The sequence below is a fragment of the Pseudomonas pergaminensis genome, from assembly GCF_024112395.2.
GTDB lineage: Bacteria > Pseudomonadota > Gammaproteobacteria > Pseudomonadales > Pseudomonadaceae > Aquipseudomonas > Aquipseudomonas pergaminensis.
This window is the reverse complement of sequence record NZ_CP078013.2, coordinates 4,861,115-5,088,487: the sequence shown is the minus strand read 5'-3', so window position 1 is coordinate 5,088,487 and position 227,373 is coordinate 4,861,115. Positions and strand designations below refer to the sequence as shown.

The 227,373-nt window shown below is 60.8% G+C and carries 212 protein-coding genes, 1 tRNA gene, 1 other RNA gene and 3 pseudogenes (2 of these 217 only partly in view); 129 read left to right on the top strand and 88 right to left on the bottom strand.

All coding sequences use genetic code 11. The annotated features are described in order from the left end of the window. The 3 genes from KUA23_RS23045 to KUA23_RS23035 all read left to right on the top strand — a co-directional run. Positions 1–1,154, top strand: the 3' portion of a protein-coding gene (locus tag KUA23_RS23045) for a dicarboxylate/amino acid:cation symporter (RefSeq protein ID WP_028617588.1). It extends 178 nt beyond the left edge of the window; the window shows 1,154 of its 1,332 coding nt (coding positions 179–1,332); the start codon falls outside the window, past its left edge; it ends in the stop codon at positions 1,152–1,154. 261 nt (positions 1,155–1,415) lie between these two features. Further along, on the top strand, positions 1,416–2,402 hold the full coding sequence (locus tag KUA23_RS23040; protein ID WP_252992900.1) for an XdhC family protein: 987 nt from the start codon (positions 1,416–1,418) through the stop codon (positions 2,400–2,402). 2 nt (positions 2,403–2,404) lie between these two features. Next, positions 2,405–2,995 (top strand): nucleotidyltransferase family protein, encoded by a 591-nt coding sequence (locus tag KUA23_RS23035; RefSeq protein ID WP_252994308.1) that lies wholly within the window; start codon positions 2,405–2,407, stop codon positions 2,993–2,995. 103 nt (positions 2,996–3,098) lie between these two features. On the opposite strand, the gene rne is transcribed toward KUA23_RS23035, so the two are convergent. Then, positions 3,099–6,275, bottom strand: coding sequence for a ribonuclease E (rne, locus tag KUA23_RS23030; RefSeq protein ID WP_428847324.1), 3,177 nt, complete (start codon positions 6,273–6,275; stop codon positions 3,099–3,101). A 759-nt stretch (positions 6,276–7,034) separates the two neighbouring features. Here rne and rluC point away from each other — a divergent pair. Genes rluC through KUA23_RS23015 form a run of 3 tightly spaced genes read left to right on the top strand, consistent with a single transcriptional unit; the run spans position 7,035 to position 9,648 of the window. Then, the gene (gene rluC / locus KUA23_RS23025; protein WP_028617584.1) at positions 7,035–7,994 is read left to right on the top strand and encodes a 23S rRNA pseudouridine(955/2504/2580) synthase RluC; all 960 of its coding nucleotides are present in this window, start codon (positions 7,035–7,037) and stop codon (positions 7,992–7,994) included. Next, positions 7,981–8,643 carry an HAD-IA family hydrolase gene (locus KUA23_RS23020; RefSeq protein ID WP_099493656.1) on the top strand — a complete coding sequence of 221 codons (663 nt, stop codon included), beginning with the start codon at positions 7,981–7,983 and terminating at the stop codon, positions 8,641–8,643. The genes rluC and KUA23_RS23020 overlap by 14 nt, the downstream gene beginning before the upstream one ends. A 21-nt stretch (positions 8,644–8,664) precedes the next feature. Continuing rightward, positions 8,665–9,648 carry a S49 family peptidase gene (locus KUA23_RS23015; protein ID WP_252992898.1) on the top strand — a complete coding sequence of 328 codons (984 nt, stop codon included), beginning with the start codon at positions 8,665–8,667 and terminating at the stop codon, positions 9,646–9,648. Positions 9,649–9,778: 130 nt separating this feature from the next. Here KUA23_RS23015 and KUA23_RS23010 read toward each other — a convergent pair whose 3' ends face one another. Continuing rightward, on the bottom strand, positions 9,779–10,357 hold the full coding sequence (locus KUA23_RS23010) for a Maf family protein (RefSeq protein WP_078049854.1): 579 nt from the start codon (positions 10,355–10,357) through the stop codon (positions 9,779–9,781). A gap of 105 nt (positions 10,358–10,462) precedes the next feature. On the opposite strand from KUA23_RS23010, the gene KUA23_RS23005 reads away from it, so the two are divergent. From KUA23_RS23005 to KUA23_RS22910, 20 genes are all read left to right on the top strand, one after another. After that, a complete protein-coding gene (locus KUA23_RS23005) occupies positions 10,463–10,993 on the top strand; it encodes a YceD family protein (RefSeq protein WP_010566563.1) in 531 nt (176 codons plus the stop codon). A 13-nt stretch (positions 10,994–11,006) separates the two neighbouring features. Further along, positions 11,007–11,189, top strand: coding sequence for a 50S ribosomal protein L32 (gene rpmF, locus KUA23_RS23000; protein ID WP_003179396.1), 183 nt, complete (start codon positions 11,007–11,009; stop codon positions 11,187–11,189). A gap of 4 nt (positions 11,190–11,193) precedes the next feature. Then, the gene (gene plsX, locus KUA23_RS22995; RefSeq protein ID WP_099493653.1) at positions 11,194–12,204 is read left to right on the top strand and encodes a phosphate acyltransferase PlsX; all 1,011 of its coding nucleotides are present in this window, start codon (positions 11,194–11,196) and stop codon (positions 12,202–12,204) included. Positions 12,205–12,330: 126 nt separating this feature from the next. Beyond that, complete coding sequence (gene fabD, locus KUA23_RS22990) at positions 12,331–13,269, top strand: ACP S-malonyltransferase (protein ID WP_021491483.1); 939 nt, start codon at positions 12,331–12,333, stop codon at positions 13,267–13,269. A gap of 24 nt (positions 13,270–13,293) precedes the next feature. After that, positions 13,294–14,037: a 3-oxoacyl-ACP reductase FabG gene (gene fabG / locus KUA23_RS22985; RefSeq protein ID WP_005790544.1), complete on the top strand. Its 744-nt coding sequence runs from the start codon at positions 13,294–13,296 to the stop codon at positions 14,035–14,037. Between the two features lie 191 nt (positions 14,038–14,228). Further along, positions 14,229–14,465: an acyl carrier protein gene (gene acpP / locus KUA23_RS22980; protein ID WP_003175607.1), complete on the top strand. Its 237-nt coding sequence runs from the start codon at positions 14,229–14,231 to the stop codon at positions 14,463–14,465. 128 nt (positions 14,466–14,593) lie between these two features. Continuing rightward, positions 14,594–15,838 (top strand): beta-ketoacyl-ACP synthase II, encoded by a 1,245-nt coding sequence (fabF, locus tag KUA23_RS22975; protein WP_068935423.1) that lies wholly within the window; start codon positions 14,594–14,596, stop codon positions 15,836–15,838. Next, positions 15,838–16,653: an aminodeoxychorismate lyase gene (gene pabC / locus KUA23_RS22970; protein ID WP_252992897.1), complete on the top strand. Its 816-nt coding sequence runs from the start codon at positions 15,838–15,840 to the stop codon at positions 16,651–16,653. The genes fabF and pabC overlap by 1 nt, the downstream gene beginning before the upstream one ends. Position 16,654: 1 nt before the next feature. After that, entirely contained in the window at positions 16,655–17,800 is a 1,146-nt protein-coding gene (gene mltG / locus KUA23_RS22965) for an endolytic transglycosylase MltG (protein ID WP_099493651.1), read from the top strand. Positions 17,801–17,819: 19 nt separating this feature from the next. Further along, complete coding sequence (gene tmk, locus KUA23_RS22960) at positions 17,820–18,452, top strand: dTMP kinase (RefSeq protein ID WP_078049849.1); 633 nt, start codon at positions 17,820–17,822, stop codon at positions 18,450–18,452. Further along, positions 18,445–19,434 (top strand): DNA polymerase III subunit delta', encoded by a 990-nt coding sequence (locus KUA23_RS22955; RefSeq protein ID WP_252992896.1) that lies wholly within the window; start codon positions 18,445–18,447, stop codon positions 19,432–19,434. The genes tmk and KUA23_RS22955 overlap by 8 nt, the downstream gene beginning before the upstream one ends. 63 nt (positions 19,435–19,497) lie before the next feature. Next, on the top strand, positions 19,498–20,283 hold the full coding sequence (locus KUA23_RS22950; protein WP_100492305.1) for a TatD family hydrolase: 786 nt from the start codon (positions 19,498–19,500) through the stop codon (positions 20,281–20,283). 445 nt (positions 20,284–20,728) lie between these two features. Continuing rightward, positions 20,729–21,382, top strand: a complete 654-nt coding sequence (locus tag KUA23_RS22945) for a TetR/AcrR family transcriptional regulator (protein WP_028617572.1) — start codon at positions 20,729–20,731, stop codon at positions 21,380–21,382. Between the two features lie 115 nt (positions 21,383–21,497). Further along, complete coding sequence (locus tag KUA23_RS22940; protein WP_078049846.1) at positions 21,498–22,466, top strand: GTP 3',8-cyclase MoaA; 969 nt, start codon at positions 21,498–21,500, stop codon at positions 22,464–22,466. A 201-nt stretch (positions 22,467–22,667) separates the two neighbouring features. Continuing rightward, positions 22,668–23,273, top strand: a complete 606-nt coding sequence (locus tag KUA23_RS22935) for a DUF4823 domain-containing protein (RefSeq protein ID WP_078049845.1) — start codon at positions 22,668–22,670, stop codon at positions 23,271–23,273. A gap of 16 nt (positions 23,274–23,289) precedes the next feature. Further along, positions 23,290–23,850, top strand: coding sequence for a DUF1285 domain-containing protein (locus KUA23_RS22930; RefSeq protein ID WP_078049844.1), 561 nt, complete (start codon positions 23,290–23,292; stop codon positions 23,848–23,850). Positions 23,851–23,920: 70 nt separating this feature from the next. Further along, positions 23,921–24,634, top strand: coding sequence for a GntR family transcriptional regulator (locus KUA23_RS22925; protein WP_078049843.1), 714 nt, complete (start codon positions 23,921–23,923; stop codon positions 24,632–24,634). Further along, on the top strand, positions 24,631–25,632 hold the full coding sequence (locus tag KUA23_RS22920) for an ADP-ribosylglycohydrolase family protein (protein ID WP_252992895.1): 1,002 nt from the start codon (positions 24,631–24,633) through the stop codon (positions 25,630–25,632). Before KUA23_RS22925 ends, KUA23_RS22920 begins: the two co-directional genes overlap by 4 nt. A 178-nt stretch (positions 25,633–25,810) precedes the next feature. Then, complete coding sequence (locus KUA23_RS22915) at positions 25,811–27,277, top strand: purine-cytosine permease family protein (RefSeq protein ID WP_025854160.1); 1,467 nt, start codon at positions 25,811–25,813, stop codon at positions 27,275–27,277. Next, positions 27,270–28,187, top strand: coding sequence for a PfkB family carbohydrate kinase (locus tag KUA23_RS22910; RefSeq protein ID WP_100492308.1), 918 nt, complete (start codon positions 27,270–27,272; stop codon positions 28,185–28,187). The genes KUA23_RS22915 and KUA23_RS22910 overlap by 8 nt, the downstream gene beginning before the upstream one ends. 125 nt (positions 28,188–28,312) lie before the next feature. Here KUA23_RS22910 and KUA23_RS22905 read toward each other — a convergent pair whose 3' ends face one another. The 3 genes from KUA23_RS22905 to KUA23_RS22895 are packed head-to-tail and all read right to left on the bottom strand — an operon-like array spanning position 28,313 to position 30,245. Next, positions 28,313–28,579, bottom strand: a complete 267-nt coding sequence (locus KUA23_RS22905; RefSeq protein ID WP_252992894.1) for a hypothetical protein — start codon at positions 28,577–28,579, stop codon at positions 28,313–28,315. 51 nt (positions 28,580–28,630) lie between these two features. Beyond that, entirely contained in the window at positions 28,631–28,963 is a 333-nt protein-coding gene (locus KUA23_RS22900; protein ID WP_252992893.1) for a hypothetical protein, read from the bottom strand. A 34-nt stretch (positions 28,964–28,997) separates the two neighbouring features. Continuing rightward, on the bottom strand, positions 28,998–30,245 hold the full coding sequence (locus tag KUA23_RS22895) for an MFS transporter (RefSeq protein ID WP_252992892.1): 1,248 nt from the start codon (positions 30,243–30,245) through the stop codon (positions 28,998–29,000). A gap of 195 nt (positions 30,246–30,440) precedes the next feature. Between KUA23_RS22895 and KUA23_RS22890 the strand changes: the two genes are divergently transcribed. From KUA23_RS22890 to KUA23_RS22865, 6 genes are all read left to right on the top strand, one after another. Next, the gene (locus KUA23_RS22890; protein WP_034099874.1) at positions 30,441–30,920 is read left to right on the top strand and encodes a GNAT family N-acetyltransferase; all 480 of its coding nucleotides are present in this window, start codon (positions 30,441–30,443) and stop codon (positions 30,918–30,920) included. 256 nt (positions 30,921–31,176) lie between these two features. Beyond that, positions 31,177–31,998, top strand: coding sequence for an SDR family oxidoreductase (locus KUA23_RS22885; RefSeq protein ID WP_099493642.1), 822 nt, complete (start codon positions 31,177–31,179; stop codon positions 31,996–31,998). Between the two features lie 32 nt (positions 31,999–32,030). Then, a complete protein-coding gene (locus KUA23_RS22880; RefSeq protein WP_078049836.1) occupies positions 32,031–33,011 on the top strand; it encodes a substrate-binding domain-containing protein in 981 nt (326 codons plus the stop codon). Further along, entirely contained in the window at positions 33,008–34,507 is a 1,500-nt protein-coding gene (gene araG, locus KUA23_RS22875; protein WP_252992891.1) for an L-arabinose ABC transporter ATP-binding protein AraG, read from the top strand. Before KUA23_RS22880 ends, araG begins: the two co-directional genes overlap by 4 nt. Positions 34,508–34,524: 17 nt before the next feature. Then, on the top strand, positions 34,525–35,490 hold the full coding sequence (araH, locus tag KUA23_RS22870; protein WP_028617559.1) for an L-arabinose ABC transporter permease AraH: 966 nt from the start codon (positions 34,525–34,527) through the stop codon (positions 35,488–35,490). 183 nt (positions 35,491–35,673) lie between these two features. Beyond that, positions 35,674–36,477, top strand: a complete 804-nt coding sequence (locus KUA23_RS22865; protein ID WP_252992890.1) for an IclR family transcriptional regulator — start codon at positions 35,674–35,676, stop codon at positions 36,475–36,477. Here KUA23_RS22865 and KUA23_RS22860 read toward each other — a convergent pair whose 3' ends face one another. Next, positions 36,478–37,530, bottom strand: coding sequence for an NAD(P)-dependent alcohol dehydrogenase (locus KUA23_RS22860; RefSeq protein WP_252992889.1), 1,053 nt, complete (start codon positions 37,528–37,530; stop codon positions 36,478–36,480). It abuts the gene before it with no gap. Between the two features lie 181 nt (positions 37,531–37,711). Here KUA23_RS22860 and KUA23_RS22855 point away from each other — a divergent pair, with 181 nt between their 5' ends. Then, complete coding sequence (locus KUA23_RS22855) at positions 37,712–38,605, top strand: AraC family transcriptional regulator (RefSeq protein WP_078049832.1); 894 nt, start codon at positions 37,712–37,714, stop codon at positions 38,603–38,605. A 191-nt stretch (positions 38,606–38,796) separates the two neighbouring features. Here the strand turns inward: KUA23_RS22855 and KUA23_RS22850 are convergent, their stop codons facing one another. Beyond that, entirely contained in the window at positions 38,797–40,461 is a 1,665-nt protein-coding gene (locus KUA23_RS22850) for an electron transfer flavoprotein-ubiquinone oxidoreductase (RefSeq protein WP_252992888.1), read from the bottom strand. A gap of 522 nt (positions 40,462–40,983) precedes the next feature. Here KUA23_RS22850 and KUA23_RS22845 point away from each other — a divergent pair. The 14 genes from KUA23_RS22845 to KUA23_RS22780 all read left to right on the top strand — a co-directional run bounded on the left by KUA23_RS22845 (position 40,984) and on the right by KUA23_RS22780 (position 52,544). After that, entirely contained in the window at positions 40,984–41,733 is a 750-nt protein-coding gene (locus KUA23_RS22845; RefSeq protein ID WP_028617555.1) for an electron transfer flavoprotein subunit beta/FixA family protein, read from the top strand. A gap of 2 nt (positions 41,734–41,735) precedes the next feature. Beyond that, the gene (locus tag KUA23_RS22840; protein ID WP_028617554.1) at positions 41,736–42,665 is read left to right on the top strand and encodes an electron transfer flavoprotein subunit alpha/FixB family protein; all 930 of its coding nucleotides are present in this window, start codon (positions 41,736–41,738) and stop codon (positions 42,663–42,665) included. A 70-nt stretch (positions 42,666–42,735) separates the two neighbouring features. Continuing rightward, a complete protein-coding gene (locus tag KUA23_RS22835; RefSeq protein ID WP_252992887.1) occupies positions 42,736–43,551 on the top strand; it encodes a substrate-binding periplasmic protein in 816 nt (271 codons plus the stop codon). 9 nt (positions 43,552–43,560) lie between these two features. Beyond that, on the top strand, positions 43,561–43,923 hold the full coding sequence (locus KUA23_RS22830; protein WP_016980006.1) for a DUF4398 domain-containing protein: 363 nt from the start codon (positions 43,561–43,563) through the stop codon (positions 43,921–43,923). Next, positions 43,920–44,735, top strand: a complete 816-nt coding sequence (locus tag KUA23_RS22825) for an OmpA family protein (protein WP_028617552.1) — start codon at positions 43,920–43,922, stop codon at positions 44,733–44,735. Before KUA23_RS22830 ends, KUA23_RS22825 begins: the two co-directional genes overlap by 4 nt. A 251-nt stretch (positions 44,736–44,986) precedes the next feature. Next, a complete protein-coding gene (locus tag KUA23_RS22820) occupies positions 44,987–46,426 on the top strand; it encodes an aminotransferase-like domain-containing protein (protein ID WP_078049829.1) in 1,440 nt (479 codons plus the stop codon). A 104-nt stretch (positions 46,427–46,530) separates the two neighbouring features. Beyond that, the gene (locus tag KUA23_RS22815) at positions 46,531–47,016 is read left to right on the top strand and encodes a translation initiation factor 2 (protein WP_078049828.1); all 486 of its coding nucleotides are present in this window, start codon (positions 46,531–46,533) and stop codon (positions 47,014–47,016) included. Between the two features lie 162 nt (positions 47,017–47,178). Further along, positions 47,179–47,433, top strand: coding sequence for a YkgJ family cysteine cluster protein (locus KUA23_RS22810; RefSeq protein ID WP_025854178.1), 255 nt, complete (start codon positions 47,179–47,181; stop codon positions 47,431–47,433). A 41-nt stretch (positions 47,434–47,474) separates the two neighbouring features. Beyond that, on the top strand, positions 47,475–48,080 hold the full coding sequence (locus tag KUA23_RS22805; RefSeq protein WP_252992886.1) for an START domain-containing protein: 606 nt from the start codon (positions 47,475–47,477) through the stop codon (positions 48,078–48,080). Between the two features lie 103 nt (positions 48,081–48,183). Next, positions 48,184–48,420 carry a hypothetical protein gene (locus tag KUA23_RS22800; RefSeq protein WP_100492315.1) on the top strand — a complete coding sequence of 79 codons (237 nt, stop codon included), beginning with the start codon at positions 48,184–48,186 and terminating at the stop codon, positions 48,418–48,420. A 213-nt stretch (positions 48,421–48,633) separates the two neighbouring features. Then, positions 48,634–48,975 carry a ribonuclease E inhibitor RraB gene (locus KUA23_RS22795; RefSeq protein WP_065873940.1) on the top strand — a complete coding sequence of 114 codons (342 nt, stop codon included), beginning with the start codon at positions 48,634–48,636 and terminating at the stop codon, positions 48,973–48,975. Positions 48,976–49,379: 404 nt separating this feature from the next. Beyond that, on the top strand, positions 49,380–50,789 hold the full coding sequence (locus KUA23_RS22790; protein WP_078049825.1) for a circularly permuted type 2 ATP-grasp protein: 1,410 nt from the start codon (positions 49,380–49,382) through the stop codon (positions 50,787–50,789). A gap of 4 nt (positions 50,790–50,793) precedes the next feature. Beyond that, positions 50,794–51,744: an alpha-E domain-containing protein gene (locus KUA23_RS22785; RefSeq protein ID WP_071493927.1), complete on the top strand. Its 951-nt coding sequence runs from the start codon at positions 50,794–50,796 to the stop codon at positions 51,742–51,744. Then, the gene (locus KUA23_RS22780; protein ID WP_252992885.1) at positions 51,741–52,544 is read left to right on the top strand and encodes a transglutaminase family protein; all 804 of its coding nucleotides are present in this window, start codon (positions 51,741–51,743) and stop codon (positions 52,542–52,544) included. The genes KUA23_RS22785 and KUA23_RS22780 overlap by 4 nt, the downstream gene beginning before the upstream one ends. Before the next feature lie 64 nt (positions 52,545–52,608). Here KUA23_RS22780 and KUA23_RS22775 read toward each other — a convergent pair whose 3' ends face one another. After that, positions 52,609–53,415 (bottom strand): c-type cytochrome, encoded by an 807-nt coding sequence (locus tag KUA23_RS22775; protein ID WP_252992884.1) that lies wholly within the window; start codon positions 53,413–53,415, stop codon positions 52,609–52,611. A gap of 648 nt (positions 53,416–54,063) precedes the next feature. Here KUA23_RS22775 and KUA23_RS22770 point away from each other — a divergent pair. The 3 genes from KUA23_RS22770 (at position 54,064) to KUA23_RS22760 (ending at position 58,243) form a co-directional block, all read left to right on the top strand. After that, positions 54,064–55,269, top strand: coding sequence for an acetyl-CoA C-acetyltransferase (locus tag KUA23_RS22770; RefSeq protein ID WP_078049822.1), 1,206 nt, complete (start codon positions 54,064–54,066; stop codon positions 55,267–55,269). Between the two features lie 16 nt (positions 55,270–55,285). After that, positions 55,286–57,433, top strand: a complete 2,148-nt coding sequence (locus KUA23_RS22765) for a 3-hydroxyacyl-CoA dehydrogenase NAD-binding domain-containing protein (protein ID WP_252992883.1) — start codon at positions 55,286–55,288, stop codon at positions 57,431–57,433. Positions 57,434–57,517: 84 nt separating this feature from the next. Beyond that, positions 57,518–58,243 (top strand): amidotransferase, encoded by a 726-nt coding sequence (locus KUA23_RS22760; RefSeq protein WP_078049820.1) that lies wholly within the window; start codon positions 57,518–57,520, stop codon positions 58,241–58,243. Here the strand turns inward: KUA23_RS22760 and KUA23_RS22755 are convergent. From KUA23_RS22755 to KUA23_RS22745, 3 genes are all read right to left on the bottom strand, one after another. After that, the gene (locus KUA23_RS22755; RefSeq protein ID WP_028617543.1) at positions 58,240–59,211 is read right to left on the bottom strand and encodes a magnesium and cobalt transport protein CorA; all 972 of its coding nucleotides are present in this window, start codon (positions 59,209–59,211) and stop codon (positions 58,240–58,242) included. The genes KUA23_RS22760 and KUA23_RS22755 overlap by 4 nt on opposite strands. A gap of 131 nt (positions 59,212–59,342) precedes the next feature. Beyond that, positions 59,343–60,065 carry a 1-acylglycerol-3-phosphate O-acyltransferase gene (locus tag KUA23_RS22750; protein ID WP_252992882.1) on the bottom strand — a complete coding sequence of 241 codons (723 nt, stop codon included), beginning with the start codon at positions 60,063–60,065 and terminating at the stop codon, positions 59,343–59,345. Between the two features lie 212 nt (positions 60,066–60,277). After that, positions 60,278–60,970, bottom strand: coding sequence for a crotonase/enoyl-CoA hydratase family protein (locus KUA23_RS22745; RefSeq protein WP_010208444.1), 693 nt, complete (start codon positions 60,968–60,970; stop codon positions 60,278–60,280). 320 nt (positions 60,971–61,290) lie between these two features. On the opposite strand from KUA23_RS22745, the gene KUA23_RS22740 reads away from it, so the two are divergent. Continuing rightward, positions 61,291–61,380: transfer RNA gene (locus tag KUA23_RS22740), tRNA-Ser, on the top strand. Between the two features lie 85 nt (positions 61,381–61,465). Here the strand turns inward: KUA23_RS22740 and KUA23_RS22735 are convergent. Then, positions 61,466–61,606: pseudogene (locus tag KUA23_RS22735) on the bottom strand (short-chain dehydrogenase); the annotation flags it as partial. A 297-nt stretch (positions 61,607–61,903) separates the two neighbouring features. On the opposite strand from KUA23_RS22735, the gene KUA23_RS22730 reads away from it, so the two are divergent. Further along, the gene (locus KUA23_RS22730; RefSeq protein WP_028617538.1) at positions 61,904–62,272 is read left to right on the top strand and encodes a hypothetical protein; all 369 of its coding nucleotides are present in this window, start codon (positions 61,904–61,906) and stop codon (positions 62,270–62,272) included. Between the two features lie 153 nt (positions 62,273–62,425). Here the strand turns inward: KUA23_RS22730 and KUA23_RS22725 are convergent. Together KUA23_RS22725 and KUA23_RS22720 are read right to left on the bottom strand one after the other, a co-directional pair. After that, positions 62,426–63,004: pseudogene (locus tag KUA23_RS22725) on the bottom strand (DUF4337 domain-containing protein). Positions 63,005–63,058: 54 nt separating this feature from the next. Then, a complete protein-coding gene (locus KUA23_RS22720; RefSeq protein ID WP_252992881.1) occupies positions 63,059–63,424 on the bottom strand; it encodes a DUF2784 domain-containing protein in 366 nt (121 codons plus the stop codon). A gap of 109 nt (positions 63,425–63,533) precedes the next feature. Between KUA23_RS22720 and KUA23_RS22715 the strand changes: the two genes are divergently transcribed. Further along, a complete protein-coding gene (locus KUA23_RS22715; RefSeq protein WP_099493623.1) occupies positions 63,534–64,220 on the top strand; it encodes an HAD-IA family hydrolase in 687 nt (228 codons plus the stop codon). Positions 64,221–64,350: 130 nt separating this feature from the next. Here the strand turns inward: KUA23_RS22715 and KUA23_RS22710 are convergent, their stop codons facing one another. Then, positions 64,351–65,097, bottom strand: coding sequence for a 3-oxoacyl-ACP reductase family protein (locus tag KUA23_RS22710; protein ID WP_252992880.1), 747 nt, complete (start codon positions 65,095–65,097; stop codon positions 64,351–64,353). A 126-nt stretch (positions 65,098–65,223) separates the two neighbouring features. Here KUA23_RS22710 and KUA23_RS22705 point away from each other — a divergent pair, with 126 nt between their 5' ends. Beyond that, positions 65,224–66,147 carry a LysR family transcriptional regulator gene (locus KUA23_RS22705; protein WP_252992879.1) on the top strand — a complete coding sequence of 308 codons (924 nt, stop codon included), beginning with the start codon at positions 65,224–65,226 and terminating at the stop codon, positions 66,145–66,147. Between the two features lie 105 nt (positions 66,148–66,252). Here the strand turns inward: KUA23_RS22705 and KUA23_RS22700 are convergent, their stop codons facing one another. The 3 genes from KUA23_RS22700 to KUA23_RS22690 all read right to left on the bottom strand — a co-directional run bounded on the left by KUA23_RS22700 (position 66,253) and on the right by KUA23_RS22690 (position 69,731). After that, positions 66,253–66,981 carry an aspartate/glutamate racemase family protein gene (locus tag KUA23_RS22700; RefSeq protein WP_078049768.1) on the bottom strand — a complete coding sequence of 243 codons (729 nt, stop codon included), beginning with the start codon at positions 66,979–66,981 and terminating at the stop codon, positions 66,253–66,255. 13 nt (positions 66,982–66,994) lie between these two features. Then, positions 66,995–68,524, bottom strand: a complete 1,530-nt coding sequence (locus tag KUA23_RS22695; protein WP_252992878.1) for an NCS1 family nucleobase:cation symporter-1 — start codon at positions 68,522–68,524, stop codon at positions 66,995–66,997. A gap of 472 nt (positions 68,525–68,996) precedes the next feature. After that, positions 68,997–69,731, bottom strand: coding sequence for a phosphoadenylyl-sulfate reductase (locus KUA23_RS22690; RefSeq protein WP_025854206.1), 735 nt, complete (start codon positions 69,729–69,731; stop codon positions 68,997–68,999). A 152-nt stretch (positions 69,732–69,883) separates the two neighbouring features. Between KUA23_RS22690 and thrH the strand changes: the two genes are divergently transcribed. Continuing rightward, on the top strand, positions 69,884–70,501 hold the full coding sequence (gene thrH, locus KUA23_RS22685; protein WP_099493619.1) for a bifunctional phosphoserine phosphatase/homoserine phosphotransferase ThrH: 618 nt from the start codon (positions 69,884–69,886) through the stop codon (positions 70,499–70,501). A gap of 138 nt (positions 70,502–70,639) precedes the next feature. On the opposite strand, the gene KUA23_RS22680 is transcribed toward thrH, so the two are convergent. From KUA23_RS22680 to rloA, 5 genes are all read right to left on the bottom strand, one after another. Then, the gene (locus tag KUA23_RS22680; RefSeq protein ID WP_252992877.1) at positions 70,640–70,996 is read right to left on the bottom strand and encodes a helix-turn-helix domain-containing protein; all 357 of its coding nucleotides are present in this window, start codon (positions 70,994–70,996) and stop codon (positions 70,640–70,642) included. A gap of 406 nt (positions 70,997–71,402) precedes the next feature. Then, positions 71,403–72,746, bottom strand: a complete 1,344-nt coding sequence (pabB, locus tag KUA23_RS22675) for an aminodeoxychorismate synthase component I (RefSeq protein ID WP_252992876.1) — start codon at positions 72,744–72,746, stop codon at positions 71,403–71,405. Between the two features lie 85 nt (positions 72,747–72,831). Continuing rightward, positions 72,832–73,818 carry an alpha-L-glutamate ligase-like protein gene (locus tag KUA23_RS22670; RefSeq protein WP_016979244.1) on the bottom strand — a complete coding sequence of 329 codons (987 nt, stop codon included), beginning with the start codon at positions 73,816–73,818 and terminating at the stop codon, positions 72,832–72,834. Next, positions 73,818–75,350 carry an osmotic stress tolerance membrane protein RloB gene (gene rloB, locus KUA23_RS22665; protein WP_078049762.1) on the bottom strand — a complete coding sequence of 511 codons (1,533 nt, stop codon included), beginning with the start codon at positions 75,348–75,350 and terminating at the stop codon, positions 73,818–73,820. Before rloB ends, KUA23_RS22670 begins: the two co-directional genes overlap by 1 nt. 5 nt (positions 75,351–75,355) lie before the next feature. Beyond that, positions 75,356–75,892, bottom strand: a complete 537-nt coding sequence (gene rloA, locus KUA23_RS22660; protein ID WP_058427391.1) for a retropepsin-like aspartic peptidase RloA — start codon at positions 75,890–75,892, stop codon at positions 75,356–75,358. 270 nt (positions 75,893–76,162) lie between these two features. Here rloA and KUA23_RS22655 point away from each other — a divergent pair, with 270 nt between their 5' ends. The 6 genes from KUA23_RS22655 to prpD all read left to right on the top strand — a co-directional run bounded on the left by KUA23_RS22655 (position 76,163) and on the right by prpD (position 84,720). After that, on the top strand, positions 76,163–76,873 hold the full coding sequence (locus KUA23_RS22655) for a GntR family transcriptional regulator (RefSeq protein ID WP_214497309.1): 711 nt from the start codon (positions 76,163–76,165) through the stop codon (positions 76,871–76,873). After that, positions 76,873–77,766: a methylisocitrate lyase gene (gene prpB, locus KUA23_RS22650; protein WP_078049760.1), complete on the top strand. Its 894-nt coding sequence runs from the start codon at positions 76,873–76,875 to the stop codon at positions 77,764–77,766. The genes KUA23_RS22655 and prpB overlap by 1 nt, the downstream gene beginning before the upstream one ends. 150 nt (positions 77,767–77,916) lie before the next feature. Beyond that, a complete protein-coding gene (prpC, locus tag KUA23_RS22645) occupies positions 77,917–79,044 on the top strand; it encodes a bifunctional 2-methylcitrate synthase/citrate synthase (protein ID WP_078049759.1) in 1,128 nt (375 codons plus the stop codon). A 197-nt stretch (positions 79,045–79,241) separates the two neighbouring features. Then, positions 79,242–81,836, top strand: coding sequence for a Fe/S-dependent 2-methylisocitrate dehydratase AcnD (acnD, locus tag KUA23_RS22640; protein WP_346356358.1), 2,595 nt, complete (start codon positions 79,242–79,244; stop codon positions 81,834–81,836). Between the two features lie 9 nt (positions 81,837–81,845). Beyond that, a complete protein-coding gene (gene prpF, locus KUA23_RS22635; RefSeq protein ID WP_252992875.1) occupies positions 81,846–83,036 on the top strand; it encodes a 2-methylaconitate cis-trans isomerase PrpF in 1,191 nt (396 codons plus the stop codon). A gap of 199 nt (positions 83,037–83,235) precedes the next feature. Further along, positions 83,236–84,720, top strand: coding sequence for a 2-methylcitrate dehydratase (gene prpD / locus KUA23_RS22630; protein ID WP_078049756.1), 1,485 nt, complete (start codon positions 83,236–83,238; stop codon positions 84,718–84,720). Positions 84,721–84,834: 114 nt separating this feature from the next. Here the strand turns inward: prpD and KUA23_RS22625 are convergent, their stop codons facing one another. Genes KUA23_RS22625 through KUA23_RS22605 form a run of 5 tightly spaced genes read right to left on the bottom strand, consistent with a single transcriptional unit; the run spans position 84,835 to position 90,308 of the window. Continuing rightward, positions 84,835–85,563, bottom strand: coding sequence for an alanyl-tRNA editing protein (locus KUA23_RS22625; RefSeq protein WP_078049755.1), 729 nt, complete (start codon positions 85,561–85,563; stop codon positions 84,835–84,837). 2 nt (positions 85,564–85,565) lie between these two features. Continuing rightward, positions 85,566–86,558 carry a serine O-acetyltransferase gene (locus tag KUA23_RS22620; RefSeq protein ID WP_078049754.1) on the bottom strand — a complete coding sequence of 331 codons (993 nt, stop codon included), beginning with the start codon at positions 86,556–86,558 and terminating at the stop codon, positions 85,566–85,568. 37 nt (positions 86,559–86,595) lie between these two features. Beyond that, positions 86,596–87,510, bottom strand: a complete 915-nt coding sequence (locus KUA23_RS22615) for a PLP-dependent cysteine synthase family protein (protein ID WP_252992874.1) — start codon at positions 87,508–87,510, stop codon at positions 86,596–86,598. A gap of 15 nt (positions 87,511–87,525) precedes the next feature. Further along, on the bottom strand, positions 87,526–89,388 hold the full coding sequence (moeB, locus tag KUA23_RS22610; protein WP_252992873.1) for a molybdopterin-synthase adenylyltransferase MoeB: 1,863 nt from the start codon (positions 89,386–89,388) through the stop codon (positions 87,526–87,528). A gap of 26 nt (positions 89,389–89,414) precedes the next feature. After that, a complete protein-coding gene (locus KUA23_RS22605) occupies positions 89,415–90,308 on the bottom strand; it encodes a DMT family transporter (protein ID WP_161634125.1) in 894 nt (297 codons plus the stop codon). Between the two features lie 160 nt (positions 90,309–90,468). Here KUA23_RS22605 and KUA23_RS22600 point away from each other — a divergent pair, with 160 nt between their 5' ends. Continuing rightward, on the top strand, positions 90,469–91,893 hold the full coding sequence (locus KUA23_RS22600) for an aminotransferase-like domain-containing protein (protein ID WP_078049751.1): 1,425 nt from the start codon (positions 90,469–90,471) through the stop codon (positions 91,891–91,893). Between the two features lie 75 nt (positions 91,894–91,968). On the opposite strand, the gene ppsR is transcribed toward KUA23_RS22600, so the two are convergent. Next, entirely contained in the window at positions 91,969–92,787 is an 819-nt protein-coding gene (gene ppsR / locus KUA23_RS22595) for a posphoenolpyruvate synthetase regulatory kinase/phosphorylase PpsR (protein WP_003193298.1), read from the bottom strand. Positions 92,788–92,965: 178 nt separating this feature from the next. Here ppsR and ppsA point away from each other — a divergent pair, with 178 nt between their 5' ends. The 8 genes from ppsA (at position 92,966) to KUA23_RS22555 (ending at position 101,062) form a co-directional block, all read left to right on the top strand. Continuing rightward, positions 92,966–95,341 carry a phosphoenolpyruvate synthase gene (gene ppsA / locus KUA23_RS22590; RefSeq protein ID WP_078049750.1) on the top strand — a complete coding sequence of 792 codons (2,376 nt, stop codon included), beginning with the start codon at positions 92,966–92,968 and terminating at the stop codon, positions 95,339–95,341. Positions 95,342–95,447: 106 nt separating this feature from the next. Continuing rightward, a complete protein-coding gene (locus KUA23_RS22585) occupies positions 95,448–96,437 on the top strand; it encodes an alpha/beta fold hydrolase (protein ID WP_252992872.1) in 990 nt (329 codons plus the stop codon). Positions 96,438–96,625: 188 nt separating this feature from the next. Further along, the gene (gene rraA / locus KUA23_RS22580; protein WP_010208490.1) at positions 96,626–97,117 is read left to right on the top strand and encodes a ribonuclease E activity regulator RraA; all 492 of its coding nucleotides are present in this window, start codon (positions 96,626–96,628) and stop codon (positions 97,115–97,117) included. 24 nt (positions 97,118–97,141) lie between these two features. Then, on the top strand, positions 97,142–98,137 hold the full coding sequence (locus KUA23_RS22575) for a zinc transporter ZntB (RefSeq protein WP_078049748.1): 996 nt from the start codon (positions 97,142–97,144) through the stop codon (positions 98,135–98,137). Positions 98,138–98,223: 86 nt separating this feature from the next. Further along, on the top strand, positions 98,224–98,469 hold the full coding sequence (locus KUA23_RS22570) for a hypothetical protein (RefSeq protein ID WP_025854229.1): 246 nt from the start codon (positions 98,224–98,226) through the stop codon (positions 98,467–98,469). Between the two features lie 2 nt (positions 98,470–98,471). Then, complete coding sequence (locus tag KUA23_RS22565) at positions 98,472–99,296, top strand: mechanosensitive ion channel family protein (RefSeq protein WP_003175519.1); 825 nt, start codon at positions 98,472–98,474, stop codon at positions 99,294–99,296. 87 nt (positions 99,297–99,383) lie between these two features. Then, on the top strand, positions 99,384–99,974 hold the full coding sequence (sigX, locus tag KUA23_RS22560) for an RNA polymerase sigma factor SigX (RefSeq protein ID WP_010208495.1): 591 nt from the start codon (positions 99,384–99,386) through the stop codon (positions 99,972–99,974). 107 nt (positions 99,975–100,081) lie between these two features. Further along, complete coding sequence (locus KUA23_RS22555) at positions 100,082–101,062, top strand: OmpA family protein (RefSeq protein ID WP_010208496.1); 981 nt, start codon at positions 100,082–100,084, stop codon at positions 101,060–101,062. Between the two features lie 60 nt (positions 101,063–101,122). Here KUA23_RS22555 and cobA read toward each other — a convergent pair whose 3' ends face one another. From cobA to KUA23_RS22530, 5 genes are all read right to left on the bottom strand, one after another. Further along, on the bottom strand, positions 101,123–101,863 hold the full coding sequence (gene cobA, locus KUA23_RS22550) for a uroporphyrinogen-III C-methyltransferase (RefSeq protein ID WP_078049747.1): 741 nt from the start codon (positions 101,861–101,863) through the stop codon (positions 101,123–101,125). A gap of 26 nt (positions 101,864–101,889) precedes the next feature. Further along, complete coding sequence (locus KUA23_RS22545; RefSeq protein WP_252992871.1) at positions 101,890–103,560, bottom strand: bifunctional protein-serine/threonine kinase/phosphatase; 1,671 nt, start codon at positions 103,558–103,560, stop codon at positions 101,890–101,892. Next, positions 103,560–104,771, bottom strand: a complete 1,212-nt coding sequence (locus KUA23_RS22540; RefSeq protein ID WP_034108223.1) for a nitrate/nitrite transporter — start codon at positions 104,769–104,771, stop codon at positions 103,560–103,562. Before KUA23_RS22540 ends, KUA23_RS22545 begins: the two co-directional genes overlap by 1 nt. Positions 104,772–104,980: 209 nt before the next feature. Continuing rightward, a complete protein-coding gene (locus KUA23_RS22535; protein ID WP_015885342.1) occupies positions 104,981–105,556 on the bottom strand; it encodes an ANTAR domain-containing response regulator in 576 nt (191 codons plus the stop codon). Positions 105,557–105,569: 13 nt separating this feature from the next. After that, positions 105,570–106,796: a CmpA/NrtA family ABC transporter substrate-binding protein gene (locus KUA23_RS22530; RefSeq protein ID WP_252992870.1), complete on the bottom strand. Its 1,227-nt coding sequence runs from the start codon at positions 106,794–106,796 to the stop codon at positions 105,570–105,572. 273 nt (positions 106,797–107,069) lie between these two features. On the opposite strand from KUA23_RS22530, the gene sctC reads away from it, so the two are divergent. From sctC to KUA23_RS22505, 5 genes are all read left to right on the top strand, one after another. Beyond that, complete coding sequence (sctC, locus tag KUA23_RS22525; RefSeq protein WP_252994307.1) at positions 107,070–108,497, top strand: type III secretion system outer membrane ring subunit SctC; 1,428 nt, start codon at positions 107,070–107,072, stop codon at positions 108,495–108,497. A 15-nt stretch (positions 108,498–108,512) separates the two neighbouring features. Continuing rightward, a complete protein-coding gene (locus KUA23_RS22520; RefSeq protein WP_099493606.1) occupies positions 108,513–108,737 on the top strand; it encodes a FliM/FliN family flagellar motor switch protein in 225 nt (74 codons plus the stop codon). Positions 108,738–108,892: 155 nt separating this feature from the next. Next, positions 108,893–109,327, top strand: a complete 435-nt coding sequence (locus KUA23_RS22515; protein WP_252992869.1) for a winged helix-turn-helix domain-containing protein — start codon at positions 108,893–108,895, stop codon at positions 109,325–109,327. Then, complete coding sequence (locus KUA23_RS22510; RefSeq protein WP_100492335.1) at positions 109,320–109,781, top strand: transglycosylase SLT domain-containing protein; 462 nt, start codon at positions 109,320–109,322, stop codon at positions 109,779–109,781. The genes KUA23_RS22515 and KUA23_RS22510 overlap by 8 nt, the downstream gene beginning before the upstream one ends. An 86-nt stretch (positions 109,782–109,867) precedes the next feature. Next, a complete protein-coding gene (locus tag KUA23_RS22505) occupies positions 109,868–110,893 on the top strand; it encodes a quinone-dependent dihydroorotate dehydrogenase (RefSeq protein ID WP_099493604.1) in 1,026 nt (341 codons plus the stop codon). Between the two features lie 180 nt (positions 110,894–111,073). Here KUA23_RS22505 and rmf read toward each other — a convergent pair whose 3' ends face one another. After that, the gene (gene rmf, locus KUA23_RS22500; RefSeq protein ID WP_002553055.1) at positions 111,074–111,289 is read right to left on the bottom strand and encodes a ribosome modulation factor; all 216 of its coding nucleotides are present in this window, start codon (positions 111,287–111,289) and stop codon (positions 111,074–111,076) included. Between the two features lie 532 nt (positions 111,290–111,821). On the opposite strand from rmf, the gene rlmKL reads away from it, so the two are divergent. Continuing rightward, positions 111,822–114,086, top strand: coding sequence for a bifunctional 23S rRNA (guanine(2069)-N(7))-methyltransferase RlmK/23S rRNA (guanine(2445)-N(2))-methyltransferase RlmL (gene rlmKL / locus KUA23_RS22495; RefSeq protein WP_252992868.1), 2,265 nt, complete (start codon positions 111,822–111,824; stop codon positions 114,084–114,086). Between the two features lie 142 nt (positions 114,087–114,228). Continuing rightward, a complete protein-coding gene (locus KUA23_RS22490) occupies positions 114,229–116,628 on the top strand; it encodes a sensor domain-containing diguanylate cyclase (protein ID WP_214497306.1) in 2,400 nt (799 codons plus the stop codon). A 101-nt stretch (positions 116,629–116,729) separates the two neighbouring features. Here the strand turns inward: KUA23_RS22490 and dacB are convergent, their stop codons facing one another. Next, positions 116,730–118,190 (bottom strand): D-alanyl-D-alanine carboxypeptidase/D-alanyl-D-alanine endopeptidase, encoded by a 1,461-nt coding sequence (dacB, locus tag KUA23_RS22485; protein ID WP_099493602.1) that lies wholly within the window; start codon positions 118,188–118,190, stop codon positions 116,730–116,732. 238 nt (positions 118,191–118,428) lie between these two features. Between dacB and KUA23_RS22480 the strand changes: the two genes are divergently transcribed. Next, entirely contained in the window at positions 118,429–118,773 is a 345-nt protein-coding gene (locus KUA23_RS22480; protein WP_010208515.1) for a YggL family protein, read from the top strand. Between the two features lie 37 nt (positions 118,774–118,810). Here KUA23_RS22480 and KUA23_RS22475 read toward each other — a convergent pair whose 3' ends face one another. Then, a complete protein-coding gene (locus tag KUA23_RS22475) occupies positions 118,811–120,001 on the bottom strand; it encodes a benzoate/H(+) symporter BenE family transporter (protein WP_099493601.1) in 1,191 nt (396 codons plus the stop codon). Between the two features lie 225 nt (positions 120,002–120,226). Here KUA23_RS22475 and KUA23_RS22470 point away from each other — a divergent pair, with 225 nt between their 5' ends. Beyond that, complete coding sequence (locus KUA23_RS22470) at positions 120,227–120,991, top strand: GntR family transcriptional regulator (RefSeq protein ID WP_015885332.1); 765 nt, start codon at positions 120,227–120,229, stop codon at positions 120,989–120,991. Between the two features lie 140 nt (positions 120,992–121,131). Here the strand turns inward: KUA23_RS22470 and guaD are convergent, their stop codons facing one another. Genes guaD through xdhA form a run of 4 tightly spaced genes read right to left on the bottom strand, consistent with a single transcriptional unit; the run spans position 121,132 to position 127,153 of the window. Beyond that, positions 121,132–122,436 carry a guanine deaminase gene (guaD, locus tag KUA23_RS22465; RefSeq protein ID WP_099493600.1) on the bottom strand — a complete coding sequence of 435 codons (1,305 nt, stop codon included), beginning with the start codon at positions 122,434–122,436 and terminating at the stop codon, positions 121,132–121,134. Between the two features lie 12 nt (positions 122,437–122,448). After that, positions 122,449–123,288: a xanthine dehydrogenase accessory protein XdhC gene (gene xdhC, locus KUA23_RS22460; RefSeq protein ID WP_101272467.1), complete on the bottom strand. Its 840-nt coding sequence runs from the start codon at positions 123,286–123,288 to the stop codon at positions 122,449–122,451. Between the two features lie 21 nt (positions 123,289–123,309). Continuing rightward, positions 123,310–125,712 carry a xanthine dehydrogenase molybdopterin binding subunit gene (xdhB, locus tag KUA23_RS22455; RefSeq protein WP_252992867.1) on the bottom strand — a complete coding sequence of 801 codons (2,403 nt, stop codon included), beginning with the start codon at positions 125,710–125,712 and terminating at the stop codon, positions 123,310–123,312. After that, a complete protein-coding gene (gene xdhA / locus KUA23_RS22450) occupies positions 125,705–127,153 on the bottom strand; it encodes a xanthine dehydrogenase small subunit (protein WP_099493598.1) in 1,449 nt (482 codons plus the stop codon). Before xdhA ends, xdhB begins: the two co-directional genes overlap by 8 nt. A 280-nt stretch (positions 127,154–127,433) precedes the next feature. Between xdhA and KUA23_RS22445 the strand changes: the two genes are divergently transcribed. The 10 genes from KUA23_RS22445 (at position 127,434) to KUA23_RS22400 (ending at position 141,138) form a co-directional block, all read left to right on the top strand. Further along, positions 127,434–128,093 (top strand): GntR family transcriptional regulator, encoded by a 660-nt coding sequence (locus KUA23_RS22445; protein ID WP_099493597.1) that lies wholly within the window; start codon positions 127,434–127,436, stop codon positions 128,091–128,093. Between the two features lie 2 nt (positions 128,094–128,095). Continuing rightward, positions 128,096–131,584 carry a chromosome segregation protein SMC gene (smc, locus tag KUA23_RS22440; protein ID WP_252992866.1) on the top strand — a complete coding sequence of 1,163 codons (3,489 nt, stop codon included), beginning with the start codon at positions 128,096–128,098 and terminating at the stop codon, positions 131,582–131,584. A 259-nt stretch (positions 131,585–131,843) separates the two neighbouring features. Then, positions 131,844–132,707: a cell division protein ZipA gene (gene zipA / locus KUA23_RS22435; protein WP_078049731.1), complete on the top strand. Its 864-nt coding sequence runs from the start codon at positions 131,844–131,846 to the stop codon at positions 132,705–132,707. 87 nt (positions 132,708–132,794) lie between these two features. After that, a complete protein-coding gene (ligA, locus tag KUA23_RS22430; protein ID WP_252992865.1) occupies positions 132,795–135,152 on the top strand; it encodes an NAD-dependent DNA ligase LigA in 2,358 nt (785 codons plus the stop codon). Positions 135,153–135,392: 240 nt separating this feature from the next. Then, a complete protein-coding gene (locus tag KUA23_RS22425; RefSeq protein ID WP_100492345.1) occupies positions 135,393–136,556 on the top strand; it encodes a zinc-binding metallopeptidase family protein in 1,164 nt (387 codons plus the stop codon). Positions 136,557–136,705: 149 nt separating this feature from the next. Further along, an RNA gene (gene ffs, locus KUA23_RS22420) (signal recognition particle sRNA small type) lies at positions 136,706–136,802 on the top strand. A gap of 126 nt (positions 136,803–136,928) precedes the next feature. Beyond that, complete coding sequence (locus KUA23_RS22415) at positions 136,929–137,360, top strand: hypothetical protein (RefSeq protein WP_346356357.1); 432 nt, start codon at positions 136,929–136,931, stop codon at positions 137,358–137,360. 20 nt (positions 137,361–137,380) lie between these two features. Further along, the gene (locus KUA23_RS22410) at positions 137,381–139,342 is read left to right on the top strand and encodes an AAA family ATPase (RefSeq protein WP_252992863.1); all 1,962 of its coding nucleotides are present in this window, start codon (positions 137,381–137,383) and stop codon (positions 139,340–139,342) included. A gap of 157 nt (positions 139,343–139,499) precedes the next feature. Beyond that, positions 139,500–140,546 (top strand): N-acetylmuramidase family protein, encoded by a 1,047-nt coding sequence (locus tag KUA23_RS22405; protein WP_028617487.1) that lies wholly within the window; start codon positions 139,500–139,502, stop codon positions 140,544–140,546. A gap of 1 nt (position 140,547) precedes the next feature. Further along, complete coding sequence (locus KUA23_RS22400) at positions 140,548–141,138, top strand: hypothetical protein (RefSeq protein WP_252992862.1); 591 nt, start codon at positions 140,548–140,550, stop codon at positions 141,136–141,138. A gap of 127 nt (positions 141,139–141,265) precedes the next feature. On the opposite strand, the gene KUA23_RS22395 is transcribed toward KUA23_RS22400, so the two are convergent. After that, the gene (locus tag KUA23_RS22395; protein WP_078049725.1) at positions 141,266–142,129 is read right to left on the bottom strand and encodes a LysR family transcriptional regulator; all 864 of its coding nucleotides are present in this window, start codon (positions 142,127–142,129) and stop codon (positions 141,266–141,268) included. 102 nt (positions 142,130–142,231) lie between these two features. On the opposite strand from KUA23_RS22395, the gene KUA23_RS22390 reads away from it, so the two are divergent. Continuing rightward, complete coding sequence (locus tag KUA23_RS22390; RefSeq protein ID WP_214497294.1) at positions 142,232–143,191, top strand: DMT family transporter; 960 nt, start codon at positions 142,232–142,234, stop codon at positions 143,189–143,191. Here the strand turns inward: KUA23_RS22390 and KUA23_RS22385 are convergent. Both KUA23_RS22385 and KUA23_RS22380 read right to left on the bottom strand, forming a co-directional pair. Next, positions 143,105–143,476 carry a VOC family protein gene (locus KUA23_RS22385; RefSeq protein ID WP_252992861.1) on the bottom strand — a complete coding sequence of 124 codons (372 nt, stop codon included), beginning with the start codon at positions 143,474–143,476 and terminating at the stop codon, positions 143,105–143,107. The genes KUA23_RS22390 and KUA23_RS22385 overlap by 87 nt on opposite strands. 54 nt (positions 143,477–143,530) lie before the next feature. After that, complete coding sequence (locus KUA23_RS22380) at positions 143,531–144,280, bottom strand: substrate-binding periplasmic protein (protein ID WP_099493590.1); 750 nt, start codon at positions 144,278–144,280, stop codon at positions 143,531–143,533. 133 nt (positions 144,281–144,413) lie between these two features. On the opposite strand from KUA23_RS22380, the gene dnaX reads away from it, so the two are divergent. From dnaX to KUA23_RS22355, 5 genes are all read left to right on the top strand, one after another. Further along, a complete protein-coding gene (dnaX, locus tag KUA23_RS22375; protein ID WP_346356356.1) occupies positions 144,414–146,486 on the top strand; it encodes a DNA polymerase III subunit gamma/tau in 2,073 nt (690 codons plus the stop codon). A gap of 43 nt (positions 146,487–146,529) precedes the next feature. Further along, the gene (locus KUA23_RS22370) at positions 146,530–146,868 is read left to right on the top strand and encodes a YbaB/EbfC family nucleoid-associated protein (protein WP_003175481.1); all 339 of its coding nucleotides are present in this window, start codon (positions 146,530–146,532) and stop codon (positions 146,866–146,868) included. Positions 146,869–147,002: 134 nt separating this feature from the next. After that, positions 147,003–148,037, top strand: a complete 1,035-nt coding sequence (locus tag KUA23_RS22365; protein WP_078049721.1) for an NADP-dependent oxidoreductase — start codon at positions 147,003–147,005, stop codon at positions 148,035–148,037. A gap of 65 nt (positions 148,038–148,102) precedes the next feature. Next, positions 148,103–148,705: a recombination mediator RecR gene (recR, locus tag KUA23_RS22360; protein ID WP_078049720.1), complete on the top strand. Its 603-nt coding sequence runs from the start codon at positions 148,103–148,105 to the stop codon at positions 148,703–148,705. A gap of 199 nt (positions 148,706–148,904) precedes the next feature. Next, complete coding sequence (locus KUA23_RS22355; protein ID WP_252992860.1) at positions 148,905–150,053, top strand: acyl-CoA dehydrogenase family protein; 1,149 nt, start codon at positions 148,905–148,907, stop codon at positions 150,051–150,053. Between the two features lie 135 nt (positions 150,054–150,188). Here the strand turns inward: KUA23_RS22355 and KUA23_RS22350 are convergent, their stop codons facing one another. Then, a complete protein-coding gene (locus KUA23_RS22350; RefSeq protein WP_025854263.1) occupies positions 150,189–150,737 on the bottom strand; it encodes an adenine phosphoribosyltransferase in 549 nt (182 codons plus the stop codon). Between the two features lie 92 nt (positions 150,738–150,829). Beyond that, entirely contained in the window at positions 150,830–151,564 is a 735-nt protein-coding gene (gene fnr, locus KUA23_RS22345) for a fumarate/nitrate reduction transcriptional regulator Fnr (RefSeq protein ID WP_015885309.1), read from the bottom strand. Between the two features lie 153 nt (positions 151,565–151,717). On the opposite strand from fnr, the gene KUA23_RS22340 reads away from it, so the two are divergent. Next, positions 151,718–152,185: a hypothetical protein gene (locus tag KUA23_RS22340; protein ID WP_078049718.1), complete on the top strand. Its 468-nt coding sequence runs from the start codon at positions 151,718–151,720 to the stop codon at positions 152,183–152,185. 10 nt (positions 152,186–152,195) lie between these two features. On the opposite strand, the gene hemN is transcribed toward KUA23_RS22340, so the two are convergent. The 16 genes from hemN to ccoN (KUA23_RS22260) all read right to left on the bottom strand — a co-directional run bounded on the left by hemN (position 152,196) and on the right by ccoN (KUA23_RS22260) (position 167,091). Beyond that, on the bottom strand, positions 152,196–153,578 hold the full coding sequence (hemN, locus tag KUA23_RS22335) for an oxygen-independent coproporphyrinogen III oxidase (protein ID WP_252992859.1): 1,383 nt from the start codon (positions 153,576–153,578) through the stop codon (positions 152,196–152,198). 261 nt (positions 153,579–153,839) lie between these two features. After that, positions 153,840–154,523 (bottom strand): sulfite exporter TauE/SafE family protein, encoded by a 684-nt coding sequence (locus KUA23_RS22330; protein ID WP_252992858.1) that lies wholly within the window; start codon positions 154,521–154,523, stop codon positions 153,840–153,842. Next, on the bottom strand, positions 154,516–154,728 hold the full coding sequence (gene ccoS, locus KUA23_RS22325) for a cbb3-type cytochrome oxidase assembly protein CcoS (RefSeq protein ID WP_100492353.1): 213 nt from the start codon (positions 154,726–154,728) through the stop codon (positions 154,516–154,518). The genes KUA23_RS22330 and ccoS overlap by 8 nt, the downstream gene beginning before the upstream one ends. A 22-nt stretch (positions 154,729–154,750) precedes the next feature. After that, complete coding sequence (locus tag KUA23_RS22320; protein WP_252992857.1) at positions 154,751–157,201, bottom strand: heavy metal translocating P-type ATPase; 2,451 nt, start codon at positions 157,199–157,201, stop codon at positions 154,751–154,753. A 112-nt stretch (positions 157,202–157,313) separates the two neighbouring features. Next, complete coding sequence (locus tag KUA23_RS22315) at positions 157,314–157,853, bottom strand: FixH family protein (RefSeq protein ID WP_078049713.1); 540 nt, start codon at positions 157,851–157,853, stop codon at positions 157,314–157,316. A 16-nt stretch (positions 157,854–157,869) separates the two neighbouring features. Continuing rightward, positions 157,870–159,285 carry a cytochrome c oxidase accessory protein CcoG gene (gene ccoG, locus KUA23_RS22310; RefSeq protein ID WP_078049712.1) on the bottom strand — a complete coding sequence of 472 codons (1,416 nt, stop codon included), beginning with the start codon at positions 159,283–159,285 and terminating at the stop codon, positions 157,870–157,872. A gap of 207 nt (positions 159,286–159,492) precedes the next feature. Then, positions 159,493–159,903: a type II toxin-antitoxin system VapC family toxin gene (locus KUA23_RS22305; protein WP_078049711.1), complete on the bottom strand. Its 411-nt coding sequence runs from the start codon at positions 159,901–159,903 to the stop codon at positions 159,493–159,495. Continuing rightward, positions 159,903–160,157, bottom strand: coding sequence for a type II toxin-antitoxin system Phd/YefM family antitoxin (locus KUA23_RS22300; RefSeq protein WP_099493585.1), 255 nt, complete (start codon positions 160,155–160,157; stop codon positions 159,903–159,905). The genes KUA23_RS22305 and KUA23_RS22300 overlap by 1 nt, the downstream gene beginning before the upstream one ends. A gap of 175 nt (positions 160,158–160,332) precedes the next feature. Then, the gene (gene ccoP / locus KUA23_RS22295) at positions 160,333–161,310 is read right to left on the bottom strand and encodes a cytochrome-c oxidase, cbb3-type subunit III (RefSeq protein WP_078049709.1); all 978 of its coding nucleotides are present in this window, start codon (positions 161,308–161,310) and stop codon (positions 160,333–160,335) included. Beyond that, positions 161,307–161,492 carry a CcoQ/FixQ family Cbb3-type cytochrome c oxidase assembly chaperone gene (locus tag KUA23_RS22290; RefSeq protein WP_016775513.1) on the bottom strand — a complete coding sequence of 62 codons (186 nt, stop codon included), beginning with the start codon at positions 161,490–161,492 and terminating at the stop codon, positions 161,307–161,309. The genes ccoP (KUA23_RS22295) and KUA23_RS22290 overlap by 4 nt, the downstream gene beginning before the upstream one ends. Before the next feature lie 5 nt (positions 161,493–161,497). Then, positions 161,498–162,106, bottom strand: coding sequence for a cytochrome-c oxidase, cbb3-type subunit II (ccoO, locus tag KUA23_RS22285; RefSeq protein WP_025854274.1), 609 nt, complete (start codon positions 162,104–162,106; stop codon positions 161,498–161,500). Next, positions 162,106–163,548: a cytochrome-c oxidase, cbb3-type subunit I gene (gene ccoN, locus KUA23_RS22280; RefSeq protein WP_028617468.1), complete on the bottom strand. Its 1,443-nt coding sequence runs from the start codon at positions 163,546–163,548 to the stop codon at positions 162,106–162,108. Before ccoN (KUA23_RS22280) ends, ccoO (KUA23_RS22285) begins: the two co-directional genes overlap by 1 nt. 351 nt (positions 163,549–163,899) lie before the next feature. Next, entirely contained in the window at positions 163,900–164,847 is a 948-nt protein-coding gene (ccoP, locus tag KUA23_RS22275) for a cytochrome-c oxidase, cbb3-type subunit III (protein ID WP_252992856.1), read from the bottom strand. Beyond that, positions 164,844–165,044 carry a cbb3-type cytochrome oxidase subunit 3 gene (locus tag KUA23_RS22270; RefSeq protein ID WP_010208563.1) on the bottom strand — a complete coding sequence of 67 codons (201 nt, stop codon included), beginning with the start codon at positions 165,042–165,044 and terminating at the stop codon, positions 164,844–164,846. Before KUA23_RS22270 ends, ccoP (KUA23_RS22275) begins: the two co-directional genes overlap by 4 nt. 3 nt (positions 165,045–165,047) lie before the next feature. After that, positions 165,048–165,656: a cytochrome-c oxidase, cbb3-type subunit II gene (ccoO, locus tag KUA23_RS22265; protein WP_003193159.1), complete on the bottom strand. Its 609-nt coding sequence runs from the start codon at positions 165,654–165,656 to the stop codon at positions 165,048–165,050. Positions 165,657–165,666: 10 nt separating this feature from the next. After that, positions 165,667–167,091 carry a cytochrome-c oxidase, cbb3-type subunit I gene (gene ccoN / locus KUA23_RS22260; protein ID WP_252992855.1) on the bottom strand — a complete coding sequence of 475 codons (1,425 nt, stop codon included), beginning with the start codon at positions 167,089–167,091 and terminating at the stop codon, positions 165,667–165,669. Positions 167,092–167,170: 79 nt separating this feature from the next. On the opposite strand from ccoN (KUA23_RS22260), the gene KUA23_RS22255 reads away from it, so the two are divergent. After that, positions 167,171–167,863 (top strand): alpha/beta family hydrolase, encoded by a 693-nt coding sequence (locus tag KUA23_RS22255; RefSeq protein WP_078049706.1) that lies wholly within the window; start codon positions 167,171–167,173, stop codon positions 167,861–167,863. 101 nt (positions 167,864–167,964) lie between these two features. Here the strand turns inward: KUA23_RS22255 and KUA23_RS30440 are convergent. From KUA23_RS30440 to KUA23_RS22245, 3 genes and pseudogenes are all read right to left on the bottom strand, one after another. Next, positions 167,965–168,099: pseudogene (locus KUA23_RS30440) on the bottom strand (methyl-accepting chemotaxis protein); the annotation flags it as partial. A gap of 115 nt (positions 168,100–168,214) precedes the next feature. Next, on the bottom strand, positions 168,215–169,780 hold the full coding sequence (locus KUA23_RS22250; RefSeq protein WP_078049705.1) for a methyl-accepting chemotaxis protein: 1,566 nt from the start codon (positions 169,778–169,780) through the stop codon (positions 168,215–168,217). Between the two features lie 73 nt (positions 169,781–169,853). Next, complete coding sequence (locus KUA23_RS22245) at positions 169,854–170,645, bottom strand: CPBP family intramembrane glutamic endopeptidase (protein ID WP_078049704.1); 792 nt, start codon at positions 170,643–170,645, stop codon at positions 169,854–169,856. 410 nt (positions 170,646–171,055) lie between these two features. Between KUA23_RS22245 and KUA23_RS22240 the strand changes: the two genes are divergently transcribed. Further along, positions 171,056–171,916: a DMT family transporter gene (locus KUA23_RS22240; protein ID WP_214498124.1), complete on the top strand. Its 861-nt coding sequence runs from the start codon at positions 171,056–171,058 to the stop codon at positions 171,914–171,916. A gap of 75 nt (positions 171,917–171,991) precedes the next feature. Here the strand turns inward: KUA23_RS22240 and KUA23_RS22235 are convergent, their stop codons facing one another. Together KUA23_RS22235 and KUA23_RS22230 are read right to left on the bottom strand one after the other, a co-directional pair. After that, a complete protein-coding gene (locus KUA23_RS22235; protein WP_252992854.1) occupies positions 171,992–172,879 on the bottom strand; it encodes a DMT family transporter in 888 nt (295 codons plus the stop codon). A gap of 52 nt (positions 172,880–172,931) precedes the next feature. Continuing rightward, positions 172,932–174,542, bottom strand: coding sequence for a methyl-accepting chemotaxis protein (locus tag KUA23_RS22230; protein ID WP_428847469.1), 1,611 nt, complete (start codon positions 174,540–174,542; stop codon positions 172,932–172,934). A 405-nt stretch (positions 174,543–174,947) separates the two neighbouring features. On the opposite strand from KUA23_RS22230, the gene aceK reads away from it, so the two are divergent. The 5 genes from aceK (at position 174,948) to KUA23_RS22205 (ending at position 183,143) form a co-directional block, all read left to right on the top strand. Continuing rightward, a complete protein-coding gene (gene aceK / locus KUA23_RS22225; protein ID WP_099493578.1) occupies positions 174,948–176,663 on the top strand; it encodes a bifunctional isocitrate dehydrogenase kinase/phosphatase in 1,716 nt (571 codons plus the stop codon). 71 nt (positions 176,664–176,734) lie between these two features. Next, positions 176,735–180,646 carry an ATP-dependent RNA helicase HrpA gene (gene hrpA, locus KUA23_RS22220; RefSeq protein ID WP_252992852.1) on the top strand — a complete coding sequence of 1,304 codons (3,912 nt, stop codon included), beginning with the start codon at positions 176,735–176,737 and terminating at the stop codon, positions 180,644–180,646. 376 nt (positions 180,647–181,022) lie between these two features. Continuing rightward, positions 181,023–182,144 (top strand): beta-ketoacyl-ACP synthase III, encoded by a 1,122-nt coding sequence (locus KUA23_RS22215; RefSeq protein WP_252992851.1) that lies wholly within the window; start codon positions 181,023–181,025, stop codon positions 182,142–182,144. A 145-nt stretch (positions 182,145–182,289) separates the two neighbouring features. Beyond that, positions 182,290–182,904, top strand: coding sequence for an RNA polymerase sigma factor (locus KUA23_RS22210; RefSeq protein WP_252992850.1), 615 nt, complete (start codon positions 182,290–182,292; stop codon positions 182,902–182,904). After that, the gene (locus KUA23_RS22205) at positions 182,898–183,143 is read left to right on the top strand and encodes an anti-sigma factor family protein (RefSeq protein ID WP_078049696.1); all 246 of its coding nucleotides are present in this window, start codon (positions 182,898–182,900) and stop codon (positions 183,141–183,143) included. Before KUA23_RS22210 ends, KUA23_RS22205 begins: the two co-directional genes overlap by 7 nt. A gap of 107 nt (positions 183,144–183,250) precedes the next feature. Here the strand turns inward: KUA23_RS22205 and KUA23_RS22200 are convergent, their stop codons facing one another. Beyond that, on the bottom strand, positions 183,251–184,603 hold the full coding sequence (locus KUA23_RS22200; RefSeq protein WP_078049695.1) for a putative porin: 1,353 nt from the start codon (positions 184,601–184,603) through the stop codon (positions 183,251–183,253). A gap of 283 nt (positions 184,604–184,886) precedes the next feature. Here KUA23_RS22200 and KUA23_RS22195 point away from each other — a divergent pair, with 283 nt between their 5' ends. The 3 genes from KUA23_RS22195 (at position 184,887) to KUA23_RS22185 (ending at position 186,594) form a co-directional block, all read left to right on the top strand. After that, complete coding sequence (locus tag KUA23_RS22195; protein WP_252992849.1) at positions 184,887–186,011, top strand: GNAT family N-acetyltransferase; 1,125 nt, start codon at positions 184,887–184,889, stop codon at positions 186,009–186,011. Between the two features lie 78 nt (positions 186,012–186,089). After that, on the top strand, positions 186,090–186,368 hold the full coding sequence (locus tag KUA23_RS22190) for a BrnT family toxin (protein WP_078049694.1): 279 nt from the start codon (positions 186,090–186,092) through the stop codon (positions 186,366–186,368). Further along, positions 186,346–186,594 (top strand): BrnA antitoxin family protein, encoded by a 249-nt coding sequence (locus tag KUA23_RS22185; protein WP_078049693.1) that lies wholly within the window; start codon positions 186,346–186,348, stop codon positions 186,592–186,594. Before KUA23_RS22190 ends, KUA23_RS22185 begins: the two co-directional genes overlap by 23 nt. Before the next feature lie 56 nt (positions 186,595–186,650). On the opposite strand, the gene aqpZ is transcribed toward KUA23_RS22185, so the two are convergent. The 5 genes from aqpZ to KUA23_RS22160 all read right to left on the bottom strand — a co-directional run bounded on the left by aqpZ (position 186,651) and on the right by KUA23_RS22160 (position 191,768). Next, the gene (aqpZ, locus tag KUA23_RS22180) at positions 186,651–187,352 is read right to left on the bottom strand and encodes an aquaporin Z (RefSeq protein ID WP_078049692.1); all 702 of its coding nucleotides are present in this window, start codon (positions 187,350–187,352) and stop codon (positions 186,651–186,653) included. Between the two features lie 193 nt (positions 187,353–187,545). After that, positions 187,546–189,378, bottom strand: coding sequence for an ABC transporter ATP-binding protein (locus tag KUA23_RS22175; protein WP_099493572.1), 1,833 nt, complete (start codon positions 189,376–189,378; stop codon positions 187,546–187,548). Between the two features lie 81 nt (positions 189,379–189,459). Further along, a complete protein-coding gene (locus KUA23_RS22170; protein ID WP_078049690.1) occupies positions 189,460–190,023 on the bottom strand; it encodes a peptidylprolyl isomerase in 564 nt (187 codons plus the stop codon). A gap of 3 nt (positions 190,024–190,026) precedes the next feature. Next, positions 190,027–190,830 carry an alpha/beta fold hydrolase gene (locus tag KUA23_RS22165; RefSeq protein WP_252992848.1) on the bottom strand — a complete coding sequence of 268 codons (804 nt, stop codon included), beginning with the start codon at positions 190,828–190,830 and terminating at the stop codon, positions 190,027–190,029. 14 nt (positions 190,831–190,844) lie between these two features. After that, positions 190,845–191,768 carry a PA3225 family LysR-type transcriptional regulator gene (locus tag KUA23_RS22160; RefSeq protein WP_078049688.1) on the bottom strand — a complete coding sequence of 308 codons (924 nt, stop codon included), beginning with the start codon at positions 191,766–191,768 and terminating at the stop codon, positions 190,845–190,847. Positions 191,769–191,817: 49 nt separating this feature from the next. Between KUA23_RS22160 and KUA23_RS22155 the strand changes: the two genes are divergently transcribed. From KUA23_RS22155 to KUA23_RS22145, 3 genes are all read left to right on the top strand, one after another. Continuing rightward, on the top strand, positions 191,818–192,132 hold the full coding sequence (locus KUA23_RS22155; protein WP_078049687.1) for a 3-phosphoglycerate kinase: 315 nt from the start codon (positions 191,818–191,820) through the stop codon (positions 192,130–192,132). A gap of 138 nt (positions 192,133–192,270) precedes the next feature. Further along, the gene (locus KUA23_RS22150) at positions 192,271–192,870 is read left to right on the top strand and encodes an FMN-dependent NADH-azoreductase (RefSeq protein WP_078049686.1); all 600 of its coding nucleotides are present in this window, start codon (positions 192,271–192,273) and stop codon (positions 192,868–192,870) included. A gap of 202 nt (positions 192,871–193,072) precedes the next feature. After that, on the top strand, positions 193,073–193,939 hold the full coding sequence (locus tag KUA23_RS22145) for a carboxylate/amino acid/amine transporter (protein ID WP_078049685.1): 867 nt from the start codon (positions 193,073–193,075) through the stop codon (positions 193,937–193,939). A gap of 123 nt (positions 193,940–194,062) precedes the next feature. Here the strand turns inward: KUA23_RS22145 and KUA23_RS22140 are convergent, their stop codons facing one another. Continuing rightward, positions 194,063–195,361 (bottom strand): mechanosensitive ion channel family protein, encoded by a 1,299-nt coding sequence (locus KUA23_RS22140; protein ID WP_100492368.1) that lies wholly within the window; start codon positions 195,359–195,361, stop codon positions 194,063–194,065. A 193-nt stretch (positions 195,362–195,554) separates the two neighbouring features. Between KUA23_RS22140 and KUA23_RS22135 the strand changes: the two genes are divergently transcribed. After that, entirely contained in the window at positions 195,555–196,901 is a 1,347-nt protein-coding gene (locus tag KUA23_RS22135; RefSeq protein WP_016979359.1) for a DEAD/DEAH box helicase, read from the top strand. A gap of 49 nt (positions 196,902–196,950) precedes the next feature. Here KUA23_RS22135 and KUA23_RS22130 read toward each other — a convergent pair whose 3' ends face one another. After that, the gene (locus KUA23_RS22130; RefSeq protein WP_214498114.1) at positions 196,951–197,226 is read right to left on the bottom strand and encodes a hypothetical protein; all 276 of its coding nucleotides are present in this window, start codon (positions 197,224–197,226) and stop codon (positions 196,951–196,953) included. A gap of 152 nt (positions 197,227–197,378) precedes the next feature. On the opposite strand from KUA23_RS22130, the gene KUA23_RS22125 reads away from it, so the two are divergent. Beyond that, positions 197,379–197,768: a hypothetical protein gene (locus tag KUA23_RS22125; protein WP_017134854.1), complete on the top strand. Its 390-nt coding sequence runs from the start codon at positions 197,379–197,381 to the stop codon at positions 197,766–197,768. Positions 197,769–197,777: 9 nt separating this feature from the next. On the opposite strand, the gene KUA23_RS22120 is transcribed toward KUA23_RS22125, so the two are convergent. The 3 genes from KUA23_RS22120 to KUA23_RS22110 form a co-directional block, all read right to left on the bottom strand. After that, positions 197,778–198,644, bottom strand: coding sequence for a DUF6279 family lipoprotein (locus KUA23_RS22120; RefSeq protein ID WP_078049681.1), 867 nt, complete (start codon positions 198,642–198,644; stop codon positions 197,778–197,780). Between the two features lie 65 nt (positions 198,645–198,709). Then, a complete protein-coding gene (locus tag KUA23_RS22115; protein WP_078049680.1) occupies positions 198,710–199,432 on the bottom strand; it encodes a TorF family putative porin in 723 nt (240 codons plus the stop codon). A gap of 207 nt (positions 199,433–199,639) precedes the next feature. Next, the gene (locus KUA23_RS22110; protein ID WP_003193095.1) at positions 199,640–199,819 is read right to left on the bottom strand and encodes a hypothetical protein; all 180 of its coding nucleotides are present in this window, start codon (positions 199,817–199,819) and stop codon (positions 199,640–199,642) included. Between the two features lie 323 nt (positions 199,820–200,142). Here KUA23_RS22110 and KUA23_RS22105 point away from each other — a divergent pair, with 323 nt between their 5' ends. The 3 genes from KUA23_RS22105 (at position 200,143) to KUA23_RS22095 (ending at position 203,081) form a co-directional block, all read left to right on the top strand. Next, entirely contained in the window at positions 200,143–200,979 is an 837-nt protein-coding gene (locus KUA23_RS22105) for a CvfB family protein (RefSeq protein WP_034099624.1), read from the top strand. Between the two features lie 62 nt (positions 200,980–201,041). After that, entirely contained in the window at positions 201,042–201,440 is a 399-nt protein-coding gene (locus KUA23_RS22100; RefSeq protein ID WP_078049679.1) for a DUF2177 family protein, read from the top strand. Between the two features lie 198 nt (positions 201,441–201,638). Then, positions 201,639–203,081 (top strand): NCS1 family nucleobase:cation symporter-1, encoded by a 1,443-nt coding sequence (locus tag KUA23_RS22095; protein WP_100492370.1) that lies wholly within the window; start codon positions 201,639–201,641, stop codon positions 203,079–203,081. Here the strand turns inward: KUA23_RS22095 and KUA23_RS22090 are convergent. After that, a complete protein-coding gene (locus KUA23_RS22090) occupies positions 202,993–204,201 on the bottom strand; it encodes an MFS transporter (RefSeq protein ID WP_252992847.1) in 1,209 nt (402 codons plus the stop codon). The two genes, KUA23_RS22095 and KUA23_RS22090, sit on opposite strands and share 89 nt — an antisense overlap. A 103-nt stretch (positions 204,202–204,304) precedes the next feature. Here KUA23_RS22090 and ptrR point away from each other — a divergent pair, with 103 nt between their 5' ends. The 3 genes from ptrR (at position 204,305) to KUA23_RS22075 (ending at position 206,297) form a co-directional block, all read left to right on the top strand. Continuing rightward, positions 204,305–205,198, top strand: coding sequence for a putrescine utilization regulator PtrR (ptrR, locus tag KUA23_RS22085; protein WP_078049676.1), 894 nt, complete (start codon positions 204,305–204,307; stop codon positions 205,196–205,198). Between the two features lie 142 nt (positions 205,199–205,340). Beyond that, positions 205,341–205,463, top strand: coding sequence for a PA1414 family protein (locus KUA23_RS22080; protein WP_003193089.1), 123 nt, complete (start codon positions 205,341–205,343; stop codon positions 205,461–205,463). Between the two features lie 261 nt (positions 205,464–205,724). Continuing rightward, complete coding sequence (locus KUA23_RS22075) at positions 205,725–206,297, top strand: peptidoglycan recognition protein family protein (protein ID WP_252992846.1); 573 nt, start codon at positions 205,725–205,727, stop codon at positions 206,295–206,297. Between the two features lie 443 nt (positions 206,298–206,740). Here KUA23_RS22075 and KUA23_RS22070 read toward each other — a convergent pair whose 3' ends face one another. Genes KUA23_RS22070 through speB form a run of 4 tightly spaced genes read right to left on the bottom strand, consistent with a single transcriptional unit; the run spans position 206,741 to position 211,063 of the window. Continuing rightward, positions 206,741–208,123, bottom strand: a complete 1,383-nt coding sequence (locus KUA23_RS22070; protein ID WP_252992845.1) for a sodium:solute symporter family protein — start codon at positions 208,121–208,123, stop codon at positions 206,741–206,743. A 34-nt stretch (positions 208,124–208,157) separates the two neighbouring features. Next, on the bottom strand, positions 208,158–209,669 hold the full coding sequence (locus KUA23_RS22065) for a purine-cytosine permease family protein (RefSeq protein WP_099493563.1): 1,512 nt from the start codon (positions 209,667–209,669) through the stop codon (positions 208,158–208,160). A gap of 21 nt (positions 209,670–209,690) precedes the next feature. Then, positions 209,691–210,113, bottom strand: coding sequence for a YybH family protein (locus tag KUA23_RS22060; RefSeq protein WP_252992844.1), 423 nt, complete (start codon positions 210,111–210,113; stop codon positions 209,691–209,693). Next, positions 210,113–211,063 carry an agmatinase gene (gene speB / locus KUA23_RS22055; protein ID WP_021490873.1) on the bottom strand — a complete coding sequence of 317 codons (951 nt, stop codon included), beginning with the start codon at positions 211,061–211,063 and terminating at the stop codon, positions 210,113–210,115. The genes KUA23_RS22060 and speB overlap by 1 nt, the downstream gene beginning before the upstream one ends. Before the next feature lie 259 nt (positions 211,064–211,322). On the opposite strand from speB, the gene KUA23_RS22050 reads away from it, so the two are divergent. The 7 genes from KUA23_RS22050 to KUA23_RS22020 all read left to right on the top strand — a co-directional run bounded on the left by KUA23_RS22050 (position 211,323) and on the right by KUA23_RS22020 (position 219,232). Continuing rightward, positions 211,323–212,216, top strand: coding sequence for a LysR family transcriptional regulator (locus KUA23_RS22050; RefSeq protein ID WP_252992843.1), 894 nt, complete (start codon positions 211,323–211,325; stop codon positions 212,214–212,216). A gap of 7 nt (positions 212,217–212,223) precedes the next feature. After that, positions 212,224–212,829, top strand: a complete 606-nt coding sequence (locus KUA23_RS22045; RefSeq protein ID WP_099493559.1) for a tRNA-uridine aminocarboxypropyltransferase — start codon at positions 212,224–212,226, stop codon at positions 212,827–212,829. 208 nt (positions 212,830–213,037) lie between these two features. Further along, positions 213,038–213,940 (top strand): cysteine synthase CysM, encoded by a 903-nt coding sequence (cysM, locus tag KUA23_RS22040; protein WP_252992842.1) that lies wholly within the window; start codon positions 213,038–213,040, stop codon positions 213,938–213,940. Next, entirely contained in the window at positions 213,940–215,292 is a 1,353-nt protein-coding gene (gene rlmD, locus KUA23_RS22035; protein WP_252992841.1) for a 23S rRNA (uracil(1939)-C(5))-methyltransferase RlmD, read from the top strand. Before cysM ends, rlmD begins: the two co-directional genes overlap by 1 nt. Positions 215,293–215,430: 138 nt before the next feature. Then, positions 215,431–217,674 carry a GTP diphosphokinase gene (gene relA, locus KUA23_RS22030; RefSeq protein WP_078049666.1) on the top strand — a complete coding sequence of 748 codons (2,244 nt, stop codon included), beginning with the start codon at positions 215,431–215,433 and terminating at the stop codon, positions 217,672–217,674. Between the two features lie 153 nt (positions 217,675–217,827). Further along, a complete protein-coding gene (gene mazG / locus KUA23_RS22025) occupies positions 217,828–218,661 on the top strand; it encodes a nucleoside triphosphate pyrophosphohydrolase (RefSeq protein ID WP_099493557.1) in 834 nt (277 codons plus the stop codon). Positions 218,662–218,686: 25 nt separating this feature from the next. Then, positions 218,687–219,232, top strand: a complete 546-nt coding sequence (locus KUA23_RS22020) for a DUF2058 domain-containing protein (protein ID WP_010208656.1) — start codon at positions 218,687–218,689, stop codon at positions 219,230–219,232. Positions 219,233–219,330: 98 nt separating this feature from the next. On the opposite strand, the gene KUA23_RS22015 is transcribed toward KUA23_RS22020, so the two are convergent. From KUA23_RS22015 to purM, 4 genes are all read right to left on the bottom strand, one after another. Next, positions 219,331–219,519 carry a hypothetical protein gene (locus KUA23_RS22015; RefSeq protein WP_010208657.1) on the bottom strand — a complete coding sequence of 63 codons (189 nt, stop codon included), beginning with the start codon at positions 219,517–219,519 and terminating at the stop codon, positions 219,331–219,333. A gap of 367 nt (positions 219,520–219,886) precedes the next feature. Then, positions 219,887–220,600, bottom strand: a complete 714-nt coding sequence (locus tag KUA23_RS22010) for a DUF3108 domain-containing protein (protein WP_078049664.1) — start codon at positions 220,598–220,600, stop codon at positions 219,887–219,889. Between the two features lie 8 nt (positions 220,601–220,608). Further along, entirely contained in the window at positions 220,609–221,259 is a 651-nt protein-coding gene (purN, locus tag KUA23_RS22005) for a phosphoribosylglycinamide formyltransferase (protein WP_078049663.1), read from the bottom strand. Beyond that, positions 221,259–222,317: a phosphoribosylformylglycinamidine cyclo-ligase gene (gene purM, locus KUA23_RS22000; protein ID WP_010208661.1), complete on the bottom strand. Its 1,059-nt coding sequence runs from the start codon at positions 222,315–222,317 to the stop codon at positions 221,259–221,261. Before purM ends, purN begins: the two co-directional genes overlap by 1 nt. Positions 222,318–222,672: 355 nt before the next feature. Between purM and KUA23_RS21995 the strand changes: the two genes are divergently transcribed. The 5 genes from KUA23_RS21995 (at position 222,673) to KUA23_RS21975 (ending at position 227,266) form a co-directional block, all read left to right on the top strand. Next, positions 222,673–223,713 carry a DUF2066 domain-containing protein gene (locus KUA23_RS21995; RefSeq protein WP_078049662.1) on the top strand — a complete coding sequence of 347 codons (1,041 nt, stop codon included), beginning with the start codon at positions 222,673–222,675 and terminating at the stop codon, positions 223,711–223,713. A 44-nt stretch (positions 223,714–223,757) separates the two neighbouring features. Further along, entirely contained in the window at positions 223,758–224,831 is a 1,074-nt protein-coding gene (locus KUA23_RS21990) for an AI-2E family transporter (protein WP_078049661.1), read from the top strand. A 203-nt stretch (positions 224,832–225,034) separates the two neighbouring features. Continuing rightward, positions 225,035–225,739, top strand: a complete 705-nt coding sequence (hda, locus tag KUA23_RS21985) for a DnaA regulatory inactivator Hda (RefSeq protein WP_025855817.1) — start codon at positions 225,035–225,037, stop codon at positions 225,737–225,739. A 213-nt stretch (positions 225,740–225,952) separates the two neighbouring features. After that, entirely contained in the window at positions 225,953–226,582 is a 630-nt protein-coding gene (locus KUA23_RS21980; RefSeq protein WP_078049660.1) for a C40 family peptidase, read from the top strand. 144 nt (positions 226,583–226,726) lie between these two features. Beyond that, the gene (locus tag KUA23_RS21975; protein WP_025855819.1) at positions 226,727–227,266 is read left to right on the top strand and encodes a C40 family peptidase; all 540 of its coding nucleotides are present in this window, start codon (positions 226,727–226,729) and stop codon (positions 227,264–227,266) included. 78 nt (positions 227,267–227,344) lie between these two features. Here KUA23_RS21975 and KUA23_RS21970 read toward each other — a convergent pair whose 3' ends face one another. Beyond that, on the bottom strand, positions 227,345–227,373 hold the 3' end of the coding sequence (locus tag KUA23_RS21970) for a PQQ-dependent sugar dehydrogenase (RefSeq protein WP_252992840.1). The gene runs 1,285 nt beyond the window's last position; the window shows 29 of its 1,314 coding nt (coding positions 1,286–1,314); the start codon falls outside the window, past its right edge; it ends in the stop codon at positions 227,345–227,347.

The window sequence follows — 227,373 nt, the reverse complement described above, 5'->3', positions numbered from 1 at the left end:
TCAGCGGCATCGCTGGCATGCAAAGCATGAAATCGGTCGGCAAGACCGGCGGCTATGCGCTGCTCTACTTCGAGATCGTTTCGACCATCGCGCTGCTGATCGGCCTGATCGTGGTAAACGTCGTGCAACCGGGCGCCGGCATGCACATCGACGTAGCGACCCTGGACGCCTCCAAAGTGGCGGCCTACGTCACTGCCGGTAAAGACCAGAGCATCGTCGGCTTTATCCTCAATGTGATCCCTAACACCATCGTCGGCGCCTTCGCCAACGGCGATATCCTGCAAGTGTTGATGTTCTCGGTGATCTTCGGTTTCGCCCTGCACCGCCTGGGTGCCTACGGCAAGCCGGTGCTGGACTTCATCGATCGCTTCGCCCACGTGATGTTCAACATCATCAACATGATCATGAAGCTCGCGCCAATCGGTGCCCTGGGTGCCATGGCGTTCACCATCGGCGCCTACGGTGTGGGTTCCCTGGTGCAGTTGGGCCAGCTGATGATCTGCTTCTACATCACCTGCATCCTGTTCGTGCTGGTGGTGCTGGGTGGTATCTGCCGCGCCCACGGTTTCAGCGTGATCAAATTGATCCGCTACATCCGTGAAGAGCTGCTGATCGTTCTGGGTACTTCGTCTTCCGAATCCGCACTGCCACGCATGCTGATCAAGATGGAGCGCCTGGGTGCCAAGAAGTCCGTAGTAGGCCTGGTGATCCCGACTGGCTACTCGTTCAACCTTGACGGTACTTCGATCTACCTGACCATGGCTGCTGTGTTCATCGCCCAGGCGACTGACACCCACATGGACATCACCCACCAGATCACCCTGCTGCTGGTGCTGCTGCTGTCCTCCAAAGGCGCTGCTGGCGTGACCGGTTCGGGCTTCATCGTGCTGGCGGCCACCCTGTCGGCCGTGGGCCACCTGCCGGTTGCCGGCCTGGCGCTGATCCTGGGTATCGACCGCTTCATGTCCGAAGCCCGTGCACTGACCAACCTGGTGGGCAACGCCGTTGCCACCATCGTTGTGGCCAAGTGGGTCAAGGAACTGGACACCGACAAGCTGCAAAGCGAGCTGGCGTCCGGCGGTACCGGTATCTCGGAAACCCGCGAGCTGGATGACTTGGGCGTGGCCGAAGGCCCTGCACCTGTCGTCAAGTAAACAGCTGATGGCGTGACCTGACGCCAACTGCTGCCCACAAACGCCCCGACTGGTTCGGGGCGTTTGCGTTTCCGGCCGGTCACTTTTGCCGTGTTTTGATTTAAATTAAGTGAGTACTTCATCAAAAGCCGACGAGGCCTTTTTCACTTCACAGCCTATTTAGGCGAACCGGGTCTTCGCGGATGAAATTTGCGCCGCGCGGCACGATCTACATGCGATCATCAAATGAGCATTTGCGCCGGGGCGCGTGCGGGAGGTTATGTGGACAGTGTTGATTTGAATGTCCTGCGCAGCGTGCTTGAATGGCGTCGCGCCGGGCAGCAAGTGGTGTTGTACAGCGTTGTTCAGACGTGGGGCAGTGCCCCGCGTCCACCGGGTGCCATGCTGGCGCTGAGAGGTGATGGGGTGGTGATCGGCTCGGTGTCGGGCGGTTGCATCGAGGACGACTTGATTGCACGCCTGCAGGATGGCCGGTTGCCTGCAGACGGGCCGCCGGTCCAGTCGGTGACCTACGGCGTGACCCGCGATGAAGCCGCGCGTTTTGGCCTGCCCTGTGGCGGCACCTTGCGCCTGACCGAAGAGCGTGTGCGCGATTGGGCGTGGGTGTCAGAGTTGCTGGCGCGGTGCGAAGACCATCAGATCGTCGCGCGTGAACTGGACCTGGCCAGTGGTGACGTCACCTTGACCAGCGCAAGCAAGACCGATGTGGTCACCTTCGACGGCGAACGCCTGCGCGCCATCTACGGCCCGCGCTGGCGCTTGCTGCTGATCGGCGCCGGGCAACTGTCACGCTATGTGGCAGAGATGGCGCGTTTGCTGGATTTCGAAGTATTGATCTGCGACCCGCGTGATGAGTTCGTCTACGGCTGGGAAGAGCAGCATGGCCGCTTTGTGCCGGGCATGCCCGATGAAGCCGTGCTCAACATCCAGACCGATGAGCGCACGGCCATTGTGTGCCTCACCCATGACCCGCGCCTGGATGATATGGCCTTGCTGACAGCGCTGAATTCATCGGCGTTCTATATCGGCGCACTGGGTTCGCGGGTCAATAGCCAGAAGCGCCGGGAAAACCTCGCCGCGCTGGGGCTGTCCGCCGAGGCGATCGCACGCCTGCATGGGCCGATTGGCTTGCATATCGGCAGCCACACTCCGTCGGAGATCGCGTTGTCGCTGATGGCGGAAATTGTCGCGATCAAAAACGGTGTGGCGCCGATGCAGAAGAAGCCATTGCCGGTGGTGGCTGAGTGACTGTGACTGTCACCGCAATTGTGCTCGCGGCGGGGCAGGGCAGTCGCTTTCGTGCCGTGGCGGGGGTAGACCAGGATAAGTTGTTGGCTGATTGTGTGGGTCTGGATGGCGTGACACGGCCGGTGATCGAGCAGGTGCTGATGAGTCTGCCGGCTGCTGTGGTTGAGCGCTGGGTGGTGACTTCACCGGACCGGCTTGAAGTGATTCGCTTGGCAGAGGCCTACGGTTGCAAGGTCTTGCTGCGGCGCTCAGCAGGCATGGGCGACAGTATTGCGGCGGCGGTTGCAGCCAGTGCGGCGGCGGACGGCTGGCTGGTGGTGCTGGGAGATATGCCGTTTATCTGTTCGTCCAGCGTTGAGCGGGTGATCGATGGGCTGGAGGCAGGTGGCATCTGTGTGCCGGTGCAGAATGGGCAGTATGGGCACCCTGTGGCGTTTAGCCGGGCATCTGGGCCAGGGCTGATGGCGTTGAAAGGTGATCGTGGTGCCAGGCCGTTGTTTGCGCAGGCGAAGGTATGTGAAGTGTCTGTTGATGATCCGGGCGTGCTCTGGGATGTCGACCTGCCACAGTCTTTACATTACTCCCCACCCTAATTGTAGGCGCCGACAAGCCGGCTCCTACGGTTGAATGTGTATCCGTAGTCAATAAAAAGCCCCGCCTGATCACTCAGGCGGGGCTTTTTAGTCGCTGCGCGAATCAGGCGAGAGGTTTGCTCTCGTGCTCTGCTTCCTGTGCTGCGGCAGCAGCTGCGGCGGCTTCGGCTTCCTTGCGACGACGACGCACTTCACGTGGGTCGTTCGGGGCACGGCCGTTTTCGGTCAGCGCGCTGACCGGTGCTGCTTCAACCACGGGGGCGGCAACTTCGGCAACCACCGGCGCTTCAACCACTGGCGCAGGTTCAACGACCGGAGCAGGCTCAACCACTGGGGCTGGCTCGGCAACCACGACTTCGGCAACCGGGGCTGGCGCTTCTTCTACCACAGGGGCAGGTTGTGGCGCTTCAACCGGCGCGGCAGGCTCGGCAGTCCATTGGAAGGCGGTCTGTTCTTCACGAACTTCGCGGACTTCACGTACTTCTGGCGCTGCTTCGACAACCGGTGCTTCAACCACCGCTTCAACCACTGGCTGAGGCTCAACCACTGGGGCGGGCTCAACCGTTGCCACTTCAACTTCTGGCTGGGCTTCTTGAACCGGGGCAACTTCCACTTCCGGAACAACCGGCGCTTCGATTGGGGTGGTGGCTTCGACAACAGGCGCTTCAACAACCGGCGATTCTACGACTGCAGTTTCAGCAACCGGCGCTTCAACAGCAGGTGCTTCAACGACTGGCGTCTCGGCGGCAGGTGTTTCCACGGTGACGGTTTCTTCAACAGCAGCGGTAGCGCGTTCAGCCTGCTCGTGTGCCTGGGCTTCAGCAGGTGCGCTGATGACCGAGCTGGCAACGGCAGCGGTCACGGCCAGGCCGGCAGCCAGTTCGGCGCCAGTCGGTTCGCCGGTAGCGGCTTCTGCGTTTTCGCCGGTCTCTTCCGAGCCTTCGATCACGTTGCCGTTGGCATCACGCTGACGCTCACGACGGTTGCTGCGACGACGCTGGCCACGGGAACGGCGGCGTGGACGATCGCCTTCGGCGCCTTCCTGACCGTCTTCCTGCAGTTGCTCTTCGCCGGTCAGTACTTCTTCTTCGCTGGCAGCAGCGTTCTCGGCACGCGGTTGACGCTCTTCACGCGGGGCGCGAGGTTGGCGTTCTTCACGTGGCGCACGCTCTTCACGCGGCTGGCGGGCCGGACGTTCTTCAGCAACAACGGCAGCGCCGGCAACGGCGGGTGCAGCGTCCAGTGGCTCGCGCAGTTCACGTACACGTTCTTCGCGCTCGCCACGTGGCTTGCGGTCTTCACGTGGAGCGCGCGGCGTACGTGGGGCGCGCTCTTCACGCGGTGCACGTTCTACGGTCGGGGTTTCTTCACGGGCTTCGCGGGGCGCACGCTCTTCACGCGGGGCGCGTTCTTCACGCGGCGCACGTTCTTCGCGCGGCTTGCGCTCTTCGTCGCGACGGCCATTGCGGTTACGGCTCTGCTGGCGACCGTTACGACGCTCTTCGTTGCGTGCTGGGCGCTCGGAGGCTGGTTTTTCAACCACAACCGGTGCGGCAGGCTCTTCCTTGGTGGCGAACAGGCTCACCAGCGATTTCACCAGGCCTTTGAACAGGCTTGGCTCAGGCAGGGCAGCCGGCGCGGCAACAGGGGCTGCAGCTTCGGTCGGAACCGGTGCGTTGGCGCGGGCTGGCGCAGTCTTCACGGCTGCTTCCTGGCGAACCAGGGTGCGGGTCGCGGCGGCTGGCTGGACTTCTTCCACTTCGGCGGCGGCAGCGGCGATTTCGTAGCTGGACTGGCCGCTGTGGGCTTCCGGGCTGTCATCACGCAGGCGCTGCACTTCGAAGTGCGGGGTTTCGAGGTGATCGTTCGGCAGGATGACGATACGGGCACGGGTGCGCAGTTCGATCTTGGTGATCGAGTTGCGTTTTTCGTTGAGCAGGAAAGCGGCAACCGGAATCGGCACTTGCGCGCGGACTTCGGCGGTGCGGTCTTTCAGGGCTTCTTCTTCGATCAGGCGCAGGATCGCCAGGGACAGCGATTCAACGTCACGGATGATGCCGGTGCCGTTGCAACGTGGGCAAACGATGCCGCTGCTCTCGCCCAGGGAAGGACGCAGACGCTGACGGGACATTTCCAGCAAGCCGAAGCGCGAGATACGGCCAACCTGCACGCGGGCACGGTCAGCTTCCAGGCATTCGCGGACTTTCTCTTCCACGGCGCGCTGGTTCTTGGCTGGGGTCATGTCGATGAAGTCGATCACGATCAGGCCGCCGATGTCACGCAGGCGCAATTGGCGGGCGATTTCTTCAGCCGCTTCCAGGTTGGTCTGCAGGGCGGTTTCTTCGATGTCGCTGCCTTTGGTCGCACGCGCCGAGTTGATGTCGATGGACACCAGGGCTTCGGTCGGGTCGATCACAATGGAGCCACCGGAAGGCAGTTCGACCACGCGCTGGAAGGCGGTCTCGATCTGGCTTTCGATCTGGAAGCGGTTGAACAGCGGAACGCTGTCTTCGTACAGCTTGATCTTGCTGGCGTACTGCGGCATCACCTGGCGGATGAAGGTCAGGGCTTCGTCCTGGGCTTCAACGCTGTCGATCAGCACTTCGCCGATGTCCTGGCGCAGGTAATCGCGGATGGCGCGGATGATCACGTTGCTTTCCTGGTAGATCAGGAACGGCGCGGAACGATCCAGGGAGGCTTCTTTGATGGCGGTCCACAGTTGCAGCAGGTAGTCGAGGTCCCACTGCATTTCTTCGCTGCTGCGGCCCAGGCCGGCAGTGCGAACGATCAGGCCCATGTCGGCCGGTGCGATCAGGCCGTTCAGCGCTTCACGCAGTTCGTTGCGCTCTTCGCCTTCGATGCGACGGGAAATACCGCCGGCACGTGGGTTGTTTGGCATCAGGACCAGGTAACGGCCAGCCAGGCTGATGAAAGTGGTCAGGGCGGCGCCCTTGTTGCCACGTTCTTCTTTTTCGACCTGGACGATGACTTCCTGGCCTTCGCTCAGGACGTCCTTGATGTTCACGCGGCCTTCGGGGGCTTTCTTGAAGTACTCGCGGGAGATTTCTTTGAGGGGCAGGAAGCCGTGGCGCTCGGAGCCGAAATCGACAAAGGCAGCCTCAAGGCTTGGTTCGATGCGAGTAATACGGCCTTTATAGATGTTGGCCTTCTTTTGCTCGCGTGCACCGGATTCGATGTCCAGGTCGTAGAGGCGTTGGCCATCTACCAGTGCAACACGCAACTCTTCGGGTTGAGTTGCGTTAATCAGCATTCTTTTCATGTTGTACCGTCGGTTTCCGGGCTGCCGGAAACGGCGTTCGGCACACACGACTTCTCACGGTCGGTGTCAGGTGCGTCAAGAGTGGTTGGCCACTCCAGTGTCCAGCAATAACGAGCCAATTGGGCCGGTATCGCGACGGACGCGTCCTGCTTGTTAGCGGTGGTGACAAAGGCACCACTTCAACAAAAGCTAAGGTCAGGAGGAGGAATCAACCGGCGACTGTGGACGAGATGAAGCGTCTAAATATAAGCCTAGTGCTACACGGTCCGACGGTTGTGCATCTCCACCCTACACGTATCCCTGATAATTCGGGTGCTGCCGCGCGCAGAATCCGCAGCGGGTTGGCATTTACCGTGTTCTCCAATGGGGAGTCCACGCTCATGGCTAAACAAGACTAGGTGTGGGCGATTGCGCTCTCACTCAGCTCTTAACAGGCGTTGTTTCCGAAGCATTCGCCATGGTCTGGCTCAAGACTGACTGCACTTTGTGAACTGGCCGTAAATATCGGCGCAAAACGCGAGTATTCACTCTGCTTTCTGCACTCGCTTCAGGCCTCATGTCACCTGCGCTTGTTACAATCTCGAGCCTTCCAGGGTGGCGAAAGCCCCGTAGGACGGCCTCGCGTCCTGATGAATTGCGATGGTCAGGGCCGGCAGTTTGCCGCATGTCCTCTGTCCAGGCCGCTTTTGGCGGCGTTCGCGACTATAGCAGCAATGATTAAGTGCTTCAATTCCATAAAAAATTGTTATCATCGCCGCCATGACGACTACCGCCCCCCAGACCCCCAGCGTCCAGCTGCTTGAGGTCTCGCCGGAATATGCCGGCCAACGCATCGACAATTTTCTCCTGGCCAGGCTCAAAGGCGTGCCCAAGACCTTGATTTACCGCATCTTGCGTAAAGGTGAAGTGCGGGTGAACAAGGGCCGGATCAAGCCTGAGTACAAGTTGCAGGCGGGCGATATCGTGCGCGTGCCGCCGGTTCGCGTGCCGGAACGTGATGAGCCCGTGCCATTGGCCCAGGGCTTGTTGCAGCGCCTTGAGGCGTCGATTGTCTTCGAAGACAACAAGCTGATCGTGATCAACAAGCCTTGTGGCATTGCGGTCCACGGTGGCAGCGGCTTGAATTTTGGCGTGATCGAAGCCTTTCGTCAGTTGCGTCCGGATGCCAAGGAGCTGGAGCTTGTCCATCGCCTGGACCGCGACACGTCTGGCCTGCTGATGATCGCCAAGAAGCGCAGCATGTTGCGCCACTTGCACACCGCCCTGCGTGGCGATGGCGTGGACAAGCGCTACATGGCGCTGGTGCGCGGCAACTGGGCCAGCTCGATCAAGAGCGTCCGTGCGCCGTTGCAGAAGAGCAACCTGCGTTCCGGCGAGCGCATGGTGGAAGTGGACGAGGAGGGCAAAGAGGCCCTGACCCTGTTCAAGGTGCTGCGCCGTTTCGGTGACTTTGCCACCCTGGTAGAGGCCAAGCCGGTGACCGGCCGTACTCACCAGATCCGCGTGCACACCCTGCATGCGGGCCACTGCATCGCCGGAGACACCAAGTACGGCGACGAGGATTTTTCCAAGGAAATCCGCGACCTGGGCGGCAAACGCCTGTTCCTCCACGCCTACATGCTCACGGTACCGCTGCCCGATGGCGGCGAATTGAAGCTGCAGGCTCCGGTCGATGAGATGTGGGCCAAGACTGTGGAGCGTTTGAGTGTCGCACCTTGATTACAAACTGCTGATTTTCGATTGGGACGGCACCCTGGCCAACTCCATTGGCCGCATTGTCGAATCGATGCACGCAGCGTCGACCCGTTCGGGGTTTGCGCTGTGCACGGATCATGCGGTCAAGGGCATTATCGGCCTGGGCTTGCCTGAGGCCATTCGCACCTTGTACCCCGAGATCAGCGACGCTGAGCTGGTCGCTTTCCGGGATCATTACGCCGATCACTACATTGCGCTGGAGGCTACGCCTTCGCCGCTGTTCGATGGTGTGGTGCAGTCCCTGGATGCCTTTCGCGCCGAGGGTTATCACCTGGCGGTCGCCACCGGCAAGGCCCGTCGCGGCCTGGACCGAGTGCTCAAGGCGCATGGTTGGGAAGATTATTTCGATATCACCCGTGCCGCCGATGAAACTGCCAGCAAGCCTCACCCTCTGATGCTGGAGCAGATCCTGGACCATTGCGGTGTGTCGCCACGCCAGGCCTTGATGGTGGGCGATGCTTCCTTCGACCTGATGATGGCGCGCAATGCGGGCATGGACAGCGTGGCGGTCAGCTATGGCGCCCAGGCGGCCGAAGCCTTGCAGCAATATGAGCCCAGGCTGACGATTGATCATTTTTCCGAATTGCAGGCCTGGCTCAGCCGGGCTCAATAAGTCTTTGCTGGGGTTGATGGCATGAGTGACGAGTGGAAAGCGCCCGAAAAGGCTGAAAGCAGTGATGACAAGAGCTGGAAGCTGCTGGAGAAAACCCTCCTGGTCAGTGTCCAGGAGCAGCGTCGTGCGCGGCGCTGGGGGATTTTCTTCAAGCTGCTGACTTTTATCTGGCTTATCGCCATGCTGGCGCTGTTCAGCCCGTTGATGGACATGGAAAAAAGCGCGACCCGTGGCGCCAACTACACCGCGCTGATCGAAGTGCGCGGGGTAATCGCCGACAAGGAATCCGCCAGTGCCGACAATATCGTCAGCAGCCTGCGTGCCGCGTTTGAGGACCCCAAGGTCAAGGGCGTGATCCTGCGCATCAACAGTCCGGGCGGCAGCCCTGTGCAGTCGGGTTATGTGTATGACGAGATTCGCCGTCTGCGTGGCCTGCACCCGGAGATCAAGCTGTACGCCGTTATCTCCGACCTGGGGGCTTCCGGCGCCTATTACATCGCCAGTGCCGCTGACCAGATCTACGCCGACAAGGCCAGCCTGGTGGGCTCCATCGGGGTGACGGCGGCCGGTTATGGGTTTGTCGGCACCATGGAGAAGCTGGGGGTGGAGCGTCGTACCTACACCTCGGGTGAGCACAAGGCTTTTCTCGACCCGTTCCAGCCGCAAAAGGCCGATGAAACCCAGTTCTGGCAGGGCGTGCTCGACACCACCCATCGCCAGTTCATCGCCAGCGTGAAACAAGGGCGTGGCGATCGCTTGAAGGATAAAGACCACCCGGAGCTGTTCTCCGGGCTGGTGTGGTCGGGCGAGCAGGCGTTGCCGCTGGGCTTGATCGACGGCCTGGGCAGTGCCAGTTCGGTCGCACGGGATGTGATTGGCGAGAAGGAGTTGGTGGATTTCACGGTGGAAGAATCGCCGTTTGATCGTTTCTCCAAGCGGCTCGGTGCCAGTGTGGCCGAGAAGCTGGCCTTTTACATGGGCTTCCAAGGCCCGTCCCTGCGCTGATCCAGCAGGCGCATCGATTCAAATGTGGGAGCGGGCTTGCCCGCGATAGCGGTTGGCCAGTCGACATCGATAGTGGCAGGACCACCGCTATCGTAGGCAAGTCTGCTCCCACAGTGGTTTGGTGGTGGGCTTAAGGGATCTGGACGCCTTCAGCCAGCAGCATGTCCACCAGTCGTATCAGCGGCAAGCCAACCAAGCTGGTCGCGTCCGGCCCTTCGGTGCTCTGGAACAGGCTCACACCCAAACCCTCAGCCTTGAAGCTCCCGGCGCAGTCATATGGCTGCTCGATCCGCAGATAGCGCTCAACACGCTCAACGTCCAGCTCACGCATGTGCACGGTAAAAGGTACGCAATCGACCTGGCAGTGCCCCGTCTCGCTGTTCAGCAGTGCCAGCCCGGTGAGGAAGCTGACGCGCTTACCGCTGGCTGCCAGCAATTGTTCGCGGGCGTTCTCGAAGGTGTGGGGCTTGCCGATGATCCGGCCGTCGAGCGCGGCCACCTGGTCGGAGCCAATGATCAAATGCCCGGGATGACTGGCGGCCAGGGCGCGGGCTTTCTGTTCGGCCAGGCGCTTGACCAGTTCAATGGCTGATTCATTTTCGCGGTGGCTCTCGTCGATATCCGGCGAGCTGCAGATGAACGGCAGGTGCAGGCGGCTCAGCAATTCCCGGCGATAAACCGAGCTGGATGCAAGTAATAAAGGCAGCATGGGCGTCTCCTCAGGGCAGCGGGGGATTCTAGCGGGGCGACCGGCTGACGCACAGGGCTGAATTTCCTTTGACATGGCTGGGTGCATCCCTATAATGCTGCGCCTATGTTGAATGACCCGATTCCACCTCACGTTGACCCGCGCAAATTGGCTGATCGTGGCACCTCCCTTCAAGGTGAGTTGCTGCTGGCCGATTTGGAGAGACTCTGCGACCCGCTTTCCGACACTGTCGGTACGGTGCAGGCCAAATTCGTTTTTGAACGAGATGAACGTAAATCTGTGGTCATTCACAGCTTTATCGACACCGAAGTCAAAATGGTTTGCCAGCGTTGTCTTGAGCTGGTCACCCTGCCGATCCACAGCGAGTGCAGTTATGCTGTGGTGAAGGAGGGTGCGAATACCCAGTCGTTGCCGAAAGGTTATGACGTGCTGGAACTGGGCGAAGATCCTTTGGATCTGCATGCACTGATCGAGGAGGAGCTTTTGCTCGCCTTGCCCATTGTGCCTGCTCATCATCCGGAAGAATGCCAGCAGCCGGCGGGCCTCGATGACGAGCCCGAACCGAGCGAGGACGAGGTAACGCGGTCCAACCCGTTCAGTGTATTGGCGCAGTTAAAGCGTGACCCAAACGTTTAGGAGTTAATCAATTATGGCTGTTCAGCAGAACAAAAAATCCCGCTCCGCCCGTGACATGCGCCGTTCGCACGACGCTCTCGAGGCTAGCACCCTGTCCGTAGAAAAGACCACCGGTGAAGTTCACCTGCGTCACCACGTATCGCCAGAAGGCGTATACCGTGGCCGTAAAGTGATCGACAAGGGCGCTGACGAGTAATCACTTGTCTGCTCTAGTCATCGCGATAGACGCAATGGGCGGGGACTTCGGTCCCCGCAGCATTGTTCAGGCCTGCATTGCCAGCCTGTCTGCAACACCCTCGCTGCACCTGACCCTTGTCGGTCAACCCTCCTTACTTGAAGAACTGATTGCCAGCCATCCGGCGGTGGATCGCGCGCGCCTGACGATTACGCCAGCCAGCGAAACCATCACCATGGATGAAAAGCCAGCGGCAGCCTTGCGTGGCAAGCCTGATTCTTCGATGCGGGTAGCCCTGGAGCTGCTGCGTGATGGCAAGGTGCAAGCCTGCGTCAGTGCCGGCAATACCGGGGCCTTGATGGCGTTGTCGCGGTTTGTGCTCAAGACGCTGCCCGGCATTGACCGGCCCGCGATGGTGGCGGCGATTCCGACGCAGAAGGGCTACTGCCAGTTGCTGGACTTGGGCGCAAACGTCGATTGCAGCGCCGAGCATCTGCTGCAGTTCGCCGTGATGGGCTCGGTGGCCGCCGAGGCGCTTGGCGTGGCGCGTCCGCGCGTTGCCTTGCTGAATATCGGTACCGAAGACATCAAGGGTAACCAGCAGGTCAAGCTCGCCGCCACGTTGCTGCAAGGTGCGCGCGGCTTGAACTACATCGGTTTTGTCGAGGGTGACGGGTTGTATCGCGGTGAGGCGGACGTGGTGGTGTGCGACGGATTTGTCGGCAATATCCTGCTCAAATCCAGCGAAGGCCTGGCGACCATGATCGCCACGCGTATCGAAGCACTGTTCAAGCAGAGCCTGGCCTCGCGCTTGGTTGGCGCGCTGGCGCTGCCGTTGATGCGCCGCCTGCAGGCTGACCTGGCCCCGGCGCGGCATAATGGCGCGAGTTTCCTGGGGTTGCAGGGCATTGTGGTGAAAAGCCATGGCTCGGCCGGCGTGGAAGGCTTTCAAAGCGCGATTGCGCGGGCCCTGATCGAGATCCAGGAAAACCTGCCGCAACGCTTGCATGGCCGTCTAGAGGACCTGTTGCCTTAGGCGAATCGGCCCGGGAGTGCTTAAATGTGACCGGCCAGTTCAATTGACCATCCAATCTGTCAGTTTCGTGCGCTCCCACCGTAGGAGTGCGCATTTTTGACGACCAGATCATTAGGGGCTTGTTACATGTCTACATCCCTCGCATTCGTCTTTCCAGGGCAGGGTTCGCAGTCCCTCGGCATGTTGGCCGAGCTGGGCGCGCAGTACCCGCTGATCCTGGACACCTTTAAAGAGGCTTCCGACGCCCTCGGTTACGACCTGTGGGCACTGACCCAGCAAGGGCCGGAAGAGCAACTCAATCAAACCGATAAAACCCAGCCGGCCATTCTGACCGCTTCGATCGCCTTGTGGCGCTTGTGGCTGGCGGAAGGTGGCGCGCGTCCGGCATTCGTGGCCGGTCACAGCCTGGGCGAATACAGCGCCCTGGTGGCGGCGGGCAGCCTGACCCTCGGTGAAGCGGTCAAGCTGGTCGAGCGTCGTGGCCAACTGATGCAAGAAGCCGTTCCGGCCGGGCAGGGCGGCATGGCCGCGATCCTGGGCCTGGACGATGCCGTCGTGATCGAAGCCTGCGCCGAAGCGGCCCAGGGCGAAGTCGTCAGCGCAGTAAACTTCAACTCCCCTGGCCAGGTGGTGATTGCGGGTGCCAAGGCTGCCGTTGAGCGTGCGATCGAAGGCTGCAAGGCCCGTGGCGCCAAGCGCGCCTTGCCGTTGCCGGTGAGCGTGCCATCGCACTGCGAGCTGATGCGTCCGGCTGCCGAGCGCTTTGCCGAGTCCATCGCCGCCATCAACTGGCAGGCGCCGCAGATCCCGCTGGTGCAGAACGTCAGCGCAGCCGTGGCCGCCGACCTCGACACCCTCAAGCGCGACCTGCTGGAGCAGCTCTACAAGCCCGTACGCTGGGTTGAGTCGGTCCAGACCCTGGCGGCCAATGGCGCCACCGAGCTGGTCGAGTGCGGCCCGGGCAAAGTCCTGGCCGGCCTCAACAAACGTTGCGCCGACGGTGTGTCGACCGCCAACCTCAATACCCCGGATGCCTTCGCTGCCGCTCGCGCGGCACTGGCCTGATTTCCGCACTTAGGAGAAGCCTGCATGAGTCTGCAAGGTAAAGTTGCACTGGTTACCGGCGCTAGCCGTGGCATTGGCCAGGCGATCGCCCTGGAACTGGGCCGTCAGGGCGCTGTTGTGATCGGCACTGCCACTTCCGCTTCGGGCGCCGAGCGTATCGCCGCGACCCTGAAGGAAAACGGCGTGCAAGGCACCGGCCTTGAGCTGAACGTGACCAGCGATGAGTCCGTGGCTGCCGTACTGGCTGAGATCACCGCACAGTTCGGCGCGCCGGCGATTCTGGTGAATAACGCCGGTATCACCCGCGATAACCTGATGATGCGCATGAAAGACGACGAGTGGTACGACGTGGTCGACACCAACTTGAACAGTCTGTTTCGCCTGTCCAAGGGCGTTTTGCGTGGCATGACCAAGGCGCGTTGGGGCCGAATTATCAATATTGGCTCCGTAGTGGGTGCCATGGGCAACGCAGGCCAAGTAAACTACGCCTCCGCCAAGGCCGGTCTGGAAGGTTTCAGCCGTGCATTGGCACGTGAAGTCGGCTCGCGGTCGATTACGGTCAACTCGGTGGCCCCAGGGTTCATCGACACCGATATGACCCGCGAACTGCCGGAAGCACAGCGTGAAGCGTTGCTGACGCAGATTCCGCTGGGCCGTCTGGGTCAGGCTCAAGAGATCGCGAATGTGGTCACTTTCCTGGCATCCGACGGTGCGGCATACGTGACTGGGGCTACAATCCCGGTGAACGGCGGGATGTACATGAGTTAAATTGTGACGGATCGCTTCAAAAAAATGTCATACGAGCTGTCTAAAATCCGTTATAAAGCTGCAACTTAATTTATAGGCAGGTGGCCGACCGGGTACTGGGTGAAGCTTTCAGTTGAAAAGCTGAAAAGGCTTTCTATACACTTACCCACTGGCCAGCTGCCTGAATTTGTCCATTAGGAGTTAAACAAGGTATGAGCACCATCGAAGAGCGCGTCAAGAAAATCGTCGCCGAGCAACTGGGCGTTAAAGAAGAAGAAGTGGTCAACACTGCTTCCTTCGTAGAAGACCTGGGTGCCGATTCCCTTGACACCGTTGAGCTGGTGATGGCTCTGGAAGAGGAATTCGAGACCGAAATCCCGGACGAAGAAGCTGAAAAAATCACTACTGTTCAAGCTGCTATCGACTACGTTACTAGCCACCAGGCGTAATAGTTTGTAGTCGTCGCTTGCTGTCAGGGAAAAACCGCACTGCTGTAACGGCGTGCGGTTTTTTCTTTAGCCCTGATGAAAAGTACGCGCTGAAGCAAAAGTGTCGTCATTAGAAAAAGGAGAGTGCTGTGTCGCGTAGACGCGTCGTAGTCACCGGTATGGGTATGTTGTCGCCACTGGGCACGGATGTGCCAAGCAGTTGGCAGGGCATTCTGGCTGGCCACAGTGGTATTGGTCTGATCGAACACACGGACCTTTCTGCCTATTCCACCCGTTTTGGCGGCTCGGTAAAGGGTTTCAACGTCGAGGAATATCTCTCGGTAAAAGAATCCCGCAAACTCGACCTGTTCATTCAATACGGCCTGGCAGCCGGTTTTCAGGCAGTGCGTAACGCCGGCCTGGAAGTCACCGACGCCAACCGTGATCGCATCGGCGTGGCCATGGGTTCAGGTATTGGCGGTTTGACCAATATCGAAGAAACCAGCCGCACCTTGCACGATTCCGGCCCTCGTCGAATTTCACCGTTCTTCGTACCGGGCTCGATCATCAATATGATTTCCGGTTTCCTGTCCATCCACCTGGGCGCACAGGGGCCTAACTACGCCATCGCCACGGCGTGCACCACCGGCACGCACTGCATCGGCATGGCCGCGCGTAACATTGCCTATGACGAAGCCGACGTGATGATCGCCGGCGGCGCCGAAATGGCCGCCTGTGGCCTGGGCATGGGCGGCTTCGGCGCGTCCCGTGCGCTGTCGACGCGCAATGACGAACCGACCCGTGCCAGCCGTCCGTGGGACAAGGGTCGTGACGGCTTCGTGCTGTCCGACGGTGCCGGTGCCCTGGTGCTGGAAGAGTTGGAGCACGCCAAGGCGCGCGGCGCCACCATCTATGCCGAGCTGATCGGCTTTGGCATGAGTGGCGACGCCTACCACATGACCTCGCCACCGTCCGACGGTGCCGGCGCTGCGCGTTGCATCACCAATGCCCTGCGCGATGCCAAGGTCAATGCGGACCAGGTGCAGTACATCAACGCCCATGGCACGTCGACCCCGACGGGCGACTTGGCGGAAGCCGAAGCCATCAAGTCGGTGTTCGGCGAGCATGCCTACAAGCTGGCGGTCAGCTCCACCAAGTCCATGACCGGCCACTTGTTGGGTGCGGCAGGCGCGGTCGAAGCGATCTTCAGCGTCATGGCCATCAAGGACCAGGTCGCTCCGCCGACCATCAACCTGGATGAGCCGGACGAAGGCTGCGACCTGAACTTCGTGCCTCACGAAGCGCAACCCATGCCGATCGACGTGGTGATCTCCAACTCGTTCGGTTTTGGCGGCACCAACGGTTCCCTGGTGTTCCGCCGGTTCGCCGAGTGATGCACAGCTGGGTCGACGGTCAGCCAGCGGACAGCGTGCCCCTGAAAGATCGCGGCCTGGCGTATGGCGATGGACTGTTCGAGACCATCGCGGTCAAGGCCGGGCAGCCCTTGCTGCTCGACCGTCACCTGCACCGGCTCGATGAGGGGTGCAGGCGCCTCGCCTTGGTTGCGGATCATGCATTGATCCGCAGCGAAGTGCTGGCCTATGCCGCCGCCTTGGGTGACGGTGTTCTCAAATTGATCCTGACCCGTGGCGACAGCCTGCGCGGTTACGGCATCAACCCTGGCGTACCCGTGCGCCGCATCTTGCAGGGCAGTCCGCCCGCGACCTATCCCCACGCCCATGAAATGGACGGCATCCGCCTGTTTCCATGTGCCACGCGCCTGGCCGAGCAGCCATTGCTGGCCGGTCTCAAGCACCTCAATCGCCTGGAGCAGGTGATCGCCCGCGCCGAATGGCAGGATACCGAGCATGCCGAAGGCTTGATGCTGGACATGTCCGGTCGTGTCATCGAAGGGGTATTCAGCAATGTTTTCCTGGTGCGCAACGGCTTGTTACTAACCGCTGATCTGACCCGTTGTGGGGTTGCCGGGGTCATGCGCGCCGAGATTCTGGCCCAGGCACAGACCCTGGGCATCCCGGTGGCCGTGGCCGACATCGATCTTGAGCAACTGCAGCAAGCCGATGAAGTCTTTGTGTGCAACAGCGTTTATGGCATTTGGCCGGTGCGCGGGTACGCTGCGATGAGCTGGTCGGTTGGGCCGCTCACCCGTAAACTGCAGGGCATTGTTCGCGCGCTATTGGAAATTTGAGTTGATACGAAAACTGGTTGTACTGCTGCTGATTGGTCTGTTCTCGGCGGCTTTGCTGTTGGGCTATTCGGCCTGGAAGTTCGACGCTGCCTTGAAGCAGCCCTTGAACCTGACCCAGGAGCAATTGCTCGACGTACCGGCAGGGGCGACCCCCACCGGTACCTTCAATCGCCTGGAAGCCGACGGTGTGCTGGAGGGCGCCTTCTGGTTGCGCCTGTACTGGCGCTTCAACCTCGACGGCCAGCCACTGCACAGCGGTGAGTACCGCATGACGCCCGGCATGACGGCGCAGGGCTTGATCGGCCTGTGGCAGCGTGGCGAAGTGGTGCAGTACAGCCTGACCCTGGTCGAAGGTTGGAACTTCCGCCAGGTGCGCTCGGCCCTGGCCAAGCATGAAAAGATCGTGCAGACCCTCTCGGGGCTCAGTGACAGCGAAGTCATGGACAAGCTCGGCCACCCCGGCGTGTTTCCCGAAGGACGGTTCTTCCCGGATACCTACCGCTTCGTGCGTGGCATGACCGACGTCGAATTCCTGAAAAAAGCCTACAACCGCCTGGATGATGTACTCGCCCAGGAGTGGAGCAAGCGCGCTGCCGATGCGCCGTACACTGACCCTTATCAAGCGCTGATCATGGCCTCCCTGGTGGAGAAAGAGACCGGCGTACCCGAAGAACGTGGGCAGATCGCCGGGGTATTCGTGCGGCGCCTTAAGGTTGGCATGCTATTGCAGACTGACCCGACGGTGATCTACGGCCTGGGTGAACGCTACAACGGCAAGTTGACCCGCGCCCACCTCAAGGAAGCCAACCCCTACAACACCTACATGGTCGCCGGCCTGCCGCCGACGCCGATCGCCATGGTCGGCCGCGAGGCGATCCATGCCGCGCTGAACCCGGTGCCGGGCAGCAGCCTGTATTTTGTCGCACGGGGCGACGGCAGCCATATTTTCTCTGATGACCTGGATGCGCATAATGCCGCCGTGCGTGAGTTCCAGCTCAAGCGCCGTGCCGATTACCGGTCCAGCCCGGCACCGGTGGTGAAGCCTGCGCAAGACGCGGCGCCTTCGTCGGACGCGCCCGAGCAGGCGCCGGTTGAAAAACCGGCCGAACCGATGCCGGGCACCGCCGCGCCGCAAAGCCCGCAATAATTCTGACTAAGGACTGCCTGTGACTGGCTTGTTTATTACCCTGGAAGGCCCCGAAGGCGCCGGCAAAAGTACCAACCGCGATTACCTGGCCGAGCGTTTGCGCAGCGAAGGCATCGAGGTGGTGCTGACCCGCGAGCCCGGCGGCACGCCGCTGGCCGAGCGTATCCGCGAGGTGTTGCTGGCCCCAGGTGAAGAGCAGATGAACCCGGATACCGAGCTGCTGCTGGTGTTCGCGGCGCGTGCCCAGCACCTGGCCGAAGTGATTCGCCCAGCCCTGGCACGCGGTGCGGTGGTGATCTGCGACCGGTTCACCGACTCTACCTATGCCTACCAGGGCGGCGGCCGGGGCCTGTCCCTGGAGCGTATCGCCACCCTGGAAACCTTTGTCCAGGGCGACCTGCGCCCGGACCTGACCCTGGTGTTCGACCTGCCGGTGGAAGTGGGCCTGGCACGCGCCAGTGCCCGTGGCCGCCTGGACCGTTTCGAGCTGGAAGGCCAGGCCTTCTTCGATGCCGTACGTACTGCGTTCCTCACGCGCGCCGCCGCCGAGCCTGCGCGTTATCACCTGCTGGATGCCGCCCAGCCGTTGGTCAAGGTGCAGCAAGCCATCGATGCCCTGCTGCCAACATTGCTGGAGCGCGCCCGTGGCTGAAGCCTACCCGTGGCAGGACAGCCTGTGGCAGCAACTGGCCGGCCGTGCCCAGCACGCTCATGCCTACCTGCTGCATGGGCCGGTGGGTATCGGCAAACGTGACCTGGCCGAGCGACTCATGGCCAGCCTGTTGTGCCAGCGCCCGGTCAACCTGGAAGCCTGCGGCGAGTGCAAGTCGTGCCTGTTGCTCAAGGCCGGCAGTCACCCGGACAACTACCTGCTGGAGCCCGAGGAAGCCGACAAGGCGATCAAGGTCGACCAGGTGCGTGACCTCGTCAGCTTCGTGGTGCAGACCGCGCAGATGGGTGGGCGCAAGGTGGTGCTGATCGAGCCGGTGGAGGCGATGAACATCAACGCCGCCAACGCCTTGCTCAAGAGCCTGGAGGAGCCGTCCGGCGATACCGTGTTGCTGCTGGTGAGCCACCAGTCCAGCCGTCTGTTGCCGACCATCCGCAGCCGCTGTGTGCAGCAGGCATGCCCGCTGCCGAGCGAGGCCATGAGCCTTGAGTGGCTGGCGCAGGCATTGCCGGCATGCACCGAGGACGAGCGCGTCGAGCTGCTGACCCTGGCGGCTGGCTCGCCGTTGGCGGCGGTGAAGCTGCAGGCCCAGGGCGTGCGTGAGCAACGCGCGCTGGTGGTGGATGGCGTAAAGAAACTGATCAAGCAGGAAGTGTCCGCCACTCAGCTGGCGGAAAGCGCCTGGAAGGATATTCCCCTGCTGTTGCTGTTCGACTGGTTCTGCGACTGGTCGAGCTTGATCCTGCGCTACCAGCTGACCCAGGACGAACAAGGCCTGGGCCTGCCGGACATGCGCAAGGTGGTGCAATACCTGGCGCAGAAAAGCGCCCAGGACAAGGTGCTGACGATCCAGGACTGGATCCTCGCCCAACGCCAGAAGGTACTCGGCAAAGCCAACCTCAACCGCGTGCTGCTGCTTGAAGCGCTGCTGGTGCAGTGGGTCGGGTTGCTCGGCCGCCGTTAATTCCCGTGGCCGGCGGGTGTATCGTCGGCCAGACACTTTTCGTGACTGAAGTTGTAGATACCTATGCTCGTAGACTCCCATTGCCACCTTGATCGCCTCGACCTGGCCCAGCACGGCGGTTCCCTGGACGCCGCGCTAGAAGCCGCACGCCAGCGCGGGGTAGGGCACTTCCTGTGCATTGGCGTCAGCGCCGAAAACGCCGCCGACGTCAAAGCCTTGGCCGAGCGTTATGCCGATGTGGATTGTTCGGTGGGTATCCACCCGCTGGACCTCAAGCCCGGAGAAGCCCCTGCCCTTGACTGGTTGTTGGGTGAACTCAATCACCCGCGCGTGGTGGCCATCGGCGAAACCGGCTTGGATTACCACTACGAGCCTGAAGCCGCCGAGTTGCAGCAGGCCTCGTTCCGCCTGCACCTGCAAGCCGCCCAGCAGACCGGCAAACCGGTGATCGTCCACACCCGTGGCGCCCGCGCCGACACCCTGGCCCTGCTGCGCGAAGCCGCGCTGCCGCAGGCCGGTGTGTTGCACTGCTTTACCGAGGACTGGGACATGGCCAAGGCCGCCCTGGACCTTGGGTTCTACATCTCCCTGTCGGGTATCGTGACCTTCCGCAACGCTGATGCCCTGCGTGACGTCGCTCGCCAAGTGCCGGCTGACCGCCTGCTGGTGGAAACAGACTCGCCGTACCTGGCGCCGATTCCTCACCGCGGCAAGCCAAACCTGCCCGAGTACGTGCGTGATGTGGCGGATTACCTGGCGATGCTGCGGGGTGAGTCCTATGAGCGCTTTGCCGAGCAGACCACCGAGAACTTCAAGCGCCTGTTCCCGCTGGCTCACGTCGCTGGCTGACGCGGCCAAATCGCAGGCAAAAAAAACCCGGGTTCTGGGGGGTGAATCCGGGCTAAGACCATTAGGAGTAAAACAAGGGCACGCGGTCCGTTGGTACCCAGGCCGGCGCTTCACTTGGGGGAGATGTCACGCCGACAGTTCAAGTATTGATCAGTATCTGATTCAGTCCAGTCGCGACTGGTCGTTTTTTAAACAGATTTGGAATACGCGCGCTTCGCTTGAGTTCTCATTGGGCAGGTGCACGGCGGCGGTTGTTGCGTATTATTTCTGACTGAGATCCATGAAAACGTTGGCACGCTGAAAGTAAAGTGCGTTTGCGGTTCACATAGGCATTGCCCAGCGACCGTTCAGTCGGGATAATCCCTCGCACCGGGTAAATCGTATCGCCGCGTATCCGTGGCCGTGCGCAACCCTCCCTATTTTGACCTTTGCAGACCTCTTCCTCATGCACAAAGAACCCCGTAAGGTCCGTGAGTTTCGCCGCCGTGAGCAGGAAATTCTCGACACCGCCCTCAAGCTGTTCCTCGAACAGGGTGAAGACAGCGTCACCGTCGAGATGATCGCGGATGCCGTGGGTATCGGCAAAGGCACGATCTACAAGCACTTCAAGTCCAAGGCGGAAATCTACCTGCGCCTGATGCTCGACTACGAGCGCGACTTGAACGAGTTGCTGCATTCGGCCGACGTCGACAAGGACAAGGAGGCCCTGTCCCGCGCCTACTTCGAGTTCCGTATGCGCGACCCGCAGCGCTACCGCCTGTTCGACCGCCTGGAAGAGAAGGTGGTCAAGGGCCATCAGGTGCCGGAGATGGTCGAGGAGCTGCACAAGATCCGTGCTTCCAACTTCGAACGCCTGACCCTGCTGATCAAGGGCCGCATCAGTGAAGGCAAGCTGGAAGATGTGCCGCCGTACTTCCACTACTGCGCCGCCTGGGCCTTGGTGCACGGCGCCGTGGCGCTGTACCACTCGCCGTTCTGGAGCAATGTGCTGGAAGACCAGGAAGGTTTCTTCCAGTTCCTGATGGACATCGGCGTGCGCATGGGCAACAAGCGCAAGCACAGTACCGAGCATCCACCGCTGGAATCGCCTTCCACGTAATGATTTGCTGCCGCGCGCAGTACCCCAGGAATATACTCAGGCATGGACCCTTGCTAAAAGCTGATTTTTCAGTCAGCTTTTAGCGCGCCCGAACCATCCTCTGCCGGAGTGATCCATGATCGTTGATCGTCAAGGTAGGCGTTTTCGCAATTTGCGGATCAGCCTGACCTCAGCCTGCAATTATGCGTGTACCTACTGCGTGCCCAACGGCAAGCGGCTGGTGGCTGCCCAGGACGAGCTCTCGGCCGAGGCCATGGCCCGTGGCGTGGCGTACCTGATTGAGGCCGCGGGTATCGACCGCCTGCGTATCACCGGCGGTGAGCCGCTGGTCAGCCCCAAGTTGGAAGCCTTCATGGGCGCCGTGGGTGGCATGGGCCTCACTGATATCAGCCTGACTACCAACGGCCAGTTACTGGCGCGCAAGCTGCCATTGCTGGTCGAAGCCGGGATAAAACGCATCAACGTCTCCCTCGACACCCTGGATGCGGACGCTTTTCGCAGCATCGCCCGTGGTGGCGACCTGGCCACCGTGCTCGATGGCATGGACCAGGCGCGCGCTGCCGGAATCAAGATCAAGGTCAATATGGTGCCGTTGCGCGGCCAGAACCTTGACCAGGTCATGCCGCTGCTCGACTACTGCCTGGAGCGTGGCTACGAGTTGCGCTTCATCGAGTTGATGCGCATGGGGCACCTGGCCAAGGATTCCAACGCGTTCCTGCAGCAATTTGTCAGCCTGCAGCAACTGCTGGGCCTGATCGGCGAGCAGTATGAATACCTGCAAGCCAATGCCCCCGTGGACGCCACCGCCGTGCGCTACGAAGTACCGGGCAAGGGCTACTTTGGCGTGATCGCCAACGAAAGCGTGCCGTTCTGCCGTACCTGTTCGCGGTTGCGGTTGTCGTCCACGGGCTGGCTGCATGGTTGCCTGTCGTCGAGTAACCGTCACTACATCGGCGACTTGCTCGACAAGCCGCGCCATCAAGCGTTGCCGGCGCTGCAAGGCCTGTTGATGAAGGCCTTGGGCGATAAGCAGGAAGTGGCCTTCTCTGGCGGCGCCACCATCATGAAGATCATCGGCGGCTGACCACACCTCTTATGGATGTTGGCCTTGTAGGCGCTGGCTTGCCATCGATAGCGCCCTGTCAGTCACGTATGCGATGGCTAATGCGCCGCGATCGCCGGCAAGCCGGCTCCTACCGTTGTTCAGCATTGCAGATGAATGGCCTGGATTCTGCATCTCACGCCCATTCGCCGGTTTTCCGTCACCGGCTTCTGGAGGATTAGGATGCGTAGTCTGGTTTTGTTGCTGGCGTCGTTGACGCTGAGTGGTTGCATGACCGTCAGCGATATGGCCGAAGGCACCCGTTATCAGATGAGTGATGCCGGCTTGCTGGACCACAGCGATACTCGCCGTACCGCCTCGATTCGCGTGCAGCCGGACTCCTTTATTTTTATCGCCCAGGGCGCTTTCGTGCCACCGGGTAGCGCTTATCCGCGACCGAACGTGGTGGCTGAAGAAGCGTTCAACGGCTTTGTTGAATATTTCCCCATGGTGCGCCGCGCCCGTCAGCCGGAAGGCCTGGAACAGGCTATGGCCGAAGCCCGTGCGGCGGGCGCTCACTACTTGCTGTACTGCCGCTTCGCCAAGGCGGATGACCGCATTGGCAACGCCGATGAATGGGCCGATCAGGAAGCCCTCGACCGCGTCGGTCTGGACAGCGGCGTCATCCAGATCATGTTGATCGAGACCAGCACCCAGTATTTGATTGATACTGCACGTATTCGCAGTCGTGGCGGTTTACTGACGTTCCACGACAACAAGCCAGAAGATTTGATTACTCGCCCGCTGGCACAATACGCTCGTGGCCTGTTAGGGATGAGTAATCAATAAGAACCAGGAGAGCACCATGACCGATTCTGCCAAGGCCAACGACCTGTTGGCGCAACTGCCCAAAGGCAAGGGACCGGCACCGGTGCACCTGTGGAACCCGGACTTCTGCGGCCACATCGACATGCGCATCGCCCGCGACGGCACTTGGTTTTACCAGGGCACGCCGATCGGGCGTAAGCCGATGGTGAAGCTGTTCTCCAACATCATCCGCCGCGACGGCGATGATTACTTTCTGGTCACCCCCGTGGAAAAGGTTGGCATCACCGTCGATGATGCGCCGTTTGTCGCGGTAACCCTCGAAGTCGAAGGGCAGGGTGAAGACCAGGTGCTGCGTTTTACCACCAATGTTGACGACCAGATCGAAGCCGGCCTGGAACACCCGTTGCGGGTGGTGATCGACCCCGTCACACAGGAACCTGCGCCGTACCTGCGGGTGCGCACCAACCTCGAAGCCCTGGTGCACCGCAACGCGTTCTACCAGTTGGTGGAGCTGGCGGTAAGCCGTCCGATCAACGGTCAGAACTGGCTCGGGGTCTGGAGCGGTGGGGAGTTTTTCCGCATTGGCCTGGAGCCCTGAGGCCGGTTTTTTCATTTCCCTGAAATAATTCGCTTGCTGCAAATGGGCGCTTTCGGTTATCAATTTGTACATGATTAGACATGTTCGATTTGATAAGAAAAAACGCGTCGTCGACGAGCTCATCCGCCGTATCGAGGGTGGGGTCATGGCTGACGGTTTCCTGCTGCCGGGCGAGCACCAATTGGCCGAAGAGTTCGCGGTCAGCCGCGGCACCCTGCGCGAAGCCCTCGCCGAACTCAAGCGACGCAACTACATCGCGACCCAGAGCGGCGTCGGCTCCATCGTCACCTTTGACGGCATGGTGCTCGACCAGCGCAGTGGTTGGGCCCAGGCCCTGGCCGACACTGGCGCGCGGGTGAACACCGACATCCTGCGTCTGGAAGCCGTTACCCGCCCGGACCTGTTCAGCCGATTCGGCAGTGAGCAATTCATCGCCCTCGACCGTCGCCGTCGCACCACCGATGGCACCGCGGTGTCGCTGGAGCGCTCGTTGATGCCCGCCTCCGGAGGCCTGGAGAGCCTGCCAGACGTGGGCCTGATCGATAACTCCCTGACCATCACCCTGGCCGCCTACGGTTATGTCGGCGCCGAAGGGGACCAATGGATCGGGGCCGAACCCCTCAGCGATGAAGATGCCGAATTGCTCGGACGCCCCGCAGGCACGGTGTTCCTCAAGGCGTCGCGTACCACCTATGACCGTCGCGAGCGTTTCATGGAGTACGTCGAAAGCTTGCTCGACCCGCTGCACTTTCGCCTGCACCTCCAGTTTGGAAACTCGAAATGACCCCGCACAACCGCGCCCTCGGCGCCTTCTACGGCCTGGCCTTGGGCGATGCCCTGGGCATGCCGACCCAATCCCTGAGTCGCGAACAAGTCCGCGCGCGTTTCGGTGCCATCACCGGGCTGGAAGATGCCGACGCCGACCAGCCGATCGCGCCGAACATGCCCGCCGGCTCCATCACCGATGACACCGAGCAGGCCATCCTGGTCGGCGAATTGCTGGTGGAAGGCCAAGGCAAAATCGAGCCTACCGTGCTGGCCCAGCGCCTGATCGATTGGGAGGCAGTGATGCGCGCCAAGGGCTCGCAGGATCTGCTGGGGCCGTCTACCAAGCGTGCGATCGACATGATCCTCGCCGGTCACACGCCGGAAGAGTCCGGCCGCTACGGCACCACCAATGGCGCAGCAATGCGCATCACCCCGGTGGGGATTGCCGCCGATGTCAGCGACCCGGCGCAGTTTATCCAGGCGGTGATCCAGGCATGCCAGGTCACCCATAACACCTCCCTGGGAATTTCCAGTGCGGTGGCGGTGGCAGCGGTGGTGTCGGCTGGCATCAACGGCGTGGACCTGGGCGAAGCGCTGAATATCGGCACCCAGGTTGCCCAGAAGGCCGAAGGCCATGGCCACTGGGTTGCCGGCGGGCGCATTTCCACGCGCATCAGCTGGGCGCGGACCTTGAGTGTCGGCAGTGGCGACAAGGCCCTGTTTGCCGACCTGCTGTACGAATTGATCGGTACTTCTGTCGCGTCCCAGGAGTCGGTGGTGGTGTCGTTTGCCCTGGCCCAGCAAGTGGCGGTGGGCGAGATGAACGCCTTCGAAGCGCTATGCCTGGCGGCCAGCCTTGGCGGTGACACCGACACCATCGCCGCGATTCTCGGCGCGATGCTCGGTGCGTGCCTGGGCCTGCAGTGCTGGCCCGAAGTGCTGATTGAACAGGTCAAGCAGGTCAATGGCCTGGATTTGCAGCCGCTGGTCGAAGGGCTGCTGATATTGCGCTGAACCCCGTAGGAGCCGGCTTGCCGGCGATAGCGATCGGCGAGCCGGCGACGCATTGGCTGGGACACCGCCATCGCCGGCAAGCCGGCTCCTAACGAGTTCGCGTCGAGTCAGGATGACCGGTTGACGCTTTGATTCTCTGCCACAACCACAACAATACAGGCACTTGGAGCACCCCCTCATGAGCACGACTTCTTCCGGCCAAAGTGCCGGGCAATTGGAAACACGCGGCATCGAACCGGTTCCGGAAGGCGAGTGCAACGGTCACCCGCTGCAACTTTTCTGGGTGTGGTTCGCGGCGAATATCAGCATTCTTGGCTTGCCGCTGGGTGCGACCCTGGTCGCGTTCCGAGGCTTGGCAATCTGGCAGGCGATCATCGTCGCCATCCTCGGCGCTGCGGGCTCTTTTGCGGTGGTGGGCATCATCTCCATCGCCGGCCGTCGTGGCCGTGCGCCGAGCCTGACGCTGTCCCGCGCCATCTTCGGCGTGCGCGGCAATATCGGGCCGACGTTGGTGTCATTGATGTCACGCCTGGGTTGGGAGACCGTCAACACCACCACGGCCGCCTTCGTGCTGCTGTCGTTGTGCTCGATCCTGTTTGGTTCGCCGGTCGAGGCGAAAAGTGCGCCGGTGCTGACCCTGATCTTCATCGCCATCTTTGTGCTGCTGACCTTGTCGGTGTCAGGCCTGGGCCACGCCACCTTGCTGGTGATCCAGAAGTGGGCCACTTACGTGTTCGGCGCCTTGAACATCCTGGTCGGCGGTTTCCTCTGCGCCACCATCGACTGGAGCGCCGTGTTCAACGCCACGCCGGCACCGCTCAGTGCGATGATCATCGGCATCGGCACCATGGCTGCCGGTACCGGTATCGGTTGGGCCAACGCCGGCGCCGACATGTCGCGCTATCAGCACCGCAGCGTCAAGGCCGTGCGCCTGGTGGCCTCCGCCGCGTTTGGTGCAGGCATTCCGCTGGTGTTGTTGATTACCCTCGGCGGCTTGCTGTCGGTGGGCAACAACGACCTCGCCTCGGCCACTGACCCAATCGTCGCGATCCGCGACATGTTGCCCACCTGGATGGCGGTGCCGTACCTGATTACCGCGTTCGGCGGGCTGCTGCTGTCCAACAACCTGTCGGTGTACTCGGCGGGCCTCACCACCCTGACGCTCGGCTTGAAGGTCAAGCGCGTGCATGCGGTAATCGTCGACATCGTGGCGATCTTCGCCGGCTCGATCTACTTCATGTTGATCGCCGACAGCTTCTATGGCCCGTTCATCACCTTCATTTCGCTGCTGGCGGTGCCGATTACTGCGTGGGTCGGCATCTTTGTGGTCGATTTGATCCACCGTCACTACTACAGCCCCAAGGACCTGCTGGACGTGAGCCCAAGCAGCGCCTACTGGTATCGCGGCGGCGTGGAGTGGCGTGCGTTTGGTGCCTGGGCCGTGGCGATCGTGCTGGGTTTCAGCTTCACCACCATCGGCACCACCGCCGAAAACATCTGGTTCGCCGGGCCTTTGTCCGACTCCTGGCTTGGCCACAACGGCCTGGGCTGGATCGTCACCTTCCTGGTGGCCGGCGGGATTTACGCGGTACTGGGCGGCGCCGCTGATCGTCGTCCGGCTTTAGTCGAGAGCCCTAATGTCTAGATTGCTGCACACCGGCCAAGTCATTGTCGACCTGGTCATGGCCCTCGATACCTTGCCCGCCACCGGCGGCGACGTGCTGGCGCAATCGGCCAGCTTTGAAGCCGGCGGCGGTTTCAATGTGATGGCTGCCGCTCGGCGCAACGGGCTGCCAGTGGTCTACCTGGGGCGTCACGGTAATGGGCGTTTTGGCGACCTGGCGCGCGCGGCGATGCAGGCCGAAGGGGTGGAAATGGCCCAGACGGCCAGCACCGATAAAGACACCGGTTTGTGTGTATCGCTGACCGAGGCTACCACTGAGCGCACATTCATTTCCCATATCGGCGCCGAGGGTGAGCTGAGTGCCGAAGACTTGGCCAGGGTTGTGCCGCAGGCTGACGACTATGTGTACGTCAGCGGCTACAGCTTGTTGCTGGAGGGCAAGGCGCAGCCGCTGATCGACTGGTTGCTGACGTTGCCACGGGAGATCGTGGTGGTGTTTGACCCAGGCCCGCTGGTGAAGGCGCCGGAATCAGCCGCAATGCGCGCGTTATTGCCGCGCATCGACATCTGGACCAGCAATGGCCCCGAAGCGCTCGCATTTACCGGTGCGGCAGATATAGCCGCCGCGTTGCCCGAGTTGAGCCGACACCTGCCGGCCAATACGTTGCTGGTGGTTCGTGATGGGCCGAATGGCTGCTGGGTTGGGCGACCGGGAGCGGTTGCGCATGTGCCTGGCTTCAAGGTGCAGGCCGTGGACAGCAATGGTGCCGGGGATGCGCACGCGGGGGTGTTTATTGCGGGCTTGGCGAAGGGCTTGAAACCTGCCGAAGCGGCACGCCGTGCGAATGCCGCGGCAGCGTTGGCGGTGACGCGCCGGGGCCCGGCTACGTCCCCCGGCACTGCCGAGGTTGATGCGCTGACTGCTGAATAGCCTCAATCAAAATGTGGGAGCGGGCTTGCCCGCGATGGCGTCCAGTCAGTCGAGGAATAAGGTGACTGACACTCCGTTATCGCGGGCAAGCCCGGCTCCCACACTGTGTTGCGGTGTATTCAAGATTACTGAGGAGTCTCGCTGTCCAGCTTGCGCGCCTCATCCACACCGGATGCGGTCAGCTTGATCGGCAGGTTCAACGAATATTCACCGGCGTCGTCGGTGGTCACATGCCCATCCTTGATCAGCCCACGGTCCTGCAGGAACGCCAAGACACTGGCGACCTCTTTTTCGCCGCGGTAGTTATCCAGCACCTCTTTGCCCAAGCCTTGCGGATGAGCGTGCAGCAGGCGGGTGAGGACTTCTTTTTCAAGGTTTCTATCGACGTTCATGCGTACCTCTTCACTGGGAAATGATCGGGTGTTCGTCTTGCGTTCGATGGGTCAAGGCGCAGGTTGTTTCGGCGCACCAGGGACGTTGGAGTCATCGCCCTTGTTGATGTTGGGCTGATTGATCGCCGGGCCCATTTTGCCGTTACCGACGGCAGCAGGCGCTTGACGCTGGTTATCGTTGCCTTGGGTGCGCGGGTCAGCGCCGGGCTCAATGACCGCGCCACCATTGGTGTCCATGCCAGTACCCATGGATTTCTGCGACTCGGTGGTGGCGTCAGGCGTTGGATCGGTAGGTCCGGTGGTCGAGCTGGCGGCAAAGGCGCTCAGCGACGCAGCAGACAACAGGCCGGTGAGGGCGAGGGCGGCAAACTTGGAATTTTTCATGAGGGTGTCTCCATATGATTAATGTCCTTACCCTCTATTGGTCCGCCTGGGTTTGTCGTTCGTGCCTTGATGGCGACGAACGGTCTTGATCGACCTGTAAGATTTTGTGTGTGGACGCGCGTCGCGCGATCAGCCTCGCGACGGTTATCAGCCAGTTGAACAGCGCCACCGCCACCAGGCTCAACAGCAGCGCCGGCAGGCCGTACGCGACGATGATCTGCCCCGCGAGCAGCGGAAAACCGAATACCCCGACAAAGTACGCCAGGCTGAATAACAGCAGCGCCTGGGAGGTCGTACCGCCGGGTGCTTCATTGGCGACCAGCCCGTTGATCACCGAATAGGTCAGGCCATAACCCACGCCCAGAGTAATGGCGGCCAGCAGATAGCTGAGGGTTCCGGACACCGTAAAACTGAACATCAACACCGACAGCAGCATCAGCCCCGACAGCACACACGCCGCGCGGTACGCATCGCGCTTGACGACAAATCCTGCGATCAGCAAACGGCTGGTGATCGCCGCGCTCAGGAAGCCCGCAAAGAACAGCGAATAGTCCAGCGCGTGCGCCGCCGCATAGCTGGTCTGGAACGAGGACAGCCCGCCGAAGACGCAACCGCCCAGGCCAACCATCAGGATCGCGAATGCCGCTTTGGAGGACAGCACCTGGCGGGTGGAGACCCAGGAGATTTTCGCCACTGGCGCGGTGTCCTGTTGCTTGAGTTGTGCACCAAGGCGCCAAAACAGCAGCACGCCGACGAGGCTGGCAATAGCGGCAATGTAAAAGGCGGTGGTCAACGGCAACCCCAGCGCGCTTGCCGCCCGCCCCAGCAGCGGCCCGGAACCGATCCCGCTCATCATGCTGCCCGACAGCAGCGCGAAATATTTGGCGCGATGCTGCGGCTCCACCAGCAGGGCTACGATGATCGGTCCCAAGGTGTAGAACACACCCCACCCAAGCCCAAGGGCCAGGCCAAACAGCATCAGGCCTTCGCCGAAGCCGGGCATCAGTGCAAAGCCCAGGCACGCCACCACCAGCAGCAGGCCCATACCTGCAATCGCCCGTGCCGCGCCCCATGCATCGGACAAATGCCCTGAGACCAGCACGGCCACAAAGGTGCTCAGCATCGCCGTGGAAATCACACTGCCCGCATCCTGTTCATTGCCGCCGCGTGTGTGAATCAGCAACGACAGCAGGAAGGTCGAGCCGTAAGACAGCGACAGCAGAAAACTGGCAAGACAGAACAGGGCGAACAGCGAGGTGCTCACCGGGGGCTTGGGATGCATGGGGCGGCCTTCAGGTCGTTGGCGTTATGCCGGGCTTTTTACCATGCAGGCCATGGCTGATTGTTACGTGGTTGCTGGCGCCAGCGTTACCCGTGGACGGAGTAAGGGCGCCCGACGCAGGTGCAGTGAAAATGCACTGCAATCAGTCATCAAAGCGCCTTAGTATGTGAGCTTTGAAATTGCCAAGGCTCGCCCATGACCATCGAGATTCGCCCCGCCGTGCCCAGCGATGCTGCGCAGATCCTGACTTTCATCACCGAGCTTGCCGAGTACGAGAAGGCCCGGCATGAAGTGATCGCCAGTGTGGTGGACATCGAGCGCAGCCTGTTCAGCGAGGGCGCCACCGCCCACGGCCTGATCTGCTCGCGCGATGGTGTGCCGATTGGTTTTGCGGTGTTCTTTTTCAGTTATTCCACTTGGCTGGGCAGCAACTGCCTGTACCTCGAAGACCTCTATATCAACCCGGAACAACGCGGCGGCGGGGCGGGAAAGAAACTGTTGCGCCACCTGGCGAAGATCGCCTTCGATAACGGCTGCGGGCGTTTCGAGTGGAGCGTGCTGGACTGGAACGAACCGGCGATTGCCTTCTACAAATCCATTGGCGCCCAGCCGCAGGAAGAGTGGGTGCGCTATCGCATGGAAGGCGATGCGCTGCGCGATTTCGCCCTGGGCTGAAGCGCTCCTTTCAAAAACACTGAAGATCAAAATGTGGGAGCGGGCTTGCTCGCGAATGCGGTGGATCAGTCAACTCATATATGGCTGACACACCGTATTCGCAAGCAAGCCCGCTCCCACATTCGATTTTGTTCGCCTTGAAGATCATGTTTTGCTCACTATATGGGATGCAAATTTATATATTGAGATATTTCAAATGATAGGTTTATAGTCGGCTGCATCAGCACTCACTACCAAAAATAAAACAGGTGAAGCGATGCAGGCACAACCGTTGTCACTCCCCGCCGTGCCCGAGCCAACCTATGGCGAACGGCTCAAAGGCAAAGTGGTGATTATCACCGGTGCCGCCCAAGGCATTGGCGAGGCAATCGTCGCGTGTTTTCAGGCCCAGCAGGCGCGCTTGATCATTGCGGATATCCAGGGCGAAAAAGTCGAGAAGGTCGCCGCCCACTGGCGCGAACGCGGCGCCGACATCTATGCACAAGCCGTCGACATCACGTCCAAAGATCAATGGCAGGCGCTGGTCAACCTGGCTATCGAGCGCTTTGGCCGCGTGGATGTGCTGGTCAACTGCGCCGGCGTCAACGTGTTCCGCGACCCGCTGGAGATGACCGACGAAGACTGGCGCCGCTGCTTCGCCATCGACCTCGACGGCGCCTGGTTCGGCTGCCGCACGGTGTTGCCGCACATGATCGAGCAGGGCATTGGCAACATCATCAATATTGCCTCCACCCATTCCAGCCACATCATTCCCGGCTGCTTCCCGTATCCCGTGGCCAAGCATGGCCTGCTCGGCCTTACCCGTGCCCTTGGTATCGAATACGCGCCCAAGGGCATCCGTGTGAATGCCATCGCGCCGGGCTATATCGAAACCCAGCTCAACGTCGACTACTGGAACGGTTTCCCCGACCCCCACGCCGAGCGCCAGCGCGCGTTTGACCTGCACCCGCCCAAGCGCATCGGCCAGCCGATTGAAGTGGCGATGACGGCACTGTTCCTGGCGACCGACGAGGCGCCCTTTATCAATGCCACCTGCCTGATGATCGATGGCGGGCGGTCTGTGATGTACCACGACTAAGACGTTTTCCAATAACAAGAACGAGGTGGTTCATGCTCAAGAAGACACTCGGCACCCTGGCCCTTGCGGTCGCGTTCAGCGGCGTTGTATCCGCCGAAGAAGTGAAAATCGGCTTCCTGGTCAAGCAGGCCGAAGAACCCTGGTTCCAGACCGAATGGGCCTTCGCCGAAAAAGCCGGCAGGGACCAAGGCTTCACCGTGATCAAGATCGCCGTGCCTGATGGTGAGAAAACCTTGTCGGCCATCGACACCCTGGCCGCCAACGGCGCCAAGGGCTTCGTCATTTGCCCGCCGGACGTGTCCCTCGGCCCGGCAATCATGGCCAAGGCCAAGCTCAATAACCTGAAGGTGCTGGCGGTGGACGACCGTTTTGTCGACGCCAAGGGCAAGCCCATGGAAGACGTGCCTTACGTCGGCCTCGATGCCTACAAGATCGGCCAGAAACAAGGCGAGGCCATGGCTGCCGAAGCCAAGCATCGCAACTGGGACTGGAAAGAAACCTACGCCGTCATCAACACCTTCGACGAGCTGGAAACCGGCAAGAAACGCACTGACGGTTCGGTAGAAGGCCTCAAGGCCGCCGGCCTGCCTGCTGACCACATCCTGTTCAGCGCGCAGAAAACCCTCGACGTGCCAGGCAGCATGGACGCCACCAACTCGGCGCTGGTGAAGCTGCCCAGCGGCGCGAAAAACCTGATCATCGGCGGCATGAACGACAGCACCGTGCTGGGCGGCGTGCGCGCCACCGAGAGCGCCGGCTTCAAGGCTGCCAATGTGATTGGCGTCGGCATCAATGGCACTGACGCCATCGAAGAGCTGAAAAAATCCGACACCGGTTTCTACGGCTCCATGCTGTTGAGCCCTGACGCCTCGGGCTACAAAACCGCCAGCGCGATGTTCGAGTGGGTCACCAAAGGCACCGAGCCGGCCAAGTTCACCGCCCTGGACAACGTGACCCTGATCACCCGCGCCAACTTCAAGGAAGAGTTGAGCAAAATCGGGCTGTGGAAATGACCGGCGCGGCCCTGCGATTCAACGGCATCGGCAAGGAATTTCCCGGTGTGAAAGCCCTGGCGCAGATCAGCTTTGAAGCGCGGCCGCGCGAGGTGCATGCGTTGATGGGCGAGAACGGCGCGGGCAAGTCGACGCTGCTGAAAATCCTTGGCGGCGCTTACCTGCCCAGCAGCGGCTCACTGCAGATCGGCGAGCAGACCATGGACTTCAAGTCCGCCGCCGACAGCATTGCCAGTGGGGTCGCGGTGATCCACCAAGAGCTGCACCTGGTGCCGGAAATGACCGTGGCCGAAAACCTGTTCCTTGGGCATTTGCCGACGCGGTTCGGGGTGGTCAACCGTAGTCAATTGCGCAAGCAAGCGTTGGCGTGTCTCAAAGGCCTGGCCGATGAAATCGATCCGGACGAAAAGCTCGGACGCCTGTCCCTCGGCCAGCGCCAACTGGTGGAGATCGCCAAGGCGCTGTCCCGCGGTGCCCACGTGATTGCGTTCGACGAACCCACCAGCAGCCTCTCGGCGCGGGAAATCGACCGCTTGATGGCGATCATCACCCGCCTGCGCGATGAGGGCAAAGTCGTGCTCTATGTGTCGCACCGTATGGAAGAGGTGTTCCGCATCTGCAACGCGGTGACGGTGTTCAAGGACGGCCGTTATGTGCGCACGTTCGACGATATGAACGCGCTGACCCACGACCAGTTGGTGACGTGCATGGTCGGTCGCGATATCCAGGACATCTACGATTACCGGCCACGGGAACAGGGCGATGTGGCGCTTAAGGTCGAGGGTTTGCTCGGACCAGGCCTGCGTGAGCCGGTGAGCCTGCAGGTGCACAAGGGCGAGATTCTTGGCCTGTTCGGATTGGTCGGGGCAGGGCGCACGGAGCTGTTCCGGCTGCTCAGTGGTTTGACCCGTAGCACCGCAGGTAGCCTTCAGCTCTGCGGCCAGACACTGCAACTGCAGTCACCCCGCGACGCCATCGCCGCCGGTGTGCTGCTGTGCCCGGAAGACCGCAAGAAGGAAGGCATCATCCCGCTGTCCAGCGTGGCTGAGAACATCAATATCAGTGCCCGTGGTGCCCATTCCAGGTTTGGCTGGCTGCTGCGAGACGGTTGGGAAAAGCACAACGCCGACCACCAAATCAAAGCCATGAAGGTCAAGACGCCGAACGCCGAACAGAAAATCATGTACCTCTCCGGCGGCAACCAGCAGAAGGCCATTCTCGGCCGCTGGCTGTCGATGCCGATGAAGGTGCTGCTGTTGGACGAGCCGACCCGTGGCATCGATATCGGCGCCAAGTCGGAGATCTACCAGATCATCCATAACCTGGCGGCCAGTGGCATCGCGGTGATCGTGGTGTCCAGCGACCTGATGGAAGTGATGGGCATCTCCGACCGCATCCTGGTGATGAGCGAAGGCGCCCTGACTGGCGAACTCACCCGCGACCAAGCGGACGAGGCACGGCTGTTGCAACTGGCTCTCCCGCGTTCGCGGGCTTGAAGAATTCGAGGTGAATGATGTCTGAGGTAAAAACTGCAAAGGGCTTCTGGCCGGGTTTCAACCAGCGCAAGTTCCTTGACGATTGGGTCATGCTGCTCGCCGCGTTGAGCATCTTTGTGCTTAGCGCATTGTTTATCGACAACTTCCTGTCGCCGCTGAACATGCGTGGGTTGGGCCTGGCGATTTCCACCGTGGGCATCGCCGCGTGCACCATGTTGTTCTGCCTGGCGTCGGGGCACTTCGACTTGTCGGTAGGCTCGGTGATCGCCTGTGCCGGCGTGGTCGCGGGCATTGTGATCCGCGACACCGACAGCGTGGTGCTCGGCGTCTCGGCGGCGTTGGCCATGGGCCTGGTGGTGGGGCTGATCAATGGCATTGTCATCGCCAAGCTGCGCATCAACGCCTTGATTGCAACGTTGGCGACCATGCAGATCGTGCGCGGCCTGGCGTACATTTTCTCCAACGGCAAGGCCGTCGGGGTGATGGACGAAGGTTTCTTCGTATTCGGCAACGGCCAACTGATGGGCGTGCCGGTGCCGATCATCATCACCGTGCTGTGCTTTGTGTTCTTCGGCTGGCTGCTCAACTACACCACCTACGGGCGCAACACCATGGCCATCGGTGGTAACCAGGAAGCGGCGTTGCTGGCGGGGGTGAATGTTGATCGCACCAAGATCATCATCTTTGCCGTGCACGGTCTGATCGGCGCCCTGGCCGGGGTGATCCTCGCGTCGCGCATGACCTCGGGCCAGCCGATGATTGGCCAGGGCTTTGAGCTGACGGTGATCTCGGCGTGCGTGCTGGGCGGGGTGTCGTTGAGCGGCGGCATCGGCATGATCCGCCACGTGATTGCCGGGGTGTTAATCCTGGCGATCATCGAGAATGCGATGAACCTGAAGAACATCGACACCTTCTACCAGTATGTGATCCGGGGTTCGATCCTGCTCCTTGCGGTCATCATCGACCGCATGAAACAACGCTAGGAAGAACATCGCCTAACCCCTGTGGGAGCGGGCTTGCTCGCGAAGGTGGTGGTTCAGTAAGAACATCTTTGACTGACACACCGCAGTCGCGAGCAAGCCCACTCCCACATTTGGATCTCCACTGTATTGAGGTCCGTGATTTGCCATAATGGCGCCGTTTTCGTACTTCCCAATAGGCCCGATATGCAGGAAAACGCCCACACTCCCATCAAAGACGCCGCGCCCACCGGCACCCAGACCCTGCTGCGTGGCCTGGGCGTGGTGCAGGCGGTGGCGGCCGGTGCGCGGGATCTGAAAGAGATCGCCAAGCGCATCGGCACCACCCGCAGCACCACTCACCGCTTGGCCAGTTGCCTGGTGGAAGAGCGTTACCTGCGTGTGGTGCCGCAGGTGGGTTACCTGCTGGGGCCGAAGTTGATTGAGCTGGGTTTCCAGGCGCGCGAAGAACTGCCGCTGGTGACCTTGGCCATCCCGTACCTGGATGAGCTGTCGGCGTTGACCGGTGACACCATCCACTTGGCCATCCGCGAATACGACGACGTGCTTTACCTGCACAAGAACCCTGGCCGCAATGGCCCCGAAATGCGCTCGCGGGTCGGCCACCGCATGCCGCTGGCACGTACGGGTATCGGCAAGGCGTTGCTGTTGGATGACTCGGCAGAAGAGTGGCAGCGCCTGTACGAAGTCAGCCTGCCGGCGGGTGGGAAAAACCTGCAATGGCCGCAGCACCCGGAGCAATCCTGGGCACAGTTCGAGCAGCGCATGCGTGAATACGTGGTGGGCGGTTATGCGTTCGACCTGGAAGACAACGAACCGTCAATCCGCTGCGTGGCGGCACCGGTGCGCGATGCCAGCCGGCGAATCGTCGCCGGCATCAGCATCGCCAGTACCGTGCCCTATATGCCGCTGGAGAAAATGGCCGAGCTGATCCCTGTGGTCAAACAGGTCGCAGCACGGCTGTCAGCGGAGTTGGGCGCGAAGGCCTGATCAGGCCTTCAAGGTCGCCATGTCGATGACAAAGCGGTACTTCACGTCGCCGGCGATCATGCGGCTGTAGGCTTCGTTGATATTACGGATGTCGAGCATTTCGATGTCGCAGGTGATGCCGTGCTCGGCGCAGAAATCCAGGACTTCCTGGGTTTCGGCAATGCCACCGATCAAGGAGCCGGCCAGGACTTTTCGGCCCATGATCAGCTTGGCGGCGTTGACCGGTGGGTCGACCGGCTCGATCAGGCCGACCAGGATGTGCACGCCGTCAAAGCGCAGCACGTCGAGGTAGGGGTTCAGGTCGTGCTGCACCGGGATGGTGTCCAGCAGGAAGTCGAAGTGCCCGGCGGCGGCTTTCATCTGCTCGGCGTCAGTGGATACGATCACGTGATCGGCACCCTGGCGACGGCCTTCTTCGGCCTTGCTTGCCGAGCGGGTGAACAAGGTCACTTCCGCGCCCATGGCCTTGGCAAACTTGATGCCCATATGGCCCAGGCCGCCCATGCCGAGCACGCCGATTTTATCGCCGGCCTTCACACCGTGGTGCTTGAGCGGCGAGTAGGTGGTGATGCCGGCACACAGGATCGGCGCGGCGCTGGCCAGGTCGAGCTTGGCCGGAATCTTCACCACAAAGTGCTCACTGACCACGATGCTGTCGGAGTAGCCGCCCATGGTGTTGCTGCCGTCGACGCGGTCCGGGGTGGCGTAGGTCATGGTCGGACCTTCGAGGCAGTATTGCTCCAGGTCTGCCTTGCACGCGTCGCAGTGACGGCACGAATCGACCATGCAGCCCACGCCGACCAGGTCGCCGACCTTGTGCGCGGTGACGTTGGCGCCGACGGCGGTGACCTTGCCGACGATCTCGTGGCCCGGCATCAGCGGGTACACGGCGATGCCCCATTCGTTGCGGGCTTGGTGGATGTCGGAGTGGCACACGCCGCAGTAAAGGATCTCGATGGCCACGTCATCCACACGCGGGCTGCGGCGCTGGAAGGACATGGGGGCGAGGGGAGTGGTGGCCGACTGGGCGGCGTAACCGATGGCGGTGTACATGGCGAGACCTCGCAAAAGCAATGACAGGTGAGGTGGCGCATTCTCCGCGCCGGGTCCTGATGCGGCCATGGCGATTGCTCCGAGTCTCATGCCTATTCGTCCGGGAGTGCCCCGGGTTTGGATCCATCGGCCGCCAGACCTGCGATGATGTTCTCATCCCTTATTCGCGAAGTTTTTTGCCATGTTGTTGACCCGCCATCTCGATGCCAACGCCACGCTGGTCTCCTTGATCGAAGGGCTTACGCCCTGCGACGGTTTCTCGCCGACGAACCTGCCCGGCGTGCAGGTACTGCGCGCCAGTTGCGACGTGGCGCGTGGGCCGCAGATCTACGAGCCAAGCCTGATGTTCGTGGCCCAGGGCAGCAAAGTCGCCTACCTCGGCCCGCGTACGCTGGAGTATGGCGCCGGGCATTACCTGATCCAGGCGATGCCGGTGCCGTTCGAGTGCGAGACGTTTGCCATGGGCGCCGATGCGCCGCTGTACGGGGTGACGGTGGGCATCGATCGGGTGGTGTTGGGTGAATTGGTGATGGCGATGGGTATGCAGGCCGGGCCACCGCCGACAGCGCAGACGCTGGAGTCAATGAGCTCGGTGGTGCTCGACGATGCGATGCGCGGTTGTGTCGAGCGGCTGTTGCAGTGCCTGCACGATCCGCTGGAAAGCCGGATCATGGGCCCGGCGCGGGTGCGGGAATTGCTCTTCACCGCCTTGCGTGGGCCACAGGCCGATGTGCTGCGCGCATTGGTGGAACAGCAGGGGCAGTTTTCCCGGATTGCCACCTCGTTGAATCACTTGCATGCCCATTACGCCGAGCCGCTGAATATCGAGACGCTGGCGGGGTATGCGCACATGAGTGCGTCGACGTTTCATGAGCATTTCAAGCGCTGCACGCTGTTGTCGCCGGTGCAGTACCTCAAGCGTTTGCGGCTGCTCAAGGCCCAGCAATTGCTGCTGGTGGAAGGCATGGGCGTGGCGCAGGCGGCGCATAACGTGGGGTATCAGAGTACGTCGCAGTTCAGTCGGGAATATAAGCGCTATTTCCTGCGCAATCCTGGTGAAGAACGCGCCGCATAATTCCACCAGGCACAACACCGTAAATGTGTGAGCGGGCTTGCTCGCGAATACGGTGGGTCAGCTAACACCTACCTCAACTGACAGGCCGCCCTCGCGAGCAAGCCCGCTCCCACATTTGCCCGAGGTGACTGGCTTTTTTCGGGCCACAAAAAAGGCTCCCATTTGGGAGCTTTTTTATTCAAGCAGCGGGCTTACATATTCGGGTAGGTCGGCCCACCCGCGCCTTCCGGCGTGACCCACGTGATGTTCTGCGAAGGGTCCTTGATGTCACAGGTCTTGCAGTGCACGCAGTTCTGGGCGTTGATCTGGAAGCGCTTCTCGCCGTCTTCCTGGGTGATCACTTCATACACGCCGGCCGGGCAGTAGCGCTGCGCCGGTTCATCGTAGAGCGGCAGGTTGGTGCCGATCGGGATGCTCGGGTCCTTGAGCTTCAAGTGGCACGGTTGCTCTTCTTCGTGGTTGGTACCGGAGATGAACACCGAGCTCAGCTTGTCGAAGCTCAGCTTGCCGTCGGGTTTCGGGTAGTCGATTTTCTTGCTGTCTTTCGCCAGCTTGAGGCAGGCGTAGTCCGGCTTGGTGTCGTGCAGGGTGAACGGCATCTTGCCGCCCAGGATGTTCTGGTCGAACCAGTTGAAGCCCGCGCCAAGGATCGGACCGAACTTGTGCATCGCCGGGCCGAAGTTACGGCTGGCGAACAGTTCTTCATAGAGCCAGCTCGACTTGAAGCTATCAACGTAAGCGCTCAGTTCATCACCGCCTTCGGACTCGGCAAACAGGCGGTCGGCCACGGCGTCGGCGGCGAGCATGCCGGACTTCATCGCGGTGTGGCTGCCCTTGATCTTGGCGAAGTTCAGGGTGCCGAGGTCGCAGCCGATCAGCGCGCCGCCCTTGAAGACCATCTTCGGCAGCGAGTTCAGGCCGCCTTTGCAGATGGCACGGGCGCCGTAGCTGATGCGCTTGCCGCCTTCCAGGTATTGGGCCAGCACCGGGTGGTGCTTGAGGCGCTGGAACTCATCGAACGGCGACAGGAAGGTGTTGCTGTAGGACAGGTCGACGATCAAGCCGACCACCACCTGGTTGTTTTCCAAGTGATAGAGGAAGGAGCCGCCGGTGTTTTCGGCGCTCATGATGTCCAGCGGCCAACCAGCAGTGTGGACGACCAGGCCTGGTTGGTGCTTGGCCGGGTCGATTTCCCAGATTTCCTTCAGGCCGATGCCGTAGTGCTGGGCGTCGGCGTCGCTGTCCAGATTGAAACGCTGGATCAGCTGCTTGCCGATGTGGCCACGGCAACCTTCGGCGAACAGCGTGTACTTGCCACGCAGTTCCATGCCCGGGGTGTAGACGCCTTCTTTAGGATGGCCTTCGCGGTCGACGCCGAGGTCGCCGGTGATGATCCCGCGCACCACGCCGTTTTCGTCGAACAACGCTTCCTGTGCGGCGAAGCCTGGGTAGACTTCCACGCCGAGGTTCTCGGCCTGCTGGGCCAGCCAGCGGCACAGGTTGCCCAGGGAGATGATGTAGTTGCCTTCGTTGTGCATGGTCTTGGGCACAAAGAAGTCAGGCACCTTGGTGGAGGCTTCGGGGCTGCGCAGTACATAGATGTCATCGCGCACCACCGGAGTGTTGAGCGGGGCGCCGAGTTCTTTCCAGTCCGGGAACAGTTCGTTCAGGGCGCGTGGTTCGAACACGGCACCGGACAGGATATGCGCGCCGACTTCGGAGCCTTTCTCGACCACGCAGACGCTGATTTCCTTACCGGCTTCGGCGGCCTTCTGCTTCAGTCGGCAGGCGGCAGACAGTCCCGCCGGGCCAGCGCCGACGATGACCACGTCGAATTCCATGTATTCGCGTTCCACAGGCTATCTCCTACTCAAGGCTCAACAGGCTTTTTTTTCTAATTGGTGGAGGTTCGGTGTCGTATCCATCATCACTGTGCCAAATGGCAGGGGATGACCCACCTTTCTCTCTAGGTGGCGCATTATATCTACACCACTGCTAGCGTCCAATACAAACGTTTGTTTGAATTGCCCGCAGGCTAGGTAAATCAAAGTGGTGCGGCTTATGACTGGCTATTTTGCCGTATTGACCAGAATAGGTGTTCCGGTCAATATACGGTCGGTTTTGCGCTAACCGTAGGCAGACTGCAGGTTTCAAGAGCACGTCCAAAAGCAAGACAGGTGACGCGTGCCCGGACAATGGCGCGCAGTTTACACGCTGCGATAAAGAATGACCTCTCAGTCACCACTGACGAACGGTCATCATTTCCCGTGAGCAAGGTCGCCGCCTGCGTTTTTGGAGGTGCCCTTGTGTGCCGATGAGCATCAACCGCCAGGTTCGCCTAGGCGACTTTCTTTTCACCGGAGAGTAACGAGGAATCCATGAAGGTTCTTGTAGCTGTCAAACGCGTTGTCGATTACAACGTGAAAGTTCGCGTCAAGGCGGACAATTCCGGCGTCGACCTCGCTAACGTCAAGATGTCGATGAACCCTTTCTGCGAAATCGCCGTGGAAGAAGCCGTACGCCTGAAAGAGAAAGGCGTGGCGACTGAAATCGTCGTGGTTTCCATCGGCCCTACCACTGCTCAAGAGCAGCTGCGTACCGCCCTGGCACTGGGCGCCGACCGCGCTATCCTGGTCGAGTCCGCTGAAGAGCTGACCTCCCTGGCCGTTGCCAAGCTGCTCAAAGCCGTTGTCGACAAGGAACAGCCTCAGCTGGTGATCCTCGGCAAGCAGGCGATCGACAGCGACAACAACCAGACTGGCCAGATGCTGGCTGCACTGACCGGTTATGGCCAGGGCACCTTCGCTTCCAAAGTCGAAGTGAGCGGCGACAGCGTAGCTGTAACCCGTGAAATCGACGGCGGCGCCCAGACCGTTTCCCTGAAGCTGCCGGCCATCGTCACCACCGACCTGCGTTTGAACGAGCCGCGCTACGCGTCCCTGCCAAACATCATGAAAGCCAAGAAGAAGCCGCTTGAGTCGGTTACTCCCGAAGCTTTGGGCGTTTCCACCGCCTCTACCAACAAGACCGTAAAAGTTGAAGCGCCGGCTGCTCGCAGCGCGGGCATCAAGGTCAAGTCGGTGGCTGAACTGGTCGAGAAACTGAAAAACGAAGCGAAGGTGATCTGATCATGACTATCCTCGTAATCGCCGAACACGATAACAAGGTGCTGGCCCCGGCCACCCTGAATACCGTGGCTGCCGCCGCTAAAATCGGTGGCGACATTCACGTACTGGTTGCCGGCCAGGGCGCTGGCGCCGTGGCTGAAGCCGCTGCGAAAATCGCGGGCGTGAGCAAAGTCCTGAACGCTGACAATGCCGCCTACGCGCATCAGTTGCCAGAAAACGTTGCTCCGCTGGTAGCTGAGCTGGGCGCTGGCTACAGCCACATCCTGGCTGCCGCCACCTCCAACGGCAAAAACATCCTGCCACGCGTTGCCGCGCAGCTGGACGTTGACCAGATCTCCGAGATCATCTCGGTAGAAAGCGCCGACACCTTCAAGCGCCCGATCTACGCCGGTAACGCCATCGCGACCGTACAGTCCAACGCTTCGGTCAAAGTCATCACCGTACGTGCCACCGGTTTCGACCCGGTTGCCGCCGAAGGTGGTTCGGCTGCCGTTGAAGCCGTTGCAGCTGCGCACGACGCTGGCACCTCCAGCTTCGTTGGCGAAGAGCTGGCCAAGTCGGATCGTCCTGAGCTGACCGCTGCCAAGATCGTCGTTTCCGGCGGCCGTGGCATGCAGAACGGTGACAACTTCAAGCACCTGTACGCCCTGGCCGACAAGCTGGGCGCTGCGGTCGGCGCTTCCCGCGCGGCCGTCGACGCAGGTTTCGTACCCAACGACATGCAGGTCGGCCAGACCGGCAAAATCGTTGCGCCACAGCTGTACATCGCCGTCGGTATCTCCGGCGCGATCCAGCACTTGGCCGGTATGAAAGACTCCAAAGTGATCGTTGCGATCAACAAGGACGAAGAAGCGCCGATCTTCCAGGTGGCTGATTACGGCCTGGTGGCGGACTTGTTCGAAGCCGTCCCTGAGTTGGAGAAGCTGGTCTAATCCAGTCGCTTCACTTATAAAGAGCCCGGTCCTTGTGACCGGGCTTTTTTTTGACTTGGAGACACACGCCATGGAATTGCGCCCTTGGGCGGTACTGCTGGGCCTCACATTGCTGCCGACGCTGTCGCTGGCCGCCGGCAAATGCGATCGCCTGGTGATCACCGGCAGCCCGGACGCACCGCCGTTGCTCTGGCGCGACCCGCAAGACCCCACGCACCTGATCGGCGCCACCGCCGATTTATTGCAACAAGTGGGCAAGGACCTCGGCTTGAAAGTCGACCTGCTCTACGGTGGCAAACGCTCCCTGGCCCTGGAGGAAGTGCGCAGCGGGCGCATGGATATCCTCGCCGACGCGCCGCTGAACCTGGGTGAGCTGGAAACCCTCGACTACATCCATCCGGCGCTGGTGCAGCTCGACTATCTGGTGTGGACGCGCAAGGATTCGGCGCTGGCCTACACCACGGCTGCCGACCTGCATGGGCACAAGGGTGCCGTGTCGGAGCGTGCACGCTTGAGCGCCGCCTTTGAAACCTTCGCCGGCGAGCAACTGAGCCTGCAACGCCTGCCGTCCCTGACGCCAGCGTTCCAGAAGCTGCTGCTGGGGGAGGTGGACTACGTGCTGGCCGGGCGTTATTCCGGCATGGCCATGGCGCAGACCCTGGGCATGAGCAATGACCTGGTGGCCCGCGACGTGCCTATCGATCAGCCGGGCTTGTACCTGGCGATTTCCCATAACTCGGCCTGCAATGATCCGTGGCTGCGCGGACAGCTGGCCAAAAAGATGACAGAATTGCCCGCGTCCGGTGTGGCGCAAGCTGCGTTGCAGAGCAATCTGGAGCGCTGGAAAGCGCAATTGCAGCAACCCGTCGGCACCCCAACAAAGTAGGGATTTTCAGTGACTCTTCGACCTCTTTTCGCGGCCCTCGCCGTTGTCGCTCTGGCGGGATGTGCAGCCGATCCTGCGCCGAATGAACAAATGCGCCTCACCCAGCAAGCCTTGGAGCAAGCCAGTGCCGTGGGGGCCAACGCGGATGAATCGCCTGAATTGAAACTGGCTGAAGCCAAGTTCGCCCGGGCCAAGTCGAGCATGGCCGACCAATCCTACAAAAACGCACGTATGCGTTTCGAGCAAGCCGAACTGGATGCACGCCTGGCCGAAGCCCAAGTGCTGACCCGCAAGAGCCAGGAACAGTTGAACGTGCTCAACGCCCGCATCACCCGTCTGCGCAAGCAGTTGCAGTTGGGAGAAGCCCAATGAGCCCGATGATCCGCGGTTTGAGCTGTGCGGTACTGTTGGGCACCGCCGTGTTGGGCGGTTGCGCCACCCATCCCGACAGCGAGCAGGCTTTGCAGCAGGCAAGTAACGACTTCCAGCAAGTCAAGGAAGACGCCAACGTGCTGCGTTTTGCGCCCAAGGACGTGATCCGCGCCGGTGAATCCCTGGCGCGCGCCGATCGCTTGTCCAGCTACTGGGGCAGCGGTGCCGATGTAGTGCATTACGCCTACCTGAGCCAACGCTACAGTGCCATCGCCCGCGAACATACCGAACAGGCGCTCAACCAAGAGCGGGGTGTAAAGCTCGAACTGGAGCGCCAGCGCCTGCAATTGGCCCTGCGTGAAAACAAGCTGATCAGCGTGCAGCAGCAGGGCAAATGGCTCGAAGAACAGATCGCCAGCCTGGCTACTACCCAAACCGACCGTGGCCTGGTGATGACCCTGGGCGATGTGCTGTTCGATACCGGTGAAGCAGAGTTGAAAAACTCGGCCAACCGCACGGTGCTCAAAATCGTACAGTTCCTGCAACTCAACCCCAAGCGCGTGGTGCGCATCGAGGGGTATGCCGACAATACCGGCGGCGAGCGCGAAAACCTCAAACTGTCGCGTGACCGCGCACAGTCGGTGGCGGATGTGCTGGTTGACCTGGGCATCGACGAAAAACGCATCCAGGTCGAGGGTTATGGCGACCAGTACCCGGTGGAGGCCAATGCTTCCGAGCGGGGCAGGGCGCAGAACCGTCGTGTGGAAATTGTGTTCTCCGACGAGAAAGGCCAATTGGGCGCAGCCCGATAAAGGCTTGCATCGATTTAACTGTGGGAGGGGGCTTGCCCCCGATGGCGGAGCGTCAGTCACCGAATAGGTTGATTGAACCCTCGCTATCGGGGGCAAGCCCCCTCCCACATTTGTTGGGTGTACACCCTCACAGTTTTTGCTGTCACTACAACGCGCGCTCGACTATTGTGGCAACTGTCCCCGTACACTTCTAAACTGTGCCGGTATGTTTCACACAAAAATAAAATACCCGTGAAATCGAGTGCTGCGTCATGACCAATCTGTTGCTTTACCAACGTATCGCCCAGCAACTGGCTGAGGATATCCGGCGCGGTGTCTACCAACCGGGCGAGCGTGTGCCTTCGGTACGCAAGATGAGCTCGCAGTTGAACGTGAGCCACGCCACGGTGTTGCAGGCCTACGCCAACCTGGAAGACCAGGGGCTGATCCGGGCGCGGCCGCAGTCTGGCTATTACGTGCACCAGACACCCGCGCTCACCGCGCCAACGCCGGATATCGCCCGGGTAGAGCGCCCGGGGTTGGTCACCCGCAGCAGTATCATCCAGCAGGTGTTGGGCGAGTCGCGCCGCGAAGGCGTATTCCCGTTGGGCGCCGCTGTGCCAAGTGTGGATTACTTGCCGGTGCGCGCGTTGCACCAGCAGTTGGCCAAGGTCACGCGCTTCCAGAGCCCACGGGCCTTCAGCTACATGTTCAGCCCCGGATTCGAACCGCTGCGCCGCCAGGTGGCGATCCGCATGCGCGATGCGGGCGTGGTGGTGGACCCTTCCGAAGTGGTCATCACCCACGGTTGCGTCGATGCCTTGCAGATGTCGCTGCGCGTGCTGACGCGGCCCGGCGACCTGATCGCTGCAGAGTCACCGACCTATTACGGTTTGCTGCAATTGGCTGATCTGCTCGGCCTCAAAGTCATCGAGATCCCCAGCGACCCCTCCACCGGCATGAGCCTGGAAGCCCTGCAACTGGCGGCCAACCAGTGGTCGATCAAGGCGCTGGTACTGACCACGCGCCTGAGCAACCCCCTGGGCGGCACCATGCCCGAGGAACGACAGAAACACTTGCTGCGCCTGGCCTCGGATTTCGATATCCAGATTGTCGAGGACGATATCTATGGCGAGCTGATGTTCGAACTGGGCCGCACCAAAGCCCTGAAAGCCTACGACCGCCTTGACCGAGTGATCTACTGCTCAAGCTTTTCCAAGACGCTGTCCCCTGGAGTGCGCATCGGCTGGATGATCGCCGGCAAGTACCAGCAGGAAATCCAGCGCCTGCAGATGTTCAGCACCCACTCCGCGTGCAGCGTCACGCAGATGGGCGTCGCCGCGTACCTGGAGAATGGCGGCTACGATCGGCATTTGCGCTATATCCGCCAGGAGTACCGCAAGAACCTCAGCGCCTTTCAGCTGGCGGTGCAGCAGTATTTCCCGGAAGGCACGCAAATGACCCGCCCGACCGGCGGCTTTATCCTGTGGGTCAGTTTGCCGGGGCGGGTCAATACCCAGGAACTGCACGTGCGTGCCCTGCAACAGGGCATCAGCATTGCGCCAGGGTTGATCTTCAGTAATACCGAGCAGTTCAACCACTGCATTCGCCTCAACTGCGGCACCCCGTGGAACCGCGAGGCAGAGCGGGCGCTGATGACCCTGGGGATGCTGGCCAGCCAGTTATGCCAGGAGACGGCGGCCGGCCTCTGAGGCGCAAAAAAGGGACAACTCCGATAGCTGGCTAATCACCGCGCTTGTCATGCCGTGCACAACAAGCGAGCATATGGCCCTCTGCCGTTAACGCTGTAGGCAATATGACTCGGATTTTTCGCGCTGTTTTGGTGATTGGCCTGTTAGGCCTGTGCAACGTCGGCACAGCGCTGGCGGCGGCCCCTGTGAGCGAAACCAAGCCTGCGGCCGACGCCGAACAGAAGGCGCCCGCGAAAAAACCGGCACCCGTCAAAAAAGCGCCCGCGGTGAAGAAGCCAGCCGCCACCGCCAAAAAACGTGCGGCCAGTAAGTCAAAATCGTCCCGAGAAGTGGCACAGACCCAATTGCCGCCGGCACAGTTGGACTTGTCACTGCCGTCGGACATGGTCAGGCACTTGCAGCCTATTGGCACCATGCCCAAGCCCAAGAGCGTGCCCTTGCTGCCGCCGATGTTCGGCGAGAAGCCTACCGATAACAGTGCTTTCCAGATCAACGGCCGCCTGCTCAGCAATGAGATGAGGCTGCAATTGCGCAACGAAGAACGGCGCGATGTGGAAGGTGCAGCGCTGGATTTCGAATTCAAGCAGTAAACTTTTCCCACAAACGTGACGTGTCCCTTCGACCATCTGTCGCAGACTGGTCAGTCACTTTTGTTTTCTGCGAAAAACCCCTGTTAGACCATTTTAAAACGGCTGTTTTAGGGCGTACTCTAGCCCGGCCATCCACATTGAGTCGTCGAGGACCTGCTGGTCATGAATTGCCGTGAAGGCTGTGGCGCTTGCTGCATCGCCCCCTCCATCAGTTCGCCATTACCGGGTATGCCACAAGGCAAACCGGCGGGCGAACGCTGCCTGCACCTGTCGGTCGAACAGCTATGCCTGCTGTTCGGGCAACCGGAACGACCGGCGGTGTGCAGTGACTTCAAGGCGGACATCGAGGTGTGCGGCACCGACCAGGCCGATGCGATCCGTTTGATCGGCTGGTGGGAGCACATGACGGCGGCTTGATGGGCTTTACTATCGGAACTTCAACAATAAGGAATACAACAATGGGTTCGCTGAAACGAATGGCTGTGTTGTGCGGTTTTACGATGTTGTTTGCTGCCACTGCCCAGGCTGAGGATTGGCAAGTCGCCAAGGACGAAGACGGTATCAAGGTGTCCCTGAGCGAAATTGCCGGCTCCAAGTACAAGGCCTATCGCGGTGTGACCGTGATCAAGGCGCCTGTGGCCAAAATCGTCGCCCTGCAGGAAGACGTGGCCGGTGCCTGTGCCTGGATCCACGAGTGCAAGTCCCAGAAGCTGGTGGACAAGAAAGGCGACGAGAGCTGGACCTACACCCAATTCAAGGCCCCGTTCCCCGTAACGGACCGTGATTCCTACCTGCATATCACCACCACCAAGGCGGCCGACGGCACGCTGACCCGTAAGCTCGAAGGCGTCCCGACCTACAAGCCTGAAGAAAAAGGCTACGTACGGGTTGCCCAGGTCGATGGCTTCTGGAAACTCGTGCCAAAAGGCGAAAACCAGACCGAAGTCACTTACCAGGTGCACACCGAGCCAGGTGGCAGCGTGCCTTCGTGGTTGGCCAACAAGTTTGTGGTGGACGCGCCGTTCAACACCTTGAAAGCCTTGAAAGAACACGCTGAAAAATAAGCGCAGTTGATCCGGTGCCTCCTGACTTGAGTGGAACGTTTGGCGAACCCTCAAGGTCCAGATAGTGGTAAGCCCACACACGGGTTTTATCGAGGAGGCACCGATGCAAAAGTGGCAGATTACCTTCGTTGATGATCACGGCGTTCAGACCGTCGAGCAGTTCACCTGCGATCAGAAGCCCAGCCTCGAAGATGCGGCACACATGATTCGCAACAAACTGGTGCCCATCGCCGCTGAACTGGACCTCAATGACCTGGAGGGCCGCAAGCCCGAGCCTACGGTCAAGATCCTCAAAGACCAGAACAGTATCCAGATCCTCGACATCTCTCCCGCCGCCTGAACATTCCCTGTACGCACTTAAAGCGCCTCTGGTGGAGGTGATAGCTTCGCGCTACTCTGCAAGTGAGATCAGCGAATGAATCGCTAAGGTCTGGTCTTGTCAGCTACATGCTTGTTTTCCAGCGGTGATGTTTTTGCCGTAGCCCCCACGCCAGTACGGCGTGGGCTTCGGGAAGCACGGAAAGTCTATCCATCAATTCGAGGAGCACTTTTCATGAGCACAGCCTATCAAGAAGACATCAGCACCAACGTTCTGCGCCGCATGAAAGAGGGCGGCTTCGACTTCTCGCGTTTTCACCCCATCGAGTTCTACGCCATTTTCCCGGATGAGGAACGGGCGCGCAGGGCTGCGGGTGAGTTTCGTGGGGAATCCCTGAATGCTCAGGTCAGTGCGCGCGACGATGGCGCCTGGTACTTGGAGCTGAGCAAAATCATGTCTGCCACCTACGACGGCATAGGAGACTTCGAGCAAGACTTTGAGGCGGTGGTCGAGCCGCTGGGCGGGATCATCGAGGGATGGGGCGTCAAGCAGGAGGTGCGTGGGTTACCCATGTAGCGGCAATGTATGAGCAACACAGCGTATCGGCTGACCTTTGGGTCGGCCGATTTTGTTTGTGCAGCGTCGACATTTTCACCCACGCATTCACCGCGCAAAAAAAAACCACCCAAGAGGGTGGCTTAAAGGGAAGAGCGGTTCGCTGAAGCTGTAGGACGCATCCTGTTCAGCAGATGGGGCCGATTATCCGCAGACTTGGGCGGGCAGTGAAATCAACTCTGACTATGCTGTTGATAGGCAAAGCCCGCATTACGATGAAGCGTGCTGCCATGCACCGGGCATTCTGCGCACCAGGACGGTGCGAGAGGATTCTGGTTGTAATTCAACCCACTGATTTTTAAGTGTTTATGCCGCTGGCACGGGCCTTGCGATGGTTCTTGCGCCCGGGTGACAAGGAGTTCGGCATGATCCGCACTTATTACGATGAAATGTACGATGGGGCAGGGCAGGTCCGGCCTCATTACCGCGAGTTCGCCCGTTGGTTGGCCGAAACCCCGCCTGAATTGCTGGCTCAACGCCGGCGCGAAGCCGATTTGCTGTTTCACCGCGCCGGGATCACTTTCACCCTGTACGGGGACGAGCAGGGCACCGAGCGCCTGATTCCCTTCGACACCATCCCGCGCAGCATTCCCGCCAGCGAATGGCGGATTGTCGAGCGCGGCTGTATCCAGCGCGTCAAGGCGCTGAACATGTTTCTCGCCGACCTGTATCACGAACAGCGCATCATCAAGGCCGGGATCATTCCCGCCGAACAGGTGCTGGCCAACGAGCAATACCAGTTGGCGATGCAGGGCCTGGACCTGCACCGCGACCTGTATTCCCACATTTCTGGGGTCGACCTCGTACGCGATGGCGACGGCACGTACTACGTGCTGGAAGACAACCTGCGTACCCCCAGCGGCGTGAGCTACATGCTTGAAGACCGCAAGATGATGATGCGCCTGTTCCCCGAGCTGTTCGCCGCCCAACGCATCGCGCCCATCGACCACTACCCCAATCTGTTGCTGGACACCCTGAAAAGCTCCAGCCCCCTGGACAACCCCAGTGTGGTGGTATTGACCCCGGGCCGCTTCAACAGCGCGTTCTTTGAGCATGCCTTTCTTGCTCGTGAAATGGGCGTGGAACTGGTGGAAGGCGCCGACCTGTTCGTGCGCGATGACCGCGTCTTCATGCGCACCACCGATGGCCCCAAGGCCGTGGACGTGATTTACCGTCGCCTGGATGACGCCTTCCTCGATCCCTTGGCTTTCAACCCGGATTCCATGCTTGGCGTGCCCGGCCTGCTCGCGGCCTATCGCTCCGGCAATGTGGTGCTGGCCAATGCCATCGGCACCGGGGTGGCGGATGACAAGTCGGTGTACCCCTTCGTCACCGAGATGATCCGCTTTTACCTGGACGAAGAACCCATCCTGAAGAACGTTCCTACATTCCAGTGCCGCAAGCCCGACGAACTCTCCCACGTATTGGCTAACCTGCCAGACCTGGTGGTCAAGGAAACCCAGGGTTCCGGCGGCTACGGCATGCTGGTCGGCCCCGCGTCCACAGCGGCGGAAATCGAAGCCTTCCGTGCGCGTATCAAGGCCAAGCCCCACGCCTATATCGCCCAGCCAACCCTGTGTTTATCCACTTGCCCGACCTTTGTCGAAAACGGCATTGCGCCACGTCATATCGACCTGCGCCCGTTCGTGTTGTCCGGCAAGGAAACCCGTGTGGTCCCCGGTGGCCTGACCCGCGTGGCATTGCGCGAAGGCTCGCTGGTGGTCAACTCGTCCCAGGGTGGCGGCACCAAAGACACCTGGGTGGTCGAGGACTGATGCCATGTTGAGTAGAACTGCCTCGGATTTGTACTGGATGTCGCGCTACCTGGAACGCGCGGAAAACCTCGCGCGCATGCTCGATGTCAGCTATTCGCTGTCGCTGATGCCCCAGGACGGGCGCGGTGATGGCCTGCATGAACTGGCTATGCCGCTGTTGATCACCGGCACCCTGGAGGATTACCACGAACGCCACGGCGAACTGCACGCCGAGCGCCTGTTGCACTTTTTTGCCCTGGATGCGGCCAACCCGGCCAGCATCTACAGCTGCCTCGGCGCGGCGCGGGCCAGCGCCCATGCGGTGCGTGGGCGGATTACCGCCGACATGTGGGAAAACATCAACGCGACCTGGCTGGATATTCGCGACATCGCCCAGCAGGGCCTGAGCCGCTATGGCATGAGCCGGTTCTGTGAGTGGGTCAAGGAGCGGTCCCATCTGTTCCGCGGTGCCACCTACGGCACCATCATGCGTAACGATGCCTTCCGCTTCATTCGCCTGGGCACCTTTATCGAACGTGCCGACAACACCCTGCGCCTGCTGGACGCCCGCTACGAAATGGCCGGTGACCGTGCTGAAGCAGTCACGGATGGCACGGCCCACGCCTACTATCAATGGAGCGCCTTGCTGCGTGCGTTGTCGTCGTTCGAGGCCTACACCGAGATTTATCGCGACGCCCCCGGCGCGCGGCAAGTCGCCGAGTTGTTGCTGCTGCGCGCCGATGTGCCGCGCTCACTGCGGGCCTGCAGTGAGGAGATCGACCAGATCCTCGCCAGCCTGCCAGGTATCAATGGCCGCCCGGCCCAGCGCCTGGCCGCCGAGATGGATGCGCGCCTGCGCTTCACCGCCATCGATGAAATCCTTGAGGAAGGCCTGCACGCCTGGCTGACCGACTTTATCCCCTTGGTCCGCCAGTTGGGCGACGCCATCTACAGTTCCTACCTGGAGGCGGCATGAGACTCTCCATCAGCCACGAAACCACCTACCACTACGAAGACCAAGTGCGCGCCAGCATCCAGTACCTGCGCCTCACGCCCCACGACAGCGAGCGCCAGCACGTACTGAGTTGGCAGCTTGACCTGCCGCGTCCGGTGCGCGCCCAGGTGGACCCGTTCGGCAACATCCTGCATGTGTTGACCCTGGATGAACCCCATGACGCCATTATCATCGGCGCCCGTGGCCAGGTGGACATCGACGAATTGCGCGAGGCCGAGCATGAGAGCCAATCGGCGTTCCCATTCCTGCGCTGTACCCGCCTCACCGAGCCCGATGAAGCCCTGCGCGGGTTTGCCGACCAGCATTGCCATCAGCGTCGCGACCGTACGGCGCTGATCGACCTGATGCATGCGCTCAGCCAGACGATGGTCTACACGCCTGGCGCGACCGAGGTCGACACCTGCGCCGCGCAAGCCTTCGCTGGCCGTGCAGGCGTGTGCCAGGACCATACCCATGCGTTCCTGGCCTGCGCACGCAGCCTGGGGATTCCGGCGCGGTATGTGTCTGGGTATTTGTACTCGGAGGACAGCACGCACCTGGCCAGCCACGCCTGGGCCGAAGCCTGGCTGGATGACGCCTGGTACAGCTTTGACGTGACCAACCAACTGGCCCGCCCGGAGCGGCATTTGAAGCTGGCGGTGGGGCTGGACTACCTCGACGCCTGCCCGGTACGCGGCATGCGCCGTGGCGGCGGGTATGAACAGATGCATGCCAAGGTGTTCGTGGCGCCGACGCCGGTTATTTCTGTCCAGCAGCAATAACCCAGAACACCGCGGATCAACTGTAGGCGCCGGCTTGCCGGCTCCTACAGGGGCAACGTCAAGATCAGGGTTGTTGCTTGCGCCCGGCCATATGCTTCAAATACCCCACCAATAAATCCAGCTCATTGTCGGGCAACACACTGGCGGCAAACGCCGGCATCTTCGCCTGTGGCCAATGCCGCAGGCTCTGCGGGTCACGGATATAGCGCTTGAGGAAATCACCGCCAAAATACTCGGTGGGGTTGTAGGGGATATTCAGGTCTGGCCCCACCTGCGCATCGCCGGCGCCATTTAGGCGATGGCAAGCCAGGCAGTTTTTCTGGAACAGCACAAAGCCCTGGTTGATCGGGTCATTGGCTGCCAGTTTTGGATCTGGCAACAAAGCCGGAAAGCGCTCCGCGACCGTCTTCAACTGTTTAATCCCAGAGATCTGGAACGGCCACTGCTCCGGGCTGATGTGCCCGGCTTGCGGGTCGGTCCACACCAGGTAGAACGGCCCGGCACTCGGTTTGCCGTCGGCCAGCGCAGGCCATGGCTGGGCGGGATCTTCCACCGCGAGCCAGGCGCGAGCACCGTGGGCCTCCAGCAGCGGCGCAGCCGTGAGTTCGGCGGCGAACCCATCAAGGGCAACGGCTTGCAGGTGGCTCTCAGGTTTCAACCCTGGCAGGAGCACCGCCAGCGGCACGGCGCGATAGGTCATGGTGCGCTTGTAGGACACGTCATCAGCGATCTGCACCGACTGCGCTTGTGGGTGCTTGAGCAAGTCGGCGGTCTGCCAGGTCTTGCGGGTGTGGTCGAGTTCGATGGTCAATTGCGCGGCCGCAGCGGGAAGCGTGATCAGCACGGCGAGGAGGGCGATGATGGGTTTCAAGACGCAGGCTCGAATCAAAGGTGTATTTAGGCTAACGATACCGGAATTCGACACGCAAAAAGGCAGCCCCTGCAGGACCGCTATGCGCAATGTCCCGGCAGGTGCTGCCAAAAGCTGCAAACCCTGTGCTGTGATGGCACGCAATGTGGGCGTGGAGGGGTCACCCCATAACCTTGGTTAAGTTGGGCAAGATCAGAATCAGTGTGGTGGCGAACAGAATGAGTCCCGCCTGACGTACTTTCGAATGTTTGAACATGGCTGACTGCCTTTTGTTGTTATTCCTGAGCGTCAAATGCGTGCCGGTTTTTATTTCAGTATGGCGAGATGACGTGTCGCTTTTCTTACAGTTGCTCCAGCAAAACCCGGCAGCAACTTCTTACTGATTGAACCTTAGAGCCCTCGTTCTTCGTGGCTTAGACCCATTTCATATCAGCTAATCAACTTTTGAGCTTAAAAAGGCATGAGGCATATCGCCATCTTGGCGCCAATGCCTTGGCTAGACAGCTAAAACGATTAATCAGGTAATTGCCCACGTTGGCTACCGTTCGTCCGAGCGAGGGGGTCAAAAGCAATGAGCGCATCCGTCATTGAAACCGTGTCAATCGGGCCTAAGGTAGAGGCACACATGCACAGCGGTTCGAGGACGTCATGACCCAAGCTTTGATCTTTGATGCGATACGCACGCCCCGTGGCAAAGGCAAGCCTGACGGCGCCTTGCACAGCGTCAAGCCGGTGAACCTGGTGGCCGGCTTGCTCACCGCCCTGGCCCGACGCAGCGACCTCGACACCCATCAGGTCGACGACATCGTGCTCGGCTGCGTGACCCCCGTGGGCGACCAAGGCGCCGACATCGCCAAGACCGCCGCGCTGGTGGCGGACTGGGACATCAGCGTCGCCGGCGTGCAGATCAACCGCTTCTGCGCCTCAGGCCTGGAAGCGGTCAACCTGGGCGCGATGAAGGTGCGCTCCGGCTTCGAAGACCTGGTGGTGGTCGGTGGCGTAGAGTCCATGTCCCGTGTGCCCATGGGCAGCGACGGCGGCGCCTGGGTGCTCGACCCCCAGACCAATATGCACAGCCATTTCACCCCCCAGGGCATCGGCGCGGACCTGATCGCTACCCTGGAAGGTTTCACCCGCGAGGACGTCGACGCCTTTGCCCTGCATTCGCAGCAAAAAGCGGCCAGGGCCCGTGCGGACGGTGCCTTCAATAAGTCGCTGATTGCGGTGCAGGACCAGAACGGCATTGTGCTGCTCGACCATGACGAATTCATTCGCGGCGACTCCACCCTCGAAGGCCTTGGCAAGCTCAAGCCCAGTTTTGAAATGATGGGGCAGATGGGCTTCGACGCCACCGCGCTGCGGGTCTACAGCCATGTGGAGCGCATCCACCACGTGCATACGCCCGGCAATAGCTCCGGCATCGTCGATGGCGCTGCACTGATGTTGATGGGCTCCGAGGCCAAGGGCCGCGAGCTGGGCCTGCAGCCACGGGCGCGCATCGTCGCGACGGCGGTCACCAGTACCGACCCGACCATCATGCTCACCGGCCCCGCGCCTGCCACACGCAAGGCCCTGGCCAAGGCTGGGCTGCGTGTTGAGGACATTGACCTGTTCGAGGTCAACGAAGCGTTTGCCTCGGTGGTGCTCAAGTTCATCAAGGACATGGGCATCGACGCGGCGCGGGTCAACGTGAACGGTGGCTCCATCGCCATGGGCCACCCGCTGGGCGCCACCGGCTGCGCGATCCTTGGCACCCTGCTCGACGAGCTGGAAGTGCGCCAGCAGCGCTATGGCCTGGCCACTTTGTGTGTCGGCGGTGGCATGGGCATCGCCACCATTATCGAACGCCTCTGAGCCCAAGGAATCTGTCATGACCCAAGCCATTCGTTACGAAAAAGGCCAGGACGGCATCGTCGTGCTGACCCTCGATATGCCCGGCCAGAGCGCCAACACCATGAACAGCGTGTACCGCGAGGCCATGGCGGCCACGGTGGAGCGCCTGGAGGCGGAAAAAGACAGCCTTGCCGGGGTAGTGATTACCTCGGCCAAGAAGACATTTTTTGCCGGTGGCGACTTGAATGAACTGATCAAGGTCGACAAGGCTCACGCCAAGGAATTCTACGACAGCGTGCTGGTGTTGAAAGGACAGCTGCGGCGCCTGGAAACCCTTGGCAAACCGCTGGTGGCCGCCATCAATGGCGCGGCGCTGGGGGGCGGCTGGGAGATTTGCCTGGCGTGTCATTACCGTGTCGCGCTGGACGACAAGTCGGTGCAGCTAGGCTTGCCGGAAGTCACCCTGGGCCTGCTGCCGGGCGGCGGCGGCGTGGTGCGCATGGTGCGCATGCTGGGGCTGGAAAAGGCCCTGCCGTATTTGCTGGAAGGCAAGAAAGTACGGCCGCAGCAGGCGCTGCAAGCCGGGCTGGTGAATGAGCTGGCGGCGGACCGCGAAGCGTTGCTGGCCCAATCCCGTGCCTGGATCCTGGCCAATCCGGACGCCAGGCAGCCGTGGGACAACAAGGCCTACTCGATCCCCGGCGGTACCCCGTCGAGCCCGAAAGTCGCGCAGATGCTGGCGATTGCACCGTCGATTTTGCGCAGTAAGACCCAGGGCTGTTTCCCCGCACCGGAGAAAATCCTCTGCGCTGCCGTTGAAGGCGCCCAGGTGGACTTTGACACCGCGCACCTGATCGAAACCCGCTACTTCACGGAGTTGGTAACCGGGCAAGTGGCAAAAAACATGATGGGCACCTTTTGGTTCCAGCTCAACGAGATCAACGCCGGCAGTTCACGGCCGCAAGGGTATGCACCCTACGTCACGCGCAAAGTCGGTGTGCTGGGCGCTGGGATGATGGGGGCGGGGATCGCCTATGTCAGTGCCTGCGCAGGCATTGAGGTGGTGCTCAAGGACATCAACCTGGCAGCCGCCGAGAAGGGCAAGGCGCATTCGTCGGCGCTACTGGACAAGAAGGTCAGCCGTGGGCAATTGACCGCCGAACAGCGGGAAACCACCTTGGCGCGTATCCATCCTACGGCCTCCGATGCCGACCTGGCGGGCTGTGATTTGATCATCGAAGCGGTGTTCGAAGACCGCGACCTCAAGGCCAAGGTGTCTGCTGCGGCGCAAAGCGTGGTCGGCGCCGAGGCCGTGATCGCCTCCAATACCTCCACCTTGCCCATCAGCGGCCTGGCCACGGCGGTGCCGGATCAAAGCAAGTTCATTGGCCTGCACTTCTTCAGCCCGGTGGACAAGATGCCCCTGGTGGAAATCATCAAGGGCGCGCGCACCAGCGACGAAACCCTGGCGCGAGGTTTCGACTTCGTCCTGCAAATCAAGAAAACCCCGATCGTGGTCAATGACAGTCGTGGGTTCTTCACCTCAAGGGTGTTTGGCACCTTCACCAACGAAGGTATTGCCATGTTGGGCGAAGGCGTGGCGGCGCCGATGATCGAGACCGAAGCGCGCAAGGCCGGTATGCCGGTGGGGCCGTTGGCGGTGTCGGATGAAGTTTCCCTCAGCCTGATGAGCCATATAAGGCAGCAGACGGCCAAGGATCTGCAAGCCGAAGGCAAGGCCGTGCCGACACACCCGGCAACGGCGGTGATCGATCTGTTGGTCAACGAATACAAACGCGTGGGCAAGGCGGCGGGGGGCGGTTTTTATGAATATCCCAACGGTGGACAGAAATACCTTTGGCCAGAGCTGAAAAGCCGCTTTGAACGGCCCGACCAACGTATCTCGCCACAGGATGTGCGCGACCGCTTGCTGTTTATCCAGGCCATCGAGACCGTGCGTTGCGTGGAGGAGGGGGTGTTGATGTCCACGGCGGACGCCAACGTGGGCTCGATCTTTGGCATTGGTTTCGCGGCCTGGAGCGGCGGTGCGTTGCAGTTCATCAACCAGTACGGTTTGAACGACTTCATCGCCCGCGCTCGTTACCTGGCCGAGCAATATGGCGAACGTTTCACGCCACCGGCATTGTTGCTGGAGAAAGCGGCGCAAGGTGACGTGTTCCGGTGAAGCAGGAGGGGCTTGCCTTGAAGGGGTATTTCAAGGCAGGCTCTGGGGTGTGCATTATTCCCATCACCGTGTCAGGTATTTTTTATGTCGCTACGCGTCTGTATCCTGGAAACCGATATCCTGCGTCCAGGCTTGATCGATCAATACCAAGGCTACGGGCAGATGTTCAAGCGCCTGTTCTCCAAGCAACCGATTCCCGCCGAGTTTGTTGTCTATAACGTGGTGAACGGTGAATACCCGTCCGACGACGAAGTGTTCGACGCTTACTTGGTGACCGGCAGCAAGGCCGACTCCTTCGGCACCGACCCATGGATCCAGACCCTCAAGACCTACCTGCTCGAACGTTACGAGCGCGGCGACAAGCTGCTCGGCATTTGCTTCGGCCACCAGTTGCTGGCACTGCTGCTGGGTGGCAAGACCGAACGCGCCGGCCAGGGCTGGGGTATGGGCATTCACGACTACAAGCTCGATGCCAAGGCGCCGTGGATGAGCCCGGAAGTGGAAGAGCTGACGCTGTTGATCAGCCACCAGGACCAGGTGACCACGTTGCCGGAGAACGCCACGGTGATTGCATCCAGCGCGTTCTGCCCGTTTGCGGCGTACCACATCGGCGACCAGGTGCTGTGCTTCCAGGGCCACCCGGAATTTATCCACGACTATTCCCGCGAGTTGCTGGAGATCCTTCAGACAACCTTGGGCGAAAAGGTCTACACCAACGGCGTCGCCAGCCTGGAGCGTGACCACCACGGTGCAACCGTGGCGGAATGGATGATGCGTTTTGTGGCACACAAGCCCGAGGCCCGGGTTTAAAGCCAACCCGAACGCTTGAAACTCGCCCACAAACCCGTGCAGCCCGCCGCAATAAACCCGAGCACCGCAAAATAGCCGTAGTGCCATTGCAGCTCGGGCATGTTCTGGAAGTTCATCCCGTAGATCCCCGCCACCGCGGTGGGGAAGGCGAGTATCGCTGCCCACGCGGCGAACTTGCGCTGCACCACGCTCTGGCGCGAAGCCTCCAGTAACACACCGATCTCGATGGTCTGGCTGGCGATATCGCGCAGGGTAGTGAGGTCTTCCATCTGGCGCGTCACGTGAATCTGCACGTCGCGGAAATACGGACGCATGTTCTTGTCGATAAACGGAAAGCTGAGCTTCTGCAGCTCCTGGCTGATCTCCACCATCGGCGCCACATAACGCTTGAGCCGCAGCACGTCGCGGCGCAGGCCGTGGATCTTCTGGATATCGCGCTCGCTCAACGAACTGCACAGAACATTGCGCTCCAGCTCATCGATCTCGGCATGGATCGCTTCGCTCACCGGCTGGTAGTTCTCGGTGACGAAATCCAGCAGCGCATAAAGTACAAAATCTTCCCCATGCTCCAGCAACAGCGGCCGCGCCTCACAGCGCTGGCGCACAAAGCCGTAGGACGCCGAGTGACCGTTACGTGCGGTGATGATGTAGCCGTTGCCGGCAAAGATATGGGTTTCGATGAACTCCAGCTTGCCGTTCTCGCGCACCGGTGAGTAGGTAACGATAAACAGCGCATCGCCGAAGGTTTCCAGTTTGGGGCGGCTGTGTTTTTCCAGGGCGTCTTCAATGGCCAATTCATGCAGGTTGAACTGGCGTTGCAGGTTGGCCAGCTCCTGGGCATCGGGTTCTTCCAGGCCGATCCACACAAAGTGGTCGGGTTTGGCGGCCCAGGCCGCGCCTTCATCAAGGGTGATATCAGTGACTTTCTTACCGGCGCTGTAGACGGCGGCCGCAACAACTCTACCCATGGTGCTGATCGCTTCTTATTGGGAGGACAGATGTTGGGCAGCTTAGCCTGAATGGCGTTCCGTCGTAGCGCCAAGCTTTTTTGTGGTGAGCGAGCTTGCTCGCGCCGGGGTGCGAAGCGCCCCCAGAATGTTCAGACAGCTCGCAACTCGCGGTCCATCTGCGCGATGCATTCATCCATCTGCACATGACACGCCTGCATCAACGCCGGGATGTCATCCGAAGTCAGGCCTGTCGTAGGAATCGGCGGCAACGACCGTATGAGCACATCCCCACTGTTCCAGCGATTGAGCTGCATGTGTGTCACGTAGTTACTGACACACACCTGCACGATCGGCACACCGGCCGCAATCGCCATATGGAACGCGCCTTTCTTGAACGGCAGCAACCCTTTACCCAGGTTGCGCGTGCCCTCCGGGAACACCCAGATCGACGTGTCCTCATGCTGCAACGTGCGGGTGGTGGTGAGCATCGCGCGGCGTGCCTGGTGCGCATTGCCCCGGTCGATCAGCACATTGCCCGCCAGCCAGAACAACTGGCCGAACAGCGGCACCCATTTCAGGCTTTTCTTGGCGATGCACACCGTGCGATGCGGCACCACGTTACCGAACACAAACAGGTCATAGTTGGACTGGTGGTTGGCAATGATCACGCAAGTGCCGGATTTGTGGCGCAGCGAGTCCACATCGGCCTTTACGTTCAGCCGCAGGATCCACATGGCCGGCAACGCGTAGAGGCGTGCGCACAGACGGCTGTTGTCCGGATTGAACGGCCGGCACAGACCGACCAGCACGCCCAGTACACCGGCGAGCATAAAGTGCAGGCCCATCAACAACATACGTAACAGAAAAAGCATCGACACGGCCCATCGGGAAAAAAGGTGGCGCAGTGTACGGTTGTGCACTGTATTCGGCAATTACCCCGGTACAGCTCGGAGATAGGCGATGTTTAAGAGCATGTTTCAACATCTACCGACATGGGCACGCTAGAGCGGCTGTAGAAGAATCAGAATTCTTTGTAAGAAAAAGCCCGACTCAAGGTCGGGCTCTGGCGTATCAGGTGTAGGGCTTAGCTCAGGATATGCCCTTGGTCTTGGATGATGGCGTCGTCCAAGGCTTCCAGCAGCGCCTTACGCACCTTCAATTTAGTGTGCTTGTGAGCGTTCATATTGAGCTTCTTCAACTGACGCGCCGCTTCCAGCGCTGCGGCGTGCAACTCTTCCGGTGCCACCACCTTGTCGAGGAAACCGGCTTGCAACGCGCCCTGTGGGTCAAACATCTCGGCATTGATCACCGAGCGATGGAACGCCGACTTGCGCAGACGATCCCGCGCCAACTCGATACCGGCGTGGTGCATGGTCATGCCAATCGCCACCTCGTTCAGGCCAATACTGAACGGACCTTCCACGCCAATCCGGTAATCCGCCGACAACAGCAGGAACGCACCCTTGGCCACCGCATGCCCAGGGCACGCCACAATCACCGGGAACGGGTGCGACAACAGGCGACGCGCCAACGTCGAGCCGGAAGTCACCAGGCCGATCGCCTCTTTAGGGCCGGCGGTCATCACCTTCAAATCATAACCACCCGACAGAATCCCCGGCGTACCGGTGATCACCACCACCGCCCGGTCCTTCTCCGCCTGATCCAGCGCTTCATTAAACGCACTGACCACCGCCGGAGAAATGGCATTGACCTTGCCGTTGCTCAAGGTCAGGGTCGCGATACCGTCTTCGAGGTGGTAGGCAATCAACTCACTCATGACGCGGTTCCTTGTAGGACTTGTTATAGAAGTATGCAGCAGACGTTACCCACCACGCCCGCCCCGGTAAAGCGCTGTGACTGACTGGCCAGTCAGGGTTTTCCCCTGCACCGGGCGTGGGAATGCCAGACGCAGGGCGCAATCACCGTCCCAGACGCACACCGCCGATGCCTGAGAATGGCACAATCACCACCCCTTGCCGGGCGTTGAACGGCATAACGGGCTAACCGCATGAATATTCTGAAAAAAACCTTTGCCATCAGAAAGGCTTTCGACTACATTAGCGCGCCTCGACAGACTGAACTGGTTTGACGAGATACGGTGAAGTGTCCGAGTGGCTTAAGGAGCACGCCTGGAAAGTGTGTATACAAGAAATTGTATCGAGAGTTCGAATCTCTCCTTCACCGCCAAATTCGATGTAAACAAAACCCCTGGTTTCGAGAGAAACCAGGGGTTTTGTAGTTTCTGCGGTTCGAAAATCTTACCTTTATCGAATCACGCGCTTGGCATATCCATGCGTCGCCCAATGACATCCAGCAAATCGCACCCACCGCGCAGCGGGATCGAGCACAGCAAGGCAAAGTCTCTGAGTACAACCGCATCGCTACTTATTTCACTGCGAAGCGCAAGGTTCTCAGCCCAGCGCTAAAAACAGAATCCGCATCAGTACTTCCCTGTAGTCGACTTTTTCGAGGTGGCAAGATTACCACCCCGCGCTTCCGGCCTGCGCGTACACCCAAGCCGTCAACCCCGAAGCCACGGTTTCTTTGGGTTATGCGGACACCGGTTTTCCCTCGGCTTGAAGTGAGTTGTTCGCCATTCCTTTTACTCTGCAGCGCTGTAATGGCAAAGGGCTTACATCAACGCTGGAGAAGATTTCCAAGCTTTGTTAAGGTCGCCGCCTTTCCAATAAAGCCATTCAGAGGGATCTAAATGCACCCGGTACTTCGCAAGACATTTGGCGGGCTTTCTGCTCAGTACTACATCCGCAACTTCCTGTTCGGGCTGATTTTTCCCGTGCTGATCTATACCGCGCTGACCCATTCGAAAACCGGTGTGTTCACACTGGGCGCGCTGTTCTATTGCGTGGTCAACAGCCTGCTTTATCCCTACGCGCGTTTCGTTTACGAAAGCATCATGGATTACATTTTTGGCAACAACGTGTTCTTTGTGAATGCCATTCTGATGCTGACCGTCAAGGTGTTCACCATGGCGATCTGCTGGACCATGGCGATTTTCATTGCGCCTATCGGGCTGGCGTATCTGTACTTCCACCATAGCCGTGCGGCGAACCGAGCCTGATTCGATGCTGCGTAGTGCATAGACTGTGGCGCTGGAGCTTGTCGAACCGTCGCAGCGTCCCGTTGGGCCGCGAAGCGGCCATGAAGATGGGACTGCTGCGCAGTCCAGCGGGAGCAAGCTCCCTCGCCACAGGTACTGTGTGTTTGGAAGTGGTCAGATATGCAGCCAGGCGAGGCTCCCTAGTATCACTGCTGCGCCGCCTGCGGTGTACGACATCCGCTTCAACCACTCCCGCCGCGTCAGCAAGGTAATCGCCGCCAACGAAATCGCGATCTGAATCGCGGTCATCGCCTGGGCCCAGCGATGATGCTGGTGCAGCGCCTGTTCCGATTTTTCATCCCATTCCTTCGACGTGGCTTCAAGCTTCTCGGCCTGTTTGCGCACGTCTTCCTTCTGGTTCTTGTAGCGCTCGATTTCTTCCTTGTAATGCACCGCGTCCACACCGGGAATGTGAGTGGCCAGTTCCGCGAGGTTTTGCCGGCTGGACTTGGCCTGCTAGTAGTTCCATTGGTTGGCCGCTTCGGTCTTGAAGATGGCGGCGTTGTTCTTGTCCATCGCCGCTTCGCTTTCGGTCGAGCCGGCCTGGTAGCTGAGCATCGCGCCGAGGGTGGCCATGAGGGCGGTCATCACGGCGATACGGCTGGCGAAATTATCGCCGCGGCCGTGGGCATGCTCGGTGGTGTGTTCGATGTGTTTTTCGTGAGGGCTGGGGACTTCGAAGGCTTCGGACATGGGGGCGTCTGTGAAGGGAATGAGGGAGTCTGATTGTTGACCAGTGAAGCTGTCTCAAACCTGTACATAACGCCGGATCAACCATCCGTATACGGCGATGTTGATCACCAGCACCAACGCGCCCAGGCCCAACTGGATCTGCGGAGTCAGGCCGGCGGGGTAGATCAGCGTGAGAATGTAATGCTCGATAAATCCACCGCCATAGCCGTCCTGCCCGGCGAGGTGACGAAACAGGTTCTCCCAGCGGGTCAGTGGGCAGGGCAGGTGGAACACTTCGACCGCCACGCCCCATGCCGCGGCGGGCAGGTGCAGCCAGATCACCGGGCGCCATTTCAGCGCAAGCAACCCGCCGAACAGGACGAAGAGGATGAAGCTCAAGTGAAATAGCACGAGGCTGTCGGCAGCTAGGCGGTAAAGCATTGCGGGTACTTTGAAAGGTGAGGTTCACAGTCTAAAGGGTTGCTTGCTGACAAGTGTGACCGTTATTGTGCTGAATCCTTTTAGTCCTTCCCCCCAAGGATCTGTTTTGATGAACGCACCGCGTAGAGTCGGCCCAATCAAGGCTGTGATATTCGATATGGACGGGCTGTTGCTGGACACTGAAGGCATCTACACCGAAGTCACACAGATCATCGCCGAACGCTACGGCCGCACCTACGATTGGAGCATCAAGCAGCACATCATCGGGCGCGGAGCCCAGGATTTGGCTGACTACGTGGTGAGGGCGCTGGATCTTCCAATCACGCCCGCCGAATTCCTGACGATCCGTGAACCGCTGATGAGCGAGCGCTTCCCAAAAGCCTTGGGCATGCCCGGCGCGGAAGCTTTGGTGCGGCACTTGAAGGCACATCACATCCCGATTGCCGTGGGCACCAGTTCGTCGCGCCATTCGTTTGGCCACAAGACCACCTTGCACCGCGAATGGTTTGGCCTGTTCGACACCATCGTCACCGCTGACGACCCGGAAGTCGGCGCCGCCAAGCCCGCGCCGGACATCTTCCTCACCGCCGCCCGCCGCCTGGGCGTTGCACCGGAGGATTGCCTGGTATTCGAAGACTCACCCTTCGGCGTCACTGCTGCCAAAGCTGCCCATATGACTGCCATCGCCGTACCGGATGAAGCCATGGCCGACAGCAAATACCACCATGCCGACCAGATCATCCGCAAGCTCGCGGACTTTGACCTGGCGGCCTACGGCCTGCCACCTCGACCTTGACTGATCGCGGTTAAAAACGTGGGAGGGGGCTTGCCCCCGATTGCGGTGGGGCAGCCACGAATGAGCTGACTGTTACACCGCCATCGGGGCAAGCCCCCTCCCACAGTTGATTTGCGGTGTCCAGGAAGCCCTAGGCGCTGAAGCCACCATCGATGGTCAGGCTTGCACCGGTGATGTAACCGGCTTCTGGCCCAGCCAGGTAGGCTACGAAGCTGGCAATTTCCTCGACATGCCCATACCGACCCACCGCCATCAACCCGATCAGGCTTTCGGCAAAATCGCTGTTGGCCGGGTTCATGTCGGTATCCACCGGCCCAGGCTGCACGTTGTTGATGGTGATACCACGCGGCCCCAGGTCTCGCGCCAAGCCTTTGGTCAACCCCACCAGCGCCGCCTTGCTCATTGCATACGGGCCACCGCCACCAAACGGCATGCGCTCGGCATTGGTACTGCCGATATTGATCACACGACCGCCGTCACCCATGTGCTTGGCCGCTTCCTGGGTCGCGATAAACACGCTGCGTACGTTGATCGCCAGGGTCTGGTCAAAGTCTTCCAGCTTGAAGTCTTCCAGCGGCGCGATGGCCAGCACACCGGCGTTGTTCACTAGGATGTCCAGGCGCCCAAAGGTCTCGACGGTGGCGTTGACCGCATTGCGGATTGCCGCTGCGTCGGCGCTGTCGGCGTGAATTGCCAGGGCTTTACCGCCTTCGCTGATCACGCTGTTCTGCAGTGCTTCGGCCTTGGCGGCGGAGCTGACGTAGGTAAAGGCGACGGCGGCGCCCTGTGCTGCGAGGCGCTTGACGATGGCGGCACCGATGCCGCGAGAACCGCCTTGAATCAAGGCGACTTTGCCGCTGAGGTGCTGTGTGGTCATGTCGATCTCCTAGCTGTTCAAGGCGGGATGCCTTGTTGTTGGAACCGAGTATCGACCTCGCCAGCCCCTCCCGGTAGACCGTGATTGCTATAGTCTGTGTAAACCAAAAGTTTAGAGTGGGGCGATATGGAAAGCTTTGGCAGTATCGAATGCTTTGTGCGCAGCGCCGAAGGTGGCAGCTTTGCCGAGGCGGCCCGGCACCTGAGCCTGACCCCGGCAGCCGTCGGCAAAAGTGTCGCCAAGCTGGAGGCGCGCCTGGGTGTGCGCTTGTTCCAGCGCAGCACTCGGCGCCTGACGCTGACCGAGGCTGGCAAACTGTTTCTCGACGAAGTCAGTGGCAGCCTCACCACCATCCAGAATGCCGTGGCCAACCTGGCCAGTGCCGAAGGACGGCCAGTGGGCACGCTCAAGGTCAGCATGGGTACGGTGTTTGGTAATCGCTATGTGGTGCCGCTGCTGGGGACGTTCATGCAGCGGTTTCCGGATATCAGCCCGGACTGGCATTTCGATAACCGCCAGGTCGACCTGATCGGGCAGGGCTTCGATGCCGCCATTGGTGGTGGTTTCGAGCTGCCCCAGGGCGTGGTGGCGCGTAAGTTGACGCCGGCTCATCGCGTGCTGGTGGCGTCACCGGACTACCTGGCGCAACGCGCGCCGGTGTTAACCCCAGAAGACTTGGCGCACTGCACAGGCATTCTTATTCGTTCACCGCAGACCGGTCGCATCCGTTCCTGGCAGTTGACCAGTATCGAGCGTGAACACAGCCCGCTGGTACTCAAGCCGAGCATGACCATGAGCGACTCCGAAGCCGCCTGCTGCGCCAGTGCCCAAGGCTTGGGCATTGCGCTGGTGAGTATGCCGATGGCCGTGCCATTTCTCGACAGTGGTGCAGTCGTGCGTGTGCTGCCCGACTGGTGTGTCGACGACGGCAGCATCTCCATTTACTACGCCGAACACAAACTGCTGCCCGGCAAGACCCGGGCGTTTGTAGATTTCATCATTGAGCAGTTTGCCGAGCAGCAGTTGGGGCAGCGATTCAGTGCCATTTGATTGCACGCTCACACCGCATCGCGGCCATCTCAGGCAAGCCCGCTCCCACCTTGGAATGCCTTCCCCTGTGGGAGCCGGGCTTGCCCGCGATGGCCACACCTCGGTCTACCGTCCGAACTGGCCCGGCCAACCGATGACTTTTTTCGGCCTCGGCGTTGCATAGGTCCTGATCTTCGACGTCGACAGCCCCAACCGCACCAGCGACTCGGCAATGGTCACCGCTGCGGTCACGCCATCCACCACCGGCACGCCGGTACGGTAGCGGATCTGCTCATCCAGCCCAGCCATGCCGCCACAGCCCAGGCAGATTACCTCGGCCTTGTCTTCGCTGATGGCCAGTTCAGCCTGGCGCACGATGGCTTCCATGGCCGCCAGCGGGTCTTCTTCCAGTTCCAGCACCGCCATCCCGCTGGCGCGCACCGAGGCGCAGCGCTGGTACAGGCCGGCCAGTTTCAGGCGGTCCTCGATCAGCGGCACAGTGCGGTCCAGGGTGGTCACCACCGAATAGGCGTGGCCCAGGAACATGGCCGTGCTGGCGGCGGCTTCGGTGATGTCCACCACCGGCACGTTGAGCAGTTCCTGCAAGCCTTCGCGGCCATGCTCGCCGTAGCCGGCCTGGATCACCGCGTCGAACGGCTGGTCATAGGCCATCACCCGGTCCATCACCGCGATGGCGGCCAGGTAGCTTTCGAAGTTGCCCTCCACTGACTCCGCGCCGAAGTAAGGGGTGAGCCCGACAATTTCGGTGCCTGGCGCAGCCACGGCCCGCGCCTGCTGGGCGATGGTTTCAGTGATGGATTCGGTGGTGTTGACGTTGACCACGAGGATACGCATGGAAGGTCCTTGATTAATGACTGACGTTATCGACTGCAATGCTTTCGCCGCTGACATCGGCATAGAACGGCTGGCGCTTGGCAATCAGCCCGTACAGCAACCCTGCAATACCGGCGCCAAACATCCAGGAAAACGGTGAAACGCTGGCGAAACCGGGCAGCAGGGCCAGGAGAATGGCGATCACGGCCGCCGGAATGAACGCCGCCACCGCCCGCAGATTGACGCCACGGCTGTAGTAATAAACGCCGTTCGGGTCTTCGCTATACAGCTGCGGTACGTCGACCTGGCTTTTACGAATCAGCCAGTAATCGACCATGATCACCCCGTACAACGGACCCAGCAGCGCACCCAGGCCAGAGAGGAAATACACGATCACCAGCGGGCTGTTGTAGAGGTTCCACGGCAGGATCAGTACGGCCACCGTGGCGCTAATCAAACCGGCGCGACGAAAGTTCAGGTACTTGGGCGCCAGGTTGCTCAGCACAAAGGCCGGCGCAACGAAATTGGCCATGATGTTCACCGCCACGGTGACGATCAGGAAGGCCAGGCAGCCCAGCACCAGGAAGAAGGTGTTCGGGATTGCGGCGATGATCTCGGTAGGGCTTTCGATCACCCGGCCATTGAGCTGGAACTGCCCGCCGCACAGCAACACGGTGATCGCGGCAAACACCAGGATATTCACCGGCAGGCCCCAGAAGTTGCCGACCTGGATGGTCTTGCGGCAGGGCGAGGAGCGCGCGAAGTCGCAGAAATTGAGGATCAGCGTGCCGTAGATCGCCAGCCACAGCGCGCCACCGGCAAAGATATTGCGCCACATCTCGCCGCCGCTCAGGGGGTCGCGGATCGACCAGGCGATGTTGCCGCCCGTCTGGAAATACATCCAGCCGGCCAACGACGCCACGGTCAGCAGAATCACCGGCCCGGCGAAGCCCTCATAGCGGCGCACCATTTCCATGCCGTAGGCCAGGATCACCAACTGCACCAGCCAGATCGCCACAAAACATGCCCAGCCGAGGGACGAAAGGCCAAGGATTGCGTTGTGGTCGTATTCGGCAAAGCCTGGATGAATCGCCGTCAGCAGCACCCGGAAAACCACTGACGCCAGGTAGGTCTGGATACCGAACCAGGCAATCGCAATCACTGCGCGGATCAACGCCGGAATCTGCGCGCCATGGATGCCGAAGCTGATGCGGCTGATTACCGGAAAGGGCACGCCGGTCTTCTGGCCCATATAGCCCGACAGGTTCATGAAGAAGTACACCAGCGCCGCACCAATACCCAAGGACAACAGAATCTGCCAGCCGCCCAGGCCCAATGCATACAAGCCAATGGCGAACGAGTAGTTGGCAATGTTGTGCACGTCATTGGTCCACAGCGCGAAGATGCTATAGCGCCCCCAGCGCCGGCCTTCGACTTTGGTGGGTGCTAGGTCCTTGTTATGCAGGCGCGGGCTGAGCACCAATGGACCGGGACGGGTGGCTTCGGGGTTCAGGGAAGAGGAGGGCAGATCCAGTGCGATGTTGTTCGAGAGGCTTGTACGCATTCCGGCAGGCTCCAGCACATCGGCAGCCATGCCGCTGATGGCAAAGTGTATGTAGGTTTTGTATTTATTGTATACAAAGCGTTTTTCACCTTAAGCCACATGCGTGCCAGTTTTCGATCTATGAAAGTGCTGGGTAATTTCGTTTTTATAGGGGATGAATATAAATAGCTGAATTAAAAGCGATATAAATTGACCATTTGAACAGCTATTTATTTTTTTGGAGGAGCGGTATGAACCGCGATGGGAAATAGCGGGCGAGTAGAGGTGTTACGTTATGGTGCGGCTTTAGAAGAATTGCACACATAAATGGCACCGATCGTTACATCTGTGTGTACATGTTCATCGTGCACGTAAAACAACTGTGGGAGCGGGCTTGCCCGCGATGACGGAGAATCAGCCACGAAAATTCCGACTGGTCCACCGCCATCGCGGGCAAGCCCGTTCCCACATTGATGACCCGATTGCGAAAAAATCAGGCCTTGCTGATGATATTCCCCGCATGCAGCCCGCATTCCTTCTGCGTGGCTTCCTCCCACCACCAGCGGCCTTCGCGCTCGTGCTGGTTCGGCAGCACCGGGCGGGTGCAGGGCTCGCAGCCGATGCTGATGAAGCCGCGCTCATGCAGGCTGTTGTACGGCAGCTCCAGCATGCGGATGTAACCCCAGACTTCCTCACTGGTCATCTGTGCCAGCGGGTTGAATTTGTACAGGGTGCGTTCCGGTGTGGAGAAGGCCGTGTCGATTTCCAGCGCCGCCACTTGGCTGCGGGTGCCGGGGCTCTGGTCGCGGCGCTGGCCGGTGGCCCAGGCCTTCACGCCTGCAAGTTTACGGCGCAGCGGCTCGATCTTGCGTACACCGCAGCATTCGCCGTGGCCGTCCTTATAGAAGCTGAACAGCCCCTTCTCTTTGACGAAGGGTTCCAGCTTGCTCTGGTCCGGCGAGATCAGCTCGATGTCGATCTTGTAGAAGTCGCGCACCTGCTCGATAAACCGGTAGGTCTCCGGGTGCAGGCGGCCAGTGTCGAGGCTGAACACCTTGACGTTCTTGTTCAGCTTCCAGGCCATGTCCACCAGCACCACGTCCTCGGCGCCGCTAAAGGAAATCCACAGGTCATCACCGAACTGGCTGAACGCCAGCTTGAGAATATCCTGGGCGGATTTGTTGGCATAAGTCGCGGCGAGTTCAGCGACGTCGAAGGCTTGGTTCATCAGGACGGTTCCTACAGGTCAGTGGCGCTGAGCGCTCTATAGGGAAGCGATGGTATCAAAATCCGCTCTGCGTTGCGGCGGCGAGCTTGAATCGCTAGAGTTCGGCAGTCCTTTTGCTCGCTCAACCAACAACATACAAATGGGAGTGTCTTGTGGAAATTGCCTGTCTCGACCTGGAAGGGGTGTTGGTTCCGGAAATCTGGATCGCCTTCGCCGAAAAAACCGGTATTGAATCCCTGCGGGCGACCACCCGGGACATTCCCGACTACGACGTACTGATGAAGCAACGCCTGCGTATCCTCGATGAGCACGGGCTCAAGCTGGCCGACATCCAGGAAGTGATCGCCACCCTCAAGCCCCTGGACGGCGCCATCGAGTTCGTCAACTGGCTGCGCGAGCGCTTCCAGGTGGTGATCCTGTCGGACACCTTCTATGAGTTCTCCCAGCCGCTGATGCGTCAACTGGGTTTCCCGACCCTGCTGTGCCATCGCCTCATCACCGACGAAACCGACCGCGTGGTGAGTTATCAACTGCGCCAGAAAGACCCCAAGCGCCAATCGGTATTGGCCTTCAAGAGCCTGTACTACCGCGTGATTGCCGCGGGTGATTCCTACAACGACACCACCATGCTGGGCGAAGCCGACCGTGGGATTCTGTTCCATGCGCCGGAAAATGTGATCCGTGAATTCCCGCAGTTTCCAGCGGTGCATACGTTCGAGGATTTGAAGAAAGAATTTATCAAGGCGTCGAATCGGTCGTTGAGCCTGTAAGTTTTTCAGTGCGGCGGATGGCCTCTTCGCAGGCAAGCCCGCTCCCACATTCGACTGCGTTTATCGTGTAGAAACGCGGTGGAATGTGGGAGCGGGCTTGCTCGCGAAGGGCCAGTACAGCCACCGTATATTTTCCAGTCAAACCCCTGCAAGCAACCGCTCATAAGGAATACTCAGGCCTTCGTGCAAGCGCTTGATCATCGACAAGCTCAACTTGCGCTTGTGATTGAGCACTTCGGACACCCGCCCACTGGTGCCGATAAATGGCTCCAGGTCCCGGGCGGTCATGCCCAGTTGCTCCATGCGAAATTTGATCGCTTCCACAGGATCCGAGGGCGGCATCGGAAAATGCTCTGCCTCGTACTTCTCAATGAGGACAGCAAGAATTTCCAGCTCGTCACCCTCAAGTGAGCCGATTTCCGCTCCCCATAGTTGCTCCACGCGCGCAAGTGCCGCGGTAAAGTCTTCCTGGGAATGTATAGGTTTGATGTTCATCACACGGTCTCCGCGTTGATCTGGTCGTACTGCGCGTGAGTTCCTACGCGCTTGCGGCGTTGGGTAAGTCGCGCTTTCCAGATGGCGGTACAGCTCGACCAGGGGTGTCTTGGCGTCGGAATAGGCTGGATGGCTTTCCCAGAATATTCGTAGGGTTGAGAGAGCGATTATGCGCATCGCGCGGACCTCCCAATTTGGGAGAATACAGGCGCGGCTGGATGGAGATGCAATCCCGGAAACAATTTCTGACGAGTAAGCAGTCGGTTCATGTGATCCCTCACAGACGGCTAATGGACGGTCAGAGCCGGACGCTATCGTCCGGCCCGAATACAGTCCATAAACGTTCTGATTGAGGTTTTTTCCTGCCGGTCGGCGCTGTCGACGAGAGCCAGGAGAGGCTTGGCTGCTACAGGTTTTCCAGCGTGTGTAACAACACGCGCACCTTGGTCAGCGACTCCTGATACTCCGCTTCCCATTGCGAATCCGCCACGATCCCACCACCGCCCCAGCAGCATATTTGGCCATCCTTCACCAGCAGGCTGCGGATGGCGATCGAGCTGTCCATCTCGCCGCGCACGTCCAGGTACACCAGCGAGCCGCAGTACAGCCCGCGTCGGGTCGGTTCCAGTTCGTCGATGATCTGCATGGCGCGGATCTTCGGCGCGCCAGTGATGGAGCCACCGGGGAAGCTGCCGGCGATCAAGTCGAGGGCGTCTTTGTCGTCGGCCAACTCACCCCTCACGCTGCTCACCAAGTGATGCACGTTGGGGTAGCTTTCCAGGCTGAACAGCTCCGGCACGCTGACCGAGCCGATGCGGCAGGAGCGGCCAAGGTCGTTGCGCAGCAGGTCGACGATCATCAGGTTTTCGGCGCGGTCCTTGGGGCTGGCCAGCAGTTCGGCGGCGTTGGCAGCGTCTTCTTCGGGTGTCAGCCCACGTGGGCGGGTGCCTTTGATGGGGCGGGTTTCGACGCGACCCTCGCTGATATGCACGAAACGCTCAGGCGACAGGCTCAGCACCGCACCGTCGTCCGGCAGGCTCTGGAACCCGGAGAAGGGCGTGGGGCAGGCTTCGCGCAGGGCGCAATAAGCCACCCACGGATCGCCGCTGCACGGCGCTCGAAAACGCTGGGCGAAGTTGACTTGGTAGCAATCGCCGGCCTGGATGTAGTCCTGGATACGCACGATGGCCTGGCGGTAAGCCTCGGCGGTGAGGTCAGGCGCCATCGGGCCCTGAAGTGTGAAGGTGGCCAAGGTGTCGACACGTACCTGGCTGAACAAGGCGATCAGCCGTTGCCGCTCGCTATCGGCCAATGCCGGGTGAAACACCAATTGACTGGTTTGCGCCTGGTGATCACTGATCAATGCCCAGGCATACAACCCGAAGCGCGCATCCGGCAGGTGCAGGTCGTCTGCGGCCAAGTGCGGCATGTGCTCCAGGTGCCGGCCGAAGTCATAGCTCAGGTAGCCGATCAGGCCGCCGGCAAACGGCAACTCATAGCCGGCGGGTAGATCCGCTTTACCCAGCTGGGTCAGGTTTTCGCGCAAGCGTTGCAGGAAATCACTGCCGCTCTCGTCAGGTGAAACCGTCAGAGTTGCGTGCGGCCAGGCGCTCAGCAGGTCATAACGCCCGCGCTCGGCCGCCGGTCGGCCACTGTCCAGCAGCACGGCACCAGGCGCATGGCGAATCGCCGCAAAATATGCAGCGGGGTTGGCCTGGTAAGGCAGTGGGTATACAGAGCAGGTCGACATGCGAGGCGAATCAGCTATGGGCATAGAAGGGGCGGCAATTGTACCGCATTCCACTGTAGGAGCCGGCTTGCCGGCGATGCGATCTTCAGCCTTCCACAGGTGGAATATGCCCAAACATTTCCTGCACGAACTTCACGCGTTCTTCCGGGGTTTCCGTCACGCCGGCGGCTTTCAGCTCTTCCAGCCGGGCTTCCACTGCATGGGTGCGCAGGGTCAGGCCACAGTCGTTGGCGATCTGGATATTCAGCCCAGGCCGCGCATTCAGCTCCAGGATCAGCGGGCCTTTTTCCTGGTCGAGCACCATGTCCACGCCGATATAGCCCAAGCCGCACAGCTCATAGCAGCCCGCCGCAAGCTTCATGAAACCGTCCCAGTTGGGCAGTTGCACGCCATCCACCGCGTTGGTGGTGTCGGGGTGTTTGGTGATGATGTTGTTCAGCCATGTGCCCCGCAGGGTCAGGCCGGTCGCGAGGTCGACACCCACGCCAATCGCCCCTTGGTGCAGGTTGGCCTTGCCGCCCGACTGGCGTGTCGGCAAACGCAGCATGGCCATCACCGGGTAGCCCATCAGCACGATGATGCGGATGTCCGGCACGCCCTCATAACTGATGCTCTTGAAGATCTGGTCGGGCACCACGCGGTACTCGATCAGCGCGCGATCACGGTGGCCGCCCAGCGAGTACAGGCCGGTGAGGATGCTGGAGATCTGGTGCTCGATCTCTTCATGGCTGATGATCTTGCCGGACACCGTGCGATAGCGCCCTTCGAAGCGGTCCGCTACCACCAGGATGCCGTCACCGCCGGCGCCCTGGGCCGGCTTGATCACGAAGTCGCTGCGCCCGCCGATGATGTCGTCGAGCTTGTCGATTTCCTTCTCGGTGGAGATCACTCCGTACATTTCCGGCACATGGATGCCAGCGGCCAGCGCACGTTCCTTGGTGATGATCTTGTCATCCACGATCGGGTACAGGCTGCGCTTGTTGTACTTGAGCACGTAGTCGGCGTTACGCCGGTTGATGCCCATGATCCCCCGCGCTTCCAGGGCCTTCCAGGTCTTCCAGAAGCCGAACATTACGAATCAGCCTTGAGGAAGGCCTTGAAACGCACCAGCTCGGTCAGGCGGTAGCCGCGATAACGACCCATGGCCAGCATGAAACCCACCAGGATCAGCAGGACCGCCGGGAAGGTAAACACGAAGTAGACCAGTTCCGGCACGCTCATGATCAGGTGCGCCAGGGATGCGGCGAACAGCGTACCAATCGCCACTTTCAGCGCATGGTTGGCGCCGCGTTCTTCCCAGGTGATCGACAGGCGTTCGATGGTCATGGTCAGGATCACCATCGGGAACAAGGCCACCGACAACCCACGCTCCAGGCCCAATTTATGGCTGAACAGGCTGATGGCCGCGATCAGCACCACCACGAAGGTGAGCACCACCGACAGCCGCGGCAGCATCTGCAGCTTCAAGTGTTCCAGGTACGACCTGAGGGACAGCCCCAGCGCCGTGATAATCGTGAACAGCACAATCCCGAAGCCCAACTGCGTCTCGCGGAACGCCAGGGCGATCAACACCGGGGTAAATGTGCCCAGGGTCTGCAGGCCGATCAGGTTGCGCAGGATCAGGATCACCAGCACGCCAATCGGGATCATCACCATGATCATGAAGGTCTGCTGGGTCTGCAGCGGCAGGCCGTACAGCGAGTATTCGAGGAAGTTGGCGTCGGTGTTCTCGTCGGTCAGCTTGGCCAGGCGAATCGCATTCATCTCGCTGTTGTTCAGGCTGAAGGTGACCACGGCTTTCTTACCGCCATCGACGGTGATCAGGTTCTCATCACCGGTCCACCACAGCAGGCGGTCGGCCGGCAGGCCCTGTTCGCCGGTTTCCGGGTTGAAGTACAACCAGTCGCTGCCATTAAAGCTGCGCAGCCACAATTCCGGGGCTTGCGGTTGGTCGGCTACCAGGCGGATGGTATGGACCTTTTCGACCGGCACGTGGGCGATAGACAGCACCAACTCGACGATCTTGGCGCGCTTGGCAACCGAGGTGTCGGCGCCCAGCAGCAGTTTGACGCTGTCGTCATTGAGGTTGTTGGTGCGCTTGATGGCTTCGCTGACGAAGGTTTCGACGTCGGCCGAGTGCTGGCGAATCGGTGCCAGCAGAGCCTCGGCGGCGATTTTCTCCGGGCCTTCTACCGCAATGCTGTCGCGAAAGGTCGGCCCCTTCAGCTTGACCTTGTCGGCTCGGTCTCGCTTGATCAACACCACGCGGTAATACAGCGTCTGGTTGCCCTTGGCCCGGCGCGCAGACCAGGTGACTTTGCGGTTGCCGTCGGTCCGGTTGACGCTGACCCCGTAGTTATTGGAGATAAAACTTTCGTTCAGGCTCACGTAGTCGCGGTTCAGGGGCGGCACGAACATCTGGATCTTCACCGGGTCCTTGGCGCTGGCAACGAACTCGACCTTGGCGTCGACGTTCCACAAGTCATCGGTGGCATTCTCGGTCACGGGGATCCCCTGCACGAAAATCTGGTAGGCGGTGACCGAAATACCCAGGACCACCAGGATGGTGATCAGGATTCTCAGGTGCAGGGTCAGAGAGCGCATTCGGTTTACTCGGCGGTATGAGCGTCGGCGGCGCAGGCAGGTTTGCCTGCTGCGTATTTAAGACTGGGGTCGACCAGCGCATCAAAGCGCTTCAGCGCTTCGGAGCCAATCAGCAGCGGATATTGGAATGCGCTGCGGTCAGTCAAGTTCACTTCGATGCTGCGTAAAGCGGTGCCCATGCAGATATCCAGGGCAATCACAGGACGGGCGGTGTAGTTCTTGTCCTCATCAGGGTCGTAGTCACCGGCGCGGCGCTTGATCTTGCTCACGCGGGCCAGGGGGCGTTCGATGGGGTGGGAATGGGCGGTGTCGATGGCCAGATAGAAGCGCACCCAGGATTCGCCGTTGCGCTTGAAGCGCTTGATATCACGGGCACTGAGGGACGCGGTCTTGGCACCGGTGTCCAGTTTGGCGGCGACTTCCAGGTCGATTCCGGCCAGTTGGGCGTATTCGTTGAGGCCATACACGGTCTTCTCGGCGGCAGCGCCGAGGCTGGGTGCGGTCAACAGGCACATCAATAGAAGGAAGGGTTTGAGTCTCATAGATCCCGAGGCGGCAGTGCGATGTTCAATTCAAGGCGACTGGCATTGCTGCGCAAACTCCCTCGTACGCCGTTTCATCCAATGATGTCAGGCAAAAGTGGCGGGCATTCTAACATGATGCTTTTTTGGCGCCAGCGCTGGCAGCCGGCCATGCCCCGATAGGGTGCAACAGCGGTTATTAGACGATTGTCGACAATGTGGATTTATTCTTTGACTATCCTGGGCTGATTGGCTAGTTTTTGCGGCATTGCTTTTAAAGGTGTCGACAATATGCTGGATCAGCTGGAAACCCCAGTGATGGCGCAAGACGATTCGCAGACCATGTCCGAGAACGTCTTCCGGCGTATCCAGGCCGCCATCGTCAAGGGTGAGATCGCCCCCGGCAGCAAGATCTCCGAGCCGGAACTGGCGCGCACCTACGGCATCAGCCGCGGCCCATTGCGCGAGGCGATCCACCGCCTGGAAGGCCAGCGCCTGCTGGTGCGCGTGCCGCATGTCGGTGCGCGCGTGGTGTCCTTGACCCACGCCGAGCTGATCGAACTCTATGAAATCCGCGAATCCCTCGAAGGCATGGCGTGCCGCCTGGCAGCCGAGCGCATGACGGACGCGGAGATCGAAGAGCTGCGCCAGGTGCTGCACACCCACGAACGCGACGAAGCCTTCCAGGCCGGCGTCGGCTATTACCAGCAGGAAGGCGACTTCGATTTTCATTACCGGATAATTCAAGGCGCCGGTAATCGCACCCTCACTCAAATGCTCTGCGGCGAGCTGTACCAATTGGTGCGCATGTACCGCATCCAGTTTTCCGCCACCCCCAATCGTCCACGCCAGGCCTTTGCCGAGCACCACCGCATTCTTGACGCGATTGCCGATCGCGACGGTGAACTGGCCGAACTGTTGATGCGCCGGCATATCGGCGCGTCCAAACGCAACATTGCCCGTCACTTCCCGGACGGTGCTGCCCAATCACGAGGTGAATGATGACTTCCAATAACAAGAGCACCCCAGGCCAGCGTTTCCGTGACGCCGTCGCCAGTGAACACCCCTTGCAGGTGGTGGGCGCGATCAACGCCAACCATGCGCTGCTGGCCAAGCGCGCTGGGTTCAAGGCGATCTACCTGTCAGGCGGCGGTGTAGCGGCCGGCTCCCTCGGCGTGCCGGACCTGGGCATCACCGGCCTGGATGACGTGCTGACCGACGTGCGCCGCATCACCGACGTCTGCGACCTGCCGCTGCTGGTGGACGTCGACACCGGCTTCGGTTCCTCGGCGTTCAACGTGGCGCGCACCGTCAAGTCGATGATCAAGTTCGGCGCGGCCGCGATCCATATCGAAGACCAGGTCGGCGCCAAGCGCTGCGGTCACCGCCCGAACAAGGAAATCGTGTCCCAACAGGAAATGGTCGACCGCATCAAGGCTGCCGTGGACGCGCGCACCGATGACAGCTTCGTGATCATGGCGCGTACCGATGCCCTGGCCGTCGAAGGCCTGGAATCTGCCCTTGAACGTGCAGCTGCCTGCATCGAGGCCGGCGCCGACATGGTGTTCCCGGAAGCCATCACCGAGTTGGACATGTACAAGCTGTTCGCCTCCCGTGTGAAAGCGCCGATCCTGGCCAACATCACCGAGTTCGGCGCCACGCCGCTGTACACCACCGAACAGTTGAAATCTGCTGATGTTTCCATCGTGCTGTACCCGCTCTCGGCCTTCCGCGCCATGAACAAGGCGGCCGAAAATGTCTACACCGCGATCCGTCGCGACGGTACCCAACAGAACGTGATCGACACCATGCAGACCCGCATGGAGCTTTACGATCGCATCGACTACCACACCTTCGAGCAGAAGCTCGACGCGCTGTTTGCCGCCAAGAAATAAATGCCTGACGAACAACTGTAGGAGCCGGCTTGCCGGCGATTGCGCCTTCGAACCTGGCGCCAGCCTCAAGGGCCGATCGCCGGCAAGCCGGCTCCTACAGGGCCGCGATTAACCAAGGCCTCCTTATAAATACAAGATTGGAGAAGAGAAATGGCTGAAGCAAAAGTATTGAGTGGCGCCGGCCTGCGTGGCCAGGTGGCCGGGCAGACTGCACTGTCCACCGTGGGCCAGGCCGGTGCTGGCCTGACCTATCGTGGCTACGACGTGCGCGAACTCGCCGCCGATGCGCAATTTGAAGAAGTCGCGTACTTGCTGCTGTACGGCGAACTGCCGAGCAAAGCCGAGCTGGCGGCCTACAGCGCCAAGCTGAGCAAGTTGCGCGACCTGCCGCAAGCGCTGAAAGAAGTGCTGGAACGCATTCCCGCCGACGCCCACCCGATGGACGTGATGCGCACCGGTTGCTCGTTCCTGGGCAATATCGAGCCAGAAAAAGACTTCAGCGTGCAGCGCGACATCACCGACCGCCTGCTCGCCGCCTTCCCGGCGATCATGTGCTACTGGTACCGCTTCAGCCACGACGGCAAACGCATCGACTGCGTGACCGATGAGCCGACCATCGGCGGCCACTTCCTGCACCTGCTGCATGGCAAGCAACCGAGCGAGCTGCACGTCAAGGTGATGAACGTGTCGTTGATCCTTTACGCCGAGCACGAATTCAACGCCTCGACCTTCACTGCACGGGTGTGTGCCTCGACCCTGTCCGACCTGTATTCCTGCGTCACCGCCGCCATCGGCTCCCTGCGTGGCCCGCTGCACGGTGGTGCCAACGAAGCGGCGATGGAGATGATCGAGCGCTTCTCGTCCGCTGAAGAAGCGGTGGAAGGCACCCTCGGTATGCTGGCGCGCAAGGACAAGATCATGGGCTTTGGCCACGCGATCTACAAAGACAACGACCCGCGTAATGAAGTGATCAAGGGCTGGTCGAAAAAACTCGCTGACGAAGTAGGTGACAAGGTGCTGTTCCCGGTCTCCGAAGCCATCGACAAAACCATGTGGGAGCAGAAGAAGCTGTTCCCTAACGCCGACTTCTACCATGCCTCGGCGTACCACTTCATGGGCATCCCGACCAAGCTGTTCACGCCGATTTTCGTGTGCTCGCGCCTGACGGGCTGGGCTGCCCACGTGTTCGAGCAGCGCGCCAACAACCGCATCATCCGTCCAAGCGCCGAATACACCGGCGTAGAGCAGCGCAAGTTCGTGCCAATCGAACGTCGCTGAATGGAGAAACCGCTGAACCCGGGGTGAAACCGGATCAAAAATGTGGGAGCGGGCTTGCTCGCGAAAGCGGTGTGTCATTCAACACACATGGCGACTGTTAAACCGCCTTCGCGAGCAAGCCCGCTCCCACCTTTTGATCGCATTCTCTCCCAGGATCCGTGGGCTCCTTTTGCAACCACCGTGACCGAGTCCTGACGATGAACACTGAATTCCGCAAACCGCTCCCCGGCAGCCGCCTGGACTACTTCGACGCCCGTGCGGCCGTTGAAGCAATCACCCCCGGCGCCTACGCCACCTTGCCCTACACCTCCCGCGTGCTTGCGGAAAACCTGGTGCGTCGCTGTGACCCGGCCACCCTCAACGCGTCCCTGAGCCAGTTGATCGAGCGCAAGCGCGACCTCGACTTCCCCTGGTTCCCGGCGCGTGTGGTGTGCCATGACATTCTCGGCCAGACCGCGCTGGTCGACCTCGCCGGCCTGCGCGATGCCATCGCCCAGCAAGGCGGCGACCCGGCCCAGGTCAACCCGGTGGTGCCGACCCAACTGATCGTCGACCACTCCCTGGCCGTCGAAGCCGGTGGTTTTGACCCGGACGCGTTCGAGAAGAACCGCGCCATTGAAGACCGTCGCAACGAAGACCGTTTTCACTTTATCGAGTGGACCAAAAAAGCCTTCAAGAACGTCGATGTGATTCCGCCTGGCAACGGCATCATGCACCAGATCAACCTGGAGAAAATGTCCCCGGTGATCCAGGTGCGCGACGGCGTGGCCTTCCCGGACACCTGCGTCGGCACCGACAGTCACACCCCCCATGTAGATGCCTTGGGCGTGATCGCCATCGGCGTCGGCGGCCTCGAAGCCGAGAGCGTGATGCTCGGCCGCGCGTCGTGGATGCGCCTGCCGGAAAGCGTCGGCGTGGAACTCACCGGCAAGCTGCTACCGGGCATCACCGCCACCGACATGGTGCTGGCGCTGACCGAGTTCCTGCGTAAACAGAAAGTGGTGGGCGCCTGGCTGGAATTCTTCGGCGAAGGCGCTTCGGCACTGACCCTGGGCGACCGCGCGACCATCTCCAACATGGCCCCGGAATACGGCGCCACCGCGGCGATGTTCTACATCGACCAGCAGACCATCGCCTACCTGAAACTCACAGGTCGTGAAGACGAACAGGTCACCCTGGTGGAGCAATACGCTCGCCACACCGGCTTGTGGGCCGATGACCTCAAGGGCGCGCAATACGAGCGTGGTCTCACCTTCGACCTGTCCAGCGTCGTGCGCAACATGGCCGGCCCGAGCAACCCGCACGCCCGCGTGGCCACCAGTGACCTGGCCTCCAAAGGCATCTCCGGCCAGTGGGATGACGTGCCGGGGCAAATGCCCGACGGCGCGGTGATCATCGCGGCCATCACCAGTTGCACCAACACCAGCAACCCGCGCAACGTGATTGCCGCAGGCCTGCTGGCGCGCAATGCCAACAAGCTGGGGCTGACCCGCAAGCCATGGGTCAAATCGTCCCTCGCCCCCGGTTCGAAAACCGTGGCCATGTACCTCGAAGACGCGGGCCTGGGCCACGAGTTGGAGAAGCTCGGTTTTGGCGTGGTGGCCTTCGCCTGCACCACCTGCAATGGCATGTCCGGAGCGCTGGACCCGGTAATCCAGCAGGAAATCATCGACCGCGACCTGTACGCCACCGCTGTGCTCTCGGGCAACCGCAACTTCGACGGGCGCATTCACCCGTACGCCAAGCAAGCCTTCCTCGCGTCGCCGCCGCTGGTGGTGGCGTATGCGATTGCCGGTACCATCCGTTTCGACATCGAGAAAGACGTGCTCGGCCTGGACGCCAACGGCAAGGAAATCCGCCTGCAGGACATCTGGCCGAGCGACGAAGAGATCGACGCAGTGGTCAAGGCTTCGGTGAAACCTGAGCAGTTCCGCGCGGTGTATATCCCGATGTTCGCCATCCACGAAGACACCGGCCCGAAAGTCGCGCCGCTGTACGACTGGCGTCCGCAAAGTACCTATATCCGCCGTCCACCCTACTGGGAAGGCGCGCTGGCCGGCGCACGTCCGCTCAAGGGCATGCGCCCGCTGGCGGTGCTGCCGGACAACATCACCACCGATCACCTGTCGCCGTCCAACGCGATCATGCTCGACAGCGCCGCCGGCGAATACCTGGCGAAAATGGGCCTGCCGGAAGTGGACTTCAACTCGTACGCAACGCATCGCGGCGACCATCTGACTGCGCAGCGCGCGACCTTCGCCAACCCGAAACTGTTCAACGAAATGGTGGTTGAAAACGGCAAGGTCAAGCAGGGTTCCCTGGCGCGTATCGAGCCCGAAGGCCAGGTCACGCGGATGTGGGAAGCCATCGAGACCTACATGGAACGCAAGCAGCCGCTGATCATCATCGCCGGCGCCGACTACGGCCAGGGTTCGTCCCGCGACTGGGCGGCCAAGGGCGTGCGCCTGGCCGGTGTGGAAGCGATTGCCGCTGAAGGTTTCGAGCGCATCCACCGCACCAACCTGGTGGGCATGGGCGTGTTGCCGCTGGAGTTCCTGCCGGGCACTGACCGCAACACCCTGAAGATCGATGGCAGCGAGACTTACGACGTGGTCGGTGCACGCACCCCGCGTGCGCAGTTGACGCTGGTGATCAATCGCAAGAATGGCGAACGTGTCGAAGTGCCGGTGACCTGCCGCCTGGACACCGCCGAAGAAGTGTCGATCTACGAGGCGGGCGGCGTGTTGCAACGTTTTGCCCAGGACTTCCTGGAATCGGCGGCGACGGCCTGAGAGGTAACCATGGCACACGCAGCGCAAATCAAGATCCCCGCCACCTACATGCGTGGCGGCACCAGCAAGGGCGTATTTTTCAGCCTCAAGGACCTGCCCGCATCGGCGCAGGTGCCGGGTGCCGCGCGCGATGCCTTGCTGTTGCGGGTGATCGGCAGTCCCGATCCCTACGACAAGCAAATCGACGGCATGGGTGGCGCTACATCGAGCACCAGCAAAACCGTGATCCTGGCTAAAAGTACCCGCGCCGATCACGACGTGGACTACCTGTTTGGCCAGGTCTCCATCGACAAACCGTTTGTGGACTGGAGCGGCAACTGCGGCAACCTGTCGGCCGCGGTTGGCTCCTTCGCCATCAGCGCAGGCCTGGTCGACCCGGCCCGTGTGCCCCACAACGGCGTGGCCGTGGTGCGGGTGTGGCAGGCCAATATCGGCAAGACCATCATCGCCCACGTGCCAATCACTGACGGTGCGGTGCAGGAAACCGGCGACTTCGAACTCGACGGCGTAACCTTCCCGGCCGCCGAAGTGCAGTTGGAATTCATGGACCCGGCGGCAGAAGAAGAGGGCGGTGGCGGCTCGATGTTCCCCACCGGCAACCTGGTCGACGACCTGGAAGTGCCCGGTGTCGGCACCTTCAAGGCCACGCTGATCAATGCCGGCATCCCGACGATTTTCATCAACGCCGAAGACCTCGGCTACACCGGCACCGAGCTGCAAGGCGCGATCAACAGCGACCTCAAGGCCCTGGCGATGTTCGAAACCGTGCGGGCCCACGGCGCCTTGCGCATGGGCCTGATCAAGCACCTGGACGAAGCCGCCCAGCGCCAGCACACGCCGAAAGTGGCATTCGTGGCCAAGCCTGCGGATTACGTGGCGTCCAGTGGCAAGGCGATCAAGGCGGGTAATGTGGACCTGCTGGTGCGGGCGCTGTCCATGGGCAAGCTGCACCACGCGATGATGGGCACGGCGGCGGTGGCGATTGGCACGGCGGCGGCAATTTCCGGGACGTTGGTCAACCTCGCAGCCGGTGGCGTCGAGCGTAACGCAGTGCGCTTCGGGCATCCGTCCGGCACGTTGCGCGTGGGCGCTGAAGCCACTCTAGTGAACGGCGAATGGGTGGTGAAGAAAGCCATCATGAGCCGCAGCGCGCGCGTGCTGATGGAAGGCTTCGTGCGCGTCCCCGGCGACGCCTTCTAAGGTTCAATACTGGGCCCATGTGGGAGCGGGCTTGCTCGCGAATGCGGTGGAACTGTGACATTTCAGTGCCTGACACACCGCCTTCGCGAGCAAGCCCGCTCCCACAGGAGATATCTATTCCAAGGCAGGCATCCAAGATCTGCTTTTTGACAACCGTGAGCCCGAGGACTGATCCCAACCCTCTTCTTGGAGTACTGCCATGAGCGCCAACGTCGACCAGAACAACCGTCCCGACTATGACCAAGTCCTGCAGGACATCGCCGACTATGTCCTCACTTACCGGATCGATTCCCAGGACGCACTGGACACCGCCCGCAACTGCCTGATGGACACCTTGGGCTGCGGCCTGCTGGCCCTGCGTTTCCCCGAATGCACCAAGCACCTGGGGCCGATCGTCGAGGGCACGGTGGTGCCGTTTGGCGCGCGGGTGCCGGGCACGTCGTTCCGGTTGGATCCGGTCAAGGCCGCGTGGGACATCGGCTGCATCGTGCGGTGGCTCGATTACAACGACACCTGGCTCGCCGCCGAATGGGGCCATCCCTCGGATAACCTCGGCGGCATCCTCGCCGTGGCCGATCACCTCTCGCAAAAGCGCGTGGCCAATGGCGACGCACCGTTGACCATGCGCGCAGTGCTGGAAGCGATGATCATGGCCCACGAAATCCAAGGCGTGATTGCCCTGGAAAACTCCTTCAACCGCGTCGGCCTTGACCATGTGCTGTTGGTGAAAGTCGCCTCCACGGCGGTCACCGCCAAGCTGATGGGCGCCAACCGTGAGCAACTGTTGGCAGCCTTGTCCCATGCATTTGTGGACGGGCAGGCGCTGCGCACTTATCGCCATGCGCCGAATGCCGGCTCGCGCAAATCCTGGGCCGCGGGCGATGCCTCCAGTCGGGGCGTACGCCTGGCGGATATCGCGCTGCGCGGCGAGATGGGCATTCCTGGCGTATTGAGCGCGCCGCAATGGGGGTTCTACGATGTGTTGTTCAGCCACACCAACAAGGACCTGGCGCTCAAGCCGCAGGACAAGCGCGCGTTCAGCCTGTCCCAGGCCTACGGCACCTATGTGATGGAAAACGTGCTGTTCAAGATCAGCTTCCCCGCCGAGTTTCACGCACAAACTGCTTGCGAAGCGGCGGTGACGTTGCACCCGTTGGTGAAAGATCGCCTGCATGCAATCGAGCGCATCGTGATCACCACCCATGAATCGGCGATTCGCATCATCTCCAAGGTCGGCCAACTGGCCAACGCCGCCGACCGCGACCATTGCCTGCAATACATGACGGCGGTGCCGCTGGCGTTTGGCAACCTGGTGGCCGAGCAGTACGAGGATGAATTCCACGCCGCGCATCCGATCATCGATGAACTGCGGGACAAGATGGTCATCGTCGAAGACCCGCGCTACAGCCGTGAATACCTGGAGGCCGACAAGCGCTCCATTGCCAACGCGGTTCAGGTGTTCTTCAAGGATGGCACGCATACCGAACAGGTGGCGGTGGAATACCCGATCGGCCATCGCCGTCGCCGGGTGGACGGCATTCCATTGCTCGAAGACAAGTTCAAGGCCAACCTGGCGACGCGGTTCACCGGGCAGCGCAGTGCCGAGATTTTTGCGCTGTGCAAGGACCAGGCACGGCTTGAGGCCACCCCAGTCAATCGGTTTGTGGACCTGTTCGTGATCTAAGCCGTTACAGGGTCAATGTGGGAGCTGGCTTGCCTGCGATAGCATCACCTCGGTGTGCCTGAGGCACCGAGTTGCCTGCATCGCAGGCAAGCCAGCTCCCACATTGAATTGTGTTCACTCAAACCGCAGGATCACCCTGCGGTTGTGCTTGCTCTTCTTCTCGATCTTCTCGCAGAACACCCGTCCGATTTCTTCGGTGTTGATCACATGGGTGCCCCCGCATGGCTGGATATCAATGCCGGCAATTTCAATCACCCGTACCGAGCCCTGGATCACCGGCGGCGCCACCGCCTGGGTGCGGGTTATCTGCAGCAGGGTGGAATACTCGGTGGCCGGCATCGACAGGGTTTTCACTGGGTGGGCCTGCTCGATCAGCGCATTGAGGTCGCGAGTGATGCTGTCTTTGTCGAGGGTCATTTCCGGCAAGTCGAAATCCAGGCGGCCCTTGTCTGCACTGATGCTGCATCCCGTCACCGGTGCGTCGATGATCGAGCACAGCAGGTGCAGGCAGGTGTGCATCTTCATGTGCTGGTAGCGCCGGTCCCAATCGAGACCGGCGTCCACCTGCACGCCGGCAGTCAACTGCGGTGGGCAGTGGTCCACCTGGTGCCAGATGATGGAACGCAACACCGGGTCGCGCACCGTACCCGTCACTTCGATGCGCGTACCGTCGGCCAGGGTGAGGTGACCGGTGTCTCCCGGCTGTCCGCCGCCAGTGGGGTAGAACAGCGTGTGTTCCAGGGCAATACCCTGTTCGCTGACCGCAATCACGCGCGCGCTGAAGGCGTTCTGGTAGGGCGCGCTGTCGAACAGCGCCAGGGTTTCCATGGTATGCACGGACATGTTCAACCTCCGACAATCAGTGGGCTGGCTTGCAACAGGGAACGCACCATCGCACTCAAGCCAGGGGGGGAAAGCAATGTGATTTCAAACTCCGGGCCGCACACCTTCAGGTTCAGTGGCAGGCGCGGCAGGTGGTCGCCCGACTCGACACGGTGCAGGCGAAATTGCAGGTGGTGACGTTCCTTCACGGTGGGCTCCAGCATCAGCCCGGGCAGGGGGTAGAAGTCGGCATCCAGTACCGTGACCTTGTGGCTGGTATTGACCTCGCCGACCACGTGCAGACGCTCATCCAATGCGAAGGCGCCGAGGTAGTTACTGTGGTCCGACTCGTCATTTTTTTGCAGCTGGATCTGGTTCACCACCTTCACTTTGGTGCCGGCAGGTACATCCTGGGTGATCACGCAGGATGGGCTGATGAACACGTTGTCGCCGATCAACACATAGCCAAGCACGCGGGCACCGGAACCGACCTCGACGTTATTGCCCAGGCGCGGGTGACGCTTGCCGTCAGGGTTGTTGGCGATGCCACGGGCGCCCAGGGTTACGCCGCAGAGGATGTAGCAGTCGTTGCCGATCTCGCAGGTTTCGCCGATCACCGTACCGTAGCCGTGGTCCAGCACGAAGCGCCGACCGATACGCGCCGCCGGGTGGATCTCGGCCCCTGAAAGCACCTTGCCCTGGTTGCTCAGCTTGAGGGCGATGCGCGAGAACGTCCCGTTGGTCTGGTCGGGGAAGTTCCACACCAGATGCGCCAGCCGGTAATACAGCACCGCCTTGAATGAGGCGTAGGAGTCCAGGATCAGCTCGCCGCGCCCGCGTGATGCCGGGTCGCGATAGGCGTAGGCGATCAGGTCCTCGGCCACCGCTTGTGCGGCATTCTGGATCAGCGGCGCCAGGTGCGGCTCCAACTGCTTCATCTGCACAGGTGTGAGGGTCTTGATGAGGTGAGTGAGCAACTCATCGTGCAATTGTTGCATGTCGATAAAGCCACCCATGAAGGCACCCCCGTAATGTGGTTGGTTGGAAAACCGCTTATTCGAAACTGGGCAGGTAGCTGTCGGCATTGTCGTAGACCATGGTCAACACCACCGTTTCGGGCGGTAGTTCCGGGGCGAGTTGGGCGATGGCCACCATGTTGGCGGCGGACGACAAGCCCAGGCTGATGGCGTCGGTGCGCATGATGCGTTTCATCATGTCGATGCAGTCCTGGCGCGAGACCTTGAGCATGCCGTCGATCACATCCAGGTTGAGGATGCTCGGGATCAAACCGATCGACAGGCCCTGGATATGATGGGGCGCGTGCTGGTCTTTCAGCAGGTCGCATTCTTCCGGTTCCACGCCCATGACGCGCAGGCCAGGCCAGGCCGCTTTCAGGGTCTCGCCGATGCCGGTGATATGCCCGCCGGTACCGATGCCGCTGACGAAGTAATCCACTCGGCGATCAGCGAAGGCACGCAGGATTTCGGGGGCTGTGGTATCGCGGTGGGTCTGCGGATTGGCGCCATTGCGCTGCTGGTTGAGCATCACGTAGCTGGGGTTTTCCAGCTGCAGTTCCATGCACTTTTCACCGTGGGAGTTGTTGCCCAGTCGGCTGTCCGACAGCACCACCCTGGCACCGTACAGGCGCAGCAGTTTCTGTTTTTCGGGGCTGTAGTTGTCGGGGATCACCAGCACCACCTTGTAGCCCAACACATTGCCCGCCATCACCAAGCCGATGCCGGTGTTGCCGCCGCTGGGCTCGATGATGGTTTGCCCGGAATCACGGATCAGCACGCCCCGGCGCTCGGCGTCGAGGATCATGCCCAAGGCGATGCGCGCCTTATGGCTGCCGCCCGGGTTGAGGGATTCGAGCTTGGCGTAGACCTCGATGCCGAGGTCTTCGGAGAACTGCGCCAGGCGCACGATCGGCGTTTGGCCGATCACCTCGAGAATGGAGTTATGCAACATCATTCAATCCTCGGCTCAATACAAAGGCATGTCGGGTTCGACGTCGCGTACCCAATGCTTCATGCCGCCTTGCAGGACTTTGGTGTTGGCGAACCCGGCCGCCAGCAAGGTACTGGCGGCTTGCTCGGCGCGGGTGCCGGCGTAGCAGATCAGGTAGTGGGTGTTGTCCCGGCTGAGGCTGTCGAGGTGGCCGTCCAGTTCGGCCAGGGGGATATGCACCACGCCCGGCAATTTGCACACTTCCAGTTCGCTGGCATCGCGCACATCCAGCAGCACATCGGCGCTGCTGTGGTGTTCCAGAACCTGCTTGAGCACCCGGGGCTTGATGTAGCGCTCTTCGGCCAGGGACGGTTGGGTGGACACGGCATCTGCGCACACGGCGGGCGCCAGGGTCTCGTTGTGGCGCGCTTCGGAGCAGCAGGGGCAATCGGCGCGGCGCTTGAAGCGGATCTCGCTGAACTTCATCGCCAGTGCATCGAAGCGCATCAAGCGGCCTGACAGCGGTTCGCCGATGCCAATCAGCAACTTGATTGCCTCGGTGGCCTGGATCATCCCGACCACACCGGGCAGCACGCCGATCACGCCACCGGCGCTGCAATTGGGCGCCAGCTCGGCGGGCGGCGCGCTCGGAAACAGGCAGCGGTAGCACGGCCCGCCTTGATAGTTGAGCACGCTGATCTGCCCGTCGAAGCGGTAGATGGCGCCGTACACCAAGGGCTTGCCGAGTTGCACGCAAGCATCGTTGACCAGGTAGCGAGTATCGAAGTTGTCGGTGCCGTCGATCACCAGGTCGTAGGCGCCTACCAGTTCCAGGGCGTTGTCGGCATTCAGCGCGGTGTCGTGGGCGTTGATCTGGATATGGCGGTTGAGGTCTTGCAGGCGCTGCTTGGCGGATTCGACTTTGGGCATGCCGAGGGTGCTGTTGCCGTGGACGATCTGGCGTTGCAGGTTGCTGCTTTCCACCACATCAAAGTCCACCAGCCCCAGGGTGCCGATACCGGCGGCGGCCAGGTACAGGCTGATCGGCGAGCCGAGGCCACCGGTGCCGATGATCAGTACCTTGGCTTTCTTGAGGTTCAACTGGCCTTCGCGACCGACGCCGGGCAGGGTGATGTGGCGTACGTAGCGCTGTACCTCTTCGTTGCTCAGTGTGTCGACATCCATGCCGCCGGAGGTGGCGAGCAAAACTTCGATTCTGGCTTTTTGCGGCAAGGGCTCGTCGGCGTCGATCAGTGCTTCCTCGGCGGTAAACAGGAAGTGTTCCTTGAGCTGGTTGTTCTTCTCGTGGAACAGGTGCGGGCGCAATTGCGGGTGGCTGCTGCAGAGGTTTTCAATGACTTCGCGCAATGTCGATCCGGTGCCCTCGAGGGTCGATTCCGGCAGCTTGGCCACGCGAACCAGAATGTCGGGGAAAGAGACAGCGTTCATGGACAACTCCGTGTGCAGGTCGTTGAAAGGGTTAAGGGCGAAATGCTTGCCATCCCAGGCAAACAGCTTGGAGCCCAGGGCCTGGCCCTGGCGAACGTCTACCACCAGGTAGCTGACGGGGTAGATCGGCTCGCCCATGAACAGCGCCTTGTCCTGGTCTTCGTCGCTGAAATAGGCACCGACATCCGGGTGGGAGTGGTAGATCACCACCACCGGGTTGTCGCTGCGAAACGCCTTGTTCATCAGCAGGGTGTCGGCCACCGAGAACGTGTAGCCGTTGGCCGCGCTGCGCGGGTACATCTCGGGGTTCTTGCGGTGCAGTTCATTCTGGATATTGCTGCCCAGGTACACGCTGCCGTCGGCGAAGATAAAACCGCAGCATTCCTCGGGGTAGCTGCGGCTGGCGTGGGCGTAGATCTGTTCCAGGGCGGAGGGGCGGAGGACGTCCATGTGGCTCTCGCGTTGTTGTAAAGAGGTCAATTTTTCTTGGCCAGGAGTTTTTCAACCGGCAACTTGGTGATCGCAAAGCCGGCCAGCAGGATGGCCGAGTACAGCATCAGGTCGCGGGAAATCGATACGCCTTCGTACCAGGCGCCAATGATCACGGCGAACACCGGGAAGATGATGAACACGAATGACAGGATGATCGGGCTCAAACGCTTGAGCAGCATGAAATACACGATGAACCCGCCCACTGAGGCCACCAGCCCCAGGTAGAACAGTGCGCCCCAGGAGCGCAGGGTGATGGCGTCGAAGGTCGGCGCTTCAAACCACAGCCCGGCGACGAACAGCATCAGCCCGGCAATGCCGATGGGCAGGGTGTTGTAGGTGATCACACTGATGGCGCTGCCTTTCTGCTTGGTAATGACATAGCACAAGGCATGCATGATCGCGGCGGTCAGAATCGCCAGCACCCCGAAGAACTCGGCGTGGTCCAGGTGCAGGCCCTGGCTCTTGATGATCATGTAGAGGCTGCCGAAGCCGATACCGATGCCAACCACTTGGGAAAAGTAGATGCGTTCGCGCAGGAACAGCGCGGAGAAAATCAGGATGAATACCGGCATACAGCTGAACAGCAGCGCGGTCAGGCCGGACGAGACATGCATCTCGCCATAGTTGAGCAGGTAGTAGGGCACGCTGAAGTAGGAGAGGGTGACGAACACGAAGAACCAGCGGCTCTCGCGGGGAAACAGGATCGGCTCGCGGCGTACCATGGCAAAACACAGGAACAGCGGGAAGGCGATGAGAAAGCGTAGGCCGGCGGACGTCAATGGCGGCACGCTCTCCACGGCAATCTTGATCCCCAGCCACGTGGTGCCCCAACTCAGGCACACGATCAGGAACATCACACTGGTGATCAGCCCGGCCAGCCACTGTTTTTGGGATTTTGTCTTGGCGGTATTTTCGAGAACGGCGGATATTGGCATCGTTTATTGCTTCCCTGAGCCGGAATTGAACTCTATATTGAGCTTGTAATGAGTTGTAAAATTCGGCGATTGAACCCGTAAAAGCACACTATTAGGGCGAAAGATGGCTGTCAAAACAAATATTGACATGGTGTCAATTATGCGTGAGGGGTTGTCCAACGGGCAGGGCGTGAAGTACAAGCGCCTGTCCGATGTCATGGAACGGGGCATCCTCGAAGGCTTGATTGAACCGGGAAGAAAACTGCCGCCTCATCGGGTGCTTTCCGACAACCTGGGTGTGACGATTGGCACCATCAGTCGAGCCTACGGCGAACTGGAACGCCTGGGGTTGGTTGTGGCGCGGGTCGGTGACGGCACTTTCGTGCGCAAGCGTGGGATGGAGCGCCAGCGCGATGAAGGGTTTCGCAACTTCAGCGAAGAGCCGCGCCAGTACTTCGACATGAGCCGAAACATGCACATCCCGGGGCAGGAGACGGTATTCCTGGCCCAGAGCTTCCAAACCCTGTCGACCAACGCCAAGTTCCTCCAGGACATCAGTGCCTACACTCCGGACGCCGGTCTGCCGCGCTACCGTGAAGCGGGCGCGCAATGGCTGGTGCAGCGCGATTTTCATCCGATTCCCGAGCAGGTCATCTGCGTCAATGGCGGCCAGCATGGCTTGCTGTGCGCGATGATGGCGCTGTTACGGGCGGGCGATACGGTGGTCACTGAGCAACTGACTTACCCTGGCCTGATAACGGCCGCGCGCATGTTGGGCATCCGCCTGATCGGCCTGGAGATGGACGAGGAGGGCGTGCTGCCGAGCGCGCTGGACGAAGTCTGTCGTAATCACCGAATTTCAGCGCTGTACTGCACGCCGACCATCCAGAACCCCACTACCGCCGTGCTCTCGGTGGCGCGTCGCGAAGCGCTGGCCAAAGTGTGTCGCGAACACAATCTGCTGATTCTTGAGGATGAAGCTCACGGTGTATTGGTGGAAGACCGGCCGCCGCCCCTCAGCCATTTCGCCCCTGAGCGTACGATTCTGATCAGCAGCCTGAGCAAGGCGGTGTCCGCCGGGCTGCGCGTGGGCTATGTGCATGCGCCGCCGGCGTTGGTCAGCCGTATTTCGGCGGCCCTGCGTTCGACCTGCTGGATGGCCACGCCCGTCACCCTTGAGCTGGCCACCCAGTGGATCGAAAACGGCACGGCGGAATACCTGCTGCGCCAGCAGATCAATGAGATCAGTCGACGCAAGGCCCTGGTGCGCGACCTGCTGACAGGGTTGGAGTACCGCACCCATCTCAATAGTCCGCATTTCTGGATTGAAGTGCCGGAGCCGTGGCGTGCGTCGGAAATCGAGGCGGAGCTCAAGCAGAATAATTACCTGATCGCCACCGCTGAAGCCTTTGCCGTGGGGCAGACGGCAGTGCCGCAGTTTATTCGGGCGAGCATCTGCAACACCTCGGGGGATGATCAGTTGTTGCGGGCGGGGTTTGATGCGCTGGCGACGGCGTTGGGGCAGGGGGGAGGGAGGTTTCAGTTGTAGGCCTTGATCCTTGTGGTGAGCGGGCTTGCCCCGCGCGAGGCAAGCTCGCTCACCACAAAGTAATAGGCGACAACATTATTTGAAGCGCCGCTCCACGCCTTTCTCCACCAAAATCTTCGCCGAAATCTCCTCCACCGAAAAATGCGTGGAATTGATGTGCGCAATATTCTCGCGACGGAACAGATTTTCTACCTCACGCACTTCGAACTCGCACTGGGCATAGCTCGAATAGCGGCTGTTGGGCTTGCGCTCATTGCGGATCGCCGTCAGCCGGTCCGGATCGATGGTCAGGCCGAACAACTTGTGCGAATGCGCGCGCAGGGCGGCCGGGAGCGTCAGGTGCTCCATGTCGTCCTCGGTCAACGGGTAGTTGGCGGCGCGGATACCGAATTGCATGGCCATGTACAGGCAGGTGGGCGTTTTGCCGCAGCGCGATACGCCGACCAGGATCAAGTCGGCCTTGTCGTAGTAGTGGGTGCGGGCGCCGTCGTCGTTGTCGAGGGCAAAGTTCACCGCCTCGATACGCTCCATATAATTGGAGTTATGCCCGATGGAATGGGACTTTCCGACCGAATAAGACGAGTGTTCACTCAACTCCTGCTCGAGCGGCGCCAGGAAGGTCGAGAAAATGTCGATCATGAAACCATTCGACGTTGCGAGAATCTCACGGATGTCTTGATTGACGATGGTGTCGAAAATGATCGGTCGAAAACCGTCTTTTTCAGCCGCCAGATTGATTTGTTGTACCATGGCCCGCGCTTTATCCACGCTGTCGATATAGGGCCGCGTGAATTTGGCGAAGGTAATGTTTTCGAACTGCGCGAGCAGGCTTTGACCCAGTGTTTCGGCTGTGATGCCGGTGCCGTCGGAGATAAAGAAAGCAGATCGTTTCATTTGAGCCCTGGGCCTTAAGCTGATGGCGAATCTTGGATATGATAGGCGCGATTTTGCCGTCCCGCAGTGGGCCGCATTCTCACTTATTTTCCAGGTCCAGGCCACAAGCGCTGGCGAACGCTCCTACTGAGCAGCCGGCGTCCTGAGCTTTTCCAACACAGAAAGTGGAGAGATCACCTTGGTAGAGTACGTAGTTTCCCTCGATAAGCTCGGCGTCCATGATGTAGAGCACGTGGGGGGCAAGAACGCATCCCTCGGCGAGATGATCAGTAATCTTGCAGGCGCTGGTGTGTCGGTGCCCGGTGGTTTCGCCACCACGGCCCAGGCTTACCGCGATTTCCTCGAACTGAGCGGCCTCAACGCTCAGATCCACGCCGCGCTGGACGCCCTGGACGTCGATGACGTCAATGCCCTGGCCAAGACCGGTGCCCAGATCCGCCAATGGATCATGGAGGCCGAGTTCCCCGAGAAGCTCAACGAAGAAATCCGTACCGCCTTCGCCACCCTGTCGGCTGGCAATCCGGACATGGCCGTTGCCGTGCGCTCTTCGGCCACTGCCGAAGACTTGCCGGATGCCTCCTTCGCCGGCCAGCAAGAAACCTTCCTGAACATCCGCGGCGTGGAAAACGTGATCCGCGCGGCCAAGGAAGTGTTTGCCTCGCTGTTTAACGACCGTGCGATTTCCTACCGTGTGCACCAGGGTTTCGACCACAAGCTGGTGGCCCTGTCTGCCGGCGTGCAGCGCATGGTGCGTTCGGAAACCGGCACCGCCGGCGTGATGTTCACCCTCGATACCGAATCGGGCTTCCGTGACGTGGTGTTTATCACCGGCGCCTACGGCCTGGGTGAAACCGTCGTACAAGGTGCGGTCAACCCCGACGAATTCTACGTGCACAAGCACACCCTTGAAGCCGGTCGCCCGGCCATTTTGCGCCGCAACCTAGGCAGCAAGGCTATCAAGATGATCTACGGCGACGAGGCCAAGGCCGGTCGCTCGGTTAAAACCGTTGAAGTCGACAAGGCCGAGCGCGCGCGTTTCTGCCTGACCGACGCCGAAGTCAGCGAGTTGGCCAAGCAAGCGATGATCATCGAAAAGCACTACAAGTGCCCGATGGACATCGAATGGGCCAAGGACGGTGACGACGGCAAGCTCTACATCGTGCAGGCCCGTCCGGAAACCGTGAAGAGCCGTACTTCGGCCAACGTCATGGAACGCTACCTGCTGAAAGAAACCGGTACTGTGCTGGTGGAAGGCCGTGCCATTGGCCAGCGCATCGGCGCAGGCAAGGTGCGGATCATCAAGGACGTGTCCGAAATGGACAAAGTCCAGCCAGGCGACGTTCTGGTCTCCGACATGACCGACCCGGACTGGGAACCGGTGATGAAACGCGCCAGCGCCATCGTCACCAACCGTGGCGGGCGTACCTGCCACGCGGCGATCATCGCCCGTGAGCTGGGCATCCCTGCAGTCGTGGGCTGCGGCAACGCGACCCAGCTGTTGAAAGACGGCCAAGGCGTCACTGTTTCCTGCGCCGAAGGCGACACCGGCTTCATCTTTGAAGGCGAGCTGGGCTTCGACATCAAGCAGAACTCCATCGATGCCATGCCGGACCTGCCGTTCAAGATCATGATGAACGTCGGCAACCCGGACCGTGCCTTCGACTTCGCGCAGTTGCCGAATGCCGGTGTGGGCCTGGCCCGCCTGGAGTTCATCATCAACCGCATGATCGGCGTGCACCCCAAGGCCCTGTTGAACTACGACGGCCTGCCGCTGGACATCAAGGAAAGCGTCGACAAGCGTATCGCCGGCTACAACGACCCGGTGGGCTTCTACGTCGAGAAGCTGGTGGAAGGCATCAGCACCCTGGCGGCGGCGTTCTACCCGAAAAAGGTCATCGTGCGCCTGTCGGACTTCAAGTCCAACGAATACGCCAACCTGATCGGCGGCAAGCTCTACGAGCCGGAAGAAGAAAACCCGATGCTGGGCTTCCGTGGCGCCTCGCGTTACATCAGCGAAGCGTTCCGTGACTGCTTCGAACTCGAATGCCGCGCCCTCAAACGCGTGCGCAACGAGATGGGCCTGACCAACGTCGAGATCATGGTGCCGTTCGTGCGCACCCTGGGCGAGGCAAGCCAAGTGGTCGACCTGCTGGCTGAAAACGGCCTGTCCCGTGGCGACAACGGCCTGCGCGTCATCATGATGTGCGAACTGCCGTCCAACGCCATCCTCGCGGAAGAGTTCCTGGAATTCTTCGACGGTTTCTCCATCGGCTCCAACGACCTGACCCAGCTCACCCTGGGCCTGGACCGCGACTCCGGGATCATCGCGCACCTGTTCGATGAGCGTAACCCAGCGGTCAAGAAGCTGCTGGCCAACGCCATCCAGGCCTGTAACAAGGCCGGCAAGTACATCGGTATCTGCGGCCAAGGCCCTTCCGACCACCCAGACCTGGCCAAATGGCTGATGGAACAGGGCATCGAAAGCGTCTCGCTGAACCCCGATTCCGTGCTGGAAACCTGGTTCTTCCTGGCGGAAGGCCAAGCGTCCGCCTAAGATCGTCACGTCAAAAGTGCCGGTCACCTGTCGAGGGTGACCGGCATTCTTATCTGTGCAGGGCGGAACTCCTTCCGGACGCCGCCCTTTTTTGTGCAAGAGCATTATGCAAAGCAGCAGCAACCTGTTTCCCGTCGCCCTGATCAGCGCTGAACGTCGTGGCGACCTGAGTGAAGACGTGTACCGCCTCAAGCCCGGTAACAGCCCTGACGGCACCGTCGAACTGGCCGTTACCCGCTTGGGCCTGGCCGATGTCCCGGAAAACCGGGGCATACCGGTCATTTTGTTGCACGGCAGTTTTTCCAATCGGCGCTTCTGGTATTCGCCCAAAGGGATCGGCCTGGGTGCCTACCTGGCGCGCCAGGGGTTTGATGTGTGGATCCCGGAAATGCGTGGCCATGGGTTGTCCAAGCGCAATCACGACTACACCCGCAATCGTGTCGCCGACTATGCGCGCTACGACTTGCCGGCCATTGGCGCATTTGTGCGTGAGCAAAGCGCGCAGATTCCCCACTGGATCGGCCATTCCCTGGGCGGCACGACCCTGGCTGCGGCACTGGGCGGGCAGCACCTTGGCGCGCCTGCAGTGGCGTCGGTGGCCCTGTTTGGCTGCCAGGTCAGTCGCACCCACTGGCCGTTGAAAGTACCGCCGGTGGAATGGACGGGCCGCTTGCTCCTGAGGCGCTTCGGCGAATTATCCGGCTCGCGGTTCAAGCGTGGCCCGGAAGACGAGCCTGCGGGCGTGTTGATCGAAGCCATGCGCTGGAATGGCCTGTTTGGCCGTTTTGGCGAAGGGAAAAACGACTGGTGGGAAGGCCTGGCAAGCGTTGATGTGCCGTTGTTGGCGGTCAGTGCTGCCGGCGACCATCAGGACCCCGATTGGGCGTGTCGCAAGCTGTTCGAGCAGGTCGGTTCCGAGCACCGTCAATACCTGTGCCTCGGCCGCCAGCAAGGTTTTACCGAGGATTTCGGGCACGTTGAAATGCTCGTCAGCAAAGCCGCCCAGGCCGAAGTGTGGCCGCTGGTGGCGCAATGGCTGAAAGACCCGCTCACACCGCTGTTCGGCGCACAGGCCGAGGTGTTGGCCACGGTTTGAGGCAGTGCTCTGCCAAGGGCGTTTCACTCGTGTGTGGTTGCGGCTAAGATATGACGCGTTAAACGCTTCTGGTCATATTCAGTCGCGCAGTGGCTATTGCGTTGCGGCGAAGCGGATGGGATGTTTCGCACCTGCCTGGGCTGGCGCTTCTTTCGAAAGACACTTCTTTGACAGAAAGGAATTTTTCAATGAACCATTACGTGACCCCCGACCTGTGCGACGCCTACCCGGACCTGGTGCAGGTGCTCGAACCGATGTTCAGCAACTTCGGCGGCCGAGACTCCTTCGGCGGTGAGATTGTCACCATCAAATGCTTCGAAGATAACTCGCTGGTCAAGGAACAGGCCGACCAGCCTGGCGCTGGCAAGGTGCTGGTGGTCGACGGTGGGGGTTCCCTGCGCCGCGCGTTGCTGGGCGACATGATCGCCGAGAAAGCCGCGAAAAACGGCTGGGAAGGGCTGGTGATCTACGGCTGCATTCGTGATGTGGACGTCATCGCCCAGACCGACCTTGGCGTGCAGGCCTTGGCCAGTCACCCGATGAAGACCGACAAGCGTGGAATCGGCGATCTGAACGTAGTGGTCACGTTTGCAGGCGTGACGTTCCGCCCGGGTGAGTACATCTACGCCGACAATAACGGCGTGATTGTGTCGCCCAGCCCGCTGAAAATGCCTGAATAAACTGCTGTAACCGACGGGGTGAGGATGTTCGAGGAAGAAAACGCGCAATGGGGGCTGGTGCATGCCCTGGTGCTGGACGGTAAAGGCGGTGCGCGTTCGATTGCCCGGACAGAGCTCGACGACTTGCAACTGCAGCCCCAGGAAAGCCTGTGGCTGCACTGGGATCGCAGCCACCCGCAGACCCAGACCTGGCTGCGCAAATCCAGCGGCTTGAGCGAATTCGCCTGTGACCTGCTGCTGGAGGAAAACACCCGCCCGCGCCTGTTGCCACTGCCGGACGCGGAATTGCTGTTGTTCCTGCGCGGCGTCAACCTCAACCCGGGGGCTGAGCCGGAAGACATGGTGTCCGTGCGTATCTTCGCCGCAGCAAGCCGGGTGATTTCCCTGCGCCTGCGTCCGTTGCGCGCCACCGATGAATTGCTGGTACAGCTGGCGGATGGCAAGGGGCCGAAGACCGCCTCCGAACTCATCCTTTATATGGCTCAGTACCTGACCAATAAAGTGCAGGATCTGGTCAGTGACCTGTCTGAAATCGTCGATACAGAGGAAGAAAAACTCGATACCGACGAACGGTATACTCCGGAACATGGCAGCGTCTTGCAGATCCGTCGGCGAGCGGCCGGGCTGAAACGTTTCCTCGCCCCGCAGCGGGATATTTTTGCCCAGCTTACGCGGATCAAACTGCCGTGGTTCTGTGATGACGATGCCGACTATTGGAACGAATTGAACAACAGCCTGACCCGCTATTTGGAAGAGCTCGAATTGACTCGAGAGCGCGTGGGGCTTGTGCTTGAGGCCGAAGACCGGCGCTTGAGCGTGCGCATGAACCGCACCATGTACCGCTTCGGGATCATCACCGGGATCTTCCTGCCGATGAGTTTTCTCACCGGCCTGCTGGGTATCAATGTGGGTGGGATTCCGTTCTCTGCCAGCCCTTATGGATTCATGATTGCCTGCCTGTTGATGGTCTCGGTGGCGCTGGGACAATGGTGGCTTTTTCGACGATTGCGCTGGGTTTGACCTGAATATGACCTGAACGTAGGAAAGGTCTTATGTGACCCCAAGAAATTTACCCTCGTCTTTTAAATCACTTGCGAGAGGTCTTTATGCACGATCCGTTCGAACAGTCTTTGCGTGACATGCTCAATGCCTCGCCGTCCAACCGCGACGACGATGCCTGCCTGGGCCGCGTGTTGAAAACCGCCAACCGCCAGGTCGGTGCGGGAGACCTGTTCGGTCTGCTCGGCCGCTGGGTACCGGCGCTGATGATGGCCCTGAACAACGGTTCGGCCCATGTATCGCCCGTTTCCCGTCGTAAACCTCTTGCTCGCACTGCTGATAAGGCTGATTGAATATGGAACTTGATCTCTGGACCCAGAGCCTGGTCACTGCGATGACCGCATTGTGGACCAAGGTGGCGAATTTCATTCCCAACCTGTTTGGTGCCCTGGTACTGGTGTTGCTGGGCTTTGTCGTGGCCAAGCTGCTCGACACCCTGCTGTCCAAATTGCTCGCAAAACTGGGCCTCGATCGTCTGATGGCAGGCACCGGCCTGACCAAGCTGCTGGGGCGTGCAGGCCTGCAAGTACCGATCTCGACATTGATCGGCAAGATCGTTTATTGGTTTGTTTTGCTGATTTTTCTGGTTTCTGCGGCTCAATCCCTTGGACTTGAGCGAGTTTCAGCTACGCTCGACATGCTGGCGCTGTATTTGCCGAAGGTTTTCGGCGGCGCGCTGGTACTGCTGGTAGGCGTTTTGCTGGCGCAACTGGCCAATGGGCTGGTACGCGGCGCCGCCGAAGGCGTGGGGCTGGACTATGCTGCCGGCCTGGGACGAATTGCCCAGGGCCTGGTGATCATCATTAGTATTTCGGTCGCGATCAGCCAGTTGGAGGTCAAGACTGACCTGCTCAACCATGTAATTGTGATCGTTTTGATTACCGTTGGTCTGGCCGTTGCGCTGGCCATGGGCTTGGGAAGCCGGGAAATTGCCGGTCAGATTCTTGCGGGAATCTACGTGCGTGAGTTGTATCAGGTTGGGCAACAGGTGCGTGTGGGCGAGGTCGAAGGGCAAATCGAGGAGATCGGTACCGTCAAGACGACGGTGCTGACCGATGACGGCGACCTGGTGTCGCTGTCCAATCGGATTCTCCTGGAGCAGCAGGTCAGTAGCCGCTAAACCGGCAAACCCTGCTAATGTACGCCGCCGCTGGCCCGGCTGACCGGGTTGTGGCGGACATTGACCTGACTGTCGGCACGACTTGTTTTGAATAAAGCCCAAACGCTGTCCACGCGCTATGACCCCCGTGAGCTCTCTGATGAGGAGTTGGTCGCGCGCTCGCACACGGAGCTGTTTCACGTAACACGCGCGTACGAAGAATTGATGCGCAGATATCAACGCACTTTGTTCAACGTTTGTTCAAGGTATTTAGGGAACGATAGAGATGCGGATGATGTCTGTCAGGAAGTGATGCTCAAGGTGCTGTACGGCCTGAAGAACTTCGAGGGCAAATCGAAGTTCAAGACGTGGCTGTACAGCATCACGTACAACGAGTGCATCACGCAGTATCGGAAGGAACGGCGAAAGCGTCGCTTGATGGACGCATTGAGTCTTGACCCCCTTGAGGAGGCGTCTGAAGAAAAGGCGCCGGCACCCGAGGAGAAGGGCGGACTTGATCGCTGGTTGGTGTATGTGAACCCGATTGACCGGGAAATTCTGGTGCTACGATTTGTCGCAGAGCTGGAATTTCAGGAAATCGCTGACATCATGCACATGGGTTTGAGTGCTACAAAAATGCGTTACAAACGTGCTCTTGATAAATTACGTGAGAAATTTGCGGGCGAGACTGAAACTTAGTGCGTGGCAAATATCTCTTACGTGTAGGCAAGTTCTGTTAGACTTGTCGCCGAGTTGTCCCCCGGTTTGTGGGACTGCTTTACAATCACCAGATGGGGATTTAACGGATGAAACTGAAAAACACCTTGGGCTTGGCCATTGGTTCTCTTATTGCCGCTACTTCTTTCGGCGTTCTGGCACAAGGCCAAGGCGCAGTTGAAGGCGAGCTGTTCTACAAGAAGCAGTACAACGATAGCGTCAAGCACATCGAAGACGGCTTCAATCCTGGCGCTCGCATCGGTTACTTCCTGACCGACGACCTGTCCTTGAACCTGTCCTACGACAAGACCAACCACACCCGTTCGAACGACGGTACTGGTAACCAGAAGATCAAAGGCGATACCGGCAGCCTGGTTGCCCAGTATCACTTCGGTCAAGCTGGCGTAGACAGCCTGCGTCCATACGTAGAAGGCGGTTTCGGTCACCAGAGCCGTACCAACGTTCAGGCTGACGGCCACAGCGGTCGCGACCAGACTACCTTCGCTACCGTTGGTACTGGCGTGAAGTACTACTTCACCAACAACCTGTACGCTCGTGCCGGTGTTGAAGCTGACTACGGTCTGGACAACGGCAAGTGGGACTACTCCGCACTGGTCGGCCTGGGCGTGAACTTCGGCGGTAACGCTGGCGCAGTAGCTCCAGCTCCTACCCCAGCACCAGCTCCAGAGCCAACTCCAGAGCCAGAAGCTCCAGTTGCTCAGGTTGTTCGTGTTGAGCTGGACGTTAAGTTCGACTTCGACAAGTCGGTTGTTAAGCCTAACAGCTACGGCGACGTGAAAAACCTGGCCGACTTCATGGCTCAGTACCCAGCTACCAACGTAGAAGTTGCTGGTCACACTGACTCCGTCGGTCCAGACGCTTACAACCAGAAGCTGTCCCAGCGTCGTGCTGACGCTGTTAAGCAAGTCCTGGTTAAAGACGGCGTTGCTCCTAGCCGCATCACCGCAGTAGGTTACGGCGAATCCCGCCCAGTTGCTGACAACGCAACTGAAGCTGGTCGTGCTGTTAACCGTCGCGTAGAAGCGTCGGTAGAAGCTCAAGCTCAGTAATTACTGAGTGGTAGAAAAAAGCCCGGCTTAGGCCGGGCTTTTTTTCGCCTGGAATTTGCCTCAGGCACTGGCTGCTGCGAGGTATGCGGCCTGTTCGCTGCCGGCGACACGGCCGATCACCAGGATTGCCGGGCTCTTCAAGGCAAATGCCTGTGCATCCTCATGCATACGTGCCAGCTCGCTGCGACATTCGCGTTGCTGGGGCAGCGATGCGTTTTCGATCATCGCCACCGGCATATCTGCCGCCATCCCACCGTCCAGCAATTGCTGGCGGATCTCCTCCAGCTTCGCCACGCCCATGTACACCACCAACGTAGTCCCGCCCTCGGCCAGGGCCCGCCAATTCAGGCGGCTGTCGTCCTGGGTATGCGCCGTGACCAAGGTCACGCCACGACTCACCCCACGCAACGTCAACGGCACCGCGCAATTCGTCGCGCCCGCCAGGCCCGCCGTGATTCCGTTGACCAATTCCACCTCGACGCCCCGATCACGCAGCCACAGGGCTTCTTCACCGCCGCGCCCGAAAATGCACGGGTCACCGCCTTTGAGCCGCACCACGCATTTGCCCTGGCGCACATAGCGCAACATCAGGCGATGGATAAATGCCTGCGGGGTCGATCGGCAGCCACCGCGTTTGCCCACGGTAATCACCCGCGCTCCGACACCGTGCTCCAGCACCGCCGGGTTGACCAGGTCATCGATCAGTACCACATCGGCTTCGCGCAGGGCCCGCACGGCCTTGAGGGTCAACAGTTCCGGGTCGCCGGGGCCTGCGCCTACCAGCCAGACTTTTGCATTCATAAGGTGTTCCTCGTCCAGGGATGACGTCAGCGGTGAAAAAGTGAGTACAACAGCACCAGGTTGATCAGCATCGACAGCAGTGCCAGGGTGCGCCAGACCTTTAGGGGTTCACGCTCCAGCAAGGGCCTGGGGCGTATGCTCAGTTCCTGGCGATCCGCTTGTTCGAGCACGCGCAGCCACTCTTCGGCGGTTTCATAACGGTGGGCTGGCTGAGCAGCCACGGCACGTTCCAGGCTGAGAGGCAGCCAATCCGGCAGATCGGGGCGGTAGCGACTGGCGCTTACCGGGTGGGTAAACCGTGGCCGTTGGAAGGCTTCGATTTCGCCGTAGGGGTAATGCCCGGTCAGCAAGTAATACAGGCAGACGCCAACACTGTATAAGTCCTGCTGGGCCGTAGGGCGGTCGCCACTGAACGCCTCGGGTGCAATAAAGCTTGGCGTGCCCGGCAGCGCATGGGCGCGGTCTTCCGACAGGCCAGGACAGTACGCCAGGCCGAAGTCCAACACGCGCAGTTCGCCGTCGTCCCCCAACAGCAGGTTTTCCGGCTTGATATCGCGGTGCAGGATCTGCCGCCGATGCAGCATGCCCACCGCTCGCAGCAAACGTTCGGCTATCGATTGCCATTGCGCCAGGGGCAGGGGGCCTTGATGCTGGAACAGTTCGGCCAGGGTCTGGCCGGAATATTCCCGCATCACATAGTACAAATGCTGGCGCCCGCTGCCGGAGTGGACTTCAGGAAATGCCCGCCCGGCAACCCGGCGCAGAAACCATTCCTCCGACAGCAAGGCCTGGCCGGCTTCGCTGTCATCGTCGCGGCTCAGCGGCAGGGTTTTCAGCAGCCAGGGCTGCTGCTGGGCATCCCGCACCCGGTACAGCAATGACTGCCGGCTTTGCGCCAAGACGCTTTCCACCTGCCAGCCTTCAAAATGTTGCCCGGCTTTCAAGGGCGGTGGCAGTGGCCATTGTTGCAACTGCACCAGGGCATCGCCGAGGGTCGCCGCGCCGAGGGTATCGACGCGTACCAACAGGGCGCTGGCATTGTCCTGGCTGCCGGCCAGGTGTGCGGCGTTCACCAAGGTGTTTACCGCCCGCTCCAAGTCCGCTTGTTCGCGCAGAATCGCCCGGATGCTGTGATCACCCAACGTTGCCCACACGCCATCACTGAGCAGCAGGAAACATTCGCCTTCGCGCAGTTGGCCGTCGAGAAAATCCAGCACCAAGTGTTGATCCAGGCCAAGGGCGCGCTTGAGCACATGCTGCATGCCCGGCTGTTCCCATACGTGATCCTCCGTGAGGCGCTGCAATTCGCCATCCAGCCAGCGATAGGCCCGGCAATCGCCGACATGCGCCAGGGTAAAGCGCTGGCCGCGAAACACCAGGGCGCTCAAGGTGGTCAGCAAGGGCTGGCCGCCGCCATTGGCTTGCAACCAGCGATTCTGGGCCAGCAGCAAACGTTCCAGGGCCTGGGCCACGCCCCAGGTCTGCGGCGTGGCGTAGTAATCCAGGGCCAACGCCTGCAAGGTCGAGCGCGCCGCCAGGCCACCGTCGGCGCACTGGCTCACGCCGTCGGCGATGGCGCACAGGTAGCCTTTGCTGGCTGCCAGTTCGGCCACGGGCGTCACCACTCGCAGCGCGTCCTGGTTTTCCGCCCGTGGGCCGATGGCACTGGCGTGGGCGACGCTCAGTTGCAGGCTCATCAGACCCGTGCAGCCGTCACGGCGGCCGAGCCCCAGGTGGTCCTCCAACGGCGCTTCACGCCATGCAGGCCGAACCAGGCCAACACGCCCAGGCTGGCAAACAGCCAAAGCGCCATCTGATAACTGCCGGTGCTTTGTTTGATCGCCCCCATGCCGGCCGCCAGGGCGAAGCCGCCGATGCCGCCGGCCATGCCGATCAGGCCGGTCATCACGCCGATCTCGCGACGGAAACGCTGCGGCACCAATTGGAACACTGCGCCATTGCCGGCACCCAGGCCGAGCATGGTGCAGACGAACAAGGCCAGTGCCGCGTAGGAACTCGGCAAGTTGAAACCCACCGCCGCGATGCAGATCGCCGCCACGCTGTACATGCCCAAGAGGGTACGGATCCCGCCGAAGCGATCTGCCAGGGCGCCGCCCAACGGGCGCATCAGGCTGCCGCCGAACACACAGGCGGCGGTGTAGTAGCCGGCAGTCACCGGGCTGAGGCCGTACTGGTCATTGAAGTAACCGGGCAGGGCACTTGCCAGGCCGATAAAGCCGCCGAACGTCACACTGTAGAAAAACATGAACCACCAGCTGTCACGGTCGCCCAGGGCTTTGAAGTAGTCGGCCATGGACTTGGCTTTGGGCCGTTCAGGCGCATTGCGCGCGAGCCAGGCAAACACGATCAGGGTCAGCACCAGCGGGATCAAGGCGAAGCCGAAGACGTTGCTCCAACCAAATGCCGCAGCCAGTACCGGCGCCAGCAACGCGGCAAACACCGTACCGGAGTTGCCCGCGCCGGCAATGCCCATGGCCTTGCCCTGATGTTCGGCCGGGTACCATTGGGAGGCCAGCGGCAGTGCAACCGCAAACGATGCGCCGGCCATGCCAAGGAACACGCCCAGCAGCAAGGCTTGCTCGTAACTGTGGATTCCCAGTTTCCAGGCGCCGAACAGGGCGCAGATCACTATCACCTGGCCAATCAGGCCGGCGGTCTTGGGCGACAGCTTGTCCGCCAGCATGCCCATCAGGAAACGCAGCACGGCACCCGCGAGGATCGGCGTCGCCACCACCAGGCCGCGCTGTTGGGTGGTCAGGTGCAGGTCGGCAGCAATTTGCACCGCCAACGGGCCCAACAGGTACCAGACCATGAAGCTCAGGTCGAAATACAGGAACGCGGCAAACAGGGTCGGGGTGTGCCCGGATTTCCAGAAGCTTGATTTCATCACGCACCTCAACGGTTGGGAGTCTTGTAAGAAGGCCTGGTGATGGAACAGCCGGCGAAGGCCGCCCCACCGGCCCCGTCTCCGGGGCCAAAACGAAAAAACGCCGCCACCGGGTTCGCGAGGGCAAACCGGGTGTGCGACGTCTTTGTCGTGGAGGGGCAACCGCCGTTGGCTACCTGTGATGAATCCTTAGCAAGAGCTGCGCCAAATCAGCCCAGCAACTCACTCATGGCGATGATCTGCTCCGCCACCTGGATCAGCTTCTGCTGACGGCTCATGGCTTGGCGGCGCATCAGGGTGTAGGCCTCTTCCTCGTTACAGTCCTTCATTTTCATCAACATGCCCTTGGCCAGCTCGATACGCTTGCGCTCGGCCAGTTGCTGGTCCCGCGCCTGGAGCTGGGCACGCAAGGCCTGGTCGCTTTCGAAGCGGGCCATGGCCACGTCGAGGATCGGCTGCAGTCGCTGGGCCTGGATGCCTTCGACAATGTAGGCGCTGACGCCAGACTTGATCGCCTGGCGCATCACGTTCGGGTCATGTTCGTCGGTAAACATCACGATGGGGCGGGGTTGGTCGCGGCTGACCAGGACTACTTGCTCCATCACGTCGCGGCCCGGTGACTCGGTATCGATCAGGATGACGTCCGGGCGCACCGTTTCGACGCGCGCGGGCAGGTCGATGGTCAGGCCGGACTCATCGATCACTTCAAAACCGGCCTCGATCAGCGCCGCCCTGAGACGGCCGACCTTGCGCGGGGTGTCGTTGATCAACAGGATTCGCAGCATCGGGAGCCTCCTGTCAGCGCAAGGCATGGCGGTTGGATGGGGCAGCCAGGGCATGCAGGCGGAAGCTGCGCGCGTAGCTGGCGGGGTCGGAGCCGTCCCAGACCTTGCCGTCGATCAGCTGACTGCTGCGCATGTCCTGGCCATTGTCGGTAATACCCAGCACCTCGGCCGCTTGGCGGTAAAGCGCCAGTTGCTGCACCTGGCGGGCCACGCCCAGGTAGTCGGGGTCCTCGCGCAGCAGGCCCCAGCGCCGGAACTGGGTCATGAACCACATGCCGTCGGAGAGGTAAGGCAGGTTCACCTCACCATCGGCAAAAAAGCGCAGGGCGTGGGGATCCTGCCACTGGTTGCCCAGGCCATCGTCATAGACCCCCAGCAGGCGCGGCTCGATGCAGTCGAGTGGGGCGTCGAGGTACTCGCGGCCACTGAGCAATTGCGCGGTGGAGCGGCGGTTTTCGCTGCTTTCTTCGATAAACCGGCTGGCCTCCAGAATCGCCATCACCAGCACGCGCGCCGTGTTGGGGTACTGGTCGACAAATGCCTGGGTGCAGCCGAGCACCTTTTCCGGATGGTCGGGCCAGATCGCTTGGGTTGTCGCCAGGGTGAAGCCCTGGTTCTGCTTCACCGCGCTGGCGCACCAGGGTTCGCCGACACAGAAGCCATCGATACGCCCGGCTTGCAGGTGCGCAACCATTTGCGGCGGCGGGACCACCACGCTGTCCACATCCTGCAACGGATGGATGCCTTGGCTCGCCAGCCAGTAATACAGCCACATCGCATGGGTGCCGGTGGGAAAGGTCTGGGCGAAGGTCAGTTTTGTTCGGCTTTGGTGCACGTGGCGGTCGAGCGCCTCAGGAGTGATCACGCCTTGTTGCTGCAAGCCATGGGACAGGTTGATGCTCTGGCCGTTTTGGTTGAGCCCCATCAGCACGGCCATGTCGGTGGGCGCAACGCCGCCGATGCCCAGGTGCACTGCATAAATCAGCCCGTACAGGCTGTGGGCGGCGTCCAGTTCGCCGCTGACCAGTTTGTCGCGCAGGTTGGCCCAGGACGATTGGCGCTTGAGGTTCAGGGTCAGTCCGTAGGGTTGGGCGAAGCCCTGGGTGGCCGCCACCACCATCGAGGCGCAGTCGCTCAAGGCCATGAAACCCAGGTCAAGGCTGCTCTTTTCCGGCGCATCGCTGCCGTTGACCCAGGCCAGCGGGTCGTTCATTGGGCTGTTGCCTGCCGAATCGTTCATCAACACCTACCTTTTCACTCAAAAAAAAGCGTCGTTCCCTCAGATGGCGATGCAAGCCAGTGCGGGTAACGACGCCTTTGTCCGTAAGCACGCTCCGCCGTTGGCGCGGGCTCTGATACCGAGTTCATAGCAAGGCACATGCCACGGGCGGCGCGGCCGGGCAGCCGTCAACTTTCCATCAAGATTGAAACCGGGCGGCCTTTCAGTATGGCGACACTTTCAATGCCAGACCGCCCAGGAAACCCCACGGTGTATGCCGACGTACCTGCAACGATGCCCCGCCGCCGGTTTTGCCGGTGGTTATGGTTCGCCGCGCTATTTTCCGCGCTGCTGTCGACAGGTGCGCTTGCCTCGGGCAAGCCCTATCCCGCACAGGACGAAAGCCTGCATACCGTATTTACCGCGCTCTCGGAGCCACTGGGCTTGCCCATCGTTGTCAGCCAGGCGGTGGCCCGTAAACGCCTTAGCGCCACGCTGGATTTTGCTGCACCGCAACAGGCCCTGGAGCATCTTGCGCGGCAACAGGGGCTGATCTGGTACGGCGACGGGCAAGCGCTCTATGTCTATGACGCTGACGAGGCAAAGAGCTCGGCGGTGACCTTGCGGCATATATCCGTCGATCGACTGCGCAGCCTCATGCGCCGCTCGGGCATCGATGAGTCTCGCCATCCCTTGCGCGAAAGTGGGGGGCGAACATTTTATGTGTCGGGGCCACCCAATTATGTCGACCAGGTACTGCGCCTGGCCCAATTGATGGACCGGCAAAGAGCCGACCTGCGGGTGGGCAAGCAGGCCTTTGCCGTCATGCAAGTGTTCAACACCGATGTAGCTGACCGCGAGTACGGCACGCGCGACAAACCGGTCACCGTACCGGGGATGGCGTCGATGGTTGAGACCCTGCTGGCCAGCGAGCACAAGGGCATGTTGGCCGACAAGCGTGTGGGCGTGATCGCCTACGCGGACAGCAACAGCCTGCTGATCAAGGGCACGTCGGCGCAGGTGAGTTTCATCCAGAAACTGGTAGCGGAACTCGACATACCCAAGCGTCCCATCGAAGTCTCGCTGTGGCTAGTGGATGTGGAGCGCGCTGAACTGAAGAAGCTGGGCCTGGAAGGGGAAGGGGAAACCAACGCGTCGTCCACGCGAGTCCTGGCCCCACTGGAGGATAGCCAACTGATGGCCAAGATCGGCGCATTGGAGCGTCGACGGCGAGCGAAGGTGGCGACGTTGCCGGTAATTCTTACTCAAGAGAATGTGCCTGCGGTGTTTCAGGACAACCACACGTTCTATCTGCCCACTCCTGGCAGTGACCGGACTGATTGGAAACCTGTGCGCTATGGCACCGAGGTCAGCGTATTACCGCGATTTGTCGAGGCTAACCAGATCGAGATGCGCCTTGAGGTTGAAGAGGGGCGCCAGGTGAGTGAGGCGGGGCGACGGGAAAAAAACACGGCGGTGGGGCAGATGAACGTCAACAGTGTGGTGCGCTTACCCCAGGGCAGACGGCTATGGCTGGGCGCCTTTCATCGAGAGCGGACGGGGGGCTCGACGCAGGTGCGGCTGTTCGTGATCCAGGCAAAGGCGGTGGGCAGTGAGTTGAATCAGGCGTTCGGGGGCGTAGGGCCACCGCCGTTGACGGCTACGCAATACGAGCGTGTCCGGCGTGCATTTGTTCGGCAGGAGCGCGATGTCTCACAGTGAACAAGGTTTTAACCCATGCATCTGGAAATACTTCTACAGGAACAACTGATCAGCCGCAGGCGCCTGGCGGCCTTTGCCCCAGGGAAGGTCTTACCGTTGGCGCCGCAGGTCATTCACTGCGTGGAGGTTCGGGTTAATGGGCACTTGATGGCCTTGGGCGAGTTGGTGCAATTGGAGGACCGGCTAGGGGTTGAGTTGCATGAGGTGTATGAGGCCTGGCTGCCAGGCGAGGGTGGGTAGTGAAGCGTCCTACATGTGCGTGTCCAAAACCGGTGGAGGTATGGGCTTTTTCCTAGGGTGAGTCGTGAGGCAGGTTCTTATAGTCGTGGCATGGATACCTGAGCCAGTAATGAAAATGAGGACTTCAATGTCAGTAGTCGGATGCCGAGGTAATAATGGCTAGGGTGAGTGAGGGAGGGACGACGACTCCCCTGTTTTTTGCGTGCTGGGCCCTGCATGGCGATGGTCGGCTGACGGGGGCGGGGACTGACGTTCAGCTACCGCCCAAAGAGTGGCAGGTGTTGCGGCTGCTGTTGGTGTCTGGCGGCGTGTTGATGACCAAGGATCGGCTGCTGGAGCAGGCCTGGCCCCAGGGGGAAGTTGCCGAGGAGTCGCTGACTCGCTGTATTTACTCGCTGCGCAAGTACCTGGGAGCCGACAAGGGGTTTATCAAGACGATCTACGGTCGAGGCTACCGCTTTACCTGCCCGGTGCGAAGCGAGGGCCAGGCGCTGGATCGTATGGAACATGTGTGCTCGTCCTGCGGCCAGGTCAGCCACGGCTCGGTGAAACAGGGCTTGGTGAAGCATGGCTTGGTGAAGCATGGCTAGGTTCTGGAGCAAGGCCCTGGTGTTGAGCGTGGCGATGGCCAGCAATCACGTCATGGCATTTTGCTGGGAGCAGGCTGCCAGCCAACACAATATCGAGCCCGAGTTGCTGCAAGCGATCGCCGCCGTGGAATCGGGCTTCCGTGCGCAGGCGATGAATCACACCAACCGCAATGGCACCCGAGATATCGGCCTGATGCAGATCAACAGCATCCACTTGCCGCGCTTGCTCAAGCAAGGCATAACCGAGGATCGGTTGCTCAATGAGCCCTGCCTGTCGGTTGAGGTGGGCGCGTCGATTCTCGCCGAATTCATCCAGCGCTTTGGCTACAACTGGACGGCGGTGGGTGCCTACAACGCAGGCCCGGGTTCCGGTCCAGAGCGTGAGGCGTTGCGCAGGCAGTATGCCGAGAAAATCTGGGCGTATTACGAGCAGTTGGTAGCGCATCGCTACTGATGATTGAGGTTCACGCCTCGCGCGCTACCCGTGACCCCGGCTATAATCGCCGCCACCTTTCGCCGCCATCCGAGTCTAGCCCGCCCATGTATACCCTGGCCCGCCAGCTGTTGTTCAAACTCTCCCCGGAAACCTCCCACGATCTGTCCCTGGACCTGATCGGTGCCGGTGGCCGCCTGGGGCTCAATGGCCTGGTATGCAAGGCACCGGCAAAAATGCCGGTCTCGGTGATGGGGCTCGATTTCCCCAACCCGGTCGGGCTGGCGGCGGGCCTCGATAAGAACGGCGCGGCCATCGATGGTTTCGCACAGTTGGGTTTCGGCTTTGTCGAAATTGGCACCGTGACCCCACGGCCACAGCCAGGCAACCCCAAGCCGCGTATTTTTCGCCTGCCAGAAGCCGAGGCGATCATTAATCGCATGGGCTTCAACAACCTGGGCGTCGATCACTTGCTGTCGCGGGTTCAAGCCGCGAAGTACAAGGGCATCCTGGGTATCAACATCGGCAAGAACTTCGACACGCCAGTTGAGCGTGCGGTGGATGACTACCTGATCTGCCTGGACAAGGTCTACGCCCACGCCAGCTATGTCACGGTCAACGTCAGCTCGCCCAACACCCCGGGCCTGCGCAGCCTCCAGTTTGGCGACTCCCTCAAGCAACTGCTCGAAGCCCTGCGCCAGCGCCAGGAAGACCTGGCCGTGCGTCATGGCAAGCGCGTGCCGTTGGCGATCAAGATTGCCCCGGACATGAGCGACGAAGAAACCGTGCTGGTGGCCCAGGCCCTGGTGGATTCGGGTATGGACGCGGTGATCGCAACCAACACTACCCTCAGCCGCGCAGGCGTCGAAGGCTTGTCCCATGGCGACGAAGCAGGCGGCCTGTCGGGTGCGCCGGTGCGCGACAAGAGTACCCACATCGTCAAGGTGCTGGCTGCCGAACTGGCCGGGCGTTTGCCGATCATCGCGGTGGGTGGTATCACCGAAGGCAAGCATGCCGCCGAGAAGATTGCTGCGGGTGCCAGCCTGGTGCAGTTGTACTCCGGCTTCATCTACAAGGGGCCGGCGCTGATTCGCCAGTCGGTGGATGCAATCGCCGCACTGCCGAAACGGTAGGCGCTGGCGTGCCGGTGATGGCGTCCGAAAGATCAATCGCCATTGCGAAGGCGCCATCGCCCAGGCAATAAAAAGGGCTCCTCAAAAGGAGCCCCCTGGGCCGAAGCCCGCCGCCCGGATGGGGCGTGCATGGTAAGTCGTTACAAATTCAAAGGTGGTGTCGGAATTAAAAGCCCTTGATTAGCCGACGGCGTGAAGTTCGTTGAGTCTGTGGATGCCCGCAGTGCCAGTCATACCGTCCCAGTTGTCGCCGCGTCCTTCTCGCCAGCCGTTGATCCAGGCTTGGCGTACCGACGGTAGAGTAAATGGGCAAAGCTCACGGGATTTGCCATGAACGCCATATTGATATCCGCGTAAAAATGCTCTTTCCAACGGATCACGCTTAAGTCTTCTCATAGGGTGTTTCCCTCACTTGTTGACTGTCTTGATATCCTTCGGCCTCGTCCGAGGCCGGGCAGAGTTTTTCTGCCGTTGGTGGGCTCGCTGCCGGCGTGGCGAGCCAATGTGTCGGCGTCGTTACGGCGCCAACCTGTGTTGAGTTCTAACCAATAGGTCACATGGATTCAATGATCGTTTTGTCATAAGCACGTAACGATAACGATGCTATAGCCATAAGCTGGGATGGCTTTTAGCCCCATTTATTGGGCAAAGCCAGCTATGATGCACCCTGTAAAGAGGATGGGTTTAATCCTTTAGTGAGAATGTCCGCCCGTTGCAGTCGGTTATTATTCGACGAAGGGTCGAGATATTTCTTTTTGTTGCTGCAAATTCTTTATCTGCCCCGTCAATCAAGGCCCACGGGCTCATTAGACGGGGTGGGACGGCACATTCGTGCCACGCGAGCACTCTTCAAGAAAAGTGCTTGATTGAAAACCGAACCGGCGATGCGTCGCTCGTTCATTTATTGCTGAAAAGCCTGGAATGCCCCATGTCGGACCGTTTTGAACTCTTCCTCACCTGCCCCAAGGGCCTCGAAGGCCTGCTGATCGAGGAAGCCGTCGGGCTTGGCCTTGAGGAAGCCCGCGAGCACACCTCGGCCGTGCGCGGCATGGCCGACATGGAAACCGCCTACCGCCTGTGCCTCTGGTCGCGCCTGGCCAACCGCGTGCTGTTGGTACTCAAGCGTTTCCCGATGAAGGACGCCGAAGACCTCTACCACGGCGTATTGGATATCGAGTGGGCAGACCACATGGTGCCCGACGGCAGCCTGGCCGTTGAGTTCAGCGGCCACGGCTCGGGCATCGACAACACCCACTTCGGCGCGCTGAAGGTCAAGGACGCAATCGTCGACAAACTGCGCACCCCGACCGGCGAACGCCCATCCATCGACAAGATCAACCCGGACCTGCGCATTCACCTGCGCCTGGACCGTGGCGAAGCCATCCTGTCCCTCGACCTGTCCGGCCACAGCCTGCACCAGCGCGGTTATCGCCTGCAGCAGGGCGCGGCACCGTTGAAGGAAAACCTGGCGGCCGCGATCCTGATCCGTTCCGGTTGGCCACGTATCGCCGCTGAGGGCGGTGCGCTGAGCGACCCGATGTGCGGTGTGGGCACCTTCCTGGTCGAAGGCGCGATGATCGCCGCCGACATGGCGCCGAACCTGAATCGCGAACTGTGGGGTTTTACCACCTGGCTCGGTCACGTCCCGGCGCTGTGGAAGAAACTGCACGCCGAGGCTGCTGAACGTGCCGCCATTGGCATGAACAAGCCGCCGCTGTGGATCCGTGGCTACGAAGCTGACCCACGCCTGATCCAACCCGCGCGCAACAACATCGAACGTGCCGGCCTGAGCCACTGGATCAAGGTGTATCAGGGCGAAGTCGGCACCTTCGAGCCGCGTCCGGACCAGAACCAGAAAGGCCTGGTCATCTGCAACCCGCCGTACGGCGAGCGCCTGGGTGACGAAGCCAGCCTGTTGTACCTCTACCAGAACCTCGGCGAGCGTCTGCGCCAGGCGTGCATGGGCTGGGAGGCGGCGGTGTTTACCGGCGCGCCGGACCTGGGCAAGCGCATGGGCATCCGCAGCCACAAGCAGTATTCGTTCTGGAACGGCGCGTTGCCGTGCAAGTTGCTGCTGATCAAGGTCAACCCGGATCAGTTCGTCACCGGCGAGCGTCGTACCCCCGAACGGCGCCAGGCCGAGCGTGAGCAAGCCGCTTACGATCAAGCCCCGGCCGAGCCGCAAGAGCGCCAGTACAACAAGAACGGCAACCCGATCAAACCCGCCCCGGCCCCTGTGGTCGAGCAGGCGCGCTTGAGCGAAGGCGGGCAGATGTTTGCCAACCGCCTGCAGAAGAACCTCAAGCTGCTGGGCAAGTGGGCCAAGCGCGAAGGCGTGGATTGCTACCGCGTGTACGATGCCGACATGCCGGAATACTCCATGGCCATCGACCTGTACCACGACTGGGTCCACGTGCAGGAGTACGCTGCGCCGAAGTCCATCGACCCGGAAAAAGCCTCCGCGCGCATGTTCGATGCGCTGGCCGCCATTCCACAGGCGCTGAACATCGACAAGAGCCGCGTGGTGGTCAAGCGTCGCGAGCGTCAGAGCGGCACCAAGCAATACGAGCGCCAGAGCGCCCAGGGCAAGTTCACCGAAGTCAGCGAAGGCGGCGTGAAGCTGCTGGTCAACCTCACCGACTACCTGGACACCGGCCTGTTCCTCGACCACCGCCCAATGCGCATGCGCATCCAGAAGGAAGCCGCCGGCAAGCGCTTCCTCAACCTGTATTGCTACACCGCCACCGCCAGTGTGCACGCGGCCAAGGGCGGTGCGCGCAGCACCACCAGTGTCGACCTGTCCAAGACTTACCTGGACTGGGCGCGTCGCAACTTCTCCCTCAACGGTTTCTCTGACAAGAACCGTCTGGAGCAGGGTGATGTGATGGCGTGGCTGGAGGCCAGCCGCGGTGAGTTCGACCTGATCTTCATTGACCCGCCGACCTTCTCCAACTCCAAGCGCATGGAAGGCATCTTCGACGTGCAGCGCGACCACGTGCAGTTGCTCGACCTGGCCATGGCGCGCCTGGCGCCGGGCGGCGTGTTGTACTTCTCGAACAACTTCCGCAAGTTCGCGCTGGAGGACAACCTCAGCGAGCGCTATGTGGTCGAGGAAATCAGCGACAAGACCATCGACCCGGATTTCGCGCGTAATGCGAAGATCCACCGGGCGTGGAAAATCACCGCGCGCTGATCGCTGCTACTAAAAGAGCCGCAAGCCTGGATTATTCCGGGCTTGCGGCTTTTTTGCGCTGGTCAAATTCAAGGCCCGTGGCTATAACTTAAGGCCTAGCCAAAGTGACACCCCCCGCACGCTGGCGTTGTGAGTGTTGCCTATGCCGTTGCAAGCTGTTCGCCCGAAAATCCTAGGCTTTATCAGTGAGCAGGCGTCGGCTTGGCTGGTGGCATTGGTGGTGTTACTGGCAGGTTTTGCCTTGACGGCAATCGTTGCATGGGCAGCCTCCGACCTCTATCAGCAACAGGTGCGCCAACGCTTCCAGTTGTTGGTCAACGAGCGTTATACCCGCCTGCAGGAACGCTTCGAAGACCAGGAGCAGCGCCTGAACAGCTTGCGGCGTTTCTTCGTCAATTCCGATGAGGTGTCCCGCGAGGAGTTCGACGGCTTTGCCCAGCCCTTGTTGTTGCGCGCCCGCGCTTATTCCTGGGCGCCACGGGTGTACCGCGAGCAGCGCAGCCAGTTTGAACAAGCGGTGGCCGAACAGCGCGGCACTCCCTTTGTTATCCGTGAGCTGAATTCGGCCGGCGAGTTGGCCCCAGCGCCCGAGCGCGATGAATACGTGCCGGTGCTGTACAGCCAGACCCAGAGCCTGCTGGGCGCACCGCTGGGCTTCGATCTGTTGGCCCAGCCGCTGCGGCGTTCAGCGCTTGAGCGCGCGCAGAGCACCGGTAAGTTCGCGGTCTCCCAGCCGATGCAATTGGTCGGGGTAGAGCCGGCCTATGCCACCGGGGTGCTATTGGTCGCGCCGGTGAGCCATCAGCCCACTTCCGAGCAGTCCCAGAATGAGCCCTATGGTTATGTGATGGCGGTGATCAGCATGCGCCAGTTGGTGGCCGATGGTTTGCCCAAGCCGGACCGGGACAACCTGGTGATGCAGATTGTCGACACCTCTGACCTGCAGAATCGCGTGCTTTTCGAATCCAGCAACGAGGTGGGCAGCAGTGACCTTGTCGGCGCGCGCCGCCTCACGTTGGGTGACCGTGTGTATGCGCTGAAATTGCGCCCAAGCCAGGTGTTCGACCAGGCCAACCACTCTTCGCTGTCCACGGTCCTGACCATGGGTGGCCTGCTCAGCCTGTTGCTCAGCGCCTTGCTCTATGTGCTCGTGAGCCAGCGCCAACGTGCGTTGAAACTGGTTGAGCAGCGCACGGCGCAATTGCGTCTGCGCGAGCAGGAATTGCGCGGTGCTCATGGCCAATTGCGCAGCGTGCTGAATGCCGCGACCCAGGTCGCGATCATCGCCACCGACCTGCGCGGTGTCATCAACACCTTCAACGCCGGTGCCGAGCAGATGCTGGGTTTCAGGGCCGAGCAGGTAGTGGGCACCCACACCCTGGAAAGCCTGCACCTGGCGCCGGAACTGGAAGCCCGCTCCGCCAGCCTGAGCGTGGCCTTGGGCAAGCGCATCCCGGCGAGCCAGGCCATGCTGGTTGAAAGCCCTGACACCCTGCACGAAGCCCGTGAGTGGACCCTGGTTCGCGAGGACGGCAGCCAACTGACCGTGAACATGCTGGCCACGGTGTTGCTGGACGACCATGGACTGTGGATCGGCCACCTTGCGATCTACCTGGACGTCACCGAACAAAAGCGTGCCTACGAGGCCCTGGCAGCCCGGGACCGCCTGCTCAAGAAACTCAGCGCCCACGTGCCCGGAGGGATCTTCCAGTTCACCCTGGAGCCCCGGGACAACTGGAAATTCATCTACGCCAGCGACGGCATGCGCGATATCTATGAAATCGAGCCCGGCGTGCTGCAGCAGGATGCAAAGAAGGTCTTCGAGCGTATCCACCCGCTGGACGCGGAGCGGGTGCGCGCCTCGATTCGCTTGTCGGCGTTGCAGTTGAGCCATTGGCGCGAGGAATACCGCGTGCTGTTGCCACAACGGGGCCTGCGCTGGATTCGTGGCGAGGCGACGCCGGAAGAGTTACCCGCGGGCGGCACGTTGTGGCATGGCTACGTGTCGGATATTTCCGATCTCAAGCGGGTGGAAGAGGAGCTGCGTGCACTCTCGATCACCGATGCCCTGACCGGGATCCACAACCGCCGCTACTTCCAGGATCGTCTCAAGGCCGAGATGGTGCGGCTCAACCGCACCTCGGGGGCTTTGTCGGTGATCATGCTTGATATCGATCACTTCAAGCGTATCAACGACCAGCATGGGCATGCGGTGGGCGATGGGGTGTTGCAGGAGCTCTGCAAACGCATCAGCCAGCGCCTGCGCCGTACCGATGTGTTCTGCCGCCTGGGCGGTGAGGAATTCATGGTGCTGTGCCCCCACACTGATGGCGATCAGGCCTACCGCCTGGCGATGGAATTGTGGGAGTCGCTGCGCAGTGCGCCGATGGAGCCGGTCGGCGTAGTCACCGCCAGCTTTGGCGTGGCCAGTTGGCGCGTAGATGAAGACGTCGACGGGCTGTTGCTGCGCGCTGACTCGGCGGTGTACGTGGCCAAGCAGGCGGGCAGGGACCGAGTGGAGGCCGAAAGACTGCGTGCCTGATCAACCCCGTAGGAGCTGGCTTGCCGGCGATGAGGACCGAATGTTCAGTGGTGCTCTTTCGGACGTCATCGCCGGCAAGCCGGCTCCTACAGGGTACAGATTCAGAGGACGGGAGCGGCCGCCACTGCCTTCGGCTGACGATACAAGTCCAGCAGCACCTGATCCAGCACCGACGAAGCACCCCATGGCTTCGGATCGTTGAGGATTGCCACCACGGCCCAGGTATTGCCGTTGTTGTCGCGGCTGAACCCGGCGATGGCGCGTACGGTGTTCAAGGTGCCGGTCTTGACGTGGGCTTCGCCGCGCATGGCAGTGGTCTTCAGGCGTTTGCGCATGGTGCCGTCGGTGCCGGCGATCGGCATCGAGCTGATGTATTCGGCGGCGTAAGGGCTTTTCCATGCGGCTTGCAGCATGGCCGCCATTTCACGGGCGCTGACGCGTTCGGCACGCGACAGGCCGGAGCCGTTTTCCATCACCAGGTGCGGCGCGGTAATGCCTTTTTTCGCCAGCCACTGGCGCACCACACGTTGCGCCGCCTTGGCATCATCGCCGTCGGCATCGTTGCGGAACTGCGCGCCCAGGCTCAGGAACAGTTGCTGGGCCATGGTGTTGTTACTGTATTTGTTGATGTCGCGGATGATTTCCGCCAGGTCCGGTGAGAACGCCCGGGCCAGCACCTTGGCATCCTTGGGCACGGGTGCCTGGATGTCACGGCCCTGGATGGTACCGCCCAGTTCTTGCCAGATCGCCCGCACGGCGCCGGCGGTGTAGGTGGCGTGATCGAGCAAGGACAGATAAGTCTGCGAGCTGCAGCCATCGGCCAACTGGCCGCTGACCGTCACTGTCACGCTGCCATCGGCGGCGGTCACCGGGTTATAGCGCACATCGCCAGTGCACTGCTTGGCGTTGGACACCTTGACCTGATTGTCGATGCGGATGCTCGCAATCGGCGGCTCGACCGACACCAGCACCCGGCCGGAGTCATTGCGGGTGACGAAACGCAGCGCCTTGAGGTTGACCAGCAGCGCGTCCGGCTTGACCAGGAAGGGCTTGTTCTCGTCGTTGCCATCGTCGTTGAATTCCGGCAACACCGGTTGGTTGAAGAAACTGCGGTCCAGCACCAGGTCGCCGGTGACTTGCTGTACACCGTTGGCGCGCAGGTCGCGCATCAGCAGCCAGAGTTTTTCCATGTTCAGCTTGGGGTCGCCGCCGCCCTTGAGGTACAGGTTGCCGTGCAACACGCCTGCGCTGAGGGTGCCGTCGGTGTAGAACTCGGTTTTCCACTGGTGGTTGGGGCCGAGCATTTCCAGGGCCGCATAGGTGGTGACCAGCTTCATGGTCGAGGCCGGGTTCACTGAGACATCGGCGTTGAAAACGGTCGGTGTACCGGGGCCGTTCAGGGGAATCATCACCAGGGACAGCGCGGTGTTTTGCAGCTTGGCTTTGGCGAGTGCCTGCTGAACATTCGGTGGCAGGGTATTGTTGACGGGGGCAGCGGAGGTGGAAAAGGCCAGCGGAAGGAGAAGACCGGCGAGCAAGACGGAACGCAAAGATTTGATCATAAGAAGTAAAACCCTACTGCTGAGGAGGGTGAAAAAGGCGAGGGGTAAATAAGAAAAATCCCTCAATAGTCATGAAAGTGTCGGCATTATGCCCCAAGGTTGATCCACTTGTAGCTGAACGATAGCTGGTATTGCGCGTTTTTTTTAGCGCCATTGTGCCGCCTGTCCCAGAGAGTCGGGCAATTGCCGCCTTAAACTGCTAAAGTGCCGCCCGTTATTACTTATGAGGATTGTTCCAATGGCGACTAACCGTTCCCAGCGTCTGCGCAAAAAACTGTGCGTTGATGAATTTCAAGAGCTGGGTTTCGAACTGAACCTGGACTTCAAAGAAGGCCTGAGTGAAGAAGCTATCGACGCTTTCCTCGAAGCATTCATCAAAGAAGCCATGGAAGCCAACGGTCTGGGCTATGTCGGCGGCGATGACTACGGTCTGGTTTGCCTGCAGAAGCGCGGCTCGGTCTCCGAAGAGCAGCGTGCTGCTGTTGAAGCCTGGCTGAAAACCCGTTCCGAGCTGACCAAGGCTGAAGTCAGCCCGCTGCTGGACGTGTGGTATCCGGAAAAGCCGATCAACGCGGCTAAGTGATACTGAAAAAAACGGCGACCTGAAGGTCGCCGTTTTTTTATGCCTTGCGCCAATTCAGAATCAGCAGCGTCAACACCCCCGCCACAATTCCCCAGAACGCCGAGCCGATGGAAAACAGCGTCAAGCCAGACGCCGTGACCATAAAGGTGATCAGCGCCGCTTCACGTTCCTTCGGCTCATTCATGGCGATGCTCAGGCCATTGATGATCGAGCCAAACAGTGCCAATGCCGCAATCGACAGCACCAGTTCCTTGGGCAAGGCTGCGAACAACGCCGCCAAGGTCGCACCGAACACCCCGGCAATCCCGTAGAACACTCCGCACCACACGGCGGCGGTGTAGCGTTTGTTCCGGTCTTCATGAGCATGGGGCCCGGTGCAGATGGCCGCGCTGATCGCCGCCAGGTTGATGCCGTGGGAGCCGAAGGGCGACAGCACCAATGAGGCCAGGCCGGTGGCGGTGATCAGCGGCGAGGCGGGTACGTTGTAACCGTCGGCCCTGAGCACGGCGACGCCGGGCATGTTCTGGGATGTCATCGCCACGACGAACAGCGGGATGCCGATGCTGATGGTGGCAGCCAGCGAGAAGTGCGGCGTGGTCCACACCGGCGTCGCCACTTCAAGGTGAAAACCACTGAAGTCCAGCAACCCCATCAAACCGGACAATACGGTGCCGATCACCAATGCCGCCAGCACCGCATAACGCGGCGACAGGCGCTTGATCACCAGATACGTGAAGAACATCCCCAGTACCAGCCCGGTGCGATGCTGCGCGGCGACGAAGATCTCGCTGCCGATCTTGAACAGAATCCCTGCCAGCAAAGCGGCCGCTAGCGAGGCCGGGATGCGCTTGACCAGTTTTTCAAAGCTGCCGGTCAACCCGCAAATTGTCACAAGGACGGCGCAGGTAATGTAGGCACCGATGGCCTCGCCATAACTCACACCGCCCAGGCTGGTGATCAGCAGTGCCGCGCCCGGCGTCGACCAGGCAATGGTGATCGGTGTGCGATAGCGCAGGGACAAGCCGATGCTGCACACCGCCATGCCGATGGAAATCGCCCAGATCCATGAAGAAATCTGCGCCGTGGTCAAACCGGCGGCTTGCCCGGCCTGAAACATCAGGACCAGGGAGCTGGTGTAGCCGGTCATCATCGCGATGAAGCCGGCGACAACGGCCGACGCAGACGTGTCGGCCAGCGGGCGCATTGGCGCTTGGGTGGCGTCGTTCATGGAAGGTGTTCCTTTTACCTGGGTGTTTGCCGTTGTCGGCACGGATTCAAGCCTAAACTTAAACGTAACGACTCATTGCAATACAGCCGACGGCGCAAACAGCCGTACAGTGTGTTGGCGCATTGGGTTGTGTACAATGTGCCCTGATTTTAGGTGATACTTGCCAGCGACACGCTGTTGCCGTATTACCGTTAATTCGCCGCCGTTCTCCATACCCGAGTGCCCATGAACGAACAGTTGCAACCTCTCAAGAAACAACCGCGTGCCGGCAAGGCTGGTCGCAGCGGAACCCAGGACGATATCGTCTATGCGCATATCTTCGAGGCGATCCTCGAACAACGCCTGGCACCCGGTACCAAGTTGAGTGAAGAGGCACTGGGCGAAATCTTTGGCGTGAGCCGCACCATCATTCGCCGTGCCCTGTCGCGCCTGGCCCATGAAGGCGTGGTGCTGCTGCGGCCCAATCGCGGTGCGGTGGTGGCCAGCCCGAGTGTCGAGGAAGCACGCCAGGTGTTCCTCGCGCGGCGTCTGGTGGAGCGGGCGATCACTGAATTGGCGGTGCAGCACGCCACGGCCGAACAGTTGGCCGAACTGCGCCAGATGGTCAACGATGAGCGCGACAGCTTCTCCCGTGGCGATCGTGGTGCGGGCATCCGCCTCTCTGGCGAGTTCCACCTCAAGCTGGCCGAAGCGGCGAAGAACGCCCCGCTCATCAGCTTCCAGCGCAGCCTGGTATCCCAGACTTCATTGATCATCGCCCAGTACGAAAGCGGCAACCGCTCGCACTGTTCCTACGATGAGCACACCCAGTTGATCGACGCGATCGAAGCACGGGACGCGGCGCTGGCGGTGAACCTGATGATGCATCACATGGACCATATCGACAGCAAGCTCAACCTCGATGAAGAGAGCGCGTCGGATGATTTGCATGCGGTGTTCTCGCATTTGTTGCAGACCAAGAAGCCGGGGCGTTCCTCAATAAAGCTGTAGTTTCCCTGATTCACCGGGGACAAAAATGTGGGAGCGGGCTTGCTCGCGAATGCGGTGGATCAGTCAATACATCTGTTGACTGACACTGCGCATTCGCGAGCAAGCCCGCTCCCACATTTGGTTTTGTTGTGTGGCTGAAATTAGCGCTGGTGCACCAGCTGCCCGGCTGCATACGTCTGCAACACCGTCCGGTCATCCCCCAGCGTCATCAGCACAAACAACGTCTCGGCGATGTTCTTCGCCTGTTTCAAGCGATAGCTCAGCAGCGGCGTGGCGTTGTAGTCCAGCACCAGGAAGTCCGCGTCCGTACCCGGTTGCAGGGTGCCGATCTTGTCTTCAAGGCGCAGCGCCCGCGCACCGCCCAGGGTGGCCAGGTACAGCGATTTGAACGGGCTCAACCGCGCGCCCTGCAATTGCATGACCTTGTACGCTTCGTTCAGGGTTTGCAGCAGTGAGAAACTGGTGCCGCCGCCTACGTCAGTACCCAGGCCCACGTTCAGCTTGTGCTTCTCGGCCATCGGCAGGTTGAACAAGCCGCTGCCGAGGAAGAAGTTCGAGGTCGGGCAGAACGCGACCGCCGAACCCGTCTCTGCCAACCGTGCGCACTCGTCATCACACAGGTGCACGCCATGGGCAAACACAGAGCGCTCGCCCAGCAATTTGTAGTGGTCGTACACATCCAGGTAGCCCTTGCGCTCCGGAAACAGCTCCTTCACCCACTCGACTTCCTGCTTGTTCTCGCTGATGTGCGTTTGCATGTACAGGTCGGGGTATTCGCCCAGCAGTTGCCCGGCCAGCGCCAGTTGCTCGGGTGTGCTGGTCGGTGCAAAACGTGGCGTGACCGCGTAGTGCAGGCGACCCTTGCCGTGCCAGCGTTCGATCAGCGCCTTGCTTTCCTGGTAGCCGGATTCGGCGGTGTCGGTCAGGTAGTCCGGCGCATTGCGGTCCATCATCACCTTGCCGGCGATCATGCGCAGGTCGAGTTTCTCGGCGGCTTCAAAGAACGCATTCACCGACTGCGGGTGCACGCTGCCAAACACCAGCGCGGTGGTGGTGCCATTGCGCAGCAGTTCCTTGATGAAAATATCCGCGACTTCTTCGGCGTGGGCCTTGTCGGCGAACTGGCTTTCGCACGGGAAGGTGTAGGTGTTGAGCCAGTCGAGCAACTGCTCGCCATAGGCGCCGACCATGCCGGTTTGCGGCAGGTGGATGTGGGTGTCGATCAGGCCGGGCGTGATCAGCGCGTCCTGGTAGTGGGTGATTTCGATGTCGGCGGGCAGGGTTGGCAGCAAATCGCTGGCATGGCCAAGGGCACTGATCTGACCGTTTTCGATCACCAGCAGGCCGTCTTCGAAATATTCGTAGGAGGCTTCTATCCCCACTTCAGCAGGGTCGGCGATGCTGTGCAGAAGGGCGGCACGGTAGGCTTTGCGAGTCAAAGGCATGGTGATCTCAATTCAAATGGCTTGGCTGCGACGTGAAGCCGGCAGCAGTTTGGCAATAGGTTCGGCGCTGGCGGTGTGCTGGCCGAAATTGGCGTTATAGGTGGCGATGATTTCCCCGGCGATGGAGATGGCGATCTCCACCGGCAACTTGCCCTTCACCTCGGTGAGGCCCATGGGGCAGCGCATGCGTTGCAGCTGAGCGGTGTCGAAGCCACGGTCACGCAGGCGGTGTTCGAACTTGACGCGTTTGGTCTTCGAGCCGATCAGGCCGAAGTAGGCGAAGTCATTGCGTTTGAGCAGGGCGGCAGTCAGTTCCAGGTCCAGCGCGTGATTGTGGGTCATGACGATGCAGTAACTGCCCACCGGCAAGTCGGCAATTTCGTCGACCGGCTCTTCGCTGACGATTTTACGCACGCCCTGGGGGATATGTTCCGGAAACTCCTGGTCACGGGAATCGATCCAGCGCACCCGGCACGGCAGGCTCGCCAGCAACGGCACCAGCGCACGGCCGACATGGCCGGCGCCAAACACCGCGATCTGTGCCTGCACCTGGCCCATGGGCTCGAACAGCAACACCGTCACGCCGCCACAGCACTGGCCCAGGCTCGCGCCGAGGCTGAAGCGCTCCAGATGGGTGTTCTGCTGGCCACGCACAAGCATGTCGCGGGCGATCTGCATCGCCTTGTATTCCAGGTGCCCGCCCCCGATGGTGTCGAAGGTCTGAGCGGCGCTGATCACCATCTTCGAACCGGCATTGCGCGGCGTGGAGCCGAGCTCTTCGATGATGGTCACCAGCACGCAGGGTTCACCCCGGTTTTGCAGGTCGGCGAGGGCGCTGATCCAGTTGTTCATAGTCACCTCTTGTGGTGTCTGTCAGGCCGTCATCGCTGGCAAGCCAGCGCCTACAGGGGGTGGGGTGGTTTGCAACTGCCGCATTTGCTCACACCCCCACAACACCCGCTCCGGCGTCGCTGGCGCATCGATCTTGGGTTGATGGCGATAGTCACCCAGGCTCGCCACCGCGTCCTTGATCGCGCACCACGAAGCAATCCCCAGCATGAACGGCGGTTCGCCCACGGCCTTGGAATGGAACACCGTGTCTTCCGGGTTCTTGCGGTTTTCCACCAGCTTCACCCGCAGGTCCAGCGGCATGTCGGCCACGGCCGGGATCTTGTAGCTGGCCGGGCCATTGGTCATCAGCTTGCCCTTGTTGTTCCACACCAGCTCTTCCATGGTCAGCCAGCCCATACCCTGGATAAACCCGCCTTCTACCTGGCCAATGTCGATGGCCGGGTTCAGCGAGGCGCCCACGTCATGGAGGATGTCGGTACGCAGCATCTTGTATTCGCCGGTGAGGGTGTCGACGATCACTTCGCAGCAGGCCGCCCCGAACGCGAAGTAGTAGAACGGCCGACCACGGGACTGGCTGCGGTCATAGAAGATTTTCGGGGTCTTGTAGAAGCCGGTGCTCGACAGCGAGACCTGGGCAAAATACGCCTGTTGGATCAACGCTTCGAAGGTGAGGATCTGGTCACGCACGCGCACGTGGCCGTTGTGGAATTCCACATCCGCTTCACTCACGTCGTATTTGCGTGCGGCGAATTCCACCAGGCGTTGCTTGATGGTTTCGGCGGCGTTCTGCGCAGCCTTGCCGTTCAGGTCGGCACCGCTGGAGGCCGCCGTTGGCGAGGTGTTGGGCACCTTGTCCGTGTTGGTGGCGGTGATCTGTACACGGTCGATGTCCACCTGGAACACCTCGGCCACCACTTGCGCGACCTTGGTGTTCAGGCCCTGGCCCATTTCGGTGCCGCCGTGGTTCAAGTGGATGCTGCCGTCGGTGTAGATATGGATCAGTGCACCGGCCTGGTTGAGGAAGCTGGCGGTAAACGAAATGCCGAACTTCACCGGGGTCAATGCCAGGCCTTTTTTCAGGATCGGGCTGTGGGCGTTGTACAGGCGAATCGCTTCGCGGCGTTCGGCGTATTGGCTGCTGGCCTCAAGCTCGGCGGTCATCTCTTCGAGCATGTTGTGCTCGACGGTCTGATAGTAGTGGGTGACGTTGCGCTCGGTCTTGCCGTAATAGTTGGCCTTGCGCACCGCCAGTGGGTCCAGCGCCAGATGGCGAGCGATGGCGTCCATCACTTCCTCGATGGCAACCATGCCTTGCGGGCCGCCGAAACCACGGTAGGCGGTGTTGGACGCGGTGTTGGTCTTGCAGCGATGGCCGTTGACCGTGGCATCGCCCAGGTAATACGAATTGTCAGCGTGGAACATCGCACGGTCGACAATCGAGTTGGACAGGTCCGGCGAACAGCCGCAGTTGCCCGCCAGCTCCAGGTTGATCCCGTGCAGGCGCCCTGTGTCGTCGAAGCCCACGTCGTATTCGATATAGAAGGGGTGGCGCTTGCCGGTCATCAACATGTCTTCGACGCGCGGCAGGCGCATCTTGGTCGGCTGGCCAGTCAGGCGCGCCACCACCGCACACAGGCATGCGGGGCTGGCCGCCTGGGTTTCCTTGCCGCCAAAACCACCGCCCATGCGGCGCATGTCGACCACGATCTTGTTCATCGATACGTCCAGCACTTCGGCCACCAGCTTCTGCACTTCGGTGGGGTTCTGCGTGGAGCAGTAGACAATCATGCCGCCGTCTTCGGTGGGCATTACCGAGGAAATCTGGGTTTCCAGGTAAAAGTGTTCCTGGCCGCCGATATGCAGCGTGCCCTGGATGCGGTTTTTTGCGGTGGCCAAGGCGCCGGCCGAATCGCCGCGCTGGTGGGTGTGGCTGTCGAGTACGAAATGTTTTTTACGGAAGGCCTCGACCACGTCCAGCACCGGTTCCAGGTCTTCGTATTCGATCACGGCTGCCATGGCGGCCTTGCGTGCGGTTTCCAGGTCGCGGGCGGCGACCGCCAGTACGACCTGGCCGACAAACTGCACGGTGTCGATCGCCAGCAATGGATCGCCCGGCATCAATGGGCCGATGTCTTTCAGCCCCGGCACGTCTTCGTGGGTGATGACAATGCGCACGCCTTCAAAGGCATAGCAGGGCGTGGTGTCGATGCTGATGATGCGGGCGTGGGCGCGGTCGGACATGCGCGCATACAGGTGCAACTGGTTGGGGAATTCCAGGCGGTCATCGATGTACTGCGCCTCGCCGGATACGTGCTTGGCGGCGCTGTCATGCTTGACGCTGCGACCGACCCCGGAGGTGAGGTCCTGGGCGAACAGCTCGGCGAGTTCGGCCTGGGTTTTAACGACGGCGTGATGGTTAGACATAAGCGGTCACCCGAGTCTCGATGTGCGGCGTTTGCAGTTCGATGAAGTATTTGCGCAGCAGGTTCTGCGCGCTGAGCAGGCGGTATTCCTTGCTGGCGCGGAAGTCCGACAGCGGAGTGAAATCCTCGGCCAGGGCGGCGCAGGCTTTCTCCACGGTGGCGCTGTTCCAGGTGGCGCCGAGCAACGCGGCTTCGCAGCTTTTGGCGCGCTTGGGGGTGGCAGCCATGCCGCCGAACGCCACGCGGGCCTCGCTGATCACACCGTTGTCGATCTTCAGATTGAACGCAGCGCAGACGGCGGAAATATCATCGTCCAGGCGCTTGGAGACTTTGTAGGCGCGGAACAACGTGTGGCCTTTTGGCACGATGATCTTCTCGATGAACTCGCTGTCCTGGCGGGCAGTGACGCGGTAATCGATGAAATAGTCTTCGAGCGCCAAGGTGCGGCGTGTCTCGCCCTTGCACAGCACAATCTGCGCGCCGAGGGCGATCAGCAGCGGCGGTGAGTCCCCAATCGGCGAGGCGTTGCCAATGTTGCCGCCCAGGGTGCCCTGGTTGCGGATCTGCAGGGAAGCGAAGCGGTGCAGCAGCTCGCCGAAATCCGGGTAGGCGTGGTGCAAGGCGGTGTAGCAGTCGGAGAGGGCGGCGGCGGCGCCGATTTCCAGGCGGTCATCGAAGTCTTCGATGCGCTTCATTTCTTCAATGTTGCCGACGTAGATCATCACCGGCAGCGTGCGGTGGAACTGGGTGACTTCCAGCGCCAGGTCGGTGCCGCCCGCCAGCAGGCGGGCTTGCGGGTAGGCGTCATAGAGGTCGGCCAGGTCGGCGACGGTCAGCGGCACCAGGCAGCGTTTGTCGCCACTGTTGAGTTCACCGGTTTGGGTCGGCGCGATGGCTTTGAGACGGGCGATGGTCTCGGCCTGGCGGCTGTCGAACTGGTCCTGGGGCTTGTTGCAGCAGGCCTGTTCGGCGGCGGCAAGAATCGGGCGATAACCGGTGCAGCGGCACAGGTTGCCGGCCAGGGCTTCATGGGCTTTCTGGCTGTCGGGGGCGTCGCTGTTCTTTTGCAGGGCGAACAGCGACATCACAAAGCCTGGGGTGCAAAAGCCGCATTGCGACCCGTGGCACTCCACCATGGCCTGTTGCACGCTGTGCAGTTGGCCCTGGTGCTTGAGGTCTTCGACGCTGATCAGTTGTTTGCCGTGCAACGACGACACAAAGGTCAGGCACGAGTTGAGGCTGCGATAACGGATCTGCTCGGCGCCTTGAGCATCGGTATGCAGCTCGCCGACCACCACCGTACAGGCTCCGCAGTCGCCGCTGGCGCAGCCTTCCTTGGTGCCGGATTTGCCCAAGTGCTCGCGCAAATAGTTGAGCACGGTCAGGTTGGGGTCCAGGGCGTGCTCGCTACGGAGTTCCTGGTTAAGTAAAAACTGGATCACGGAAGGCCTCGCAGACTCATTATTGTTGTTAACCGCTTTGCGCCGAATCTAGTCATGTCTGACTTTTCGGTCAATGATTTTCTGACCAGAAGGTCAAGAAATCGCGATCGCAACACATTCAATTATGGTCCAGTCTTCTGGAACCGTTGTTTTTGGCGGCTTATGGGCTTTGCGTGTTGCTTATTTCATGCCAAATTCGCCACGGTGGGCGTAGCGCCATCAGCGGGCCAATGCGCTACACTGCCGCGCTTGTACCGATAGAAGATTTTGAAGGGAAAACATGACGTTCAAGGCGCCGGACAGTCTCGCCGAGCAAATTGCTCACCACCTCGCCGAACGCATCATTCGCGGCGATCTCAAGCCTGGGGAGCGGATCCAGGAGCAAAAGGTCACGCTGGCACTCAATGTCAGCCGTGGTTCCGTGCGCGAAGCCTTGCTGATCCTCGAACGCCGCCACCTGATCGCAATCCTGCCGCGCCGGGGCGCCCACGTCACCGAACTCACCGCGCACAAGGTGCAGAGCCTGTGCACCTTGATGGGTGAGTTGTACATCCTGCTCGGCAATGCGGTCGCCCAGGGTTGGCAGGTGCAGGCCGACATGGCGCCGTTCCTGCAGATCCAGCAGCGCCTGGTGAGCAGCTTCGAGCGCCAGGATATCCGTGCTTTCGTCGAAGAAAGCTTCAACGTGATGCGCGCCGCGTACCCCTTCGCCAATAACCCTTATTTGCAGGAAACCGTCGAGAACCTGCAGCCGGCGATGAACCGCGCCTATTACCTGGCGCTGGATCAACGCAAGGCCTCCATGAGCGAGTACCTGGCATTATTCGAACAGCTGCTCGCCGCCGTGCTGGCGCGTGACTTGGTGCAGATCCGCCAAGTGCTGTCGGCTTACGGCCAGCGCAGCTGCTCGCTGGTCATCGCAGCGTTGGCGGACGCCTAAGCGTGCGGCTCAAGTGCATCAAACTGGCGGGGTTCAAATCCTTCGTCGACCCGACCACGGTGAACTTCCCCAGTAACATGGCGGCGGTGGTCGGGCCCAATGGTTGCGGCAAGTCGAACATTATCGACGCCGTCCGTTGGGTGATGGGCGAGAGCTCGGCCAAGAACCTGCGTGGCGAGTCGATGACCGACGTCATCTTCAACGGCTCCACCAGCCGCAAGCCGGTGAGCCAGGCGAGCATCGAACTGGTGTTCGATAACTCCGACGGCACCTTGATCGGCGAATACGCGGCCTACGCGGAAATCTCCATTCGCCGCAAAGTGACCCGCGACAGCCAGAACAGTTACTTCCTCAACGGCACCAAGTGTCGCCGTCGGGACATCACCGATATCTTCCTCGGCACCGGCCTGGGCCCGCGCAGCTACTCGATCATCGAGCAGGGCATGATCTCCAAGCTGATCGAAGCCAAGCCCGAAGACCTGCGTAACTTCATCGAGGAAGCGGCTGGCATCTCCAAGTACAAGGAGCGCCGCCGCGAGACCGAAAACCGTATCCGCCGCACCCACGAGAACCTCGCCCGCCTGACCGACCTGCGCGAAGAGCTGGAGCGCCAGTTGGAGCGCCTGCACCGCCAGGCCCAGGCTGCCGAGAAGTATCAGGAATATAAAGGCGAGGAGCGCCAGCTCAAGGCGCAACTGTCGGCCCTGCGCTGGCAGGCGCTGAATGACCAGGTGGGCCAGCGTGAAGCGATCATCGGCACCCAGGAAATCAGCTTTGAAGCCCTGGTAGCCGAGCAGCGCAACGCCGACGCCAGCATCGAACGCCTGCGTGACGGTCATCATGACCTGTCCGAGCGCTTCAATCTGGTGCAGGGCCGCTTCTACTCGGTGGGGGGCGACATTGCCCGCGTGGAGCAGAGCATCCAGCACGGCCAGCAGCGCCTGCGCCAGTTGCAGGATGATTTGAAGGAAGCCGAGCGCGCGCGCCTGGAAACCGAATCGCACCTGGGCCACGACCGCACCTTGCTGCTGACCCTCGGTGAAGAACTCGACATGCTCACCCCCGAGCAGGAAATCACCAGCGCCGCCGCCGAAGAAGCCGCCGCCGCACTGGAAGAATCCGAAACCACCATGCACAGCTGGCAGGAGCAGTGGGACACCTTCAACCTGAAGTCCGCCGAGCCACGCCGGCAGGCCGAAGTGCAGCAGTCACGCATCCAGCAGTTGGAAACCAGCATGGAGCGTTTGGCCGAGCGCCAGCGTCGTCTGCAGGAAGAGCGCGTGTTGCTCGCCGCCGACCCGGAAGACGCGGCGATCATGGAGCTGAGCGAGCAACTGGCCGAAAGCGAAATGACGCTGGAAGAGCTGGAAGCCAGCGAAGAACAACAAGTGGAGCGCCTGGAGCAATTGCGTCAGCAACTGCAACAGGCGACCCAGGCGCAGCAACAGGTCCAGGGCGATTTGCAGCGGCTCAATGGTCGGCTTGCGTCTCTCGAAGCCTTGCAGCAAGCCGCCTTGGACCCCGGTACCGGCACCGCCGAGTGGCTGCGTGACCAGCATCTGGCCGAGCGCCCGCGCTTGGCGGAAGGCTTGAAGGTAGAGGCAGGTTGGGAGTTGGCGGTTGAAACGGTCCTGGGTGCCGACCTTCAAGCCGTGCTGGTGGATGATTTTGGCGGTTTCGACCTGGCCGGTTTCGCCCAGGGCGATTTGCGTCTGCTCAGCCCGGCCGCCGATGGCACGCGGGTGCCGGGCAGTTTGCTGGATAAGGTTGAGGCGGCGATTGATCTGTCACCATGGCTGGGCCAGGTCAAGCCGGTCGAATCCCTGGAGCAGGCCCTGGCCCAACGCGGCCAACTGGCGGCCGGCGAAAGCCTGATCAGCCGCGACGGCTACTGGGTCGGCCGCCACTTCCTGCGCGTACGCCGCGCCAGTGAAGCGGAAAGCGGCGTGTTGGCCCGTGGCCAGGAAATCGTCAACCTGATCGCCGAGCGTGAAGAGCGCGAAGCGACCCTGGAAAGCCTGGAAACCGAACTGCAAACCCTGCGCGCCACCCAGCGCCAGCAAGAGACTGGCCGCGAACACTTGCGCCGCCTGTTGCAGGACGAAGCGCGCCAGCAAGGCGAATTGAAAGCCCAGCTCTCCGCGAGCAAAGCCAAGGTCGAGCAACTGACCCTGCGCCGCACCCGGCTCGACGAAGAAGTCGCCGAGATGGGCGAACAACGCGCCCTCGAACACGAACAGATCGGCGAAGCACGCTTGCACCTGCAGGAAGCCCTCGACAGCATGGCGCTGGACACCGAGCAGCGTGAACTGCTGCTGGCCCAGCGCGACAGCCTGCGCGAGCGCCTCGACCGCGTGCGCCAGGAGGCTCGCCAGCACAAGGATCACGCCCACCAGTTGGCGGTGCGCCTGGGTTCGCTCAAGGCCCAGCACGCGTCCACGGCCCAGGCCCTTGAGCGCCTGGAGATGCAGTCTGAACGCCTGACCGAAAAGCGCGAGCAGCTGAGCCTCAACCTGGAGGAGGGCGAAGCGCCGCTGGAAGAGCTGCGCCTCAAGCTCGAAGAGTTGCTCGACAAGCGCATGACCGTCGACGAAGAACTCAAGACCGCGCAGATCGCCCTGGAAGACGCCGACCGCGAACTGCGTGACGCCGAAAAACGCCGGACTCAGGCCGAGCAGCAATCCCAGCTGATCCGCGGCCAGCTCGAACAACAACGCATGGAATGGCAAGCCCTGACCGTGCGCCGCAAGACCCTGCAAGACCAATTGCTTGAAGACGGCTACGACCTGCACGGCGTGCTCAATACCCTGACCGCCCAGGCGAACGAGAAAGAAGCCGAAGAAGAACTTGAGCGCATTGCCGCGCGTATCCAGCGCCTGGGCGCGATCAACCTCGCGGCCATTGACGAATACCAGCAGCAGTCCGAACGTAAACGTTATCTGGACGCCCAGGACGCCGATCTGGTGGAAGCCCTGGACACCCTGGAAAACGTGATCCGCAAGATCGACAAGGAAACCCGCAACCGCTTCAAAGATACCTTTGATCAGATTAATGGCGGTTTACAGGCCTTATTCCCAAAAGTTTTCGGCGGTGGCAGCGCTTACTTGGAACTGACGGGCGAAGATCTACTCGATACAGGGGTGACGATCATGGCGCGGCCTCCGGGCAAGAAGAACAGCACCATCCATTTGTTGTCCGGCGGCGAGAAAGCCCTGACCGCATTGGCCCTGGTATTTGCGATCTTCAAGTTGAACCCGGCGCCGTTCTGCATGCTCGACGAAGTTGACGCCCCGCTGGATGACGCTAACGTTGGACGGTACGCGCGGTTGGTGAAGGAGATGTCCCAGACCGTGCAGTTCATCTATATCACCCACAATAAGATCGCCATGGAAATGGCGGATCAACTGATGGGGGTCACGATGCATGAACCGGGTTGTTCGCGCCTGGTGGCGGTGGATGTAGAAGAAGCGATGGCGATGGTGGAGTCTTGATCCATGCCAGCAAAGAATTTTGATAGCGTGCGGTAAGACGCTTTACCGGTCTGGCGAAAGTGGCAAATGGACATATTTGTTCAAGGCATTTTGACAGACGGTGTAAAGTTATCTTTGGTCGTGCTAGTTTAATGTCAAATTTTCGTATGCGTGGGCAAAACGTCAGTCAGAACATAGAGTTGGCGCCACGTTTTAAAGCGGTTTGCACGTTGCTAAACCCCTTATTTTTCAGCATTTTTTATTAGAGGCACGGGATTACATGGAAATCGGTCTGCGCGAGTGGCTGATCGTCATCGGCATTATTGTCATTGCCGGTATTCTTTTTGATGGCTGGCGCCGGATGCGCGGTGGCAAGGGCAAGCTCAAATTCCGTCTGGACCGCAACCTGTCCAACTTGCCTGACGACGACGGCAGCGCCGAGCTGCTGGGGCCGCCCCGTGTGCTGGATACGCACAAAGAACCGCAACTGGACGAGCACGACCTGCCGTCGATGAGCGCCCCCGTGCGTGAAGCCCGCGAGCCGTCCTCCAAGCGTGGCAAGCGCGCCGCGCCTGTGGTGGCAGAGCCGCGCCAGGCTGACCTGGACCTGGACGTCGATGACGGCCCTGGCTTCAGCAGCCGCGACGATGATTTCCCAGACGAAAACGCTGGCAAGAATGCCCCGCGCCAGTCCGTGAACGACCAGCCGGCCGCCGAAGAAGTGCTGGTGATCAGCGTGATCTGCCGCGACGCCGCTGGCTTCAAGGGCCCGGCGCTGTTGCAGAACATCCTCGAAAGCGGCCTGCGGTTTGGCGAGATGGATATTTTCCACCGTCACGAAAGCATGGCCGGCAACGGTGAAGTGCTGTTCTCCATGGCCAACGCGGTCAAGCCGGGCACCTTCGACCTGGACGATATCGACCTGTTCAGCACCCCGGCGGTGAGTTTCTTCCTCGGTTTGCCAGGCCCGCGTCACCCGAAACAGGCGTTCGACGTGATGGTGGCCGCAGCCCGCAAGCTGTCCCAGGAACTGAACGGCGAGCTCAAGGACGATCAACGCAGCGTCCTCACCGCGCAAACCATCGAACATTACCGTCAGCGCATCGTCGAGTTCGAGCGTCGCGCCCTGACACAGAAACGCTGAGGATTGGTCTTCAGCGTTGTCAGTAGAATAAGCGCACTAACATATTGAGCAGCTTCGGCTGCTCTTTTGCTTTCTGAGAGAACACCCATGACCGCCGCCCACACCCGCATCCTCGAACTGCGCGCTGAACTGGATCAGCACAACTACCGTTACCATGTCCTCGACGAGCCGAGCATCCCGGACGCCGAGTACGACCGGCTGTTCCACGAGCTCAAGGCCCTGGAAGCCGAGCACCCGGACCTGGTCACGCGCGATTCGCCGACACAGCGGGTCGGCAGTGCGGCGTTGTCGGCGTTCACCCAGGTGAGGCACGAGATTCCGATGCTCAGCCTCGGTAACGCCTTTGATGAAGCCACCATGCTTGAGTTTGATCGCCGGGTCACCGAAGGCCTCGACCTGCCGGTGGGTGATCTGTTCGGGGGCGGCGCGGCCGTTGAGTACAGCTGCGAACCGAAACTGGATGGTCTGGCGGTCAGCCTGTTGTATCAGGACGGCGAACTGGTACGCGGCGCCACCCGAGGCGACGGCACCACCGGCGAAGACATCAGCGTCAACGTGCGCACCGTGCGCAATATTCCGTTGAAACTGCACGGCAGCGGTTGGCCAGCGACCCTGGAAGTGCGTGGCGAAGTGTTCATGTCCAAGGCCGGTTTCGAACGGCTCAACGCCTCGCAACTGGAGGTCGGCGGCAAGACTTTCGCCAACCCGCGCAACGCGGCGGCGGGCAGCTTGCGCCAACTGGACTCGAAGATCACCGCCAGTCGCCCGTTGGAATTCTGCTGCTACGGTGTCACCACCGACATCAGTGACACCCATATCGGCAACCTGCAACAACTGAAGAAATGGGGCATGCCGATCAGCCATGAGCTGAAACTCGCCAAGGGGATCCAGGATTGTCTGGACTACTACCGTGACATCGGCGAACGGCGTAACAGCCTGCCGTATGAAATCGACGGCGTGGTGTTCAAGGTCAACAGCATTGCTTCGCAGCGCGAACTGGGCTTCCGCGCCCGCGAACCGCGCTGGGCCATCGCGCATAAATTCCCGGCCATGGAAGAGCTGACCGAACTGCTCGACGTGGAATTCCAGGTCGGCCGCACCGGCGCTGTCACGCCGGTGGCGCGGCTCAAGCCGGTCAAGGTCGCGGGTGTGACCGTGTCCAACGCTACCTTGCATAACATGGATGAAGTCGCGCGCCTGGGCCTGATGATCGGCGACACCGTGATCATCCGCCGCGCCGGCGATGTGATCCCGCAGGTGGTCTCCGTGGTGGCCGAGCGCCGCCCGGAAAACGCCCGCGCCGTGCAGATCCCCGAGAGCTGTCCGGTGTGCGGCTCCCACGTGGAGCGCACGCAACTGGTCAAGCGCAGCAAGGGCAAGGAAACCGTCAGCGAAGGCGCGGTGTACCGCTGCGTCGGCCGCCTGGCCTGTGGTGCGCAGCTCAAGCAGGCGATCATTCATTTCGTCTCGCGTCGCGCCATGGACATCGACGGCCTGGGCGACAAGACCATCGAGCAGTTGGTGGATGAAAAACTCATCGGCTCGCCCGCAGACCTCTACAAGCTCAAGTACGAGCAGATCATCGACCTGGAAGGCTTCGCCGACATCTCCAGCAAGAAGCTGATCACCGCCATCGAAAACAGCAAGACCCCGACCCTGGCACGGTTTATCTACGCCCTGGGCATTCCCGACGTGGGCGAGGAGACGGCCAAGGTGCTGGCGCGCTCGCTGGCCTCCCTGGAGCGTGTGCAGAAGGCCTTGCCGGAAGTGCTGACGTACTTGCCGGACGTGGGCCTGGAAGTGGCGCACGAGATTCACAGCTTCTTCGAGGACAGCCACAACCAGGACGTGATCGGCGCGCTGCTGTCGCCGCAGGAATGCGCCTTGCAGCTGCAGGATCAGGGCGAGCTGAGCGCCGAGTTCGCCGCCAGTACCACCCTGGGTGGCTTGCTCGACAAGCTGCACGTACCGAGCGTCGGCCCCGGCGCGGCGCAGAAGCTGGCGGACAAATTCGTCACCCTTGAAGGCGTGATCAAGGCCGACTGGCTGGATATGCGCCAAGCCCTGCCCGAGAAGCAGGCCAAGGCCGTGCGCGAGTTCTTCGATAATGCAGACAACGCCAACCACGCCCTGGCCATCGAGCAGCAGCTCAAGGACTTCGGCATGCACTGGCTGAGCGAGAAGAAAGTCGTGGAAGGTTTGCCTGAAGCAGGGCACACCTGGGTGCTCACCGGTTCCCTGGAGCTGATGAGCCGTGACGTGGCCAAGGACAAGCTCGAAAGCCTCGGTGCCAAGGTGGCGGGTTCCGTCTCGGCGAAGACCCACTGCGTAGTGGCGGGGCCAGGCGCCGGTTCGAAACTGGCCAAGGCCAACGAGTTGGGCCTGAAGGTATTGGACGAAGAGGCTTTCGTCGCCTTCCTCGCCAAGCACAACATCACTGTCTGATGTGGACTGTGGGGTAAACAAGCGTGTTGTGGTGAGCGGGCTTGCTGTGGTGAGCGGGCTTGCCCCGCGCTGGGTGGCGAAGCCGCCCCAACAAGGACGCCGAAGTGTTTCGGATAGACCGAAGTGCCGGGTTTGGGGCCGCTACGCAGCCCAGCGCGGGGCAAGCCCGCTCACTACAACAATGTGGAACGATTCTGAAGCGAAAGTGATCTAGTCTCAGTCACCCAGGGAGAGATCGCCATGTTTCGCTACTTCGAGCAACTCAGTTCGCGCATTGCCGCACCGTTCGTGGCCGGCTCGTCTCGTGACAGCAAGGTCTGGCAGTGCCGTTGCGGCCAATCCCTGTTCTTTCGCAACAGCCAGTGCCTGGCCTGCCAGGCGCTGCTGGGCTACCAACCCCAACAAGCCAGGTTGGACTCCCTGCGGCCCGGCCCGGTGGAAGGCACCTGGTTGCAAGATGGCAACCTCGACGCCGGCGCTTTCCGTCGCTGCGCCAACCTCGACACGCCGGCCGCCTGCAATTGGCTGATTCCGGCTCACAGCACCGCGCCGCTGTGCGTGGCCTGCAGCCTCAATCGCACCATCCCTGACCTGTCGATCGTAGAAAATCATGAGCGCTGGCGCAAAGTCGAAACCGCCAAGCGCCGCTTGGTCGCGCAATTGATCAGCCTTGGCCTGCAAGTCGTGCCCAAGAGTGTCGACGAAGACAACGGTCTGGCTTTCGACTTCGTCGGTATCGACCTGGAGGGCAACGCGCCGATGACGGGCCACGCGAATGGCTTGATCACCCTCGACATCAAGGAAGCCGACGACGCCCACCGTGAAAAGGTGCGCGTACAAATGCGCGAACCCTACCGCACGCTGCTCGGTCACTTTCGCCATGAGGTAGGCCACTATTACTGGGATCGCCTGATCGCGAATACCCACTGGCTCGAACCGTTTCGCGCCCTGTTCGGCGACGAACGCGCCAGTTACGCCGAAGCCCTCGATCAGCATTATCAAAACGGCCCGCGCCCTGACTGGCAGCAAACCTGCGTCAGCGCCTACGCCACCATGCACCCCTGGGAAGACTGGGCCGAAACCTGGGCCCATTACCTGCACATGATGGACGCCGTCGACACCGCCCTCGGCTTTGGCATGAGCGCCCGCGAGATGGACCTGGATTACCAACCCTTCCCCCTCAGCACGCTCTACGACCCCGAGCACCCCGGCGGCGCGGCGTTCCTGTCGTTCGTCAACGCCTGGATTGAACTGGCCGGCATGCTCAACGAACTGTCACGTAGCATGGGCCAGCCGGATTTCTATCCTTTCGTGCTGCCTCCGGCGGTAATCGCCAAGCTGCACTTCATCCACCTGGTGATCCAGGAGGAAGGTGGCCGCGCAGACGAAGCCGTCACCCTGTAGAAGTCGGCTTGCCGGCGATGGCGTCCTCGCGATAGACACAAGTGCTTGAACCATCGGATATTTTTAATCCGGCCCCAACGGTTGTAACTTCCGATGAGATCGGTACAATGGCCCCGCTTGCCGAGAGGCCAGCGTCGTTATGGTGACCCCATCGGTCCCCCCGCAACGATTACCCGTGAACCTGGTCAGAGCCGGAAGGCAGCAGCCACAGCGGGAACATTGTGTGCCGGGGTGTGGCTGGTGGGGTTGCCTCCATAACGCTCTTCCTTGCAATACCTCCTCAAACTCAATTCAAAAAATGCTTTCACGCCATCTGCCATCGGGCAGTCCATGGCGGCATACTCCAGTGCCTGGCATCCGGAGACAGAACACGTGGAAAAAGTCGACGACCTCACTCGCGAAAAACTGCGGGAATGGCAGATGCGGCGCCTGGAGATCAAGGACCGTATTCAATCGCACCCTGAACAGACCCTGGAGTTATCGAAGGTGCTGGACCTGATGGATGACGAGCACGCGGACATCCTCAGCCAGGCGGAAATGATCCGCGCGACCGATGCGGCCGATGAGCCCGCGCCGCCCGCCGCGCCGACGCCACCGCCACTCACAGGGGCCTTCACGCTGCAATTGAATGTGGCCGCACAGAGTGCCGAAGACTTGCGCAGGCTGCTGGACATGGCGGTGTTCGAACTTCAGCAGCAGATCAGCGCGATGGCTTCAACGCCTGACGCGCGTCCCCAGGGCGGCGGTATGTCAGGCTCCCTTGGAGAATATCGGTTTGAGCTGGGCAGTCAGGGCAATGCCTGATTGCCTGGTTGCGAGGAACTATGCAACCGGAACACTTTGATTTATCCAGCCCCGTCTTCCTGCCTGTCACGCAGGAAACTTGCACGGCGCTGCTTGGCGCGGACGGTGCCAAGGCCCTGACCGGCCTGTCGGACCCGGAGCTGGCCGCCGTGCTGGTCATCCAGAACCTGGCCCAGGCCGTGGAAAAAGACCTGACCTGTGCCGGCGCCGAGCGCATCCTGACCAAGCTGATCGACTGGGCGGTCGACGCGCCGGCAGGGGGCGCCGCGACCTTGCTGTCCGAAGCCCAGCGGCTGTTCGATCCGCGCAAGCTGTACTTCGGCTTCAATGCGCTCAAAACCGTCAACCTGCGGCTGCTGTCGGCTGAAGAAGTCGCGGCGCGCGATTACCTGCTGCCGTCGGGTAAATGGGATATCGGCTACAAGGTCCGCCACCTGCGCAGCAATGACCCGTTCAGCCAGCAGATGATCACGCCCCGGCAGCGCGAGCGCTGGCTCAGCCCGGCCCAGGACAAACTGGTGCGCACCTTCCGCGCCAACCTGAACGAAGACCTGCATGTGCAAGGCTACGCGGGCATCGGCAAGAGCCACCTGCTCGGCGCCTTGATGGAGTGCCTGCGGCCGGCCCAAACCTTGATACTGGCGCGTACTGGAGCAAAACTCGCGACCCTGCGTGAACGCATGGGACTGGCCAAGGACAGCAAGACCGGTTCGACCTTTGCTGCCTTCGCCAAGGCGCTGTTGCAGGGGCAACGGCCCGCCGCGCAGGCCACACCCACTCGGTTGCCCGGCAAACACGAAGTGTCGCAGACCCTGAATATCCACGGCTGGCGTGGTCACGATGGCGCGGCAACGCTTGATATCTGCCTGAAGGTGCTCGACAGCTACTGCCACTCCAACCATCACAGCCTGTCGGCCAGGCATTTGCCGCATTTCAAGCAAGCCTTGTCCAGCGTGGACGCCCAGGCGTTGCTGGAGTATTCCAGCCGGTTGTGGACGTATCTGGACGCCAACCCGCAGTGGGCCGGTCAGACGGCCTTCGCAGCCCTGTTGCTGATCAAGCGCGCAAGCCTCGATGGATGCGTGGTGCCGCCCCGATACACCCATGTGCTGATCGATGAAAGCCAGGACATTCCACCCTCGTTGTTGCAGATCATCGAACGCGGCCGCCAGGTGTTGATTACCCTTGGCGATGAGTACCAATTGGCCAGCGGTGAGGTGGTCAGGCGCAAGCGCGAAGTCCGGCACACCGACATCAGTTACTCGGTGCGTTCGGGCCGCAACGTCGAGCGCCTGGTCAACCCGTTGATCAGCGTGCATTCGCAGAAGGGCAAGACGCCCTTCGAAGGCGCGCGGGATGCCGACGTCGGTATCGAGCACTACCCCCAGGGCTTCGTGCCGCCCGAAGGCTGCGTGGTGTTGACCGCTTCCCATTGGGACACCATGAAGTGGGCGATTCAGTTGCAGCAAGCCAACTGCCCGTTCGGGTTCCCCAACAACGCGGCGCAGCAGGACCTGCAACGCTTTATGACCAGCGTTATCGCCTTGTTCAAGCCGCAGTTCTACAGCAACGAGCACAGTGACAACGGCCCCCACGCGTATTTCAGCGACATGGACGACTGGCAGCAGGTGCGCGATGCCAGCCAATTCGATGAGGCGTTCCTGTGGGTCGAAAGTGAGCTGGAAAAAGGCTTCAACGTCGCCGATATCACGCGCTTGAACCGGCTGGGTGGCGTGCCTGGCAAGCGATGCCTGCTGATGCTGGCGGAGGAGGCGGGCGGCATGGAGTTCGACCGGGTGCTGCTGACGCCCGAACTGCTGACCAACGTGAAGTTCAAGGACGCCTACGCGTTCGACCAGCGGCTGTGCGCGGTGTACATCGCCATTTCCCGGGCGCGGATGCAGCTTTACCTGCCTTACGACGTGGTCGAGTGGATTGATTTCCACACCTACCAGAAAACCCGTGAATTCCACGGTTACTGATTTATTTAATTCGGCTGTTTCACAACTTTCAGCGGTCGCTCTGGACAACCTAAAACCACCTTGTTAGTTTCCGCCAGCCACTTGTTTCAGAGTATGACAAGGGTGCGGATTTGATATTGAAGTGCCATCACTTCTTTAACTAACAAGGATGTCTGTGATGAAAAGCCTGCAAGGGTTGCCCCGTCTTATCAGTGCTTCGGTAGGCGCTCCCGGTAAAGCCCGTAACTTGCCTTCCGATGTGCAGTGCATCCAATATTTATTCAATCTGATCATTCCCAAACTGGGCTTCCCACTGGCCGAAAACGGCAAGTGCGACGGTCAGTTGGTGCAGTGCATCAGCCAGTATCAGTTCCGTCATCTCAAATACGCGCACCCCGATGGTGTGATCGACCCGACCGGTAAAACCTTCAACAGCCTGATCGAAGAGGCGGTGAAGGTACCGGTGAAGGCGTTTCCGAGCATGCGTATTCCAAGCTTTCTGAATGCATTCGGTAACAACCAGGGTGACGCAGTGCAAGCCACCGTCAACGTGTACCTGGACCGTATGCGGGCAATGATCGAGGCTGAGCGGCGCAATCGCCAATTGATGCTCCAGGCCACGTGCGATGGCGGCATGACGCTCACCGATACGGATTTTCAGAATGCCGCCAAGCAGTTGGGCAACGGCATTTCGGTGAATGTCATCAGGGCCTTCGCCACGGTGGAGTCCGGTGGTCGCTCGGGTTTCGGGCCGGCCAAGTTACCGATCATTGCGTTTGAAGGGCACCAATTTCGCAAGTACACCAAGCATATCTACGACCAGGCGCATCCGCTGCTTTCGTACATCTATGTGAGAAAGGCCGGGCCGCAGTGGCAGGTCAATAACAAGGATCAGGTCAAGGCCTGGGAAACCATGGCCACTGCATTCGCCCTGGACCAGGAAGCGGCGTTGATGTCGGCGTCGTGGGGCATGTTTCAGACCATGGGGTTCAACTACGCCTCATGCGGTTACAAAACGGTGTTTGAGTTTGCCGCGGCATTAAAAGTGAATGTCGGTAACCAACTGAAGGCGTTTCTCGCGTTTTGCGCTAACAGCCCGGCGTTGATGACGGCCATGAAAGCCAAGGATTTCACTTCGATGGCCCGTAACTATAACGGCAAGGACTACGGCAACTATGACGTCCTGATGAAAGAAGCCTACGAGAAACTTGAAGGAAAAAAATAAGATGATCCGTTTTCTAGCAGTGGGTGTGTTGTCGTTGTGCGCCGCAGCGCCTGTCTTGGCCGGTTCACCGGCGTTGCATTCAGGCAAATACGAAGGGCTGATGCTGGCCGTGACGCCTGAGCATCAGGTGGAAGGCTATTACGCGGAAGAGATGGGCGAGGGCGTTACTCGCAGCTGCACGTTCTACCTGCAAGGCAAGCCCTCAGCACTGACCACCTGGAACGACACTGCCTACCCCGGCAGCGTGGCACCCTCGTCCGATGGCGTGACCCTCACCGTGGCAGAAGGCCGTCAGCATCCGGGTTGCCTCAATGTGCTGATGCCGGAAATTGCCACCGGCCTGGACCTGACCCAGACCGCCAGCAAAAAATGGATCGGCCTGGTCCAGGCCTCAACCGACAAGGCTTACCTGCTGAAAAATCCAAGTGCCAAGGCGGCTAAACGTCCCTACATCGTCAAGAACGACGTGGTCGGTGTGCTGGCATTCAAGGATGGCTGGGCCCAGGTCGAGTTCATCAACGCAGAGGGTCGCTCGTTTACGGGGTGGATCAGCCAGGATCAATACGCGCGGTTGGCGGCCCCCAAAAGCTGATCTCGAAAACGGCAAAAATCTAAATGTGGGAGCGGGCTTGCTCGCGAATACGGAGTGTCAGTCGCTGGATGCAGTGACTGAGCCACCGCTTTCGCGAGCAAGCCCGCTCCCACATTTTGGATCTTCATCAACCGAATATTTCGCGGAGTAACCCGGCAAACGCATCCCGTGCCACATGCCGCTGGGTGTCCTTGTGCCAGAACAGCAGGTTGTCCACTGCCTGCAATTCCTCAAAGCGATACGATGCCAGCTGATTGGCCTGCTCATAGCGGGCCAGGATGCCTTCCGGCGCGAGCGCCACGCCAATCCCGGCACTGACGCAACCGATGATCGTGCCCCAACTGGCATAGCTGGCAATCGCCGGCTTGAAGGCGTGCGGCTTGACCCAGTTTTCCAGCGCCGCCCGGTAGGGGCAGCCGGGAGGCCACACCAGCAAGGTGCGGCCGGCCAGGTCTTCGGCGCCGTGGATCGGGTCGCTGGTGGCGCTGGCGATCAGCACCAGGCGTTCGCTGTAGACCACGCTGTGTTCGAGCTTTGCGCGCTTATTGCCGGCGGCCACCAGGGCCACGTCCAGGCGGTGGTGTTGCAGGTCGTCGAGCAGTTCGCCCCAGGCGCCGGTGACCAGTTCCAGGCTGACGTCCGGGTAGCGTCGGTGATACTCCGCCAACAGTGGCGGCAAGCGCCCGCTGGCGCTCGACTCCACCGCGCCGATACGCAGGGTGCCACGGGGAATGGCGTTGGCGTCCACGGCGCGTTTGGATTCGTCCACCAGCGCCAGGATGCGTTCGCAGTACTCCAGGAAGATCTCACCGGCAGCACTGATCGCCAGCCCACGCCCGGCGCGAATAAACAGCGGTGTGCCCAACTCGCTTTCCAGCTGCTTGATACGCGTGGTGATGTTGGACGGCACGCAATGCAATTGCACGGCGGCCTGGGCCACGCTGCCGGTTTGTGCCACCGCTCGCACCATTTTCAGTTGGGCCAGTTCCATCGCTCAGTTCCAGTGATTTCAGAAGTCAGAAACGGTTAATTGTCCTGCGCCTTGCCCCGGCCAAGACTGACGGCATTCCTTCTCAGTGTTTGGATGCCGTCGATGAATACCCCGTCACCCCTGAAGCTTACGCTAGTCATCGCCAGCGTCATCCTCTGTTGGGCCTATTCGCCGATTGGCGTGCACATGGGCCTGCACAGCTACAGCCCCGGCCAGCTCGCGTTGTTGCGGTTTCTGATCGCCTCGGTGTTCATGGCCGCTGTGGCGCTGGTGCTGGGCATCGGCCGGCCATGCCTACGGGATGTGCCGTGGCTGCTGGTGCTGAGTTTTTTTGGCGTGTTCCTGCACCACACCAGCCTTAATTACGGCCAGCAGTTCGTGACTGCGGCGGCATCCAGCGTGCTGGCACAATCGGCACCGCTGTTCAGCGTGTTGATCGCGTTTTTCTGTTTGAAGGAACGGGTCAGCCTGTGGCGCTGGAGCTGTGTGTCGCTGGGCTTGCTCGGGGTGCTGGTGGTGATCTGGGGCGATCACGGCGTGGGCGATATCGACCCGCGCGGCTTGCTGATCCTGCTGGCGGCGGTGTCGTGGAGCCTGTACTTCGCCATCCAGAAACACTACGCCCATCGCTACAGCCCGCTGACGATGGCTTGCTACATGGTGTGGGCGGGCACCTTGATGCTCTGCGTGAACCTGCCGGGGCTGCCAGCTGCCGTTATGCAGGCGCCGGCGCCCGAGAACCTCGCGGTGCTGGTGCTCGGGGTTTTCCCCAGCGCCCTGGCATACTTGGCCTGGGGGTATGTGCTGAAACATGTCGAGGTCAGCCGCGCGTCGGTGGCCATGTACCTGATCCCGCCAGTGGCGATGACGATGGCGGCGACGCTGCTGGGTGAGCACATCGCCCTGCAAGTGGTGCTGGGCGGTGTGATCGTGTTGACCAGCGTGGCCGCTATCAGCCTGGAAGGGCGCTGGCGGTCAGTCGCTCAGGCAAAACGCACGCAGCCGGTGGCCATCGAGGTCCTGGGCGACGAAGGTGTAGCCGAAGTCCAGGGTGGTCGGTGATTGGATGATCGTCGCACCGCGCTCTACCCACTGGTCGTGCAACGCATCCACGGCGGCTTTATCGGCCAGCGACAGGCCCACTTCACCGCCACCGCCCGTCAGTTGGGCCGCTGGCTCCACGGTATGGCGCGACCACAAACCCAGCTTTACTCCATTGTCGAGAATAAACAGGGCGAAGGTGGGGTTGAGCTGCACCGGCGGCTTGCCCAGCAGGCGGCTGTAGAAGTTGGCGCTGGTGGCCGGGCTGTCGACGTAGAGCAAAAAGTAATGGGCGACGGTGTTCATGCGGGCTCCTGGGGGCTGCGTGTGTGAGGGAGCCGAGTCTATAAGACGGTCCTGTCAGTTCCTGTCAGGAGTCTCACCGGTGTAGAGCTGGATGATCTGATCGATCTCCCCCGACATTTTCATCCGCAGCAAGGTGCGCAGGATGAGCTGAACCGGCACGTTTGGGTCATTGCGCACGGTGCAGCCAAGGTTCTGCTCATCAATCACCGCGACCTTGTGCAACCGCTTGCCCACCGGCATCCGCTGGTTGAAGCGGTCGAGGATCCATTCGTTGGTCACGGCAAACTTGAAACGCCCGGCCACCAGTTTGTGCAGCACCTGTTCTTCGCTGCGGGCGTCATCGCGGCTGAGCTGGCCGTTGGCGAACAGCGGGTCGAGGCTGGCATAGCGGTAGTTGAGCACGGTGCCAATGGCCTGTGGCGCGAGTTTGTCGACCTGCACCGGCTGAGGAGGAATGTGGGTGCTCACCAACAGGTTACGCTGCACCATCAAGGGGATGCTCCAAGTGTAGTCCCCGGACAGGTTGTCGACCCAGGCCTGGGTGACATAACAGCGCACATCGATGTCGCCATGTTGCATGGCACTCGAGATGCGCGCCCGCGCCAGTACATGGAACTCAGCCGGTCGGTCCACCTGGGTGGCCAGGCTCAACATCAGGTCATACAAAATGCCCTGGGTGGGCCGGCCGTCCTCCAGTTGCACCATGGGCATCGCCCAGCTGTCGGAAACCGAGAAGCGCAACGGTGCAGGCGCAGCACTGCAAGCCGTGGTAATCATCCATAAAGCGCCCAGGACTACGCGCATATGCTCTCCGGGATCAGGCCTTTTCGGGGCCAACCAGAAGAGCTTAGTCAGATTAGGCGAGCGTGCCGGATGCAATTTCCCCCTTGCTCCGCTAGCATTACCGGCTCCCGCTTCCCAGTTGCGACGGTTTTCGATGAGTTATCAGGTTCTTGCACGTAAATGGCGTCCGCGCTCGTTCCGCGAAATGGTCGGCCAGACCCATGTGCTCAAGGCTCTGATCAATGCCTTGGACAGCCAACGGCTGCACCACGCCTACCTGTTCACCGGTACCCGGGGGGTGGGCAAGACCACCATTGCGCGCATCATCGCCAAATGCCTGAACTGTGAAACCGGTATTACTTCAACGCCGTGCGGCACCTGTTCGGTGTGCAAGGAAATCGACGAAGGGCGTTTTGTCGACCTGATCGAGATCGACGCCGCGAGCCGCACCAAGGTCGAAGACACCCGCGAGCTGCTCGACAACGTGCAGTACGCGCCCAGCCGTGGCCGCTTCAAGGTCTACCTGATCGACGAAGTGCACATGCTCTCCAGCCACTCCTTCAACGCTTTGTTGAAAACCCTGGAAGAGCCGCCGCCCTACGTCAAATTCATCCTGGCCACCACCGACCCTCAGAAACTTCCTGCAACGATTCTGTCGCGGTGCCTGCAGTTCTCCCTGAAAAACATGACCCCCGAGCGCGTGGTCGAGCATTTGACCCACGTGCTGGGCGTCGAGAACGTCCCGTTCGAAGACGATGCACTGTGGTTGCTCGGCCGCGCCGCCGACGGTTCGATGCGCGACGCCATGAGCCTCACCGACCAGGCCATCGCCTTTGGTGAAGGCAAGGTCATGGCCGCCGACGTGCGCGCCATGCTCGGTACCCTGGACCACGGCCAGGTGTTCGACGTGCTGCATGCGCTGATCGAAGGCGACGCCAAGGCGTTGCTCGAGGCCGTACGCCACCTGTCGGAGCAAGGCCCGGACTGGAATGGCGTGCTCTCGGAAATCCTCAATGTGCTGCACCGCGTCGCCATCGCCCAGGCCCTGCCCGAAGGGGTCGACAATGGCCACGGCGACCGCGACCGCGTGCTGGCCTTGGCCCAGGCGTTGCCGGCCGAAGACGTGCAGTTCTACTACCAGATGGGCCTGATTGGTCGCCGCGACCTGCCCCTGGCGCCCGACCCGAGGGGCGGCTTCGAAATGGTGCTGCTGCGGATGCTGGCCTTCCGGCCTGCCGATTCGGCCGATGCGCCGAGACAGCCGCTAAAGCCAGTGGGGATCAGCCAGGCCACAGTTGATTCCGCCAAACCAGTGGCTGGCGCAGCAGTGGTTGCGCCAGTGGTTGCTGCGCCTGCGCCAGTTGCGCCGGCGCCTGAGCCAGAACCTGAACCTGAACCTGAAACTGTGTCGGCTGCGCCGGTGGTCGCGCCGGAACCGGCCAACGAGCCTGAACCGGTCGTCGACCTGCCCTGGAATGATCCGGTAGAGACTGACGTCGAGGTCGAGCTGGCGCCCGCCGTGGAGCCCGTGCTGGAAACCAGCAGCGAGCAGCCCGAGCTGACGCCGATGCCTACGCCGACCCCGGACAGCGTAGTGCTGGATGCACCGGAGTGGGTGTCTGCGCCGGTCCCCGAGCCCACCGTGGCTCAGGTGGAAGCCGCTACGCCGGGCATCGACCTCGACGACGAACCGCCGCTGGATGAAGACTACATCGAGCCGGACATGGATTCGGCCTACAGCTACCTGGACGACCTGGCCAGCGAACACACCGCCGAGCCAGCCCCCGAGCCCGAGGCTGAGCCTGCCGCGGCCCCGGCCACCGGCCTGGCCCTGCAATGGCTGGAGTTGTTCCCGAAACTGCCGATTTCCGGCATGACCGGCAGCATCGCCGCCAACTGCACACTGATCTCCATCGAAGGCGACCACTGGCTGTTGCACCTGGACCCGGCCCACAGCGCCCTGTTCAACGCCACCCAGCAGCGCCGCCTGAACGATGCGCTTAACCAGTACCATGAGCGCCCGCTGACCATCGCCATCGAGCTGATCAAGCCGGAGCAGGAAACCCCGGCCCAGGCCGCGACCCGCCGGCGTATCAACCGTCAGCGCGAGGCCGAGGATTCGATCCACGGTGATCCGCTCATCCAGCAAATGATGCAACAGTTCGGTGCGGTCGTCCGTCACGATACTATTGAACCTGTCGAAGCCCCGGTGCCCCAAGCGTCATGAAACCGGGCTACTAATTGATCCACGTACTTTTGAGGTGATTCCCATGATGAAAGGTGGCATGGCCGGCCTGATGAAGCAGGCGCAGCAGATGCAGGAAAAGATGGCCAAGATGCAGGAAGAACTGGCCAACGCCGAAGTCACCGGTAAAGCCGGTGGCGATATGGTCAGCGTGGTGATGACCGGTCGTCACGACATCAAGCGTGTAAGCATCGACCCAAGCGTCCTGCCGGGCGTTGGCGAAGATGACCTGGAAATGCTCGAGGCGCTGTTCGCCGCGGCCGTCAACGACGCCGTGCGCAAGATCGAAGCCAACAGCCAGGAAAAAATGGGCGGTGTCACCGCTGGCATGCAACTGCCACCGGGCATGAAGCTGCCGTTCTGATCGACGAGCGTTAGCTAGACTCCAATGCCAGGCCCCGTGCCTGGCATTTTTGTTTGTGCCAATCGGATCGAACCCTGGCACCGCACGCATGGTCTGCACCCTATACCGATGGATTTGGATAAAGGAGCCCCTTCATGCCTCAAGAACCGACCCTGAACCAGCGCATCGTCCTGGTCTCACGCCCGCAGGGCGCACCCACCCCGGAAAATTTCCGCCTGGAGCGTGTGAATCTGCCGGAGTTGGCAGACGGCCAAGTCCTGCTGAAAACCCTGTACCTGTCCCTCGACCCCTACATGCGCGGACGTATGAGCGACGCACCGTCCTACGCGGCGCCAGTGGAAATCGACGAAGTAATGACCGGTGGCGCTGTCAGTCGCATCGAACAGTCGCGCAATCCGAAATTCGAAGTGGGCGACCTGGTGGTCGGCTCCACCGGCTGGCAAAGCCACAGCATCTCCGACGGTCGTAACCTGATGCCGGTGCCCAATGGCCTGGCCAGTCCGTCCATGGCCTTGGGTGTGCTGGGCATGCCGGGCATGACCGCCTACATGGGCCTGATGGACATTGGCCAGCCCACGGCCGGGGAAACCCTGGTGGTGGCCGCGGCGTCCGGCGCAGTGGGCTCGGTGGTGGGGCAGGTGGCCAAGCTCAAGGGCTTGCGCGTGGTCGGGATAGCAGGTGGCGCAGACAAGTGCCGTTATGTGGTGGACGAATTGGGCTTCGATGCCTGCGTCGACCACAAGAGCGCGACCTTTGCCAATGATCTGGCGCTGGCGTGCTTCAAAGGCGTCGATATCTATTTTGAAAACGTCGGCGGTAAGGTGTTCGACGCCGTGGTGCCGCTGCTCAATCCCAAGGCGCGCATTCCACTGTGCGGGCTGATCGCCGGCTACAACGCCCATGAAGCGCCCAGCGGTCCCGACCGGTTGCCGGCGCTGCAACGAACGCTGCTGACCAAGCGCGTGCGCATCCAGGGCTTTATCGTGTTCGACGACTACGGTGACCGCCAGCCCGAGTTCCTCAGCGCCATGGCGCCGTGGGTGCGCGACGGCAAGATCAAGTTCCGCGAAGACGTGGTCGACGGTCTGGAGCAGGCACCCGAGGCCTTTATCGGTTTGCTGGAAGGGCGCAACTTCGGCAAGTTGGTGGTGCGCGTCGCGCAGGATTGAGGATTTGACGCTAATCCGGGGCGCGGGTATAAACCGCGTCTCGTTGTTTTGTCGGACCATTGCCCATGAGCTTCAGCCCCCTGATTCGCCAACTGATCGACGCCCTGCGCACATTGCCGGGCGTGGGCCAGAAAACCGCCCAGCGCATGGCGCTGCAACTGCTTGAGCGTGATCGCAGCGGTGGCACCCGGTTGGCCCAGGCCTTGAGCCAGGCCATGACCGGGGTAGGCCACTGCCGCCAGTGCCGCACGCTGACCGAAGAAGAACTCTGCCCGCAATGCGCCGACCCGCGCCGTGACGACACGCTGCTGTGCGTGGTGGAAGGACCGATGGATGTGTATGCGGTGGAGCAGACTGGCTATCGCGGGCGCTACTTTGTGCTCAAGGGCCACCTGTCGCCGCTGGACGGCCTGGGCCCGGAGGCCATCGGCATTCCACAGCTGGTGACGCGCATCGAAGAACAGGGCACCTTTACCGAAGTGATCCTGGCCACCAACCCGACAGTGGAAGGTGAGGCGACCGCGCATTACATCGCTCAACTGCTGACCAACAAAGGCTTGATCACTTCGCGTATTGCCCACGGTGTGCCGCTGGGCGGCGAGTTGGAGTTGGTCGATGGTGGCACGCTGGCGCACTCCTTCGCCGGCCGCAAACCGATCGCCCTTTAAGGTTCACCGCCGGACAAAGTGTGGGGGCGGGCTTGCTCGCGAAAGCGGTCTTTCAGTACCAGATGTATTGACTGTTCCAGCGCTTTCGCGGGCAAGCCCGCTCCCACATTAGTGTCGTGTTGTTGGCAAAAGGTGTACATGTCTTGATAACCAAGCAAGCGCTTGGTAATTTCGCTCCATCTCGCCATGGAGCTTGCCGATGTCTGCCTACCAGGACTACTTCGACCCCAGCCACCAATTGGTCCGCGACAGCGTGCGTCGCTTTGTCGAGCGCGAGCTGCTGCCGGGCATCGAGCAGTGGGAGGAGGCGCAGAGCTTTCCGCGCGAGCTGTACCTCAAGGCCGGCGCGGTGGGGATCCTCGGCATCGGTTATCCGCAAGCCTTGGGCGGTAGCCATGAAGGTGACCTGTTCGCAAAGGTTGCGGCCAGTGAAGAGCTGATGCGTTGTGGCTCCGGTGGTGTGGTCGCCGGGCTTGGTTCGCTGGATATCGGCCTGCCACCGGTCGTCAAATGGGCCCGGCCCGAGGTGCGCGAGCGCGTGGCGCCGCAGGTCCTGGCCGGTGCAAAGATCATCGCCCTGGCGGTCACCGAGCCGGGTGGCGGCTCTGATGTCGCCAGCCTGCAAACCCGCGCCATCCGCGACGGCGACCATTACCGCGTCAGCGGCAGCAAGACCTTCATCACCAGCGGTATCCGCGCCGATTTCTACACCGTCGCCGTGCGCACCGGCGGGCCGGGCTTTGCCGGCATCAGCCTACTGCTGATCGAAAAAGACACGCCGGGTTTCACTGTCGGCCAGCCCCTGAAGAAAATGGGCTGGTGGGCGTCGGACACGGCTGAATTATTCTTTGACGATTGCCGGGTGCCCGTCGGCAACCTGATCGGCGCGGAGAACATGGGGTTTGCCTGCATCATGGGCAACTTCCAGAGCGAACGCCTGGCGCTGGCCCTGATGGCCAACATGACTGCGCAGTTGGCCCTGGAGGAAAGCCTTGCATGGGCCGCCCAGCGCGAAGCCTTCGGTAAGCCCATCGGCAAGTTCCAGGTGATCAAGCATCGACTGGCAGAGATGGCCACCGCCGTGGAAGTCTCCCGCGAATTCACCTACCGCCAGGCGGCGAAAATGGCGGCCGGCCTCAGCGTGATCAAGGAGATTTCCATGGCCAAGAACCTCGCCACCGACACCGCCGACCGCGTCACCTACGACGCGGTGCAGATTCTCGGTGGGCAGGGCTATATGCGCGGCAACCTGGTGGAGCGGCTGTATCGGGATAACCGCATCCTGTCGATTGGCGGGGGGACGCGTGAAGTGATGAACGAGATCATCAGTAAGCAGATGGGGTTGTGATTTGCGTTGTTCTTGCGGGCCTCATCGCGGGCAAGCCCGGCTCCCACATTTGATTGGGCTCACACATTCTTATCGGTGAAGGCGATCACCTGTGGGAGCCGGGTTTGCCCGCGATGAGGCCGGCCCAGGCGACCGTTACTGTTCAGTCAACGCAAACTGCGTCAAACAAAACGTCGGAATCCCCATGTCCTCCAGGCGTTGCGACCCACCCAGCTCCGGCAGATCAATAATCGCCGCCGCTTCGAAGATCTTCGCGCCCATGCGTCGCACCAGGTTCGCCGCCGCGATCAGGGTGCCGCCAGTGGCGATCAGGTCATCGAACATCAACACCGAATCGCCCTCGCACAGGCTGTCGGCGTGCACTTCCAGGAAAGCCTCGCCGTACTCGGTCTGGTAACCCTCGGCCAGCACGTCCGCGGGCAGTTTGCCCTGCTTGCGGAACAGGATCAGCGGCTTGTTCAGTTGGTAGGCGATGATCGAACCGATCAGGAAGCCCCGCGCATCCATTGCGCCGATATGGGTGAAATCGGCTTCGACATAACGTTGGGCAAAGCTGTCCGCCACCAGGCGCAGGGCGCGGGGCGATTGGAACAAGGGCGTGATGTCACGGAAGATCACCCCAGGCTTGGGGAAGTCGATGACGGGGCGGATCAGGGATTTGATGTCGAACGAATCGAAGGTCATCGTCGAAGAGTCCTGGGGCTGGAAACGGACTCGAAGTATACCTGCGGCCTCGGCAATTGGCGCGGCCGCAGGTGTCTGGATCAATCCTTCTCTTAACCTTCGAGCGAGCCGCCCGCCAGCGCGCACAGCTGGATAGGGTCGAGGATATGCACTTCCTTGCCTTCGGCGGCCAACAGTGCGTTCTGCTGGAAGCGCGTAAACACGCGGGACACGGTTTCCACTGCAAGGCCCAGGTAGTTGCCGATTTCGTTGCGCGACATGCTCAGGCGGAACTGGTTGGCGGAGAACCCACGGGCACGGAACCGTGCCGACAGGTTGACCAGGAACGTAGCGATGCGCTCGTCGGCGGTTTTCTTCGACAACAGCAGCATCATTTGCTGGTCGTCACGAATTTCGCGACTCATGACACGCATCAGTTGGCGACGCAGTTGCGGCAATTGCAGGGCCAGTTCGTCCAGGCGTTCGAAGGGGATTTCGCACACCGAAGTGGTCTCCAGCGCCTGGGCCGACACCGGATGAATCTCGGTGTCCATGCCCGACAAGCCGACCAGTTCGCTGGGCAGGTGGAAACCGGTGATCTGCTCTTCGCCGCCGTCGCTGAGGCTGAACGTTTTCAATGCGCCCGAACGTACTGCATAAACGGAATCGAACTTGTCGCCCTGGCGAAACAGGAACTCGCCTTTTTTCAGCGGGCGACCGCGTTTAACGATCTCGTCCAGCGCATCCATGTCTTCCAAATTCAACGAAAGTGGCAAGCACAGGGGAGCCAGGCTGCAATCCTTGCAATGAGCCTGGCTGTGAGCGCGCAGTTTAACTGGCTCGGACATTTCTTAAATCCTTGTGGGAAAACACACATAAGACGTAAGGGTAACGCACTGGGGGGCGATGAGGCCAGCGTGTACAAAAAACCGCCAGCGGTATAAAGCTTTTTGTATCAGGGTCGATACAGGCTTATGTCTCAACAATCCAGGGTTTGGATCATGGCTTCTATTGGCGGTATTAACCCCTCAAGTATTCGCATACCCACAATGCCGGACCTCAAAAAGGACGCCGTGGTGGACGATGCCAGCAACCCATCGGCACCGCAGGCTGACGCCAAGCCGGTCGAAGGCGTGGCGGTGACAATTTCCGGTGCGGGTCTGCAGGCTGCCCGTAACGACGCGAATAAAGACATCGACGACAGCAACCTGAGCGACAGCGTCAAGCAGTTGTTGAAGATGATCCGTGAGCTCAAGAAACAACTCGAAGACAAGATGGCCGAACTCGCAGCGGCCATGGCTGATACCTCGATGACGCCGGAGGCGCGCCAGGCCAGAGTCGCGGGCTTGCAGAGCGATGTGACGTCATTGCAGGCCGCGCTGGCAACCACCCAGACCCAACTGGCCAAAGCCATGAAAGACCAGCCGCCAGAGGCTCAGATGGAAGCCATGAGCCTCATGGCCAAGTAAGGCGAGTCGACTAGATAACCTTCGAGAAACGCTGCCTGTTCTGGTGCTCCAGATAGGCGTCGAACACCATGCACACCGACCTCACCAGCAGGCGCCCGGCCGGCAACACACGAATGCCCCGGGCGTCGAGTTCAATCAGGCCATCCTCGGCCATGGCCTCCAGTTGTGGCCAGATGTCAGCGAAATACCCGCGAAAATCCACATTGAAGGCCTGCTCGATCGCCTCGAATGCCAGGCTGAACGTGCAGATCAGCTGCTGAATCACCTCCCGCCGCAACCGATCGTCCGTGGTGCAGACCAGGCCACGGCTGGTGGCCAGTTGCGCGCCCGCCAGGGTGTTCTGGTAGCCGTTGAGGTCGCTGCTGTTCTGGCAGTACAGGTCGCCGATCTGGCTGATCGCCGACACCCCGAGCCCGATCAAGTCGCAGTGACCGTGGGTGGTGTAGCCCTGGAAGTTGCGCTGCAGCGTGCCTTCTTCCTGGGCGATAGCCAACTCATCGTCCGGCAGGGCGAAGTGGTCCATGCCTATGTAGCGGTAGCCGGCCTGGGTCAGTTGCTCGATGGTGGTTTGCAGCATCAAGAGTTTAGACGCCGGGGAGGGCAGTTCATCGGTGTTGATACGCCGCTGGGGCATGAAGCGCTCTGGCAGGTGCGCGTAATTGAACACTGACAAGCGGTCTGGTTGCAGGCTGATTACCTCTTCCACGGTACGCGCAAAATTGATCGGTGTTTGCTTGGGCAAGCCGTAGATCAGGTCGATATTGATCGAGCGAAATTGCAGGGTGCGCGCCGCATCGATGACCGCACGGGTTTCCTCCAGGCTCTGCAGGCGATTCACTGCCCGTTGCACCTCGGGGTCAAGGTCTTGCAGGCCGATGCTCACGCGGTTGAAGCCAAGTTCACGCAGCAGGCCCATGGTCGCCCAGTCCGCTTCACGGGGGTCGATCTCGATGCCGTAGTCGCCGGAATCGTCATCCAGCAAATTGAAGTGCTGGCGCAGGCAGCCCATGACCTGGCGCAGTTCATCGTGGCTGAGAAAGGTCGGGGTGCCGCCGCCGAAGTGCAGTTGCTCAACCCGCTGTCTCGGATCGAGGTGGCAGGCCACCAGTTGGATCTCTTGCTCCAGACGTTGCAGGTAGGCCTGGGCGCGGCCACGGTCCTTGGTGATGACCTTGTTGCAGGCGCAGTAGTAGCAAATGTTCGCGCAGAACGGTACATGCACATACAGCGACAAGGGTCGCACGGCCTTGCGGCTGTCGCGCAGGGCGTGGAGCAGGTCGAAGGTGCCGACCTGGCTGTCGAATTGCACGGCAGTGGGGTAGGACGTGTAGCGCGGTCCCGCCATGTCGTAGCGGTGAATCAGATTGGCGTCCCAACGAATGGCGTCGAGCATGCGGGCGTTCCCCCGGATAGGCTAGTGGGCCGAGTCTAGGGGCGTGGCGGGGATGGCATCTTGATTTGCATCAACGGGGAGCGGCGCTATGCCACATGGCGCCGAGCGCCCTGCCTCGCAAGTACTGATCGTTTTTGACGGCGTCTGTTGCCGTCATGCTGCGTTGCCGCTCCTCCCCATAGCCAGCTATGAGTCGTCGCGGCGCCTTGCCTGACGACAACAGCCACTCGTCAAAAACGATCGTACTTACGAGGCAGGGCGCTAGTGGCCCATCAGCCAGTGCTGGTGCGGGCCGGGCAATGTCCAGATACCGAACATAATCACCAGCAAGCCGCCGGCCATCCGCACACTGCGTTTGCGCAACAGCGCCGTCACCCGCTCAGCCGCCAGGCCTGTAGCCAACAGCACCGGCCAGGTCCCCAGCCCGAACGCCAGCATCAGCAACCCGCTGTCCAGTGCATTGCCCTGGCTCGCTGCCCATAGCAGCGTGCTGTAGACCAATCCGCACGGCAACCAGCCCCACAGCGCGCCCAGCAGCAAGGCGCGCGGTACGCTGGACACAGGCAGCAAACGGTTGGCGACTGGCTGGATGTAGCGCCACAGGCCGCGTCCGAGGCTTTCGATACGGGTGAGGCCGCTCCACCAGCCGGCCAGGTACAGGCCCATGCTGATCAACAACAACCCGGCCAGTACGCGCATGAACATCGCCGCCGGGCTGTTCGCCACTGCCCAACCGGCCAGGCCGATCAACACCCCGGCAGCGGTATAGCTGAAGATGCGCCCCAGGTTGTAGGCCAGCAGCAGTTTAAACCGGCGACCACGCTGCTCCTTGGGGATGGCCAGGGTCAGCGCACCCATCAGGCCGCCGCACATGCCCAGGCAATGGCCGCCGCCGAGCAGGCCGAGGATCAGCGCGGAGACCAGCAGTGGCGCCAGTTCAAGCATGGGGCGGGTCTTTGGGCGGTTGCTCGTGGTGGTTGGCCTCTTCGATGCCGGCCAGGTGGTTCGGGTCCTGGTCGTCGAACAGCACGCTATGGGCCGGGCCGTCGAGGTCGTCGTACTGGCCATTGTCCACGGCCCAGAAGAAGATGTAGATGGCCACGCCCACTAACAGCAGCGCCGCCGGAATCATCACGTATAAAGCTGGCATCTGCACTCCATGTCCGCGCGGCTCACACCGGCAGCGGGCGGGTTACTGAAGGGGCTCTGGCCGCAGGCGCGCTCGGCAGGCGAGTCAGGCGCAGGGCGTTGAGCACCACGGTCAACGAACTGAGGGACATGCCGATCGCGGCCCAGATAGGGGTGATCCAGCCTAGGGCGGCAAACGGCAGCATAAGGCCATTGTACAGCCCGGCCCATAGCAGGTTTTCAATGATCACCCGACGGGTGCGTCGCGCCAGGGTAAAGGCTTGTACGAGGGCGTCCAGGCGGTTGGACAGCAAGACCGCGTCGGCGCTGGTCTTGGCCAGGTCGGTGGCCGTGCCCATGGCCACGCTGATGTCCGCGGCGGCGAGCACCGGCACATCGTTGACCCCGTCGCCAAGCATCAGCACCTTGCGGCCTTCCTTGTGCAGTCGTTGCAGCACTTGCAGCTTGTCATCGGGGCGCAGGCCGCCGTGGGCTTCATCGATCCCCAACTCGGCGGCGACACTGGCGACCATCGGCGAGCTGTCCCCGGACAGCAGCAGCGTGCGCCAGCCACGCGCCTTGCACGCGGCCAGCAACGCTGGGGCATCGCTGCGCAGGCGGTCGTCGAGTACGAACCAGGCCAGGGCGCCTTCGCGGTCGCCGAGCAGCAGCCATTGGCCCGAAACCTCAGGCGCGGCTGGGATCGGGCAACCACTGAGTTCACAGACAAAACCCGGTTGGCCAATGCGCAATACGCGCTCGCCGACACGCCCTTCAAGGCCCTGCCCTGGCGAACTGATGACTTCATCGGCGGCCAGTGGCGCACGACCAAAGGCGCGCGCGATCGGGTGTTCGGAACGGTTTTCCAAGGCGGCGGCGAGGCTCAGGCACAGGTCGGTGCTCAAGCTGCCCAGGGGGCGGATGGCTCTCAACGCCAGGCGTCCTTCCGTCAGGGTGCCGGTCTTGTCGAAGATCACCGTGTCGATCTGGTTCAGTCCTTCCAGCACATGGCCACGGGTCAGCAGCAACCCGAGTTTGTGCAAGGTGCCGGTGGCGGCGGTGAGGGCTGTAGGTGTTGCAAGGGACAACGCACAGGGGCACGTCGCCACCAGCATTGCCAGCACAATCCAGAACGCGCGCGACGCGTCCAGCTCCCACCACAGCAAGCCGATCAGGGCGGCGGCGATCAACGAGCACAACAGGAACCACTGCGCGGCGCGGTCGGCGATTTGTGCCAGGCGTGGTTTCTCGGCCTGGGCCCGTTCCAGCAGGCGCACGATGGCGGACAAGCGCGTGTCATGGCCCAAGGCACGCACTTCGACGGTCAAGGCACCCTCGACATTCAGCGTGCCCGCTGTGACGGCGTCGCCGGTCTGGCGCGGTTGCGGCAGGTATTCCCCGGTGAGCAACGATTCATCAATGCTCGATTGGCCATCGAGGATCACGCCATCCGCCGGCAACACAGCGCCCGGATGCACCAGGACGCGGTCGCCCAGTGCCAGTTCCGGGAGCAGGATGCGTTCACTCTGGCCATCGACCTTGAGCCGCAGGCACGAGGCGGGCAACAGGTTCACCAGCTGCGCGGTGGCGGCGGCCGTGCGCTCGCGGGCGCGGCGCTCAAGGTAGCGCCCGGCCAGCAGGAACAGTGCAAACATGCCCACTGCATCGAAGTAGAGCTCGCCGACGCCGGTGATCGCGGTCCAGATGCCCGCCAGGTACGCACCGCCGATGGCCAATGACACCGAGACATCCATGGTCAGGTGGCGGGTGCGCAAGTCGCGCATCGCCCCCTTGAAAAACGGTGCGCAGCTGTAAAACACAATGGGTGTGGTGAGAAACATCGCCACCCAGCGCAGGATCACGTGCAGCTCCGGGCTCAGGTCGATATTGAATTCCGGCCAGGTGGCCATGGTTGCCATCATGGCCTGGAACCACAGCAGCCCGGCCACGCCCAATTGGCGCAAGGCCAGGCGATTCTCACCGGCCAGTTGCTCGGCAGCGCGGTCGGCCTGATAGGGGTGGGCGGCGTAGCCGATATGGCGCAGCTCGCTGAGCAACTGGCTCAGCGGCAGTTGCCCATCGGCCCAGCGCACCTGCAAACGATGGTTGGACAGGTTCAACCGCGCCTCGGCCACGGCGGGCAGGCCGCGCAGGTGTTTTTCGATCAACCAGCCACAGGCAGCGCAACTGATGCCTTCCATCAACAGGGTGGCTTCGGCCAGCTCGCCCTCGTGGCGCACAAAAGGTTTTTGCACGTCGGCGCGGTCATACAGTGCCAACTCGTCGACCAGTTGCACCGGCAGCGTCTCAGGGTTGGCCGAGGCTTCGCTGCGGTGCTGGTAATAGCTTTCCAGGCCGCCGGCCACAATCGCCTCGGCCACGGCCTGACAGCCCGGGCAGCAGAGTTCGCGGTGTTCACCGAGGATCACGGCGGTAAACCGGCTGCCGGGCGGGACGGGCAGGGCGCAGTGGTAGCACGGAGTTGGGCTGGTCATGGCTAGGGATCTTAATCGGCTGGGAGGGCCTCATCGCCGGCAAGCCGGCTCCTACAAGGGATCGCGTTCGAGCGGTAGGAGCCGGCTTGCCGACGATGCGCGAAGCGCAGGCTTATTTTTTCAGGTCTTCAGCGCCCTGCAACGGTTCATCACCCAGCAGCAAGTCCTTGTCGTGGCTGACCAGCTCTTCTTCAAACATACGCCAGGTGCGATCGCCTTCCACGCCGAGCAATTCGACAAAGCGCCGGCCCTCGACCTTGTCGGTGACCTGGCCGATGTAGCGGCCAGTTTCGCTGTCACTGCGGGCCAGGTTGATCTTGCGATCCTTCTCTGGCTGGGTCGGGGAGATCAGGTTCAATTCCAGGGTGGCTGGGTTGCTGTTGCCGGTGAGGTTCACTTCGACTTCACCGGTCAGCTCATCCAGGTGCACCTTGGCGCGCAGTTGCAGGGTCTGGGCCAGCAGTTCGCGGTCCAGGGAGCGGTTGATGCCCTTGCCGGCCTCGTAGTAGTTGTCGTTGACCAGGTTGTCGGGGTTGTTCACCGCGATAGTCACCATGGACAGGGTCAAGGTCACCGAGCAGGCCAGGATCCCGATGATGATCCAGGGCCAGAGGTGCTTGTACCAAGGGCTTGCGGCAGTTGCTACGGACATTGTTCGGTTCTCTTGATTAACGAACTTGCGGGCCGATGAATCGGCTCTTGGCTTCAATGTGGACGCTGGCGTCATCGGCGTCGGTGAGGATGAATTTCACCTCGTTGGTGCTCGACGGCAGTTGTTCCGGCGCGCTCGACAACTCCACCGGCATGCTGACGATATCACCGGCAGCCACCTTGATTTCGCGGCGGCCTTGCAGCTTGAGGTCGGGCAGGCCGGCAGCGTCGAGCACGTAGGTGTGGTCGCGCTGGTCCTTGTTCATGATCTTCAGGCTGTAGACGTTTTCGATCCGGCCTTCGGCGTTCTCGCGGTACAGCACACGGTCCTTGCTCACGTCGAAACCCACCAGCGAGCGCATGAAGAAGGCCGCCACCAGCAAGCCGATCATCGCCAGCAGCACCAAGGCGTAGCCGATCAGGCGCGGGCGCAGCTTGTGGGTTTTCTGCCCCGACAGGTTGTGCTCGGTGGTGTAGCTGATCAGGCCGCGTGGGTACTCCATTTTGTCCATGATGTTGTCGCAGGCGTCGATACAAGCGGCGCAGCCGATGCACTCGATCTGCAGGCCGTCGCGGATGTCGATACCGGTGGGGCACACCTGTACGCACATCGTGCAGTCGATGCAGTCCCCCAGGCCCTGGGCCTTGTAATCGACGCCTTTTTTGCGCGGGCCACGCACCTCGCCACGGCGGGGGTCGTAGGAGACGATCAGGGTGTCCTTGTCGAACATCACGCTCTGGAAACGCGCGTACGGGCACATGTAGATACACACTTGTTCGCGCAGCCAACCGGCGTTGCCGTAGGTGGCGAGGGTGAAGAAACCGACCCAGAAATACGACCAGCCATCGGCTTGGCCGGTGAAGAAGTCAAACACCAGTTCGCGGATCGGCGAGAAGTAGCCGACAAAGGTCATGCCGGTGACAAAACCGATCAGCAGCCACAGGGTGTGCTTACTGAATTTGCGCAGGAATTTGTTGGCGCCCATGGGCGCTTTATCGAGCTTGATGCGTTGGTTGCGGTCGCCTTCGGTGACCTTTTCGCACCACATGAAGATCCACGTCCACACGCTTTGCGGGCAGGTATAACCGCACCACACACGCCCGGCATAGACGGTGATAAAGAACAGGCCAAATGCCGCGACGATAAGAATGCCCGAGAGCAGGATGAAGTCCTGGGGCCAGAAGGTCGCGCCAAAAATAAAGAATTTACGCTCTGGCAGGTTCCACCACACGGCCTGGTGACCACCCCAGTTCAGCCACACGGTGCCGAAGTAGAGCAGGAACAGAGCGGCGCCGCCGAGCATGCGCAAATTGCGAAACAGGCCGGTGAAGGCGCGGGTGTAGATCTTCTCTCGCGAGGCGTAGAGGTCGACAGTGCTGCTGGCGTTTTTGGCAGGCGGGGTAACGTCATGTACCGGTATCTGGTTGCTCATCATTGCATCCCACGGCGGTGGAGATTTGCCTCGGCCAGTACGTGCCAACCGGGGTCAAATTAAGGGTGTTGCAGTGGCCTAATGATACGCCCCCGATGCGGTGCAAGGGGTGCGACCTTTGGTCGCGTTGGGGAAAATCAATTGATGGTGTAGGTGATCTGGATCAATTGACTTGGGAAGTATGGACGGTTTTGGTGGGTAAGCAGGTCATTCGTCCCATGGATTGATCAGTGGAACGCCACTGGATTTAAAGTCGCTGACATTGCGTGTAACAACAGTAAGGCCATGGACCAGAGCGGTTGCCGCAATCAATGAATCACTTTCATTGGCTCGGTCTGGCACATGCAAGTGTGCACAGCGCAACGCTACTGCTGCATCGATGGGCAGGATTCTGGCATTGAAGGCGGGTATGACATGACGCTTGAGCCAGGTGCGTAATACCTTCCCTTGCGCCGGGTCTCGCCGCTCTATGCGCAGGACGCCGGTTTCCAGTTCTTTGAGTGTGATCGCCGACATATACAGGCGTGGAGCGCTGACGCTTTTAGCCCAGGCGACCACCTTTGCATCGGCGTGGGGTTTGCGAAGTTCGGAAATGACGTTGGTGTCGAGTAGATACATCAGGAGAGGTCCACAGGTCGATGAGTGATCACGGCACGTTCGGTTTCGAAGTCGATATCGGCCGCTTCTGGCATCACTAGCAGATCAACGATGTCGGCATTGAGCCCTGTCAGTTTCTGGTAGTCCTCAATGCTTAGCAGTACGTGGGCTGGCTTGCCTCTATCGGTGATAAAAACCGGCCCCTGGCGGGCTGCTTTTTTGGCACCACTTGTGTCTTGGTTGAATGCGCGGCTGGAAATAGTGGTGATTGTCATGGGGTGGCTCCCCTTTCGCTGGATTCGATGTAGTTACGTTACTACCTCGTTATTGGGCGCGGCAAGCTTCAAGCTACGAGTGGTCGTGGGTTCATGTTCTGAACAGTTACGAGAGCCAGAAACAACGAAGCCCCGCCAGCTTTCGCTGCACGGGGCTTCGTTTTTTTTCAAGACTTTACTGCTCTTCGGCCTTCTTATCCCCATGGGACAAGCTGTAAACATACGCTGCCAGCAAGTGCACCTTGTCATTCCCCTGCAGCTGCTCCTGCGCAGGCATCTGACCCTGGCGGCCCCAACGGATGGTCTGTTGCAGTTGGGCAAAGCTCGAGCCGTAGATGAATGCACCCGGGTGGGTCAGGTCGGGCGCGCCCATGGCGGGGGTGCCTTTGCCGGCCGGGCCGTGGCAGGCCACGCAGTTGGCGGCGAAGAGTTTCTCGCCGTTGGCCACATCGGCTTTCACGCCTTCGGGCAGCTTGCGGCCGTCGAGGTTGGTGACCACGAACGCGGCCACATCGCTGACGCCTTGTTCTTTGAGGATATCCAGCCAGGCCGGCATCACCGCATGGCGGCCCTTCATGATGGTTTCCTTGATGGTGGCCGGCTCGCCACCCCAACGCCAGTCGGCGTCGGTCAAGTTAGGGAAGCCATACGCGCCCTTGGCGTCGGAACCGTGGCACACCGAGCAGTTGGAGGCGAACAGGCGGCCCCCCATCTTCAGGGCTTGCGGGTCCTTGGCCACTTCTTCAATCGGCATCGACGCGAATTTGGCGAAGATCGGCCCGAACTTGGCGTCCGACTTGGCCATTTCCTTTTCCCATTCGTGCACGCCGGTCCAGCCGGTCTGGCCGTTGGCGAAGGGGGTTTGCTTGTCGTTGTCGAGGTAGGCATAGCCCGGCAACAGGCCCTTCCAATTGCCCAGGCCGGGGTACAGCGCCAGGTAGCCGAGGGCGAAGATGATGGTGCCGACGAACAGCATGAACCACCACTTGGGCAGTGGGTTGTCGTACTCCTCGATGCCGTCGAACGAGTGGCCGACGGTCTCGTCGGTTTGCTCGGTGCGCTGGCCCTTGCGGGTCGACAGCAGCAGCCAGGTCAGGGCGAAGATGGTACCCAGACTGAGGACTGTGACGTACAGACTCCAGAACGTAGTCATTCTTTGTTACTCCTAGAAGCTTGCTCGACGTGCTTAATGGCTTCGGGATCATCCGCGAAGGGCAGCATGGTTGCGTCGTCAAACTCCGACTTGCGCTTGGGGCTGAACACCCACAACGCCAGGCCGATAAAGGCCACCATCACCACAACGGTGCCCAGGCCTCGAATCATCCCGATATCCATGAAGGTCACCGTTTGCTTTTGATGAGGGTGCCCAGGCCTTGCAGGTAGGCCACCAGTGCGTCCATTTCGGTCTTGCCCTTCACGGCTGCGGCTGCACCGGCGATGTCTTCGTCGGTGTAGGGCACGCCCAGGGTGCGCAAGACTTCCATCTTCTTCGCGGTGTCCTTGCCGTCGAGCTTGTTTTCCACGAGGAACGGATACGCCGGCATTTTCGATTCAGGCACCACGTTGCGCGGGTTGTACAAGTGCGCACGCTGCCAGTCATCGGAGTAACGTCCGCCGACACGGGCCAGGTCTGGGCCGGTACGCTTGGAACCCCACAGGAACGGGTGGTCCCACACGCTTTCACCGGCGACGGAGTAGTGGCCGTACCGCTCGGTTTCGGCACGGAACGGACGGATCATCTGCGAGTGGCAGCCGACACAACCGTTGGCGATGTAGACGTCGCGGCCTTCCAGTTCAAGCGCGGTGCGCGGCTTCATGCCTTCGACCGGCTTGTTGGTGACGTCCTGGAAAAACAGCGGAACGATCTGGGTCAGGCCGCCGATACTCACGGCGATGACCATGAAGAAGGCCAGCAGGCCGATATTCTTCTCGACTACTTCATGCTTCATCAGTGGGCTCCCACAACGGCGATCTTGGCGGCGGCTTCGGCTTCTGCAGGGTCGGAGGCACGCACGGTGCGCCAGACGTTGTAGGCCATGAACAGCATGCCGGCGGCAAAGAACGCACCGCCCAGGGCGCGGACGATGTAGCCCGGGTGGCTGGCTTGCAGCGCTTCGACGAAGGAGTAGGTGAGGGTGCCGTCATCGTTGATCGCACGCCACATCAGGCCCTGGGTGATGCCGTTGACCCACATCGAGGCGATGTAGAGCACGGTACCGATAGTGGCCAACCAGAAGTGCGTGTTGATCAGCGCGACACTGTGCATCTGCACGCGGCCAAACAGTCGGGGGATCATGTGATAGATCGCGCCGATAGAGATCATCGCTACCCAGCCGAGGGCGCCGGCGTGTACGTGGCCGATGGTCCAGTCGGTGTAGTGGGACAGCGAGTTGACGGTCTTGATCGCCATCATCGGCCCTTCGAAGGTCGACATGCCGTAGAAGGCCAGGGAGACGACCAGGAAGCGCAGGATCGGGTCGGTGCGCAATTTATGCCAGGCGCCCGACAGGGTCATCATGCCGTTGATCATGCCGCCCCAGCTCGGGGCCAGCAGGATGATCGACATCGCCATGCCCAGGGACTGCGCCCAGTCCGGCAATGCGGTGTAGTGCAAGTGGTGCGGGCCGGCCCAGATGTACAGGGTGATCAGCGCCCAGAAGTGCACGATGGACAGGCGATACGAGTAAATAGGACGTTCGGCCTGTTTCGGCACGAAGTAGTACATCATCCCCAGGAAACCGGTGGTCAGGAAGAAACCTACGGCATTGTGGCCATACCACCACTGGATCATCGCGTCCGTTGCCCCGGCGTAGGCCGAGTAGGACTTGAACAGGTTCACTGGCAGCGAGGCATGGTTGACGATGTGCAGCATCGCCGTCACCAGGATGAACGCGCCGTAGAACCAGTTGCCCACGTAGATGTGCTTGGTCTTGCGCTTGACGATGGTGCCGAAGAACACCACGGCATAGGTCACCCACACGATGGCGAGCAAAATGGCGATCGGCCATTCCAGCTCGGCGTATTCCTTGGTGGTGGTGTAGCCCAGCGGCAAGGTGACGATGGCGCTCACGATCACCGCTTGCCAACCCCAGAAGGTGAAGGCCGCGAGGCTGTCGGAGATCAGTCGCGTCTGGCAGGTTCGCTGCACGACATAGTAGGAGGTGGCAAACAGTGCACATCCACCGAAGGCGAAGATCACCAGGTTGGTGTGCAGCGGGCGCAGGCGACCAAAGGTCGTCCATGGCAAACCGAAATTCAACTCCGGCCAAACCAGTTGCGAGGCGATGAACACCCCGAGCCCCATGCCAAGGATCCCCCAGACCACCGTCATGATGGCGAACTGGCGGACTACCTTATAGTTATAAGCAGTCGGACTGATTGCTGTGCTCATTCTAAGGTTCCACGGTTTAGGTTTTTTTATAGGTAAAATCGGCCGCAAGTATGTAGAAAGCGAGGGGCCATTGCAACGCAATGGCTGACCTGTATCAATGCGTTCCACGCCAGATTCTGCGCCCTTTCCATGTTTTGCGTAGGGACAAAATCAGAAATCGAAAGCTGATCGAGTGGACAGGAAAATTTTGGGGTCGCAACGAATGTCGTTGCGTACGCCAGGATTGGTCCGCTGTGGGAACAAGCGTAGACCCGAAAGTGAGGGGGGGAAAGGTGTGCTTTGGAAGGGTGCGACACTTGGTCGCGCAGCTAGGTTGAGCTGCCGCCCCAGAGTGGGGCAGCAGCTCAGAGGTTACTCAGGCTGGCTTTCTGGCGTTGCACCATCAGCGCTGTGGGACAAGCTGTAAACATAGGCCGCCAACAAGTGCACCTTGTCATTGCCCTGCAGCACTTCCTGCGCGGGCATCTGGCCTTGGCGGCCATGGCGGATAGTCTGCTGCAATTGCGCAAGGCTGGTGCCGTAGATATAGCCGGCCGGTTTGGTCAGGTCGGGCGCGCCCATGGCTTCCATGCCGTGGCCTTCCGGACCGTGGCAAGCGACGCAGGTAGTGCTGAACGCCGCCTGGCCTGCTGCCAAGTCTGCGGTGCTGTTGGCCGGCAAGGGCAGCTTGGCCACGTCGTGACGAACATAGGCCGCGACGTTTTTCACCCCTTCATCGCCGAGCATGTCACCCCAGGCCGGCATCGCCGCGTGGCGGCCGTTGAGGATGGTGGTCTTGATCGCCTCGGCCGAACCGCCCCAGCGCCAGATGTTATCCGCCAGGTTCGGGAAGCCAAACGCGCCCTTGGCGTCCGAGCCGTGGCACACCGCGCAGTTGGAGGCAAACAGGCGACCGCCCATTTTCAGCGCTTGCGGGTCTTTGGCGACTTCTTCCACGGGCATGGCCGAGAATTTGGCGAAGATCGGCCCGAACTTGGCGTCGGCCTTGGCCATTTCCTTGTCCCATTCCTTGGTCTGGGTCCAGCCGTCTTCATAGCCCGGCAACACGCCTTTCCAGTTGCCCAGGCCCGGGTAGAGGATCAGGTAGCCGACCGCAAACACCAGGGTGCCGGCGAACAGCATGAACCACCACTGGGGCAGCGGGTTGTCATATTCCTCGATACCGTCAAAGGCGTGGCCCATGGTCTGGTCGACACTGCCCTTGGTCTCGCCCTTGCGGGTCCCGATCAGCAGCCAGGTCAGGCCGATCAGGCTGCCGAGGGTCAGTACGCAGATCCATGTACTCCAGAATAGGGTCATGGCCGAGTGCTCCTTATTGCAGGCTCTTCTTGAGCGTCGGATGGAGAAGGTTCATCGGCGAAGGGCAGCAGGCGGGCCTGCTCGAATTCCGCATTGCGCCGGTTGTTGAACACCCACAGCGACAGGCCGATAAAGGCGATGGCGACCACCAGCGTGCCGAGGCCGCGGATGGTGCCCGCATCGAATTCAAATCCCATGGCTCACCTCTTGCTCTTGATGGCAGTGCCGAGCACTTGCAGGTACGACACCAGTGCGTCCATCTCGGTCTTGCCCTTGAGGCTGGCGACAGCGCCATTGATATCGTCGTCGGTGTACGGCACGCCGAGGGTGCGCATCACTTTCAACTTGGTCTCGGTGTGGCTGCTGTCGACGGCGGCGGTGACCAGCCATGGGTAGGCCGGCATTTTCGACTCGGGCACCACGTTGCGCGGGTTGTACAGGTGCGCGCGGTGCCAGTCGTCCGAGTAGCGCGCGCCAACGCGGGCCAGGTCCGGGCCGGTACGCTTGGAGCCCCACAGGAACGGGTGGTCCCACACGCTTTCGCCGGCGACCGAGTAGTGGCCGTAGCGCTCGGTCTCGGCGCGGAACGGGCGGATCATCTGCGAGTGGCACTGTACGCAGCCTTCGCGGATGTAGATGTCACGGCCTTCCAGTTGCAGCGCGGTGTAGGGCTTCATGCCTTCCACTGGCTTGTTGGTCACGTCCTGGAAGAACAGCGGGACGATCTGGGTCAGGCCGCCGATGCTCACGGCGAGCACCATGAGCAGCATCAGCAGGCCGACGTTCTTTTCAATCGTTTCGTGTTTCATCATCGACTCCTCAGGCCATCTGCACGGCAGCGGTGACTTCGGCAGGTTGCGCCGAACGCACGGTGCGCCAAGTGTTGTAAGCCATCAGGAACATGCCGCTGAGGAAGATGGCGCCGCCCACCAGCCGCACGATGAAGCCTGGGTGGCTGGCCACCAGGGTTTCGACGAAGGAGTAGGTCAAGGTGCCGTCTTCGTTGACCGCACGCCACATCAGGCCCTGGGCGATGCCGTTGACCCACATCGAGGCGATGTAGAGCACGGTGCCGATGGTGGCCAGCCAGAAGTGCGCGTTGATCAGGCCGAGGCTGTACATCTGCTCGCGACCAAAGATTTTCGGGATCATGTGGTACAGCGCGCCGATGGAGATCATCGCTACCCAACCGAGGGCGCCGGCATGTACGTGGCCGATGGTCCAGTCGGTGTAGTGGGAGAGGGCGTTGACGGTCTTGATCGCCATCATCGGGCCTTCGAACGTCGACATGCCGTAGAACGCCAGCGACACCACCAGGAAGCGCAGGATCGGGTCGCTGCGCAACTTATGCCAGGCGCCCGACAGGGTCATCATGCCGTTGATCATGCCGCCCCAGCTCGGTGCCAGCAGCACCAGCGACATCACCATGCCCAGCGATTGTGCCCAGTCCGGCAGCGCGGTGTAGTGCAAGTGGTGCGGGCCGGCCCAGATGTACAGGGTGATCAGTGCCCAGAAGTGCACGATGGACAAGCGATACGAATACACCGGACGCTCGGCCTGCTTGGGCACGAAGTAGTACATCATCCCCAGGAAGCCGGCGGTGAGGAAAAAGCCTACCGCGTTGTGGCCATACCACCACTGCACCATGGCATCCGTCGCACCGCCGTAGAGGGAGTAGGACTTGGTCAGGCTGACCGGGATTTCCAGGTTGTTGACGATATGCAGGATGGCCACGGTGATGATGAACGCACCGAAGAACCAGTTGCCGACGTAGATGTGCTTGGTGTTGCGCTTCATCACCGTGCCAAAGAACACGACGGCATAGGCCACCCAGACGATGGTGATCAGGATGTCGATCGGCCATTCCAGCTCGGCATATTCCTTGGAGCTGGTGTAGCCCAGCGGCAAGGAGATGGCGGCCAAGAGAATGACCAACTGCCAGCCCCAGAAGCAGAACGCGGCGATCTTCGGCGCGAACAGCTGGGTTTGGCAGGTGCGTTGTACCGAGTAGAAGGAGCTGGCGAACAAGGCGCAGCCACCGAAGGCGAAGATCACCGCGTTGGTGTGCAACGGGCGCAGGCGGCCGAAGCTGGTCCACGGCAAATCGAAGTTGAGTGCAGGCCAGACCAATTGGGCCGCGAGAAAAACCCCGAGCCCCATGCCGACGATGCCCCACACCACCGTCATAATGGCGAATTGGCGGACCACCTTGTAGTTATAGGCGGTACTTAAAGTAGTGTTCATGGTTCCCCATCCACGGTTCAACCCAAGCAGATGCGGCACTTGGGCTGGAGTTATAGGCAGACTAAAAAGCGAGGCAAGCATGGGCAAAGAGCACAAGGCCAGTATTGACGGGGATCAATGGGCGCAGTGTGTGCGGGAGCGGGGCTGGTTGTGGGATGCCGCGTCGACGGTTGCGAAGGACGCGCCGGTGACGCTGATCCTGGCCCACGGCGCCGGCGCACCGATGGACTCATCCTTTATGAACGACATGGCTGCACGCCTTGCCGGGCATGGCGTGAACGTGTTGCGCTTCGAATTTCCGTACATGGCCCAGCGCCGGCTGGACGGCGGTAAACGCCCGCCGAACCCGGCGCCCAAACTGCTGGAAGCCTGGCGTGAGGTGTACGCCGAGGTGCGACGTCATGTCGCTGGGAAACTGGCGATTGGCGGCAAGTCCATGGGCGGGCGCATGGCCAGTTTGCTGGCGGATGAGTTGGGTGCCGATGGGCTGGTGTGCCTGGGGTATCCGTTCTATGCGGTGGGCAAGCCGGAAAAGCCACGGGTCGAGCATCTGGCGGGGTTGAAGACGCCGACGTTGATTGTGCAGGGCGAGCGGGATGCGCTGGGCAATCGGGCGGCGGTGGAGGGGTATGACTTGTCGCCGAGCATCGAGGTGATGTGGCTGGTGGCGGGGGATCATGACTTGAAGCCGTTGAAGGCGTCGGGGTTTAGTCATGAGCAGCATCTGGAGGCTGCGGCGGTGAAGGTCGCCAGGTTTCTCTGCGGCTGTTAGGGCCTTATCGCAGGCAAGCCAGCTCCCACATTTGAATGTATTCACCCATCAAAATGTGTGAACACAGTCCAGTGTGGGGCTGGCTTGCCGGCGATAGCGGTTTACCGGTTAAAGCGCTCAACCAGTGAGTACTGGGTATTCGCCGTATGCGTCAGCTCTTCACTCAGTTGCGCCGAATTCAACGCCTGCTCAGACGTCTGGCCCGCCAACAGCGCAATGAAGGTCGCCAGGTTTCTCTGCGGCTGTTAGGGCCTTATCGCAGGCTCGCCAGCTCCCACATTTGAATGTATTCACCCATCAAAATGTGTGAACACAGTCCAGTGTGGGAGCTGGCTTGCCTGCGATAGCGGTTTACCGGTTAAAGCGCTCAACCAGTGAGTACTGGGTATTCGCCGTGTGCGTCAGCTCTTCACTCAGTTGCGCCGAATTCAACGCCTGCTCTGACGTCTGGTCTGCCAGCAGCGCAATGGTGCTGATGTTGCGGCTGATCTCTTCGGCCACCGAGCTTTGCTCTTCGGTGGCAGCGGCGATCTGCGTGGTCATGTCGGTGATATGTGCCACCGCTTCACTGATGCCCACCAACGCCTGGTCCGCCTCCATCACCCGCGCCACGCCTTCTTCGGCCTGGCGGTGCCCGGCGTCCATGGTTTGCACGGCGGCGGCGGCAGTCTGTTGCAGCTTGGCGATCAGGGCATGGATCTGCCCGGTCGATTCGGCAGTGCGCTGCGCCAGTTGACGGACTTCGTCAGCGACGACCGCAAAACCACGGCCCATCTCACCGGCACGCGCCGCTTCGATGGCCGCGTTGAGCGCCAACAGGTTGGTCTGGTCGGCAATGCCTTTGATCACATCGACCACGCCGCCGATTTCATCGCTGTCCTTGGCCAGTTGGGTGACGGTCACGCCGGTCTCGCCGACGGCCATTGACAGGCGCTGGATCGCTTCGCGGGTTTCCCCGGCGATATCGCGGCCGCGACCGGTCAGGCGGTTGGCTTCCTGGGTGGCATCGGCGGTGCGTTGCACGTGGCTGGCGACTTCCTGGGTGGTAGCTGCCATCTGGTTGACCGCCGTGGCCACCTGTTCGGTTTCCACGCGCTGGCGTTCCAGGCCGCTGGAGCTGTTATGCGCCAGGGTGTTGGACTGCGCCGCCTGGTCGTTGAGGTGTTCGGCAGTGTCCTGCAAGCGCGTAAGGCACGTCTTCAGGCGTGCTTCCTGGCTGAGGATCGACATCTCCAAACGCGCCTGGGCGCCACGGCTGTCGGTGTACATTTGTGCGATCAGCGGGTCGGACGTGGTCTGCTCCGCCAGGCGCAGCAGGCGCTTGAGGCCGCGCTGCTGCCAACTCAGGCCCAGCAGGCCCAACGGCACCGACAGCCCCGCCGCCAGGGCGAAGCCCCAGTGGGAATTGAGCGATGCGCCGATCATGAAGCTCAACTGGCTCACCAGGATAAATGGCAGCCAGTCCTGCAACACCGGCAGCCACTTGTCCCGCTGCGGGATCGCCGACTTGCCCTGGTTGATGCGCTGATAGAGTGCTTCGGCCCGGCGAATCTGCTCGGCGGTGGGCTTGATGCGCACCGATTCGTAGCCGACCACCTGGTTGCCTTCGAAAACCGGCGTCACGTAGGCGTTAACCCAGTAGTGGTCGCCGGTCTTGCAGCGGTTCTTGACAATGCCCATCCATGGCAAGCCTTGTTTGAGCGTGGACCACATGTGCGCGAACACCGCCGCCGGAACATCCGGGTGACGCACCAGGTTGTGCGGCGCACGCACCAGTTCGTCGCGGGAGAACCCACTGATCTCGACGAAGGCGTCGTTGCAGTAGGTGATCACGCCTTTGGCATCTGTGGTGGAGATCAACCGTTGCTGAGCGGGGAAGGTACGTTCGCGCTGGGTAACGGGTTGGTTATTACGCATGATTGTTCAATCCGCAAGGCTTTCAAGGGGTATCGGCACGAACGGCGGTTTATTTAACTTATTTTTGCAACAATCAACCGGCCAGCATCGGGTAGGTAAACAACCCGAAGTGAAGCAGATTCAAACCAAAGTGCGTGGCCACTGCCGCCCCCAAGCCACCAAAGCGATACGCCAAGCCATACCCCACCCCGGCGATGCTCGCCAGCAGCACCCAGTGCCAGCCCGCGCTGATATGCACCAGGCCGAACAGCAGCGAGGCTAGCAGCAACGCAAGGTTGTCGCCGTAAGGCAGGTGTTTGAAGCGCTGGCTCAAGCCGCCCTGGACGTAGCCACGGAACAGGGCTTCTTCGACCAGCGTCACCAACAGCAGGTTATTGAGTACCCACAGCCAGGCCTGTTCTGGCCATTTCGGCGCCCAGGTGATCATGCCCAGCAAGGCTGCACCGCCCAGGGCGGCGATGGCGGTGAGGGTCAGGGCCAGGGCGGCCACGCAGATCGCCAGGCGCAGGCTGCGCCGCGCCACGATCCACGGGCAGGCCAGCAACAGCCAGAAGCCAATCAGCGGCTTATCCTGGTTCAGGTACATCGAGAAAGGCACGGCATCCTCGGTGAAACGCTGCGGGGCAATGCCGCGCCCATTGTAGAAACCCGGCAGCCAATGCATCGCCAGGCTCAGGGCCAGCACCATGAACAAACCGTGCCCGACGTAACGCGCCCAAGGCGTGCGTTGCTGGCGCACGGCGTACCCGGCCAGCAACAGCAGGGCGACGGAAACCCCTGCCAGCGCTCCCAGTTGCCCGTAGATCAGGGCCAGCAGGTAGCCAATGGAGAGAAGCACCAGGTACAGCCAGGGCAATGCGATCATGGGAAATCCTTGGAAAAAACTTGGCGGCATTATAGCGACCCGTCCTGCAGGGCCTGCATGAAAACTCCTCCACCCAGGGTGATTGCAAAACGTGTCAGCGGATGGTTATAGTCCGAACCTCTTCATCCCTTCACACAAGATCAGCCCATGCCAGCTCTCCAGCGCATAGCGGTAGTCGATTCAGCGGTCAACGCTGTGGTCGTGCCGTGCGCGGACAAGCAGCCTGCGCAGATCAGTCACTACCCCCCACCTGTCAGTAGCACGCCGGTGCATGCAGTCGTATCACCGCCGGGTGTTGGCATTTGGGGCTGATCAGCGAATTGCTGGTTCCCCTCTGCCTGCCCCAAAAAACCTACTGAATTTCAGCAAACGCTGAGTCGGCTTTTTTTGCCTGATTACAGGTGGTAACCATGTCTGTTCTTTCGAAACAATCCGTGGCCGCGGCGGCCTCGACGAGCCTGTTTGTCCTGCTGTGGAGCAGCGGGGCGATCTTCTCCAAATGGGGCCTGGCCCACGCGTCACCCTTCGCTTTTCTGTTGTTGCGCTTTGCCATCGCGCTGGTGGGCCTGGTGGTGCTGGTACCGCTCCTCAAGCTGAAACTGCCGCGTACCGGCCAGCCGATGCTGTACGCAGCAGCCACGGGTTTGGTGTTGTTGGGGGCCTATCAGATTTTTTACTTGCTGGCCCTGGACCTCAAAGTCACCCCTGGCGTAATGGCAACCATCATGGGCGTACAGCCGATCCTCACCGTGGTGCTGATGGAGCGTCAGCGCTCGTTCAGTCGCCTGTTCGGCCTGGGCCTTGGGTTGGCGGGGCTGATCATGGTGGTCTACCAGGGTATCGGTGTGTCCGGTCTGTCCTTGGCGGGCATGCTGTTCGGCCTGCTGGCCCTGGCGAGCATGACCTTTGGCTCGATCATGCAGAAGCGCATCACCGACAATCCTTTGGGCACGCTCCCGGTGCAGTACCTCGCGGGCCTGCTGCTGTGTGCGGTGTTTGTGCCCTTCCAGCCGTTCCACTTTGAACACAGCAGCAGCTTTTATCTGCCGGTGCTGTGGATGGGGCTGGTGGTGTCATTGCTGGCCACGCTGTTGCTGTACCGTCTGATCGCCCGGGGCAACCTGGTGAATGTCACCAGTCTGTTTTACCTGGTGCCGGCGGTGACGGCGGTGATGGATTACCTGATCTTTGGCAACACGCTCGCGATGCTGAGCCTGCTGGGGATGGGGTTGATCATCATCGGCTTGGTGTTCGTCTTCCGCAAAATCTAATACCACCACCCCCTGTGGAGCCCGGCTTGCCGGCGATAGCGCCGGTAAGAGCGCCATCGCCGGCAAGCCGGGCTCCTACAGGATTTTTTTCGGCCGCAACACCAACCACAACGCCCCTGCGATCAACACCCCGCCATACACATGCGCCATCGACAATGGTTCATCCAGCAGCAAAGCGCCCCACAGCGCGCCAAACGGCGGAATCATGAAGGTCACGGTCATCGACTTCACCGGCCCAATGGACGTCAGCAACCGGAAGTACAGGATGTAGGCAAACGCCGTGCACACCAGTCCCAACCCCAGCAGCGACAACCACACCTGCCACCCACCCCAACTGGCGGGCGGCTGGCTGATCGCGCTGTAGGCAAAGAACGGCAACAGGAACAGGGTGGCGCCGAGCATGCTGCCCAGGGCCGACAGGCGGCTGTCCAGACCGCCGCGCTGATCCAGCCAGCGCCGCGCCAGAAACCCGGCAAAGCCATAACAGGTGGTCGCCAGCAAGCAGGCCAGCGCGCCCATCAACAACGCCAGGTCAAACGCCACCGGGCCCGCGCGGGTGAGCACGCCCACCCCCAGCAGGCCCAGGCATACCCCGGCGACTTTCGACGGCGTCAGGCGCTCACTGAAAAACAGCCCGCCAATCAACACGCCCATCAACGGCGTGGTGGCGTTGAAGATCGCCGAGTAACCCGCCGGCAGCACTTGGGCGGCCACCGAATACATGGTCGCCGGGATTCCGGAGTTGATCACCCCCAGCAGCAACACCGTCTTGAACTTGCCCTGGAAATCCCAGCTCACCCGCATCATCGCCAACATCACCAGCAACCCGGCGGCGGCAATCGATACGCGGAAAAACGCCGTCGGGACCGTGCCGATCTCCGGCGCGATGATGCGCATGAACAGGAAACTCGCGCCCCAAATGGCGGCGAGCCCCAGTAAGTACAAGGTGTCGACAGGTCTCACGGAACACTCCCATAGCAATCAGGCGGCGAGTGTTGCACGCCGCTTTCACTGATTACAGGACAAACCGCGTCACCAGCCCATTCAGGTCCACCGCCAAGCGTGACAGTTCCTGGCTGGCGGCCGAGGTCTGGGTAGCGCCAGCGGCGGTCTGGGTGGACAGATCGCGGATGTTCACCAGGCTGCGGTCCACATCCCGTGCCACCAGCGCCTGTTGCTCGGCGGCGCTGGCGATCACCAGGTTGCGCTGACTGATCTGCGAGATCGCGGCGGTGATTTTCTCCAGCGCGCTGCCGGCGCTGTTGGCCCGTTGCAAGGTCTGGCCGGCGTGCTCGGCACTGCTGTTCAGGGCTTCGACGGTGTCTTGGGTACCGCGCTGGATACCGGTGATCATCTGCTCGATTTCTTCGGTGGAGTCCTGGGTGCGTTGCGCCAGGGAGCGCACTTCATCGGCCACCACCGCGAAACCACGCCCGGCCTCACCCGCGCGCGCCGCTTCGATGGCGGCGTTGAGCGCCAGCAGGTTGGTCTGCCCAGCGATGCCACGGATCACTTCCAGCACCTTGCTGATGTCCTGGGCCTGCACCGCCAGGCCTTCAGCCTTGTTAGAGGCGCCGAGCACTTCGTCCACCAGGTTCTGGATCGAGCTGATGGTTTCGCTGATCTGGTAGTGGCCGTGCTTGCTGTCCTCGTCGGAAGCCTGGGACGCCTCGGCGCTGGACACCGCATTGCCTGCCACTTCGTCCACGGCCGCGCTCATTTCGGTCACGGCAGTAGCGGCCTGTTCGATCTCATCGTTCTGCGCCTGCAAGCCGCGGGTGCTTTGTTCCATTACCGAGCTCATCTCTTCGGCGGCCGAAGCCAGCTGTTGCGCTGATTCGCTGATGCCACGGATGGTGCCCTGCAACTGCGTCTGCATAGTGGCCAGGGCGGTGAGCAATTGCGCCGGTTCGTCCTTGCCGCCGACGGTGATCGGCTGGCTCAAGTCGCCACCGGCAATGGTGCGCGCCACCGTCAGTGCCTGGCCGAGCGGGGCGGTGATGCTGCGGGTCAGCAGCCAGGCCAGCAGCAAGGTGGCGATCAGTGCAAACACGATAATCAGGCCCACGATCCACTGGGCACTGGCGTAAGTTTGCGCGGCGGAGTCCACGGCGGTTTCCACACCGTTCTGGTTGAAGACAATCATGTCCTCCAGGCTCTTGTTGAGGATCACACCCTGCGGCGCGACGCGACTGTTGAGCAGGTCGATGGCGTCTTGTTGTTGATCCTTGTCGACCAAGGCCACGATCTGCCCGACGAGGGTCAGGTAAGTGTTCACATTACCTTCGAGTTGCTTGAGCAGATCGCGCTCCGCATCGCCGCTGAGCAGGGTTTTGTGATGGTCCAGCAGGGTTTGCAGCTCGGCGCGCTGGTGGGTGATCAGGGCTTTGCTGTTGTCGCGAATCCGCGATTCGTCCGTGGTGGCCAGGCGCAACGCTTCCAGGCGGATACTGGCCACATAGGTGGCGCTGTCGTGGATGTTCTCGATGCTTGGCATCCACGATTCTTCGATGACCAGCGCGCTTTGTCGCAGCTTGGCCATCTGGCCCAGGCCAAACAGTCCCACAATCACCAGCAAGCTGGCCAAAACCCCAAAACTCAGACTGGCACGCAGACCGATCCTCATATTCCTCAATGACATCTCAATGCTCCTTGGGCGATTAGAACCTGTTCCCGGATCGGTCTTTTGACCTTGTTAGGCTGGGAGAGGGCGCGCTATATATCAAAGTGCCATTAAGGTGGTAATCAGGGTTTCCCTTAGTTGGATCCAAAGCCCGGCGTGTGTCGTCAGCACCAGCGTGACGCCCGGATTCGCTTGTTAATGCGGCCAGACCCCGCCTTTACAGGGGGGCAGATAAAACAGCGTAGGACCTAACGGTGCTTTTATTGACCGTATGGTCGAATTAAATAAATTGAAAGTAAATGTACGAAATGAACGAAGTTGTACAAGGCGGCGCAAAAAATGAGCCTTCTCCTGCCTGCGTACACTGGCTAAGCTCAGGGCTTCCAGATACCCGTAGAGGTTTCCCGCATGTCGCAGTCCGCCCTCGCTATCGCCCAGATGATCCTTGATGGCTTCGACGATTACCGTGAGCATTTTCGCCAGATCACCGATGGCGCCCGCGAGCGTTTCGAGAAGGCCCAGTGGCAGCAGGGGCAGGCGGCGTCGGCTGCACGCATCAACCTCTATGAAGAAAAGGTCAGTGAAGTGACCGCGCGCCTGCGTGAGCATTTCGAAGGCGCCACACTGCTTGATATCGACCTGTGGCCCGTGGTGAAAAGCGCTTACATCGGCCTGATCGACCTGCGCTTCGACGATGAACTCTCCGAGACCTGGTACAACTCGATCTTCTGCGGGCTGTTCAGCCACGACCTGATCAGCGACGGCTGCATGTTTATCCACACCACCCGGCCCAGCCTGCGCCGCGCACGGGCTGCGCAGACGCGCACCTACACACCCGCCGGGAAAATCCCGGACATGCTCGTGCAGGTCTTTGCCGACTACCGTTTCAGCGAACCCTACGCCGACCTGGCCGCCGACCTGCGCCGCCTCGAAACTCAACTGCGGGAAAACCTGCCGGACTGGGTGTGCAAGGACCCGGACCTCAAGGTCGAGCTGTTTTCTTCGGTGCTCTACCGTAATAAAGGCGCGTACCTCGTAGGACGCATCTACACCCGCGACGAACAATGGCCGCTGGTCATCCCGCTGCTGCACCGCGAAGGGCAGGGCATCCAGATCGATGCGCTGATCACCGACGAAGCCGATGTGTCGATCATCTTCTCGTTCACCCGTTCCTACTTCATGGTCGATGTACCGGTGCCGGCGGAGTTCATCGGCTTTCTCAAGCGCATCCTGCCGGGCAAGCACATCGCCGAGTTGTACACCTCCATCGGTTTCTACAAGCACGGCAAGTCGGAGTTCTACCGCGCCCTGATCAACCACCTGGCGACCACCGACGATCAGTTCATCATGGCCCCTGGCGTGCGCGGCATGGTGATGAGCGTGTTCACCCTGCCGGGCTTCAATACGGTGTTCAAGATCATCAAGGACCGGTTTTCACCGTCGAAAAACGTCAACCGCGCCACGGTGATCGAGAAGTACCGCTTGGTCAAAAGCGTCGACCGGGTCGGGCGCATGGCCGACACCCAGGAGTTCGCCGACTTCCGTTTTCCCCTGAGCAAGTTCGAACCGGAGTGCCTGGCTGAGCTGCTGGAAGTGGCCGCCGGCACCGTCGAGGTAGAAGGCGACACAGTGCTGATCCGCCACTGCTGGACCGAACGGCGCATGACCCCGCTCAACCTCTACCTCGACAACGCCAACCCCGCCCAGGTACGCGAGGCCCTGGAAGACTACGGCCTGGCAATCAAGCAACTGGCGGCGGCCAATATCTTCCCTGGCGACATGTTGCTGAAGAACTTCGGCGTCACCCGTCATGGCCGCGTGGTGTTCTACGACTATGATGAAATCTGCTTTCTCACCGAGGCCAACTTCCGCCATATCCCGGCACCGCGTACCCCCGAGGACGAAATGGCCTCCGAGCCCTGGTACTCCATCGGCCCGCTGGATGTATTCCCCGAGGAATTCCCGCCGTTCCTGTTCGCCGACGCCGGCCAGCGCAAGCTGTTCGACGAACTGCATGGCGAGTTATACAACGCCGATTACTGGAAGGGGCTGCAAGACGCGATTCGCGCCGGCAAGGTCATTGATGTGTTCCCGTACCGGCGCAAGGACCGCGATAACGAATGAGGGGGCACGCTTATGGGCGGTTTTCTGCGACAATCCGCCCCCTGCATATATAGACGACCCCTGCGTACCTGATGACTGACCAAGCGCCCACTATCGACCAACTGCTCAAAACCCTCGATCACGCCATGCTCGCCGACCGCCACCGCTTGCGGCGGCAGCTGCTTGAGTTGCGCAAGAAGCCCGACGAGGAAAAGCTGGCGCAGTGGGTGGCGCGCATGCAGGCATCCTGTGCCCAGGTCACGGCGCGGCGTGCCAGCCTGCCGGTGATCCGCTACGACGACAGCCTGCCGATTGCGGCCAAGCGCGATGAAATCAAAGAGGCACTGAACAAGCACCAGGTGCTGATCATCGCCGGTGAGACCGGCTCGGGTAAAACCACCCAGTTGCCGAAGATCTGCCTGGAAATCGGTCGTGGCCAGTTCGGCCTGATCGGCCATACCCAGCCGCGTCGGATTGCCGCGCGCAGCGTGGCGAGCCGGGTTGCCGAAGAGCTGGCGACGCCGTTGGGCGCGCTGGTCGGCTATCAGGTGCGGTTCGAAGACCAAAGCGATTCCAATACGCTGATCAAGCTGATGACCGACGGCATCCTGCTGGCAGAAACCCAGAACGATCGCTACCTGGAACGCTACGACACGATCATCGTCGACGAAGCCCACGAACGCAGCCTGAACATCGACTTCCTGCTGGGCTACCTGAAAACCCTGCTGCCGCGTCGCCCGGACCTGAAAGTCATCATCACTTCGGCAACCATCGACCTGGAGCGCTTCTCCAAGCACTTCGACGATGCGCCGATTGTCGAGGTCTCGGGCCGCACCTTCCCGGTGGACACCTGGTACCGCCCGCTGACCCTGGAGCAGGACGAAGAGGGCAACCGCGTCGAGGACGACTTGACGGTCGACCAGGCGATCCTTGCCGCTCTCGATGAAATCGGCGCCTACGAGCGCAGCGAGCGCCGCAGCCCCGGCGATGTGCTGGTGTTCTTGCCGGGCGAGCGCGAGATTCGCGACGCCGCCGACATGCTGCGCAAGGCTCAGCTCAAGCACACCGAAATCCTGCCGCTGTACGCGCGCCTGTCGCCGGCCGAACAGCAGCGCATTTTCCAGTCCCACCCGGGCCGGCGCGTGGTGCTGGCGACCAACGTCGCGGAAACCTCGCTGACCGTGCCGGGCATTCGTTATGTGATCGACAGCGGCACCGCGCGCATCAGCCGCTACAGCTACCGCGCCAAAGTGCAGCGCCTGCCGATCGAGGCGATTTCCCAGGCCAGCGCCAATCAGCGTAAAGGCCGTTGTGGCCGGGTCGAGCCGGGCATCTGCATCCGCTTGTACAGCGAAGAAGATTTTATCGGCCGTCCGGAATTTACCGACCCGGAGATCCTGCGCACCAACCTCGCCGCCGTGATCCTGCAGATGCTGCACCTGCGCCTTGGCGAGATCACCGATTTCCCGTTTATCGAGCCGCCGGATGGCAAGGCCATCAGCGACGGTTTCAACCTGCTGCAAGAGCTTTCGGCGGTCGACCGCAACAGCCAGCTCACGCCGTTGGGCCGCCAGTTGGCGCGCCTGCCGGTGGACCCGCGCATGGGCCGCATGTTGCTCGAAGCCGCCAAGCTCGGCAGCCTGCAGGAAGTGCTGATCGTTGCCAGCGCCATGTCGATCCAGGACCCGCGCGAGCGTCCGCCGGAACGTCAGCAGGCTGCTGACCAAGCCCACGCACAGTGGAAAGACCCGGATTCGGATTTCGCCGGCCTGGTCAATCTGTGGCGCGGTTTCGAAGAGCAGCGCCAGGAACTGACGGCCAGCCCGTTGCGTAACTGGTGTCGCAAGAACTTCCTCAACTACCTGCGCCTGCGCGAGTGGCGTGATTCCCATCGCCAGTTGAGCCTGATCTGCCGCGACATGCAGTTGACGGTCAACAAAGAGCCGGCGGACTTTCCGAAACTGCACAAGGCGGTGTTATCCGGCCTGCTCAGCCAGATCGGCCAGAAGACCGAAGACGGCGATTACCTCGGCGCACGCCAGCGGCGGTTCTGGATCCACCCGTCCTCGGGCATCGGCAAGAAGCGTCCGCAATGGCTGATGACCGCCGAACTGGTGGAAACCACCAAGCTCTACGCGCGCATGGTCGCCAAGATCGATGCCGATTGGATCGAACCGCTGGCCGGGCACCTGATCAAGAAAAACCACTTCGAACCGCACTGGGAGAAGAAGCGCGGCCAGGTCGTGGCCTTTGAACAGATCACCCTGTTCGGGCTGATTGTGGTCGGACGCCGGCCAGTGCATTACGGGCCGATTGACCCGGCGGTGTCGCGCGAGCTGTTTATCCGCGAAGGCCTGGTGCGTGGCGAGATCCAGTCGCGGGCCAAGTGCCTCACGGCCAACCAGCAGTTGCTGGAGCAGCTCGACGAACTGGAAGCCAAGGCGCGCCGTCGCGACATCCTGGCCGATGAAGAAACCCTGTTCGCCTTCTACGATGCGCGCTTGCCGGCGGAGATCCACCAGACTGCGACCTTCGACAGCTGGTACAAGGTCAACAGCCAGAAAGACCCGCAACTGCTGATCATGCGCGAGGAAGACGTGCTGGCCCGCGAAGCCAGTGAAGTCACCGCCGCGCATTACCCGGACACCCTGCACCTGGGCGACCTGGAACTGGCCTTGAGTTACCACTTCGAACCCAACCACCCGCGTGACGGCGTGACCCTGCGCGTGCCGGCTCCCTTGCTGCCGGCCTTGCCGCCGGAGCGCCTGGAGTGGCTGGTGCCGGGGGTGATCGAAGCCAAGTGCATCGCCCTGGTGCGCAACCTGCCCAAGGCGCTGCGCAAGAATTTTGTGCCGGTGCCGGACTTCGTCAAAGCCGCGCTGCAACGCATCGAATTCGGCCAGGGCTCGCTGCCCCAGGCGCTGGGCCGCGAATTGCTGCGCATGACCGGGGCACGGGTCAGCGATGAAGCCTGGGCCGAAGCCGCGCAGCAGGTCGAAAGCCACCTGAAGATGAACCTGGAAGTCGTCGACGGCCAGGGCAAGTTCCTTGGCGAAGGCCGCGACCTGGCCGAACTGACGGCGCGGTTTGCCGAGGCCAGCCAGGCCGCGTTGGCGGTGCCGCAGACGGCGAAAAGCCAGCAGCCGGTGGAAGCCAAGGTGTTTGCGGCGGTGGCGGAAAAGACTCAGCAGAAGATTGCCGGGCTGTCGATGACGGTGTATCCGGCGCTGGTGGAAGACAACGGCACGGTCAAGGAAGGGCGCTTCTCCACCGCCGCCGAGGCGGAATTCCAGCATCGCCGCGCGTTGCAGCGCCTGCTGATGCAGCAACTGGCGGAACCGGCGAAATTCCTGCGCGGCAAGTTGCCGGGCCTGACCGAATTGGGCCTGATGTACCGCGAACTGGGGCGCATCGATGCGCTGGTGGAAGACATCCTGCTGGCCAGCCTCGACACCTGTGTGCTCGAAGGTGAAGCCAACCTGCCGCGTGACGGCGCGGGTCTGGCCGCCTTGGCCGAGCGCAAGCGCGGCAGTTGGACCGAACACGCCGAGCGCCTGGCGCGCTTGACCCTGGAGGTACTGAAACTCTGGCACGGTCTGCAAAAGCGCTTCAAAGGCAAGATCGACCTGGCCCAGGCTGTGGCCTTGAACGACATCAAGCAGCAGGTGAGCAACCTGGTGTACCCAGGGTTTGTGCGCGAAACCCCGTCGCAATGGTTCAAGGAGTTGCCGCGTTACCTCAAGGCCATCGAGTTGCGCCTGGAGAAACTGCCCGGCCAAGTGCAAAAAGATCGGGTGTGGAGCGGCGAGCTGGCAGGCTTGTGGACGCAGTACGAGAATCGCCTGAAAAAACATGCCCAGGAAGGCAAGCGCGACCCCCAGCTAGAACTTTACCGTTGGTGGTTGGAGGAATATCGGGTGTCGTTGTTTGCCCAGCAACTGGGCACTAAAGTGCCGATTTCCGACAAACGCTTGAGCAAGCAATGGACCCTGGTCGAAGCCTGACCTCCCCGTAGCTCCTATGTGGTGAGCGAGCTTGCTCGCGCTGGGCTGCGCAGCGGCCCTAATCCAGACGCTGAGGTGTTTGAGTAGACTCTCGCTTGCAGGTGAGAGAGGCGCGCTTTGCGCCCCAGTGCGAGCAAGCTCGCTCACCACAGAGTGGGGCGTACACCTGCGACATGGGTGTTTAGCTGGCATATGGCGCCAAATCTTGGGGTTTGTGGCAAACTTCGCGGTTATAAATGCCGGGATCGTCGTGAAGGGCTGCGACGCGATGGAATAAAGCGATGCCAGTTTGGTGTCCGCGGTGCGGAATCGGACTACTTATAGTTTGGTACGACGGTACCAATATCTTCTGCCTGACAGATTTAGAGGAACGACCGTGCATAACGTCGTCATCAGCGGCACTGGCCTGTACACCCCGGCCAACAGCATCTCCAACGAAGAGCTGGTGCAGTCTTTCAATGCTTACGTGCATCAGTTCAACACCGATAACGCCGCCGCCATCGAGCGCGGTGACGTGCAGGCGCTGACCGAATCCAGCGCAGCCTTCATCGAAAAAGCCTCGGGCATCAAGAGCCGCTTCGTGATGGACAAAGACGGCATTCTCGACCCGCAGCGCATGGCCCCGCGCCTGCCCGAGCGCAGCAACGACGAGTGGTCGGTGCTCTGTCAGATGGCCGTCGGCGCCGCCGAACAAGCCTTGCAACGCGCTGGCAAGACCGCCGCCGACATCGACGGTGTGATCGTCGCCTGCTCCAACTTGCAGCGCGCCTACCCGGCCATCGCCATTGAGGTCCAGGAAGCCCTGGGCATCGAAGGGTTCGGTTTTGACATGAACGTGGCGTGCTCGTCGGCCACCTTCGGCATCCAGAACGCCGCCAACAGCATCCAGCTGGGCCAGGCGCGTGCGATTTTGATGGTCAACCCGGAGGTCTGCACCGGTCACCTGAACTTCCGCGACCGCGACAGCCACTTCATCTTTGGTGATGCGGCCACCGCCGTGGTCCTCGAGCGCGCCGACCTGGCGACGTCCGAGCATCAATTCGACGTGGTGAGCACCAAGCTGCTGACCAAATTCTCCAATAACATCCGCAACAACTTTGGCTTTCTCAACCGCACCGCGGAAGAGGGCATCGGCGCGCCGGACAAACTGTTCGTACAGGAAGGCCGCAAAGTGTTCCGCGACGTATGCCCGATGGTGGCCGAGCTGATCGGCGTGCACCTGGAAGAGAACCAGTTGAACGTGGCCGATGTGAAGCGCTTCTGGCTGCACCAGGCCAACCTGAGCATGAACCACCTGATCGTGAAGAAACTGATGGGCCGCGAAGCGTCGGTGGAAGAAGCGCCGGTGATCCTCGACACCTACGCCAATACCAGCTCGGCGGGTTCGGTGATTGCATTCCACACCTACCAGGATGACTTGCCCAAAGGCTCCGTGGCGGTACTCAGTTCGTTTGGTGCGGGCTACTCGATCGGCAGCGTGATTCTGCGCAAACGCTGATCTAACGGGTTAACACCGTCAAGTGTGGGAGCCGGGCTTGCCCGCGATGCAGGCACCTCGGTCTTTCAGTCAGGCCAAGGTGATGCCCTCGCAGGCAAGCCGGCTCCCACATCGATTGCATTCCCAAAGTGGGATTGAGGTAGACATGGCAGCAGCGGACGACGCGCACCTGCTAGAACGCCTGCTCAAGGGTGAGCAGCGGGCCTACAAGGAATTGGTCACCACCTACCAAAGCGCCATGCGGGCGGTGGCCTATGCCATTGTCGGCCAGCGCCATGCCGACGAAGTCGTGCAGGACGCCTGGCTGTCGGTGGTGCGCAACCTGGCCAGGTTCGAAGGCCGTTCCAGCCTCAAGACCTGGCTGCTCACCATTACCGCCAACGCCGCCAAGGGGCGCTACAAGCAGAATCGTCGCGAAGTATTGCTTGATGATTTGCCTTCGCCCCACGGCACGATTGGTGATGACCGTTTCAGCCCTGACGATGGCCACTGGGCCGTCGCCCCTTTTGCCTGGCACCAGGACACCCCGGAAGCCCTGCTGACCGAGGATGAACTGCGCAAATGCCTGGAGCACACGTTGCTGAGTCTGTCGGAGTTGCAAAGCAGCGTGCTGGTGCTGCGTGAACGCCAGGGCCTGGAGTTGGAGGAGATCTGTAATCTTCTGACGCTGTCGCTCTCCAATGTCCGTGTGCTGTTGCATCGGGCACGGCTTAAAGTCTTCGCCACGGTGGAGCATTTTGAGGAAACGGGCGAATGTTGACCTGTAAAGAACAAGTGGCACGTTCCAGTGACTATCTCGATGGGCAATTGACCTTTCGCGAGCGTCTGTTGGTGCGTCATCACTTGATGTTCTGCCCGAACTGTCGCCGGTTTATCCGCCAGATGCGCCTGATGCAGGCGACCCTGAAGATCATGCCGGAGGAGCCGGTTGAGGGCGTGGATGCCTTGGCACAGCGGCTGGCTGCCGAGCGGCTCAAGGATCAGAAAGGCGGGGACTAAGCAGGCTCGCGTGAGTGGACCGGACGGATGATGGGGACCGCTGCACCCACGCAAGACTGTTACAGCCACCCCGGGCCGTCCTGGCCCGAGGCTTTCAACACTGACTATTAGAACTTGGCTTCTGCGTCCAGCTGCAGGGTATTGGCGTTGGCATCGCGATAACCGGTGGCGCTGGCGTAGTCGGCTTTGGTCAGGAAGTACGTGGCGCCAATGGCAAAGTTCTTGTCGATGTCGTAACCGACTTTGAACTTGTGACCCCGAGCGCCGGTAAAGCCGCCGGCGAAGTCCGAGTCGGTGAAGGCACCCACCACCGCGTAACGTTGCACGTCGCGGTAGTTGTAGTCCAGGTTCAGGCCGAAGACCTTGGACTTGGCACCGAGCAGCCAGGCAGTGTCCTTGTCCTTATCGGTGGCTTTGGTGTTTTGCACGTACTGACCGTAGAACGACAACGGTACTGCCAGCCCGCCGATGTCGACCTGGCTGAAGCCTTCATACAGGCGGTACTCGCTGGCGTTGCCGGCCGTGGTGTTGGCCACGGTTTCGCCTGGGGTCAGGCAGCCGGGGGTGGTGCCGGTTGCTGTCGGGCAACGGCTGTCTTCATCGTTCTGGAACGCGTAGACGCTGCCGCCCAGGGTCAGTTTCAGATTGTCGGTCAGCGAGAAACGAGACCCCAGCTGGCCGGCGGTCATGCGCAGGTCATTGCGAAATTGCACGCCGTCGCCGTTGACGTTGTCCTTGAGGTTGTAGTTACCCAAGCTGCCGAACAGCTCGGCGCTGCTGCCCAGTGGGTACTTGTAGGTCAGTGCCAGGCCTTCCGGGTTGATATCGCTGTCCCAGATCACGTCGCCCATGCTGACCCACGGTTGCAGCATCTTGCCGCCGATCACGTGCAGGTTCTTGATTTGGGTCGGGTGGTAGTCGATGTAGCCCAGGTCCAGCCAGATCGACTTCTTATTGAAGTATCCATCCAGGTCCTGGTTGGTGGAGCGCGCGTCGTCGCTGCTGCCGGTGGCGACACGAATGCCGGTGTCGACTTGCGAGTTGATTTCGGTGTAGGCGCCCAGGCGAGCACGGATACGCTCACGGTCCTTGTCCTTGCCGCCGTTGTTCGGGGTGCCATCGATCTTGATGGTTTCGTGGCGGAAGCGCACATCGCCCTTGAGTTGAGTCTTGGCGGCCCAGGCCAGCTTCTGGTCGAAGCTGCTCAGCTCATTGGTTTTCTTCGCGGTGGCCGCGATCTGTTCGTTGGTCTCTTGTTGAGCTTGCCGTGCGATCTGCTGTTCTTTCTGGTCTTTGGCCAATTCGCTTTGCAGTTCAGTGTACTGCGCCGCGGTGATCTGGCCGTTGGCCTTAAGCATGTCGAGCAATTTAGCGTCGACTGCAGCGCTGGCCGGAACGCTCAGGGCCAGTAACAGGCCGCCGCACAGGACCGCCGCAGTTTTAGTGGAAGCAAGACGCATATCAATCTCCGAAAGTGAGGAGGGATGGCAAACCATCCAGGACACAACCGACCGATGACGGACGGAAAAATAACCACCTGCTAGAACCAGGCGCTCTAAAAACAGGCGTCAGTATCACGATCGTTTATGACGGCGCAGTGGCTAAGTGATGTCATCTAGATGACAAATTATTTATGTCAGGAACTATTGGTTTAGAGCCTTGTCGCGCGATTCGGGGGTGTGCGAAGCCTGGCGATCAGCGATACTCGCCAGGCTTTCACGCCCTGAAGTAGTGAGGATGCCGATGCCGCTGCAACGCCTGGACAGCCTGTCCGAGATCGCCCCGCAAGCCTGGGATTCACTGGTGCCACAGGCCCAGCCGTTTGTGCGCCATGCGTTCCTGAGCGCATTGGAAGACAGCGCCAGCCTGGGCCCGCAATCGGGCTGGCAACCGGAGCATTTATTGCACTGGGAGGGTGATCGGCTGGTGGCGGCCTTGCCCAGTTATCGCAAGTGGCATTCCTACGGCGAGTACGTGTTCGATCACGGCTGGGCCGATGCCTGTGAGCGGGCCGGTATCGACTATTACCCCAAGCTGCTGACGGCGGTGCCCTTCAGCCCTGTCAGTGGGCCGCGCCTGTTGGCCGCCAGTGCCGATGAGGGCTTGGAGCTGCTCAAGAGCCTGCCGGGTTACCTGGAAATCGAAGGGCTTTCCAGCGCGCATATCAACTTCACCGATGACCTGGCCGATGCTGCATTGGCCCAGCAACCGGGCTGGTTGCAGCGCCTGGGTTGTCAGTTTCACTGGCAGAACCGTGGTTACCGCGACTTCCAGGACTTCCTCGATGCATTGAGTTCACGCAAGCGCAAGCAGATGCGCAAAGAGCGTGAACAAGTGGCGGGGCAGGGCATCGATTTCGAGTGGCTGCAAGGCCATGAATTGAGCGAAGCCCAGTGGGATTTTGTCTACGCCTGCTACGCCAACACCTACGCCGTGCGCCGCCAGTCGCCCTACCTGACCCGCGCGTTTTTCAGCCTGCTGGCCGAGCGCATGCCCGAAGCGATCCGCGTGGTGCTGGCCAAACAAGGCCCACGCCCGGTGGCCATGGCCTTCAGCCTGATCGGCGGCGACAGCTTCTACGGCCGCTACTGGGGCTGCCTGGCAGAGTTCGATCGCCTGCACTTCGAAACCTGCTTCTACCAGGGCATGGACTACGCCATCGCCCACGGCCTGCAACGCTTCGACGCGGGGGCACAGGGCGAGCACAAATTGATTCGCGGGTTTGAACCGGTGATCACGCGGTCCTGGCACTACTTGCGCCATCCGGGACTGAAGAACGCCGTGGAAGATTTCCTCGAGCGCGAGCGGGTGGGGATCGTGGCGTATGCCGAGGAGGCGAGGGCAGCCCTGCCTTATCGGCAGGGCTGAGACCGCTGGTCTGGTAGCGTTTTCTAGAATGAGTGATATCGCTATCCTGTATGTACAAAAGTAAATACAGGATATGCCATGTTATTTGAGTGGGATGAATCCAAAAATAAAGCCAATATTGTTAAGCACGGCATAGATTTCAATGACGTCCCAGATATCTTTAGGCACCCAATGCTGGCCTTACGCGATGATCGAGCGGATTATGGCGAGGAGCGTTGGATTAGTATTGGCTGGATCAAATTGTTAGTGGGTGTGGTCGTATACACCGAGCGACGTGGTGATGTGATCCGTATCATCTCCGCCCGAAAAGCAACCAAGAAGGAGGCCAAATATTATGACGCAAACATCGAAAACTGATTGGGAGCGCTTGGCCAAAATGAATGATAGAGAGATCGATACCAGCGATATTCCTGAGCTGGATGCCGATTTTTTCCGGCGTGCTGAGTTACGTGTTCCAGTAAAGCAGGCGGTCACTATTCGACTGGATGCTGATGTACTGGAGTGGTTCAAAGGTCAAGGATCTGGTTACCAGACGCGAATCAACCAGCTATTGCGCCAGTACATGCAGGCCCATCAAGGGTGAAAGGCCGCCCGAAATGGGCAGCCCTGCCTTATCGGCAGGGCTGAACCCCTGTTGCGTCAGCCCGGCGCCTCCTTGCCCAGCCAGCGGTAGGTCACACCGCCGATTACCGCGCCGAGGATTGGCGCGAGCCAGAACAGCCACAATTGCTGGATCGCCCACCCGCCGACGATCAAGGCCGGGCCCGTGCTGCGGGCCGGGTTGACCGACGTGTTGGTGACGGGGATGGAGATCAGGTGGATAAGTGTCAGCGCCAGGCCGATGGCGATGGGCGCAAGGCCCGCTGGGGCACGGCGGTCGGTGGCGCCGAGGATGATCACCACGAACATGGCGGTCATTACCAACTCACTCACAAACCCCGCCGCCATTGAATAACCGCCGGGGGAATGCTCGCCATAGCCGTTGGACGCAAGGCCCGACGCCAGTTCGAACCCCGGTTTGCCGCTGGCAATGAAATACAACAGCGCAGCGGCCACGGTGCCACCGATCACCTGCGCCACGATGTACGCCGGTAACTCCCGGGCCGGAAACCTTCCGCCCACCACCAGCCCCACCGATACCGCCGGGTTGAGGTGACATCCGCTGATATGCCCGATGGCGAACGCCATGGTCAGCACCGTGAGCCCGAACGCCAGGGCCACGCCCAGCAACCCGATCCCGACTGCGGGAAACGCTGCGGCCAACACCGCACTCCCGCACCCGCCCAACACCAGCCAAAACGTACCTAAACCCTCTGTGATTGAACGCTTGAACAAAGACATGCAACCCGTCCTTGATAGATCGCTCTACCCAATCAGTAAATCAGTGATGCTCCCTGCAGATTTACTTCAGCGCCCGTCTGGGCACTGCACTGATTACAGCAGGGTTGTGGCACAAATCCAGGCGCAAAAAAAAAGCGCCAGCCCTTTGAAATAGAGGGCTGGCGCCGTTTTAACCTGTAGCAGCGGTATTGTTTCAATCGATGCCGACAAAGCCTCCGGTCTGATGCTGCCACAACCGCGCGTACAGCCCGCCATGGGCCAGCAACTCGGCGTGGCTGCCGCTCTCGGCAATCTGACCTTTCTCCAGCACCACCAAGCGGTCCATCCGCGCAATGGTCGACAACCGGTGCGCAATCGCGATCACCGTCTTGCCCTGCATCAGGGTTTCCAGGCTTTCCTGGATCGCCGCTTCCACTTCCGAGTCCAGCGCGGAGGTGGCTTCGTCCATGATCAGGATCGGCGCGTCCTTGAGCAGCACGCGGGCGATGGCGATACGTTGACGCTGCCCGCCTGAGAGTTTCACCCCGCGCTCACCCACGTGTGCGTCCAGCCCGGTGCGGCCTTCAGCGTCCGACAGCAATGGGATGAACTCATCGGCACGCGCCTTGTGCACCGCGGCCCAAAGCTCTGCGTCAGTGGCGTCGGGCTTGCCGTACAGCAGGTTGTCGCGGATCGAGCGGTGCAGCAGGGACGTGTCCTGGGTGATCATGCCGATCTGTTCGCGCAGGGTTTCCTGGGCGACCTCGGCGATGTTCTGGCCGTCGATCAGGATGCGCCCGCCTTGCAGGTCATAGAGTCGCAGCAGCAGGTTGACCAGGGTCGACTTGCCCGCACCGGACGGACCGATCAGGCCGATCTTCTCACCGGCCTTGATCTCAAGGTTCAGGCCGCCAATGATCCCGCTCTTCTTGCCATAGTGGAAATCCACCTGCTCGAAGCGTACTTCACCGTGGGGCACGCTCAGGCGCGGGGCATTGTCGCGGTCGATCACCGCCAGCGGCTGGGCGATGGTTTTCAGGCCGTCCTGCACCTGGCCGATGTTTTCGAAAATACCGTTGACCACCCACATGATCCAGCCGGACATGTTGACGATACGGATCACCAGGCCGGTGGCCAGGGCAATCGCACCCACCGAGATCAGCGACTGCGTCCATAGCCACAGGGCCAGGCCGGTGGTGGTGACGATCAGCAGGCCGTTCATGGTGGTGATCACGATGTCCATGCTGGTGACCACACGGCTGGCCAGCTGGGTTTTTTCGGTCTGCTCGATAATCGCTTCCTTGGCGTATTCCTGCTCGTACTGGGTATGGGCGAACAGCTTCAAGGTGGTGATGTTGGTGTAGCCGTCGACGATACGGCCCATCAGCTTGGAGCGTGCCTCGGAAGAGATCACCGAGCGCTCCTTCACCCGTGGCACGAAATAGCGCAGTGCCAGGCTGTAGCTGATGATCCAGGTCACCAGCGGGATCATCAGGCGCCAGTCGGCCTCGGCAAACAGCACCAGGGAACTGATGGCGTAGATCGCCACGTGCCAGATTGCATCCACTGCGGCGACCGCCGAGTCGCGCAGGGAGTTGCCGGTTTGCATGATGCGCTGGGCAATACGCCCGGCGAAGTCATTCTGGAAGAAATTCAGGCTCTGCTTGAGCACGTAGCTGTGGTTCTGCCAACGGATCAGGCTGGTCATGCCGGGGCTGATGGTCTGATGCACCAGCAGGTCATGCAGGGCGCCGAAGATCGGGCGCAACAGCAGGGCGACCACGGCCATCCAGATCAGCTCGGTGCTGTGCAACTGGAAGAAATTCGCGGGCGGCGTGCCCTGGGCCAGGTCGATGATGCGGCTCAGGTAGCTGAACAGCGCCACTTCAATGAGTGCACCGATCAGGCCGACCACCAGCAAGGCAGCAAAATGCGGCCACACCTGGCGCAGGTAGTAGAGGTAGAAGGGCAGGACTTTATCGGGCGGGGCGGCGCTGGGGGCGTCGCGGAAAATATCGATCAGTTGTTCAAAACGACGATAGAGCATTAGGTATGACACCCGCGGGGCGGGCTCTCCTTTCAAATGCGCGCGCGGCCTTGTGGGCTGCGCGCGGAACTACCTGCTACCTCAATCGATGCGCTTGGCCGACTTGATGTACACAGGATCGATTGGCACGTTCTGCATGCCCTGCTTGGTAGTGGTCTGCGAATTGACGATCACATCCACCACGTCCATGCCCTTGACCACCTTGGCGAACACGGCGTAACCGGCATCGCGGCCCGGGTCGAGGAAGGCATTGTCGGCGACGTTGATGAAGAATTGGCTGGTGGCCGAATTCGGGTCGTTGGTACGCGCCATGGACAAGGTGCCACGTACGTTATGCAGACCGTTGCTGGCTTCGTTCTTGATCGGGTCCTTGGTCGGCTTTTGGGTCATCGCCTGGGTGAAGCCGCCGCCCTGGATCATGAAGCCTGGGATGACGCGGTGGAAAATCGTATTGGTGTAGAAGCCGCTGTCGACATAGGCCAGGAAGTTCTTGGTGCTGATCGGCGCCTTGACCGGGTCCAGTTCGATCTCGATGTCGCCGTTGGTAGTCGTGATCAGGACGTGAGGCGCCTTGGCGGGTTCAGCCGCCATCAGGTTGGCAGCGAACAAAACAGAACCGGCAAAGAAGGCGATTTTTTTCAGCATGGGTCAGTGATCCTGGGTAGTGGTTTCGACTGTCTTTAGAAATTCGAGCAGGGTTGCGTTAAAGACTTCGGGTTGGTCCAAGGGCGTGGCATGGCGGGAATCTTCGATCACCACCAGTCGCGCATCGGGGAGCAGTTTTACATAGTTTTCTTTTTGCGCCACGGGGGTGTAGTCGTGGTCGGCGCTGATGACCAGGGTTGGACAGGTGATCCTGGAAAGTCGTTCCTGCACGCCCCAGCCCACAATCGCATCGAAGCTGGCGAGATAAGCACGTTTGTCGTTCTTTGCCCAGCGTTCGGCCATCTTGCGGCGCAGGTCGGCCTGGTGTGGCTTGGGGAACAAGCGGTCGCCCAAGGCCTTACCGATGGTGTTCAAGCTGAGCATGCGTGCCAGGCTCCAGCGTTTGGCCCATTGCCAGTAATCATCGGCACTGCGCACCTTCACCTGCGGGGCACTGTTGACGATGCACAGGCTCTTGACGAGCGCGGGTTCATCCACCGCCAGCTGGAAGGCGATCATGCCGCCCATGGACAAACCCACCACATGGGCGGGTGGCAGGGCCAGGTGTTCGATCAGCGCGAGCAGATCAAAGGTGAAGCCCTGGATGCTGTAGCGTTCGCGCGGTTTGTCCGAGCGGCCATGGCCACGCACGTCCACTACGATCAGGCGGTAATGCCTTGCCAGCACGGGCACCTGCAGCTCCCAGTCCTGGCAACTGGAGCCCAGGCCGTGGATCAGGATCAGCGGCGTGCCGTGGCCGTATTCCTCGTAGTGCAGGCTGCATCCTTCATGGTCGAACCAGGCCATGCATGAACTCCGTTTCAGGCTTGCTGGGGGGCGGCGAAAGGCGCGTCCAACGGGGCGGTGTCAAAGGTGCGCAGCAGTTCCACGAGGATCTGCGTCGCCGGGCCCAGCGGCTTGTCTTTGTTCGAGTACAGGTAAAACGTAGGGTTGCGGCTTCCGCCTTTTTCCAGCGGGAGCTGTTTGAGCAGGCCCTCCCTGAGTTCGCGTTCGATCAGGTGGCGGGGCAACCAGGCAAAGCCCAGGCCGCTGCTGACGAACGTGGCGGCGGTGGCGAGACTGCCGACAGTCCAGCGCTGCTCGGCGCCGAGCCAGCCCACATCCCGCGGTTGCTGGCGGCCGGAATCGCGAATCACCACCTGCATCTGGCTTTCCAGGTCCTGGAAGCTCAGTTCGCGGTTAAGGCGATGCAGCGCGTGGTCGGGATGGGCCACGGCGACGAATTCCACATCGCTCATTTCCGTACCCAGGTAGCCGGGGATGATGAAGCCGCTGATGGCCAGGTCAGCCATGCCATCGAGTAACAATTCCTCGACGCCGGACAACACCTCTTCACGCAGGCGTACGCGGCAACCGCGACTTTGCGGCATGAACGCGGTAAGCGCCCGCACCAGGCGCGCATTCGGGTAGGCCGCGTCTACCACCAGGCGCACCTCGGCTTCCCAGCCCTGTTCCATATGGTGGGCGAGGTCTTCCAGCTGGCTGGCGTTTTTCACCAGTTGCCGGGAGCGGCGCAACAGCACTTCACCGGCGTCGGTGAGCACTGCCTTGCGCCCATCGATGCGTAACAGCGGCACGCCGAGCTGGTCTTGCATGCGGGCCACGGTGTAGCTCACCGAGGACTGTGAACGGTGCAGCGCTTCAGCCGCCTGGGCGAAGCCGCCATGGTCGACCACGGCTTGCAGCGTGCGCCATTGATCGAGGGTAACGCGGGGCGCTTTCAAGATGGGTTCCTCTTGTCCTAAGCTGACAGTCCTTATTGGAGACTGTCGAATGAGAAAATTCTGTTGTGTGTTGCTGGCGCTGCTGCCGATGAGCGCGTTTGCCTACCCCATCGACGTGACCAAAAAGATCGACGGTGTCAGCATCGATTACACCGCCTCCGACGTGGACGGCGATATCAGTTCGATCCAACTGAATAACTACGGCACCCAGGATGCCGTCTGCTCGGTAACCTTCACCAACGGTCCGGAATCGCCGCGTCGCAGAACGGTCACGGTGCCTGCAGGCAAAAGCACGAACACCACGGTCAAGTTCAACCGCGCGATTATCAAGATGCGGATCGCCCTGGCCTGCACGCCGAAGTAACCGACAGCGGAGCATGCTCCGCTTATAAACAAATTTATAGATCGGTTATAGCAGTTTTTTGCGCTTTTTTATCGAATTGGCTCTGTCTACTCTTCACTCCATCGACTTACAGCAATTACAGATGGAGCCTACATAGCCATGTCCAATGTTCTGATCATCGAAAGCAGTGCCCGCCAGCAGGATTCGATTTCCCGCGAACTGACCCAGCAGTTCATCAGCCAATGGCAGGCCACCCATCCAGCCGATCAGATCACCGTGCGTGACGTCGCCCTCAACCCGGTCCCGCACCTGGACGCCAACTTGCTGGGCGGTTGGATGAAGCCTGCGGATCAGCGCAATGAACAGGAGCAAGTCTCCCTGGATCGCTCCGACGAATTGACCCACGAACTGCTGGCCGCCGACGTACTGGTAATGGCCGCGCCGATGTACAACTTCGCCATCCCAAGCACCCTCAAAGCCTGGCTGGACCACGTGTTGCGGGCCGGTGTGACCTTCAAGTACACCGCCACCGGGCCACAAGGTTTGCTCACCGGTAAGCGCGCTATCGTGCTCACTGCGCGCGGCGGTATCCATACCGGAGCGAGCTCCGATCACCAGGAACCGTACCTGCGTCAGGTCATGGCCTTTATCGGCATTCATGACGTCACTTTCATTCACGCCGAAGGGGTGAACCTGAGCGCAGACTTCCAGGAAAAGGGCATCAACCACGCCAAGGCGTTGCTGGCACAGGTTGCCTGATCCTTTAATCGCCAGATAATCCCGCGATGTTTATCTAGCCCCACGCAAACCCTTCAAGTACGCGTAACAGACCTCCCTTTGCACTTTTGCTCCTGAGTGCTCCTGCCCGACTGACGCTTTAGCGAGGTCGGGTTTTTTTTGCCCCGAGTTTCTTCAACCGCCGAAAACCTTTAATGTCCCGCCCATTCAAAACGAGGCGCGCATGGGCTACTTACTGGTTGTCACCCTGATTCAGGCATTTTCCTTCAGCTTGATCGGCGAATACCTCGCCGGTCACGTCGACAGCTACTTCGCCGTGCTGGTGCGCGTGTTGCTCGCCGGGCTGGTCTTCATTCCGTTGACCCGCTGGCGCTCGGTGGAGCCGGCCTTCATGCGCGGCATGCTGGTGATCGGCGCGTTGCAGTTTGGCGTGACCTACGTGTGCCTGTACTTGAGCTTTCGTGTGCTCACGGTGCCGGAGGTGCTGCTGTTCACCATCCTCACGCCACTGCACGTGACCTTGATCGAAGATGCCCTCAACCGTCGCTTCAACCCCTGGGCGCTGATCGCCGCGCTGGTGGCGGTGGCGGGCGCGGCGGTGATCCGCTTTGACCAGATCACCCCGCACTTCCTTGGGGGCTTCCTGCTGCTGCAACTGGCCAACTTCACCTATGCCGCCGGGCAGGTGATGTACAAGCACCTGGTGGCGCGCTACCCCAGTGACCTGCCGCACTACCGGCGCTTTGGTTACTTCTATGTGGGCGCGTTGTTGGTGGTGTTGCCGGCGTTCCTGCTGTTCGGCAAAGCCAACTACTTGCCCGACGCGCCGCTGCAATGGGGCGTGCTGGTGTTCCTCGGGCTCGTCAGTACGGCGCTGGGCATGTACTGGTGGAACAAGGGCGCCTGCCTGGTCCAGGGCGGCACCCTGGCGGTGATGAACAACCTGCATGTGCCGGTGGGCTTGCTGCTCAACTTGCTGATCTGGAACCAGCATGAACCGCTGGGCCGTTTGGCCTTGGGTGGGTTGGTGATTGTGGGGGCGGTGTGGATCAGTCGATTGGGTGTGCGCAAACAGCCGATCCTGCGCTGAACCATCTGTGGGAGCGGTCTTGCTCGCGAATGCGGTGTATCAGTACCAGATTGACTAGCTGAAACACCGCTTTCGCGAGCAAGCCCGCTCCCACACAAGCCCACTCCCACAGGGGGACTGGTGTCAGGCAGATTTGTTTTCCTGCGTCGGCAAATGACTGGCGCCGAGCAAGGCCGGTAGCATCCCAGCCCTTAAATCATTGCCACTTGGCTGCTGATACAAGCTCAAGCCAAACTCCGGCAATACCGCCAGCAGATAATCAAAAATATCCCCCTGGATCCGCTCGTAATCCGCCCACGCCGTGGTACGGGTAAAGCAGTAGATCTCCAGCGGCACGCCCTGGGCGGTGGTCTGCATCTGGCGCACCATGCAGGTCATGTTTGGCTGGATGTCCGGGTGGCTTTTCAGATAAGCCAGGGCATAGGCGCGGAAGGTGCCAAGGTTGGTCATGCGGCGGCGGTTGGCCGACAACTGTGCGCTGTGGCCCTGGGCTTCATTCCAGGCTTTAAGCTCGGCCTGCTTGCGCCCGATGTAGTCGGTGAGCAGGTGCACCTGGGTCATGCGCAGTTCTTCGTCGTCGCGCAGGAAGCGCACACCGCTGGCGTCGATGTAGAGGCTGCGCTTGATGCGGCGCCCGCCGGAGGCCTGCATGCCGCGCCAGTTCTTGAACGACTCGGACATCAGCCGCCAGGTGGGGATGGAGACAATGGTCTTGTCGAAGTTCTGCACCTTGACCGTGTGCAGCGTGATGTCCACCACGTCACCGTCGGCGCCGACCTGGGGCATTTCGATCCAGTCGCCGACCCGCAACATGTCGTTGCTGGTCAACTGCACGCTGGCGACGAACGACAGCAGGGTGTCCTTGTACACCAACAGGATCACCGCCGACATCGCACCCAGGCCTGACAGCAGCAACAGGGGCGAGCGATCGATCAGGGTGGCGACGATGATGATCGCGCCAAACACGAACAGCACCATCTTCGCCAACTGCACGTAGCCCTTGATCGAGCGGGTGCGGGCATGTTCGGTACGGGCGTAGATGTCGAGCAGGGCGCTGAGCAGGGCGCTCATGGCCAGAACCAGGAACAGAATGGTCAGCGCAAGGGCCACGTTGCCGATGAACAGGATGGCGGTCTTGCTCAGGTCCGGCACCAGGTACAAGCCGAACTGGATCACCAGGGATGGCGTCATCTGCGCCAGGCGATGGAAGACTTTGTTGTGCCGCAGGTCATTGAGCCAGTGCAGCGCCGGTTGCCGGCCGAGCAGTTTGACGGCGTGGAGGATGAGGTAGCGCGCCACGCGCCCGAGCAACAGGGCAACCACCAGCAACACCAGCAAGCCGAGGCTGGCATGCAGCAGCGGGTGTTCATCGAGGGCGCCCCAGAGGTCCTGGGCGTTGAGCCAGAGCTGTTTGATATCCATGGGTGAAACCGATTCTTCTGTGGGACAAGACGGGGCGATTAGAGCATTTAAGTGCATCAAAGTTGACGTCATGGACAAATGTCCTGACAAAAAAGCGGTTCAATAGCACCGTTCGCGTAAAGAAACTCGGTTTGGACGCCCGAAACCGGTACCCTATGCAGCTGATTTTTTGTATTTCTTCGAGGTAGCACCCGTGTTTTCCCAATTCGCCCTGCACGAACGCCTGCTCAAAGCCGTGGCCGAGCTTAAATTTGTCGAGCCTACGCCTGTGCAAGCAGCGGCCATCCCGCTCGCGCTCGAAGGGCGTGACCTGCGGGTGACGGCTCAAACCGGTAGCGGCAAGACCGCTGCTTTCGTCCTGCCTGTGCTGAACCGCCTGATCGGCCCGGCCAAGGTTCGCGTCAGCATCAAGACCCTGATCCTGCTGCCGACCCGCGAGCTGGCCCAGCAGACCCTGAAGGAAGTCGAGCGCTTCTCGCAGTTCACCTTCATCAAGTCCGGCATCATCACCGGCGGTGAAGACTTCAAGGTCCAGGCCGCCATGCTGCGCAAGGTCCCGGACATCCTGATCGGCACGCCGGGTCGCATGATCGAGCAACTCAACGCTGGCAACCTCGACCTCAAGGAAGTCGAAGTGCTGGTGCTGGACGAAGCCGACCGCATGCTCGACATGGGCTTTGCCGACGACGTGCAGCGCCTGGTCGGCGAATGCGTCAATCGCCAGCAGACCATGCTGTTCTCCGCCACCACCGGTGGTTCGACCCTGCGCGACATGGTCGCCAAGGTGCTGAACAACCCTGAGCACCTGCAGGTCAACAATGTCAGCGACCTGAACGCAACCACGCGCCAGCAGATCGTCACCGCTGACCACAATGTGCACAAAGAGCAGATCCTCAACTGGCTGCTGGCCAACGAGACCTATCAGAAGGCCATCGTGTTCACCAACACCCGCGCCGCCGCTGATCGCATCTACGGCCGTCTGGTAGCCCAGGAATACAAGGCGTTCGTGCTGCACGGCGAGAAAGACCAGAAGGACCGCAAGCTGGCCATCGACCGCCTCAAGGCGGGCGGTGTGAAGATCCTCGTTGCCACCGACGTTGCCGCGCGCGGCCTGGACGTGGACGGCCTGGACCTGGTGATCAACTTCGACATGCCCCGCAGCGGTGACGAATACGTGCACCGTATCGGTCGTACCGGGCGTGCCGGCAACGATGGCCTGGCTATCTCGCTGATCTGCCACGGTGACTGGAACCTGATGTCGAGCATCGAGCGCTACCTCAAGCAGTCGTTCGAGCGTCGCACTATCAAGGAAGTCAAAGGCACCTACACCGGGCCGAAGAAGGTCAAGGCGTCGGGCAAAGCCGTTGGCGTGAAGAAGAAAAAGACTGACGCCAAGGGCGACAAGAAGAAGACCGGTGCCAAGTCGCCGACCAAGCGCAAGATCGCCAACCGCCCGAAGACTGACAACCTGTCGCTCGTCAGCAAGGATGGCATGGCACCACTCAAGCGCCGCAAGCCAGAAGCACCTGCTGCGGAATAAGGCTCGGGTGATGTAAAAAAACCGGACGATTGTCCGGTTTTTTTTGCCATCAGTTTTGAGTTTTGGCCGCGGCTTCCTTGAGTTCCTTGAGGCGGGCGTCGATGAGCTGACATTTGTCGGGGAACTCAGCGCTTTCCGTATCCAGGTCCATCTTCTGGAGCTCGTTGTTCATCTCCTTGGCCTTGTTCGGGTTCTGTTCAGTCAACTTGGCCACTTCCTGGGCCAATTGCTCGCGCTTGGTTGTGGCCTCGTCGGGTGTGCAGGCCCAGGCGGGCAGCGCGCTCAACAACGCGGCGGCGATGGCCAGGTTCATCAGGGTTTTCATGGTAGACCTCCTTGGCGGTTATGTGCTGTTGAGGCCGCGAACGTCTGGAAAGTTCAGAGAAATGACGTCTGTCTATTAGGCTGAACGGCTACTGACGCGGCCTGTCACAACCTTGACGGGCTACTTTCCACCAGCCTGCAGGAGGAATCAGGATGACGACTTACAACTGGGATCTGATCGAACGTCTGCTGCATGAAGTGCAGAACGGCGAGGGCAGCTTCGCCCCGCGCAAATACGCCGAGCAGGAAGCGGCCGAGAAGGCCACGGCGGGCGAGTCCACCGGCAACCTGGACGCACTCAAGAAGACGGCGGCAGATTATGAAGCGCTGTTGTTCAAGCGTGGTTTTATTGAATCGCGCCCCGAGGAAGAGGGCGGTAATGGCGAGAATTTCATCCTGACGGCGCTGGGTGCGCAGTTGCTGGCGCTGATCGACAGCTCGATTCCGGGCAATGATCACCCGCGCCAGGTGCTCGATGAGCAGGCGGATGCGCTGGATCCGGCGACCTTTGCCGAGGTGGCTTCCAAGGCTCAGATTGCCTGATCCATTGCGTTACAGTGCGGCGGCCTTGAGGCATTTAAGTGCCTTGAAGTCGCTGCGTACACCGTCGATTTTCTGCGTCAGTTTCAGGCGCTGTTGCACGGTACTTTCCGCCATAAGGTCCACGATCAGGCTGCGCGCTGCGGCTTCTGTCTGTGCATAGGCGAGGCGGTACTCAGGCGTCCATAGACTTTCCCGGTCTACCAGCAATTGCTGCATTTTCTGCGGGAAGTCGGCGCTCTTGCGTTGTTTTACGGCGTCGATAAATTGCGCCTGCCAATGGGCGCGGTTGCCGATCCATTGCTGGTTTTGCTCACCCAGGCTGATGGACCAGGCCGTCACGCGGTTTTTCTGGCTGTCGCTCAGTGGACCCATCCATGCATCCAGGCGCTTATTCATGCGCTCGGCGCGTTCCTGTATCTGCTTGGCCAGTGGTGGCTTGAGGTAGTCGTCCTGGCGTTTGCGCAGGTCCTTGGCCAGGGCTTCATTCATTTCCTTGACCTGCTGATCGTCGAGCCCCTGCAACAATTCGATGGCCGACGGCGTAATTTCGCGGGCGACTTCGGCGATGGCCGTTTTGGCTTCGGCGGTGCGGGTCTGCAAGGCGGCGTCGGTGACCTGATTGTCGTCGACCATCTGTTGCAGTCGGTCCAGCCAATCCAGGTAGCCCGGCAATTGCGTGGTGCAGTGCCAGGCCAGGTGCTCCTTGAGTTTATCGTTGAACCAGCTCTTCTGCCCGGCGTTCATGTCCAGGTAGTCATTGAGGGTCCAGGGAATGATCACGTCCAGGTTGCGATAGGCCAGGCCTACGCGATTACAGCCAGCGAGCACCAGGCTCAGGGTCAGTAATACCACCAGTAGTTTGAGCCGACGCAGCATGGGCGGGTCCTTCACAATGTGGGTTATTGCATGTGAACCTGTGCCGGGTGCGACAGTTCAGCCCATTAATAAAACGACCGCACCGCCTTCAGCGTCAACAGGCCATCGCATTGCGAATTGTGTCCGGAATAGGCTGAGCAATCCCCGCCGCTGAGGCTCGAGTCGCTGTAGATAAGATCCAGGTCAACGCCCTTCCACTCTCGGGAGAATTGCACCGACCAGTCGCTGAAGGTGCGAATGGAGCCGCCTTCCACCGAGACCGGGGTGCCCAGCTGATGAGTGGTGTATTTCATGCTGACACCGATGCCAAAAGGCTGAGTGCCGCCCAGGTCGGCAAACAGGGTGCTGTCCTGGCGATCCGGGTCATTGCTGAAGGACGCACCGAAGCGATTGCCCAACAGGTTCAAGCCGCCGTAGAACTCCTGGCTGTCCAGTGGGCTGAGCTTGGGGTAGCTGTAGTGGATCAGGCCCACTTCGTAGCCCAGGGTCTGGTCGAAGGGATGTTTGAAACCCATGTAGGAGTCGACTTCGAGATTGCTGGACGAGGACAAGCCCATGTTCGGTGAGAATTGGCCGAAGTACAGGCCGCTGTCGTGGCTCAAGTCCAGACCCCCGTGGAACGAGTCGCTGCCGGGAGAGGTTGGCTTGACCAGACCCTGGGCCATGCTGCGACTGGGGGTCGTGCCCAATTTCAGGTCGAAGTCGCCCAATTCGCGCTGGAAAATCTGCGCTTCTGCGAGTGGGCTGGCCACCAGGGCACCGACCAGGAACATGCAGGATTTGAACATGCTTCACTCCATGAAAAGCGAGGAGCAGTGACGGGGAAAATCGGGCAGATGCCCGTGCTAGACGTGTGCAAGCATACCGGCGAATGCCAGGAGATGAGGTCCGTTCGTCGATTAGCGTGGTTGTGGGATGGCTGGCGAGGGTATTTCGGGCTCTAGTCCTAGCGCCTTGAAGGCAAGACGCTTAGGGACCAGGGGTGTTGCGCAGTATTACTTTTTACCCAGGCTGATCTGCTTGGACGGGCCGAATGTCTGGCCACTGACGCCCTTGGCAATTTGCTGGATTTCGCCGCCGGACTTGAGGAATGCCGCAATCTGGCTGTTGATCGACTCGCTGGTTTCAACGGCGGGAGCTGGCTTTGCTTTGCTGTTGGATGCTTTTACGCGCATGGCGGCCACTAACCTGTAGAAAATTAACTTGGCCAGGCATCGTACAGGAAATACTTGACAATTGCTTGGTAAATATCCCCCGGTAATAAGTTGCGGGGTCGAAAATAGCCAAAGTTTATTTTTGAAATAAGCCTCTAACTTGCTGTTTTAACTCGAAACGACAGGCAGGGAGGGCGGTTGGCAGCGCCGGAAAATTCAGCCCAGTGATCGGACGAGCGGGGCAGTGCCATTGGAAAGCCACGCCAGGCCGCGATTTTTCAGGCGCGCGCGCGTGGCAGGCGCAACTCGGGTAGAATGCCGCCCACGTAATGAGGGTATTGAACATGGCTTTAGTCGGGCGCTACAACAGCTTGCAAGTGGTTAAACACACTAACTTTGGTTTGTACCTGGACGGTGCGCAAGACGGTGAAATCCTCTTGCCTAATCGGTATATCCCCAAGGATATTCCCAGTGAAGATGAAGACTGGCTTAACGTTTTCATTTATCTGGACAGCGATGACAAACTTATCGCCACCACTGAGAAGCCCAAAGTTCAAGTGGGTGAATTCGCCAGTTTGAAAGTGGTGGAAGTCAACAGTATTGGCGTGTTTCTCGACTGGGGTTTGCCCAAGGACTTGCTGCTGCCGTATTCGGAAGAAAAACGCCAGTTGAGCGCCGGTGAATACTGTGTGGTGCACGTCTACCTCGACAAGCACACCAAGCGCATCACCGCCACCGCACGCCTGGATCGCTACCTGGACAAGACCCCCGCCAACTACCAGGTGGGCCAGGAAGTCGACCTGTTGGTGGCCGAAGCCACTGACATGGGCTTCAAGGCGATCATCAACAACAAGCACTGGGGCCTGATCCACAAGAACGAAGTGTTCAAGTTCCTGCGCCCGGGAAAGGAAGAAAAAGGCTTTATCAAAGAGATCCGTGCCGACGGCAACATCAGCCTGAGCCTGCAACCGGTTGGGCAGGAAGCAGCCTCCAGCCTGAACTCGAAGATCCTCGCCAAGTTGCGCGAAAACAACGGCACCTTGCCGGTCAGCGATAAAAGCGATCCGGCGGTGATCAGTAACTTGTTCGGCGTGAGCAAGGGCAACTTCAAGAAAGCCATCGGTGCGCTGTATAAGCAAGGCCAGATCGTGATTCATGCGGATCGCATTGAACTAAGCTGAGTGCGATTTGCTCTTTTGTAGGAGCTAGGCGTCCCCCTCGCTCCTATAAAAGGGCTGCACCCATGTCGAAAAAATCCTTGTTCGCCTTCCTCGGTACCTTGCTCGCGTTTCTGCTCCTCGACGGCCTCTGGCTCGGCGTCTTGATGGGCCCCACCTATAAATCGCTGCTCGGCCCGTTGATGCTCGATCAACCACGGCTGTTGCCGGCGGTGTTGTTCTATCTCCTCTATGTCATCGGTTGTGTGGTGTTCGTGGTATTGCCCAGCGCCAGCTGGCAGCGTGCGGCCCGAATGGGTGCGTTGCTCGGCCTGGTCGCCTACGGCACGTACGACCTGAGCAACTGGGCCACGCTGCAAGGCTGGTCGGCCCAGCTTGCGGTCATGGACATGGCCTGGGGCACGTTCCTGACCGCCGCGTGCTGCACGGTGGGTTACCTGTGTGCACAACGAGTGCACCGCTGATTGTGTACAGGATGTACATGCACCGTTGCTGAGCGTAGCCCCACCTTATAAACCTGTATCCAACCCTTTGGAGCGGCGTGCCAGAGCGATTGCGCTCAATTGGCACGCATTCTGCTGACTATCTCGTATACAAACCATGCCGCCTCCCGTATGCACCCTGCAACGGTAGCGCAGGCCGGTATTTCGAGGAGCCCAGCGATGTCAGAACAATTGCCCAAAGGCTACAGCCCGCGCCTGTATAACCAGGACCTGGGTCCACTGCCGCAAAAGTGGAACTGGTACAACATCTTTGCTTTCTGGATGAGTGATGTTCACAGCGTTGGCGGCTATGTGTTTGCTGCCAGCCTGTTTGCCCTCGGGCTGGCCAGCTGGCAGGTGTTGATCGCCTTGCTCGTGGGTATCTGCATCGTGCAGTTGATCGCCAACCTGGTGGCCAAGCCCAGCCAGCAGGCAGCGGTGCCTTATCCTGTGATTTGCCGGCTGGCGTTTGGGGTGTTCGGTGCGAATATTCCGGCGGTGATTCGCGGTTTGATCGCCGTGGCCTGGTACGGGATTCAAACGTACTTGGCCTCGAGTGCGTTGATCATCGTGGTGCTGCGTTTCTTCCCACAGATGGCGGTGTATGCAGAGCCACATTTTGCAGGCCTGTCCTACCTTGGCTGGTTGGGTTTCCTCAGCCTGTGGGTGCTGCAAGCGGCGGTGTTCTGGGCGGGCATGGAGTCCATCCGCCGTTTTATCGATTGGGCGGGACCGGTGGTGTATGCGGTGATGTTTGCCCTGGCGGGCTGGATCGTGTGGAAGGCCGGTTGGTCAAACATCAGCTTCACCCTGGCGGAGAAGTCGCTGTCGGGCTGGCAAGCATTTGGCCAGGTAATTGTGGCCACGGCGTTGGTGGTGTCGTATTTCTCCGGACCGACCCTGAATTTCGGCGACTTCAGCCGCTACTGCCGCAGCATGCAGGATGTGCGACGCGGTAATTTCTGGGGGCTGCCGGTGAATTTCCTGGCGTTTTCCCTGGTGACGGTGGTGATTGTCTCGGGCACCTTGCCGGTGTTCGGTGAAATGCTGCATGACCCGATCGCGACGGTTTCGCGCATCGATAACAGCATGGCCGTATTGCTGGGCGCGTTTGCCTTTGTCACCGCAACCATCGGCATCAATATTGTCGCCAACTTCGTTTCGCCGGCGTTTGACTTCGCTAACGTTGCCCCGAGCAAAATCAGCTGGCGCGCGGGCGGGATGATCGCTGCCGTGGCGTCGGTCTTCATCACCCCGTGGAACCTGTTCAACAACCCGCTGATGATTCACTACACCCTGGATATCCTCGCAGCTTTCATCGGGCCGCTGTTCGGGATCCTACTGGTGGATTTCTACTTGATCAAAAAACAGAAGATTGATGTGGATGCACTGTTTGACGACAGCCCCAGCGGGCGTTACTACTTCGACGGCGGCGTGAACTGGACGGCGGTCAAGGCCCTGGTGCCCGCGACGCTGGTGGGCGTCGCGATCACCTTCACCCCGGCGCTGCAGGGCATGGCCAACTTCGCCTGGTTTACCGGGTGCTTCCTGGGTGGGCTGTTTTTCCTGGTGCTGGCACGGCGTGAACAGGTGCGTGTGCCTGCGCCGATGGTTGCCGGCTGACCAACACCGAGCCTGCCACCAATAAGCCCGCGCCGGCGACGACCAGCGCGGGTTGCAGGCCGCCGCTCAGGTGGCTGCTGACCGACGCCAGCAACGGGCCACTTAACTGGCCGATGGCGAAGCTGGCGGTCAGTAGCCCGGTGCTGCGTTGGTAGCCATGGGGGGCGACGTCCCGCAGGCGTGCCATCACCAACTGCATGCACGCCAGGAACGGCCCGCCACACAGCAATACCCCGAGTGCCAAGCCCCAACCATTGCCCAGCAGGCAGGCAAACACCCCGGCTGCTTGCAGCCACAGGGTGGTCATCAGCCACCGGCGAGTGGTGTCTGGATCCTTGCGACGCAGGGTTGCCACCACCACACCTATTGCCGCTGCCAGGCCAAAACACGGCCAGAACAGGTCGGCCTGCCAGGCGCCCTTGAATTGCGCGCTGGCCATCTGCGACAGGAACGTTGCCGGGATGATATAGCCAAGGCCGTACAACACGTAGATCCAGCACAAATGCGCAATGCTGCCATTGCTGCCCGCGTCGGAGTGGCCAGCTACGGGGCTCGCGGCGGCAGACGGCTTGGGCAGGAACGGCAGAGTCGCCAGCAACATCACCAGCGCCACCACGCCGTACACCAACCACAAGGTGGCCGAGTTTTGCCCCAGCAGGTTGGCGCCGAGCGCCAATAACCCGGTCAGCAGAATCCCCAGTCCGGGCCCGGCGAATACCAGTGCGCCCAGGCGCGGGCGCCCGGCGGCAATCGCCAATGGTTGGCTCAGGCTGGTAATCATCACCAGGGCCCAGGCACTCGCGACCCCGGTGCCGAAGCGCAACAACAGATGCGGCCAGAACCCATGGGCCCAGTACGACGCGAGGGTCAGCAGCACACACAGCCACAACCCGCCATACAAGCGTCCACGCACGTGGTGATGACTGCGCGCAAAGATCGAATCCACCGCCCCGACGAAGTAGCCCAGGTAATTGGCGGCGGCAATCAGGCCGGCGCCGGTCAGATCGATCTGCCCTTCACTGAGCAGATGGGGCATTTGTGGGGTAAGGGCGAAGCGGCCAATGCCCATCGCCATCATCAAGGCGACAAAGCTGGCAAGTAAGCGAATCAACGGGGACATGGTCTGGTTTCCTGCGGGTAAACGAATACCTTCAGGCTAAAGCCGATTGACTTTCTGTAAAATTGAATAATAGTGAGTAACTTGTTCTGTTTTGGAGAAAGGTATGGAGTTCAGTCAATTGCGCATCTTCCAAGCCGTGGCGGAAGAGGGCTCCATCACGCGAGCGGCTGACCGTTTGCACCGGGTGCCGTCCAACCTGTCAACGCGCCTCAAGCAAATGGAGGAACAACTCGGTGTCGAGTTGTTCGTGCGCGAGCGCCAGCGTTTGCAGCTTTCTCCTGCGGGCAAAGTGTTGTTGGACTACAGCACCCGTCTGCTGGCGCTGCACGACGAAGCCCACGGTGCCGTGCAAGGCGGGCAGCCGGCGGGTGATTTTGTTCTGGGCAGCATGTACAGCACGGCAGCGGTGCATTTGCCGAAGCTGCTGGCGCGTTATCACAAGGCTTACCCGATGGTGAACCTTCAGGTGCAATCGGCGCCCAGCGGCGAGTTGCTCGAAGGTTTGATTACCGGTCGCCTGGATGCTGCCTTTGTGGACGGCCCCATCACCATCGCCTCCCTGGACGGGGTGGCCCTGTGCGAGGAACGCCTGGTGCTGATCTGCGAAGCCGATCACCCGCCGGTGCGCGGGCCGCAGGATGTGGCGGGCCGCTCAGTGTTTACCTTTCGCCGCAGTTGCGCCTACCGCACGCGCCTGGAAACCTGGTTTTCCCACGAGCGGGTGGCCATGGGGCGGGCAATTGAGATCGAATCCTACCAAGGCATGCTCGCGTGTGTGATCGCCGGATCCGGGGTGGCGTTGATGTCCGAATCCATGCTCGCCAGCCTGCCAGGCAAGGACAGCGTGTCCGTTCATCCGCTGACAGGGCCTTTTGCCACTGCGACGACCTGGCTGATGTGGCGAAAGGGTATGCTCGGCGCTAACCTCAACGCATGGATCGACCTGCAGCAAGAGGGCAAGGCCGAGGTCCTGCAAGACACACGTGCGATTGCTTGAACGATCCGTCAGGATTTGGATCAATTCAGTAATAGTTCGTTGTGGTTTCGTTCAAGCAATGCGTAGGACTTAGGGCTACTATCAGTGTAGGAAAGGGCGACAGATCTTGCGCCTACCAGCATTACCCTCAAAGGGGGCAACCATGAAAGAGAAAATTCAAAACTGGCTCCATGATCTGGGTGTTGCATTGGGCTTGATCGAGCCTCCACTGCAGCCTGTGCCGATTCGCACAGATGACGAGCAGCGTCGTCCACGTCGCAGGTAAGCCCTGAAGCGCTCACGCGATCCCGTCGCGCGGGCGCTGCACCATGGGTCATTCAACAGGGCGTGTTCTATTCCCTGTTATTAGAGTGCAGCCGTCGTTCATTCGTAGTGCCCGCAATCACCTGTCATTGCGCGTCTCATCGTCAGAGACTTCTTCTTATTCCGTCGTCCGTGCCTTTTTCCCGCTCGTCCTTCTATATTTTTGCCTTCACATGGATGAATGGGCATTGGAATGTCGAGTATTGATAGCGAAGGAATGTTGATGTCCGACAGGGTTAAACCCCGTCGATTTCAAACAATCGAGCACGGGGATTTGCCCAGTGTGAGCGCGCTGGTGGTCCATCAGACGGACGCCCCAACCGCCCAACACACCTTCAACGGTTACCTGGCCAAGGGAAGCGGTGCGCATTTTCTCATTGAAAAAAATGGTGTGATCTACCAAACGGCCAGCCTCAAAAAACGCTGTTACCACGTTGGGCGCTACTTGCGCTCCAAATGCCTGGCAACTGATCAGGCCAAGTGCGACACCGCGAAAATTCAGACCATCCAGGCGCTCACCTGGACGTTGCAGATTCGCGCGCTGGACCGCTATGAGCGCACCAAGGATTACCCTGAGCGATACCCGATGAACGCGGATTCCTTGGGGATTGAATTGGTCGGCAAGCACCTGGATGCTGCCCGTTACGAGGAGGTGACTGCCATGCAGAATCAAGCTCTGCAGTGGTTGGTGGCGGAGTTATATGGTCATTTCCGCCTGACCCCCGAGGACGTCTACACGCATCCGCAAATCTCCTACAAACACCCAGGCGAAGCCAGCAGCGCGGTGTGGCAATGAACCTACGGTCATGGCTGTTTGGCGTGTGGGTAATACTCGCCGGGTGCGCGGCTTTCCCTCCAGATATCGACAACATCGTTATCTCGGGTTTTCACTCCAAAGAACCGGAGCGCTGTCGACCTAGCGACGTTACGTTGGATGAGCGACAAGTCGCGTCCTTCTTCAAGCGCGCTGAACCTATTGACGCACGCACGCTGCATGACGAGTACGACTGGGCCCCTTGTTACCTTGAAGGCACACTGAAGTATCGCGGCAACGTCTGTACTTGGCGGGTGAGGGCGGGGGCGACAGGAGAAATCGAATGCCCTACAACCGAGCAGTATTTTGGCTGTAAATCTTGCGGAGATTTGTTTGAAGAAGCCAGCCGGAATGCTGAATAAAAAAACGGGCACGACATCCGACGTCGCGCCCGCTGAAGAAACCGCTCTAAATCCAGTTGTATCTCAAACCGCGTTGGCCGCCACACCCGCTGGCCGGCGCGACAACAAACTCACCACCACAAAACTCACCAGCCCTACCGCCAGGCTGTAGTAGATCGGTGTGTTCGCGTCCAAGCCATCCTTGATCATGAACACCAGTGCCGTCACAAAGCCCAGGGTCATGGACGTAATCGCACCCGAGGTGGTCGCGCGTTTCCAGAAGATCGCGCCGATCAGCGGGATCAGCATGCCGCCCACCAACAGGTTGTAGGCCAGGGTCAGGGCGCTGATCACATCGCTCACTACCAGTGCGATTCCCAGCACGGCAACGCCGGTCAGCATCGTGAACAGGCGGTTGATGGCCAGGCTCGACTGTTTGCCGCCACGCAGGCGCGGCAGCAGGTCTTCGGTCAGTACGGTGGAGGCGGCGAGTAGGCCGGCGCTGGCGGTGGACATCATCGCTGCGAGGGCGGCGGCAATCACCAGGCCACGAATGCCGTCGGGCAGCGAGGCTTTCACGATAGCGGCAAACGCATTGTTGACGTTATCCAGGTCCGGGATCAGGACATGCGCCGCCATGCCGATCAGTGCACAGGCCAGGCCGTAGAGGATGCAGTAGAAACCGGCGAACGTGCCTGCGTACTTGGCGACTTTTTCGTCACGGGCGGTGAACACGCGCTGCCAGATGTCCTGGCCGATCAGGATGCCGAAGAAGTAGATCATGAAGTAGGTGATGATCGTGTCCCAGCCGATCGCGGTGAAGCTGAAGCTCGATGCCGGCAGCTTGGCCACCAGTTCGTCCCAGCCGCCGACGCGGTACAGGCAGATCGGCAGCAGGATGAACATCAGGCCAACGGTCTTGATCACGAATTGCACGATGTCGGTGAGGGTCAGCGACCACATGCCGCCGATGGTCGAGTACACCACCACCACGCCACCGCCCAGCAACACCGAGATCCAGAACGGCAGGCCGAACAGCACTTGCAGCACGGTGCCGATGGCCAGGATCGAGGTCACGCCGATCATCAGTGCGTAGGCCAGCATGATCACGGCGCTGGCCTGGCGGGTCATGGGGTTATAGCGTTTTTCCAGTACCTGGGTCACGGTGAAGATCTTCAGCTTCAGCAGCGGCTTGGCCAGGAACAGGTTGAGCGCAATGATGCCCATGCCCAGCGCGGCACACAGCCAGAAGCCCGAGATACCGTGCACATACCCCAGTCGCACGGTGCCGACGGTGGACGCACCGCCCAACACCGTGGCGGCCATGGTGCCCATGTACAGTGACGGGCCGAGGTTGCGCCCGGCTACCAGGTAGTCTTCGTGGGTCTTGGCGCGGCGCATGCCGTAATAACCGAGCACGAGCATGCCGGCGGCGTAGATGAGTACGACGAATAAATCCAAAGCCATGACGGCGAGTCTCCAATTATCTTTTTTATGAGGATCAGGCGGCGGGTTGCAGTGCCGGTTTAACGCGCGCATCCATGCGCCTACTGCGGGGATCCGTCGGCCCGTAGACAGCCGCAGGTTCCGGGAACACCCGCAGCAACGTCAGGTACACCACCGACGCCAGCCCCAGCGTCACCGGCAGGCTGATATCAATCCCATCGGCCAGGTTGCCCAGCGGCCCGACAAACTGCCCCGGCAGGTTGACGAAGCACAGGCCCACCAACGCACTCGGGATCCACGCGCCCAGCCCGCGCCAGTTCCAGCCATGGCTGAACCAGTAGCGGCCGCCGGTTTCACCCCGGGTGAATACTTGCAGGTCATCCGGGCAGTAGAAGCCGCGACGCACGATCAAGCCGATGATCATCATCACCATCCACGGTGTGGTGCAGGTGATGATCAGCACGGCAAAGGTCGACACGCTCTGCACCAGGTTGGCGGCGAAACGTCCGATGAAGATGAAGGCAATCGACATCACCCCGATCAGCAGCGTGGCCTTGACCCGCGACAACAGGCGCGGGAACACACTGGACATGTCCAGCCCGGTGCCATACAGCGAGGTGGTGCCGGTGGACATGCCGCCGATCACCGCGATCAGGCACACCGGCAGGAAGAACCAAGTCGGCGCCACCGCCAGCAAACCGCCCACATAGTTGTTGGTCGCAATGTAGTCCGGTGCCTTGATCGCCACGATGGTCGCGGTGGCCAGGCCGAAAAGAAACGGGATCAACGTCGCGATTTGCGCCAGCACCACCGCCAGCATGATGCGCATTTTTGGCGTCTCACGCGGGATGTAGCGCGACCAGTCACCCAGGAACGCACCGAAGGAAATCGGGTTGCTCATGGCCACCAGCGCGGCGCCGATGAAGGCCGCCCAAAAGCCGGCCTGGCCCATGGCTACAGTGCCCGCGAAGTGGCTGTCGAACGCCGGCGCGAAGGCGAAGATGCCCAGCAAAAACAGCAGGCTCGCGGCCCATACCGCAATGCGGTTGACCCACAGCATGAAGCGAAAGCCGTAGATGCATACGGTGAGGACGAGCAGGGCGAACAGGCCATAGGCCAGGCCCAGGGTCAGGTCAGTTTCCGGCAGGCCGATCAGACGTTTCGCACCGCCCACCAGCGCATCACCCGAACTCCACACCGAGAGTGAGAAGAAGGCAATGGCGGTCAGCAGTGAGAGAAACGAGCCGACAATTCGCCCGTGCACACCGAAGTGCGCGCCGGATGACACCGCGTTGTTGGTGCCATTGATCGGCCCGAACAGGCCCATGGGTGCCAGGATCAGCGCGCCCACCAGCACACCCAGCACAATCGCCCAGGCGCCGGCCTGGAACGACAAGCCGAACAACACCGGAAAGGAGCCCAGCACTGCGGTGGCAAAGGTATTGGCACCGCCGAAGATCAGTCGGAACAGATCCTTGGGGCCGGCGGTACGTTCGTGGTCCGGGATCTGTTCGACCCCGTTGGTTTCTATCTTTCGAATACTTTTATCGTTGTTTTTATTATTCATGATCAGCTCCGATCACATTGGCTAAGGGGGCGGCAGCCCTTCCGGCATAGCGGACAAATGTTCGTGACAGGCCAGCCACAGGCCTTCTTGTTGTTCTGCGCCAAGCCCTTGCCGTTTGAAGACAATGGTCTCGCGTTCCTGGCTATTGAATTGCTCCCCGTTCATGCGCAGCTCGGTGGCCACGTCATGAATAAAAATCGCCACGTCACCCTGCAGGCTGACAAAGGCGTTGCTCGAGGTGCACGAGAGCACCTCGAACCCCTCGTCCCGGCGCCAGTTGTCCCACAACGCCTGGTAGGCATCGCGACTCAGCAGCGGCTGGGGGAGGGTGTAGAACACAAAGCTGGCGTCGGCCGTGAACGCGCCGAAGTAGGCGGCGCGGTCATTGCGGGCGAAGGCCGCCACCAGGTCGGCAGCGGCTTGCAGCACCTCGCGGGTGCTCATCAGCGGTGCGCCACGCCAGGCAGTACGCAGAGCATTTCGTACAGCAGGTTGGCGCCCAGCAGCGAGGTGTTGCCGGTGGTGTCGTAGGGCGGCGAGACTTCTACCAGATCGCAACCAATCAGGTCGAGGCCCTGGCAGCCACGGATGATCTCGATCGCCTGGATGGTGGTCAGCCCGCCGATTTCCGGGGTGCCGGTGCCCGGCGCCCAAGCGGGGTCGATGCCGTCGATGTCAAAGCTCAGGTACACCGGGCCGCCGCCGACTTTTTCACGCACCTCGGCCATCAGCGGCGCGAGGGAGTGGTGCCAGCATTCTTCGGCCTGGACCACACGGAAGCCCTGTTTGCGGCTCCAGTTGAAGTCTTCGGCGGTGTAGCCCTGGGCGCGCAGGCCGATCTGCACCACCCGGTCGCAGTCCAGCAAGCCTTCTTCCACCGCGCGGCGGAAGGTGGTGCCATGGGCGATTTTCTCGCCGAACATGTGGTCGTTCACATCGGCGTGGGCATCGATGTGCACCAGCCCGACCTTGCCGTGTTTCTTGTGGATCGCCCGCAGGATCGGCAGGGTGATGGTGTGGTCGCCGCCCAGCGTCAGGGGGATCACGTCGTGCTCGAGAATCTCGTCGTAGGCTTCTTCGATGATGCGCACGGCGTCGAGCAGGTTGAAGGTGTTGATCGCCACGTCGCCAATGTCCGCGACCGACAGCGAGTCGAACGGTGCGGCACCGGTGGCCATGTTGTAGGGGCGGATCATCACGGATTCGGCGCGGATTTCACGCGGCCCGAAACGGGTGCCGGCGCGCAGCGAGGTGCCGATGTCCAGAGGCACGCCGATAAAGGCGGCATCCAGGCCCTTGGCCGTTTGCAGGTGGGGAAGACGCATCATGGTGGCGATGCCGGCGAAGCGCGGCATTTCGTTGCCGCCCAGTGGTTGGTGGAAAATCTTGTCCACGGGATTGCCTCATCGTTGTTTTGTTTATTAGGGGCCGATTCTGCGAAATACGTAGAAACGAAAGAATCGGCAGGGGCAAATACTTAGTTCAGATTTTTCTAAACTATTGCCTGAGGTAAACTCCTTACCTAGAACCTGGTTCATCTGTAGTCGCTGGCTTGCCTGCGATGGCCTCAACTCGGTGTGCCTGCTGCTCCGAGATGTCCGCATCGCAGGCAAGCCAGCTCCCACAGGTTTTGTATGTGCCTCTGGAGAACCCATGGCCAATGCCTTGCCCGACCTGAAACTCCTGCGCATCTTCGTCAGCGTCGTGCGGCACCAGGGGTTCGCCAATGCCCAGCACGAACTCAACCTGTCGACGTCGGCCATCAGCACGTATATGAGCCAACTGGAATCAGCCTTGGGCCTGGTGCTGTGCCATCGCGGCCGGGGCGGTTTCAGCCTGACCAGCAAGGGCGAGCTGTTCCATCATGAAACCTTGCGGCTATTGGGTGAGCTGGAAAGCTTCGAGCAATACGCTGCCGCCTTGAAAGGCGAGTTGCGCGGCACCCTCAAGCTCGGCGTGCTCGACTCCACCGTCAGCGACAAGGCCTTGCCGTTCGCCGAAGTCATCGGCGCCTACAGCCTGGAGCACCCGGCTGTGCACCTGCATTTGTCGGTGATGAGCCCTTACGAACTGCAACTGGGTGTGCAGGACAACCGCCTCGACCTGGCCATCGGCGCCTTCTCCAACCGCATGAGCGGGCTGATCTACATGCCGCTGTACCGCGAGCAGCACTGGCTGTATTGCAGCACCCGGCACCCGCTGTTCAACGAGCGGCGTATCCCTGAACAAGTCATCACCCAGCAACGCATGGTCGGTCGCGGCTACTGGAGCCAGGCTGAACTGGCGCGCCACGGTTTCAAACACAGCGCGGCGACGGTGGAAAGTATGGAAGCGCAGCTGATCCTGGTGCTTTCTGGCGCCTATATCGGCTACCTGCCCGAACACTACGCCCAGGCCTGGGCTGACAAAGGGGATCTGCGCGTATTGCTGCCGGCCACTTTCGGCTACCAGGCGCCATTCTCGATGATCATGCGCCGTGGTCGCAGCCGTGAACCACTGATCCAGACTTTCCGCGACCTACTCAAAGCCCAGCTCAACCAGGCCTGAAATCACCATGTCCAGACCCCAATGCCCCCGCTGCCTTCGGCCTGCCACCCATTGCTTGTGCGCGCTGATCCCCAGCCTCGAGAGCCGCACCCGTGTGTTGCTGTTGCAGCACCCGAGCGAGGTCAACCACGCGCTTAATACGGCAAGGCTGGCGGCGTTGGGTTTGAATAACGCGCAGCTGGTGGTGGGGGAAGTGTTCGAGGATCTGCCGACGTTGTTGAACCTGCCCGGTTATCAGGCGCGGCTGTTGTTTCCGGCGGACGACGCGCAACCGTTACAGGCCTACGCGCCATCTGACCAACCGTTGTTGCTGGTGGTGCCGGACGGCACTTGGCGCAAGGCGCGCAAGTTGCTGCACCTCAATCCGTTGCTGGCAGCGTTGCCACGGGTAGCGCTGGCGGAGGGCGCTGTTTCCCGCTATCGATTGCGCAAGGCGCCAGGGCCGGGGGCGTTGTCGACAGTTGAAGCCATCGTGCAGGCCTTGCACGTGCTGGAAGCACCTAGGTCATTCGAGCCGTTGCTCAAGCCCTTTGAAGCATTGATCGAAGGGCAGATTGCGGCGATGGGGGCAGAGGTTTTCCAGAAAAATCATGGCGACGGGCGGCTTGGCTAGCAGGCTGACGGAGGCGTGGGCATCGCAGGCAAGCCAGCTCCTACACGCATTTCTAGTGTGGGAGCGGGCTTGCCCGCGATAGCGTCCTCCCAGGCAACAGATTCGCTGCTTATTCCTATAAGCCATAAGCACCGCACTTTGCGTGATATGGCCCGCCAGGCTTTCCCGGTATGATGTTCGCCCCCGCAGTCTGGATTGCGAATACGCCATGACCTTGCAGTACCCTACAATCGCCGATTGCGTCGGCAATACACCCCTGGTCCGCTTGCAACGCATGGCGGGTGAAACCAGCAATACCTTGTTGCTCAAGCTTGAAGGGAACAACCCGGCCGGCTCCGTCAAGGACCGCCCGGCGCTGTCGATGATCACCCGCGCCGAGTTGCGCGGGCAGATCAAGCCCGGCGACACCCTGATCGAAGCCACATCCGGTAACACCGGGATCGCGCTGGCCATGGCCGCGGCGATCAAGGGCTACAAGATGGTGCTGATCATGCCCGACAACGGCAGCGCCGAGCGCAAGGCGGCGATGACTGCCTACGGCGCGGAGCTGGTGCTGGTGACCCAGGAAGAAGGCATGGAAGGTGCCCGCGACCTCGCCGAGCGCATGGCCGCCGACGGCCGTGGCCAGGTGCTGGACCAGTTCGCCAATGGTGACAACCCCGAGGCGCACTACACCACCACCGGTCCGGAAATCTGGCGCCAGACCCAGGGCACCATCACCCATTTCGTCAGTTCCATGGGCACCACCGGTACCATCATGGGCAACTCGCGCTACCTCAAGGAGCAGAACCCGGCGATCCAGATTGTCGGCCTGCAACCAATGGAAGGCGCGGCCATCCCGGGCATCCGGCGCTGGCCCGAAGAGTATCTGCCGAAGATCTACAACGCCACGCGCGTGGACCGCATCATCGACATGGCCCAGCGTGAAGCCGAAGACACCACCCGCCGCCTGGCACGTGAAGAAGGCATCTTCTGCGGCGTGTCCTCCGGTGGCGCCGTGGCGGGCATGTTGCGCCTGTCCAAGGAAGTGGAAAACGCGGTGATCGTCGCGATCATCTGTGACCGAGGCGACCGTTACTTGTCGACCGGCATCTTCGACGCGCCCAACTGATGGCCAAGCACGAGAGAGGCCTGCGCTTCCAACCGACGGGCGGCAGTCGGGCCCCGCAGATACCTGTAGGCAAGAAGCAACGCTTGATCATCGAGCGTCTGGCCAATGATGGCCGTGGCATTGTGTTCTTTGAGGGCCGCACCTGGTTTGTGAATGGCGCGCTGGCCGGCGAAGAGGTCGAAGCGCGGGTGTTGGGCACCCACGGCAAGATCGTCGAGGCGCGCACCGACCGCGTGTTCAAGGCCAGCGAACTGCGCCGTCCGGCGCCGTGCGCGCACTTTGGTCGCTGCGGCGGCTGCAGCGTGCAGCACTTGCCCCACGCCGAACAACTTGCCCTGAAACAGCGCATGCTCGCCGAGCAACTGTCCCGTGTGGCCGGTGTCGAACCGCAAGAGTGGGCCGCACCGTTGAGTGGGCCAGAGTTCGGCTACCGTCGCCGCGCCCGCGTGGCCGTACGCTGGGATGCCAAGGCAAAACATCTGGAAGTCGGTTTCCGCGCCGTGGCCAGCCAGGACATCGTCGCCATCGACGAATGCCCGGTGCTGGTACAGGCCTTGCAACCGATCATGCAGCGCCTGCCGAACATGCTGCGGCGCTTGAGCAAACCTCAGGCCCTGGGGCACGTGGAGCTGTTCAGTGGGACGTCCATCGCCGTATTGCTGCGCCATATGGCGCCGTTGTCGGAGGCGGACCTGCACGTGTTGAAAGAATTCTGCGCTTTCCATGACGCGCAATTGTGGCTGCATGGCGAGGGCCAACCGGAACCGGTCGAGGCTGATTCGGTCTTGGGTTTTCGATTGGAACAGTGGGGTCTGGAGCTGGCTTACCGGCCTGGGGACTTCGTGCAAGTCAATGCCGGGGTCAACGCGGCGATGGTCGCCCAGGCTCTGGAATGGCTGGCGCCACAACCCGATGAGCGGGTGTTGGACCTGTTTTGCGGCCTGGGCAATTTTGCCTTGCCACTCGCTCGCCAGGTGCGCGAAGTGGTGGCGGTGGAAGGCGTGCAGACCATGGTGGACCGGGCGGCCGTGAATGCCGTCAGCAACAATTTGCATAATGCGCAGTTTTTTCAGGCCGATTTGTCCCAGCCTTTGACCGACGCGGAATGGGCCAAACAGGGCTTTTCTGCGGTACTCTTGGACCCACCCCGTGACGGTGCCCTGGAGGTTGTGCGCAAGCTCGCGACCCTCAAGGCCAAGCGTCTGGTGTATGTGTCCTGCAACCCGGCCACGCTGGCGCGGGACACGGTTGAGTTGGTCAAGCAAGGCTACCGGCTAAAACGTGCCGGGATCCTCGACATGTTTCCGCAAACCGCGCATGTCGAGGCCATGGCGTTATTTGAAGCGGGCTAGGATGCCCGTTTAATCCGACTGGCCTGCATTCTCCAAGGCCGTGACCTGCCAGGGAGCGTGTGTAAGCTTTATTAAGGTAAAGCAGGTCAGCGATGATTTTTGACGCATCCAAGGTGCGTCGTAGGGAAGGTAAGCAAGATGGTACAGGTGAGAGCACACCAGCCGATCAACACCGACGGCAGTATCAATCTCGAGGCATGGCTGGATCATGCCATCAGTGTCGACCCGGCACTGGACCGTGAAGCCTTGAAAGCAGCCTGCGAGTTCGCTCGTGAGTCTGAACAGCAAGACAATGCGGCCAAGAACCTGTGGGCCGAAGGCACTTCAAGCTTTCGTACCGGGTTGGAAATCGCCGAGATCCTCGCCGATCTCAAGCTGGACCAGGATTCGCTGATCGCCGCCGTGCTCTATCGCGGCGTGCGTGAAGGGCATATTCCGTTGGCCACCGTTGGCCAGCGTTTTGGCTCGGTGGTGGCCAAGCTGATCGATGGCGTGCTGCGCATGGCTGCGATCAGCGCCAGCCTCAGCCCGCGCCAGTCCATGGTGCTGGGCACCCAGGGCCAGGTCGAGAACCTGCGCAAGATGCTGGTGGCGATGGTCGACGACGTACGCGTCGCCCTGATCAAGCTGGCAGAACGCACCTGCGCGATCCGTGCGGTAAAAACCGCCGACGACGAGAAGCGCAACCGCGTCGCCCGCGAAGTCTTTGACATCTACGCGCCGCTGGCGCACCGCCTGGGCATCGGCCATATCAAGTGGGAGCTGGAGGACTTGTCCTTCCGCTACCTCGAACCCGATCAATACAAACAGATTGCCACGCTGCTGCACGAGCGCCGGCTCGACCGCGAGCGCTTCATCGCCGACGTGATGAACCAACTGCGCTCCGAGTTGCAGGCCACTGGTGTCGAAGCCGACATCAGCGGCCGTGCCAAACACATTTATTCCATCTGGCGCAAAATGCAGCGCAAGGGCCTGGCGTTCAGCCAGATCTACGACGTGCGTGCCGTGCGCGTGCTGGTGCCGGAAATGCGCGACTGCTACACCGCGCTCGGTATCGTCCACACCCTGTGGCGGCACATTCCCAAGGAGTTTGATGACTACATCGCCAACCCTAAGGAGAACGGCTATCGCTCGCTGCACACGGCGGTGATCGGCCCCGAGGGCAAGGTGCTGGAAGTGCAGATCCGCACCCACGCCATGCACGAAGAGGCCGAGCTCGGTGTCTGCGCGCACTGGCGCTACAAGGGCACCGACGTCAAGGCCGGGTCCAACCAGTATGAAGAGAAAATCTCCTGGCTGCGCCAAGTGCTGGAATGGCACGAAGAACTCGGCGACATCGGTGGCCTGGCCGAACAGTTGCGGGTGGATATCGAGCCGGACCGGGTCTATATCTTCACCCCTGACGGTCACGCCATCGACTTGCCCAAGGGTGCTACGCCGCTGGACTTTGCCTACCGCGTGCACACTGAGATCGGCCATAACTGCCGGGGCGCCAAGATCAACGGGCGCATCGTGCCGCTCAACTACAGCCTGCAGACCGGTGAGCAGGTCGAGATCATCACCAGTAAGCACGGTACGCCGAGCCGCGACTGGCTGAACCCGAACCTGGGCTACATCACCACCTCGCGGGCGCGGGCGAAGATCGTCCACTGGTTCAAATTGCAGGCGCGCGACCAGAACGTCGCCGCCGGCAAAACCTTGCTCGAACGCGAACTGGCACGCCTGGGCCTGCCCCAGGTGGACTTCGACAAGCTGGCCGAAAAGGCCAACATGAAGATCGCCGAGGACATGTTCGCCGCCCTGGGTGCCGGCGATTTGCGTCTGGCGCAACTGGTCAACCTGGCCCAACAGCTGGTGGAGCCAGAGCGCGGCAACGAACAACTGGAGCTGATCCCACGCAAGGCCACCGGCTACAAGCCGGGCAAGCGTGGCGATATCCAGATCCAGGGCGTGGGCAACCTGCTCACGCAAATCGCCGGCTGCTGCCAGCCACTGCCGGGGGATGCGATTGTCGGCTACATCACCCAGGGCCGTGGCGTGAGCATTCACCGCCAGGATTGCGCCTCGGTGCTGCAACTGGGCGGGCGTGAGCCGGAGCGCATCATCCAGGTCAGCTGGGGCCCGGTGCCGGTGCTCACCTACCCGGTGGACATCATCATCCGCGCGTACGATCGATCCGGTTTGCTGCGTGACGTGTCGCAAGTGCTGCTCAATGAGCGGATCAACGTGCTGGCGGTCAACACCCGCTCGAATAAAGAGGACAACACCGCGCTGATGTCCCTGACCATCGAGATTCCGGGGTTGGACGCATTGGGACGGTTGCTGGGGCGGATTTCCCAGTTGCCGAATATCATCGAGACACGCCGTAACCGCACCCCATGAATAGCTGGATAAACGCGGAATAAAATGTGGGAGCGGGCTTGCTCGCGAATGCGGTTTGTCAGTGCCGGATGCAGTGGCTGACCTACCGCTTTCGCGAGCAAGCCCGCTCCCACATTTGATCTCTAGCGTTCCCACTTCAGCGGAAAGAGACCGATGTATTCACTAGAAGACCTGCTGCACCTGATGAATCGCCTGCGGGACCCGCAATACGGGTGCCCGTGGGACATCAAGCAAACCTACGCGACCATCGTCCCGCACACCCTGGAAGAAGCCTATGAAGTCGCCGACGCCATCGAGCGCGGCGACTTCGATCACCTGCAAGGTGAGTTGGGCGACCTGCTGTTCCAGGTGGTGTATTACAGCCAGATGGCGCGGGAAGAGGGGCGCTTCGAATTCGCCGGGGTAGTCGACAGCATCACGCGCAAGCTGATCCGCCGCCATCCCCATGTGTTCCCCACTGGCGAGCTGTACGCACCGCTGGATGTCCCGCAGTTGAGCGAAGAGCAGGTCAAGGAGCGTTGGGAGCAGATCAAGGCCGAGGAGCGCGCGGAAAAGTCCGACGCACCCGAGCAGCTCTCCCTACTGGACGATGTGCCCACGGCGCTGCCGTCCTTGTCCCGAGCCGCCAAATTGCAAAAGCGCGCCAGCCAGGTCGGTTTCGACTGGCCTTCTGCCTTGCCGGTGGTGGACAACGTGCGCGAAGAACTGGATGAAGTGCTCGAAGCCATGGCGGACAACGACTCGGCGGCCATCGCAGACGAGGTCGGCGACCTGTTGTTCGCAGCGGTCAACCTGGCCCGCCACCTCAAGGTCGACCCGGAAACCGCGCTGCGTGGCGCCAATGCCAAGTTCGAACGACGTTTCCGATTTATCGAACAGGCATTGCGCGATACGCACCAATCCATAGAAGATTGCACCCTCGAAACGTTGGACGCCCTGTGGGGCGAAGCCAAGCGTCAGGAAAAGAATGTGTCCAGCTGCGGTTGAGCAGTTGCCTAAGTGAGTAAGCACCATGAGCCTTTCCCTTCGCGACCAGTTGCTCAAAGCAGGTCTGGTCAACCAAAAGCAGGCCAAGCAGGTCGGCAAAGAGAAACAGAAGCAGCAGCGCCTGGTCCACAAAGGCCAGATCGAGGCGGATGACACCCAGGCCCGCCTGGCGGCCGAGGCCCAAGCCGAGAAGGTCAAGCGCGACCAGGAACTGAACCGTCAGCAGCAGGAAAAAGCCGAGGCCAAGGCCCGCACAGCTCAGGTCAAGCAATTGATCGAGACCTCGCGCCTGCCCAAGCTGACCACCGAGGACTACTACAACTTCGTGGATGACAAGAAGGTCAAGCGCCTGTCGGTCAACACGTTGATGCGCAACAAGCTGAGCAACGGCTCCTTGGCGATCGTGCACCACGGTGGCGGCTACGAGGTGATCCCGCGTGAAGCGGCGCTGAAGATCCAGGAGCGTGCACCGGAGCGTATCGTGCAGCTCAATATCCTGACGGAGAGCCAGGTGCCGGACGAGGATGATCCATACGCGGCCTACCAGATTCCGGATGATCTGATGTGGTAAGGCTGTAGAAACAACAAACCCCGCTCAAAAGGCGGGGTTTTTGTGTGCAGGCAATCCAGCTGCTGTGTGGGGCTGGATGCCTGCCGAATTTCAGAGTCTCAGGAGCCTTGCGCCTGGCGTCTCATCTCAAGGGCTTCGAGCTCGTTTTTATAATTATGAGCGTCGCTCTCGTTGTGAAACATGCCGACCAACAGGTCTTGTTGGTGTACATCCCAGATGTGAATCCCATGGCCCAGCGCTTCGTGGGACATATGTTCGTCGTCGCGTTCAGTTACTTTTACAGTCATCTGCTTGCTCCAATCTCTGGTGGATCTGCGGCAAGTCGTCGCAGGCCTTTGTTATATGTTTTGTTAGCTTGCTAAGTAAACTGACTTTTTGCACAACAATTCATTGCGGTAAATGCAACAGTGCTACAGGCCACGTAAACCGTGATGTTGCGGCACAGGGGGGGTGAGATTTATGACAAAAGTTTCATGTTGGCGTAAGGCGTCAGCCTCGTATTGACTGGGCCGTCGCTATCGCAGGCAAGCCAGCTCCCACATTTTGAAATGCATTCCAAATGGGCTTGCCTGCGATAGCGGTAGACGCGTCAACACAAAACCTCCAGACGAAAAAAAGCCCCGCATCTGCGAGGCTCTTTATTCCATCTACCGATCAGCTACCTTTGACAGCCTTACCGTCAACCGTACCGTCCTGCAACATGATGTTGTATTCCTTGCCGTCGGTTTCCACTTGGCGCAGGGCAACCAGGATGCCGCCTTGGTCCTTGGCAAACCACATCTGGGTAATACGCTTGCTTTGTGTCGGATCACGCACGCGTTCGACCTTGATCGCATCAATGGAACCGACCTTGGTCTGGACTTTTTCCGGGCCGATCACACGGAAGTCGTAGGTGTCGACATCGGTGCCTTCGACCACGTTGTAGCTCATGCTCTTTTTACCGGCAGCCACGTCGCGCTGCAGGGCCAACTGGTAGGTCGACTTGTCGAGCATGCCGCTTTGCAGGGCCACGTTGACGGCGTCTTTGTTTTCAAAGCCAGTGACTTTCTTCGCGGTCTGGTCGAAGTCCAGGTTGATCTTCTTCGCCTTGCCCAGGCCACCGCGTTCGAAGGTGTAGCTCTTCGGTTGCAGGGTGTCCTTGTCAAACTGGATCACGCTGGTTTCGGTCAGGCTGGCGATCATCATGGAAGCCTTGAAGTTCAAGGTCCAGGAGCCATCGCTATTCTTGGCCAGGCTGCGTTCAGCCGAGCCACTCATGGGCAACTGTTTCCAGTCGGCGGTGTAGCTTACGGAGAAAGGGTGAAGGTCTGCTGCTTGCACGGCAGGCAAGGCGAACAGCGCAAAAGCGAAGAGCAGGGCGCGACGCATAAAATCTCCTAGGTTCGAATCAAGTGGCCGCTGGCCGCAAGTAACTGACCGTCCAATAATGCACCCTGGTCACCGAGAATCAACCGCCCCTCGGCAAACCAGCGAACCGCCAGCGGGTAAATCCTGTGTTCCTGGGTGTGAACCCGTTGCGCAAGGCTCTGCGCCGAGTCGTCAGACTCTACCGGAACCACTGCCTGTACGACCAGAGGCCCGCCATCGAGTTCCTCGGTGACAAAGTGCACGCTGCAGCCATGCTCGCTGTCGCCGGCGTCGAGCGCACGCTGGTGCGTGTGCATGCCTTTGTACTTGGGCAGCAGGGAAGGGTGGATGTTGAGCAGGCGCCCTTCGTAATGCCGCACGAAATCAGCGCTGAGGATGCGCATGAAGCCGGCGAGTACCACGAGTTTGGGGTTGAAGGCGTCGATCAGTTCGATCAGGGCGCTGTCGAAGGCTTCTCGGCCGTCGAATGCCTTGTGGTCCAGGGAGCGGGTGTCGATACCTGCGTCCCTGGCGCGTTGCAGGCCGTAGGCGTCGCTGCGGTTGGAGATCACCGCAGCGATACGCACCGGGCTGTCGCCGGTGCGCGTGCTGTCGATCAAGGCCTGCAAGTTGCTGCCGGTGCCGGAAAGCAGCACCACGACATCACAGGTCTGAGACATCAATGAGCCTTGAGGTTCTTCAGTTCAACCTGGGCCGCGCCTTCCGGAGCGGTTGCGATCTGGCCAATGACCCAAGGCTGCTCGCCGGCTTCACGCAGGACGTTCAGCGCGGTTTCAACATGCTCCTGAGCCACGCAGATGACCATGCCGACGCCGCAGTTCAGCACGCGGTGCATTTCGGTTTCGTCGACGTTGCCTTTCTCTTGCAGCCAGTCGAATACCGCCGGACGCTGCCAGCTGGCCACGTCAACGATGGCCTGGGCGCCTTTTGGCAGCACGCGCGGGATGTTGTCCAGCAGGCCGCCACCGGTGATGTGGGCCATGGCCTTGACGGCGCCAGTGTCCTTGATCAGCTTGAGCAGTGGCTTGACGTAGATGCGGGTCGGTGCCATCAGCAGGTCGGTCAGCGGCTTGCCGTCGAGCTGGGTGTTCTCGATCTCGGCGCCGGATACTTCGATGATCTTGCGGATCAGCGAGTAACCGTTGGAGTGCGGGCCGGAAGATGGCAGGGCCAGCAGGGCGTCACCGGCAGCGACTTTGGAGCCGTCGATGATCTCGGCTTTTTCCACCACACCCACGCAGAAGCCGGCCAGGTCGTAGTCTTCGCCCTCGTACATGCCTGGCATTTCAGCGGTTTCGCCGCCGACCAGGGAGCAACCCGACAGTTCGCAGCCAGCGCCGATGCCGGTGACCACTTGTGCAGCGGTGTCCACGTTCAGCTTGCCGGTAGCGTAGTAGTCGAGGAAGAACAACGGCTCGGCGCCGCATACCACCAGGTCGTTGACGCACATGGCGACCAGGTCGATGCCGATGGTGTCGTGCTTGTTCAGGTTCAGTGCCAGGCGCAGCTTGGTGCCGACACCGTCGGTGCCGGATACCAGGACAGGCTGCTTGTAGCCGGCCGGGATTTCGCAGAGGGCGCCAAAACCGCCCAGGCCGCCCATGACTTCGGGGCGCGCAGTGCGCTTGGCGACGCTCTTGATGCGTTCGACCAATGCTTCACCGGCGTCGATGTCTACACCGGCGTCCTTGTAGCTCAGGGAGGGTTGCTTGCTCATGATCCAGGCCTTTAGGGGGGATTCAGGGGTAACGACCGAGCGGGCAGGCGCTTTTGGTAAAAGCCCCAGCCGTTGACGGTCTGCGAAGGCGCGCGATTTTATCAGGCTTGAGGGGCAGCGGCCATCCTCGGGCCGACGGGCAGGGCCATATAGGCAAAAAAAGCCGGTTAAAAAAATGCTAATCGGCTCGGCTTTGGCGCGTATTAAGGTATAGCCTTTAACCCGCTATCGTTATGACAGTACAAAAACTGCCAAGACCCTGTGAATGTTTTGCCGGTGCCTGTGGTCACAGCCTTGCCAAACCGAGTTCACGCGGTCTGTTCCAGCCGCTAAATTTGTCGTTCGGGAATCTTCCATGCGTCTGTGTAAATTCTTCTTTGTAGGCTGCTTGTCGTTGGTCAGCCTGGCGAGTCATGCCGAAACCCTCAATGGCCTTTATCAAGTACTTGAACCTGTCAGCAGCCAATCGCCGCAAGAGCGCGACCAGGCCACCCAGCGAGCCGTGCAGACCCTGGTGATCCGCCTGACCGGCGACGCCAAGGCCGCCGACGGCCCGGGGCTGGCAGCAGTGCGCAAAGACCCGCAACAAATCATCAGCCAATACGGCTACGACGCCGGCCCGCCGGAAAGCCTGCAAGTGGATTTCGACCCGGTGAGTACTGACCGCGCGCTGCGTGAAGCGGGCCTGTCAATCTGGGGCAGCAACCGCCCATCGATCCTCGGCTGGTGGCTGAACGACTCCACGGAAGGCAGCAGCCTGGTGGGGGATGGCCAAACCGTCGCCCAGGCGCTGCGTCGAGCGGCGCAACACCGTGGCTTGCCGTTGCGTCTGCCGCTGGGGGACCTGGATGAGCAGGTGGTGGCCACCGCGCCGAATCTGGAAAGCGCCGACGCCACGCCACTGCGCGCCGCCTCCGAGCGCTACGGCGCCGATGCCTTGCTGGCCGTGCATGCGCGCCAGGAAGGCAGCCAATGGCAAGCCAAATGGCGCCTGTGGCTGGGTGACAAGAGCGAGCAGGGCACCGCCCAAGGGGCTGATACCGGCGCCGTGGCCGATGCGGTGATGCTGGCGGTCAGTCAGAAATTGGCCCCGCGGTTTGCCGTCAAGCCTGGCGTGAGCACTGAGCAACTGCTCGAAGTGCAAGGCATGACCCTGGAGCGCTATGCCGCGCTGGGTCATCTGCTGGAGCCTTTTGGTGGTCAGCCTCAATTAGTGGATGGCAATCGGATTGTGTATCGCGTCAACGGCAGTGCCGATCAATTGCGCACCCAGTTGAGCCTGGCCAAGCTGCAGGAAATTCCTGCGGGCGAGGCGCCGGTCCAGCAACCGGTAGCAGAGGGTGCCCAGCCGGCTGCGGCACCCGAGCCTCAGGCGCAGCTGCGTTTTCGTTGGTAAACAGTTTCTTTCTATATAGAAGCACATGACAGATGGAGTGGTTTATGGCGGATACGCGTCGTTGGGTGTGGCTTGGCGGGATTGCCCTGCTGTGCGTTTTTGTGTTCTTGCTGCATTCGATCCTGACGCCGTTCCTGGTCGCATTGCTGCTGGCCTACCTGTTCGATCCCGTGGTGGATCGCCTGGAGAAAGCCGGGCTTTCGCGAACCTGGGGCGTGGTGGCGGTCTTCGCGCTGTTTACCCTGATCATCACGGCCTTGGTGTTGGTGCTGGTGCCGATGCTGGCCAAGCAGCTGTTCCGCCTTTATGAGTTGGCGCCGCAGATGCTCGATTGGTTGCAACACACGGCGATGCCATGGGCCCAGGCCAAACTGGGTCTGGCAGATGGCTTCTGGAAGTTCGATAAGGTCAAGGCCGCCATCAGCGAACACATGGGCCAGACCACCGATATCGTCGGGGTGATCCTCAGCCAGGCAACAGCGTCGAGCCTGGCGCTGATCGGCTGGTTGACCAACCTGGTGCTGATCCCGGTAGTGGCGTTCTACCTGCTGCGCGACTGGGACATCATGATGGCCAAGATCCGCAGCCTGCTGCCGCGCAACCGTGAGGAGCGCATCGTCTCGCTGGCTGAAGAATGCCATGAGGTGCTCGGGGCATTCGTGCGCGGGCAGTTGCTGGTGATGCTGGCCCTGGGGATCATCTACGCTGCTGGCCTGATGGCTATCGGCCTGGAGTTGGGCCTGTTGATCGGCCTGATCGCCGGTCTCGCAGCGATCGTGCCGTACATGGGGTTTGTGATTGGTATCGGCGCGGCGCTGGTGGCGGGGCTGTTCCAGTTTGGCGGCGACCTGTACCCGATGCTGGGGATTGTGGCGGTGTTTATGGTCGGCCAGGCCCTGGAAGGCATGGTGCTGACGCCGTTGCTGGTAGGCGATCGGATCGGCCTGCACCCGGTGGCGGTGATCTTTGCGATCCTGGCGGGCGGTGAGCTGTTTGGCTTCACCGGTATCCTGCTGGCGCTGCCGGTAGCGGCGGTGATCATGGTGCTGGTGCGTCACGTGCATGATCTGTACAAGGATTCGGATGCGTATACGGGGGTTGAAGACCCCGACCTGTAACCGTTTCTTCACAAACCCGGCCCAGGCCGGGTTTGTCATTTGTGCAGGTGGGCCGTCAAACAATCTGCACAAATCCAACAAGTTAACGCAAACCTTTGATTTTGCTTGGGGTCTGTTGCATTGTGCGCCCGGCGTCACGGGTATAAACTTTGCAAACTTTACACAGAGGCCACTAACGGTTCGATTGGAGCCGTTCAGTCAGCATGAAACCGATTCAGCTGCCCTTGGGTGTGCGTCTGCGTGATGACGCCACCTTTATCAACTACTACCCAGGCGCCAATGCCGCTGCACTCGGCTATGTCGAGCGGCTTTGCGAAGCCGACGCCGGGTGGACCGAAAGCCTGATCTATCTATGGGGCAAGCACGGCGTAGGGCGTACCCACCTGTTGCAGGCCGCGTGCCTGCGTTTCGAGCAGATGGGCGAACCGGCGGTATACCTGCCGTTGGCGGAATTGATGGATCGCGGTATCGGCATCTTTGACCACCTCGAGCAATACGAGTTGGTGTGCCTTGACGACCTGCAGGCAATTGCCGGCAAGGCGGACTGGGAAGAAGCATTGTTTCACCTGTTCAACCGCTTGCGTGACAGCGGCCGGCGCCTGCTGATTGCCGCGTCGACTTCGCCACGTGAGCTGCCGATCAAGCTGGCCGACCTCAAGTCGCGGCTGACCCTGGCGCTGATCTTCCAGATGCGCCCGCTGTCCGACGAAGACAAATTGCGCGCTTTGCAACTGCGCGCCTCACGTCGCGGCCTGCACCTCACCGACGAAGTCGGGCATTTTATTCTCACCCGTGGCACGCGCAGCATGAGCGCGTTGTTCGATTTGCTCGAACAACTCGACCAGGCGTCTTTGCAGGCCCAGCGCAAGCTGACCATCCCCTTCCTGAAAGAAACCCTCGGCTGGTAGCCAGCCCACTGTTTTCGCAGCTTTCGGCAAATTCCAGGCGCCAGAAAACATGCGTTTTAGCCGGTTTGGCCACGCAAAAGGCAGGTACAGGGTGTTAAGGGCTTAGATGTCATAGTCCAAACAAGAAGTCACATAGATCACGATTGAATTTGCAAATCGATGTGATAGTGGGCATAGTCTCGACTTCTTTACATATCAGCCACGGTCGTGCCCATGCTAAATCGCTTCGCACCCCTCGTGCCTCTCGCACTCGTTACCCTGTTGTTTGGTTGCGCCTCCCACCCTCAGCAGGTGGCAGAACAGCAAAAAACACAGGTTCAAAATCAGGCAAAATTCGTTGCTGCACAGTCTGCTTCTGTTTACGAAGAAGAAGTGGCAACTGAAAAAGAGCTGGCCAACTTCTCTGGCAGCAAGCCTTACCAGCTTCCAGTTCTGGCCGACAGCATCCTCGAACGCGGCATGTCCCTGATCGGTACCCGTTACCGTTTCGGCGGTACCTCTGAAGCCGGTTTCGACTGCAGCGGCTTCATCGGCTATCTGTTTCGTGAAGAAGCTGGCATGAACCTGCCACGCTCCACTCGCGAAATGATCAACGTGAATGCACCGTTGGTCGCGCGCAACAACCTCAAGCCGGGTGATCTGCTTTTCTTCAGTACTGCAGGCCGTGGTCGCGTCAGCCATGCCGGTATCTACCTGGGCGATAACCAGTTTATCCACTCCAGCAGCCGTCGCAGTGGCGGTGTTCGAGTCGACAACCTGGGCGACAGCTACTGGAGCAAAACCTTCATCGAAGCCAAGCGCGCACTCGCCATGGCCCCGACTACGGTTACCGCTAGCAAGTAAACTTAAAGTGATACTTGAAGTTTGACGTGTAAGCGCTAGAATCCCTGGATATTGTTGTAATCCGTTCGCGCGAGCTTTGCTTGCGCGTTCTGGTTTTCAGCGTTCGGCAGCGAAAGCCGCATCCAGACCAGGATTGTTCTGCACATGTCGACCTCGGCCCGCCTTATTCTCATTGTTTGCGCCGCGCTGCTCAGCGCCTGCGCAAGTCGTCCACCGCCTCCCGCTCCTGTAGCGGTGAAACCCAAGCCGGTGTTCAATTATTCCACCCAGAATTTTTCGCCTGCGGCCGAAGATGTGCTCTTCCGCGCGCTGGGCCTGGTCGGCACGCCTTACCGTTGGGGCGGCAACACGCCGGACTCCGGCTTTGATTGCAGCGGCCTGATCGGTTTTGTCTTCCGCGATGCGGCGGGGATCTCCCTACCGCGTACCACCCGCGAACTGATCGTGATGCGCGCGCAGGATGTCAGCGAGCAAAACCTGCAGACCGGCGACCTGCTGTTCTTCGCCACCGGTGGTGGTTCCCAGGTCAGCCACGCCGGGATCTACGTGGGCGAGGGCCGCTTCGTGCACGCGCCGCAAACCGGCGGTACGGTCAAGCTGGATACCCTGTCCAAGGCGTATTGGCAGAATGCCTACCTGAGCGCCAAGCGCGTGCTGCCAGGAAACCTGGCGCGCAACCCCTGACATACCGCTGTGTAGGAGCCGGCTTGCCGGCGATGAGGCCCTTTATGCCGCCATCGCCGGCAAGCCGGCTCCTACCGTTTATTTAGCGGCCGACACGCGCCACACCT

Coding starts and splice junctions, on each gene's coding strand:
- KUA23_RS22900 (WP_252992893.1), bottom strand. CDS start 28,963: ATGAAAAATTCCAAGTTTGCCGCCCTCGCCCTCACCGGCCTGTTGTCT.
- KUA23_RS21975 (WP_025855819.1), top strand. CDS start 226,727: ATGTCGACCTCGGCCCGCCTTATTCTCATTGTTTGCGCCGCGCTGCTC.
- KUA23_RS22795 (WP_065873940.1), top strand. CDS start 48,634: ATGAGCACAGCCTATCAAGAAGACATCAGCACCAACGTTCTGCGCCGC.
- mazG (WP_099493557.1), top strand. CDS start 217,828: ATGTATTCACTAGAAGACCTGCTGCACCTGATGAATCGCCTGCGGGAC.
- KUA23_RS21995 (WP_078049662.1), top strand. CDS start 222,673: ATGCGTCTGTGTAAATTCTTCTTTGTAGGCTGCTTGTCGTTGGTCAGC.
- KUA23_RS22940 (WP_078049846.1), top strand. CDS start 21,498: ATGATCGTTGATCGTCAAGGTAGGCGTTTTCGCAATTTGCGGATCAGC.
- KUA23_RS22475 (WP_099493601.1), bottom strand. CDS start 120,001: ATGAACGACGCCACCCAAGCGCCAATGCGCCCGCTGGCCGACACGTCT.
- KUA23_RS22010 (WP_078049664.1), bottom strand. CDS start 220,600: ATGCGTCGCGCCCTGCTCTTCGCTTTTGCGCTGTTCGCCTTGCCTGCC.
- acnD (WP_346356358.1), top strand. CDS start 79,242: ATGAACACTGAATTCCGCAAACCGCTCCCCGGCAGCCGCCTGGACTAC.
- KUA23_RS22230 (WP_428847469.1), bottom strand. CDS start 174,542: ATGAGGATCGGTCTGCGTGCCAGTCTGAGTTTTGGGGTTTTGGCCAGC.
- KUA23_RS22515 (WP_252992869.1), top strand. CDS start 108,893: ATGGCTAGGGTGAGTGAGGGAGGGACGACGACTCCCCTGTTTTTTGCG.
- KUA23_RS23015 (WP_252992898.1), top strand. CDS start 8,665: ATGAGTGACGAGTGGAAAGCGCCCGAAAAGGCTGAAAGCAGTGATGAC.
- prpB (WP_078049760.1), top strand. CDS start 76,873: ATGACTTCCAATAACAAGAGCACCCCAGGCCAGCGTTTCCGTGACGCC.
- KUA23_RS22240 (WP_214498124.1), top strand. CDS start 171,056: ATGTCTGTTCTTTCGAAACAATCCGTGGCCGCGGCGGCCTCGACGAGC.
- KUA23_RS22165 (WP_252992848.1), bottom strand. CDS start 190,830: ATGGCCTGGTTCGACCATGAAGGATGCAGCCTGCACTACGAGGAATAC.
- KUA23_RS22350 (WP_025854263.1), bottom strand. CDS start 150,737: ATGACCTTCGATTCGTTCGACATCAAATCCCTGATCCGCCCCGTCATC.
- KUA23_RS22505 (WP_099493604.1), top strand. CDS start 109,868: ATGTATACCCTGGCCCGCCAGCTGTTGTTCAAACTCTCCCCGGAAACC.
- aceK (WP_099493578.1), top strand. CDS start 174,948: ATGTCGCAGTCCGCCCTCGCTATCGCCCAGATGATCCTTGATGGCTTC.
- ccoP (WP_252992856.1), bottom strand. CDS start 164,847: ATGACCCTATTCTGGAGTACATGGATCTGCGTACTGACCCTCGGCAGC.
- KUA23_RS22080 (WP_003193089.1), top strand. CDS start 205,341: ATGAAAGAGAAAATTCAAAACTGGCTCCATGATCTGGGTGTTGCATTG.
- rpmF (WP_003179396.1), top strand. CDS start 11,007: ATGGCTGTTCAGCAGAACAAAAAATCCCGCTCCGCCCGTGACATGCGC.
- ccoO (WP_025854274.1), bottom strand. CDS start 162,106: ATGAAGCATGAAGTAGTCGAGAAGAATATCGGCCTGCTGGCCTTCTTC.
- KUA23_RS22270 (WP_010208563.1), bottom strand. CDS start 165,044: ATGGGATTTGAATTCGATGCGGGCACCATCCGCGGCCTCGGCACGCTG.
- KUA23_RS22110 (WP_003193095.1), bottom strand. CDS start 199,819: ATGCGCGTAAAAGCATCCAACAGCAAAGCAAAGCCAGCTCCCGCCGTT.
- KUA23_RS22825 (WP_028617552.1), top strand. CDS start 43,920: ATGAGCCCGATGATCCGCGGTTTGAGCTGTGCGGTACTGTTGGGCACC.
- KUA23_RS22190 (WP_078049694.1), top strand. CDS start 186,090: ATGTTATTTGAGTGGGATGAATCCAAAAATAAAGCCAATATTGTTAAG.
- ptrR (WP_078049676.1), top strand. CDS start 204,305: ATGGAGTTCAGTCAATTGCGCATCTTCCAAGCCGTGGCGGAAGAGGGC.
- KUA23_RS22510 (WP_100492335.1), top strand. CDS start 109,320: ATGGCTAGGTTCTGGAGCAAGGCCCTGGTGTTGAGCGTGGCGATGGCC.
- zipA (WP_078049731.1), top strand. CDS start 131,844: ATGGAAATCGGTCTGCGCGAGTGGCTGATCGTCATCGGCATTATTGTC.
- KUA23_RS22530 (WP_252992870.1), bottom strand. CDS start 106,796: ATGAACGATTCGGCAGGCAACAGCCCAATGAACGACCCGCTGGCCTGG.
- rloA (WP_058427391.1), bottom strand. CDS start 75,892: ATGAGACTCAAACCCTTCCTTCTATTGATGTGCCTGTTGACCGCACCC.
- KUA23_RS22680 (WP_252992877.1), bottom strand. CDS start 70,996: ATGAACATCAAACCTATACATTCCCAGGAAGACTTTACCGCGGCACTT.
- KUA23_RS22705 (WP_252992879.1), top strand. CDS start 65,224: ATGGAAAGCTTTGGCAGTATCGAATGCTTTGTGCGCAGCGCCGAAGGT.
- KUA23_RS22885 (WP_099493642.1), top strand. CDS start 31,177: ATGCAGGCACAACCGTTGTCACTCCCCGCCGTGCCCGAGCCAACCTAT.
- KUA23_RS22340 (WP_078049718.1), top strand. CDS start 151,718: ATGGCTTCTATTGGCGGTATTAACCCCTCAAGTATTCGCATACCCACA.
- KUA23_RS22365 (WP_078049721.1), top strand. CDS start 147,003: ATGCCTCAAGAACCGACCCTGAACCAGCGCATCGTCCTGGTCTCACGC.
- ppsR (WP_003193298.1), bottom strand. CDS start 92,787: ATGAAACGATCTGCTTTCTTTATCTCCGACGGCACCGGCATCACAGCC.
- KUA23_RS22045 (WP_099493559.1), top strand. CDS start 212,224: ATGTCCAGACCCCAATGCCCCCGCTGCCTTCGGCCTGCCACCCATTGC.
- KUA23_RS22075 (WP_252992846.1), top strand. CDS start 205,725: ATGTCCGACAGGGTTAAACCCCGTCGATTTCAAACAATCGAGCACGGG.
- moeB (WP_252992873.1), bottom strand. CDS start 89,388: ATGGACGTCCTCCGCCCCTCCGCCCTGGAACAGATCTACGCCCACGCC.
- xdhC (WP_101272467.1), bottom strand. CDS start 123,288: ATGAACAACTGGATCAGCGCCCTCGCCGACCTGCAAAACCGGGGTGAA.
- KUA23_RS22175 (WP_099493572.1), bottom strand. CDS start 189,378: ATGCTCTATCGTCGTTTTGAACAACTGATCGATATTTTCCGCGACGCC.
- ligA (WP_252992865.1), top strand. CDS start 132,795: ATGACCGCCGCCCACACCCGCATCCTCGAACTGCGCGCTGAACTGGAT.
- KUA23_RS22930 (WP_078049844.1), top strand. CDS start 23,290: ATGACCGATTCTGCCAAGGCCAACGACCTGTTGGCGCAACTGCCCAAA.
- KUA23_RS22385 (WP_252992861.1), bottom strand. CDS start 143,476: ATGAACACCGTCGCCCATTACTTTTTGCTCTACGTCGACAGCCCGGCC.
- KUA23_RS21980 (WP_078049660.1), top strand. CDS start 225,953: ATGCTAAATCGCTTCGCACCCCTCGTGCCTCTCGCACTCGTTACCCTG.
- KUA23_RS22910 (WP_100492308.1), top strand. CDS start 27,270: ATGTCTAGATTGCTGCACACCGGCCAAGTCATTGTCGACCTGGTCATG.
- KUA23_RS22205 (WP_078049696.1), top strand. CDS start 182,898: ATGTTGACCTGTAAAGAACAAGTGGCACGTTCCAGTGACTATCTCGAT.
- KUA23_RS22570 (WP_025854229.1), top strand. CDS start 98,224: ATGCACGATCCGTTCGAACAGTCTTTGCGTGACATGCTCAATGCCTCG.
- KUA23_RS22935 (WP_078049845.1), top strand. CDS start 22,668: ATGCGTAGTCTGGTTTTGTTGCTGGCGTCGTTGACGCTGAGTGGTTGC.
- KUA23_RS22945 (WP_028617572.1), top strand. CDS start 20,729: ATGCACAAAGAACCCCGTAAGGTCCGTGAGTTTCGCCGCCGTGAGCAG.
- KUA23_RS22555 (WP_010208496.1), top strand. CDS start 100,082: ATGAAACTGAAAAACACCTTGGGCTTGGCCATTGGTTCTCTTATTGCC.
- KUA23_RS22470 (WP_015885332.1), top strand. CDS start 120,227: ATGAACGAACAGTTGCAACCTCTCAAGAAACAACCGCGTGCCGGCAAG.
- KUA23_RS22095 (WP_100492370.1), top strand. CDS start 201,639: ATGTCAGAACAATTGCCCAAAGGCTACAGCCCGCGCCTGTATAACCAG.
- KUA23_RS22540 (WP_034108223.1), bottom strand. CDS start 104,771: ATGAAATCAAGCTTCTGGAAATCCGGGCACACCCCGACCCTGTTTGCC.
- KUA23_RS22815 (WP_078049828.1), top strand. CDS start 46,531: ATGACTCGGATTTTTCGCGCTGTTTTGGTGATTGGCCTGTTAGGCCTG.
- KUA23_RS22070 (WP_252992845.1), bottom strand. CDS start 208,123: ATGGCTTTGGATTTATTCGTCGTACTCATCTACGCCGCCGGCATGCTC.
- prpD (WP_078049756.1), top strand. CDS start 83,236: ATGAGCGCCAACGTCGACCAGAACAACCGTCCCGACTATGACCAAGTC.
- KUA23_RS22820 (WP_078049829.1), top strand. CDS start 44,987: ATGACCAATCTGTTGCTTTACCAACGTATCGCCCAGCAACTGGCTGAG.
- KUA23_RS22860 (WP_252992889.1), bottom strand. CDS start 37,530: ATGTACACCGCCATCGGTTACGCCGCCCAGTCGGCCACCACTCCCCTC.
- KUA23_RS22925 (WP_078049843.1), top strand. CDS start 23,921: ATGATTAGACATGTTCGATTTGATAAGAAAAAACGCGTCGTCGACGAG.
- KUA23_RS22770 (WP_078049822.1), top strand. CDS start 54,064: ATGACCCAAGCTTTGATCTTTGATGCGATACGCACGCCCCGTGGCAAA.
- KUA23_RS22915 (WP_025854160.1), top strand. CDS start 25,811: ATGAGCACGACTTCTTCCGGCCAAAGTGCCGGGCAATTGGAAACACGC.
- ccoO (WP_003193159.1), bottom strand. CDS start 165,656: ATGAAACACGAAACGATTGAAAAGAACGTCGGCCTGCTGATGCTGCTC.
- KUA23_RS22800 (WP_100492315.1), top strand. CDS start 48,184: ATGCAAAAGTGGCAGATTACCTTCGTTGATGATCACGGCGTTCAGACC.
- KUA23_RS22065 (WP_099493563.1), bottom strand. CDS start 209,669: ATGAATAATAAAAACAACGATAAAAGTATTCGAAAGATAGAAACCAAC.
- KUA23_RS22395 (WP_078049725.1), bottom strand. CDS start 142,129: ATGGAACTGGCCCAACTGAAAATGGTGCGAGCGGTGGCACAAACCGGC.
- KUA23_RS22755 (WP_028617543.1), bottom strand. CDS start 59,211: ATGGGTAGAGTTGTTGCGGCCGCCGTCTACAGCGCCGGTAAGAAAGTC.
- hemN (WP_252992859.1), bottom strand. CDS start 153,578: ATGCTCGACGCCATTCGTTGGGACGCCAATCTGATTCACCGCTACGAC.
- KUA23_RS22145 (WP_078049685.1), top strand. CDS start 193,073: ATGGGCTACTTACTGGTTGTCACCCTGATTCAGGCATTTTCCTTCAGC.
- KUA23_RS22765 (WP_252992883.1), top strand. CDS start 55,286: ATGACCCAAGCCATTCGTTACGAAAAAGGCCAGGACGGCATCGTCGTG.
- KUA23_RS22615 (WP_252992874.1), bottom strand. CDS start 87,510: ATGTTGCATAACTCCATTCTCGAGGTGATCGGCCAAACGCCGATCGTG.
- KUA23_RS22300 (WP_099493585.1), bottom strand. CDS start 160,157: ATGACAATCACCACTATTTCCAGCCGCGCATTCAACCAAGACACAAGT.
- KUA23_RS22445 (WP_099493597.1), top strand. CDS start 127,434: ATGACGTTCAAGGCGCCGGACAGTCTCGCCGAGCAAATTGCTCACCAC.
- KUA23_RS23010 (WP_078049854.1), bottom strand. CDS start 10,357: ATGCTGCCTTTATTACTTGCATCCAGCTCGGTTTATCGCCGGGAATTG.
- cobA (WP_078049747.1), bottom strand. CDS start 101,863: ATGAATGCAAAAGTCTGGCTGGTAGGCGCAGGCCCCGGCGACCCGGAA.
- dnaX (WP_346356356.1), top strand. CDS start 144,414: ATGAGTTATCAGGTTCTTGCACGTAAATGGCGTCCGCGCTCGTTCCGC.
- KUA23_RS22015 (WP_010208657.1), bottom strand. CDS start 219,519: ATGACTGTAAAAGTAACTGAACGCGACGACGAACATATGTCCCACGAA.
- ccoS (WP_100492353.1), bottom strand. CDS start 154,728: ATGCCAGCTTTATACGTGATGATTCCGGCGGCGCTGCTGTTAGTGGGC.
- KUA23_RS22760 (WP_078049820.1), top strand. CDS start 57,518: ATGTCGCTACGCGTCTGTATCCTGGAAACCGATATCCTGCGTCCAGGC.
- KUA23_RS22890 (WP_034099874.1), top strand. CDS start 30,441: ATGACCATCGAGATTCGCCCCGCCGTGCCCAGCGATGCTGCGCAGATC.
- rlmD (WP_252992841.1), top strand. CDS start 213,940: ATGGCCAAGCACGAGAGAGGCCTGCGCTTCCAACCGACGGGCGGCAGT.
- fnr (WP_015885309.1), bottom strand. CDS start 151,564: ATGTCCGAGCCAGTTAAACTGCGCGCTCACAGCCAGGCTCATTGCAAG.
- KUA23_RS22535 (WP_015885342.1), bottom strand. CDS start 105,556: ATGCTGCGAATCCTGTTGATCAACGACACCCCGCGCAAGGTCGGCCGT.
- KUA23_RS23005 (WP_010566563.1), top strand. CDS start 10,463: ATGTTGAATGACCCGATTCCACCTCACGTTGACCCGCGCAAATTGGCT.
- KUA23_RS22185 (WP_078049693.1), top strand. CDS start 186,346: ATGACGCAAACATCGAAAACTGATTGGGAGCGCTTGGCCAAAATGAAT.
- prpC (WP_078049759.1), top strand. CDS start 77,917: ATGGCTGAAGCAAAAGTATTGAGTGGCGCCGGCCTGCGTGGCCAGGTG.
- sctC (WP_252994307.1), top strand. CDS start 107,070: ATGCCCCGCCGCCGGTTTTGCCGGTGGTTATGGTTCGCCGCGCTATTT.
- hrpA (WP_252992852.1), top strand. CDS start 176,735: ATGACTGACCAAGCGCCCACTATCGACCAACTGCTCAAAACCCTCGAT.
- KUA23_RS22200 (WP_078049695.1), bottom strand. CDS start 184,603: ATGCGTCTTGCTTCCACTAAAACTGCGGCGGTCCTGTGCGGCGGCCTG.
- KUA23_RS22130 (WP_214498114.1), bottom strand. CDS start 197,226: ATGAAAACCCTGATGAACCTGGCCATCGCCGCCGCGTTGTTGAGCGCG.
- araG (WP_252992891.1), top strand. CDS start 33,008: ATGACCGGCGCGGCCCTGCGATTCAACGGCATCGGCAAGGAATTTCCC.
- ccoP (WP_078049709.1), bottom strand. CDS start 161,310: ATGACTACGTTCTGGAGTCTGTACGTCACAGTCCTCAGTCTGGGTACC.
- KUA23_RS22125 (WP_017134854.1), top strand. CDS start 197,379: ATGACGACTTACAACTGGGATCTGATCGAACGTCTGCTGCATGAAGTG.
- KUA23_RS22670 (WP_016979244.1), bottom strand. CDS start 73,818: ATGTTCGGCTTCTGGAAGACCTGGAAGGCCCTGGAAGCGCGGGGGATC.
- KUA23_RS22050 (WP_252992843.1), top strand. CDS start 211,323: ATGGCCAATGCCTTGCCCGACCTGAAACTCCTGCGCATCTTCGTCAGC.
- KUA23_RS22315 (WP_078049713.1), bottom strand. CDS start 157,853: ATGTCCGTAGCAACTGCCGCAAGCCCTTGGTACAAGCACCTCTGGCCC.
- xdhB (WP_252992867.1), bottom strand. CDS start 125,712: ATGTCTAACCATCACGCCGTCGTTAAAACCCAGGCCGAACTCGCCGAG.
- KUA23_RS22305 (WP_078049711.1), bottom strand. CDS start 159,903: ATGTATCTACTCGACACCAACGTCATTTCCGAACTTCGCAAACCCCAC.
- purN (WP_078049663.1), bottom strand. CDS start 221,259: ATGTCTCAGACCTGTGATGTCGTGGTGCTGCTTTCCGGCACCGGCAGC.
- KUA23_RS22835 (WP_252992887.1), top strand. CDS start 42,736: ATGGAATTGCGCCCTTGGGCGGTACTGCTGGGCCTCACATTGCTGCCG.
- rlmKL (WP_252992868.1), top strand. CDS start 111,822: ATGTCGGACCGTTTTGAACTCTTCCTCACCTGCCCCAAGGGCCTCGAA.
- KUA23_RS22060 (WP_252992844.1), bottom strand. CDS start 210,113: ATGAGCACCCGCGAGGTGCTGCAAGCCGCTGCCGACCTGGTGGCGGCC.
- KUA23_RS22790 (WP_078049825.1), top strand. CDS start 49,380: ATGATCCGCACTTATTACGATGAAATGTACGATGGGGCAGGGCAGGTC.
- KUA23_RS22210 (WP_252992850.1), top strand. CDS start 182,290: ATGGCAGCAGCGGACGACGCGCACCTGCTAGAACGCCTGCTCAAGGGT.
- KUA23_RS22715 (WP_099493623.1), top strand. CDS start 63,534: ATGAACGCACCGCGTAGAGTCGGCCCAATCAAGGCTGTGATATTCGAT.
- KUA23_RS22625 (WP_078049755.1), bottom strand. CDS start 85,563: ATGTCCGTGCATACCATGGAAACCCTGGCGCTGTTCGACAGCGCGCCC.
- KUA23_RS22425 (WP_100492345.1), top strand. CDS start 135,393: ATGTTTCGCTACTTCGAGCAACTCAGTTCGCGCATTGCCGCACCGTTC.
- guaD (WP_099493600.1), bottom strand. CDS start 122,436: ATGCCTTTGACTCGCAAAGCCTACCGTGCCGCCCTTCTGCACAGCATC.
- ccoN (WP_028617468.1), bottom strand. CDS start 163,548: ATGAGCACAGCAATCAGTCCGACTGCTTATAACTATAAGGTAGTCCGC.
- KUA23_RS22745 (WP_010208444.1), bottom strand. CDS start 60,970: ATGAGTGAGTTGATTGCCTACCACCTCGAAGACGGTATCGCGACCCTG.
- KUA23_RS22880 (WP_078049836.1), top strand. CDS start 32,031: ATGCTCAAGAAGACACTCGGCACCCTGGCCCTTGCGGTCGCGTTCAGC.
- pabB (WP_252992876.1), bottom strand. CDS start 72,746: ATGTCGACCTGCTCTGTATACCCACTGCCTTACCAGGCCAACCCCGCT.
- KUA23_RS22840 (WP_028617554.1), top strand. CDS start 41,736: ATGACTATCCTCGTAATCGCCGAACACGATAACAAGGTGCTGGCCCCG.
- KUA23_RS22380 (WP_099493590.1), bottom strand. CDS start 144,280: ATGCGCGTAGTCCTGGGCGCTTTATGGATGATTACCACGGCTTGCAGT.
- rraA (WP_010208490.1), top strand. CDS start 96,626: ATGAACCATTACGTGACCCCCGACCTGTGCGACGCCTACCCGGACCTG.
- relA (WP_078049666.1), top strand. CDS start 215,431: ATGGTACAGGTGAGAGCACACCAGCCGATCAACACCGACGGCAGTATC.
- KUA23_RS22115 (WP_078049680.1), bottom strand. CDS start 199,432: ATGTTCAAATCCTGCATGTTCCTGGTCGGTGCCCTGGTGGCCAGCCCA.
- aqpZ (WP_078049692.1), bottom strand. CDS start 187,352: ATGTCTTTGTTCAAGCGTTCAATCACAGAGGGTTTAGGTACGTTTTGG.
- KUA23_RS22320 (WP_252992857.1), bottom strand. CDS start 157,201: ATGACCAGCCCAACTCCGTGCTACCACTGCGCCCTGCCCGTCCCGCCC.
- KUA23_RS22330 (WP_252992858.1), bottom strand. CDS start 154,523: ATGCTTGAACTGGCGCCACTGCTGGTCTCCGCGCTGATCCTCGGCCTG.
- ccoG (WP_078049712.1), bottom strand. CDS start 159,285: ATGAGCAACCAGATACCGGTACATGACGTTACCCCGCCTGCCAAAAAC.
- KUA23_RS22155 (WP_078049687.1), top strand. CDS start 191,818: ATGAGAAAATTCTGTTGTGTGTTGCTGGCGCTGCTGCCGATGAGCGCG.
- KUA23_RS22195 (WP_252992849.1), top strand. CDS start 184,887: ATGCCGCTGCAACGCCTGGACAGCCTGTCCGAGATCGCCCCGCAAGCC.
- rne (WP_428847324.1), bottom strand. CDS start 6,275: ATGAAAAGAATGCTGATTAACGCAACTCAACCCGAAGAGTTGCGTGTT.
- KUA23_RS22370 (WP_003175481.1), top strand. CDS start 146,530: ATGATGAAAGGTGGCATGGCCGGCCTGATGAAGCAGGCGCAGCAGATG.
- KUA23_RS22600 (WP_078049751.1), top strand. CDS start 90,469: ATGGCTGTCAAAACAAATATTGACATGGTGTCAATTATGCGTGAGGGG.
- KUA23_RS22545 (WP_252992871.1), bottom strand. CDS start 103,560: ATGAGCCTGCAACTGAGCGTCGCCCACGCCAGTGCCATCGGCCCACGG.
- araH (WP_028617559.1), top strand. CDS start 34,525: ATGTCTGAGGTAAAAACTGCAAAGGGCTTCTGGCCGGGTTTCAACCAG.
- rluC (WP_028617584.1), top strand. CDS start 7,035: ATGACGACTACCGCCCCCCAGACCCCCAGCGTCCAGCTGCTTGAGGTC.
- KUA23_RS22020 (WP_010208656.1), top strand. CDS start 218,687: ATGAGCCTTTCCCTTCGCGACCAGTTGCTCAAAGCAGGTCTGGTCAAC.
- KUA23_RS22410 (WP_252992863.1), top strand. CDS start 137,381: ATGCAACCGGAACACTTTGATTTATCCAGCCCCGTCTTCCTGCCTGTC.
- ccoN (WP_252992855.1), bottom strand. CDS start 167,091: ATGAACACTACTTTAAGTACCGCCTATAACTACAAGGTGGTCCGCCAA.
- prpF (WP_252992875.1), top strand. CDS start 81,846: ATGGCACACGCAGCGCAAATCAAGATCCCCGCCACCTACATGCGTGGC.
- KUA23_RS22920 (WP_252992895.1), top strand. CDS start 24,631: ATGACCCCGCACAACCGCGCCCTCGGCGCCTTCTACGGCCTGGCCTTG.
- KUA23_RS22655 (WP_214497309.1), top strand. CDS start 76,163: ATGCTGGATCAGCTGGAAACCCCAGTGATGGCGCAAGACGATTCGCAG.
- KUA23_RS22245 (WP_078049704.1), bottom strand. CDS start 170,645: ATGATCGCATTGCCCTGGCTGTACCTGGTGCTTCTCTCCATTGGCTAC.
- KUA23_RS22855 (WP_078049832.1), top strand. CDS start 37,712: ATGTTGTTGACCCGCCATCTCGATGCCAACGCCACGCTGGTCTCCTTG.
- KUA23_RS22490 (WP_214497306.1), top strand. CDS start 114,229: ATGCCGTTGCAAGCTGTTCGCCCGAAAATCCTAGGCTTTATCAGTGAG.
- KUA23_RS22810 (WP_025854178.1), top strand. CDS start 47,179: ATGAATTGCCGTGAAGGCTGTGGCGCTTGCTGCATCGCCCCCTCCATC.
- KUA23_RS21990 (WP_078049661.1), top strand. CDS start 223,758: ATGGCGGATACGCGTCGTTGGGTGTGGCTTGGCGGGATTGCCCTGCTG.
- recR (WP_078049720.1), top strand. CDS start 148,103: ATGAGCTTCAGCCCCCTGATTCGCCAACTGATCGACGCCCTGCGCACA.
- KUA23_RS22585 (WP_252992872.1), top strand. CDS start 95,448: ATGCAAAGCAGCAGCAACCTGTTTCCCGTCGCCCTGATCAGCGCTGAA.
- KUA23_RS22250 (WP_078049705.1), bottom strand. CDS start 169,780: ATGCGTAATAACCAACCCGTTACCCAGCGCGAACGTACCTTCCCCGCT.
- fabD (WP_021491483.1), top strand. CDS start 12,331: ATGTCTACATCCCTCGCATTCGTCTTTCCAGGGCAGGGTTCGCAGTCC.
- KUA23_RS22170 (WP_078049690.1), bottom strand. CDS start 190,023: ATGCTGAAAAAAATCGCCTTCTTTGCCGGTTCTGTTTTGTTCGCTGCC.
- KUA23_RS22140 (WP_100492368.1), bottom strand. CDS start 195,361: ATGGATATCAAACAGCTCTGGCTCAACGCCCAGGACCTCTGGGGCGCC.
- KUA23_RS22750 (WP_252992882.1), bottom strand. CDS start 60,065: ATGCTTTTTCTGTTACGTATGTTGTTGATGGGCCTGCACTTTATGCTC.
- KUA23_RS22255 (WP_078049706.1), top strand. CDS start 167,171: ATGGGCAAAGAGCACAAGGCCAGTATTGACGGGGATCAATGGGCGCAG.
- rmf (WP_002553055.1), bottom strand. CDS start 111,289: ATGAGAAGACTTAAGCGTGATCCGTTGGAAAGAGCATTTTTACGCGGA.
- KUA23_RS22565 (WP_003175519.1), top strand. CDS start 98,472: ATGGAACTTGATCTCTGGACCCAGAGCCTGGTCACTGCGATGACCGCA.
- KUA23_RS22690 (WP_025854206.1), bottom strand. CDS start 69,731: ATGAACCAAGCCTTCGACGTCGCTGAACTCGCCGCGACTTATGCCAAC.
- cysM (WP_252992842.1), top strand. CDS start 213,038: ATGACCTTGCAGTACCCTACAATCGCCGATTGCGTCGGCAATACACCC.
- KUA23_RS22950 (WP_100492305.1), top strand. CDS start 19,498: ATGCTCGTAGACTCCCATTGCCACCTTGATCGCCTCGACCTGGCCCAG.
- KUA23_RS22700 (WP_078049768.1), bottom strand. CDS start 66,981: ATGCGTATCCTCGTGGTCAACGTCAACACCACCGAATCCATCACTGAA.
- KUA23_RS22620 (WP_078049754.1), bottom strand. CDS start 86,558: ATGGGTGGCTTTATCGACATGCAACAATTGCACGATGAGTTGCTCACT.
- KUA23_RS22730 (WP_028617538.1), top strand. CDS start 61,904: ATGCACCCGGTACTTCGCAAGACATTTGGCGGGCTTTCTGCTCAGTAC.
- KUA23_RS22150 (WP_078049686.1), top strand. CDS start 192,271: ATGTCCAATGTTCTGATCATCGAAAGCAGTGCCCGCCAGCAGGATTCG.
- KUA23_RS22780 (WP_252992885.1), top strand. CDS start 51,741: ATGAGACTCTCCATCAGCCACGAAACCACCTACCACTACGAAGACCAA.
- acpP (WP_003175607.1), top strand. CDS start 14,229: ATGAGCACCATCGAAGAGCGCGTCAAGAAAATCGTCGCCGAGCAACTG.
- KUA23_RS22710 (WP_252992880.1), bottom strand. CDS start 65,097: ATGACCACACAGCACCTCAGCGGCAAAGTCGCCTTGATTCAAGGCGGT.
- KUA23_RS22090 (WP_252992847.1), bottom strand. CDS start 204,201: ATGTCCCCGTTGATTCGCTTACTTGCCAGCTTTGTCGCCTTGATGATG.
- KUA23_RS22480 (WP_010208515.1), top strand. CDS start 118,429: ATGGCGACTAACCGTTCCCAGCGTCTGCGCAAAAAACTGTGCGTTGAT.
- hda (WP_025855817.1), top strand. CDS start 225,035: ATGAAACCGATTCAGCTGCCCTTGGGTGTGCGTCTGCGTGATGACGCC.
- KUA23_RS22290 (WP_016775513.1), bottom strand. CDS start 161,492: ATGGATATCGGGATGATTCGAGGCCTGGGCACCGTTGTGGTGATGGTG.
- KUA23_RS22520 (WP_099493606.1), top strand. CDS start 108,513: ATGCATCTGGAAATACTTCTACAGGAACAACTGATCAGCCGCAGGCGC.
- KUA23_RS22720 (WP_252992881.1), bottom strand. CDS start 63,424: ATGCTTTACCGCCTAGCTGCCGACAGCCTCGTGCTATTTCACTTGAGC.
- KUA23_RS22390 (WP_214497294.1), top strand. CDS start 142,232: ATGAATACCCCGTCACCCCTGAAGCTTACGCTAGTCATCGCCAGCGTC.
- dacB (WP_099493602.1), bottom strand. CDS start 118,190: ATGATCAAATCTTTGCGTTCCGTCTTGCTCGCCGGTCTTCTCCTTCCG.
- KUA23_RS22785 (WP_071493927.1), top strand. CDS start 50,794: ATGTTGAGTAGAACTGCCTCGGATTTGTACTGGATGTCGCGCTACCTG.
- KUA23_RS22905 (WP_252992894.1), bottom strand. CDS start 28,579: ATGAACGTCGATAGAAACCTTGAAAAAGAAGTCCTCACCCGCCTGCTG.
- purM (WP_010208661.1), bottom strand. CDS start 222,317: ATGAGCAAGCAACCCTCCCTGAGCTACAAGGACGCCGGTGTAGACATC.
- KUA23_RS22845 (WP_028617555.1), top strand. CDS start 40,984: ATGAAGGTTCTTGTAGCTGTCAAACGCGTTGTCGATTACAACGTGAAA.
- KUA23_RS22895 (WP_252992892.1), bottom strand. CDS start 30,245: ATGCATCCCAAGCCCCCGGTGAGCACCTCGCTGTTCGCCCTGTTCTGT.
- KUA23_RS22575 (WP_078049748.1), top strand. CDS start 97,142: ATGTTCGAGGAAGAAAACGCGCAATGGGGGCTGGTGCATGCCCTGGTG.
- KUA23_RS22805 (WP_252992886.1), top strand. CDS start 47,475: ATGGGTTCGCTGAAACGAATGGCTGTGTTGTGCGGTTTTACGATGTTG.
- KUA23_RS22865 (WP_252992890.1), top strand. CDS start 35,674: ATGCAGGAAAACGCCCACACTCCCATCAAAGACGCCGCGCCCACCGGC.
- KUA23_RS22695 (WP_252992878.1), bottom strand. CDS start 68,524: ATGCGTACAAGCCTCTCGAACAACATCGCACTGGATCTGCCCTCCTCT.
- pabC (WP_252992897.1), top strand. CDS start 15,838: ATGCACAGCTGGGTCGACGGTCAGCCAGCGGACAGCGTGCCCCTGAAA.
- KUA23_RS22120 (WP_078049681.1), bottom strand. CDS start 198,644: ATGCTGCGTCGGCTCAAACTACTGGTGGTATTACTGACCCTGAGCCTG.
- KUA23_RS22105 (WP_034099624.1), top strand. CDS start 200,143: ATGGCTTTAGTCGGGCGCTACAACAGCTTGCAAGTGGTTAAACACACT.
- KUA23_RS22100 (WP_078049679.1), top strand. CDS start 201,042: ATGTCGAAAAAATCCTTGTTCGCCTTCCTCGGTACCTTGCTCGCGTTT.
- rloB (WP_078049762.1), bottom strand. CDS start 75,350: ATGCGCTCTCTGACCCTGCACCTGAGAATCCTGATCACCATCCTGGTG.
- KUA23_RS22355 (WP_252992860.1), top strand. CDS start 148,905: ATGTCTGCCTACCAGGACTACTTCGACCCCAGCCACCAATTGGTCCGC.
- KUA23_RS22405 (WP_028617487.1), top strand. CDS start 139,500: ATGAAAAGCCTGCAAGGGTTGCCCCGTCTTATCAGTGCTTCGGTAGGC.
- fabG (WP_005790544.1), top strand. CDS start 13,294: ATGAGTCTGCAAGGTAAAGTTGCACTGGTTACCGGCGCTAGCCGTGGC.
- KUA23_RS22400 (WP_252992862.1), top strand. CDS start 140,548: ATGATCCGTTTTCTAGCAGTGGGTGTGTTGTCGTTGTGCGCCGCAGCG.